Origin of the sequence: Mesoflavibacter zeaxanthinifaciens DSM 18436 (assembly GCF_000422365.1) — a bacterium.
Taxonomy (GTDB): Bacteria; Bacteroidota; Bacteroidia; order Flavobacteriales; family Flavobacteriaceae; genus Mesoflavibacter; species Mesoflavibacter zeaxanthinifaciens.
This window is the reverse complement of record NZ_AULQ01000005.1, coordinates 57,672-288,357: the sequence shown is the minus strand read 5'-3', so window position 1 is coordinate 288,357 and position 230,686 is coordinate 57,672. Positions and strand designations below refer to the sequence as shown.

Here is a 230,686-nt window from a genome sequence, read left to right as displayed (position 1 = left end):
GAATGATTAACCAAAATCCAAATATTAAAAAGCACTTATTTTGGGGTACGCGCACGCAAGCTTCAGTTAATATTTATGATGCTTATTTAAATGAAGCAAAACACAAGCAGTTACTAACTACATGTAATATAGCTTATTCTAAAGAAGGGAATAAAACGTATGTTCAAGATGTTATAGCACAAAAAGACAACATTATAGCTTCTGTATTAGAGCAAAAAGGTGTTGTAATGATTTGTGGTTCGGTTGCAATGCAAACTAGTGTTTTAGATCAATTAGATATTATTTGCCAGAACAATTTTAGTAACAACGTAAGTTACTTTATAGATAACGGTCAAATAAAGATGGATTGTTACTAACATAAAATTTAAGATTATGTGTAATAATATAAAAACAATATCAAAAACATCTCAAGGAGAATTGTCATTGTGTAAAAACTGCAAGCATTTTCACTTAGAGTTTAATAATATATATTTTGAATTTACAGTAAACGAGTTTAAGCAATTTAAGCAGTATGTTTTAAATTTAGAACCAGAATTTTGGGAGTGTAAATATGCTGAAGCTAACATTTCTAAAAAGATACCTATACCTACCTTGCAAGACAATCTTATTCTGATGTTTAACCGACAAGAATTTTTACAATTAAAAGTATTAGTCAATAAGCCAATATTGAATATTTACAAAAAAAGTATAAGTGTAAATGATATTGATTACACATTAATTTTAAACTAATTTAAAATACTATTTTTGTGTACTTAAACTAAAAGATTAGTATGAAAAAAGATATTCATATTCCAAAAGTAGAAGGTGTCTACATTGCAATAGTTAACGAGTATAATGATGTGTACCAAACCCAAGACTGGAATGCATACATCATAAACGATAAAGAGGTAGGTTTAGATACTGTAATAATAGTTACAAGTGGTTATTCTGATAGTAAAACAACCTCTGTTTTTAGAAAAAAAATAGATAAGCTTCCTAAGAAAAGTTATGCCAAAATAGAGCTTATCCAAGAAGAACTTTTTGCGCTTAACAACCAATTTAAAGTCACGTTTTTTGAAGGTAATACAATGTATGATAAAACATATACTTTTAGAAAAAACACGATTAATAAAAATGCCTTACAACCTGTACCGTTAATGAAGGTACGTGGTGTAGTAGTAAAATAAGCCTTGAATTTTCAAGGCTTATTTTTTATAGTTTTATTGCTTAATACATTGGTTTATAGTGTTAGTCCATTTTTGACCAACTTCTATTTCGCCGTTAATAAGTCTATTAACGTCACTATTAAAAATATTAAAACCTACAATATCATTATTTACTATTTTAAAGTTTATAATAACGTCTGTTATTTGTTCGGTTGTTTTATTAATTCGTTTCTTTTTAATATCTAAAGCTGCACCTTCACAATTCTTTAAATCGACAATTTTGTGTGTAGAATAGTTAGATAATAAAGCTATTTTTTTATTTGTATCAATACCAAAAGATAGATGGTTAAAGATGTCTACTTTATTAATAGTTAGTCCATTATCTTGCGCAATGGTTTTAAATATTTGAGCTTTTTGTTGTGTTTTTTTCTTTTTAGAGATATACATTAAAAAGAAAGGAATACCGCAGCAAAGGGTAATAACAACACCTATAAGGGTATTTGCTGTATCCATTTATTTTAATTTTTTTAATAAGAAATATGAGTTAAGGTGTTTATACCTTAATAAGTCTAGTATTAAAACAAATGCTATAGATGGGTATGAAAAGGATAAGCTATATCAGTAGTTTTAAAGCTAACAGGAATAGCATTTAGGTAATGTAGTTTAAGATTACATTTTTTAGAGAAATAAGTTAAAAACTGTTTAAAGTTAAAATCTAAATCTTTATTTAGACTATTAGGGTAATCAACAAGGTTGACCTCTAAAAAAGTAATAATTATAGGGTCTGCTGTGTTAGCAACAGTGTTGTGCTTGATAGGAGAAGATACAGTTTCACTTTTAGTTGAAACTATAGTGGCTTGGTCACTAAAATTATAGTTAATTGTAGTGGCATTTAAGCTAACTGTTACACTTAATAAAAGTAATATTTGTAAAAACTTCTTCACGAAGCAAATGTAAATTACTAACGATAATTAATTAACAAATAAAACGTTAATTTTAATTTAATTTATCAGTAAGTTTTTTAAACACTTTTTTAGGATCTTTACCTTCATATAAAATATCATAAACTGCATTTATAATAGGTAATTTAGTTTTCTTTTTATTCTTGTCGTTTAATAAATGGGCACTTTTTGTAGCGTAGTATCCTTCTGCAACCATATTCATTTCCATTTGTGCAGATTTTACAGTGTAGCCTTTACCAATCATGTTTCCAAACATACGATTACGAGAAAACGTAGAATAACCAGTAACCAATAAATCGCCTAAATAAGCAGAGTTATTAATGTTACGTTTCATCTTATGCATTTTTTTGATAAAACGTTTCATTTCGCGTATAGCGTTACTCATCAACACACTTTGGAAGTTATCACCGTAACCTAAACCATGTGCTATACCAGCCGCAATAGCGTAAATATTTTTAAGCATTACTGCATATTCAGTCCCAATAACATCGTCGCTAGTTTTCGTTTTTATATAATCGCTAGATAAAGCATTGGCAATAATTTGAGCTTTTTTCTGGTCTGCGCAAGAAATTGTTAAGTAAGATAAACGCTCTAAAGCAACTTCTTCTGCGTGGCAAGGACCTGCAATAACGCCAATATTTTCGAAAGGAATGTTATAATTATCATGAAAATGCTCTCCAACCAATAAACCAGTTTCTGGTATAATTCCTTTTACTGCCGAGACTACAATTTTATCAGTAATATCTGCACTTAGTTTTTTTAATTCAGAATGAATAAATGCCGAGGGAATTACAAAAATTAAAACATCGGCATAGTTAGCAATTTCATTAATATCATTGCTAAGTTTTAATTGCTCTAAATGAAACTCGACAGAACTTAAATAATTAGGGTTATGTTGTTCTCTAAGAATATGTTCTTTGGTATAAACACTGCGCATGTACCAACCAACTTCTTCTAAGTTTTCACAAAGCATTTTTACGATAGCGGTTGCCCAGCTTCCTGATCCAAAAACAGCATATTTTAATGGTTGACTCATAATTTCGTTTAAATTCTAGGTCAAAAATACATAAAATTAAAGACTTCAATTCATATTGAAAATCAATCACTTTTAATTTTTGGCACGCCTTTTGAAAATCAATTTATATCAATCCTTAAAACGACACATTATGAAGACGATAAAATTACTTTCAGGCTTTGCTTTAATAGCATTATTATTTACATCGTGTTATACAGAAGTTATCGTAGATGATTATGCTTATGATAATTATCAAGAACCAATAACAGTTAATCAATTACTAAACTCTTACGAGTTGTGGTACATAGATATTAACGAAACTATTGGTTATGGTGAGACACCTTTTTTACAAATGGCATTTACAGTGTCTTTTAGAAACGGAAACTTATTTGCTAATAATAATTTAGTTGGTATTGGTAGTCAAGGTAACGGTTATGGTATACAAATAGGCTACTATAATGCTTACGATATGATTTTGGATATAGATCATGATATTGATGGTTATGATAGTTTTGATGTATACCAAATAGATCATAATACTATTGAATTGTATAACCCATTTAATGATACGTCATATTTTTTACATGGTTATCAACGTTCAAATTTTGATTACGATTATGTGTTTTATGATAATATACAATACTTTTTACAAGAATATGAAGCTTGGGAAAAAACATACACAAGTAACTTTGGTGCTTTAAACGAATTTGATAACGAAAACTTCCTTCAGTTTTTATCTGGCGGAAATGATAACAACTTTAGAAGCTCTCAAGATCCTGAAGGAACAAATCCAAACAGTATATATTGGGATTATTCTGGATTGTATGGTGTTAATGATGTTAACGGTAATATGTACCTAAAAACACTAACCTTAGATTATGATTATTTTGATAATGAGTTTTTTGAGTTAAGCATTGTAAACGATCAAAGAGTAGAATTATATCACCCAAGTTCTGGTACGGTTTATGAGTTTACAGGAAGAGGTTATATACAATATTTAAAAGTTGGACAAACAACAGACAGAAGTAAAACATCTGGAGAGAAAAAACGTAAACAGCACACCAGAAAAAAAGATAACCCTAGAGAAAATACTAGAGAAAAATAAACCCTAGTTAGTGAGTAATTTTTGAGAATTAGTTTAGTTAGTTTAAGACCGCTTGAAGTTAATTTTAAGCGGTTTTTTTAATAACAAAGATTAAATAAAAAGAATATTTAATAAGCGAATTAGAGGTTTTAATACTAAAAAAGCCAACCCTAAAAGGTTGGCTTTTTTTATGTGATAAACATTTAATCTTAACTTTCAAAAGTGATGTTTAGGCTAATATCTACACTGCTTAAAGCTTTACTTACTGGGCAACCTTTTTTAGCGCCTTCTGCAAGTTCTTTAAATTTAGCTTCGTCCATTCCATCTACTTTACCTGTTAAGTCTAATTGTATATGTGTAAAGGCAAAACCGCCATCTTGTTGCTCTACAGTAATAGTAGCATCTACGTCTAATTTGTTAGCTTCAAAACCGGCTTCTTGTATAGCAAAACTAAGCGCCATAGCAAAACAACCAGCATGTCCTGCTGCAATTAGCTCTTCTGGGTTTGTACCAGCTTTACCGTCTTCGTTTTCAAAACGCGCTTTAAAGTTATAAGGTGTATTGTCTAAAACACCACTTGGTCCATTTAAAAATCCTTTACCGTCTTTACCTGTACCTTGCCAAATGGCTGTCGCTTTTCTCTTCATAAAATAATTTAATTTTTGGTTTACTCTAAAATTAAAGCTTTTACTAAAGAAATAGGGTTAAGGAAATTGTAAATGTTTGTGGAGGACTTTTTTAATATTCGTGTATAAGTGTTAGCTGCAGTTATACATTATTGATTAATAGTTTTAGTTATAATTAAGTTTAATAATTTTTTCTCCAATTACTAATTCATTAATAATTTCATTTTTATCAAATGAAGGTCTAAATTGAGCGACAATTTTTCTTTTTTTATTAGCTTTTAATTTTTGTTGTAATTTGTTCGTTCTTGCGGTCAGTTTCATTGACATCACAACAAAATCAATTTTATGTAATTCTCCATTTTTATCACGTAGATAAATCTTATTAAAATCTATTTCTTGAGATTGGGAAGAATTATTTTTAAATTCAAAAACTATGGTAATAAACCTTCTACCTTTTTCAGCAACAATATTATTTGCATAATATCCATTTCCTCTATCAATTACTCTTTGTTTGTTTATTCCAAATATTCGAAATTCAAGACTTTCAGAATATTCATAGTATGTTTTTCTATCAATTTTTTGTGCTGTTGCATTAATTGAGAATAGTAATAAAATCAAAAGGAGCTTATTCATTTTTTTTTAAATTTTAAAAATTTATTTTCAGAATTATGTTCTGCTATTATGGGCAAAGTAAAGATAAAGCGAGTTTTTAACTTGCGTTATCGATTGTTAAACGAAGTTAGCAGAAAAATTTAATAAAGCCAAGCGATGCTTCATTCTACTTATAAAAATTCATTTCATCTAAATAAGCCCAAACGTTTTCTGGTAGTAAAGGTTTAACGTTTTTGCCTTCTTTTATTGCTTTTCTAACCATAGTAGAAGATAGTTCTATAATTGGTGCATCTACACGTGTTATTTTTGGGTGATTATTAAATTGTGTGTCTATTTTACCTTCACTAATACGTGGGTACACATAAATGGAGTGATACTCTAAAATAGTTTGGTAGTTTTTCCACTTATGGAAGCTTTTTAAATTATCCTCGCCCATGATTAAGGCAAAATCGTGTTTAGGATATTTTTCGGTTAAATGGACTAAAGTGTTAACGGTATAGTTAGGTTGCGGTAAGTTAAACTCGATATCACTTTCTTTTAACGTATCATAGTCTTTCGTGGCTAGATAGACCATTTCTAAGCGCTGGTAATTGTCTAAAAGTGTACTTTTCTTTTTAAATGGATTGTGTGGCGTTACTACAAACCAGATTTGGTCTAAATCGCTGTTTTCTACCAATTGGTTGGCTATAATTAAATGCCCAATATGTATTGGGTTAAAGGATCCAAAGTATAAACCTATTTTCATAGTTTAGTTAAAAAAGAGACAATTTATTACGCTCAGTTTTATAAATTATTTTTATGATTTTACAAAAGTACCAACTAAATTTTCTGCTTCTGCTAATGCTTTATCTAGGTTGTCGTTTTCTATGATAATATCAAAAAGTGGTGCTGTTGCAAGCTCTGCGCTGGCTTTAGCAATACGCATATTTATCTTGTCTTCACTTTCTGTTTTACGTTTTTTTAGTCGTATTTTAAGCTCGTCTATGCTTGGTGGTTTTACAAAAACAGCAAGTGTTTGCTCCGGGAATTTTCTTTTAATACGCAATCCGCCAGATACGTCTATATCAAAAATGACATTTTTGCCTAATGCCCAAAGTCGCTCGACTTCACTTTTTAAAGTTCCATAAAAATTATCGCGGTAAACTTCTTCCCATTCTAAAAAATCGTCGTCTTTTATATGTTGTTTAAAGTCTTTTAAAGATAAAAAGTAATAGTCTTTACCATGCTCTTCTGTACCACGTTTTTCTCTTGATGTAGCAGAAATTGAGAAGGCTAAATTTAAATTATCGTCTTTAAGTAAATGTCTTACAATGGTTGTTTTACCTGAGCCAGATGGTGCAGAAAAAACAATTAATTTACCTTGTTTTGTGTTGTCTTTGTCCAATAGATTATGCTTTTATTTTAAAGAACGTTAAGTAATTGTTCTTTAATTTTTTCAAGTTCGTCTTTCATTTGTACGACCAATTGTTGCATTGGTGCGTAGTTGCTTTTAGAACCAATAGTGTTTATTTCTCTACCAATTTCTTGGCTTATAAATCCTAATTTTTTACCGTTGCTATCTGAGCTATTAATACTTTCTGTAAAGTAGTTTAAGTGATTGTTTAAGCGTACTTTTTCTTCAGTAATATCAAACTTTTCTATGTAGTAAACTAGTTCTTGTTCAAAACGATTTTCGTCGTACTTTTCTTTAAGTTCTTCAACGCCTTTTTTTAGTCGTTCTCTAACACCTTCAATACGTTCTGGATCTATAGCTATTACTTGATTTAACAAGTCTGCAATATTTTTTATACGTGCATTAAAATCTGCTTCTAACACTTTTCCTTCGTCTAAACGGTGCTGGTTTAAAGCGTTAATTGCTTGGGTAATTTCGGTTTGTATTTGCGTCCATTCGTTTTCGTCAATTTCTTCTCTAACCGTATTTAAGGCATCAGGAAAACGAACCGCCATTTTTAGTAATTCGGTATCATCACCATCAACAACATCTTTTAATTGTTGCATGTATTGTTTAACAACTGGCGTGTTAATTTGCGTAGATGTATCGTCTGCAGTAGTTTCTACATAAATAGAAAAATCTACCTTACCACGCACTAATTGATTAGCAATTTGCTTTCTAATTTCAAGCTCTTTTTCTCTGTAAATAGAAGGCATGCGCGCATTCAAATCTAGGTTTTTGCTGTTAAGAGATTTTAGCTCGATTGTAATTTTTTTTGTTGGCAACTGTAGTACAGATTTACCGTAACCTGTCATTGAATATATCATAAACAAAATGAATTTATTAAGCGCAAAGGTAAGTAAAATGTTAACGCCTAAGAAATACAATTTTAACAGCTTATTTAGATTATTTATTATGCACGCACAGTAAATAATTGTAGTTTTGATGTTTTAAATTTTTTAAAGATGTACAAAAAACAGTTTGAGATTAGGTGGAGTGATATTGATGCTAACAGACATTTAGCTAACTCTGCATATATAAATTTTATGAGTCATACACGTACAGCGTTTTTACAAGAACACGGTTTTTCTTTATCAGAATTGGTAAAAGAAGGTCTTGGTCCTGTGGTTTTTCATGAGCATGTACATTATTTTAAAGAAACCTTTTTAGGTTATCCAGTAACAGTAACTCTTGAAGTATCTGGTTTAAGCGAAGACGGAATGTTCTTTAAATTTGATCATAATTTTTACAATCATAAAGGTGAAAATCTTGCTTTTTGTGAAATTTTTGGAGCTTGGATAGACTTAAACTCTAGAAAATTAACTAATCTACCGGACGATTTATTAAAGCTAACAAGTAGTTTTCCTAAAACTGAAGATTTTAAAATCTTAACAAAAGAAGACACCAGAAAACATAACAGAACACCAAGAAACCTAAGCTTGTAGTTTAGGTTTTTTGGTAACTAAATACACACCTAAAAAGATTAAAGCCGATGCTAAAATCTTAACGACTGTAACTGCATCGCTTCCCATAATAATTGCAAAAATACCAGCAATTAAAGGTTGCAAATAAATAAATACGGTTACTGTAGATGCGCGCAAATGTCTTAGCGCTAAAGGATTTAATAGGTATGTTCCAAATGTAGCACCTACAACTACAAAAATTACCGAAAACCAAATGTAAGGTGTAAACGTAGAGGTATCTACCAAAGTTAAATCTGAATATCCAAACGGTAATACCATAAAAAAGCCAAACAAAAACAACCATTTAATAAATGTAAACGGATGGTATTTTTCTGTTAAACGCTTTATTATTATAATATATATACTGTAAGATAACGCATTAATTAGCACCATAATATTTCCTAATAACACATTGTCTCCTGGATTAGGTGATTTACCATAAACAGTTAGTATGGCTGCACCAGTAAATCCAAAAATAACACCTAAAACTTTTAGTTTTGTTATCTTTTCATTTAAGTAAAAAGAAGATAGTATTAATACGATAATAGGACTTGTAATCATTATTACCGATGCGTGTATGGGTGTTGTAAGTTCTAGCCCTTTAAAGAAAAATAGCATATTAACAACAACTCCAAATATGGATGCAAGAAAAAAAGTTTTAAAATCTTTAGGTTCTATTTTTTCTTTTGGAGCAAAAAGGCTGACAACCCAAAATAGAATAGCTGCTCCACCAACGCGCAATGCAATAAAACCAAACGGCTTTATGTAACCGTTAGCCATTACGTCTTTTGCAAAAGTAAAGGTTAACCCATACAATAATTGTACTATAAACGCAGCAATTAAAGCAAATATTCTTAGTTTATTCATTTAATGCTTCTTTGGCTGCTTCTACAGTTTTTTTACTACTACCAACAAAAATTTTGTCGTTAATTACAATAACTGGTCGGCTTAAAAAAGTATAGTGTTCAAGTAAATAATGTTTAAAATCTTTTTCGGTTAGATTTTGGTCCTTTAAGCCCATGTCTTTGTATAACTTAGCACGTTTACTAAACAAAGCTTCGTAACTTCCTGCTAATTTTGCTAACTCATCAACTTGTTTTGCTGTTAATGGTTCACTTTTTATTTCCTGAAATTTAAAGTCGTCACTTAAATTCAACTCGTTAATAATTCTTGTGCATGTGTTACAAGTTTTAAGGAAGAAAACGTTTTTCATGATGTTACATTTTTGGCAAATTTCGATTTTTTTTGCAAAAGTTTAATGCTTTTTCTGGCAAAAATTCTGCGAAAGCATAATACCCAACATTTTTTTTAAAAATTGAAGTGAAATTAGTTTTAAATAGCATAAATATTTAATTTTATTGAAAATTGAAATACTATGGATTTTGCATTTGATACTACTTTAAAAAGTAGAAAATTTTTAAAAGATTTACTTGAAAATTTAACTTTAGAACAACTTAATAAAGTTCCTGAAGGCTTTAATAATAATATTATTTGGAATGTAGCTCATACTATTGTAACCCAACAATTATTAGTCTACAATTTATCTGCAATACCTATGATTATAAGTGATGAGTTGGTTGAAATGTATCGAAAAGGAACAAAGGTAGAACGTGATGTAACCCAAGCAGAAGTAGATTTAATTAAAGGTTTATTGTTTAGTACTATTGAAAAAACAAAGGAAGATTATGAAAACAGAATTTTTCAAACCTATCATGAATATACAGTAACTACTAAAAGTACTTTAACCAATGTTGATGAGGCTATTGCGTTTAACAATTTTCATGAAGGAATCCATTTAGGTTATGTTTTGGCTTTAAAACGCTGTATTTAAAATTTTAAATAAGAATTTGCTACCACGTATGGTATTGTAAACTCAACAGGCTCTTTACTTAGTGCGCCAAATTCAAAATTGTTGTAAAAGATAATAATACCTTCTTCATTAAACCCGATAGTTTTAGGTAGCTTAAAATCTAAATTTTGTGCTTTTAAATCGTTATGAACGGTCATTAACTCTTTATCATAGTATTTTTTAACTAATGTTTTAAACCCATTTAAATCGTTAATTAAATCTTTGGTTTTTAATTCTTTTCCAGTTGCTGGATCAAAATTAAAAAACTTAAAAATCAAGTTGCTGTTAGCTTCTCCGGTTTGTACATTTCCATTCATGGCAATGCAGATAATAAATTCGTTTTGCAAAGAAATTTCTCCATCAATAAACGCTTCCCATTTAGGGAAGTCTTTAGCTATATCTTCATTAAATAGTGTTGTAAAACCTATGTAAGAGGCATTAAAAGCTGTAATGCTTTGGTCTATAGTTAGTTTTTTTTCTTTAGCACTATCTACATTTAAAATATCACAAGCAAAATTATTAAGTGATGTATTTATGTTTTTAGCAACATTAGAGTTTCCTTTTGCTTTAGGCATAACAATGTCCACAAAAGTTTCTTTTTCTTTAGAAATATGAATTTCTGAAAACGATAATGTCTTTTCTTCTTCACAAGAAAAAAAGCCTATAAAACACAAAAAAAGTAGATAAAAAGTCCTGAAATTATTCATACTGTTAAACATAAACTAAAGCTAATAATGAAGTTTGAATACAACGAATTAAACGTTATTTTTGTTGCAATAATTACAAATTAAGTTGAAAAACATCTGCCTTGCATTCAAAAATAAGAATTATAAATTTTTAGATGATTATTTCAACTTTAAAAACTAAATAAACATGAAATTTAACACAAAAACGATACATGGTGGACAAAAACATGACCCTGCATATGGTGCTGTAATGCCTCCAATTTATCAGACTTCAACATACGCACAATCTACACCTGGTGGACATAAAGGGTTTGAGTACTCAAGGACACATAACCCAACACGCCAAGCTTTAGAAAACGCTTTTGCTAGTATAGAAAATGGTGAGTACGGATTAGCTTTTGGGTCTGGTCTTGCTGCTATAGATGCGGTAATGAAACTTTTAAAGCCAGGTGATGAGGTAATAAGTACAAACGATTTATACGGCGGAACGTATAGATTATTTACCAGTATATTTAAGAATTTTGGTATAAAATTCAACTTTATTGGTATGCAAAATGCAAGTAATATAGAGGATTATATTACAGAAAACACAAAAATTATTTGGGTAGAAACGCCAACTAACCCAATGATGAATATTATAGATATTAAAGCAACTGCAGAGATTGCTAAAAAACATAATGTGCTTTTAGCAGTAGATAACACGTTTGCTACACCATATTTACAACAACCTTTAGATCTTGGGGCTGATTTGGTAATGCACTCTGCAACAAAATATATAGGTGGACATAGCGATTTAGTTATGGGAGCACTTATAGTAAAAGATAAAGAGTTAGCAGATAAATTATATTTTATACAAAATGCAAGTGGAGCCGTTTGTGGACCACAAGATTCCTTTTTAGCGCTTCGCGGAATTAAAACGTTACACGTAAGAATGCAACGTCACTGTGAAAACGGAAGAGCTGTTGCAGAATATTTACAATCTCATCCAAAAATTGAAAAGGTATATTGGCCAGGTTTTGAAAGTCATCCAAACCATGAAATTGCAAAAGCGCAAATGAAAGATTTTGGAGGTATGATAAGTTTTGTTACTAAAGGAAACGACTACAATGAAGCTATTAAAATTGTTGAGAATCTTAAAGTATTTACGTTAGCAGAATCCTTAGGTGGTGTAGAATCTTTATGTGGTCATCCTGCAAGTATGACACATGCAAGCATACCAAAAGAAGAGCGCGAAAAAACAGGAGTAGTAGACTCTTTAATTAGGTTAAGCGTAGGTATTGAAGATGAAGAAGACTTAATAAACGATTTAAAACAAGCTATAGGATAAGAGTAATTATCTTTATAAAAAAAGCCAACTTAATTAGTTGGCTTTTTTTATGATATATTTTGTTTATTTTTTAATCTAAATAGTAGATATAACCAAAGTTTAACCATACTAACCAATCGTTATACTTGTTAGAGTTTAGGTCGTGATTTAAACCATCAATCCAATCGTTAAAATAGTATTGACCACGAAGGTCTAACATTAAATCAGAAACCATAGTTAGTTTATACCTAACGCCAATACTAGAAACAACAGACCACGTGCTACCAGAAGAAGGATCTACAGGTTTAGGGAAATCTGCATCTAAATTAGGGTTAGTAGCGTACCAAGGGGAATAAAAGTTATTCATATTAGTTACACTTTGGTCCCCGTAATTTGTATATACTTTAGGGTTATAAGATACGTAATGAGCGCCAAGACTTACAAAAGGAGCAAACTTATAACCAAAAGCTTGAAAAGAACGAATACTTAAAGGAAAGTATTCTAATTGCATACCGATATCTAAGTTATTTGCCTCACCAGTATGAGCTCTAAGTTTTTGAGCTTCAACACTATTTCTGTAAGGTTGTACCCATTCACCTAAATGATTTAATTTAGTTTTGTTCCAAGAAATTTCTGTTCTAAGTTTAAAGTGATCATTAAAAAAATTGTCTGTAGTGTAACAGTTACAATCTGCACGATAAGCAAAGTTTATGTAGTGTACTAATCCAATTCCAATACCAGAGTTGCCAGTGTTAGTTTCGGGATCTAAACGTTCTCCAAAATCAGATTTAAAGGCAACAGGACCAGTAATGACACCAATTTCGTGTGAGAAGCCTAACTGAGAAAATGCGGTAGTACTAGTTAAGATAACTAATAAAAACAGTGTTAATTGTTTATGGTTAAGCATAATAAGGCTTTTATTTTAGAGGCTAAATATCCAACAAATATATGAAATCACGATTAACATACAAATAATAAGGATAAAATGAACTAAATATAATTATTTCTTAAAATAATAAACTTACTAAAACGTTTGCGAAATTTTAAAAATGTGACGTAAATACTTAAAGATAATGTATATTTGCAGTGCAATTTGGCACTTAAAATAAAAGAGTCATAATTTTATTGTAATAATGAAACAAAAAATAGAAGCATTTTTAGATCAAGTAAAAGCAAATAATGGTCATGAACCAGAATTTTTACAAGCTGTACACGAAGTTGCAGAGACTGTAATTCCGTTTATAGAAGAGAACCCAAAGTATCAAGATAAGTTATTGTTAGAGCGTATGGTAGAGCCAGAGCGTACAATAATCTTTAGAGTTCCATGGGTTGATGATAAAGGACAGCCACAAGTAAATAGAGGTTACCGTGTAGAGTTTAACTCGGCAATAGGTCCTTACAAAGGTGGTTTACGTTTTCATCCTTCTGTAAACTTAAGTATTTTAAAGTTTTTAGGGTTTGAACAAGTTTTTAAAAACTCTTTAACGACTTTACCAATGGGTGGAGGAAAAGGAGGAAGCGACTTTAATCCAAAAGGGAAAAGCGATAACGAAGTAATGCGTTTTTGCCAGTCCTACATGTCTGAATTATACAGACATATTGGACCAAATACAGATGTTCCTGCAGGAGATATTGGTGTAGGAGCAAGAGAAATAGGTTATATGTTTGGTCAATATAAAAGATTAAAAAACGAATTTACAGGAGTATTAACTGGTAAAGGATTATCATACGGAGGATCATTAATTAGACCAGAAGCAACAGGTTATGGTTGTGTATATTTTGCAAAAAATATGCTAGCAACTAAAAACGATTCTTTTGAAGGTAAAACTGTTGTTATTTCTGGATCTGGTAACGTTGCTCAATATGCTTGCGAAAAAGCAACGCAATTAGGAGGTAAAGTAGTAACAATGTCTGATTCTTCTGGGTATATCCATGATAAAGATGGTATAAATGAAGAAAAATTAGCATTTATTATGGAGCTTAAAAATGTTAAACGTGGACGTATCCACGAGTATACAGAAAAGTATCCGTCTGCTACCTTCCATGAAGGAGAAAGACCTTGGACTGTAAACTGTGATGTGGCTATGCCATGTGCTACACAAAATGAGTTAAATAAAGAAGAAGCTGAAGCTTTAGTTAATAATAATGTAATAGCAGTTGCAGAAGGTGCAAATATGCCAACTACTCCAGAAGCTATTGAAGTGTTACAAAAAGCAAAAGTATTATTCTCTCCTGGAAAAGCATCTAACGCTGGTGGAGTAGCGACTTCAGGTTTAGAAATGAGTCAAAACTCTTTAAGATACAATTGGACTAGAGAAGAGGTAGATGCTAAATTAAATCAAATTATGGATGATATTCATGCATCTTGTGTAGAATATGGTAAAAATGATGATGGTACCGTTGACTACGTAAAAGGAGCTAATATTGCTGGTTTTGTTAAGGTAGCAGACGCTATGTTAGCACAAGGTTTGGTGTAAATTAAATATCACATAACTAATAAATAAAAACCGCCTATAAGGCGGTTTTTTTATTTTAAGTCAGCTTTACTAAGGTAATTTATATTTCTTTCAACCAATTCTAAAATAACAATATCGGGGTTATGATTTTCAATATCTTTTTTATTGATTTTAAAGTTTCTTATGTATATAGCATCTTCAAAGGTTTCGTTAAAAAAAGGTATTAGAGCATTAGAAAAAGAATCTCTATAAAGTATTAACTTATAATCTTTACTTTCATTTTTAAAATGAAGAAATTTCTGGTCATCTGATAAAACTTCTATTCTTGAAGGTGTCTTTTTTTCGAAATTTATAACTTCTGTTTTTTCTTTAATGTTTACCATTTGAGTATTGTCTCCTAAAACTTTGAAATCTGTAGAAACTTTATAATCCTTAAGTTCTAGTTTTTGAATGGATATATCTTTTTTGATATAATCTATAATGTGTTGATAAGCTATAAAAGCCCCTAAATCATTCCAATGAGAATCTGTTTTGTAATATAATTGGTTTTCTTTTTTTTCTTTTAGTAAAACAGAATGTAAATCTATTAATTGAGCTGTTGAGTTTTTTTCTAACTCTCTTTTTAAGTGACTATAAAGAGTTTCTTTTTTCTCTAATTGAAATGGTAAATACTCAGAATAAATACTATGTTTATTAGGCGGAAATATAACATAGAATTTTATGTTTTTTGAATTTAGATATTGATTGATTCTGTTTAAGTAATTAATAATTTCTTTTGTTTTATTGTCACCAGTCATCCCAAAAGAATTATAAAAAACATTATTATAATGATTGCCTAAAAAATACCAACCATCTTTGCCTGTTAAATTATAATTTGGTAAAGGTTCTTCTTTTAAAATAGTTTCTTTAAAATTGATGTATTGATTAACAGTTGTTTTTTTAAGACCAAAATTGCCCAAGTAATAACTTTTAAAATTGGATAGACTTTGTATAGGTTTTTTTATATCAATTTTAGGAAATTCTTTAAATTTTAAATTTTCGTTATCACCAATTTTAGATTCCACTCCAAAAATTAAAACTAAATTAGGTACAATTAATAACAGTAAAAATACTGCTATAAAAAGTTTATTTTTTATGTTAGAGATATTATTCATTTTAAAATCTAAAGTAGATAAATGGGTTGTAAGCTTCTGTAGCTATATAATAAAAACAGAGAGCAAATAAGAAGATTAATCCTACGTTATAGCACAAAACACTTAGATTGTAAATGCTGTTGTTATCTTTTAAATTATTAAAATATAATTTTACTTTTTGATAAACAGGTGTAGATAATATTATCCCTACTATTAATGCTGTAATCACTTCTTTGGTTAAGTAAAAGTTTAAAAAGCCAGTATTTAAAGGTGTTTTAAAATCAAATAGGGTATATGTGTAAATAATTGCTTGATTTAGATTTTCACTTCTAAAAATTACCCATCCAACAATAACTATAAGTAATGTGTAAAAATGAGCAATCCAAGTACTTTGTTTTTTTAAAAAAGATTCAAAACCAATTCTCTCAATAATTAAAAATAAACCATGAAATAATCCCCAAACTATAAATGTCCAATTGGCACCATGCCATAAGCCCGTTAAGAAAAAAACTATGATTAAATTTATATATGTTCTATGGTTTCCTTTTCTATTTCCGCCTAAAGGGATGTATAAATAATCTCTAAACCATTGTGATAAAGTTATGTGCCAACGTCGCCAAAATTCTTTTATAGATTTAGAGATGTATGGATAATTAAAATTTTCTGGAAAATTAAAGCCAAACATTTTACCTAAACCTATAGCCATATCAGAATACCCTGAAAAATCAAAAAATATTTGTAAAGTGTAAGCTATAATACCTATCCATGCAATTAATGCAGAAGATTGATTTTGGGATAGACTAAATGCTGCGTCTGCAAAAAAAGCACAATTATTAGCAATTAGCATTTTTTTTGCTAAACCAATAATAAACCTTTCTACACCGGTAGCAAACTGTTTAGCGTTTGTTTTTCTTTCTCTTAATTGTTTTTGAACTTGAGAGTATCTTACAATTGGTCCTGCAATTAATTGAGGAAACAAAGTAACATACATCGTAAAGTCAATAAAGTTTTTATTGGCTTTTATGTTACCTCTGTAAACATCTATAGTATAAGACATTGTTTGAAATGTGTAAAAACTGATTCCTATAGGTAAAACTACATTTGTAATTAAGTTATTATTAATATTAGAAATAATAAAGTTAGAGTATTTAAAGTAGATTAAAATGCTTAGATTAAATACTATAGATAATACTAAACCTATCTTTTTTTTCCCTGAATTAATGATTAATCCAGAACTATAATCAACTAATGAAGATAATAGTATCAAAATAACCATCTGTTTTTCTCCCCAAGTATAAAACCCTAAACTTAAAACCAAAAGAATGATGTTTTTCATTTTCTTTGGAGCTAAATAATATAGAGCTAAAGAAAAAGGAAGAAATAGAAATAAAAATATAGGGCTACTAAATAACACAAGACTAAAATTATTGAGGTCTAAAATACAATAAAATATAGTACTTTTGGGTTTTATTCTAGCAACCCAAACTTTGTTTTAATGCGGTACATTAAACCACTGATATTTATTTTTTTATTTTTTTTTATAAAAAAAAGTTACTGTCAAAACTTTGAAGATGCTTGGTCAGAACATTATTCTTATCTGGAAATTAAAGATGTCTCACCAGGTTTAGACAAATTATATGTAGCTGCAGAAAACACTATTTTTACATACGATATTAATACCTATCAAATAGAAAAACTTTCGACTATTAATGGTTTGTCAGGAGAGACTATAAGTGCCATCTTATATATAGAAGACCAAGATTTGCTGTTATTAGGGTTTGAAAATGGCCTAATGCAAATTTATGATCAAATAAATAGAACGTTTTTGACGGTAGTTGATATTTTAGATAAACCAACAATTCCGCCAAATAATAAAGGTATAAATCAATTTTTTAGAAATCAAGATTTGGTTTATATCTCAACAGATTATGGTATATCAGTATATAATATTAATGCTTTAGAGTTTGGAGATACATATTACATAGGTCCAAATGGTTCACAATTAAAAGTTAGACAGACAACAATGTTTAACAATTATATATATGCAGCAACAGAGCAAAGATTGTATAGAGCAAGTTTAGATAATCCTAATTTAATTGATTATCAAGAATGGGAAAGTTTAAATAACGGAAATTGGTTAGGTGTTCAAAATGTTGAAGATAGACTATACGTAGCTAATTCTAATAGAAGAGTTTATGAAGTTGTTAATGGTAACTTAATCCAAAAAGTTGCTTACCCACAAGATATAGTTGGTTTTAAAAGTAACGACAACCGTTTGTCAGTTACAATAACTAAGCAATCTTTTGTATATAGTAGTAATTTTGATCAGTTAGTCAATGCAGCAACAACAACAGATTTTAATCCAAATTTTAGTACAAGTATATCTGTATCAGAAGAATTGTTTGTTGGAACAAATAGAATTGAAAATACAGGACAACCAGCTTTTGGAATTTTAAAAACCAGTTTTTCTGATCCAGAAAATTTTGAAGAAATTCATCCAGAAAGTCCATTACGAAATAGATTTTTTAAATTGAAATATCAAGAAGGACAAATCTGGGGAATACATGGAGGTTATTCAATATCTTATAATTTTAATGGCGGAGTAAGAAGAGAAGGTATTAGCCATTTTATAAATGATGAATGGCGAAATATAACGTATGATTCTTTAACTCAAAACGTAACAAATCCATGGTACTTGTCCTATCTTACAATAGACCCATTTAATAGTAGCAATGTGTATGTAAGTTCATACTATTCAGGGATTATAAATATACAAAATGAAGAAGTAGTTAATGTGTTTAACCAAAGTAATAGTAGTTTGGTGCCTTTATTTGGTTCGGTTTATTTGATTTTAAATTCAGCTTTTGATGATCAAGGTAATTTTTATGTTTATAATGGACGAGTTAACGAAACTCTTAATAAACTATCAGAAAACGGTCAATGGACATCTTATAACTACCAAGCTCTAATAGATCCCGCAACAAGTAATTTAGGGTTTTCTTCAATGGTTTTTGATAATAACGGAACAATATTTTCTGGTAGTTCTCACTATGGTGTAATAGCATGTGTACCTAATAGCAGTAATAATCCAACAATAGTTAATATAAGTGAGGAAGAAGAAGGAATGCCTTCTCCAAACATAAGAACATTAGCATTAGACAGAAATGGGCAATTATGGATTGGTATGGATAAAGGGATAAGAGTTGTTTACAACACACAAAGCTTTTTAGAAAATCCAGAAGTAGATAATATAGTGGTTTTAGATAATGGAGAAGCTAGTGAGCTGCTTTTTCAACAATTTGTAACAGATATTGAAGTAGATGGTTCTAACAATAAATGGATAGCAACATTAGATACTGGTTTGTATTATTTCTCATCAGATGGTCAACAAACCATATATCACTTTACAAAAGACAACTCACCACTACCAAGTAATGATGTTTTAGATGTAGCATTGGATGAAGAAAATGGTATTGTCTACATAGCTACAGAAAAAGGTCTATTATCTTTTAAGTCAGAAGCATCAAAACCAAAAACTACTTTAGAGGATGCTTTTGTGTTTCCAAACCCAGTTAGACCTACGTTTGATATGGTTTCAGAAAAAATAAAAATAAGAGACATTTCAGAAAACGTTAATATTAAGATTACAGATATTGAAGGTAATCTTGTAGCAGAAGCAGAGTCTAATACAAACGGCAGGTTTAAAGGTTATAATCTTGAAATTGATGGTGGTACAGCATTATGGAATGGAAAAAATCTAGCTGGAGATGTTGTGGCTTCTGGCGTGTATCTAGTCATGTTAAACGATCTTGATACATTAGAAACCAAAGTGCTTAAATTAATGGTGGTTAGGTAATGCAAACCAAAACAAAAGCCATAGTTCTTTCTAAAATAAGATTTAAAGACAACGATTTAATAGTAAAATGCTATACCTATAATCATGGTATAGTCAGTTATATTTTAAAAGGTGTTTTAAAGTCTAAAAAGAATAATAAGAAAACAGCCTATTTTCAACCATTATCTTTATTAGAATTAGAAACAGACCATAAAGATAATAGGTCTTTACAGTATATAAAAGATTTAAAAACAAGCTTTCTATATAGTAGTTTGCATACCAATATTGTTAAAAGCGCTATTGCAATGTTTTTAGCCGAAATCTTATCTCAAGCACTTAAAGAAGAAGAGCAAAACACACCATTGTTTAATTATTTAGAGACCTCTTTTATGTGGTTAGATGAAAGTAGTCAAATATCTAACGCTCATCTATTATTTCTTTTAGAATTAACGAAGTATCTAGGTTTTTATCCTGATGATTCTGAAATTGATGCAGATTTTTTTAATCTTTTAGAAGGTCAATTTCAATACATAAACAATTCAAAGCACTGTGTTTCCGGAGAAAATTTAACACTCTTAAAACAGCTTCTAGGCACAGATTTTGATGCATTAAATCAAATAAAAATCAACTCAAAACAAAGACAGCAGTTTTTAAAAATGTTGTTGCAGTATTTTGATTTGCACTTAACCAATTTTAATCAACCTAAATCTTTACAAATCTTAAATGATGTATTTAATTAAAAAGATAACGTACATTTTCATATTCTGTTTTTTTGCAAATGCTTATGCTCAGTCAGTAAAAGTTGTAGATAAAACCACCAAAACACCAATACCAGGCGTTGCTGTCTTTAATAAAAATCAGACTACAACAGAAGTTACAGACGAAGATGGCTTAGTTAATCTAGATAAGTTTTTAGATACAGAGTTGATCTTTTTTCAACATATTTCTTTCAATTTAAAATCTTTAAAAAAAGAAAAGGTTAATGCCAATTATATTTATCTAGAGAGTAATCAATTAGGTTTGGATGAGGTTATAATATCTGCATCAAATTTTAAGCAAAATAAACGAGAAATCCCTAAAAGTATAGCTATAGTAAACGCCGATAAAATAAAGTTTAATAATCCACAAACTAGTGCAGACTTATTAGAAAATACAGGTAAAGTTTATATACAGAAAAGTCAGTTAGGTGGTGGTAGCCCAATGATACGTGGTTTTTCTACAAATAGATTATTAATTAGTATTGATGGAGTAAGGATGAACAACGCAATTTTTAGAGGTGGTAATCTTCAAAATGTAATTTCTATAGATCCACTTTCCATAGAAAAAACTGAAGTTATTCTTGGTGCAGGTTCAACTATTTATGGTAGCGATGCTATTGGTGGCGTAATGAGTTTTTATACTAAAAGTCCTAAGCTTTCTTACACAGATAGTTTAATTGTAGATAGTAATGTAATGCTTAGATATGCTACAGCAAATCAAGAAAAAACTGCACATGTAGATGTAAATTTAGGTCTAAAAAAATGGGGATTCTTAACTAATGTTACATATACAGATTTTAACGATTTGCGTATGGGTAGTCATGGACCAACAGAGTATTTAAGACCCGAATACGTCGTGACTGAAAATAATCAAGATGTAATTATTGAAAACAATAACCCAAAAATTCAAAAATTCACTGGTTACAACCAAATCAATTTAATGCAAAAAGTAGCATACAAACCAAAAGATAACTTAGATTTTGATTTAGGATTATTTTACACGACAACTTCCGATTATCCAAGATATGACAGATTAATTAGATATAGAGGTGATAATTTGCGTTCAGCAGAATGGAATTATGGGCCACAACGTTGGTTTATGTCTAATTTAAAAGTAACAAAGACAAGTAGTAAGGCTACATTTTATGATAATATAAAAGCAACATTTGCATATCAAAATTTTGAAGAAAGTAGAATAGATAGAGATTTTGAAGATATAATTAGGAATATACATGAAGAGTCTGTTAATGCTTTGTCTTTTAACTTAGATTTAGAAAAAGATCTAAGCAAAAAATCTAGTCTTTTTTATGGTTTTGAATATGTTTTCAATAAAGTTAATTCTATTGGATATACAGAGAATATTGAAGATAACACAACAGAAAACACTGTGTCAAGATATCCAGATGGTGCTACTTGGAAAAGTACAGCTATTTATGCTAATTATAAGTATAAACCAAACCAAAAGTTTGTATTACAATCTGGTTTAAGATATAATAACGTAACACAAAGTGCAAATTTTACTGCTAATAATCAATACTTAAATTTACCATTTGATCAATCTAAGATCAATGCAGATGCTTTAACAGCATCAACAGGAATCACATGGTTACCCAATGATATTTTACAATGGAAACTTAATCTATCAACAGCATTTAGAGCACCAAATATTGATGATGTTGGTAAGGTTTTTGACTCAGAACCAGGATCTGTAGTTGTGCCAAATAATAATTTAAATCCAGAGTATGCATACAATGGAGAACTAGGTTTAAAACTTAATTTTAATAAAAAGGTAGTATTTGATTTAGCAACATACTATACCTATTTAGATAATGCTTTAGTTAGAAGAGATGGAGATCTTAATGGAGAAACCGAAATTATTTATAATAACGAATTAAGTAATGTGCAGTCTATACAAAATGCATCAAAATCTTGGATATATGGTTTTGAATTTGCTGCTCTATGGAATATTAGTGACCAACTTAAGCTAACATCAAGATATAATTTTATAGGTGGTACAGAAGAAACAGACGGTATAGAAGTACCAGTAAGACACGTAGCACCAAACTTTGGCGATACACATCTAATGTGGCAATCTGATAAGTTTAAATTAGATGGCTTTGTAAATTATAATAACAAATTATCTTTTACTCAATTGGCTCCTTCAGAAACAGAGAAAGATTACATTTATGCTTTAGATGAAAATGGTAACCCTTATTCTCCATCTTGGTATACCTTAAATCTTAGGACTCAATATCAATTAGCAGAAGATACAATAGTTACAGCAACTTTAGAGAATATAACAGACCAACGTTATAAAACATACTCGTCTGGTATTGCTGCTCCAGGTAGAAATTTAATTGTTTCATTAACATATAGTCTATAAAAAAACCAGCATTAACAAAATTAGTTAATACTGGTTTTAAGGATTAGCATTTACACATTGCCTTTATTTTTTTATAGTTTTTTTAGTAATGGTTTGCCCATTGTTTAATGTAACTTTAGCTATGTAAAGATTTTCATTTAAATTTTTCAAGTTGTAAGTTTCAGAGTAATTATTACCTTTAAAAGAGTATATTAACTTCCCTAAAGTGTCAAATATTTCAATTGTTTTAATCTTAAGATTCTGACCGACTTTAAACATTACATTGTCATTTTCTAGCTCAATAATAGAAAGGTTATTTGAAGATACTTCTTCATTATCAAGACCTAAACTAGCATTGTTGAAAACAATCTCAAAACGATTGTTAAACTCGCCAACATTAGAAGTAAAGTTGTAATCACTTACAGTTAAATCGTGAATTGTAGAGGTTAAATTGTCTTTAACATAAATAGGGTTATTAGTTAAAAAATCACCTTCCAAATTGTCAATTGAAATAGTGTAAATTGTTGCTACATTTATAGAAGTTTTAAAAGCTATAGGTATAATCTCATCTTCATTTAAATCACTAATGTTTCTTGCTTGTATGGCAAATAGATTTGGATTGTTTTCTATTATAGAACCAAATTTAACCGCAGTGTTAGAAGATAAATTTTTGGCAGCATCATAATATGAGCCATCAAAATTGTTTGTAGCTAAAGTATTGTAGACTATTAAAATTTGATTAAATACACCATTGTCTGATGTTAAGTTTAAACGAAGCTTTTCTACATGAAAGTTGTCACTTTCGTTATTAATGTTTGTAGTAGTTGTATTTGAATATCTAAAAAATTGATCGTTATTAGATTTAACACGCATACCATTATTAAATATTACTGTTCCAGGTGTTGTCGCATTATCATCATAGTTTACAAAAAAGCCTTGTCCAGAAGCAATATGTCTAATAGGAGTAACACCATCTCCTCCTGCAGTTTCACCAACACCATTTATAATTGCGTAATCTGACCCAGAAAAATTTAGGATTTGATTACCATTGTTATTATCTGAAGGCGGTGTGTTTTGTGACCATAAATAGATGCTACCATCTAATGTGCCTTCTGTATTAGATGTTGAGTATTTATTTGCAGCCATAAATAAGTCTACATCAATAGCAGAAGGGTAAGGATTGCCTATAAAATTCCAATTATTATCTGGTATTGCACTAGTACTACTATCATCATTTCTAACTACAGCAACGTTTATTAATCCATTATTAAAAGGTCCCGAAAAGATATGTGCAAAGTTATTACCACTGCCTCCACCAATACTAAAAGATGTAGGGGACAGTGTTGCAGCGTAGCCAACACCAGGTGTCATTATTCCAGAAGCATATTGCCAATCGTCACCATTGTCATCAATATCATCTAATGTATCTGTTGCTGTATAAGCTGTTAATGTATTGTTGTTGCCGACTTCATAGAACAAATCAGAAAAATTAGCTGCGTTAAAGTAAAAACGTCTATCTGGATTTGTTGTAAAAAATGTGTTTTCTATTGTTTCACCAGTAACAGGACTACTCCAATAAGTATATTCATACCAATTATTGATTATTGCTGTTCGTTTAGTTACAGTAGATGTTCCTGCTCCATTATTAGTAAAACTTTGAGTATTATCATTCTGTAAAAAGCTACCCGCAGTTTGTAAATTAATTATTCCGTTATTATCTACATTTCTTTGTACTTCAACAAAAGTATTGTCTGCTATAAATAAAGTGTTTCCAGCAGATACTGTTAAGCTACAAGCACTAAAACTTCCATTTATAGAGGTGTCATAATAATCATTGATAATAACACTCTTTGCTAAGTCAGGTAAAATTCCTCCTTGCCATGTACCACTTGTCCAAGTTGCTATTGTTGTGCCACAAGGATTAGCTACATCACAAGTGTAACCACATCCACCTAAATTGCTAAAACGTGTTGAAGATGTTAGCCAGTTACTTGCCGTTCCTGCATCTGCTAAAATATTAGCAGTCGTCGTTGTAGTTGTACAATTATATTTTGCATTAGAAATATTTCCTCCTAAATTTAAAGCAGAAGTACCAAGCGTTAGAGACGCTGGTAAATCTGAAGTTGTGCTATTGCTTCCAGGATCATAAGTCCAGCCAGTACTATCAAAACTAATACCATATAAAAAAAATGGTGTAGCAGTGGTATCTCTAAAAACTAGAATTTGTTCTCCACCACCATTTAATGCAAAACCACCTGTCGGATTGTTAGTTACCACGCCAATTGAAGGTGTAAAGTTATTTCCTGATGTTTCAGTAATTGTAATCTCTGTACCACATGGTAAGTCTTGATCAGATTGCCATTCAATGATACCTTCTGAAGTAGAGAAAGATGAGGTTGTATTATTCCACGAATTATCTGTGAATTTAACTACTGTGCCTGTTGATGTTTCAGTTAATAATACAAATGTAAATTGATCAGCATCATCTGCATTATAACCTGTAATTATAATTTCTCCAGGTTGTAAAAGTGTTTGGCCAAATGATAAAATAGTAAATAAAAAAAATATTAATAGCGTAAATTTTTTCATCTTAATGATATATAATTAATAGCATGCTAAAAATATTTCATAAATTATTTTAAAACAAAAAGCTTCAACTTTATTAGTTGAAGCTTAAGTTTTTAGCGATAAAAAACATTTTTTTTAGTTTTTGATAAACTTTTTAATGATTTTTTGCTTGTTAGAAAGTTCTATCTCGGCTAAGTAAACAGATTGACTTAATGTGTTTAAGTGATAGGTTTCTGTTTGTTCACTTCCTTTTAGATTAATTATTTTTCTTCCTAAATTATCATAAATAGTAACAGAGTTAATGCTTAGGTTTTTAGGAGCTATAAATTTAACGTCATCATTAGGTAATGAAATGATTGTTGTGTTAATTTCATTTGAAGTAAACTGGTCAATACTTAACGTTGGGTTTGTAAATACAATTTCAAAACGGTCGTTAAATTCTCCAACTTCAGAAGTAAACGAATAAGCACTCGCGGATAAATCATGATACGTGTTTAATAAATTATCTTTTATGTAAGCAGTATTATTTGCTAAAAAGTCTCCTTCAAAATTATCAATGCTTATAGTGTAAACTGTTGGCATATCTATCTTGTTTAGAAAACCAATATATATAGTTTCGTTAATATTTAAATCGGTAATGGCTTTACCTTGTACACTTAATTTTTCTGTGTCACCAGGGATTAAAGAGTAAAAAGTCATTGTTTTTGTATATGCTCCGTTAGTTTTTGCATCATAAGCAGCACCATCGTTTGCAGTTGTTGCGCCATTAACGTAACCAATCATAATATTATCTTTTAAGCCAAAGTCGTTGGTTAATTTTAGCCATAATTTATTTTCAGAAGTATTAGTATTTGCGTTAATATTACTAATTCTAAAAAACTGATTGTTATTTTCGTCCACACGCATATTATTATTAAATGTTACCGTTCCGGTTGTTGATGGAGCAGCATCAGAATATGTAACAAAAAATCCTTGTCCAGATGCTATGTAGTTTGTCACTCCGCTTACTGAAGAACCAGTGTAGTTAAGTGTAATATAATCGTTAAGATCAAAATTAATTTGTTGATTACCGTTATTGGTAGCCGATGGAGGCGTAGAATGTGACCATAAATATATGGCACCATCTAAAGTACCTGTTGAAGGGTTTGCACTGTAATTATTTTCATTAAAAAATAATGTCGCATCAATAGCAGATGGGTAAGGATTTCCAATTAAATTCCAATTTGTATCTCCAAGTTCTGTGTCATTTCTTTCTACAGGAACAGAAATAATACCAGTATTTAATGGACCTCTAAAAGAATAGTTATAATTAGTAGCTGTAGTGTATGCAGCTGGCGAGTGTGTTGCAGCATAACCAACACCAGGTGTCATTAAATCTCCAGCAGCTCTAAGTTGCCAGTCGTTAGCATCGTCATCAATATCATCTACTCCTGCACCAACAACTGTAGCATTGTTATTGTTAGTCTCGTAAGTAGAGTCTACAAAATTACCTGCGTTAAAACTAAATCTTCTATACGGACTTGATGGGAATAATGCACTTCCTATAGTTTCATTAGTCACTGGACTACTCCAGTAGGTGTACTCGTACCATGCGTCTAATACTGCGGTTAATTTTTCTACGGTTGTTGGGTTTGTGGCAACACTACCTGAGTCGTCATAAATACCAGAATTGTCTATTTGAATGACAGATCCTTCGTTTTGCACTAATAATGTACCATTATTGTATATACTATTTTGAACTTTCACGTAACTATTTGCACCAACAGTTAATGCATAAGATGGATTGATATAAAGACTACATGCTTGTATATTACCATTTGAAGTTGTATTGTATGTGTCGTTGATAATTGCTGTTGTGGTAAGATTAGGAATACCATTATTCCATGTTCCAGCAGACCAAGTTGTAGTAATCATGCTAACTTGAGCTGCATTTGTTGCTTGAGAACATGTACCATCTTCAGTAACTTCTGCATAAAATTGATAACCATTTAAATCAAAACCGTCAATTGTTAACGAGTTTGAATTTTCTCCAGTTACAGTACCAGGTAAAAAGCTAGTGTTTGTTACAGTAGACCATGTTGGAGAAACCCCATCATTATAATACCAAGCATAAGTTAAAGTACCAGAATTGCCAACAGTTGCTGTAAAGCTAAAGGTTGCACCGCTACATCCAGAAATGTCGCTTATTGATGAAGCTGTAGGCAGGCTAGTAGGTAATGAAAATACGCCTAAATCAGTACAACTTTCAGTTAAATTTGTTGTCCAATCACCTGCTGTAAATGTTGTTGATGGTCCACCTCCTGTTACGTTTCTTAAAATTGAATATCCAATTTGATTAGGACAATGTACTACGTCATGCTGTAATCCATTCTTAGTTAATCTAATTTCGTCATTTTCGTTAATACCATTATTATTTTCTGTAAAATCGAAAGTAATACTTGAGCAAGGATTAGGCGAAGAGTTTCCTATTTGTAATGTAAAGACAGAATGTGCAGCAACTGTACCAGTTAAATCTATAGTTCTTGATGGTAAAGCATCTCCTATGTCTCCATATCTTTCAATTTCAAAATCTGTTCCTGATGCATCTAAATTTATTGCTGATCCTGTTGGGTTGTATAATTCCATATACCAAACATTTCCTCCATCAGAATCATAAACTTCAGTAATTATTAAATCTGTAAAACTTGTACCGCCAGAGCAAGCTCCAGTTGTATCAATAATAGTAAAATCTGCAGTAGAATTAACGGGACAACCACTTTCGGTTACAGTAATAACACCTGTTGTAGCGCCGCTTGGTACTTCTACAACTAATTCGGTAGTAGTTTGACTTAAGATTGTTGCGCTAGTGCCATTAAAATCTACATTGCTACCTGCTGTGAATCCTGTACCTGTTATTGTGATAATACTTTCTTCTGGTCCAGAAGTAGGCGTAAAACTAGTTATTGTATGAGTTGGTGTACATGCAGAAATTATTTCAATTGTATAGTCTTCAGTAGATCCATAAGTGAAAGTTCCACAAGGAGAAATTGTACCAGCTGTACCACCTTCTTCTTGAACAATACGCATTCTATAGTTCCCGATTGGTTGAGTAGCAGGAACATTAATAGTTATACTCTCTGTAATATTTGCACTTGAAAAATTCAAGTCTACTGTAGTTATAGTTTCGTCAGTGTCCTCAAAATCTCCATCGCTATTCCAATCAATCCAAACACCTCCAGCACCATCAAACCAGCTGCCTCCATTACAATCACCAAATTCTACTAATAGAGTATATGTGCCAGCTACATTTAAATCGGCACTCATCGCAGTATAATCATTAACGCCTGTTGTACAAACATCTGTAGTGTTATTTGATATTGTATTATTTTCTCCAACTAAAGTAACATTTTCGATTTCTGAATCAGCCGTATTTGTTGAACCAGAATTACAATAAGCAAATACAGGAGTACAAGAAACTTCTACACCATTAGACCATTCTAAATCGTTTCTTGGAAAAACTTTGTAGGTGTAAGTAGTACCATTGGTTAAGCCTATTATAGTTTCGGTAGTTCCTGTTCCTTTGTAAACACAAAATCCACCATCAAAAGTAGTACCAGCTCCAAAAGTTGTGCTAGCTGTATATGCACCACCATTACCAGTTGGTGTAGCTGTAGAAAAAGATGAGTCTGTTGCAAATACTAAAATATTATCGTAACAATCTGATGGTAAAGTCCAATCTACAGTTGTAGTATTATTTTCACATAAAGAAGTTGTTAATCCTGTAACGTTACTTGGTGTTGCAGTTTGTATAGTATGTGTATCACTATCGTAAGCTGTTCCTGTTACACTTCCAGCAGAAACAAACGTTAAATCTGTAGTTAATAAAGCGCTTACTTGTATTGTGTTAGTATTGGTAGAAGTACATGGTATATCTGTAGTGATAAATAAATAACCAGTACTTCCATTAGATATTAATTGGCTAAATCCAGTAAACGTATGTGTGCCTGGTCCTAATGTTGCAGTTATATTATCAAGTAAAGTGTCTGTTCCTGCATTAAAAGTTGCATCTGCAGAGTAGTATAATTTAAAATTAGTAATGTTTGAAGCAGCATATGACCCCGATGTTGTAAAAGATACATCTGTTAATGTTGCATTAGCTGTAGATACTGATAAATCAAATGCATAAATTGGAGTGTCGTCTGCAGCTTGAATAATATTTGTGGCAGCAGTTGCAGGATTTGCGGAGTTTAATATGATGTCTGGTGGAGTAACGCTTCCACAAGTAACTTCTACATCATCTAAATAATAAGATCCACCTGAACGTTGGGACATAACTATTCTTAAATAGTAGTCTCCGGTTAAGTTTAAGCTTGTAGTAAATAATTGATGAGTAGTTGTTACTTCCCCAACAAGAATATCTCTAACAGTTGTCCAAGGTCCTGTGTTAGAAGTTGAATACTCAACACTTAAAGTTTTATTAGCAGTCGAACTAGATCTTGATAACCAGAAAGTTATTGTTTGAGGATTTGTTACAAATGTTGTTGTGATAATGTCATCATTTGTGTCGTTGAATCCTGTTCCATTTCCCGTAAGACCTGCTGTTGTATTTTGATAAGTGCCAGAACCATTAGACCAATTTCCATATCCCGAATTAAAATCATCTGTTAAACATTGCCCAAACGAAAAATTAAGGCATAGCAATGCCATTAAAGAGAGGAGAAATTTATTCATGTTGTATTTTTTGACTATTAATTAGTCTGAAATATAGGAAAATTCTTAAGGGATTAATTTCTATTTCGATGAATTGCAATGATTTATAGTTATATTTAATCATTACATAATATTGTGTGCTCTTTTTTTAATATTTATTTAATTTAGTGAACTATAAATGATAGATGAATAACTCTTACACATTAGAAGAAGCCATAAAAAAACTAGAGCATTATTGTGCGTACCAAGAACGTTGCCATAAAGAAGTGACTCAAAAATTGATACAAATGCAAATGATACCTGAGGTTAGAGACCATATTGTAGTCCATTTATTAGAACATAATTTTTTAAATGAAGAGCGCTATGCAAAAGCTTTTGTAAGCGGTAAATTCAATATAAAAAAGTGGGGAAAACAACGTTTAAAATTAGAGTTGAAACGAAAAGATATTTCTAGTTATAATATTAGTGCAGCTTTAAAAACAATTGATGAAAGTGATTACTATAAAACCTTTAATCAGTTAGCAGAAAAGAAACTAGAATCTATTAAAGAATCTGATAAATTTAAAAAGAAGAAAAAACTAATAGATTACTTGCTTTATCGTGGTTGGGAAACACATTTAGTGTATGATAAAGTAAACGAGTTAATTCCATAAAAAAAAAGCCTTTCAACTTAAACAGAGAAAGGCTTTTCTTTTTATAATTTTATTGGTCTATAAATTAAATACAGCTCCAATATTAGCATTAAACTGATTGTTTATTTTTTCTGCAGGTGTTAAGGCATCCGAGTTATATTTGGCAAACGTAGTCCCAAATTCTGTAAATAATCCAAAACCGCCTGAAAAGAAATAACGCATACCAAGGTGTCCGCCAAAATTCTTTAAGCTTAAGCTGATCCCAGGATATACATCAAAGTTGTCACTAATGTTAATTACATTACCTAAGTTAGCATTAAAACGTGCTTTTAAATCTATTCTATCTTCAAAATCTGCGTTTAAACCATTGTTTAAATTAAGTGCATAACCACCAACTATTCCAACCGAAATGTTTTCGCCTAAACCATAATCGTAAGTTAGTACAATTCCGTTTACATTATCTTGAAAGTTTGCACCTATCTGTAATTTTTGGTCGCCTTTTCCTTCAAAAGTTTGAGCAGTTACTAGACTTGTAATTAAACAAGCAAGTATTAATAATTCTTTTTTCATTTTTAAGATTTAGTTAAATATTTATTTGTGTTTGTAATGGCTTGTTGGTTTTTCCAATCTATCCATTTTTGACCTTTAATTCTGCGCATAACATTATCTATGCTTCGCATAATAAATACATTATAGATGGCTTTTCCTAAGTTTTTTGGGTTTCGTGCTATAGCGCGTAAACTCATAGAAAAACCAGGTGTTAAATAGCGCATGTAGTGCCAATAACCTTCTGGCATGTATAAGACTTCTCCATGATTTAAATTACAAACCCAACCTTTTGCATTTTTTAAGGCTGGCCATTTGTTAAAATCTGGATTAGCAAAATCTATATCTTCTCTTGTAATTAAAGAGTGTGGTATTTTGTATAAGTGTTTATTCTGTTTCTGGTCAAATAAAATACACTGTTTTTTTCCTTCAAAATGAAAATGAAAAATGTTAGCCAAATCTATGTCATAGTGCATAAACGTATAGCTATCGCGACCACCAAAAAATAGCATTGGTAAGCCTTTCATTAAACGTAATCCAAAATCAGGAAACTTAAAATCCTTTTGCAATTGCGGGACTTCTTTTAAAACATTCCACAGAAAAATACGATATTTTGTAGGTTCGCGTTTAAGCAAATCTACATATTCGCTCATTTTCATTTTTGCATGAGGCTCATTAAACCCATCTTTATAATCTACTGGTCTATCATCATAAAGAGGTACAGTTTTATCTCCAGCAATCTCTTTAATGTAATCTAAACTCCATTTAGAATAAGCAGGCCAATCTGTAATAAACTCTTCTATAACCACTGGTTTTTGAGGTTTGAAGTAGTTTTTTATAAAGTCTTCTTTGGTTATCGTTTTAACCCTTGGTATGTCTTGAAGATTTAATTTCAAAAATTAAAAATTTAGAAAGCAAAGTTAATAAAACGTTACCAAATAATAACTAGGCTATAGTTATAGCTTAGTTAAAATTATATCTAAGACCAAATAAAACGTTACTTGGAGGCATTGGTACAAAGCCAGCTTCTATATAATCGGCATTAAAAATATTACTTGCAGTTGCGGTAAGCGTAAATTGTTTTAATCTAGCTTCTAAAGATGCATCCCATACGTTGTAACTATCTCCTGTAGTACGTTCTGCATGTTTGTAAACGATATTTTGAGTGATGTTTTTAAATAACTGAGTGCTTAAACGTGATGTAAAATGATGTTTTAAAGTGTTTAAAGAATAACGCGATAAATCTTTATTTTGATCTAAAATATCATCCTCCATAAAGTTATAACCAACTGCAAAAGTTTGCTTGTAATTATTTAAGCTGAAATGATATTGCGCATCAATCTCAAATCCTTTTGTGTTTACTTCTGCAATGTTCGTAGCCTCAAAAAATGAAATTGAAGTATTTGGTCTTATGTAATCAATTAAGTTTTTTGCATCTCTATTATAAACTGCTGCAGATACTGAAAATTTAGCCGACAAATATTTAAGTCCTATTTCTTGAGAAAAAGCTTCTTCTACTTCTAAATTTTCGTTACCAAGAGTACTAGGGTCGCTATAATATAAGTCTGTATATGTTGGTATTCTGTATGTGTAACCAATGTTTCCATAGACTTTTAAATTATTGTTTAATCGGTAACCCACGTCTAAACCAGGAAATGCATAAAACTTAAAATCTGAAAAATACGTTACTGCAACACCAGGCGTAATATCTAGATTTTCATCTAATAATTTAAATCTATGTTCTAAAAATAAAGTAGACATAAAACGCTGTCTGTTACCTAAATTATTACTTCTTAAATAAACCTTAGATAAATCTACACCAAAGCCAGTAACACCTAAACTTGATGTGTAAGAGGCATTGACTTCAGTTCCTATTTTATCAGAAATATGAAGATTTCTGTAGACTGTTGGATTGTTTCTTACATAAATGTATTCATCTTGATTACGCTTCCAATACACACGAGGTTTTATAGTTAGATTTTCGGTTTTAAATTGCGTTGAAAACGCTAATAAACTATTCTGAGTTTCTTCGTATTGATCTATTGCGCTTTCGCGAGCGTAAAAACCGTTAGCACCAAATTTTCGCTCTTGAAATGTTGCAATCATTTCAATCGCTTTTTTCTTCTTATTAAAAACACTTTTTACAAAATAATTGCTGTTATCGTAATCTGTGTTATAGCGATAACCTTCAGAAGTCATTTTATCTATGTGTACAATGTGTGACGAGTTTTCTAAATCTGCACCAACCGTTACACCTGCATTTAATTGTCCAAAACTACCTGTTTCTAATTTTGCAGATACCGTATTTTTTAAACTATTTTTAGTTACAATATTTATAGCGCCAGTAAAAGCGTTTTGTCCAAAAACACGTGCTGCCGGACCTTTAATAATCTCTATACGTTCTATAACTTCTAACGGTAAAGCGGCATTCATGGTGTGATGTCCTGTTTGCACATCGTCCATTTTTATACCATCAATAAGTAGTAAAGTTTGGTCAAATCCGCCACCACGAATATGTAAATCTGCTTGGCTACCAGCAGTACCACGACGTCTTATATCTACGCCTGCAAATTGTTGTAACACATCGGCAACATTGGTAGCTGCGCTATTTTTTATATCTGAAGAAGAAACTATAGTGATAGTTCTTGAATTTTCTTTAAACGGTAAATCTATTCTAGTAGAAGAGATAACAACCGAGTCTAATTGTTGTTCTTTTTGTAAATCTTGTGCTTGTAAACTTGTTGTTAAAACGCTTAGCCCGATAAAAAAACGAGTCAATTTCATAATAAATTTTTTATGTGATTTTTGAAGCTGCAAAATTCGTAACTTTCCGGATTAGTAAACTAGTCCAGTTTTAAAACAATGAATAGTCCGGTTGAAGACATATTATTAACATTACTAACTTTAGATAATACATCTGTTTCGCCCAAGTACATTCAAATTGCTCAACAAGTTATTAATGCCATACAACGTGGTTATTTAACCGAAGGAACAAAGTTACCAGGAACCAGAACGTTTGGCGAATTGCTTGGTGTAAATCGCAATACAGTAGTTGCAGTTTATGATGAATTAGCATCACAAGGTTGGGTAGATATAGTTGCAAATAAAGGGACTTTTGTTTTAATGCCTGAAAAGAAAACAGCAGCAATTAAAGGTGCTGCACAAGGTTTAGACAAATTAAAAACGTATCCAGAAACTGCAGGATTTTCATTTCAATCTTCATTTAATTTAGCATCTACAGAAGAAAATTCTGAATGTGCCTATGTGCTAAACGATGGGCAACCGGATTTAAGATTGCATCCAACACATCAATTTTCGCGTTGGTATAGTGCGTCTATGAAACGTCCAACTTTAGTGTCTAAATGGAATCAAACCCAAGATCAATTCTATTCTATATTTAATAAACAACTGTGTAATTATTTAAATGCAACACGCGGTTTTTACATAATGCCGCATAATATTTTAAGTACTCGAAGTACAGAAATGAGTTTATATATTGTATCGCAATTACTTATTAAAAAAAACGATGTGGTATTGGTTGCACAATTAAGTCCTTATAAATCAAATATGATTTTTCAGCAAGCTGGTGCAAATTTAATTACCATACCTGTTGATCATAACGGAATAGATGTAGATTTTATAGAACAGCATTTTACCAAAAACAGTATTAGATGTGTTTATGTTTGTGCGCATAGGCAATACCCAACAACTGTAACGTTATCTGCCGAAAGACGTGTTAAATTACTACAACTAGCTAAAGCTTATAATTTTGCTATAATTGAAGACGATTTTGATTACGATTTTCAGTTTAATGGATCGGCAATGTTACCTATGGCAAGTGCAGATAGTGAAGGCGTTGTAATCTACCTAGGACGTTTAGGGCAATCTTTTTTTCCTAGTTTTCAAATAGGATTTTTAATCGCGCCGCAAAACGTTATTAAAGAAGCTAATAATTACCTTCAGCTATTAGATAAACAAGGCGATTTAATACAAAAACAAATGTTGTCTGAGCTTATTGCAGAAGGTGAAATTAACCGATTAATCAAGAAAAATATTACGGTTTACAAACAACGCAGAGATTATTTGTCCAAATGTTTAACTGTTCATTTTAAAGATATAGCTACTTGGAAAATCCCTGATGGTGGATTAGCAATATGGTTAGAATTTAATACGAGTATATCTTTATTTCAATTAGCCGAAAAAGCAAAAGCTAACAATTTATTTTTACCAAAAACCATTTTGTATCAAAACAAATCACTTTGTGCTATACGATTAGGTTTTGGTCACTTAAATGAAGATGAAATTGAAACCGTAGTTAAAATTTTGAAACAGTCTTTTGATGCGGTTAAAGTTTAATTTATTCATAAACAAATTCACCTCTTTCACGATAGGCATCTTTGTTCATCCATTTAAAATCATTAGTTTCGGTAGCGTCTAATAAGTCTGCGTCAAGTGCATCAGCTAAATGTAAACCAATATCAAAAGCTTCTTTTTCTTGATATACCGTTGTTGCTTCAATTTTATTTTTAGTATCGTAAAATAAATTAATAGCATATTTGTTTTCAGAAATATTTGTAGAAGCAGTAGATACCCAAACTTTGGTGTTAAATGTTGCTGCAAAAACAGAAACGTAGTCAATGTCTGGAATTGATTGCCACTTACCAATTTTAAAACCAAGAATTGAAAATACTTTTCTGTAGGTTTTTGATTCTAAATCAATCTCTGTGCCTTCAGTTTTTAATAATAAATAGCTAAAAGCTAAAGGAACGATTGTGGCTATATTTCCTGATGTTACTAAGTTAAAAATGGTAAAAACTATTATTGCAACGCCTAAAATAGTTCGCCATAATGGTACTTTTTCTATATAACTAATGGTGTATTTATTCATCTATTTAATATCAAATTCAGTTTTACAATCATCACATCTATACTTATCCTTAGCATAAAAGGGAAGTGTGCCAAATAAAAAACCAACCATAAAAGAAAAGAAAGATTTAAAATCTTTAATAGTAGAAAACATAGCTACTTTGCTACTGTTACAATTAGGACACTGTATAGCGTTACCATCATCATCTACCGAGTATTTATTAATGGTTTCTAAAATATGTTGCGCTCTTAAAGCATCTTTAGCTAATACTTTTAATTTAACGCCACCAATAGCGTTGCTTACCAAAGGATCTGTATCTATAGTTAAGTGATCGCTTAAAAATACTTCGATACCTTCAGATTCTAAACGACCTTTTATAATCTGCGCTTCTGCAGAATACTGAAATTTTGCTATGGTTTTAAAGGTTGGAGACATATTTTATTATCTATATTAATTAGTAGATAAAAGGGTTAAAGTGTTACAAGTTACTATTATTCATTTAAATTTTAACATTCTTCAAGGTAAAAAACTCAGTATAAATTCAAACATATTATGTAATTTTACACATATGTTTGCATTAGTAGATTGTAATAATTTTTATGCCTCTTGTGAGCGCGTATTTAACCCAAACCTTAACGGTAAACCAGTTGCTATACTTAGCAATAATGATGGTTGTGTGATTTCGCGTAGTGATGAGGCTAAAAATTTGGGTTTACCCATGGGTGCACCAATTTTTAAATGGGAAAACTTCTGTAAAACTAACAATATACATGTATTATCCTCAAATTATCCATTATATGGAGATATGAGTAGTCGTGTCATGTCTATACTAAAACAGTTTACACCAGATGTTGAGGTATATAGTATAGACGAATCCTTTTTGCAATTTAAAGGATTTGAGAATTACAATTTATACAATTATGGGCAGCAAATAAGACAGCGTATTTTAAAATGGACAGGTATACCAACCTGCGTAGGCGTAGCAACTACAAAAGGATTGAGTAAAGTAGCAAATAAAATAGCAAGAAAATTTCCTAAACAAACTAAAGGGACTTATGTTATAGATACAGAAGACAAGCGTATAAAAGCATTAAAATGGCTAAAAATTGAAGACGTTTGGGGCATAGGAAGACAATTATCAAAACGATTAAAAGACAAAGGATGCAAAACAGCTTTAGACTTTGCTAATTTGCCAGAAGATTGGATAAAAGTTAATTTTTCTGTAGTAGAAGCACGATTACATCGCGATTTAAATGGCATACCAACATTAACTTTAGAAGAATACGATCAAGCTAAAAAAGTAATAGCCACAACACGTAGTTTTGATTACACGTATTCTGATTTAAGTTATATAAAAGAGCGTGTAGCAACCTTTGCAGTAACTTGTGCAGAAAAGTTACGTAAACAACACTCTAGCTGTCATACCATAATTGTATTTTTAAAAAGTAATAAGCATAAAAAAGAACAAGCACAACATTCAGAAAGTAGAGCAGTGCACTTACCATATGCAACCAATTCATCTTTAATAATTAGTAATACAGCGGTTAATGCAGTAACTAAAATTTTTAAAAAAGGAATAGAATATAAAAAAGCAGGCGTAATGATAACAGGTTTTGTGCCTACAAACAATTATCAACTCAATATTTTCGAAAAAGAAAACCCAAAGCATTTACCGTTAATGCAAACAATAGATCAAATAAATTTAAAATATCACACAAATAAAATTAAATTAGCAAGTCAAGACCTAGAACGTACATGGAAGATGCGTCAAGAACGATTATCGCCTAGGTATACAACCAATATAAACGATATTATAAAAGTTAAATAATCATTATAATTAAAAGACATAACATATAATTTAGGCGTTACCCTATCGGGTCGGGCTTTTCGCAGTTGCGCTTTGCAAGGCGCTCCAACAATGCTGCAATCCCTAACGCAACTATTTGCTAACAAAAAGACTTAACTATGATCAAGCACAAATCAGGAAGTTTAACCTTTTACATACCAGATGCAACAGCACAATCCGGAGCTCATTTTTTTGATGCAGGTATTTCGGCAGGATTTCCATCGCCAGCAGAAGATTTTAAAGAAGAACGTCTATCATTAGACGAGACGCTAGTAAAAAACAAAGAAGCTACTTTTTATGCACGTGTAAGCGGTCAGTCTATGATAGGAGCCGGATTAGACGATAATGATTTGTTGGTTATAGACCGTAGTTTAGAGCCAGCAAACAATAAAATAGCAGTTTGTTTTTTAGATGGCGAGTTTACAGTAAAACGTCTACGGGTAGAAAAAGAAGAAGTTTGGTTACAACCAGAAAACCCAAATTATCCTATCATTAAGATTACAGAAGATAATAATTTTTTAATTTGGGGTATTGTAACCAACGTTATTAAAAAAGTATAAAACAAAAAACGCGAAGCATTTGCTTCGCGTTTTTTAATTGTAAAAGTAATGTTTTATTAATCTGCTAAAACAATCACTTTGTTATCTTTCATTTCGATTGTACCAGAATTTATTTTTAGTAAAGTAGTGTTTTTATCGCCTTTAGTAAAACGATTTTGAACAGCTTCATCTAACTCTATATTACCAGTAATTTTAACGTTACCTTCTTTTAATATAGAGACAACAGGAGCGTGATTGTTTAACATTTCAAAATCTCCATTTACACCAGGTACAACAACGCTGGTTACTTCTCCGCTAAATAAAGTAGCTTCTGGTGATACAATTTCTAAATACATATTTTTTTTATTGAGTATTGAGTATTGAGTAATTAGAAGTTCTCACTACTAATATCTTATATCTCATTACTAGTTTACGCTTCAGCTAACATTTTTTCTCCAGCTTCTATAGCTTCTTCAATTGTTCCTTTAAGGTTAAACGCTGCTTCTGGTAAGTGATCTAATTCACCATCCATAATCATGTTAAATCCTTTAATAGTATCTTTAATGTCTACTAATACTCCAGGAATACCTGTAAATTGCTCTGCTACGTGGAAAGGTTGAGATAAGAAACGTTGTACACGACGTGCTCTACCTACAGCCATTTTATCTTCTTCAGATAATTCTTCCATACCAAGGATAGCAATAATGTCTTGTAATTCTTTATAACGTTGTAATAACTCTTTAACTCTTTGTGCACAAGCGTAGTGGTCGTTTCCTAAGATGTCTGCAGTTAAAATTCTTGAAGTAGAATCTAATGGATCTACCGCAGGATAAATACCTAACTCGGCAATTTTACGCGATAATACTGTAGTTGCATCTAAGTGAGCAAACGTAGTTGCTGGTGCTGGATCCGTTAAATCATCCGCAGGTACGTAAACCGCTTGTACAGATGTAATAGATCCTTTTTTAGTAGATGTAATACGCTCTTGCATTGCACCCATTTCTGTAGCTAATGTTGGTTGGTAACCTACCGCAGAAGGCATACGTCCTAAAAGTGCAGATACCTCAGATCCTGCTTGTGTAAAACGGAAGATGTTATCTACGAAGAAAAGTACGTCTTTTCCTTGTCCATCTCCAGCTCCATCACGGAAGTATTCTGCTATTGTTAAACCAGATAAGGCAACACGCGCACGTGCTCCTGGTGGTTCATTCATTTGTCCAAAAACGAAAGTTGCTTTAGAGTCTTTCATAGCTGATTTATCAACTTTTTGAAGATCCCATCCGCCTTCTTCCATAGAGTGCATAAAGTCGTCACCATACTTAATAATTCCTGACTCTAACATCTCTCTTAAAAGGTCATTTCCTTCACGAGTTCTTTCTCCAACTCCAGCAAATACTGAAAGTCCACCGTGACCCTTAGCAATGTTGTTAATTAACTCCTGAATTAATACAGTTTTACCTACTCCGGCACCACCAAATAATCCAATCTTACCTCCTTTTGCATAAGGCTCAATTAAGTCAATTACTTTAATACCTGTAAATAAAACTTCAGTAGAAGTAGATAAGTCTTCAAATTTTGGTGCTTGACGGTGAATTGGTAAACCAGCTTCTCCTGCTTTAGGTAAGTCTCCTAAACCATCAATAGCATCTCCAATAACGTTAAATAAACGTCCGTAAACATCACCACCAATTGGCATTTGGATAGGAGCGCCAGTTGCAACAACTTCTGTTCCTCTACTTAAACCATCTGATGAGTCCATAGCGATAGTACGTACAGTATCTTCACCAATGTGAGATTGTACTTCTAGTACTAACTTAGAGCCGTCAGCCTTATTAATTTCTAATGAATCGTAAATTTTTGGTAGTTCAGTACCGGCTCCGAATTCTACATCGATAACTGGACCAACTATTTGTGCAACTTTACCTGTAACTTTTGACATTACTTATCTGTTTAATATTATGGTATTTAATTGAATGAAAACTATTTCTGTTTTCGCGTGCAAAGATAGGCGTTTTTATTTAAAATAAAAGGTCTTTTTTCTTATTTTGAATATAAAAAAACACCTTCATGCAGAAGGTGTTTTATAAATTTAAATTTTGCTGCTAATTTAGTTTAATCCAGCAGAATATGTTGTATTGTAGTTGCCTATATTTACTAGGTTTCCTGAAGCTTCAAAGTTAGAGCCATATGTAGCATCTATAGCTTTTAAGAATTCGTTTGCAATTAAAGCGTAACCTCTAGAGTTTGGATGAACACCATCTAAAGAAAATGCACCACCAGTAACTAAACTTGCTGTTAATAAATAATCTCCTGAAGAAATACCTCCATTAGCTAATTGATTTAATAACGTATTAGCGTCAACAAATGCTAAACCTGCGTTATTAGCAGCGTTTTCTATTGTCGAATTAAATGCAGCAGTAGCAGATGCTATTTCTGATTGTTCTGAAGGAATTAAAACCCATTTGTCATCTAAAGGTTTAGTAATACCTTCAGCAGAGAATTGTCCAGCTAGTGCTGGCGGTAATCCTTGCGCTACTAATCCAGCAGCATAATCCGTGTTAACAGTTCCTATTACACTACTACTTGGTAAAACAAATAAATCTGCAGCTGTTGCTTGTCTTGTTTGACCATAAGTGTTTCCTAAAAGGTTTGCTACTAAAGGAGCTGCTTGAGCAGGAAGCCCAAATTGTGCGATAAAAGCAGGAAATGTTGGACTAGCCATAAGCGCTCCGCTTATTTGAGCAGAAATATCTGTTAAGCTTTCGTCTTTAATAACTACAGGGCTATTCTCTGATTGAGAAAAAACTATAGCTCTTTCAGACTCTCCTAAAGCATCATATATTTGATTAATTGCTCCAAAAATTGAGTTTAACGTTGGTATTTGCGGACCAAAATCAGGATTATCAGGACTTAAAGGGTTGTAAGGTACTGTTGTGAAATGAGGTATTGATGTAACATCTGGAATGTTTGCAATTACACCTTGAGAACCTCCAGAAGTTAAGGTTGTCACTAAAGTGTTATATGCAATATCAAATGTTGTTTGATCAGTAATAGGATCATAATTTTCTGCCATAGTATCACTTTCTCCACCAGATAAAGCATAACCTAAAACATCATTGTTTCCTATCCATAAAGAAAAGAACGTTGGTGATTGTGCCATAGCATCTGCAATAACAGATGTTGTAGGAGAACTTGCCATTCTTACAAAATAAGGATTTGCAGTTGCAGGTGTTGCAAATAAACCGTTTAAATCACCATAACCTGGAGCTAATAAATGAAAACTTTTTGCGCCTGGAACACCCATATTGTTAAATGGTCCAGTTGGATTATTTAAAACAATATCTGTTGTAGTTTGAGCCATAGGGTTTAAGTTTGTAATAGAAGTTGGACCACTACCATCAAAAACCAATCTTGGACCAAAACCAGGAAGTTGACTACCGTTAATTAATAACCCACCAGTATTATCATTTGTTAGTGGTTGGTTAAAGTTACCGCCACCAACTAAAGAGAATTGACCAGATAATATATTAGGCATTGAGTTTTCTTGAGATATTCTATATAAAGCATTGTCTGCAAAACCAGCAGTAAGCGAGTTACCTAAAGAAACGTATGTTGAAAAATTTGCATCTCCAGCTGTTAATTCTGGAAGAGGTCCAGATACATCATCTGAGCTACTATCGTCATCACTACAAGCTGTAAAGCCTAAAGCTGCAGCAAGTATCCATATATATTTTAATTTGTTCATTTTCATAAATTTTATAGGTTATTAATAGTCCAAGATACGTAGTATTGTGATCCAATAAATCCAGTACCAAATGCTGTGAAGTACTCATCACCTAATAGGTTTGTTGCTCCAGCCTTAAATGTAGATTTTAAACTTGGAACTCTGTAGTTGATTTGTGCATCAATAGTGTGGTATGCAGGTACTTCTCCATCACCAAACGACGCTTCCCAGAAGTAAGCATCACTCCATCTCCAAGCAAGGTTAAATCCAAAGTTTTTAAATAACTCTGTGTTACCAAATGTTGCTTTTACTTTATGTTCTGGAGTATTGAAGTTTGTTCTAAAATCTGGATTATTTTCTTGATCAAAATCTAATTTTGCGTATGTATAGTTAAATCCTAAGTCAAAATCATTTAAGACTTTAGTTGTTACACCTAATGCAGTTCCATAAGAATTTACGTTAGCATCAGAGTTAGTGTATGTTTGATAAGCTTGATAATCTCCATTTTGAATAGCTAATAAAGATAAAGAGTTATCTCCAACTGTTCCGTAGAAAGGAGCGATTACAGTTTCATTAGCTAAGAAATCTTTGTAAGAGTTATAGTATGCACTAACGTCTACTATAAACTTATCTAATTTACCTCTGTATCCAACTTCAAAAGAAGTTACTTGTTCTGGTTGAGCAAAGTTAGAATTTGCTACTCTTAAATCTGCAGGGTTTGTTGATTCTGCAAAATCTTGTACAGAGTTAGCTAAGTATGAGTTTGTATAAGCACTTTGTCCAGAGAAGTCTATAGTTGCAGAGTTTGTAAAAGCTTGACCTGCAGGACTTACATTGTAAGTGTCTACATATCTTTCTGGGTTATCTAAAGCACCACCAACTAATACAGCTCTTCCTACATCTAAACCAATATACAAGTCTTGAGTAGTAGGGTTTCTAAATCCTGTTTGAACAGAAGCACGGAAGTTATGATCTTTGTTAACTGTAAATCCTAAAGATAATCTAGGAGAAAAGAAACCGTCAAATAATTCTGATTTGTCATAACGAACAGAACCTGTTGCTTTTAATTCTACATTTTCACTTAAGTCGAAGTTTTTTTGGATTTGAGTATAAAAACCAACCTCAGAATAATCAATAGGACCATCATTATCTGTATAAATAGTTCCAAAAGAGTTTAATTTATACTTTCTATAAGATCCACCTATTTGAATTTCAGCAAAATCAATCATATCACTAAAGTTATAATTAGCATCTGCATGATAGATTTTTGAATTATCTTGAAATTTAGATCCAGTACTTAAATCAGGATCTCTTGTAACTTTGTTAAACGCATTTTGAAATTCTGGTGTTCCTGGTAAATATCTTCCTGTATCTGCAGCAGCTCTTGCAGCGTCATGCTTTTGCTGTTCTGATAGGCCTAAAGGATTACCACTTAACTCTATACCTGCAAAGGTTGCAATGTAATCTCCAAACCAATCTTCGTCACTCTTCCATGATCTATTAATATTGATTCCTGTAAAAACCATATCGTAAGAATCTCCAGCTTTATCTTCTGTTACATAACCTCTTACAAAGAAGTTTTTATCTCTAATTTCTAATTTATGTTGTTGTAAAAAGAAATTATTGATATTGTATCTATTTGCACCTTGGTAAATAGTGTTACCAGAACCAACTTTTCCTACATAAGCAATTTCAAAATCACTATCTGTAAATGGTCTAAAATATAATCCCCAATCTGCTTTTATACTTTCAGCATTATAGTTAGTTAGATCTCTTTCGTTATAACCAGTTCTACTTACTGTTACATCAGGAATAATACCTAAACCTGAAGCAGATCTAATGTTTGTAGATACTTCATCTCCATAAACGTTAATACCATCATAGTCATAGTCTGATCTTGTTAAGCCTCTATTTAATTTATCTTTTTCGTTAGTTGCAGCCCAATCAGTTCCTTTTAAGTAACCAAAGTTTACTTTTACAGCAAATTTATCTGAGAATTTATGAGCCATTCTAATACCTAAATCTGTTAAAGGATTGTCTCCAGCAGCTTCTTGAGATGTTATACCTCTTTTAATATAACCACTAATTCCTTCATGGTCAAAAGGGTTTTTACTTCTCATGAATAAGATTCCGTTAAAGGCATTTGCACCGTAAAGAGCAGATGATGCACCTGGTAAAAGCTCTACACTTAATACATCAGTTTCTGTCATACCTAATAAATTACCTAATGGGAAGTTTAAGGCAGGAGCTGAGTTATCCATACCATCTACTAATTGCATAAATCTAGTGTTAGCAAATGTTGCAAAACCACGTGTGTTAATAGATTTGAATGTTAAACTATTTGTATTAATGTCTACACCCTTAAGGTTTTCTAATCCATCATAAAAATCTACAGAAGCAGTGTTTTTAATTTCTTTTAAACCGAATCTCTCTACCGTTACAGGAGATTCAAAAATACGTTCTGGTGTACGAGACGCAGAAATAACAACTTCATCTAAAGATGTTCCTTCTGTTAACACGATGTCTACTTTTTGATTGTTAGAGGTAATTTCGGTTGTTTGACTTGTAAAACCAACACTACTTACTTGTATACTAAAAGGTGGTGTTTGGTTTGTGTTTAAAGTAAAATTTCCGTCAAAGTCTGTTACTGTTCCTTCTGAAGTTCCGAGGATAATAACATTAGCACTAGGTATAGGTTGTTTACTTACATCATCTACAACTGTACCTGTTATTGTTGTTTGTGCAAAAGTAATAGCACAAAATAACAACATTGCAATTTTAAGGGTTGTCTTCATTTTTTAGATTTAGTTTAATTATTGTAGCAATATACGTTTTTTAACTAAATCTTAAAAAAAAGTGAAAGAAAATTATGCGTGCATAATAAGTTTTTGCGAAAAAAAATAGCTTCAAAATCTATTATTCGTAAAAATCACCAGTGATTATTGAATATTTTAAGATTTTGAAGCTAGTGTAATTTATTCAGTTTTTTATTCTACCGTAACTGATTTTGCTAAGTTTCTTGGTTGATCAACATTTTTGCCTAACATCACAGCAATATGATAAGATAAAAGTTGTAATGGTATTGTTGTTAATAAAGGAGTTAAAGATTCAATAGTTTCTGGAACTTCAATGACATGATCTGCCAATTCTTTTACGTCTTGGTCACCTTTAGTTACAATTCCTATTATTTTACCTGACCTTGATTTTATTTCTTGGATATTGCTTACTACTTTTTCATAATGCCCTTTTTTTGTTGCAATTACAAATACTGGCATTTGATCATCAATCAATGCAATTGGCCCGTGTTTCATTTCTGCAGCAGGATAACCTTCTGCATGGATATAAGAAATTTCTTTTAGTTTTAGAGCACCTTCTAAAGCTACCGGGAAATTAAAACCTCTACCTAAGTATAAACAGTTTTTTGCGTCTTTGTAAGTTTCTGCTACCATTTTTATATGGTCGTCAGATTTTAAAGCTTCAGCTACTTTATTAGGTATCAACTCTAATTCTACTAAATGTTTTTGAAATTCAGAATTAGATAAATTTCCATTAGATTTAGCTAATTTTAAAGCTATAAGCGTTAGTACTGTAATTTGAGTTGTAAATGCTTTTGTTGAAGCAACACCAATTTCTGGTCCTGCATGAGTGTAAGCACCTGCGTGTGTTTCTCTAGCTATAGAAGAACCAACAACATTACAGACACCAAAAACAAAAGCTCCTTTTTGTTTAGCTAATTTAATGGCTGCAAGTGTATCTGCAGTTTCACCAGATTGAGAGATTGCTATTACAACATCTTTTTCTGAAATTACTGGATTACGGTATCTAAACTCAGAAGCGTATTCTACTTCAACAGGTATTCTTGCTAGGTCTTCAAATATATATTCTGCAACTAATCCAGCATGCCAAGAGGTACCACATGCGACGATAATAATTCTATTAGCGTTTAAGAATTTTTCTAGATTATCATCAATACCAGCCATTTTTATAATACTATCATTGACTCTTAATCTTCCTCTGTAGGTGTCTTTTATAGCATTAGGTTGTTCATGAATTTCTTTAAGCATGAAATGTTCATAACCACCTTTTTCTATTTGTTCTAAATTTATTTTTAATTCTTGAATGTAAGGGTCTACTAAAGAATCGTTTTTGATTTTTCTTATTTTAACTCCTTTTTTAAGTCTTACAATAGCCATTTCTTCATCTTCTAAATAAATAGCTTTTTTAGTGTATTCTAAAAAAGGTGATGCATCACTTGCTATAAAAAACTCTTCTTCTCCAACACCTATAGCTAATGGACTTCCTAATTTAGCTACGACTATTTCGTCTGGTTTATTTTTGTCAAAAACAGCAATAGCATATGCTCCTACAACTTGGTTTAGTGCAATTTGTACTGCTTTTCCTAATTTAACTTTTTCGTTTTTCTTAACGTCTTCAATTAGGTTTATTAAAACTTCGGTATCTGTATCTGATTTGAAAGTGTAACCACGTTTGATTAACTCTTTTTTTATAGATTCATAGTTTTCAATAATTCCATTATGAATTATTACTAAATCACCAGAGTTAGAATAATGTGGATGAGAATTTACATCGTTTGGTACACCATGAGTAGCCCAACGTGTATGACCTATTCCTACAGAACCATCTTTTGAGATTTCTGTTTTAACTTTTTCTTCTAAATCAGCAACTTTACCTTTTGTTTTTGATAACTTTAGTTCTGATCCATCGTATAGAGCTATACCGGCACTATCGTAACCTCTATATTCTAGTCTTTTTAAGCCTTCCATTACTATAGGATAAGCTTCTTTTTTTCCTATGTAGCCTACAATTCCACACATAATTTTTAGTTTTCGGTTTCTGTGTAATAAATTTCAAAAGTTGCTCTGTTTTCTTCAGGAACAGATTCTTTACTACCATAAAGTACAGTACCTTTAGGAGAGATAGTTGAACTTGAAGGAACAAAATTAATCATATCTTCTTCAGTTGTGTTTATTATTCTTGAAGTGGATATGTTGTTTACGTTAGTTGAAACAAATATTCCTAAATCTAAATTTGTCGAGTCGCTTATAAGAATATTTTTAACATGCTCTGTTAATCTAAATTTGTATCTAATTCCATTTTCATCTTCGTCTCTTTCTAAACGTGGCGCATAAATAATTTTTGAGTTTATTGGGCTTAAAAAGTTGCTCGAAGCATCAAAATAATAATCTATGATAGGTACATTGTTTTTTAAATCATAAAGTATTACTCTTTCTGATTCAACATCATTAGAACTACTTTGGTTATTAACAAGATCTTGATTTACGTAAAAAATTAAGTCTGCCTCATTAATTAACCATTTTTCATTTTTTTCTTTAAAATATTCTAGAGCAGGAACATCACTTCCAGATTCATCTTGAACTGTACCTTCAAATAATTTAATGACAGAAAAGTTTCCATTCATTCCTTTTAAATACAAATTGTCATCACCTAAAGTTGCGTCACCATCTGTAGGCGTGGTATATAAATTATTAAAGTTGTTAGCTTTAATTCCTGTAAAGTCTAAAGTGTATTGGCCTGTTAATAATTCTTCTTGATCAACATCATCTTCATCGTAATAGGTATATTCTAAAGTTATATTAGCATTGGCATCACCTAAGTTAAGCATAGCCATACTACCATCTCCAGTATTGTCTTCTACTTTAAAAATTAATCCTCTGAAGTAATTATAAAAACTACTGTTGTTTGAAAGTTCTTCGCTGTCTTGATAAGGAAAAAATAAATTTTCCCAATCGCTTAGATTAATGATGTTTGCGTTGCTGTCATTAAAAAGATCTACATAAATTCCAGGAGCTAAAACTTCTGTTTCATCATCTTCATTAATAACACTGTGAGTAGAATTACTAATTGAAAAATCGTTGTTTTCATAAAGTAACTCTAGTGTTTGAGAGTTTACATCTATAGTTTCAAATATGTTTGAGTAATAAAGCTGTTGGTCTTCAAAATCTGAAGCAGGATCTAAGTCTCTTAACAGGTAATTGCTTCTGTAAATAGAAAGTTTAAATGTTGCGGATTGATTACCAAAAACAGAATCTAATGTGTATGTAGAAACTCCATCATCATCTGTACTTTCTATTTCAGAATAATATGGTATGTAAAGTTTTACAGATTGAAGTGTTGGATTTACACCAAAATCTGGGGATAAGTTTGTTGGTAAAACTTGAGTTATAATACTTGCTTCTGTAGCTCCGTAAGGTTGCATATCATCATGATAAACACCTAATAGATTGTTTGGTAATCCGTTAGTTTGAATTGGATTACTTTTTTTAGTATAAGAAACAAAAGGGAAAACTTTACGATTGGTTTCAAAGTTTTGTACGCCTCTTATATCGCTATCAACATTTAAGTAATCTCTGTCGCAACCTACAGTGACTAAAGCGATTAAACCTAATATAGCTAGTGGTTGAAAGGCTTTACTTATATATTTTTTCATTAATTTTTATGCTTTTATTAGCTTAAAACGTCATTATTGTAAAAATTAGTGTAAGCTTCACTAAATTCATCTTTCGGTTGGTAATCTAAGACAGGTTTTTTAGAATCTTTTAAATGTTTTGTTAAATCTTCAGGAATATCTTCAGAACCAACTATTAAAGCGTCAGATTGGTCTATTGCAACCTTCATTAGGTTTGAGTATGTAGGATTTTCTAAAACCTTAATCTGGTCTTCTTCTATACCATCAAATTTTATTTTATTAATTAGATCTTTATTTAGCGTCTCATCAAAGCTTTGGCTGTAAACAGATGTTACAATTTTACTTTGATTAAACAAAGGTTCGTCTTTATAAAACTGTTTTAAGTATAATGGCAATAAAGATGCTAGCCAACCATGAACATGAATGATATCTGGTGACCAATTTAATTTTTTTACAGTTTCAATTACTCCTTTTGCAAAGAAAATAGCGCGTTCGTCATTATCTTCAAAAAGGTTACCGTTTTCATCTGTAAATGTTGCTTTTCTTTTAAAGTATTCGTCATTATCGATAAAATATACCTGAATTCTTTCTTTAGGTATAGATGCAACTTTAATAATTAAAGGCATATCTAAATCGTTAATAACAAGGTTTATTCCAGATAAGCGTATTACTTCATGTAATTGGTGTCTTCTTTCATTTATATTGCCATATCTAGGCATAAAAATTCTTATTTGCCCTCCTTGTTGATTCACCATTCTAGGTGTTTCAAACGACATTGACGAAATTTCAGTTTCTGGTAAATAAGGCACCACTTCAGATGATACATATAATATCCTCTTATCTTTCATAAATTACTAGCTTTTTAGAATTAAAATTAAAAAACACGCAAAAGTACAAAATTTTATGCAGATTGCCACTAAAAGATTAAGTTTGCATGCGTTAATTAAATAATAAACAATGATTGTTTTTAGAAAAAAAGACGAACTTAATGCTAAGATTTCTTCTTTAAAGGAAGAAAATACGACCGTTGGATTTGTACCAACTATGGGTGCATTACATCAAGGTCATTTAAGTTTAGTTGAAGAGGCTTTAGCTAATAATAATCTGGTTATAGTTAGTGTTTTTGTAAATCCAACACAGTTTGATAACTCTGAAGATTTAAAAAAATATCCACGAAATTTACAACAAGACGTTGACTTGTTAAATACTTTATCTGATAAAATTATTGTTTATGCACCAACGGTAGAGGATATTTATGAAGGTGAAACTAAATCTCAAAAATTTAATTTTGATGGATTAGAACATCAAATGGAAGGTAAATTTAGAGACGGTCATTTTGATGGCGTAGGAACAATTGTAAAACTTTTGTTTGATATAGTAAAGCCTAATAATGCTTATTTTGGAGAAAAAGACTTTCAGCAATTAGCAATTATAAAAAAGCTAGTTTCAAAATATAATATACCTGTTAATATTGTAGGTTGTAAAATTAAACGAGACGCTAATGGTTTAGCGTTAAGTTCTCGTAACACAAGATTAAAACCAGAGCATAAGGTAGTAGCGCCTTTTATTTATAAGACATTAAAAGCTGCCAAAGAAAAGTTTGGCACAAAAAGTGCTAATAAAGTTATAGAATGGGTTGAAAATCAGTTTGCTAATCACGAATTGTTAGAGTTGGAATATTTTACCATAGCAGACGAAGCAACCCTAAAAACAGCAAAACGTAAATCTAAAAACAAGCAATACAGAGCTTTTATTGCAGTATATGCAGGAAAAATTCGGCTAATTGACAATATAGCTTTAAATTAATTATCTTTGTCCCATGCAAATTCAAGTAGTAAAATCAAAAATTCATCGTGTAAAAGTAACAGGTGCAGACCTAAATTATATTGGAAGTATAACCATTGATGAAGATTTAATGGATGCAGCCAATATTATTCAAGGCGAAAAAGTGCAGATTGTAAATAATAATAATGGCGCACGATTAGAGACCTATGCAATACCAGGTCCACGTAATTCTGGTGAAATAACCTTAAACGGAGCAGCAGCAAGATTAGTATCTCCAGGAGATGTGTTAATTTTAATCACTTATGCTTTTATGGATATAGAAGAAGCTAAGGTGTTTAAACCATCATTAGTATTTCCTGATGAAGCAACAAATCTTCTAAAATAGATGTCTAAAAGACCGATAATACAAGTTTTAAAAATAGTGCTCCCAATTTTATTGGGAGTTTTTTTAATCTGGTATTCTTTATCTAAAATATCAATCTCTGGCTTATTAGAATATTTTAAAAATGCCAATTATCTTTATATCTTTTTAGGTGTTATTTTTGGTTTATTAAGTCATTTATCAAGAGCTTACCGTTGGTTGTTTATGTTAGAGCCAATGGGTTATAAAGTAAAAATGGGTAATAGTATAATGGCAGTTTTTGCTGCTTATTTAATAAATTACACTATACCACGAGCAGGCGAAGTGGCAAGAGCAACCGTCTTAACAAATTACGAAGGTGTGCCTTTTCAAAAAGGTTTTGGGACTATTGTTGCAGAGCGTGTTGCAGACTTTATAGTCATGCTATTAATAATAGGAGTTACGCTAATACTTCAATTTGAATTCATCTTTAATTTTTTTGCAGAAAAATTCAATCCAATCAAGCTTATAATTGCCTTTTCAATTTTATTGATTTTAGGATTTCTTTCAATAATTTATATCAAAAAGAGTAGTTCAAAAATAGCTATCAAAATTAAAAATTTTGCCAATGGTTTAATAGAAGGTGCGTTAAGTGTCTTTAAAATGAAAAAAAAGTGGGCTTTTATCTTCCATACACTTTTTATCTGGGCAATGTATATTTCAATGTTTTATATAACAACATTTGCTATAAAAGATTTAGGGAGTGTTTCTATTGGAGCTGTTTTAATAGGGTTTATTTTAGCTACTTTTAGTATAGCAGCAACAAACGGTGGTATTGGATCATACCCAGAAGCAATTGTAATAGCTTTCACATTATTTGGTTTACCTGAAGATCCAAGTCGTGCATTTGGGTGGATTATGTGGACATCCCAAACCCTATTAATATTTGTTTTAGGAGGACTATCTTTATTGTATCTTCCTTTTTTTAACCGAAACAAATAATTTGTACATTGCACTAAACTTAATCTATTAACCTTATGAAACGTTTTTTATTACTGCTAATAACGTTAGTTTTAAGCAATACGCTAACATCCCAAACCATTTATAAAGAAATAAACTCTGAAAAGTTAGGCGAATCTCGTCAATTAAAAATTCAAGTACCACGTAACTACGATACTTCAGATAAAAAATATCCTGTAGTTGTTGTTTTTGACGGAGATTATTTATTCGAAATCGTAGCAGGAAACGTAGATTATGCAGCCTATTGGGAAGATATGCCAGAAGCAATCGTAGTAGGAATAAATCAATATCAAAAACGTGAAGCAGATTGTTTTTACAGCGAGCAAAACTCGCTACCAATAGAGACTGGTGCTGCTTTTTTTGAGTTTGTAAGTATGGAGCTTATTCCGTTTATAGATAAAAATTTCCGTACAGAAAATTTTAAAGTTGCAGTTGGACATGGGCAAACAGCAAACTATATTAATTACTATTTATTAAAAGGAGTTCCTTTATTTCAAGCATATATTAGTTTAAGTCCAAGTTTGGCGCCAGATATGAAAACATATCTAACAGAGAAAATGCCAAAATTAGAACAAAAAATATTCTATTATTTAGCAGCAGCAAACAATGATAAGGGTAACATTAAAGAAGAAACCGAAGCGTTAGCAAAAAGTATTTCTTCAATAGAAAATGATAATCTTTTAGATCATTCTGAAGTTTTTACAGACGCGACACATTATTCTTTACCTGCGCAGGCTATCCCAAAAGCTTTACAAAAAATATTCTTAGTATTTCAACCAATAAGTTTAAAAGAATACAAAGAAACTGTTCTAAATCTTGAAGGAAATCCGGTTGATTATTTAAAAGAAAAATATGAAACTATAGAAACGCTTTTTGGTATAAAAAAGCCAATCTTAATTAACGATTTTAAAGCAATCGAAGCAGCAATCAAGAAAAAAGAAAAGTACGAATACTTTGAAGATTTAGGTAATTTAGCTCGTGAAGAATACCCAGACACCTTACTTGGACATTATTATTTAGGACGTTTTTACGAAGAAACAGGTAAGTCTAAAAAAGCAATGAAAACATATCAATCTGCATATGTTTTACAAGAAATAGGAGGTATTACAAAAGATTTAGTTTTAGAGTTAGCAGAACAAATTAAAGCAGACTTTGGGTATTAATGGCAAAAGTAAAAACAACGTTTTTTTGTCAAAATTGTGGCACACAATTTTCTAAGTGGCAGGGTCAATGTACATCTTGTAAAGAGTGGAATACCATTGTAGAAGAAGTGGTGCAAAAGCCTGAAAAAAACGATTGGAAAACATCAACATCCAACACTTCAAAAAGAGTTTCAAAGCCTTTAAAGCTAAAAGAAATTGATTCGTCTCAAGATGTAAGATTAGATACTAATGATGCCGAATTTAACCGTGTTTTAGGAGGCGGAATTGTACCAGGATCTTTAACACTTTTAGGAGGAGAACCAGGTATAGGTAAGAGTACATTGCTGCTTCAAGTGTCCTTAAAATTACCTTACAAAACGTTGTATATTTCAGGTGAAGAAAGCCAGAAACAAATAAAAATGAGAGCAGAACGTATTAATCCAAATAACGAAACCTGCTACATTTTAACCGAAACCAAAACACAAAATATCTTTAAGCAAATTGAAGCAATTGAGCCTGATATAGTTATTGTAGATTCCATTCAAACATTGCATAGTGATTATATTGAAAGTTCTAGCGGAAGCATTTCGCAAATTAAAGAATGTACTACAGAGCTAATCAAGTTTGCTAAAGAAACTAATACACCGGTAATTCTTATCGGGCATATTACAAAAGATGGTCACATTGCAGGACCTAAAATACTAGAACATATGGTAGATACTGTACTTCAGTTTGAAGGCGATCGTAACCATGTATTCAGGATTTTAAGAGCAAACAAAAATCGTTTTGGATCTACAAACGAGCTAGGTATTTATGAAATGCAGGGATCTGGTTTAAGAGAAGTCTCTAACCCAAGCGAAATTTTAATTTCTCAAAAAGACGAAGCTTTATCAGGTAATGCAGTTGCTGCAACTTTAGAAGGTATGCGTCCTTTAATGATAGAAGTACAAGCGCTAGTAAGTACGGCTGTTTATGGTACGCCTCAACGAAGTGCTACAGGTTTTAATGCCAAACGTTTAAATATGTTATTGGCAGTTTTAGAAAAGCGTGCAGGATTTAGATTAGGCGCTAAAGACGTATTTTTAAATATAACTGGAGGCATTAATGTTGATGATCCAGCAATAGATTTAGCAGTAGTAGCTGCCATTTTATCTTCAAATGAAGACGAGCCACTTCAAACCGATTTTTGTTTTGCTGCAGAAGTTGGTCTGTCTGGAGAAATTAGACCAGTACAACGTGTAGAGCAACGTATTCTCGAAGCTGAAAAGCTAGGTTTTTCAACCATTTTTGTGTCTAAATACAATAAGATTACTATTAAACCTAAAGGAATAAAAATTCAATTGGTTTCAAAAATTGAAGATATTGTAGATTTTTTAAGTTAGAATTATTAAAATTCTTCTTTAAGAGCTTCAATTTGAAGCTTTTTTTATGCTCAAAAATCAGACTTTTAAACAGAATTCATTAATTTCGCGACTCTTATAAGAAAAACGAAAACATGAATACTGGATTTCCTGAATATAAAGGACTTAACTTACCAAAAGTAGCAGAAGAAATTCTTAACTATTGGGAAGACAATAATATCTTCGAAAAAAGTGTAACCTCTCGCGAAAACGCAGAACCTTTTGTGTTTTTTGAAGGTCCGCCATCTGCAAACGGTTTACCTGGTGTACACCACGTATTAGCACGTGCAATAAAAGATATTTTTCCAAGGTATAAAACCATGAAAGGTTACCAAGTAAAGCGTAAAGCTGGTTGGGATACACATGGTTTACCAGTAGAATTAGGTGTAGAAAAAGAGTTAGGAATTACCAAAGAAGATATTGGTAAAAAAATTACAGTAGAAGAGTATAACGCAGCGTGCCGTAAAGCTGTAATGCGTTACACAGATATCTGGAATAACCTAACTCAACAAATGGGATATTGGGTAGATATGGACGATCCATACATTACCTATAAGCCAAAATATATGGAAAGTGTTTGGTGGTTGTTAAAGCAAATCTACAATAAAGAATTGCTGTATAAAGGCTATACCATTCAGCCATATTCTCCAAAAGCAGGAACAGGATTAAGTTCTCACGAGCTTAATCAACCAGGAACATACCAAGATGTAACAGATACAACTGTAGTAGCACAGTTTAAAGCTGTAGCAGATACGTTACCAGACTTTTTACAAAACGAAGGCGATATTCATTTTATAGCTTGGACTACAACACCTTGGACATTACCAAGTAATACAGCATTAACCGTTGGTCCAAAAATAGATTACGTTTTAGTCGAAACGTATAACCAATATACCTTCAAACCTATGAATGTGATATTGGCTAAAAATCTTGTTGGTAAACAATTTGACGGTAAGTATAAGCAAGTTGAAACAAAGCCAGAATTAATTGAATATAAAGAAGGTGACAAGAAAATTCCTTTTTACATCGTAAAAGAATTTAAAGGAAAAGATCTAGTTGGTATCAAGTACGAACAATTGTTAGATTACGTATTACCAAATGATAATCCTGAAAATGCATTTAGAGTAATATCTGGAGATTTCGTAACGACTGAAGACGGTACAGGTATCGTACATACAGCGCCAACCTTTGGAGCAGATGATGCTTTAGTGGCAAAACAAGCTACACCAGAAATACCACCAATGTTGGTAAAAGACGAGAATGATAACTTGGTGCCATTAGTAGATTTACAAGGTAAATTTAGACCAGAAGTGACTGAGTTTGCTGGTAAATATGTGAAAAACGAATATTACGCAGAAGGTGAAGCACCAGAAAAGTCAGTTGATGTAGAAATTGCCATCAAACTTAAAATTGAAAACAAAGCCTTTAAAGTAGAAAAATACAAGCATAGCTATCCAAACTGTTGGCGTACAGATAAACCAATTTTATATTATCCATTAGATTCTTGGTTTATCAAAGTAACCGACGTAAAAGATAGAATGCATGAGTTAAATACAACCATTAACTGGAAACCAAAATCTACAGGAGAAGGACGTTTTGGTAACTGGTTAGCTAATGCAAACGATTGGAATTTATCACGCTCACGTTATTGGGGAATTCCGTTACCAATTTGGCGTACAGAAGATGGTAAAGAAGAAATCTGTATCGGTTCTGTTGAAGAATTAAAAACCGAAATGGCTAAAGCTGTTTCAGCAGGCGTATTTCAAAAGGATATTTTTGAAGACTTTGAAGTTGGTAACATGTCTGAAGACAACTACGATAAAATAGATTTACACAAAAACATTGTAGATCAAATTACGTTAGTATCGCCATCTGGTCAACCAATGAAGCGCGAAAGCGACTTGATAGACGTTTGGTTTGATTCAGGATCAATGCCTTACGCACAGTGGCATTACCCGTTTGAAAACAAAAACTTAATTGATAATAACGAAGCTTATCCTGCCGATTTTATTGCCGAAGGTGTAGACCAAACACGAGGTTGGTTTTACACATTGCACGCAATTGGTACTATGGTTTTCGATTCTGTAGCGTATAAAAATGTAGTCTCAAACGGATTAGTTTTAGATAAAAACGGACAAAAAATGTCTAAGCGTTTAGGTAACGCAGTAGATCCTTTTGAAACCTTAGATAATTACGGTGCAGATGCTACACGTTGGTACATGATTGGTAATGCCAATCCATGGGACAACTTAAAATTTGATATCGAAGGTGTAGAAGAAGTAAAACGTAAGTTTTTCGGTACGTTGTACAATACGTATTCGTTCTTCAGCTTATATACCAATTTAGATAAATTTAGTTATGCTGAAGCAGAAATTCCTTTAGCAGAACGACCAGAATTAGACCGTTGGATTCTTTCAGAATTACACACCTTAATTCAAAAAGTAGACGAATATTATGCCGAATATGAGCCTACAAAAGCAGCGCGTGCTATTTCAGATTTTACACAAGATTACTTAAGTAACTGGTACGTACGTTTAAGCAGAAGACGTTTCTGGAAAGGCGATTACCAAACCGATAAAATTTCGGCTTACCAAACGCTGTATACGTGTATGGTAACCATTGCAAAGTTAGGCGCGCCAATTGCACCATTCTTTATGGATAAGCTGTATTTAGACTTAAATAGCGTAACTAAAAAAGAGACGTTTGAAAGTGTTCACCTTTCAGATTTCCCTAAATACGATGCAAGCTTTGTAGATAAATCTTTGGAGCGAAAAATGGAGAACGCGCAAACAATTTCTTCATTAGTATTATCGTTAAGAGCTAAAGAGAAAATTAAAGTACGTCAGCCACTACAGAAAATTATGATTCCTGTAGATTCTGCACAGCAAAGAGAAGAAATAAAAGCGGTAGAAAACTTAATAAAACACGAGGTTAATATTAAAGAAATCGAGCTTTTAGAAGACGCTTCAGATATCTTAGTTAAGCAAATAAAACCAAACTTTAAAGTACTTGGACCACGTTTTGGTAAAGATATGAAGTTGATTGCTAGTGAGATACAAAAACTTGGCGCAGACGATATTAAAAATATTGAACAAAATAACACTTTAGACATCGATTGTAATGGAAAAATTATTACATTACAACGTGAAGATGTTGAAATAACATCGCAAGATATTGAAGGTTGGTTAGTTGCAAACGAAGGTAAAATAACAGTAGCTTTAGATGTAACTATTACAGAGCCATTACGTGAAGAAGGTATTGCAAGAGAATTAGTAAACCGAATTCAAAACCTACGTAAAGACTCAGGATTTGAAGTAACAGATAGAATTACTGTACAAATCCAAAACGACCAAAATATCGAGCAGGCTATTAACAACAATCTAGATTATATTAAGACCGAAACCTTAACTGATAATCTTGAAATTATTAACCAAATAGATAATGGTATAGAAATTGCTTTTGATGACGTAAATACCAAATTGTCTATTCAAAAAAATTAAAAATTATGGCAACAGATACAAACGTAAGATACTCTGATAAAGACTTAGCAGAGTTCAAGGCTTTAATTCAAGAAAAAATCGATAAAGCACAGCACGATTTAGATTTAATAAAAAGTGCTTATATGAACGATCATAATAATGGTACAGACGATACCTCACCTACTTTTAAAGCGTTTGACGAAGGTAGTGAAGTAATGAGTAAAGAGTCTAACTCGCAATTAGCTATTAGACAAGAAAAATTTATTCGTGATTTAAAAAATGCTTTAATCCGTATAGAGAATAAAACCTATGGTATTTGTCGTGTAACAGGTAAGTTAATAAACAAAAAACGTTTAGAGCTTGTGCCACACGCAACCTTAAGTATTGAAGCAAAAAACATGCAAAAATAAGCTGTTGCTTAATATATAATTTAAAAAATTAACGCTTCAATTAGTTGAATTGAAGCGTTTTTTATTTCCACAAATTTTGAAATTCAAACTCGTCTTATTTTTTCTTTTAATTGTTCATTGTTCTATTGCACAGAAGCAAACCGAAAAACAATGGAATGCACAGAAAATCAAAAAAGTTGATATTGATGGTGAAGGAATTTTTAAGATTAACATTAAGAATAGTGAATCTAATACTATAGATTTGTTGGTTAAATTTGAAGGCGAGCATTCAGAAAATTTAGTGATAATCGATAGTATTAATCAAGATATTTTAAGGTTGTCTACAGACTTTCAACCTTTATTTAAAGCAGATAATGACAAGTTAAGTGCGCATAAAGTATTGTCTGTAGAGTTGCAATTAAGTATTCCAAAACATATTGATTTAAATATTAAAAGTGATATTGCGCAAACTAAAATAGAAGGTCAATTTCCAAATGTGTTTATAGAATTAAAAACTGGTAATTGTACGTTAGATCCGTTTTTTGGTAATGCAACAATAAATACTATAAACGGAACTATTAATATTAAAACAAACAACGCAAAAACCATTGCAAAAAGTAAAACAGGAATAGTAGACGTTGTGCAATTTAAATTAGCATTACATCAATTAAACCTACAAACTGTTAACGGAAATATAAACGTCTCTAAATTTAAAAAATAAGCCTATTTTTGTTTAAAACTAATCCTTGTTATCTTAATCATAGTTGACAAGTCTATACTTTATGAGCCTAAAAAATGCTACAATCTTTATCATCTTAATTTTACTTATTGATCAAGTAAGTAAAATATATGTAAAAACACATTTTGTATTAGGAGAAGATGTTGCTGTTTTTGATTGGTTTAAAATTTATTTTATAGAAAATAGCGGTATGGCTTGGGGAACAAAACTAAGTGATTTGTTTCCTTTTATTAGTGATCGTACTGCAAAAGTAAGTCTAACTGTCTTCAGGATTTTTGCAATTATTGGTATTGGATATTGGTTGTATAATAGCATTAAAAGGCAGCAATCTAAAATGCTTAATGTTGCACTTATCTTTGTGTTTGCTGGTGCTTTGGGTAATATATTAGATTCTGTGTTTTACGGTGTTTTATTTGACGATAGTATTGGTCAAGTAGCTACATTTATGCCAGAACAAGGTTACGATAGTATGTTGCACGGTAAGGTAGTAGATATGTTATACTTCCCGATTTGGCAAGGATATTTGCCAGAATGGATACCAAGTGTTGGCGGTAAATACTTTACTTTTTTTGAGCCTGTTTTTAACATTGCAGACGTAGCTATTAGTATTGGTTTTGGAATATTAATTTTCTTTAATAAAAAAGCGTTTCCAAAAACAGAAGATGCTTAGAATTTGTAAACCTTATCAGGTGTTACACAATAATCTAAAGCAATATCACCTTCATAAGCATCCTTAATTTCAGCTTCAGCTTCAAAAAAAGATAAACCTATTTTTACAGTGTCTGGTCTACAATTGGATAAAAAGTTATCGTAAAATCCTTTGCCATAACCAACTCTATTTCCCTTTAAATCAAAAGCTAAAAGCGGTATAAATACAACATCTATATTATGATTTGGTATCTCAATACCACTAACAGGCTCTGGTATGTTATATTGATTAAGTTTTAAAGTGGTATTGTCCGATAACAGGTAATTGGTTAATGTGTTGCTTTCAAAATTGCTTTTAGAAATAGCTATGTTTTTATCTTTTCCGGATAGAATATTTAAAATAAATTCAGTTTGAATTTCTTTCTGTGATTCAATAGTTAAAAATAAGTGGTACACATTGTAATCCCAAATAGCTAGTTTTAATAATTGGTTAGCAATATCAATGCTAAATTGATCTATTTGTTCTTCGGTAAGTTGTTGTCTTAAAGCTTTATATTTTTGGCGTAATCGGGCTTTATTCATTTTTAATTATTTAACTATTTCTGTTGAAATATGAAATAAAGCATCACCTTGATAAACAATAGGAGATTCATTTATATTAAACACGTAACCATCATGTTTAGCTTTTACAAAGTGATTAAATTTTCCGTAAGGATCTGTAATATTACCAATGGTGTCACCTTCTTTTATATATTGACCTAAATCTACATTAGCTTTAAACATACCAGAAAAGCTTGCACGTTGCCATTTGCTATCTAATATTTTTATACATGCTTTTTTAGGCTCAGAAACATTATATTTTTTTCTTAGCATGCCAAAGTGATTTAGGATGCGTTTGGCGCCATTAACACCTGTGTTAGTGACTGTTTTGTCTATATGAAACGATTTTCCGCCTTCAAAAAGAAGGATAGGTTTACCAAGCTCGTTACACGTTTTTCTAAATGATTTGTTTAGGTTTTTAGAGTATAAGATAAATGGCGCTCCAAATATTTCTGCCATAACATCATCATCTTCATTACCAGGAGCAATACGTATTTGCGGTGCATTAAACCTAAAAGCGCCACCGGTATGAAAATCGACAATAAAGTCTACTTCAGGTATAATTTCGGTTACTAAAGTATGCGCAACACGACTGGCCAAAGAGCCATTTTTTATTCCAGGAAAAACACGATTTAAGTCTCTGCCATCAGGAAATTCGCGTTCCATATTAATAAACCCAAAGATGTTTAAAACAGGAATACAAATTGTGGTCCCAACTTTAGGTTTATTTATTCCTTTTGAAATTAATTGACGTACAATTTCAATACCATTTACTTCGTCGCCATGTATGCCAGCAGTAAACAAAATTGTAGGTCCAGGTTTTTTAGAGCGTTCTATAATAACAGGAACATCTACTGGAGTACGTGTGTGTAAATGTGCAACATTAAAGCTTAGTTCTGCACTTTTACCGGGTTTTATAATTTCATCTAAAATATGTAAGTCCTTTTGTTGATAAATCATTAAGCGTTACTGTTTCGTTCTAAATAAGTTATAATGCTTTTAGCAATATTTTTTCCTGTAGCTTTTTCTATGCCTTCTAATCCTGGTGTAGAGTTTACTTCTAGCAGTAAAGGTCCTCTTTCAGATTGTAGCATGTCTACGCCACAAACGGGAAGTTTTAATGCTCTAGAAGCATTCATGGCAAGACGAAGTTCTGCTTCAGAAAGTTTTATGATTTTTGCGCTACCACCACGATGTAAATTAGATCTAAATTCGCCTTCTTTACCTTGGCGTTTCATTGCGCCAACAACTTGACCGTCTACTACTAAAGCTCTAAGATCTGCGCCTTTAGCTTCCTTAATAAATTCTTGTACAATTACTCTGGCTTGTAAACCATTAAAAGCTTCCAAGACAGATTCGGCAGCATTTTTAGTTTCTGCTAAGACAACACCAAGACCTTGTGTACCTTCTAAAAGTTTTATGATAACTGGTGGACCACCAACATGGTCTATAACTTCTTCTACATCTCTTGAGTAGTTGGTAAATACTGTTTTAGGCATACCAATTCCTCTTTTACTAAGACGTTGTAAACTTTTTAACTTGTCTCTTGATCGTAGGATAGAATCTGAAGTTACTGTAGTAAATACACCCATCATTTCAAATTGCCTTACTACTGCACAACCATAAAATGTAACCGAAGCGCCAATACGTGGTATAACTGCATCTACGTAATCTAAATAGCGATCTTTATAGTAAATTGTTGGTTTTTCTTTTTCAATAATAATATCGCATTTTAAAGGATCTATAACTTCTACTTTATGACCTCTATTTTCGGCTTCTTCAACTAATCTATCTGTTGAGTATAAACCTGCGTTGCGCGATAGAATAACTATATTCATTCTACTTTTTTATTAAATGATTGGTTTTGTAAATCGACATCAACTAAAAATTTTCGTTTTAAAAATTGCCTGCCTATTAAAACAGGAAACCTCATGTCGCTTCTTGTGCTTAAAGTTAAGTTAATCTTGTAGGTTTTACCAAAAAAAACAACATCAGTTTTTATTTTGTATCGGTTTTCTACAAAGCCATTACTGCTTTTTACATCGGTTAAACTGTACTCTTTAAATAAAACAGGCTCTGATTTTTCGGTTTTATTATCATCAAAAAAGCAAAGTAAACCTTGGTCAGTAAGTGTAATGTTAGAACAATGTATGCTTGATGTGTAAGCGCCAGTATCTATCTTACAATTAATGTTTAATAAATTTAATTTAGGGAAGTCTATACAATCTGTTCTTCCTATAATTTTCTTTGTCATTTTTTTTATTTAAAAGTCGCGCAATGTAGTAAATATAACATTGCTTAAAATTTAATTTTGGTTAAAGTTTTAATTAAAAACTATTAAATAATTACCTTTGAGTACCACTAGATTTTACACCTATTTACTATTAATTTATGAGTAAAACCAACTTAGATATTCAATTAAAAACCATTCCAGAATCTGCTGGTGTTTATCAGTATTACGACAAAGAAGGTAATATAATTTATGTTGGTAAAGCAAAAAACCTTAAAAAACGTGTAAGTTCTTACTTTACAAAAACACATGACAGTGGTAAAACTAGAGTTTTAGTAAAACGTATTGCAGACATCAAATTTATTGTTGTTGAGACCGAAACCGATGCTTTACTATTAGAAAATAATCTAATTAAAAAGCATAAGCCGCGTTATAATGTGTTGTTAAAGGATGATAAGTCTTATCCTTGGATTTGTATTAAAAAAGAACGCTTTCCGCGTGTATTTCCAACACGTCGTTTAATAAAAGACGGAAGCGAATATTTTGGACCTTACACAAGTATGAAAACCGTACATACCTTATTAGATTTAATAAAAGGATTGTATCAATTACGTACGTGTAATTATGATTTAGCCGAAGATAAAATAGAAGACGGTAAGTATAAAGTATGTCTAGAATATCATTTAGGAAATTGTCAAGGTCCTTGTGAAGGCTATCAAACCGAAGAAGATTATCAAGAAAATATAAAGGCAATTCGCGAAATAATTAAAGGAAACTTTAAAGACTCTTTAGGACAATTTAAACAGCAAATGAAGGATTATGCCGAAAAAATGCAGTTTGAAGATGCGCAACGCATTAAAGAAAAAATTGAAGTTTTAGAAAATTATCAAGCAAAATCTACAATTATAAACCCAAGAATAAGTAATGTAGATGTATTTTCTATTGTTAGTGACGAGAGTTTTGGCTATATCAATTTTCTTCAGATATCTTATGGATCCATCATCCGGTCTCACACTTTAGAAATAAAGAAAAAGTTAGACGAAACCGATAAAGAGTTACTAGAATTAGCAATTGTTGAAATAAGAGAACGTTTCAACTCTAAATCAAAAGAAATTTACGTACCTTTTAAGGTAAATATAGGTGAAGAAATTAAAGTAACAGTACCACAACTAGGAGATAAAAAACACATTTTAGATCTGTCTTTAAGAAACGCAAAGTATTATAGGATGGAGCGTTTTAAACAAATAAAGATCACAGATCCAGATCGTCACGCCAATAGGATAATGGCACAAATGAAAGCCGATTTAAGATTATCTGAAGAGCCAAGACATATAGAGTGTTTTGACAACTCTAACATACAAGGGACTAATCCAGTTGCGGCTTGTGTAGTCTTTAAAAATGGTAAACCAAGCAAGAAAGATTACCGCCATTTTAATATTAAAACAGTAGAAGGACCAGACGATTTTGCATCTATGGAAGAAGTCGTTTTCCGTCGTTACAAGCGGTTATTAGAAGAAGAACAACCGTTACCGCAGTTAATAATAATAGATGGAGGAAAAGGACAATTATCTTCAGCATTAAAAAGTTTAGATCTTTTAGGTTTAAGAGGAAAAATTGCCATTATCGGAATTGCAAAACGTTTAGAAGAATTATTTTATCCAAACGATCCAATTCCGTTATATTTAGATAAAAAAAGCGAAACGCTTAAAATAATACAACAATTACGTAACGAAGCTCATAGATTTGGTATAGAGCATCACCGTAATAGACGAAGCAAAAATGCGTTAAATAGTGCTTTAGATACGATACCAGGTATTGGCGAAAAAACTATTGTAGAGTTACTTAAAAAATTTAAATCAACCAAAAGAATAGCTAATGCAAAACTAGATGAGTTAGAAGAAGTAGTAGGCGTATCTAGAGCATCAAAAATTTACAACCATTACCATAAAGAATGAAACCATTTATCATCGCTATTTTGCTATTACTAACTGTAAATACAGTTGTTAATGCCCAAGAAAAAAATATAAAAGAACCAAAAGTAGGTCTAGTTTTAAGCGGTGGAGGCGCTAAAGGATTTGCACATATTGGAGCCTTAAAAGTTATTGATAGTCTAGGAATAAGGGTAGATTATGTTGCAGGAACAAGTATGGGAGCAATTATTGGTTCTTTATACGCATCAGGTTATTCTGGTAAACAGCTAGATTCTATTTTTCAAGGCGTAAATTTTGATAATATTATTACAGACAAACTGCCAAGAGAAGCCAAATCTAATTATGAAAGAGAAATTTCAGAAAAATACGCAGTAACCTTACCATTTGATAATTTTAAGATGAAATTGCCTTCAGCATTATCAAAAGGACAAAACACTTTTAATTTATTAAGTAAGCTTTTAATTAATGTTTGTAATAAAAAAGATTTTAGTGAGCTTCCTATACCTTTTTTCTGTATCGCAACAGATGTAGAAACTGGTAAACAAGTTGTGCTAGATAAAGGTAATTTAGCACAAGCAGTTAAAGCAAGCGGCGCTTTTCCTTCATTATTTGAACCGGTTTTAATTAAAGATCAATTATTAATAGATGGTGGAGTAGTCAATAACTATCCCATAGAAGAGTTAAGAGCTAAAGGAATAGATATAATTATTGGCGTAGATGTACAAGATGGTTTAGCAAATCGTACAGATTTATCTTCTGCACCAGCAATATTATTTCAAATAAATAATTTTAGAACCATAAATGATATGGTTAAAAAGTCTGAAGAAACAGACATATACATTAAACCAGATATATCTAAATTTACAGTTGTCTCTTTTGATGATGGAAGAGAGATTATTGATAATGGAGAAAAAGCAGCTTTGCAAAATTTAGAACAACTAAATCAATTAAAAGACAAACAGATTAAACCAAGAATAAAAACACAAATACAAAAATCTCCAGATAGCATTAGGCTTAATTATATAGAAACTCACGGTTTAGAAAAATACACCAGGTCTTATGTGTTAGGTAAACTTCAGTTAAGACCATATTCTAAAATAGCTTATAAAGATCTTACTTTGGGAGCAAATAATTTAGTGGCTACTAATAACTTTGATAATTTCTTTTATGAGCTTAAGCCAGAAGAAGACGATGGTTATAAGTTAATAACTAAAGTAAGAGAATCTAAAAAAACCACTTTCTTAAAGTTTGCTTTACATTACGACGATTTATATAAAAGTGCCATTTTAGCTAATATTACTAAAAAGCAGTTTTTGTTAAAAAATGATGTGGCTTCTTTAGATTTTATAGTAGGTGATCATGTAAGATATAATTTTGATTATTTTATTGATAAAGGAATTTATTGGAGTATAGGAGTTAACTCTAGATTTAGTGAGTTTGATAACGGAGTTGTGTCTTCTGCTTTTCTGTCTGAATTAGAAATATCAAGTGCAGGAGTAAATAAAATTAATGCAGAATTATCAGATTTTACCAATCAATTCTTTTTTCAAACGTTGTTTAGAAATGATTTAGTGTTTACTATCGGTGCAGAACATAAAAAACTAAAAGTAAAAACAGAAACAATAATTACTGAAGAAGATGAAGAAGAAACTGTTTTTGAAAATAGTAATTACTTAAGTGTTTTTGGTAGTCTTAAGTTTGATTCTTATGATAGCAAATACTTTCCTACAAGAGGAATGTACTTTAACGCACAAGGTAATTACTACTTATATTCATCAGATTTTGGAGGAGATTTTTCGCCTTTTTCAATCCTAAAAGCAGAAGTAGGTTATGCTTTTAGAGCAACAGATAAATTATCTTTTAATATTACATCAGATGGAGGTTTTAAGATCAACCCTAAAGCAAATAGATTTTTAGACTTTGTATTAGGTGGTTATGGTAATGACTTTATAAATAATTTTAAACCTTTTTATGGTTATGATTTTTTAAGTATTGCTGCAGACTCTTATATCAAAGGATCTGTAAGTTTAGATTATAATTTTGTGCCAAAAAACCATTTAATATTGGCAGCAAATTACGCCAATGTTGAAGACAGATTATTTGATGATGGAGAGTGGTTATCTTGGCCTCAATATTCTGGTTATGCTCTTGGATATTCTTTAGAAACTTTTTTAGGTCCTGTAGAAGTTAAATACACATATTCTCCTGATACAAAAAAAGGATTTTGGTTTTTTAATTTAGGATATTGGTTTTAAGTTAAGTTTTTGAAAATCAGTTTGTTTAAACTTAACAAAAAAGACTTTCAAAACTCTAAAAAAAATACGATATTTGAAGTATATGAACACTATTTGGATGCACTTACTATCACACTTAAAATTTCTTATTAAAAGAAATCCAGAATAGTATTCAATTATCTTAGCTAACAAACAATTAGACGTAGTTCTAATATTTCATTAATAAAAAATATTAAAAATGCCATTTTATCATAAATTAGGCAAGATACCGCCTAAACGACATACACAGTTTAGAAAACCTGATGGGTCTCTGTATTCAGAGCAGCTATTTGGTACTATTGGCTTTGATGGTATGTCTACAAATTCATATCACGAGCATGCGCCTACAAAAGTAAAAGCAATTAAAAAGCAATACAGTGTAGCGCCCAAAATAGCAAAGTCAAATAATATACAATCATACAGATTTAGAGGTTTTCAAGTAAAACCAGAAAATGATTACCTACAAAGCAGAAAAACAGTATTAACTAATAGTGATTGTAGTATTATACTGTCTGCTCCAAAACAATCTACTAAAGATTATTTTTATAAAAATACTGATGCAGACGAGCTTATTTTTATCCATAAAGGAACAGGTAAGTTACGTACTATGCTTGGTAATTTAGATTTTAAATACGGAGATTATCTGTTAGTACCAAGAGGTATAATTTACAAACTAGATTTTGATACAGAAGATAACAGATTGTTTATTGTAGAATCTAGAAGACCGATTTACACTCCAAAACGTTACCGTAACTGGTTTGGTCAATTATTAGAGCATTCTCCATTTTGCGAGCGCGATTTGCGTCAACCACAAGAGTTAGAAACTTATAATGAAGAAGGAGAGTTTTTAATCAAAGTAAAAAAACAAGATGATATTTTTGATATGGTTTATGCAACACATCCTTTTGATGTTGTAGGTTACGATGGTTACAACTATCCATATGCATTTTCTATACATGATTTTGAGCCAATAACAGGACGTATACATCAACCGCCACCAGTACATCAGACTTTTGAAACAGACGCATTTGTAGTTTGTAGTTTTGTGCCAAGATTATACGATTATCATCCAGACTCAATTCCTGCGCCATATAATCATAGTAATATAGATAGTGATGAGGTATTGTATTACGTAGACGGAGATTTTATGAGTCGTAATGATATTGATGCAGGTCACATTAGTTTGCATCCAGCAGGTATACCACATGGACCACATCCTGGTGCTGTAGAACGAAGCATAGGAAAAGTTAAAACAGACGAATTAGCAGTAATGGTTGACACATTTAAACCGTTACAAGTAACAGAAGAAGCATTAAAAATAGCAGACGAAGATTATTTTAAATCTTGGTTATAAATAAAGACAAACAATGAGTAAAGAAATAAAATCAGTAGATTACGGTTTAGAAAAAATATTTGATGGCGCGCAAGATTTTCTTCCGCTTTTAGGTACAGATTACGTAGAGTTTTACGTAGGTAACGCAAAACAAGCTGCACATTTTTATAAAACAGCATTTGGATTTCAATCTTATGCTTATAAAGGATTAGAAACAGGATCTAAAGAGTCTGTAAGTTATGTTTTAAAACAAGACAAAATAAGACTTGTTTTAACAACACCTTTAAACAGCAAATCACCAATTAATGATCATATAGTAAAACACGGTGATGGTGTAAAGGTTGTAGCGCTTTGGGTTGAAGATGCAAGAAAATCTTATGAAGAAACTACAAAAAGAGGTGCAAAATCTTTTATGGAACCGACGGTTGAAAAAGATGAATTTGGTGAAGTAGTTAGAGCAGGTATTTATACCTATGGAGAAACCGTACATATGTTTGTAGAACGTAAAAACTACAACGGACAATTTTTACCAGGTTTTACAAAATGGGAAAGCGATTACAATCCAGAACCAGTAGGTCTAAAATACATAGACCATATGGTAGGAAATGTAGGTTGGGGAGAAATGAATACTTGGGTAAAATGGTACGAAGATGTAATGGGATTTGTTAATTTCTTATCTTTTGATGACAAGCAAATCCATACCGAATATTCTGCTTTAATGAGTAAAGTGATGAGTAATGGTAATGGTCGTATAAAATTCCCTATCAATGAGCCAGCCGAAGGTATAAAACGTTCTCAAATTGAAGAATATTTAGACTTTTACGAAGGACCAGGTGTGCAACATATAGCTGTAGCAACAGACGATATTATTACAACAGTATCACAATTAAAAGCAAGAGGTGTAGAGTTTTTATCAACGCCACCAGAAGAATATTATAAAGCGGTACCAGGAAGATTAGAAGAATTTAGTCACGAGCTAAGAGAAGATATCGAAACACTTAGAGGTTTAGGTATTATGATAGATGCCGATGATGAAGGATATCTACTTCAAATTTTTACAAAACCAGTAGAAGATAGACCAACACTATTCTTTGAAATTATACAGCGTATGGGCGCACGTGGTTTTGGAGCAGGTAACTTTAAAGCTTTGTTTGAGTCTATAGAAAGAGAGCAAGCAAAAAGAGGTACACTTTAATATATGTTTACTTTTTAATAATAAAAAAATGCCATCTATACATTTGATGGCATTTTTTTGTTTTATATTTTTGGAATAGTAATTGTAATACTACGTTTAAATAAAGATGTTTAAGCTAATTAAGTGTTACAAATACAATATGTTATGAAAAGAATTTTACCAATTATAATATGTCTCTTAGCATTGCAATTAACTAATGCTCAAGAGTCGTCTTTTAAAAAAGGCGAATGGTTTAAATTTAAAATGAGCTATAGCGGTTTTTTAAAAGCAGGTAACGCCACACTACAAGTAAATGAAACCGTTTTAGACGGAAAACAAGTGTATCATGTTGTTGGTAAAGGCTGGACAACAGGAGCAATAAAATGGTTTTTTAAAGTAGAGGATAGGTATGAAAGTTATTTTGATAAACGATCTATTGTGCCTTATAAGTTTATCAGAAAAATTGATGAAGGAGGACATAAAAAAGATATCGAAATCACTTTTGATCAAGACAAAAAAGAAGCACTAGTACATAATAAAAAACATAATACTAAAAAGTCATTTACAACAAAACCAAACATCCAAGATATGGTGTCAACTTTTTATTATTTAAGAAATAATATAGACACCAAAAACTTAAAAGTAGGCGATGAGGTTAAGTTAGATATGTTTTTTGACGAAGAAAATTATGGTTTTAAACTGAAGTATTTAGGTAGAGAAAATTTAGACACAAAATTTGGAGAAGTAGATGCTTTAATATTTAGACCCTATGTAATGGCTGGTCGTGTATTTAAAGAAGAAGAAAGTTTAACACTTTGGGTATCTAATGATAAAAATAAAATACCTTTGCGCATCAAAGCAGACCTTGCTGTAGGATCATTAAGAGCAGATTTAGAAGCTTTTAAAGGGCTAAAGCATCAATTTAAAATATTAGTAGAAGATTAATCGATGAGTGCTGACCAAAAAATTATAGATCAATTAGATAAAAAATATTCAGATTTAGATCAAAATCTAAATACACATTTAGAAGGCTTACTACACAGTAAGCCTATAGATTATTGGGACTATATCCAAACAGATGCCCTATTAAATTTACAAATAAAACGAACAACATTACCAGATGAAATGGTTTTCATCCTTTATCATCAAGTTAATGAATTGTTGTTTAAAATGATACTTTGGGAAATAGACCAAGTTGCAAATAAAAAAGACATAACAGCAGCATTTTTTGAAACTAAAATAATGCGAATAAGTCGTTATTTTGATGTCTTAACTTCATCCTTTACCGTAATGAAAGACGGTATGGATATAGAACAATACAATAAGTTTAGAAATACACTTACGCCAGCTAGCGGATTTCAATCTGCACAATACAGAAAAATAGAATTTGCTTCTACCGAGCTAATAAACTTAATAGATAATCGTTTTAGAGAAACTATTGATAGAAATACCTCTTTTGAACATGCTTTTGAACATTTGTATTGGCAAGCTGCAGGAAAAGACTACAAAACAGGTAAAAAAAGTTATACATTAACAGTTTTCGAGCAGAAATACAAAGACGAATTTATTAGATTTGCAGAATTCTATAACACACACAACCTGTGGACCATTTTTAAAAGCTTACCACAAGATGTTAAAGAAGATAAAGATTTAATAAAAGCAATGCGCCATTACGATTATACCGTAAACATCACTTGGGTTATGGCACATTATAATACCGCAAAACACTATTTAAACATAGGCGGTAAAACAGCAGAAGCAACAGGAGGAAGCGAATGGGTAAAGTACATGCATCCAAAATATCAAAGAAGAATATTTTTTCCAGACTTATGGAGCAAGCAAGAGTTAGAAGATTGGGGCAAAAATGTTTAGTAATACTAGCTTTAGCATTACTAAGTATAGCCTGCAAAAACGAAGTAAAAGAACCTATACAAACCGTTGAGGTTATAGAGCCAGAAGAAGTGTATGAGTTTGGTTTTAACCTAAAAGATTATTTTGTAAAAAGAGATACTATTAGAAAAGGTGATAGCTTTGGAGAAATACTTCAGCGTAATCAAATAGACTATTCAAAAATATTTCAAATAGCACAGCTAACAAAAGATAGTTTTGATATTACCAAGCTTCAGATAGGCAAGCCTTATACTTTATTGTGTTCTAACGATTCTTTAAAAGAACCAAAATGTTTTATTTATCAACCTACAAAAACAGATTATGTGGTTGTTAATTTTCAAGACTCAATTCACGCATATTCTTCAACAAAACCTATAAAATATGTCGAAAAAGAAGTGTCTGGAATTATAGAATCTAACATTTCAGAAGCATTAGATAAACAAGGGAAAAGTGTCATTTTAGCTTATAAAATGAGTGATGTTTATGCTTGGACAATAGACTTTTTTAGGCTTCAAAAAAACGATAAATTTAAAGTAATTTATACAGAAAAATATATAGACGACAGCATTTATGCAGGAATAGACGAAATTAAAGCAGCTTATTTTGAACATAAAGGCGAGCCGTTTTACGCATTTCAGTTTGAAACCGATACCGTAAAAGGGTTAAAAGACTATTTTTCTGAGGACGCAAAAAACCTTCGTCGTGCATTCTTAAAAGCACCTGTAGAGTATAAACGTATTTCATCTAGATATAATTTAAATAGACGTATAGCACTTTACGGAAACCGTGTAAGACCACATAAAGGGACAGACTTTGCAGCAGATATTGGTACACCAATTAGATCTACAGCTAACGGAACTGTAATAGAATCTGCTAGAAGAGGCGGTAACGGTAATTATGTAAAAGTTAAACACAACTCAACTTACACAACACAATATTTACACATGCGTAATCGTGCGGTAAAAGTTGGTGATTTTGTAAAACAAGGAGACATTATTGGATATGTTGGGATGACGGGTAATACATCTGGACCACATGTTTGTTATCGTTTCTGGAAAAACGGAAAACAAGTAGATCCTTTCAAACAAAAACTACCAGAAGCAGAGCCTATATCAGACAGTCTAAAAGCAGAATATTTAAAGTTTATAAAACCTATAAAAATTCAATTAGATAATATAGAATACAATTATCCTATAGAAGCTGAAGAGCAGGTTTTAGACATACATACCAATCAAGATAACGCAATTACATATACCAAATAATGGCATTACCTACAGTTAATCCAACAGCTACAAAAGCTTGGGAAAATTTACAAAAGCATTTTGATCAAGTAAAAGATTTAAAAATGAAAAATTTGTTTGCAGAAGATGCAAACAGAGCAAATAATCTAACTGTAAAATGGGAAGATTTTTACGTAGATTTTTCTAAAAATAGAATTACTGAAGAAACCCTAAAACACCTTTTACAACTTGCAGAAGATTGTAAGTTAAAGGAAGCAATTAATGCTCAGTTTAACGGTGAAACTATAAATAAAACAGAAGGAAGAGCTGTTTTACATACTGCATTAAGAGCTGATAAAGACGCTGTTTTTAAGGTAAATGGTGTTAATGTAATGCCAGAAGTTTTTGAGGTAAAATCAAAAATTGAAAAATTTACCAATCAAGTCACTTCGGGCGAATTAAAAGGATATACTGGTAAAGCGTTTACAGATGTTGTAAATATAGGTATTGGTGGTAGTGATTTAGGTCCAGCAATGGTTGTAGATTCACTTCAATATTATAAAAACCATTTAACAACACACTTTGTAAGTAATGTAGATGGAGATCACGTTAATGAAGTTATTAAAAAACTAAATCCAGAAACTACTTTATTTGTAATTGTTTCTAAAACATTTACAACCCAAGAAACACTATCAAACGCAACCACCATTAAAAATTGGTTTTTACAACACGGTAAAGAAGAACATGTTGCAAAACATTTTGTTGCAGTGTCTACAAATATCCAAAAGGTTAAAGATTTTGGTATAGATGCTAATAATATTTTCCCAATGTGGGAATGGGTTGGCGGTCGTTTTTCACTTTGGAGTGCAGTAGGATTGTCAATTAGTTTAGCAGTAGGATTTGATAATTTTAATAGTCTTTTAGAAGGAGCAAATAAAATGGATAACCATTTTAAAAGTGAATCTTTTGAAAACAATATACCCGTTATTTTAGCCTTACTAAGTATTTGGTATAACAACTTCTTTAATGCAGAAAGTGAAGCTATTATTCCATATTCTCAATACCTAAACCAATTTGCAACATACCTTCAGCAAGGCATTATGGAAAGCAACGGGAAAAGTATTGACAGAAACGGAAATAGAGTAGATTACCAAACAGGTACTATTATTTGGGGAGAACCAGGTACAAATTCGCAACATGCCTTTTTTCAGTTAATACATCAAGGTACAAAATTAATTCCAGCAGATTTTATTGGATTTGCACAATCACTTCATGGTAATCAAGACCATCAAGATAAATTAATGTCTAATTACTTCGCACAAACAGAAGCATTATTAAACGGAAAAACTAAAGAAGAAGTTATTGCTGAGTTTAAAGAAAAAAATACATCTGAGGAAGAAGTTTTAACTTTAACACCTTTCAAAGTTTTTGAAGGAAACAAACCAACTAACTCCATTTTCATTAATAAATTAACACCTGAAAGTTTAGGTAAGTTAATTGCCATGTATGAACATAAAATATTTGTACAAGGTATTATTTGGAATATTTATAGCTACGATCAGTTTGGTGTTGAGTTAGGAAAACAATTAGCTAATAAAATTTTAAATGAGTTTGGAGAAGATAATAAAGCTATTCATGATAGTTCAACAACAAACTTAATTAAGCATTTTCAGTCTCTTAAGTAAACGTTAAGAAGTAGGTCTATAATTTTGTTATTCAGGATATTATTGGGTTTTTAAGTTGTTTATTTTTAAAAAAGCGCTTAATGTTAACATTAAGTTAATATTACATCTATAATTAGTAGTAATTTTGCATCAAATTTTGAAAACAAACAATTTTTAATTCAACATGATGAAAAACAAAATTCAATTTATGTTTTTGGCAGTAGCATTTATGTTTACTGCATTTACAATGGCTCAAAGTACAGTAACAGGTACTGTTCTTGACTCAGAAATCAATAGCCCTTTGCCAAGTGCAAGTGTTATGGAAAAAGGTACTTCTAATGGTACTACAACTGATTTTGATGGTAACTTTACTTTAAAAACTCAATCAGAGTCAGGAGAAATCGTAATCTCTTACGTAGGTTATGAATCAATAACTTTAACTTTTAACGGAAGTAAAAATTTAGGTAAAGTTTCTTTAGCTCCAGATAACTCTTTAGAAGAAGTAGTTATTGTAGGAACAGGTGTAATTGATTTAGCAGCAGGAAGAGAAACTCCTGTAGCAGTTTCTACAATTAGAGGTAAAGACATCCAATTAAAAGCTGCCGGTAACGTAGAGTTTGGTGAAGCTATGAAAAACACTCCATCTGTTTACGTTTCTAATCAAGCAGGAGGATTTGGAGATAGTCAAATTTTCTTAAGAGGTTTTGATCAAACTAACACGGCTTACTTATTAAACGGACAACCAATTAATGGTATGGAAGACGGTAGAATGTATTGGTCAAACTGGTCAGGTATGAGTGATGTTGCAAACGCAGTACAAGTACAGCGTGGTTTAGGAGCGTCAAAATTAGCTATATCTTCAGTAGGAGGTACTGTTAATATTGTATCAAAAACAACAGATAAAACAGAAGGTGGTTTTGTTAGATTTTTAGGAGGTAATGATAGTTATTTCAAGACAACAGCTTCATATAGCTCTGGACTTAAAGAAAGCGGATGGGCTTATTCTGTTTTAGTAGATCATTGGCAAGCACATAGAAAGTATTCAATTGGTACAGCTGGTCAAGGACAAAACTATTTGTTTTCTGTAGGTTATAAGCCTAACGAAACTCACACTTTCAACTTTTTATTAACTGGTGCTCCACAATGGCATGATCAAAACTTCTCTGAAGATTTAGAATTCTATGAAACTTACGGAGAAAAAGCTAATGATAACTCTGGTTTTTTAAATGGAGAAAGATTTACAGAGCGTAGAAACTACTATCATAAACCTGTAGCTAACCTTAACTGGGATTTCAATATTAATGACAAAATGGAATTATCTACAGTATTATATGCATCATGGGGACGTGGTGGCGGAACTGGTAACGTTGGTAATGGACGTATTAGAAATGAAGATGTAGGTATTACAGGATTAAATGAAAGAGAAATTAATTTTGATGCAATCGTTGAAAACAACATTGCTACTGCTACAACAATAAACGGAGGTCAGTATGGTACTTTTGGTGACTCTTATTTAAGAAGATCTTCAGTTAATGCTCATAACTGGTATGGTTTATTATCTAATTTAAATTATGAAATTAATGATAATTGGAACTTAAATGTAGGGGTAGATGGAAGAACTTACAACGGTATACATTTTAGACAATTAGAAAACACATTAGGTTTAGATGGTTATAATGATAACTTTAGAACAGACCGTCCTTCTGATTATGTTATAACTGAGACTTTTGAAGCTAATCCATGGAGTGCATTATTTGATTATGCAGATAATGATCAAAGATATGATTACAATTACGAAGAAGTAATTCAATATGTAGGAGGTTTTGGACAAGTAGAGTATAAAAACGACAATTTTTCTGCTTTCGTACAAGGAGCTGTTTCTACTCAATCTTACCAAAGAGAAGGATTTTTTACAGGTAGAGGGAATGGTCTAGGAAAATCTGAAAAAGTAACTAAAGGAGGTTACAACATTAAAGGAGGATTTGCTTATAAAGTTAATGATAACCATTCATTCTTTGTTAACGCAGGTACATATTCTCGTCAACCATATTTAGATAATATTTTTGCAGATATTAGATATGATAACAGATTAGCAGAACCAGATGTAGATAACGAGGAAATTACTAGTATTGAAGGTGGTTATAGATTTAAAGGTAAAGAATGGAGAGTAAATGTAGACGTTTATTCTACACAATGGGGTAATAGATTCTTATCTATTAATGGACCTGTTCAACCAGGTGCAGATGGATCTTTAAATACATCTGATGATGAGTTTAGTACTTACAGACTTACAGATGTTACTCAAAGACATAATGGAGTAGAGTTTGATTTTGAATATCGTCCTATCGCTTCAAAATGGTCTTTCAGAGGATATGGTTCTTTAGGAAACTGGAAGTATGACGGAGAAACTCCTTATACACTTCAAAATGATGATACTGGAGACTTTATTACTTCAGATGGTAATGTTAATTTAACTGGAGTTAAAATAGGTAATGCACCTCAAACTTCATTTGGTTTTGGTGTTAGAGCTCAAATATTAAAAGGGTTAACCGTAGATATGGATTACAACATTTACACAGATTTATATGAGTTTGTAGATCCAGCAGATGTTGCAGCAGAAGCTCTTTCAGGAGGTAAATACGAATCAGTAAGACTACCTGCTTATACTCTTGCAGATGCAGGTTTAACTTATAACTTTGATTTAGGGTCTAACAAAATGACTTTTAGAGCTAATGTTTACAACCTTTTCAATGCAGACTATATTAACCAAAGAGATGCTTTTGGTTACTACTTAGGTATTGGAAGAACGTTTAACGCAAGCTTAAGATATAACTTCTAATTCTACTAAAAAGAATTAAATTTAAAAACCGCTTCTGTAAAGAAGCGGTTTTTTTATGCAATATAATTACTACCTTTATAGCCTAATTAATTAAATAAAAAATATATGTATTCAACAGTAAAAATGTTACACTCTTATTGGGCATATTTAGTGTTTTTAATGTTAGTTGTAGCTACCTTTAATGCGCTTTTTAAAACATTTACAAATAAAGAATATGAAGCAAGAGATTTTAGAATTTCTTTATTCACTTTAATTGTATCTCATATTCAGTTTTTAATAGGAATTATTTTATGGTTTGTTGCTGATTACTTTGGAGAAATGAGCATGGGAGAAATTATGAAAAATAGCGCCATACGTAATGTAGCGGTAGAACATCCTGTAGCAATGTTACTAGCTATAGCATTTATTACTATAGGATACTCTAAGCATAAGAAAAAATTAACTTCAGCAAAAAAACTAAAAACTATTGCTATATTTTACTCTATCGCATTAATATTAGTATTAGCTAAAATACCATGGTCTACTTGGTTTTAATATAAAAAAAGCGAGCTATATAGCTCGCTTTTTTTATATTATTATCGATATTTATTTATCGTTGTTCTTTTTGTCTTCAAGTTCTTTAATTAGATAGACATAAACCGGAAAGTGATCACTAAAACCATTGGTAAATCCACCATCAGCAAAACTTCTTAACGGGTAACCTTCCCAACGTCCTTTTTTATTCACTAAGTAGTTTTCATTAAAAATACCAGCTCTATAATAAGTCCAATTTGTATAATCTTTCTTTAAGAAAGGCTCTGTTAACATAATTTGATCAAATAAACTCCAAGCATCTCTATAAGCAGTAGTACCTAATCCTTCTTTTTTAAACATATCTATGTATGGATTATATATACCTTTAAAGTCTACCTTCTTTTTATTTCTTTCTGCTTTTAAAACGTCCTTAACACTAGCGTTGGTAGGATCATCGTTTAAATCTCCCATTGTTATTATTTTAGCATATGGATCAATAGATTGTAAGCTATCAATAATACGTTTGTTTAACTTAGCAGCAGCAACTCTTTTAGGTCTACTTCTGGCTTCTCCACCACGTCTTGAAGGCCAATGGTTAACAATAAAATGCATTTTCTCGCCTTCAAGTTCACCAGATACTAATAATTGGTCTCTTGTGTTTATACGCTTTCTTGTTTCATCATCATAAATCTTTAAAGTATGTGTGCTTCTTGATGTTACTTGAAATAACTTCTTTTGATAAAGTAAAGCAACGTCAATACCTCTGTTGTCAGGAGAGTTAAAGTGAACAATACCATAATCTTTACCCAAAAGTAATGGGTCATTTACTATATCTTCAAGGACGTTAACGTTTTCTATCTCGCAAACGCCAATAATTGCAGGAGAATTTCTTGTAAAATCAGATCCAATTTCTGAAATTACTCTAGCCATATTATGTACTTTCTTCTTGTATATTTCTTGACGGTTTGCTTTAATTTCCATCATTGGACTTGCCTCATCATTTTTTGTAGGGTCATTGATGGTGTCAAATAAATTTTCAAGATTATAAAAAGCAACAGTGTGGATTTTAAACTTTTTCTTTTCTTGTGCATTTACATTTATAATACTAATAAATAGTAGTGCAAATAGTAGGTAATTAAAATGTTTCATTAAAAAGTGTTTGTTACGTTTTTGTTATGTTATTTACAAAACTCCTGCCAAAAGTAGATATTTATTATAAATAATGTAAATTTGCACGCCTTAAATAATAATTATTTAATGGTAAAACAAAGTTTTAACAACAAATTCACTTATGAAAAAAAGTTTTTTATTTTTCTTATTTGGAGTTTTTTCAACGTTTACAGTGCTTGCGCAGCAAACTATTGTAAAAGGTAGTGTAAAAGATGCCGTAACCGATGAACCAATTCCGGATGTAACAGTAACAATTGAAGAGTCTAACGTAACAACTAAAACAGATGCTTTTGGTCAATTTACTTTTAAGCAAAACCTACCTTTAGGAGAGCAGATTCTTAAAATTGAAAAAGTTGATTATACCACAAAAAGATATCCTATTGTGGTTAATGAAGGTAAAACATTAGACATACAAGATATGACTTTATCTTATAATGCTAGTGATAAAAAAGACCTTTATATCATTTCTATTTCTGATGATCAGTTAAATAGTGAAGATGACGGATTAACAAGTAATGTGTCTGGACTATTACAATCATCTAGAGATGTATTTTTAAATGCTGCTGCATTTGACTTTAGTGCAACTTTTTTTAGACCAAGAGGATTAGATAACGCTAATGGAAAAGTGTTGATCAATGGTTTAGAAATGAACAAACAAGCAACCGGAAGACCACAATGGGGAAATTGGGGAGGAATTAATGATTTACAACGTAATCAAGAATTCTCAATGGGTAGTACACCTAACGACTATAACTTTGGCGATTTAGCAGGTACAAATAACATTGTTATGCGTGCTTCTAAATATCGTGAAGGTGGTCGTTTATCTTTTGCTTCTGCAAATAGAAGTTACGAAGGACGTATAATGGCAAGTTATAACTCTGGATTAATGGAAGACGGATGGGCATATAGCCTTTTAGCTTCAAGAAGATTTGGTGATGGTGGTTATATAGACGGAACACTTTATGATGCAAACTCTTTTGTTGCTGTAGTCGAAAAGAAAATTAACGATAAACACAGCTTAAACTTCACGTCTATCTACGCACAAAACAGAAGAGGTAGATCAACAGCTATTACAGAAGAAGTTTTTAGACTAAAAGGAAGACAATACAACCCATTTTGGGGAGATTTAAATGGAGATATAAGAAACTCTAGAATTAGAAGAATTGAAGAACCAATCCTAATGTTAAATCACTATTGGGATATTTCTGAAAAAACATCTATAAACACAAACATAGGTTACCAATTTGGGCAAATAGGTAATACAAGAATAGATAACGGAGGAACAAGGTTAGTAAGATTTAACGGTCAAGATAGTTATATTGGAGGAGCTAGAAATACAGATCCAACTTACTACCAAAACTTACCAAGCTATCATTTAAATGTTGATGGTGGTCCAACAGCTTACGATTACGAACAAGCATACATCGCGCAACAAAATTTTGTAAACGATGGTCAATTTGATTGGAATGCATTATACACAGCAAATTCAACTTTTGAAAACTCTGTATATGCAGTACAAGAAGACAGAATAGACGATAAGCAGTTAATGGCTAATATTATTTTAGCTTCAGAATTATCAGACAATATCAGATTAAATGCATCTGTTAACTACAGAAATCTTAAAAGTGAAAACTTTGCAGAAGTATCAGATTTATTAGGAGGATCAGGATATTTAGATGTAGACTTTTTCTCTGATGAGCCAGCACAAAATACAGACGGAACTTTAACAACAGCACAATCTGATGTTAGAAACCCAAACAGAATTGCTAGAGAAGGAGATAGATATAAGTATAACTATGAAATTGATGCTAACGTATTAAGCGGTTTTGCACAAGCAGTATTTAAGTACAGTAAAGTAGATTTTTATTTAGGAGGAAGCATTTCTAAAACAGATTACCAAAGAACAGGTTTATTTGAAAACGGATATTTTGTAGGTAACTCTTTTGGTAAAGGTCCAAAAGTAGAATTTGAAAACTTTGGCGCTAAAGCAGGATTAACATATAAAATTTCTGGACGTCACTTATTAGATTTTAACGGTGTATACATGACTAAAGCACCAAGTATTAGAAACACGTTTGCAAACGTAAGACAATCTAATATGTTGTTACAAGATGTAGATAGCGAAAAAATAACAAGTGTAGATGCAAGTTATATTTTCCGTTCTCCAATAGTTAAAGCTAGACTTACAGGTTTTTACTCGACAACAGAAGACGGAACAGATACAGGTTTCTTCTTTAGTGAAGGTGCAGGTAATAACTTAGTACAAGAAGCAATTACAAATATCGAAACTCAACGTATAGGAGGAGAATTAGGTATAGAAGCACAAGTAACACCAACAATTAAATTAAAAGGTGCTGCATCTTTTGGTCAATACATTTATAACAACAATCCAAACTTAACTTATTACAGTCAAGAATTTGGAACAGGTACAGCTCAATTTGGTGACGGTACAACCAACTTAAAAAACTTACACGTTGCAGGTGGACCAGAAAGAGCCTTCCAAATAGGTTTTGAATATAGAGATCCAGACTATTGGAATATAGGTGTAACAGCAAACCATTTCTCTAACGCTTATGTAGATCCTAGTGCATTAAAAAGAAGTGCTGCTTTTGTAACAGACCCAGAATTATATTCAGAAACTCAATTTCAAGATAATACAGCAAATGGTCAAAATTACGTAGTTACTGGAGGAGAAATAAATGATGTAGATCCTACAGTTGCAAAGCAACTATTACAACAAGAACAATTTGACGATTACATGTTAGTAAACGTTATAGGAGGTAAATCTTGGAAAGTAAATGACTACTTTATTGGGTTTTTTGCTACAATAAATAACGTATTTAATCAAGAGTATCGTACAGGTGGTTTTGAGCAATCAAGACGTGTGGATTACAGAAGTCAATTGCAAGAACAAACAAATCCAAACGGACCTGTTTTTGGTAATCGTTATTTTTATGGTAACGGAACTACTTATTATTTAAATGTTTACGTAAGATTTTAATATATTTATAGAAAAAAATAATTCAAGAAAAGATGAAAAAAATAAATTTAAACAAAATAGCAGTACTTTTAGTAAGCTTAGTTGTACTAACAGGCTGTGTTGAAGACGATAACTTTGATGTACCTTCAACAATCGAAGGGATTTCAGAATACCCAAATACAGATGCAGAATTTAATACTTTAAGTGGTGTTTTAGGTGCATTTGGTAGTAATGGAAACGAAGCATACACTTACGAAGCAGCTAGCGAAACAGTATCAGAAAAATATACAGTAGGTTATGTTGTGTCTAGTGACGAAGGTGGTAACTTTTATAAGCAATTAGTAATCCAAGACGCACCAGAAAATCCAACTGCTGCAATTGTAGTACAAGTAGATAAAAACCCATTATTTACTCAATACGAATTTGGTAGAAAAGTATATGTTAAGCTTAACGGATTAACTGTAGGCGAAAGTAACGGAGTATTACAATTAGGTCGTCTTAATGGAGATCAAATAGATGAAATAGCTAGTACATTAGTGCCAAACCATATTATTAGAACAAGTGAAGTTGCTACAATAGTACCAAAAGAAATTACAATATCACAATTTAGTGATGCTCTAGAAAGTCAATATATCAGATTAAATGACATGCAATTTAATAGCAATCTTGTAGTAGGTAATACAACTACATTTGCATCTGAAACTAATGACAGTTTTGATGGAGAGCGTTTACTAGAAAGTTGTGCAACAGGAAGTAGCGTAATTTTAAGTACAAGTACTTTCTCAGATTTTAAAGGATTACCATTACCAGCAAATAGAGGTAGTATTGATGGTGTATTAACTAGAGATTATTTTGATGATTTTTACACAATTTATATCAACACACCAGAAGCAATTAACTTTGATAATGACTTAAGATGTGATCCATTATTTGAAGACGATTTTTCTGCAGGAAACTTAGATAAATGGACACCTTACAACGTTACAGGAACACAAGAATGGTATTACAATACTTTTGGTAACCCAGATGATAGTGCAACAATGTCTGGTTTTTCTGGAGGAGCACAAACTAATGAAGATTGGTTAATCTCTTTACCAATTGACTTATCAAATACACCAAGTGCTTTCTTAACATTCCAAACTGTAAAAAGGTACAATGGTAATGATATAGAAGTATTTTATGCGACAGACTATAACGGTGGTGACCCAACTACAGATGGTACATGGGTAGCTTTATCACCAACTTTAGATACTAACACTGGTAGCTGGTCTTCTTGGACTGACTCAGGATCTTTAGATCTTTCTGCTGCTGCAGGTGGTAATGTGTTTATTGCATTTAAATATACATCTACAAGTTCTGCAGCTGCAACTTGGGAGATTGATAATGTAAAAGTTTCTGCAGAATAATAAATTCTTAAGAACATTAAAAAATAAAAAAACCTGCTATCTTTAGCAGGTTTTTTTATTTCAACATATGACAACATTTGATCAATTTTTCTTTGCTATATTTTCTGCATTTAAACCTAAGTTTAAACAAAAAGCTAACAGTATTGCCTTATTTTATATTTCAATACTTCAAATCGCTTTATTATTTGTTATAGGTGCTTTTCTTGTAACGTTTCTTAGTAAGATGCATGTTAAAACAATGTCTACATCTAGTATGTGGACGTTATTCATCATATTTTCAATAATCATTCACCTTAAAAACTGGATGAAGTACAATGGTAAAAGCCGAAAGGTTTTAAACGCAAAATTCAATAAAAGTAAAAACAGCTATAATACAAGTATACTTTTATTGTTACCTATAGGTTGTATTATTTTAGGATTAATTCTTTTAAAAAGTATTTGATCTTAAAAGAAGATATCTTGAGCTAATCTATAAGTGTTAGCATGTGCGCCAACAATTACTTTAATATCAGGACTATAACCGCCTCCCATACTACACATTACAGGAATATTAAGGTCTTTACAAGTTTGTAAAACAAATTGATCTCTTTGTTTGCAACCATCAATGGTTAATCCTAGCTTACCTAATTTATCGGTAGCAATTACATCTACACCACATAAATAATAAATAAAATCGGGTTGTTCTTTTTCTATTAATTGCGGAAGCACTTTTTTTAATATAGATAAATACTCACTATCTCCAATATTATTATCTAATTCAATATCTAAATCGCTTTGTTCTTTTTTAAAAGGATAGTTGTTTTTTCCATGCATAGAAAAGGTAAAAACAGCTGAGTCATTATTAAAAATTTCTGCAGTACCATTACCTTGGTGTACATCTAAATCTACGATTAAAATTTTTTTAGCTAAACCATTATTTAAAAGAAATCTGGCGCCTATTGCTTGATCATTAAGCATGCAAAATGCTTCGCCACGGTTAGTATATGCATGATGTGTGCCTCCAGCAATATTCATAGCAATACCATATTTTAAGGCGTACTCACTAGCTTTTATAGTGCCATCTGCAATGGTAATTTCGCGTTCAATTAAAACCTCGCTTAATGGAAAGCCTATTTTTCTTGCAGCACGCCGGTCTAAGGTAATATTTAGCAAATCATAAAAATAATCGGCGTCGTGTACCGCTAAAATCGGTTTTTCATTGGGCATTCTAACAGGTTCAAAAAAGTTATCTTCTGTACAAGTCCCTTCATGTATTAATTGCTCAGGAAGCAACTCGTACTTCAACATAGGAAACCGATGTCTTTCTGGTAAAGGATGACAATAGATAGGATGATAAGCAATTTTCAACATCTATTTATGCAGTTTTAGTTGAATACGCTTTCGCGGAAGATCAACACTTAACACCTTAACAATAATCTGTTGATGTAAATGCACGTGCTCATTCACATCTTTTACAAAACTGTCTGATAAGTTAGAGACGTGTATTAAACCACTTTCTTTAATACCAACATCTACAAAGCAACCAAACGCAGTAATATTATTTACAATACCAGGTAATAATTGTCCTTCGCGTAAATCTTCAATCGTTTTAATGTTTTGATTAAAAGTGAAAACTTTTGCCTGCTCACGTATATCTAAACCTGGTTTTTCAAGTTCTTTAACAATGTCTTCTAAAGTTAAAAGACCAACTTCTTCTGTAATATATTTTTTTAAATTAATCTTTTTTAAAGTAGAGGTATTACCTATCAATTCTTTTACCGAAACGCCTTCGTCTTTAGCCATTTTAGTAACAATAGCATAGCTTTCTGGATGTACTGCAGAATCGTCTAACGGATTATCTCCATCTTTTATTCTTAAAAAACCAGCGCCTTGTTCAAATGCTTTATCGCCTAATCTTGGTACATTTTTAATATCTTTTCTACTAGAAAAAGCACCTTTTTCGCTTCTATAGTTTACTATGTTTTCTGCTAATTTTGGACCAATACCAGACACGTAACTTAATAAACTTTTACTTGCAGTATTTATATTTACACCAACTGCATTTACACAATTTTCTACTACAACATCTAATTGCTTTTGCAATTTATTTTGGTCTACATCGTGTTGGTATTGTCCAACACCAATAGATTTGGCATCAATCTTAACTAGCTCGGCTAAAGGATCTTGAAGACGTCGACCAATTGAAACTGAACCACGAACGGTTACATCGTAATTAGGGAATTCTTCTCGCGCAATTTTTGATGCTGAATAGATACTAGCTCCAGCTTCGCTAACCACAAAAACTTGTACATCGGTTTTAAATCTAATTTTTCTTACTAAAGCTTCGGTTTCTCTAGATGCTGTTCCGTTACCTATTGCTATAGCTTCTATTTGGTAAGCTTCAGTTAACGTACTTAACTTTTTTAAGGCACCAATTTGGTCGTTTTTTGGCGCATGCGGATAAATAGTTTCGTTGTGTTTTAAATCTCCTTTTTCGTCTAAACAAACTACTTTACAACCAGTTCTAAAACCAGGATCTATAGCCAATACACGTTTTTCGCCTAAAGGCGATCCTAACAATAGTTGTTTTAAGTTTTTGGCAAAGATGTTTATCGCTTCGTCATCTGCTTTTTCTTTGGCATTTTGTAACGCTTCGTTACTTAACGATGGGAATAATAATCGTTTGTAAGCATCGGTTATTGCTATTTCTATTTGATCGGCGCAAGCGTTGTCCGACTTTATAATTTTTCGGTCTATACGTTCTAAAGCGCGATCATTATCAACTTCAATTTTTACTCGAATAAAGCCTTCTTTTTCGGCTCTAAGAATAGCTAATAATCTGTGCGATGGTATGCGATTTAGACTTTCTTCCCAATCAAAATAATCTTTAAATTTTTGAGCTTCTTCATCATCTTTTTTTGTTTTTACCACTTTCGTGGAAATCATAGCATAACGCTCTAATTGTTGTCTTAAACTAGTCCTAATATCGGCACGTTCGTTAATCCATTCGGCAATAATATGTCTTGCGCCTTCTAAAGCGTCTTCGGTAGATGTTACTTCACCTTTTATGTACTTAACTGCGATGTTTTCTACATCATTAGCATTTTGACTCATTATGATTTTTGCTAATGGTTCTAATCCGTTTTTTCTTGCAGTTTCGGCTTTAGTTTTTCGGCTTTTCTTGTAGGGTAAATATAAATCTTCAAGTGTTGTACTGTCTTGGCAAGCTTCAATTTTCGCTTTTAATTCGTTGGTTAAAACGTCTTGCTCTTCTAATGCTTTTAAGATGGTTGCTTTTCGTTTTTCAAGCGTTTCAAATTCTTCTTTATATTTAACAATTGCACCAATTTCAACTTCATCTAAATTACCAGTTGCCTCTTTACGGTATCTAGAAATAAATGGTACAGTACAATCTTGATTTAAAAGGTTTACGGTGTTTTTTATAGAGGTTTCAGATAGGTTAGTTTTGGATTGGATGTATTGTAATAAAAGCATAATTTCTTTAAAAAATGAAAGGCAAATATAAATGTTATGATTAGCAAAAATACGTCATATATCGTATAGTTTTAAGTCTTCTTTAAACCTAGTTTTGTTTTAAATCATAATTACATTTAAAATGAAACATTTACTATTAATCTTAACCTGCTTTATTTCTTTCCAAACAATTTCTCAAACCAAGCTATTAAAAGACGTATCTGGTACTAAGCAAATGTCTGTAGAAGTTACTACACTTTTTAAGCAAAATAAAATAAATGAAGCTTTTCAAATCCTTACGCCATATTGGCCAATACCAGAAAACGAGATAGAAACTTTAAAAGAAAAAATTATAAAGTATACCAATATAATTAGTGATCGTTTTGGAGCGCCTTTTAATTATTTAAAAGTGAAAGATGAAACTATTAGTGATATAGCAAAACGCGAAACATATTTAATCCAATATGAAAATACAGCAGTACGTTTAATCTTTACCTATTACAAAAGTAAAAACGGTTGGATTGTAAATGCCTTTAAATGGGACGATAATTTTACTGAAGAATTTGTAACTACTAAATAATTTAAGATGAAACATATATTAGTAAGTTTAATTTTACTATTTGTAGTAAAAGCAAATTCACAAATCATAGATTGGCAAAATGCGCCACTTAATCCAGCTGCAGAATATTATACACTTAATCATTACAATTTAAATGGAGAAGTAAAAAAATCTTATTCTTTAGATTTTGTAGAAAGAACTCTAAATCTAGATTTTAATGAAGACGGATTTTTAACCAAAAAGCTAACTTCTGGACCAAGTAAATCTTTTAGAAGAAAATACGAATATTCTTATTCTAGTTCTGGAATAATAAAATCTTTAAAAGAAACTGCAATAAATAGTAAAGATGAAGTTACATATACTTCTATATCCGATTTTATTTACAATAAAGATGGTTTAATCTATAAAGAAGTAAATAGAGAAAACAACTATACGACTCAGTTTAACTACGATAATTATAAACGATTAGTATCTATTAAAACTATTAATCCAGATGGTAGCCAAAATTATTTGATAACATTTAAATACAATCAAAAAGGTCAATTAACTGAAGAAAGAAAAGAATCTAAATATGGTAAGTATTTAATAACATTAAGTTATGAAATTAATGGTGATAAATTAAAAATTAATGCTAGCTCTTACAAAGATGGAGAGCTAATTAAAAAAGGAATTTACTCTCCAGGTGTTTTAAATCGTTATAAATCTTTTTCTTTTTTTAATAATCCGGAAGTGTTTGAATTTACAAAAGACGGTCACGAAGCGTATAAAAAAAATGCTATGGATATGAGTTTTGACCAGTATGGTAATTTTAGAAGAAAATATTCTAAAATATTTGAAAAGGTTATGGATGAGACAGAAATAACGTATTACAACGGTATAGAAAGTAAAATTCAAGAACATAAAAATAACTCTAATGTAGTTACAAATTGTATGTCTGGAGACTGTAATAATGGATACGGAGAATACAAATTTGATGATATGACTATTACAGGATATTTTGAAAATGGTCAAGCTAACGGTTATGCAAATCAAATTTTTAGTAATGGCGATAATTATATTGGCAATTTTAATGACGGAAAAAGAGAAGGCTATGGTGTTTATACATGGAAAGCATCTAATACTATTTATTACGGAGAATGGAAAAACGATAAAATAGCAGGTTACGGTTATCTAACTAAGGATAATATTACATCAGAAGCAGGTATCTATCAAGATGGGAAATTAGTAACAAACTTAGGTCAAGATTATCTTAATGAAAAGGTGGGTAATTCATGTCAAGGTAACTGTGTAGACGGTTATGGGGCTATCATATACAATAATCAAGATTCTTATATAGGCTTTTTTAAAAATGGAAAACCATACAAAGTAGGAACAAGAAAATGGAAAGCAAATAATAGACTTTATGTGGGGCAATTTAATATAAATGGAGAGCCAACGGGAAATGGTCATGTATCAACCTTAGATTATATTTATTTTGGAAGTTTTATTAATGGCGAAGTTACAGGTAAAGCCATTAAAGTAAATAAAAAGACTAAAAAATTAGAAATCATAAACATTAAAAAAACAACTCCTTCTTTAAATACAACAACAACTAATGTTAACACTAATAGTAATGTAGGTTGTGTTTCTGGTAATTGTAATAACGGTTATGGAGAATATAAAGGTCAAACCTATACAATTAAAGGAGTTTTTAAAAACGGTAAAGCTAATGGTTATGGTCTGCAAACTTATGAAGGATCAGGGTTTTATGAAGGAAACTTTGTAAATGGATCAAGAGAAGGTTATGGGCTATACAAATGGTACGAAACAGGAAGTACATACTTTGGTCAGTGGAAAAATGGTAAACAAAACGGTTACGGTTATTATTCAAAAAATGGAAAAATAACAGAAGTTGGTTTTTATCAAGAAGGAAAAAGAACAAGAAATTTATTATCACAGAACTATCTTGATAACAGAAAGATTAATAATTGTATAGGAAATTGCAAAGATGGTTTTGGGACCTATTTTTTTACTAACGGAGACACATATCGTGGATTTTTCTCTAACGGGAAAAAACATTATTTCGGAAGTTATTTCTGGAAAAATGGGACTTCTTATTTTGGAGAGTATTATTACGATAAAGCAAATGGAATAGGTGATGAGTCATATAAGACATCAGGAACAAGGTACTTTGGTAGTTTTACTAATGGTCAAAGAGATGGTTTTGGTGTGTTTTTTAATAAATCAAGGACAGTAGATAGTTCTGGTATTTGGTCTAATGGTACCTTAATAACAAGATATTAATTGCTGAAAATAATTAATAATGAACAAAATAAATAAAATACTATTTACTACAGTTTTATTAGGTTTCCAATCTCTTAGCTTTGCTCAATTACTTCCTGATATAAGTAACATAGATTACGGTTTTACACAAAAGGTTACAAGAGTAGAAGCTATTAGCTACAATCTAAATAAAGAGCCAATTAAGACAGCTGTATATCAATTTAACAAAAATGGCTTTATAAAAGATTACCATATTGAAAATTTAAAAGACAATTCTTGGCAAAAAACAAAAAGCTATTACAAAAATGACAGACTTTATAAACGAGTTTTTAAGTACAGTAACATCAAGAAAAACAAAAAACACTCTTATACTTACAATACCAGCGGACAACTAATTAAAGAAACTATAACTCATAAAAATGGAGATATTAATAATATTGTTTACGATTATAAAAACAATAAGTTGCACCAAATTATATCAGATATAAACAACTCTAAAACTACCTATTTTTATTCTAACAAAGGAAATCTTTACAAAGCCATTAAAACTCAAAAAGATCAAAATGAAATAGAGCAAAATATCCATTATCTCTATCTTGAAGGAAAAGAAATTACATCATACGTATCGCTAAACTCAAATGTTTTAGTAACAACATATCTAAACGATTTTACATTGCAGTTTGACTTAAATGAAAATGAATTTGCTATCAATAAATTACAAAAAGGTATTAAGCGTTTTAACGAAGAAGCACCAAAGGATAAATTGCCTTTTAGTTTAAGAAGTTATTCTAACCAAACAGCACAATTTTACTCAAAATACAAGGATAAATTAAAAGATTCTAAAATTGTCTTTTTTGATTATGTAACAGATGACCAAAAGAATAAAATAACTTATGCTAAGGCAGATGTTAATGTACAAACAAAAACCATTGCCAGTATCCAATTTTATAAAACCAGTTTAACTAACGGCACCGTTGTTGGCGATACTAAACTTAACGATAAAGTGCTTGAAAAGTTTAAGGACATTCACCAAAGTCTAAATCAATTATAATACATGACATCTCAAAATTTATATGAAATCAAACCGCTGTCAGTTAAAGATAGAAAAAAGCTAAAGCGTCAATATGTTTATCTTATTGCTTTTGGTGTTTTTGTAGGTGCTATTTTTTTTGTCATTTATAATTCTGTGTTATCTACTGATAAAATGGGAAAGATTCCTGTTTTTGTTTTTTCAGTTTTCGCCTTAATTTTTTCGATATTTATATCGTATTTTTTTTGGAGTACTTATATTGATTTAAAAAAAGGTATAAAACATTGCTATACTGGCATTGTCACCGATAAGAGAATAAATAAACACACGTCTTCTTCTGCACGACATAATAGTAGTGGATCTCATAGAAATGGGTCCTCACGTAAAAATACACAAACACATTATTACATTACAATAGAAGACAAACAACACAGTATTAATTATAAACAGTTTTCTCAGGTTAAAATAAATGATAAAGTTAACCTAGAAGTTAGTCCCAAAAAAAAGGAAGTTTTAGCCTTTAATGTTTTAGAAAAAAATACAGAAACAACAGAGTCGTATAATTCAACAATAAGAAAGCAAAATTTTGATAATATAGAAAAGTCTCTTCCTCTGAGAGAAAAGGAAATTGAATTAGTCAAAAAAATATTTTTTAAAAAAACACGAAAAAACCTAATATATCTAATACCAATTACAGTCTTGCTTTTTGTACTATGGAAAGGTCTTTTTATATTTCTAATGCCATTAATTTTTGCGTTTGTGTACTATTCAATTAAAGTCTTAATTCAAATTAATCAATACGCAAAGTTTAAACGAAATGGGTATTTAAAAACAATAAATAGGGTTGAGGTCATAGATAAGCTAAAGACAACTTCTAATAGACACTCTACAGCTTTTCAAATTAAAACCAGTAATGGTATTATTAATGTGTCAGAACATATTTATAATAAAGTACAAGCACATCAAAATTTACTTTTACACAAAGCTACTTTTGTAAACATATTGTACGACGTTAGTATAGATGAATTAAACAGTTAAAAATCTTTCATAATATTTCAATAAACCGGATAAATATAAAATCATATGAATAGCTTTTCTTCTATTTTAGAAAAACCATTAAAATATTATTCCCAATGGGATTTTTTAGTGTTTACATTGCTTACAGCTTTATCCATTTGGAGCGGACAAACGACCGTGTTTTATGTGATTTTATTTTTCTGGTGGAACGAGCTTATTAGAATAATTATTGATAGAATTTTTTTCAGAAGAAATAAAAATGCTGTGCTTGCCAGCAATAAAACAACATCCATATTTGGTTCTATTATACAAATGATGGGTTATTTTATTTTTATTGTTGTCTTTTTTGGTTTTATGGCAAATTGGAATAATGATGTATTAATTCTTACCAACATGAAGGTATTGTTTTTTAGAAACTGGTTTTTTAATATTAACCTATTATTTGTGACCATAGAACGTGTATTGTTACACATAAAACAAACACCAGTTAAAGTTAGTTTTGGTGCTTTTACACCTAATATGTTAGTGCTTCATGTATCTATTATTTTAGGAGTAATTCTTATGCTTTTTATTGTGCGTAATTTTCCAGAAACGTTTACACCAACAAATTTGCTTGGGTCTGTACTTATTATTTTCCCTTTTTTAATGATAAGAGCACTTGCTTTATATTTTAGAATACGATATAAATAAAAAAGAGGTGAAATTTAAAATTCATACCTCTTTTTCTATATTCAAATAATTATTAATTAGACTCGTTTTGCGCGTCTTGTATCATTTTTTCATTTGGTAAAATAGCAATATTTACACGTCTATTTTTAGCACGTCCTTCGGCGGTACTATTATCATACATTGGTTGTGTTTCTCCAAACCAATTTGTTGTTAATCTCGTGCTGCTAATTCCATTGCTAGTTAAGTAATTAGTTACTGCATACGCACGGTTTTTAGAAAGTGTCATGTTATAATCGTCAGATCCAGAACTATCTGTATGACCTACGACTAATAAATTAGTATCTGGGTATTCTTTAAATACACCTATAAGCTTGTTTAATGTAGCTTGTGAAGCAGCGTTTATGTTATACTTTTCAGTATCAAAATAGACACCACTATTTTCATCAAACGTAACAACAATACCATCGTCCACACGTTCTACTTCTGCGCCTGGTATTTCTTGCTCAATTTCTTGAGCTTGTTTATCCATTTTCTTTCCTATAAGTACTCCAGCAGTACCACCAACTACACCACCAATTACGGCTCCTAATTCTCCGTTTCCGCCTTTTCCTACATTATTACCAATAATAGCACCTAAAACAGCGCCACTTGTTGCACCAATAACAGCACCTTTTTGTTTATTATTAGCATTTTTTACTGCATTACAGTTGGTAAGTCCAATACACATTAGTAGTGTTAGACTAAATATTGAAATCTTGTTAATTGTCTTTTTCATGGTTTTTTAGTTTTAAATTTTGGTAAAGTTCATTGTAATTACAAAAGGTTGTCCGTCTAAACTAACGGTTTGTTTCCATTGCATGTTGGTGTCTGATAACTGAGATAGATTAACACGGTAACCTTGATTAGTTTCAGACTTATTTTTTTCGTTGGTTGGCTTTAATAAAAAGTCGTATAATCCCATTTCTGGACTTACTTCTTGTATGGTAAATACAAAGTTTCTTTCGCCAGACATACATCCTGCCGAATTAATTGTATAAATTCCTGTATTGTTGTTAGGAATAAATTGCCAAGTACTACCTTCAAAACAAGATTTTGAAGCATCGTCAAAAAGTGTAACGTTAAAAGTACCTGTTTGGTTGTAGGTAATCGAGTTTAAAACCCAATCGCCTTTAATGACTTTTTTAGAATCTCTCACGGTTTTTGGAGTTCCGCAAGATATAATACTTAAAGTCACTAATAATAAAATTAGTCGTTTCATAGTAATGGTTTTTGGTTTGTAACTATTATAAGTTACGAAAATCATCACCTTCTAGACGACTAATTAAGACAAGTTTATCATATGATTAAAAAACAAAAACATCTGCTTATAGCAGATGTTTATTGAGATTTAAGAATATTATATTGAAATTATTTTTAACAGTTGTTAACTAATCTGCAACCCATTTTTGACCGTTGTATCAGGATTTACAAATACTAAATCACCTTCGGCATTTTCGGTCATTAAAATCATACCTTCACTTTCTACACCACGTAAAGCTCTTGGTGCTAGGTTAACTAAAACAGTTACTTGTTTACCAACAACTTCTTCTGCAGTAAAACTCTCGGCAATACCAGAAACAATAGTGCGTACATCTATGCCAGTATCTACTTTTAAAACTAGTAATTTTTTGGCTTTAGGCATTTTTTCGGCTTCAATTATAGTTCCGACACGTAAATCTAATTTTGTAAAATCATCAAAAGTAATCGTGTCTTTTTGTGGCTCTACTTTTTTGTTAGCAGCTTCGTTTGCTTTTTTACTAGCCTCTAATTTATCTAATTGAATTTGAATGTCTTTGTCTTCAATTTTATTAAATAGTAATTCGCTTTGTCCTATTTGGTGATTAGCTGGTAATAACACGTCTTTTGTTGAAATATCACTCCAAGACATCTCGACTGCGCTCGATGTGACATTTAAAATTTGTTTCAATTTAGCTGAAGTAAAAGGTAAAAATGGTTCTGATAGTGTAGCTAAAGCGCTAGCAATTTGTAAAGCAACATACATAATAGTTTGTGTGCGAGCTTCGTCAGTTTTTACTAATTTCCAAGGTTCTTCATCTGCAAGATATTTGTTACCAAGTCGTGCTAAATTCATAAGTTCTTGACTTGCTTCTCTAAAACGGTAACGTTCTAAAGAGCTTTCAATAACCGCAGGATAGGCTTTTACAGCAGCTAAAGTGTCTTCATCTATAGCTGTAAATGTTGATGGCGTTGGCACAATACCATTATAATATTTGTTAGTTAAAACGACAACGCGATTAATAAAGTTACCAAAAATAGCAACAAGCTCGTTATTGTTTCTAGCTTGAAAATCTTTCCAAGTAAAATCGTTATCCTTGGTTTCTGGTGCGTTAGCAGTTAAAGCATAACGCAATACATCTTGTTTACCAGGAAAATCTTTTAGGTATTCTGGTAACCAAACTGCCCAATTTTTTGAGGTTGATAATTTGTTGCCTTCTAAATTTAAAAATTCGTTAGCAGGTACATTGTCCGGTAAAATGTAGCTACCTTCTGCTTTTAACATAGACGGGAAAATAATACAGTGAAACACGATATTATCTTTACCAATAAAGTGAACTAATTTAGTGTCTTGGTCTTTCCAATATGGTTCCCAATCTTTTCCTTCGCGTTCTGCCCATTCTTTAGTAGAAGAGATATAACCAATTGGTGCATCAAACCAAACGTAAAGTACTTTTCCTTCGCCACCTTCAACAGGAACAGGAATTCCCCAATCTAAATCGCGTGTTACTGCACGCGGACGTAATCCATCGTCTATCCAAGATTTAACTTGTCCGTATACGTTTGGTTTCCAGTCTTTTTTATGACCTTTTAAAATCCACTCGCGTAAAAAGTTTTCGTGTTTATTTAATGGTAAAAACCAGTGTTTTGTTTCTTTTAAAGTTGGTGTATTGCCAGTTATAGCAGATTTTGGGTTGATTAAATCTGTGGCGTTGTGAGATGTACCACACTTTTCGCATTGGTCACCATAACTCTCTTCGTTACCACATTTTGGACAAGTTCCAATCACAAAACGATCGGCTAAAAATTGTTTAGCTTCTTCGTCGTATAATTGCTCTGTAACTTCTTCAACAAATTCGTTTTTATCGTATAAGGTTTTGAAAAATTCTGAAGCTGTATCATGATGAATTTTCGCCGATGTACGTGAGTAATTATCAAAGCTAATACCAAATTCTTCAAAAGAATCTTTAATAATTTTATGATATCTGTCTACAATTTCTTGTGGTGTAACACCTTCATTTTTTGCTTTTATAGTAATTGGCACACCATGCTCATCACTTCCGCAGATAAAAGCAACATCGTTGCCAGTTAGACGCTTGTAACGTGCATAAATATCTGCCGGAACATAAACACCAGCCAAATGCCCAATATGAATAGGACCGTTAGTATAAGGTAAAGCAGCAGTAATTGTATATCTTTTTGACATCTTAAAATCTTTTTGAAGCCGTAAAAATACACATTTTAACAGCGATTTAGAAAAAAAATGTACATTTACAATATGTCAAAAAACAGATTTATAATTATTACTTTATTGGTGTTTCTTTTTACAGGAACTAACGCCATGCTATCTCAAAATTCAAACTTTAAAAACCCAACAGAAAATTTGATACAACCACCATATTTAAAAGCTGGTGATACCGTTGCAATTGTAGCACCATCAGGAATTTTAAAACATAGAAATGAAGAAATTGAACGCGCAAAACGTTTATTAAAACAATGGAATCTTAATGTTGTTGTTGGTAAACATGTGTTTAATCAAGCCAATCATTTTGCAGGTACAGATCAAGAACGTTGTGAAGATTTTCAAAACGCTTTAGATAATCCAAATATTAAGGCTATTTGGTGCGCACGCGGCGGATACGGTACGGTTAGAATTTTGGATAAATTAGATTACACTAAATTTTTAGAACAGCCTAAATGGATTATAGGATATAGTGATATTACAGCATTGCATAACCAAATACACAATTTAGGTGTACAAAGTCTACATGCGATGATGTGTGTAAGTTTACCTAAGGATGAAAGTGAAATAGAACAAACTATAGCGACGTTTAAAAAAGCCATTTTTGGTGAAACTTTAAGTTATACTTTACAAGGTTCAAATTATAATCAAGTAGGTGAAGTTACAGCACCAATTGTTGGTGGTAACTTGACGATACTTCATACCATGTTAGGTAGTAAAACTAGCGTTGATACTTCTGGAAAAATATTATTTATAGAAGAAATTGGCGAGTACAAATACCATATAGATCGTATGTTACAAAGTCTAAAACGTGCTGGTTATTTTGATCAATGTAAAGGTGTTATTGTTGGCGATATGACTAAGCTAAGAAAAAATACGACCCTTTGGGGAACATCTATAGAACAACTAATTTTAGATGCACTTGCCGATTATGATTTCCCGATTGCATTTAATATGCCAGCAGGACACGAAGATGATAATAGAGCTTTAATTTTAGGTAGAAAAGCTACTTTAAAAGTTGAAAAAACAAAATCTACACTTGTATTTGAATAGTAATGGCTAATCACAACCAGCTTGGTAAAAAAGGAGAACAACTTGCAGTCGATTTTTTAATTGAAAATGGCTACGATATTGTTGAACGTAATTACCGTTTTAATAAAGCTGAAGTCGATATTATTGCTCAAAAAGAAGATGTTTTAGCTATAATTGAAGTTAAAACACGATCTACAACAGATTTTGGAAATCCGCAAGATTTTGTAAAACCAAAACAAATAAAAAACTTAGTTAAAGCAGTAGATGAGTATGTGACTGTAAATAACCTAGAGGTAGATGTGCGTTTTGATATTATAGCTATTGTAAAAGAAGAAAAGCAATTTAATATTGAGCATTTAGAAGATGCTTTTTTCTTTTTTTAGGATCTTAAAATGCTTTCCATTTTTTTACCTCTAGCAAGCTCGTCTATTAACTTGTCTAAATATCTAATTTTTTGCATTAAAGGATCTTCAATGTCTTCTACACGGTAACCACAAATTAGACCTTTAATTTTATGAACATTAGGATTAAGTTTTGGCGCTTTTTCAAAAAACGTTTCAAAGTCTATTTTAGTTTCTAAAATAGTATCTATATCTGCATTAGTATAGCCTGTTAGCCAAGTAATAATAGTGTGTACATCTTCTTTTGTTTTTCCTTTTTTTTCGGCTTTTGTGATGTAATGAGGATACACACTAGCAAAAGACATAGCAAAGACTCTGTTTTTTTTCATAATTATTAGATACTAGATTTTAAAGATAACTATTCTTCTAATGTTTTAGAAAAATAATCTTTAAAAGCTTCAAAGTCGTATGGTTTTTTAATAATTACTTTGTCTTTACCAAGTATAAAGTAGCTTGGTGTAGCTTTGACATTATAGTTGTTACCTATTTGGTTATCCCATTTTCCTTCACCAAAAACATGATAAAATTCTGGAAAATCGTATGTCATGTCTTTCCAGCGGTAACGGTCTTCATCTAAAGCAACAGCAATAACTTTTAATTGTTTTTTATCTATTGTTTTTACGTAGTTATGTAGTTGCGGAATTTCTTCTAAACAATGAGAACATGTTGTGCTCCAGAATATGATTAGGTAGTTTTCAGCTTCGTCTAAATCATGCATTTTTTTTACGGTAGCTTTACCGTTTTCATCATAAATTACAATATCAAAATTGTAACCTTTATGACCTATTGATGCATTTTTAAAATTGGTAAGATCTTTTATTAATTCTGTATCGTTATCTGCTTTTGCTATATCTAATAAGTGTTTTGTTGCTATATGATTGGCTACTGGTTCTATATTTTCATATGCAAATTGAGAATATAATACTTCTAATATTACTTTTTTTACCTTAGGGTTATTGCCAATAGCTTTTACAGCAGTATCAATATTTTTTATGTATGAAGCATTGGCTTGGTCTTGGTCTATAAAATTAAAAATATAGTTTAAAGTAGCTTCTATAAGAAAATTTGAGTTTTGTAAAATAGGATTACTAAAGTTGATATGGTTAAAATACTCTGCTTTTGCTAGTTCTGAAAATGTTTTGGCATCTACATATTTATTAGGGATATATGGCTTACTTGCAGTAATAAAGTTTAGTGCCATTTTGCCTTCTGCTGCTTTCTCAAATTCGGATTGTGTATTTTGTAAAATTTGTATGATTTTATTAAAATCTTCTTCGTTGTTATCTCCTTTTAGGTAAAAGTTGTTAAGACTATTTGCGACTAATTGAATGCTTTTATTGTAAGATTTCCAAAGCTTATTTTCTTCAGATTTAGTAAAGGTTAAACCATCGTCAAAGTCGTAAGTCAATTCTATATCTTCATTGTTATATAAAAAATCAAAATTATATCGATCTTGTGGTTGATTGTAGACGATGCGGTATGTACCTGCAGGTTGATTTTTGTCTAAAGTAAAACTAAATGAACCGTCTTCTTTTATTTCGGCATTATTTACAAATTTGCTGGTTTGTGTTGTTACTTGATATAGAAAGGCAAATTTAAAATCGTCTGTATTTGGGAATTTTCCCTTTATGGTATGTTGTGCTAATGCAAAAAATGGAATTATAGTAAATACAAAAAATAACTTTTTATTCATGGGTTTTATTTTTTTATCAATTTTCAAAAATTATTCCAAAATTGGTTTTAATACCTGAAGTGCTTTTTCTACTGTTTTTATATTATCAAAGGTAAGTAATAAACGTAAACCGTTACGTGTTTGTTTTTCTTTCATTTTACAAGTTTGTGGGTGCGTTTGCACGTACTGTAACACTTTTGTAAAGTAATTACTTTGGTAAAATCCACTTTTTTGGTCGTTAATAAAGTAACCAATAAGTTTACCTTTTTTCATGATTACTTTTTCTACACCTATTTTTGTAGCTATCCATTTAATTCTAACGCTGTTAAGCAAGTCTACTACTTGAGTTGGTAACTCGCCAAAACGATCTATTAATTGATTTTCGAAAGTAGTTAACTCGTCTTCCGTTTTTAGGTTGTTTAAAGTGGTATACAGGTTTAACCTTTCGGTTATGCTATTTACGTAATCGTCTGGGAAAAGTAGTTCAAAATCGGTATCGATTGTAATATCTTTAACGTATTGCTTTTTCTCTTCAGGTTCGTCGTAAAGGTCTTTAAATTCGTTTTCTTTAAGCTCTTCAATAGCTTCATTTAAGATTTTTTGGTAGGTATCAAAACCAATTTCGTTAATAAAACCACTTTGTTCGCCACCAAGTAAATCTCCTGCACCACGAATTTCTAAATCTTTCATTGCTATATTAAATCCGCTACCAAGCTCAGAAAACTGTTCTAATGCTTGAATACGTTTTCTGGCATCTGTTGTCATAGCGTGATAATCTGGAGTAATAAAATAGCAAAAAGCTTTTTTATTGCTTCGTCCGACACGACCGCGCATTTGGTGTAAATCACTTAACCCAAAATTGTTCGCATTATTAATAAAAATAGTATTGGCATTAGAAACGTCTAAACCACTTTCTATAATGGTTGTGCTTACTAAAACATCAAAAGTACCATTCATAAAGTTTAGCATAAGTTCTTCCAACTTTTTACCTTCTAATTGTCCGTGACCAACACCAATTTTTGCATCAGGCACTAAGCGTTGGATCATACCTGCAACTTCTTTGATGTTTTCAATACGATTATGGATAAAAAATACTTGTCCACCACGTTCTATCTCGTAACTAACAGCATCTCTAATAGTTTCTTCACTAAAACGAATCACGTGACTTTCTATTGGATAACGGTTTGGTGGCGGAGTTGTAATTACCGATAAATCTCTTGCAGCCATTAAACTAAACTGAAGTGTACGCGGTATTGGCGTTGCAGTTAGCGTAAGTACGTCTACGTTTTCTTTTATGCTTTTAAGTTTTTCTTTTACAGCAACACCAAATTTTTGTTCTTCATCAACAATTAAAAGTCCTAAATCTTTAAACTTAACGCTTTTATTAACCAATTGATGTGTGCCAATAATAATATCTACATGACCTTTTTCTAGTTTTTCTAGAGTGATGCGTTTTTCTTTTGCAGTTTTAAAACGGTTTACATAATCTACCGTTACCGGAAATTCTTTTAAACGCTCACTAAAGGTTTTATGATGCTGAAAGGCTAGGATAGTAGTTGGTACTAAAACCGCAACTTGTTTACCATTATCTACAGCTTTAAAGGCAGCACGAATAGCGACTTCGGTTTTACCAAAACCAACATCGCCACAAACCAATCTATCCATTGGTCTTTCGCTTTCCATATCGGCTTTAATATCTGCAGTAGCAGTAACTTGATCTGGCGTATCTTCATATAAAAATGAAGCTTCTAACTCATGCTGTAAATAACTATCAGGCTTATATTGAAATCCTTTTTTTAACTTACGTTTTGCATATAGTTTTATTAAGTTGAAAGCAACGTGCTTAACTCTAGATTTGGTTTTTTCTTTAAGGGTTTTCCAAGCTTTACTACCTAATTTGTAGATTTTTGGTGGTGCACCATCTTTACCATTAAATTTGGTTATTTTGTGTAAGGAATGTATGCTTAGGTATAACACATCACGCTCGCCATACACTAATTTTATAGCTTCTTGTTTTTTACCATCTACATCAATTTTTTGTAGTCCGCCAAACTTACCAATACCATGATCTATATGAGTAACATAATCGCCAATGTCTAGATTTGTAAGTTCTTTTAAGGTAATGGCTTGTTTTTTTGCATAGCCATTTTTAAGATGAAATTTATGGTAACGTTCAAAAATTTGGTGGTCAGTATAAACCACCATTTTTAAGTCGTGATCTATAAAACCTTGATATAAAGGTTGTACAATTGTTTGATAATGTACATTGCCATCAACGTCTTCAAAAATATCATGAAAACGCTTTGCTTGTTGCTCGCTTACGCAAGTAATATAATTGGTGTAACCTTTGTCGTGATTAGCATTTAAATTATCTATTAATAAATTAAATTGTTTGTTAAATGCAGGTTGAGGTACTGTGTCAAACTTTACAAATTGCTCTGCTTTAAAAACAGATGTTGTCCCAAATTCTACTATACTAAAATCTAATAATTCTTTTTTTAAGGTTTCAGAATTTGAAAAAAGCTCGTTTGGTTTGGCGTGTTTAAGCTCGGTAGATAAGTTGTTAAATGCAGTTTGAGCTTTATTGAAAAAATCGTCTATTCTGTTAAAAGTTAAATCGAAATTTTTCCCAAAAACAACTGTTTTTTGAGCGATGTATTGTAAAAAGCTTTGCCTTTTTTCTTCAATTAGTTTATTAGCAACATTAGGAATAATACTAATTTTTTTAATTTGCTCTGTAGATAATTGTGTTTCTACATCAAAGGTACGAATGCTGTCTACTTCGTCACCAAAAAATTCTATACGATATGGTTGGTCGTGACTAAATGAAAACACATCTACAATACCGCCACGTACCGAAAATTCTCCAGGTTCGGTAACAAAATCTACACGTTTAAATTTGTATTCAAACAAAACTTCGTTTACAAAATCTATAGATAAATTATCGTTTACGGTAATTTTTAGAGTGTTACGTTCTAGCTCTTTTCTGGTGACAACTTTTTCAAAAAGCGCATCTGGATACGTAACAATTATAGCAGGTTTTTTACGTGAGTTTATACGGTTTAAAACTTCTGCACGAAGTAAAACGTTGGCGTTATCTGTTTCTTCAATTTGGTAAGGTCTGCGATAGCTTCCTGGATAAAATAAAACATCGTTTTTATTTATTAAATGTTCTAAATCGTTTAAATAGAAAGCAGCTTCTTCTTTATCCTGAAATATTAGTAAAAATGGTAATTCGGATTGTTTAAAAATTTGAGAAATTATAAACGAAACCGAAGATCCTACTAATCCTTTAACGTGTGTTTTACTTTTAGGTAGGGCAATAGCAGTTTGCAATTTTTGCGTTTGCAAAGATTGTAAATAGGCTTGCGAGATGTTAGATTTACTCACCTTTAATAGAATTTTTTGCAAATATAAGGCTTAGATTTTTTTAAAAGCTTTCTGATTAATTAATTTAATCTGATATTAACAATGCTAATGAAAATAAACGTTATAAATTGACTTAAAATATTGATAATAAAATAATTATATTAGTTTTTATAATATTAAGTATACATGTTAAAAAAAGAAACTTTTTAATTTTAAAAGGAGCAAGGTTTAACTATATTTGCAGTGAATTAAAATTAAAAAGTATGTCATTTTCAGATTTATTTGATAGTGGGTTTAAGAAGCGAAATGAAGATCATTTTGCTGCAATTGTAAGAGTTGCTATGAGTGATGGTATTATCACAGAAGAAGAAAAGGCGTTTTTAGATAGATTAGCACGTAATTTAGATATTAGCGAAGAAGATTATAAGTTAATATTAAAGGATTATAAATCTCATCCTATAAACCCACCAACTTCTTATGATATGCGTTTAGAGCGTTTATACGATTTAGCTAGAATGGTTTGGGCAGATCAAATTGAAGGAGAAAACCAAATGGCTATGTTAGAGCGTCTTTGTGTTGGTTTAGGTTTTAAGTCTAGTAATTCTAAATACGTTGCAGATAAAGCTTTAGAGCTTGTTAAAAACGGAGTAGATTTAGAAGTTTTTATGGAAGAAATTAAAACTATGAATAGATAAAATAGTTTTTGAAATACATAAAAAAAGCAAGCATAACGCTTGCTTTTTTTTATTTTAGATGTTCTCTTATTTTGGTTAAAAGGGTATCTTCATCAAAAGGCTTTTTTACAACATCATTAATACCTGCTTTTTTATATTTTTTTAAATCATCCTTAAATACTCTAGCTGTTAAGGCAATAATTGGTATTTTTTTATGCTCTCTCTCTGGTAATTTTCTTACCAGTTTTGCTACTTCATCACCATTTATATCTGGTAATTTAATATCTAAAAGGATTAAATCTACAGGAGAATCATAGTTTGTTACTTTTGGTATGACATCTTCTCCTTTTGTGGCAATATCTAAAAAGTAATTACCCTTAGAAGCAAGTATTTTAAGAACTGATAGCTGAGTGATTTCTGAATCGTCTACCAACAGAATATTGTATTTTTTATCAGATTCTATAAAAGAAGTTTCTTCATTATTAGATTTTTCTAATTTGTAACTTGGGTCTATTCTAAAGTTTAAATTAGTAGAAAATGTAGAGCCTTTTCCTACTGTAGAATCTACTGTAATTTTGTTTCCGGTTAACTCTACATAATGTTTTGCAATAGCAAGTCCTAAGCCTGATCCAGTATATTTATATGAATGGTTAAGTTGTTTAAAACTTTCAAAAATTGAGTTTTGATCTTCTTCTGGTATTCCTATTCCAGTATCAGAAATTTCAAAATGAATATTAGCTTTTCTTGCTCTTGTTTGATTTAATGAAGCTTTAAAAGTAATTGATCCTACTTCTGTAAATTTAATAGCATTACTTAATAAGTTGCTTAAAACTTGTCTTAGCTTCATCTTATCACCACCAACTATTTGTGGTAAATTGCTATTAAAATCAGTAATAAATTCTAAACCTTTTTTTTCAGAATTAATTTTGTGTATTTGAGCTATTTCATCTAATAATTCATGTAGATTAAATGGTTCTAAGATAATTTCTGCTTTTCCAGATTCTATTTTAGATATGTCTAGTATGTCTTCTATTAACTGCTTTAAGTAGTTTGTAGAAGAGTCCATGACTTTTATATAGTTAGTTTGCTCATCTGTTAATCCTGTCTTTTTTAAAATCTCAGAAAAAGTTAAAATACCTGTTATTGGATCTCTTAATTCATGATTAAAATTTGCTATGAATGCATTTTTAAAAGCTTCTTTTTCTTTTAAATACTCGTTTTTTAGTTCTAGTATTTGAGAGTTTATTACCGACTCATTTCTTACCTGCGCTGTAGTTTGGTAGTTATTGTAGTGTACCGTTAAATCTAGGATAACAATTAATGGTGGTTTTTTACCATCAAAAGTTTTTACAATAATATCTGTTATTATAGTATTGCCTTCTTCATCATTAAGATGAATACAAGAAAATACTAAATCTTTGTTTTTTTCGGTTAATGTAGCTGTTAGACTTTCAAAAAAAGGATGAATATCTGATATATGTTTACCTTCTATTTTTTTAAAGATAACATCATCAGATTCTTTAATGTTGCCTTCTGTATCTACAATTAAATATTGATTTACAGATTGTGCGTAATTTTTTTTATACTCTTCTAACATTTTAAGAATGTTTTATGTTTAAACTAAAGATTTAGCTAGTTGATTAAAAACCTCTTCTACATTTTTGCCAGTTTTTGCACTTGTATATAAGTCTACATACTGTTTAAAAATCTCTTTATTTTCTTTAATAAACTCGTTTGTAACTAAGTCCTTTTTGTTGCCAATAACTTTAACAGGTAAGTTAGGATAACGTTCTTTTATATAATTTAAGTCAAATTCTAAGTTTTTATAGGTGTTTGGTCTTGTTAAATCAAACACGTAAATAAAACCATGTGTTCCAATAAGATATGATGGTCTTGTGTTGGTAATATCATCATTACCTTCTAAGTCCCAAATAACTAGAGTAACGTCTTTGTTGGTTTCTGGAATTTGAATATCTTTTTTTAAGATATGTACACCAATAGTGACTTTATAATCTTCTGTAAAAGTGTTTTCTACAAAGCGTCTAATTAAGGACGATTTTCCTACACCAAAGTGCCCTATTAAAACAACTTTTTTAGATAATTTCATGTTCAAATTGTGCTTTTAATTTTGTTGCTAAAATACTACTATTTTCTAAGTCTGTTTTATTTATAACATTTTGAGCAAAATCTAATAACTTATCCTCTAGTTTGTTTCTAAATGTGGCTGTAAATGCTCCAGATATTACTACAGCAATGTAGTAATTAGAAAAGTTTTGAAGGTGAATATGATAGTTTTCATATTCTATATATTCTAAATTTTGAGTTTCAGCTTGAAAAGCATCTTCTGCAAAACTTTTAATTGCGGTAAGCATACCAGCAACTGTATCTTGGTCTATGTTTTGGGTTTTTGAATATTCTGAAGTTACAATACCAGAACCTTGCTCTATAACCATAATCTGCTCTATGGTTGGTTTAAAGTGGTCTTGGAGGATTATATCACCTTCTGATACGCCACTTCTTTTTGCTCTAAACCTTCGTTTTAAAGACTCAAAAGAAAAGGTGTTATTCATTTTATTGTTAATTGCTTCAGATAAAAGTTGTATTTCTTTTTGCACATACTTTTTTATCATTTTACCCATAATAGGGTATAAAGCTTCTACAACAGCATCTTGAGAGTTTTTAATCTCTGCTTTTAAAGTTTCGGTAATAGTAGGTCCTAATGTTTCAGGTATTTCTTCAACAAACTCTAGTAATTTATCGTCAATTATTGGATTAATTTTTTTTGATAAATTGGGTTGTTGGTTTATTACTGCTTCAAGATCTTTTAGTTTTTGTTCAAGCGATAATGCATACTCGTGCTCATCTTTTAATAAGATGTCTTTTAAGATTTGTAATTTATCGTCTTGAGTCATTTATAGAGTCAATTTTATTGACTAATCTTCTCACCAAGCTTTGTGAAAAGTTCACCCAGAAGTTTACGGTCTACTTTCTTCTCTTCTAAAGCGTCTGTTTTTTCTTCAAGAGAAGCTTCAAGCTCTGTAATACGTATGTTTACGTCTGTACTTAAATTATCAATATTTTGAAGTAGCTCTGTTTTAACCTCGTCTATTAATTGCTCTAATTCTTCTTTTTTGTTAAGTATATCTTTTTTTAGAGTTTCAAACTCACTATCGTAAGCTTGCATGTTTTCTCCAAAAATAAGCTGTTTTATAGCGTCAATTTTTGAGCTAGCATCTACAGCGTTTGGCGCCATATTTTCTTGATTTTTATCTTGTTTTGCCATGTTGATAGTTTAAGGAGATAAAAATAGCAAAAAAATAGTTATTTAGCTACCAGTTAAGCGTTTTGCATAAACTCTTCAGCTTTTAATACCATATTTTTACTTCCGCAGAAAAAAGGTACGCGTTGGTGTAGCTCTGTTGGGGTAATGTCAAGTATTCTAGTATAACCATCACTAGCTTTACCATTAGCTTGTTCTGCTAAAAATGCCATAGGATTACACTCGTATAATAAACGTAGTTTTCCGTTAGAATTTTTTGAGCTTTTTGGATACATATAAATTCCGCCTTTAATCATATTTCTATGAAAATCTGAAACTAAAGATCCAATATATCTTGAGGTGTAAGGTCTATCGCCTTCTTCCATTTGGCAATACTTAATGTAGTTTTTTACACCTTGCGGAAAGTGAATGTAATTACCTTCGTTTACAGAGTATATATTTCCATCTTCAGGAAATTGCATATCAGGATGCGATAAGTAAAACGTACCAATTGCTGGGTTTAGCGTAAAGCCATTTACACCGTGACCAGTTGTATATACTAACATTGTAGATGTACCATAAACCACGTATCCAGCAGCAACTTGTTTGTTGCCTTGCTGTAAAAAATCCTCTATAGTTACAGGTGTACCAACAGGTGTAACACGCCTAAACACTGAAAAAATGGTTCCAACAGAAACGTTAACATCTATATTTGAAGAGCCATCTAAAGGATCTATTAAGACTACATATTTGTTTTGGTTGTTAGAATCTTGACTGTTTATGCTAATAAAGTCGTCTTCCTCTTCACTAGCAATTCCACAAACAATGTTTCGGTTAGTTAATGTATGTATAAACTTATCATTTGCGTATACATCTAGTTTTTGCTGATCTTCTCCTTGTATATTCGTGTCGCCAGCAGCGCCAATAATATCGACTAGTCCAGCTTTGTTTACTTCATGATTTACAACCTTTGCAGCAAGTCTAATAGAGTTTATTAGTCTAGATAACTCTCCAGAAGAATACTTAAAAGAGGATTGGTTTTCGATAATAAATTCACCTAAGGTTTGATTTTTTTTAGACATGAAGCTTATATTTGGATACAAATATCATAGAATTTTCAATAAACTACAACGTTTTCGTTTAAATTAATTTTATGGTCTATAATCTGTTTAGACTATATTTGAATAAAACTTTTTAAGATGAAATTTAATATTCGTTTTGCAACGCAATCTGACATGCCAAAAGTATTAGAGCTAATAAAAGAATTAGCTGTTTTTGAGAAAGAGCCAGATGCTGTAATTGTAACAGAAAAAGATTTAATAGAACACGGTTTTGGTAAAAACCCTTTATTTACTTGTTTTGTAGCCGAGAGCGAACAAGAAATCGTAGCAATAGCCTTAATTTATTTTAGATTTTCTACATGGAAAGGAAAAACTGTTCATCTAGAAGATTTAATAGTAAAACAAGAGTTTAGGGGACAAGGGTTAGGTACATTACTTCTTGATGAGGTTATTAAATACGGTTACAGTCAAGGTGTACAACGTATATGTTGGGAAGTTTTAGATTGGAATACAAATGCTATTAATTTTTATGAAAAACAAGGTGCTAAAATATTAAAAGATTGGTATTTAGCACAATTAGAAGGAGACGCCATAAAAAACTATATAGAAAAATTATAAATGAGAGTATTTAAGTTTGGTGGAGCATCTGTTAAAGATGCTTTAGGTGTAAAAAATTTAGTATCTGTATTAGAAGAGGTTGGACATGAAAATACACTAATTGTTATCTCTGCAATGGGTAAGACAACCAATGCAATGGAAGTTGTAATTGGCAATTATTTTAACAATCAAGCAGAACTACAAGCTGCTTTACAAGACGTTATAAAATACCATAATCAAATTATCATTGATTTATTTGAAAACGAAAGACATGCTGTTTTCAATACTGTAAAAACACTTTTTGAAGAATTAAAAGCATTTTTAAAAACCAATAAATCTCCAGATTACAATTTTGTTTATGATCAAGTTATAGGTTATGGAGAGTTAGTGTCTACAACCATAATAAGCGCCTATTTAAATGAAGTTGGTTATAAAAATAATTGGATAGATGTAAGACAATTAATAAAAACAGATGATTATTATAGACGTGCAAATGTAAACTGGGATCAAACTCAGACTAACATTTTAACTCATATAAATACTAAGCAATTAAATATTACACAAGGGTTTTTAGGAAGCGACAAAAACAATTTTACGACTACTTTAGGTCGAGAAGGAAGTGATTATACTGCAGCAATTATAGCCTATTGTTTAAATGCAGAAAGTGTAACCATTTGGAAAGATGTACCAGGCGTATTAAATGCAGATCCAAGATATTTTGAAAATGCACAATTATTAAATGTAATTTCTTATACAGAAGCAATAGAGTTAGCTTTCTATGGCGCATCAGTAATACATCCTAAAACATTACAACCACTACAACGTAAAGAAATACCGTTACATGTAAAGTCTTTTATACAACCACAAAATAATGGTACAGTAGTTAAAAAGTTTAAAGGTATTGATCCCGTAGTACCATGTTTCATTTTAAAACAAAATCAAGTTTTAATATCATTATCTACCTTAGATTTTTCATACGTGGTAGAAGAAAATATCAGCGAAATTTTTAACTTGTTGTCCAAATACAAAATGAAAGTAGATGTTATTCAAAACTCAGCTATAAGTTTTTCTGTGTGTTTTGAAAACAATTATAATAACTTAGAGCCGTTATTACTTCATCTAAAAGCTAAATTTAAAGTAACTTGTCACGATAATGTATCACTATTTACTATTAGGCATTATAATGAGCAAGCAATACAGAAATTAGAGAAAGGAAAAACGATTTTATTAAAACAAATGTATCAAAATACGGTACAAATAGTAACTAAATAAATGTTTGCTTACTTTTGTGGGCATTAACTTTAAAAAAATAAATGGGATTAGTCACTGCTAAAGAAGTTTCGTCTGCTATAAAACTAGATAAATATGGGTTTTTAGGCACTTTTGTTGGATGGCTTTTAATGAAAGTTTTAAAAATTTCTACATTAAATAAAATATACGATAGAAATAAGCACCTAAAAGATTTAAATTTTTTAGATAGTATTTTGGATGAATTTCAAATTAAATTTGAAATTCCTGAAGAAGACCTAAAGCGTCTACCAAAAGATGGAGCTTACATTACTGTGTCTAATCATCCATTAGGAGGTATTGATGGTATTTTGTTGTTAAAATTGATGTTAGAACAACGCAAAGATTTTAAAATTATAGCCAATTTTTTATTACATCGTATAGAGCCATTAAAACCTTACATCATGCCTGTTAATCCTTTTGAAGACAGGAAAGATGCTAAGTCAAGCATATCTGGTTTTAAGCATGCTATAATGCATTTAAAAGAAGGTCATCCTTTAGGGATTTTTCCAGCAGGAGAAGTATCAACCTATAAAGATGAAAAGTTAATGGTTGATAAACCATGGGAAGAAGCCGCAATGAAGTTGGTGCAAAAAGCTAATGTGCCAGTTGTTCCAATTTATTTTCACGCCAAAAACAGCAATCTTTTTTATAAACTATCTAAGATTAGTGACACGTTTAGAACTGCAAAATTACCTTCAGAATTATTGACACAGAAAAGACGTGTTATTAAAGTAAGAATAGGTAGGCCAGTATCTGTAGCAGATCAAAATGAACATGAAAGTCTAGCAGATTTTTCAGAATTTTTAAGACGAAAAACCTATATGCTTTCTAACTCTTTTGAACCTAAAGAGAAAATAATAGAGACAATTTCATCTACGTTAAAATCGCCTAAAAGTATAAGACCGCCAAAAAAAATTGTAACTCCTGTAAGTCAAGAAACTATGATTGCAGAAGTTAATGCATTGCGAGATGCCGATTTAAGATTACTAACCAGTAAAAACTATGAGGTCTTTTTAGCATCTGCAGATAAGATGCCCAACTTGTTACGTGAGATAGGTCGTTTACGTGAAATTACTTTTAGAGAAGTAGGAGAAGGAACAAACGAAGCTATAGATTTAGATAGTTTTGATACTTATTATCACCATATGTTTTTATGGGATAATGAAGCTAATGTTATAGCAGGTGCTTATCGTATGGGATTAGGATCTAAGATTTTTGCCACTTACGGTATTGATGGTTTTTACCTTCAGGATTTGTTTAGATTTGAGCCAGAGTTGTATAAAATGATGAGCCAATCTATAGAAATGGGTCGTGCATTTATCATTAAAGAATATCAACAAAAACCAATGCCTTTATTTTTACTTTGGAAAGGTATTGTACACACAACATTACGCTATCCTGAACATAAATATTTAATTGGAGGCGTAAGTATTAGTAACCAATTTTCAAACTTCTCAAAATCTTTGATGATCGAGTTTATGAAATCGCATTACTATGATCCTTATATAGCGCAATACGTTAGACCTAAAAAAGAATTTAAGGTCAAACTAAAAGATGCAGATAAAGATTTTGTGTTTGATGCTACTGAAGCCGACTTAAATAAGTTTGATAAAATTATTGACGAGATTGAACCAGGCGCATTACGCTTACCAGTACTACTTAAAAAATACATCAAACAAAATGCACGTTTAGTAGCTTTTAATGTAGACCCATTGTTTAATAACTCAGTAGACGGTTTAATGTATATAGAGATTGCCGACTTACCAGAAAGTACAGTTAGACCGGTAATGGAAGAGTTTCAAGAAGAACTTGAGCGTAAGTTGTCAGAGCAAAGTGAAAATGAGTAGTTATTTGGAACAGCTTACCTGCGTTTTTACAAAAAAGTCATTAATAACACGTCTACACTCATTTAACTGATTTTTATTGATAGTGTAGTATAAGTTTTTACCTTTTACTTTTTGATTTAATAAACCTGTTTTACGTATTTCTGAAAGATGTTGAGAGATTGTTGGTTGTGCTAAACCAATAGCTTTTACTAAATCGTTGCAATTACAGTCTTTATTTTCGCTAATGTGTTGTATGATAGCAACACGTGCTGGATGACCAATAACTTTTGTATAGTTAGCAATAGTGTTAATTTGATCTGTAAAAATATGTTTTTTAGTAAAACCCATAGTTTAATTATTTATAAACGTGATATTGCAATATTACAATTTTATTAAATAAAATAAAAGTCTAAACATTAGTCTAGACTTCGTGATTTTTACTTTTTACCAAACAACCTTTGAAAGAAGCTTTTAGTTTTTTTAGTAGTTTCTTCAATAACTTCTTTAGCATCTTCTGCTAGCTCATCTAATTTTTCTTCTGCCTCATCTGCCAATTTAGATACCTTTTCTTTAGTTTCATCTACAAACTCTTTTGCGTCTTCATTAATAAACTCGGTTGTTTTTGACTTAGCTTTCTCGTAAGCTGCTTTAGCATCTTCTTTAAGTTCGTCTAGTTTTTCTTCAGCTTCGTCAGCTATTTTAGATGCTTTTTCTTTAGCCTCATCATAAAGTTCTTTAGCATCTTCTTCTACAAACTCTTTTGCTTTAGCTTTGGCTTTTTCAAAAGTGTCTTTTGCGTCTGCTTTTATATCTTCAAACTTAGTTTCGGCTTTTTCTGTAAACTGGTCTAATTTTTCTTTAGCTTTTTCTGTGTTTTCGGTAGTATTATTTAGCTCTTCAGCTTTGCCTTCCAGGTTTTTGTTGTCTTCACTCATTGGTTTTGTATTTTAATTAGTTATTTTTCAAAAGCACTATCAATTGGTTCCCATAATTCTATTTTATTACCATCATTATCCATAATCCAACCAAATTTTCCGTAACTATAGGTTTCCATTTCGCCAATAATTGTTACGCCTTCTTCTTTTAAAACCTTTAGTAGTTCTTCTAGGTTTTCGACTCTATAATTAAACATAAAGTCTTTTTTTGAGGGTTCGTAATATTTGGTATCTTGATCAAAAGCACTCCATTGTGTAGAGCATTTATTACCTGCTTCATCTTTCCACCAAAAAGTACAACCGTAATCGTCGGTATTAAATCCTAAATGTTTTTGATACCAATCTTTTGTCGCTTTTGGGTCTTTGGTTTTAAAGAATAAACCTCCAATCCCTGTAACTCTTTTTTTCATTTTATTTTTTCTTTAATGCGGATTCATAGATTGAAATCCATTCTTCAACTGTCATTTTTTGTACTAGTTCTGCAATTAAATCATAAGGAATTTCGTCTATTTTTTTAAACCTAACACAGCTTTTTCCCATATCTAGTTTACGTTTATTATGCTTTGGATATTCATTGACAAACCAGTTATGTAATTCTGGTTTTGCATAAATACCGCTATGGTAAAAGTTAATTGAGTTTTTTTGAGAAGCAAAACTCATAAAAGGTAATGGTAATTTTGGATCACAATGGTACCCATCTGGATAAATCTCGTGAGGTACAACATAACCAATCATGTTGTAGTTTATACACTCTTTAAACCCATTAGGTAAATTGTCGTTTATTGTTTTACGAAGTTTTTTTAAAGCGTCTTGTCGCTCTTCAGGGACTTGTTTTATGTAATCCTCGGGTGTTTTTGCGTCGTATGTCATTTAGTGTTTTATTGAAACACTAAGTTAGCAAAATTTTGCTTTTATTTTATTTACGATTGTTTGCGCAAGTTTTTCTTTACTTTCTATGGTCCAACCTGCTACATGTGGTGAAAGAATTACATTTTGTGCTTCTATTAAATATTGAAATGCTTCTGGTAAAGTTGAAGAAAATAAACTCTCAAAAGATGCTTTTTCATATTCTAAGACATCTAATCCAGCACCTAAAATTTTGTTAGATTTTAAAGCACTTACTAAATCTGAAGTTATAACACTTTTACCTCTTGCGGTATTAATTAACCAAAAGGGTTTTTTAAAATTATTAATAAAGTCTTGGCTGACCATACCAATAGTTAAAGGCGTTTCTGGTGTGTGAAGACTTAAAACATCTGCTTCTTCTTGAAGTTTTTCTAAAGAAACTTGTGTAGCATTTTCATCATCTACATTATCTTTTATATCATAACACAAAACGTTGACATCAAAACCACGAAGTTTTTTTGCAAACGCTTTACCCATGTTACCATAACCGATAAGTCCAACGGTTTTTCCATCAAGCTCGATACCTCTATTATCTTCGCGTAGCCATTTACCGTTACGTACTTCGTTATCTGCTTTATTTAATTTATTAAACAAAGATAAAAGCATAGCTAAACTGTGTTCTCCAACAGCATTACGGTTGCCTTCTGGAGCAGAAATTAGTGTAATACCTTTACTTTCGGCATAATCACAATCTATATTTTCTAAACCAGCACCAACGCGACCTATAAATTTAAGATTGGTTGCTGCGTCTAAAAATGTTTTATCAATACTAAATCGGCTTCTTATGATAAAGCCATCGTAGTCTTTAATTTTTAGCTTGATTTCTTCTTTTGATGAGGTGTAATCTTCATCATTAATAAAACCTAAATCATTAAGTTGATTTAGTAATAAAGGATGATTGGTGTCTAAGTGTAAAATTTTCATTTTAGTTAAAATCCTAAAATTATTTTGGCGACTAAAAAGTATAAAAACACACCAAAAATATCATTGCTTGTTGTTATAAAAGGTCCTGTTGCTACTGCTGGATCTATTCCTTTTTTATCTAAAAAAATTGGGATAAATGTACCTATTAATGCTGCCATAATAATTACAGTGATTAAGGCAATACCAATGGTAAAAGATACATTATATGGCGCACCAAATATGAAATGAGTGATAATAAATGCTAATAAGCCAATTGCTATACCATTAACTAAGCCTAAAAGTAATTCTTTTAGAAGTCTTTTAAATACATTGTTGCCAATGCTACCATTTGCAAGACCTTGTACAATAATTGCACTAGATTGTACGCCAACATTACCAGCAGTACCTTGAATTAATGGGACAAAACTAAGAAGGATAATATATGGTCCTAAATTACCACTAAAACTATCTATAATACTTGCTGCTCCAATACCACCGACAACACCAATTAGCAGCCAAGGTAAACGTGCACGTGTTAATTTAAATATACTATCATCTGCCTCTACATCTTGAGAGATACCTGCTGCCATTTGATAATCTTTATCGGCTTCTTCACGAATAACATCTACAATATCATCAATGGTTATACGACCCAGTAAAGTACGTTCTTGATCTATAACCGGTATTGCTTCTAAGTCATATTTTTGCATAACTCTTGCTACTTCTTCGGCTTCTTCATCTACAAAAACATAGTCTACATTTGCGTTAGAAAGTTCTGCGATTTTTTGTTCGCTTTTAGCGGTAATTAAATCTTTTAAAGAAAGTCTACCTACTAGTTTTTCTTGTTTATCTACAACATAAATAGAGTGTACGCGTGTAACATCTTTTGCTTGACCACGTATACGACGTAAACAACCGGCTACTGTCCAAGTTTCGTAAACTTTTACAAGTTCTTTTGCCATTAATCCACCAGCAGTATCTTCGTCATACTTTAAAAGTTCTTTAATTTCGGCTTTGTGCTCTAAATCTTCAATTTTAGAGATGACTTCGTGCTGTCTTTCTTCTGGTAATTCGGCAATAATATCTGCAGCGTCATCGGTATCTAGCTCTTCAATTTCTTCTGCAATTTCTTTGGCAGAAAGATTTCTTAAGACTTTCTCTCGATTGTCTTCATCAAGCTCCATTAAGATATCTGCAGTTGTTTCAGAATCTAAAAGCTTAATCACATACATGGCTTCTTCTAGATCGACTTCATCTAGTATTTCAGCAATATCAGCATAATGGTATTCGTCAAGTAGTTTTTTTAATTCTTTATCATTTTTTTGTTCGATAAGAATTTCTACTTTTTCTATAAGCTGATCTGTTAACTGAAATTGTATGTTTTCTTTTTCTTCCAAACGCAGATATTATTTGTCGTTTTCAATTAATTGGGTAAGCGTTATAAATTGATCAACGCTTAGTTGTTCTGGACGCTGGTCAAAGATACTATTTGCTTTTAAATTATCAGACAAATTGAAGGTTTTTAAACTGTTACGAAGTGTTTTGCGTCTTTGCTGAAAGGCTTGTTTTACAACCTTGAAAAATAAAGCTTCATCACACGGTAAACTATAATTGTCTTTTCTTATTAAGCGCAACACACCAGAATCTACTTTTGGTGGCGGATTAAAAACGTTTGGTGGCACAGTAAATAAATACTCTGCATCATAAAACGCTTGGGTTAATACAGAAAGAATGCCGTATACTTTAGAGCCTTCTTTAGAGCATATACGCTTGGCAACTTCTTTTTGAAACATTCCAGAAAATTCTGGAATTTGGTTGCGCATTTCTAAAGTTTTAAACACAATTTGTGTTGATATGTTGTAAGGGAAATTACCCGATATTGCAAATGGTTGGTCCCCAAAAGTCTCTTTTAAATCGTATTTTAAAAAGTCTTTTTCTAAAATACGTGGCGCTAAATGCAAATAGTTATTTTTTAAATAATCTACACTTTCTGTATCTATTTCAATAACATAAGTTGTTATTGGTTTTTCTAATAAATATTTGGTTAGTACGCCCATTCCTGGACCAATTTCTAATACTTGATCGTAACTGTTTAAGGTTAAGGCGTCTGCTATTTTTTGTGCTATACTTTCGTCTTCCAAAAAATGTTGACCTAAAAACTTTTTGGCTTTGACTTCGGTTTTATTTCTATGGTTTTTAGACATAATTTTTTTGAAAGTTTTAAAATTATAATGAAATTTAGATTATTTAAAATCTACAGAATACTCGTCTATAACTTCAAGTTCTGTCCTAAAGGCAAGCATTTTATCTGCAAATTTTTGTAACCCATCTTGTCTTAATTGTTCTGCATGATTAGCATAATAATCTTGTAATGCTTCTTTGGAATGTGCACGATATTGGATAGAGTAGGTTTGTCCGCCCATTTCTTCTTCTACTAAAACCTTGGTTAATTTGGCTTCTGTAAATTTTCCTGTGGCTAATACTTGAGGAATATGCTCTTTTATCCAAACAAGCCATTCGTTATGCACAGAGTCGTCTATGTTTACGGTTACGTTATATATAATCATTTTGTTTTTTTAGTTAATATCATCACCACGAAGTTTTCTAAACTTTTTACGCGCCTCTACATAAAAAATACTATCTGGATGATCAAAAAGAATCGTTTCGTAATAGGGTTTTGCTTCTTCGGGTTGGTTATAAGTGTTGTTTAATAATTCGGCTAAATTATAAAGTGCATTGTCTAATAAAATGCTGTCTTTGAAGTCTTTAATTATGCGCAGGTAATTAGCTTTGGCGCTGTCGTAATCGTGTTCTTTTTCAAATAATTCAGCTTGTTTAAGTAAAGCTTGCGGAACAATAACCTCAGTTTTATGCGCCTTTAAAATATCGTTTAAAATAGCTATGGCTGGTTTATTTTTATTTTGGAATGCTAACAAATCTGCCTTAGCGTATTTTTTTAAAGCAGTTTGTGTACTGTCTTCGGCACGATTATCACTAATTAACAGTTTTAAATCTAATGCATCATTAGCGGTTAGTTGTGATGTAGATGCTTTTAAAATTTTTAGCTGAGATTCTGCCCATTTAAAATCGCCTTTATAATAGCTTGCTTTAGCAACTCTAAATCTTGCTTCTTGAGAAATTGGACTGTTTTTTAAGTTACGTTGAATTTGAGTGTAATAAATTAAAGCTTGATTAAACTTCTCTTGAAATACTAGAATATCACCAAGTTCAAGTTTGACTTCGGCTAAATAAATCTCAGGAATATTATATTTTAAAGTGTTTTTTAATATTGAAATAGCTTCTTCAGGCTGCTCTAAATAAAAGGCTAAAAAATGAGCATAAGACTTTTGAATGTTTAAAGTTTGAGGTGTTTTACCGTATTGCTCTAAAATTGAAGTATACGATTTTTCGATATCATTATAGTCTTTTGGTAAAGCTATTTCGGTCTTTAATTCTATAATTTTTAATTGCGCTTCTAACTTAGTTGAAATCTCTTGAGATGTTTCTAAAACATATTCAAAAATAGAAATAGCCATCTCGTAATCTTTATTATTTTTAGCAATAAATCCAAGTTCGATAACACGATCTAAACTTTCTTGTTGTCTTTTATAAATGGCTTTTTCTTGGGCAAATGCTTTGTTGTATTCTTTTTGCTGAATAAATAACCAGCTTAGCATTTCGTTCCACATTAAATCTGGATTTTGCTGTATTTTTTTCAGCAAGGTTTTTCTTAAGATAATATTGCCTTCGTTGTCACTATCTTCTGTGATAAATTCGCTTATATATCGCTTTATTGTGTCTAGATACGTTGGATTTGCAGAGATAAAATTTAAATAGCTATCAAACATTTTTTCTATGTTAGATTGCTCTCCATAAATACGTGCTAATTGCAAATTAAAGTTTAAGCTAGGTTGTAATTGCATAGCTTTTGTGTATGCTTGAATTGCTTCTTCTAACAATGAATGATTTTGAAATACACGACCTATGCTGTAGGCATTTGTAGGTCTTTGCTCTAGTGTAGCTATGGCTTTTTGATAGTTTTTATTAGCGTTAATTGTATCTTTTTGTAATTGATAGTTGTAACCAAGTTCTACTAATAAATTTGGAGATTTACTTGTTTGTAAAGCTTTAATAAGTCTTTGCTCAGCTTCTTTATACAGTTCTAATTCTTGTTCAATTTCAACAATTTTAAGTAAGTAGTTAGTGTTGTTAGGCTTGTCTTTAAAAAGCCTTTTATAGCTAGAAAGTGCTTTTTCAAATTCGCCGTTTTTAAAATATTCATTTGCAACAATTTCGTCTTGAGCGTAAGAACACAAGCAAAAAAAGAAGATTAATATTGTTAAAACGCGCTTTAAAAACATAGGGTAAATATAACAAATCCGATAGGGACATTATGTAAATATAATGCAAAAAAAATGCCTGAATTTAATCAGGCATTTGCCAATCTAATAAAAGTGCTATTAATCATATATTCACTATAAGATTCAATTACTAAGATTGGGGTATATCTATGTAATAAATTTTTAGTTTTTGGCTAAAACAATCCCATGTTTAGACTCTGAAGAGATGCTAAAATCTGTATTAAAAATTTTAGTCATTATTACAATAAAGAGAATACATAGTAAAATTCTAGCTATAGTCTTCATAATAAATGTAGGTTTTAATTAAGAAAACAATCAAATAAAAGGTTTTTTTAAATCTTAGCAAAACTAATAACTCAAAAATCGTTAAAAAACGTCGATTTTTAACACTTTAACGATTTCGATGGTTGTTTTGTAAGGAAATAGTGACTTTTATCGATGATTTTAGTCAATCCACTCAAAACCAGTATAAGGCACTAAAACATCTGGTATTTTAATTCCTTTTTCGGTTTGGTAATTTTCTAATATACCTGCTAAAACACGAGGTAAAGCTAATGAGCTACCATTTAATGTATGAGCAAGCTCGTTTTTACCTTCTTTATTTTTAAACCTAAGCTTTAAACGATTAGCTTGATAGGTTTCAAAATTAGATACACTAGATATTTCTAACCAACGGTCTTGAGCAGTAGAAAATACTTCAAAATCAAAAGTTAAAGCAGATGTAAATCCAATATCACCACCGCATAATCGTAAAATACGATAAGGTAATTTTAACTCTTTTAAAATCTCTTTTATATGATTAACCATGCTATCTAAAGCATTATAAGAATTATCAGGATGTTCTACTCTAATAATTTCTACTTTATCAAATTGGTGTAAGCGGTTTAAGCCACGTACGTGTGCACCGTAACTTCCAGCTTCACGTCTAAAACAAGGTGTATATCCTGTAATACCAATTGGTAAATCACTTTCGTTTAATAATACATCTCTAAAGATATTAGTACCTGGTACTTCTGCTGTAGGGATAAGGTATAAGTTGTCTCCTGTAACGTGATACATTTGTCCTTCTTTATCTGGTAATTGACCTGTACCAAAACCAGATGCTTCGTTTACTAAATGAGGAAACTGAAACTCTGTGTATCCTGCTTCTGTATTTTTATCTAAAAAGTAAGAGATTAAAGCGCGTTGTAATCTTGCACCTTTACCTTTGTATACAGGAAAACCTGCTCCAGTAATTTTATTACCAAGCTCAAAATCGATTATATCGTATTTTTTAGCTAATTCCCAATGTGGTAAAGCTTCGCTGTGTAATTGAGGTATTTCTCCTTCTTTATAAATCTCTTCGTTATCTTCATCGGTATTTCCCGATGGGACACTGTCGTGTGGCACGTTAGGGATTTGATAAAGCAGTTGGTTTAAAGCGTCTGCCTTTTGGTTTAGCTGTTCTGATAAGGTTTTAGAGCTTTCTTTTAAATCGCCAGTTTTAGCTTTAAGTGCATTAGCTTCTTCAGCTTTACCAGATTTAAACAACATACCAATTTCTTTGGAGATACTGTTAGATTCTGCCAATACATTATCTAATTGTGTTTGTAGTGCACGGCGTTCTTCATCTAAAATAATTACTTGGTCAATTAAAGGTTTAGCATCAATATTTCTTACAGCTAAACGTTTTATAACCGCTTCTTTGTTCTCTCTAATAAAAGGTAGTTGTAACATTGTTTTTTTATTATTTGGGCGTTACCTAAAGGTCAGGCTTTCAGTTATATCTTTTTTTGCCATATGTGGCAGCAAAAAAAGGATGCCACTTCAATCCTTAACGCAAATAAGTAACGCTAAAATTAAGTGGTAAAAGTAGTAAGATTTTGGGTTTATAAAAACAAATTATTTATCTAATTGAGAAGGTAATAACCAATCACTGTGTTTGTGCCAATACCAAGGGACAGCAGCTAAATCTACATTTTTGTCTATAAGACGTCTGTAAGGTCTACCATTAACGCTAACTTTTGCGTCTACAAAGACCATAATGTCTTTACCGTTTTTAGCGTATTCTTTCTTTAAATGCTGTGCAAATTGCCATATCACATCTGGTTTACAGCTAGCAGATCTAATTTGCTTTTTAGTTAGATAGTTAGACATTACAATAAACTCTGACTTATTAGTTGCTTTATCTATAATTTTATAACTAGTTCTTCCTGATTTAGATCTTAACATCATTCGCCAAGATAGTCTGTGACCTTCTTCTGTCCATAACACATTGTCTGTAAAAACATGTTGTCTTAAAGGAAGTGCTATTTGAATGACAAAGTATATAACACCAATACTAACTAAAATAGGTTTGTAGCCTTTTACAATAATTTCAGCTTTTGTGTAAAGTGGTTTATTTTTTAAAAATATGTTTTTGACTTTTTCAGGTTCAAAGAAGAAAAGCGAAAACGCTAAAGCTAAATAAGGAAATATACCTACTTGAAAAACAATAGAGTTAAATAAATGAAAGAAAATAGAGGCAACAAACATATATTTTCTTGTTGGTTTGTAAAGTAGTAGTGGTATTACTAATCCATCATAGAGTATTCCTCCATAAGCAATTAATTGAGCTATAAATTTATATTGAAGTAAATCTCCAATTATCATATAATTAGACTTATTAGCCATTAATTGTTTAGGTACCGATAGGTCTAGCCAATCAGGATATATTTTTGCAATAGAAGCGTAAGTGTATAGTATAAGTAATTGTATAACAAAAACCCATTTTACCCAACTAGGCATGCTAATTTGTTTAATATTTGGATTTATTTTTACATCTAAAGAAGCGTATCTATTTGCTGGTAAAAATACCATTATGGCGCTTAACAGCATTAATAAGTAATAATGGTTGTTATAAGAGGATTTTTGCATTAAATAAGTACATGACCACATTAAAGTAAATGCTAACATGCTTAATCTATATTTGTAACCAAGCATTATTAATAAGCCAAAAATACCCATCAATACATAATACACATACATCCAATTACCAGGTAAAGGTTGTAAAAATTCGAAACCAATAAAATTGAAAGTAAACTTAGGTTCTACTAAAGTACGTGTAACCCATCCAGTAAAAATAGCGCCAACAGATTCTAAAAAACAAAGAGCTCCAAAAATAATACGAAATACTATTAGAGAACTATTATCAATTTGTTTAAATAAGAACTTGTTAAGCATGAGATTTTATAAATTCTAAAGCATTTTTTTTATCAATATGAAGCTGACTTTGTAATTCTTGAACAGAATTAAACTTTTGTTCATCACGAAGTCTTTGTAATAATTCTATTTTTAAATTTTGTCCGTAAAGGTCTTTATTAAAATCAAAAAAATGAGTTTCTATAGTTTGATGTTTGCCATTTACTGTTGGGTTGTGACCAATATTCATCATACCATAGACTGTAATATTATCTATTATTGACTTTACAATATAAACACCATGTTTTGGTATAAGTTTATAGGTTTCTTCTATGTGTAAATTAGCTGTTGGATAATTAATAGTTTGACCTAATTTTTTCCCATCAATAACTTTACCAGTTAGCATAAAGTTGTAGCCTAAATAAGTATTAGTAGTTTTTATGTTGCCTTCTTGTAAAGCGGCTCTAATTTTTGTAGAGCTTACCGCTACATCGTTAATGTCTTGTTTAGAAATTTCTTCGACTTCAAAATCAAAATCCTTTCCAAATTGTTTTAAATCTTCAATGTTAGCATTTCTATTTCTACCAAAATGATGATCGTATCCAATAATGATGTGTTTTGCTTTAAGATGATCTACAAGAATGTTTTTTACAAAATCTTCGGCTGTTAGTCTAGAAAATTCTTTTGTGAATTCTTTTATGACTAAGTTAGAAATACCGAATTGTTTAAGAATGTCTTTTTTCTCATCAATTGTATTGATAAGTTTAATATTGGCATCTTTTTGTAAAACCATTCTAGGATGCGGGAAGAAGGTTAATAGTGAAGGTGTAAGATTTTTGATTTTTGAAATTTCAACCAAACGTTTGATGATTTTTTGATGTCCAATGTGTACACCATCAAAGGTGCCAATGGTTAAGACTGTATGGTTTGAGCTTTTGTTTTTCACTATTTAATTTCTAGATATACAAAAATAAAAAAGCCAATTGATTTTACTCAATTGGCTTTAGTTATTTATTTCCTAAACTATTTATTTTTTGATAAATGGTAAAGTTAAGTTTCTATTTGATTTAGAAATTTTTATAAAATACATTCCGTCGCTAAAAGGTGTTGTATCAATTGTTAAATCACTAGCATTATTAATTTTATTGTCAATTAATAATTGACCTAACATATTGTAAACCTTATAAGAGTCTGGCATGTCATTTTGGTTATCTACTTTAATGTTTAAAACAGAAACTGTTGGGTTTGGATAGATAGAGATGCTATTAGCTAATTCAAAATCGTTATTTGATAAAAATGCTAATTGACTACCAAAGTAATAAGTACCAGCAATACCCATACTAAGGTTTGCAGTAAGCTTATAATCTGATCCAAAAGTAGAGTTTGTTACAGCAACAACTTCTCCTGTAGTTTCGTTTAATACAAATAAATCATTTATAGTATTACCAGTTGCAGTTTCCCATGCTGAAATTTCTGCTTGAGTAAAGTAGAAATTAATTGTAGCAGCATCTGAAGTACTTGCATTTGCTGTAGTAATGTCAAATGTTTTAGCAGTAACATAACCAGCAGGATCAGTACCACCATTATATGCTACAGCATCTGCTCCTGCAGTCGCTACGTCTCTAGATACAGCAACAGTAGTACATCCATAATTAAATCCAGAAGTATTATCTATATCTGTCATAATATCTCCTGTTGTTACGTCTGTAGAGTATACTAATCCAGAAGTTAATAAATTAAATTGATCTGGAGTAGATGTATTAACGTCTGTTTGAACACTAGTATCAAAAGTAGCGCTAACTCTTACATCATCAAGCTCTATAGAGAATTGATCTGATACGTTATGATGTCTAAATCCTACATAAATAGTTTGTCCTATAAAGCTAGATATATCTATTGTTCTTGTAGTTAAAGTGTTTATTCCATCAAGAGTACTTTCGTTAAAGCTTGTTGGAGACGCTTGTAAAGCAGTTATAGTGTTAGAAGTTGAAACATAAACTGTATAGTTTTCTACATCCCAGTCTGGATCTACAGCAGCTATTTTCCATTGTAATTGTAAAGATCCTGTAACAGAAGTTAAATCTATAGCTGGTGTAATTGCCCAGTTATCTGGAGTTAAAGCTCCAGTAGTACTTACCCAAGAAAAAGATCTTAAAACAGAAATGTCTCCTGCACCTAAACCAGAATCTGTTAATGTAACAGGAATCCAATTGTTAGTATCTCCATCAGAGTCAATAAATGACCAATCAGAAACATCACCATCGTTAAAATCGTCAAAGAATAAATCTGTAGTTGTAGTTGTTGTTACAGCTTCATCATCATTAATAATCATTGTTTCGTAAACATTTGAAGATGCAGTTACGTTTCCTGTAGTAGAAACATTTACAGATAATGAAATTGTTTCATCAGCTTCTACAAAGTTATCATTAAAGATTCTTAGTGTAACTGAGTTACTTGGAGTTGTTGAACCAGAAGCAAAAGTTACAGAGTTGTTAATAAGTTCGAAGTCTTCATTTTCTGTAGCAGTTCCTGTGTTAACTAAACTAGCAGTTGCAGAAGCGTTACCTGATATAGACATTGTTAAGTCAATTGTTATGTCTTGGAAGTTACAATCACTTCCTTCTGTAACATTTTCAGGTAAAGCTGTAGTTACATATACTGTTGGTGATATAGAACAAGCAGTTGAAGAGTTTAACTCGACACGTCTTGGTGCATTTGCCATAATGGCTTGTATACGGTCTTTTTGATCTTGAGTAAACGTATCCATACAAGCATCATTAGTATAATCCATGTAGTTTTGTACTTGATCAAAATCAGGGTTGTCAGTACAAGAGTTATTAAAAAGATTACAAGTATAGTTTGGTGCTGCAGCATTTGGTGTATCAGCACAATAGTCATCTACACTACAATTTCCGTCTCCCCAAATATGACGTAAACCTAACCAGTGACCAACTTCATGAGTCATTGTTCTTCCTAGGTTGTAAGTACCATCAAGCATAAAAGTACCATCGTTTTCAGCAATGGTTCCCATAACATAATAACCAGCTACTACACCATCAGTACTAGCCATTCCGCCAGTCGGATTTAAACCAGGTAAATTAGGTGTATTGTCAGGAAATTGAGCGTAACCTAATAATCCTCCTAATCCAGGATTAAAAAGGTCATTAATAGGATTCCCTCCTGGATTTATTGTCCACATGTTTAAATATTTGGTAGGGTCCCATTGTGTAACAGACTTCATAGACTCCACATTAGGTCTAGTTTCCCAATCAGTTGGGTCTGCAGGTGTTTGACTATTACTATAAGGTGTTATGTTATGTCTAACAATACCTGTAGTAGGTGCGCCATTGGGATCTACTTGAGCAATACAGAAGTTAATTTCAACATCTACAGCAAGACCTGTAGTGTTTGCTCCACCAGGTGTTCCAGCAAGACGTCTGTAATCTTCATTTAAAACTTGAATTTGTGATAATGCTTGAGCATCAGTAATATTTGGTCCGGTACCAACTGCTTCACCTGTATGAACAACATGTATTACAACAGGAATATTATAAATTACTTGCTGCGATTCAGATCTTTGACTTGCTCTGTTTGCTTTTATTTCAGCAATTTTAGGAGCTAACCAATTTTCAAAATCAGTTCTGTCAGCTCTGTTGCGATATTGTTGCTGTAAAGCCTTTTCGTTTTCGTCAGTCAAACATCTTGCAAATCCAGTTTGGTTTATAGATTCTTTAGTTTGATCTGTAAGTTGGAAGTTCTGACCGTTAGTTGCTTTTTTATTTTGATTATTTTGAGCTTTTAAGGAGAAGCTTACAAATAAAATAAATAATAAAGCACTTAGAGTAGAGTTTTTCATTTATAGAATTTTTAAAATTATAGCCCAAATTTACTTAAAAATTAATTATTAGTAAGTTAATTTAATGGGTTTGTTTTAAATATTAACTATTTTTATAAGCAATTGAAATTTTAAATTATGAAACAACAACTACTTTTAACTGTCTTCATTTTATCTTTTTTCTCTGGTTTAGCGCAAAATTCATGGAAAAAAATATCAAGTAATAGTATTGAAAATGTTAACTTAAAGAAGTTTGATTCTAATCATTCAGCTTTATTTAGTCTGGATATTGAAGCTTTTAAGGCAAAATTACAAAGCGCTCCATTAAGGTCAAATTCTAATGGTCAGTCCAGTACAATTGTGTCGATACCTGATGAAACTGGTAAAGCACTTCAATTTAGAGTTGTGGAAGCTCCTGTTTTATCTAAAGAATTATCGATACAATATCCTAATATAAAAACCTATTTAGGTTCTCTTGTAAACGATGTTACTACTAGAGTTAGGTTTAGCGTAACTCCGTTAGGTGTTAATGTTATGATTACACGAGCAAATCAAGAATTAACATTAATACAACCAGTGTCTAGATTTTCTAATGTAGAACATATAGCTTACAAAAGAAAATCTATAAATGAAGATGTTAAGAGGTTTGAATGTCTAACTGATGAAACTAAAAATAGAGATCAAAACATAGGTCAGTCTAGAATAATGGATGCAAATGACCAGTTATTAAGAGATTATAGAATTGCAGTTTCTACAAACGGAGAATATACCCAATTTTGGGATGATGGTAACGCAGCAAACGGAGACGCTCAACAAGATGCTTTAGCGCAAGTTGTATCTACATTAAACAGAGTAAATGAGGTTTATGAAGTGGATATGGCAATAACATTTACATTAGTTACAGGAACAGAAATTATTTTTCCTGATCCAACAACAGATCCTTACACGGGTAGCTTTAATAGCCAATTGCAAAACGAATTAACAAGTACCGTAGGAGAAGCAAATTATGATATTGGACATTTATTTGCTTATGGAGGTAATAATGGTAATGCAGGATGTATTGGCTGTGTTTGTGAAGATAATCAAAAAGGAAGCGGGTTTTCTTCTCACTCTTTCTTAGATAATGATGGTGGAGCTTACATGTCAGACTTTTTTGATATTGATTATGTGCCTCATGAGATTGGTCATCAAATGGGAGCTAATCATACCTTTGCTTTTAATACAGAAGGAACTGGTGTAAATTCAGAACCAGGAAGTGGTACAACAATTATGGGATATGCTGGTATTACTGGTGCAAATGATGTGCAAGATCATAGTGATGCTTATTTTCATTATCATAGTATTAATCAGATTTTAACAAATGTAGCATCAGCACCAAACAATTGTGCAACAACAACAGCTATTACAAATAATCCTCCAGTAGCTAATGCTGGTTTAGATTATACAATACCTAATGGTACTGCTTTTGTCTTAAAAGGAGCTGCTACTGATGCGGATTCTGGAGATGTATTAACTTATACTTGGGAACAAATAGATAGCGGATCTACAACTAGTACGTCTTTTGGACCAGCGCATACAGGTCCTGTATGGAGATCTAGACCACCAAGTACCAATCCAGATAGATATATGCCAATAATAGAAAGAGTTATTGCAGGTGAATTAACAGAAACTAACCCTGTAGAAACTTTTGATAATAGTTCTTGGGAAACCGTATCTACCATAGGTAGAACGTTAAATTTTGCTTTAACTGTAAGAGATAGATCAGATGCTGGAGGAGTTGGTCAAACACCACAAAGTGATTTTGATACTATGACAGTAACAGTAGATGGTAGTTCTGGACCATTTGCTGTCACTTCTCAAACTTCTGCAGTTACATGGGACGCTGGTTCTACAGAAACAATCACATGGGATGTAGCTGGTACAGATACTGGTTCTGTTAACACACCTACAGTTAATATAAAACTGTCTACAGATGGTGGTTTTACTTATCCTTTTATATTAGCTACTAATGTGCCAAATGATGGTGCGCATGATATTACAGTTCCTGTAACTGGCGGAGATACTGCTACAGCAAGAGTAATGGTAGAAGGTAATAACAATATTTTTTATGCAATTAATACTACTAATTTTAACATACAAGAATCAGAATTTGTTATAACAGCAAATAATACTCCTGTTGATGTTTGTAGCCCTAATGACGCTGTGTTTAATTTTACCTACAATACTTTTTTAGGTTTTTCAGGAACAACCACTTTCTCTACTTCTGGTTTACCTGCAGGTACAACTGCAACTATAACTCCTACAACAGCTACAGCAGACGGAACAGCAGTAACAGTTACAGTAACAGGTATCGGAGGTTTGTCAATAGGAAATTATCCGTTTACGCTAACAGGAACATCAGGTTCAATTACTAGTTCTGCAAATGTAGAATTCAATGTAAATGACACAAATTTTTCAACCATCAACACTTTAACACCTGCTTTAGGCGTAACAGATGTGGCGCCATCTAATGCTGTGTTTACATGGGATGCAGACCCAAATGCGACTTCTTATGAGTTAGATATTGCTACAGATTCTGGTTTTACTTCTATAATAGATAGTCAAACATTAACATCAAATAATTACACATCAACAAGCTTAGCAACTCAAACAATGTATTGGTGGAGAGTTAGAGCTGTAAACGATTGTGGTAATGGTGCTTATGCTACTTCAAATTTTGAAACAGCAAACATAGCGTGTAATACATATACTTCTAATGATACACCAATTGCAATACCAGATAGTAATACAACAGGAATATCTTCTATAATTACAGTTACAGATGTTAGCTCTATAATAGATGTAAATGTTACAATTAATATTACTCATTCTTATGTTTCAGACTTAACGGTTTCATTAGTTAGTCCTGCAGGTACAGAGATAGATTTAAGTTTTGAAAATGGTGGTTCGGGTATGAATTATACAGACACGGTATTTGATGATGATGCTGCTAACCCAATTGCAAGTGGTACAGCGCCATTTACTGGTGTTTATCAACCTACCGAAGCGCTTTCTATATTAAACTCTGAGTTTTCTTCTGGAGATTGGACATTAAAAGTTATAGATAGCTACGGTTTTGATACTGGAGATTTAGTAAATTGGTCAATCGAGATTTGTGGCTCACCACAGAATGATACAGATGGAGATGGTGTACCAGACGGATCTGATAATTGTGTAAATACTCCAAATTTTGATCAAGCCGATGTAGACGGAGATGGAATAGGAGACGTGTGTGACGATGATATTGATAATGACGGTATTTTAAATACTTCAGATAATTGTATCTATACTCCAAACGCAGACCAAGCAGATGCAGATGGAGATGGTATTGGAGATGTATGTGATGTAGAATGTACTGTTTATAGTGCAACAGATTTACCAATTACAATTGCTTCAACTGGAGCAGATGCTAATTATACTTCCGTAATTAATATTTTAGAAGACGCACCAATTGCAGATGTTAATGTTACGATAAGTATTAATCATACTTGGAATAGTGATATAGATGTTTCTTTGATAAGTCCTGCAGGAACAATTATAGAGTTATCTACAGGAAACGGAGGTAGTTCTGATAATTATACTAATACAGTTTTTGATCAAGACGCGACAGCTTCTATTACAACAGGAAGTGCTCCTTTTACAGGAGTGTTTATACCAGAAGGTGATTTGTCTTTATTAAACGGAGAAATGTCTGCAGGAAATTGGACCTTATCTGTAGATGATACTTATGGTCCTGAAGATGGAGGAACAATTTTGTCTTTTGATTTAGAGTTGTGCTTGTTTAGTGCTTTATCAATTGGAAATGATGTTTTAAATAACACTGAGTTTAGTGTTTATCCTAATCCTAATAATGGAGAATTTACCATTAAAATGAAAAACACAGTTTTTAAAGAAGATGTAGAAATTTATGTTTATGATATAAGAGGAAGAAAAGTATTTTATCAAAGTTTTAAAAACTCAAATAATTTTATTCAACAAATTAGATTAAATGATGTTGAGTCAGGAATGTATATACTTAATGTAACAGATGGAGAAAATACTAAAACTAAAAAACTTATTATAGATTGATTTTTAGCATAGTAGTAAAAAAAAGGGAAGCTAATTTAGCTTCCTTTTTTTATTTACCGTTAAAGGTATTCATTGTGTTATTAACTCCAGCTGTACCAAAAGATTTAATTAGTTCTATACTTTTGTCTAAGCGTTCGGGTAGTTTTTGGTTTTCTTCTTCATCCCATTCTCCTAAAACGTAGTCTACTTGTCTGCCTTTACTAAACGCGTCGCTTATGCCAAATCTAAACCTATTGTATTTAGTTGTGTTTAATTTTTCTTGAATATCTTTTAAGCCATTATGTCCTCCGTCACTACCTTTAGTTTTTAAACGCAAAGTACCAAAAGGTAGATTTAAGTCGTCAGTGATAACTAATAAGTTTTCTAAGGGTATTTTTTCTTTAGTCAGCCAATATTGTACAGCTTTTCCACTAAGATTCATATAGGTGTTAGGCTTTAAAAGTATAAATGTTCTTCCTTTAAATTTATAAGTGGTAACATCTCCTAGTTTAACTGTCTCAAAAGTTAATTCTTCTTTAGACGCTAATTTGTCTAAAATTTTAAAACCGATATTATGTCTTGTATTTGTGTACTTTTCGCCAATATTTCCTAAGCCAACAATTAAAAATTTTTTCATAGGGTTTTGTTCTTTAACTAATACAGTTGGATTTTTTTTAAATAATTTTTTGAAAAAATCACACATCTTATTAAAGTTTTTTTTCAAAAATAAAAAAAGCATCCTGAATTAACAGAATGCTTTATTTATGAGTTTAAAAAGAGTTTATTCTTTTACAGCAGCAACATCGTCTGTTTCAGTTGCTGGTACGTCTTCATCTTCATCTTCATCGTCAGCAGCAACAGCCATAGATGCTCTAGAACGTCTTACTTGACAAACTACAGTGTTATCTGGGTGCATAAATTTGAAGTCTTCACTGTTTAAAGCAGTAATATAAAGCTTATTACCAATCTTTAAATCTGTAATATCTGCTTCGATGTAATCAGGTAAATTACCAGGTAACGCTTTTACACGTAAGCTACGTTTGTTTTTACGTAAAACACCACCATTTCTTACACCTCTAGAGTTACCTGTGAATTGTACAGGAATTTCCATTGTTACTTCTTTGTTATCAAATAATTGATAGAAGTCAATGTGTAAAATATTATCTGTTACTGGGTGAAACTGAATGTCTTGTAAAATAGCATTGTAAGTGTCACCATTTTCCAGCTCAATCACAACTGTATGCGCATTTGGCGTGTATACTAGTTTTGAGAAGGCTAATTCTGGTGCAGAGAAATGCACTGGGTTGTCTCCTCCGTATAATACGCAAGGAACCTGACCAGCATTACGTAAGGCTTTTGTTGCTTTTTTGCCCACGCTTTCTCTTTGAGATCCGTTGATTGTAATTGATTTCATAATTGTTATTTATATTTATTTAATTATTTCTACATTATAAATTTTGAGCTTATTGATGCATTATGGTGTACGTTATGCATTACTTCTGCAAATAAATTTGCGCAGCTTAAAACTTTTACTTTTTTGCTTTCTTGTTTAAGAGGTATAGAATCTGTTACAATTAACTCTTCTAATCTAGAGTTTTCTAATCTCTCATAAGCGGTGCCAGATAATATTGGATGAGTACAAATCGCTCTTACGCTTTTTGCTCCTCTTTCCATCATTAAATCGGCAGCTTTGGTTAATGTTCCAGCAGTATCAACCATATCATCAACTAATACAACATTTTTACCCGTTACGTCACCAATAAGTTCCATATGAGAAATTACATTGGCTTTAGCACGTTGCTTATAGCATATTACTACATCGCTTTGCAATGCTTTAGAGTATGCGTAGGCACGTTTTGATCCTCCCATATCTGGAGAAGCTATAGTTAAATTGTCTAAATTTAACTCCTTTAAATAAGGTAAAAATATAGTAGATGCAAATAAGTGATCTACTGGTTTTTCAAAGAACCCTTGTATTTGGTCTGCATGCAAATCCATTGTTATAATGCGAGTTGCTCCTGCAGTTTCCAACATTTTTGCAACTAATTTTGCTGCAATTGGTACTCTTGGTTTGTCTTTTCTGTCTTGTCTAGCCCAACCAAAATAAGGTAGTACTGCTGTTATGTGTCTTGCAGATGCACGTTTAGCGGCATCTATCATTAATAACATTTCCATTAAATTTTCAGAACTAGGATTTGTAGATCCAATTATGAAAATTCTTGTTCCTCTTATAGATTCTTCATAAGAAGGTTGGAACTCTCCATCGCTATACGTTGAGGTAATAATTTTACCTAGATTAGTACCGTAAGCAGCCGCAATTTTTTCTGCTAAAGCTTTACTTTGCGTTATAGAAAATATTTTGGCTTCTGTTGTTGTACTAGACATAGTAATGTGTTGTTAAGCAGCACTTAAGACTACAGATTTTTATTTGAGGTGCAAATTTAGTATAATTTTTCAGCTTTAAAAGACATTAGTAGCTATTTTTAGTATAAAAGATTAAAATTATATTTAATTTTGCACTTCCTAATTGCTCAAGTGGCGGAATTGGTAGACGCGCCGGATTCAAAATCCGGTTTCTTCGGAAGTGTGGGTTCGATTCCCACCTTGAGTACAAAGTCTTCTAAATGTGTTGTTTAGAAGACTTTTTTTATGAGGATTGTCTGTTTTGAATTTTTGAAGCGACTACTATATTTTCAAATGGTTTCTCAGGAAATTTTAATCGATCTATCAATAATTTTGTGGCTTTTCTTCCTATTTCTATACCATTTTGACTTATAGTAGATAATTCTGGCGTTAGATGAGATGCTGTTCTTTCACTAGAATAGCCAATAATAGCAACGTCTTTAGGTATTTCTAATCTTTTTTCTTTAACAGATTTTAGACCAGATAATGATGATTGAATATCTAATGCTATTATAGCATCTGTTTGATTATTACTTAAAAATAAATCTGTTTCTTTTTTTATACCTTCTTCGGTTGATGATACTACATAAGACTCTAAAAACTCTATTCCGTTTTCATTAAGCGCTTGTTTGTAACCTGCTATTCTTGATTTACCAACTGTTAAGTTGCTAATAGTTGATACTAGTGCTATCTTTTTTCTTCCAGATTTTATTAAATGTGATGTAGCTTTGTAAACTGCTTCTTTATCATCTACCAAAACTTTATCACAATTAATATCTTTAACCACTCTGTCAAACATGACAATAGCTTTTTTGTTATCTAGAGCAGATGTAAAATGGGTATATTCTTTTTTAATTTGAGTTTCTTCAGAAGCGGTTACTATAAAACCGTCTACAATTCCGTTTGAGAAATGGTTTAAGTTATTAGATTCTTTTTCTAAAGATTCATTAGTAAGACTAACAACTAAGTTGTAGTCAGTTTTTGCAATTTCTTGTTCAATACCATATAAAACTTGTGCAAAAAAGAAGTTTTGTACACTTGGGATAACTACAGCTATTGTTTTGGTAGTTCCAGATTTTAAATTTCTGGCTAATACATTAGGTTGATATTTATGAAGTGCAGCAAGTTCTTTTACTTTAGTTTTGGTATCATGACTAATTTCTGGGCTATCATTTAATGCTTTAGATATTGTTGATATTGAAACACCTAATATTTTTGATAACTCTTTTAATGTGATGCTTTTCTTCATTTTTTCTGAATTTCCCAAGTATTAAATTTACAAATTCCTACTATAATAGCAAGAATTAATATTGTTTTTTGTTTTATCTAATTGCTTCTTTAAAAAAGAAAGCTGGTCTACCTTTAGCTTCTGGTTTATATTTAAAAATAGATCCTGCTAGAGGATATTTTTCTCTTTCTTCATTTGTCATATCGTTGGTAGACGTTGTGATATATAAAACATCCAAGTTTTTGCCTCCAAAAGCACAAGATGTTACATTATGTGCAGGTACTTCTATTTTTGAAATTAGCTGTCCTGTTTTTGGATTAAATTGCGCTACAGCATTACCATTCCATAAAGCAACCCATAACATATCATTTTGATCAATAGTCATTCCGTCTGGATAACCTAAAGATTCAGGTACATTAATGGCAACTTTTTCGTTAGAAATTGTACTGGTCTTTATGTCGTAATCATAACTTTTAATGGTTTTGGTTGGTGTGTCTATATAATACATGGTTTTTGCATCTTTAGACCAAACAATTCCGTTAGAAATTGTAACGCTATCAATCATTTTTGTTGTAGTTCCGTTAGGTGCTACTTTATATAAGCTTGCTTTAGGTGAAGATTCTTTTAAATGCATAGAACCAACCCAAAAATTTCCTTGTGGGTCACACTTTCCGTCATTAAAACGGTTCTCTGTCATCGAAGCTTCAATATCAGAAATTTGATTTAATTTTCCGTTGTCTAAATTTACCTGATATATACCATCTTCAAGAGCTATAACCGCTTGCTGTTTTGTGTAAGGGACAACGGTTCCTATTTTTGATGGTGTTTTAATTACGTTATTATTTTTTGTTTTAGGGTTATATATATTTAGTGTTTGCCCTTCAATATCTACCCAGTATAATTCTTCAGTTTTATAATTCCATATAGCGCCTTCACCTAATTTAGAGCTAATTTTATATTCTAAAGTAGCAATATTAGTAATCTCATTTTTTTCTACTGGTGTTTTATTTTCCTTACAACTAGTTAACGTTAATATTGAAAATAGAAGTGTAAGTGGTATAAATTTAAAAATTGTTTTTACCATTAGTATTAGATGCGAATTGAGTATTTTTTTTGCGAAGATACAACCAAAAATAAGTTTTAAGTTTTGACATAAGTAAATATTGAAATTACTTTTGCGTTTTTTTACTTTTTGTATATTTACCCAACCCTAAAAATAACACCTAATGTTTAACGACTTTTGGCAAACTGTACAATATGGAATGAATCATGTGCTAGATATTAACGCATATGACCATGTATTATTTTTAATCGTATTAGCTGTACCTTATTTATTTAGAGATTGGAAACGCGTTTTATTACTGGTTACCATGTTTACAGTAGGACATACTTTATCTTTAATTTTGTCTGTTTATGGTCATGTACGTGTACAAGCAAGTTTGATTGAGTTTTTAATACCAATTACCATTTTAATAATGGCAGTTTACAATGTGTTTACTGCTGGTAAGCAAAAAAATAGTCAGAAAATAGGTATTCTATTTGTGTCGACATTATTTTTTGGTTTAATACACGGTTTTGGTTTTGGAAGAGAGTTTAGAATGAACTTAGACTCTGGTGATAATAAATTTATAGCTTTATTAGAGTTTGCTTTAGGTATAGAAATAGCGCAAATAATAATAGTCTTTATTGTTCTATTTTTAGGATATATATTTCAAACAATATTTAGGTTTTCTAAAAGAGATTGGATGATGGTAGTCTCTTCAATAGTAATAGGACTAGTAATTCCGATGTTAATAGATAATTGGATTTTATAGTAATTAAATATTAAAAAGAGCCAATTTTATCTAAAGTTTTCATAAAACTTATCCTTTTAAATTGTAATTAAAATACTAACCTTATATCTTCGTTATAGGTTTGGGTTAGGTTTTTTGTTTGTCTACCTAAACATCCGACAAAAACTAACTACATGTCCAAAAAAAAACAATTGAAATACGATAAGGCGTATTTGCGTATAGCTAAAGAATGGGGGAAATTATCTTACTGTAAACGCAAACAAGTTGGCGCAGTTATTGTAAAAGATAGAATGATAATCTCTGATGGTTATAACGGAACACCAACAGGTTTCGAAAATTTTTGCGAAGATGAAGAAGGTTACACCAAATGGTATGTTTTACATGCCGAAGCTAATGCAATATTAAAAGTAGCCTCATCAACGCAATCCTGTAAAGGAGCAACATTATATATAACACTATCACCGTGTAAAGAGTGTAGTAAGCTAATACACCAAGCAGGTATAATACGCGTAGTATATAATCAAGGATATAAAGACGATTCTGGTATAAAATTTTTAACCAAAGCAGGTATACAAGTAGAACATATAGAACAATTAGAAGAATAATGTCAAAATTTAAAGTTTACATACCATTTATAATAGGACTAGCAGTAGCAGCAGGCATATTTATTGGTGGTAATTTAGACTTTGGAGACACATCAGATAAACTATTTACATCAAACAGTAAAAAAGACAAGTTAAATAGGCTAATTGATTATATAGATTACGAATACGTAGAAGATGTCAATACAGATAGTATAGTAGACGTTACCGTAAACGGAATATTAGATAACTTAGATCCACATTCGGTTTATATTCCTAAAGAAAAAATGAAACGTTCTGCCGAAAACATGAAAGGAAATTTTGTGGGTATTGGTATTAATTTTTACACATTTAAAGACACAATAACAGTAATAAAAACTGTTGAAAACGGTCCAAGTGCTAAAGCAGGAATAAAAGGTGGCGACCGTATACTAGAAGCAAACGGAAAATCTCTTTTAGGCGAAACAAATGATAGTTTAGTAGAAACTTTACGAGGTAAGCGCTATTCTGAAGTCAAGTTAAAAGTCTACAGAAAAGGCGAACCCAAACTTTTAACCTTTAACGTAACAAGAGATGTTGTACCAATTAAAAGTGTAGATGCAGCATACATGTTAACCGAAGATTTAGGTTACATAAAAATTAATCGTTTTGCAGAAAGCACTTACAAAGAATTTAAAAAAGCATTAAAACATTTAAAAAAAGAAGGTGCAAATAGTCTAGTTTTAGACTTAAGAGAAAACCCTGGAGGATTTTTAGAAATAGCTGTGAATATTGTTGACGAATTTTTAGAAGACAATAAACTTATTGTTTATACAAAAAACAAAAAAGGAGATATAGAAAAAAGCTACTCAACATCTAAAGGAGATTTTGAAACTGGTGAACTTTTTGTAATGATAGACGAAAATTCAGCATCAGCTTCAGAGATTATTGCAGGTGCCTTACAAGATAACGATAAAGGTACAATTGTAGGAAGACGATCTTACGGAAAAGGTTTAGTCCAACGAGAAATGCAATTAGGAGATGGTAGCGCAGTACGCTTAACAGTATCTAAATATTATACACCAACAGGACGATCTATACAAAGGTCTTACGCTAATGGTAATACAGATTACTATGATGATTATTCGTACAGAATGAAAAGTGGTGAGCTAATTGACGAATCTAAAATTGAAGTAGCAGACTCATTAAAATTTACAACACCAAAAGGAAAAGTGGTGTATGGTGGTGGCGGAATTATACCAGATGTTTTTGTGCCTTTAAACAGAAAAATGGAAAACGAAACACTTAGCTTTTTAGAAAGAAAAGGTTTTTTTAATAATTTCATTTTTGAAGAAATAGAAAAAGACCGCAATTATTACTCTTCTATATCAAGACAAGACTTTTTTGATGATTATTTAGTAGAGGATAATATGATTAAAGGTTTTGAAGAGTATTTGAAAATTAAAACAAGATCTAACATTGTTTTTGTAGCCTATAGAGAAGAAGTTAAGCATTACCTAAAAGCTACAATAGCAGAACAGCTATATGGTTTTGGTGCTTACCATAAAATACTTAACAAACATGATGATATGATTGATAAGGTAATCCAATTACATCAGAAAGTAGAAGTTGAAGAGTAATCTTTTCTGTAAGACTAAAATCACCTACGCCTTATCATGCACTTTAGTGTGCTTGCCATTATTCCAAATTGTTAAAATATCTGTAGCAACATGTGCACCGCTACCAGATGCAATTGCAAATTGACTACGCCAACCAGCTAATGTACCTGCTACATATAGGTTTTTTTTAACTAAATGATCTTTGTTTTCTAACCAGATTCTATCTTTTTCAATAACAGCTCTAGGATGAGGTTTTATGTAACTTTCAAGACCTTCAATGTCTAATAAATTAGTATATCCAACAGCAACTACTACACGTTTAGTGTCGTAGCTTTGTTTATTAGTGGTTACAGTAAAGCCAAAGTTAGTTTCTTCAATTTTTTTTACTTTTTCTTTTTCTATTTGCTCTACTTCTGGATATAAGTTAGCTAATTGCTCTTTTCCATCTTTAAGAATATCATCACCTAATGTGCCAGGTTGTAATCCTAATACGTTATTAAATAATGCAGTTTGTAAATGCGAAGCTTTTTGATGCATAATAATAGCAACATTTTTTCCTTCTGCAAAAGGTTTTTTTAACCCAGAACCTAAAACCAATGCACAAGAAAGTCCAGCTGCGCCACCACCAACAATAATTGTATCTTTCATCTTAAAGTCCTTTACTTTTAGCTTCAATTTTTTTAGAAATACGTAAAATTTGAAGTAACATTATAGCGCACAAAGAGGAAACAATCGTAATTAGAGCAATTAAGCTTTGTCCTTCTAGTAAAGCGTCAAGATTTAATTGTGTAGCGTTAAAAATAATTAATGCTACAGCTAATAATGTAAGAATATGTATAAAGGTTTTCATTAGTTTAACGATGTATAAATGCTTTGTAAAAGTTTATACAAAAATACAATATTTAAGCTAATAAGATTTTAATGTTATCGGTAAATAGTTTTACAGCAATAGCTAATAATACTACACCAAAAACTTTTCTAATAATTTGTATACCGTTTTGACCTATTAGTCGCTCTATACGTCTTGATGTTTTTAAAACAATGTATATAACTATAACATTTAAAACTACTGCTACAATTATGTTTTGGATACTATATTCTGCACGCAACGATAATAATGTTGTTAAACTTCCTGGTCCAGCAATAAGCGGAAACGCTAACGGAAAAACAGAAGCTGTCATTGGATTAGTTTCTTCATCTTTATAAAGGGTGATGCCTAAAATCATTTCTAAAGCAATAAAAAACAAAATAAACGCACCTGCAACAGCAAAAGAGTTAACATTAATACCAATTAGATTTAATATACTTTTACCTAAAAACAAAAATGCAATTAAAATAATACCAGCAATAATAGCTGCTTTTTCACTTTGAATATGACCAGCTTTTTTACGTAAATCTATAATAATAGGAATATTACCTACAATATCAATTACAGCAAAAAGGACCATAAATACGGTAAAGATTTCTTTAAAACTTAACGACATAGTATTAGGGTTTAAATTTGGCGCAAAATTAGTTTTAATTCGTTGAAATTCAAGCGAAATATTGATTTCTTTTTAAGGTCTTTTTTTTGAAACAAATAGCTCTATATTTGCAAAAAATATTAAATCAAAATGTTTCAGTTAGGAAAAACTATTGTTTCTGAAGATATTATTGAAAAGGACTTTGTCTGTAATCTATCGGCTTGTAAAGGTGCATGTTGTATAGATGGAGATGCAGGCGCACCATTGTCTAAAGAAGAAGCAGATATTCTTGAAGAAATCTACCCGAAGGTTAAACCTTTTTTACGTAAAGAAGGTATAGAAGCTATAGAAGCACAAGGAACATCTACAACAAACGACTGGGACGAAATTGAAACACCCTTAATTGACAATGCAGATTGTGCCTATGTTATTTTTGATGACAAAAAAACTGCGCTTTGTGGTATTGAAGAGGCTTTTAATAAAGGCAAAATAGATTGGAAAAAACCAATATCTTGTCATTTATATCCAATACGAGTTAAAGATTATACAGAGTTTTCTGCAGTAAACTATGAACGCTGGGATATTTGTGATGATGCTTGCTCATTAGGTAAAGAGCTACAAGTGCCAATTTATAAGTTTGTAAAAGACGCTTTAATAAGAAAGTTTGGAGAAGATTGGTATAGCGAGTTAGAAAAAGTAGCTAATAAAATGAAGTGATTTGTTGTAAACACTATAAAACAAAAAAGAGTAGACATATGTCTACTCTTTTTTGTTTTCAAATAATAGTTTTATAATTTACATATCGTTAGCTTCTAGCGTTTCACTAGATGCCATTAGTGCAAAAAACTTATCAATATTTGGTAATATTACAATGCGTGTTCTACGGTTTCTTGCGCGGTTTTCTTTACTGTCGTTATCTGTTAGTGGTTGGTAACTGCTTCTTCCAGCTGCAATTAATTGCTCTGGCGGTACACCATAGTCTTTTTGTAATGCTCTAACAACAGAAGTTGCACGTAGTACACTTAAGTCCCAATTATCTTGTATTTTGTCTGTATTTATGGTTCTGGAGTCTGTATGACCTTCAATCATAACATTTAAGCTTGGTTCTGACTTAATTACATCTGCTACTTTTTTTAATACTTTATTGGCTTTGTTATTAATTCTATAGCTAGCTGTATTAAATAGCATTTTATCTGAAATTGAAATCATTACTACAGTTTCGTCAATATTTATTGAAATATCATCGCTTTCATCAATTTCACTTTCATCAACAAATTTTTTAAGATTTAAAGATAAAGCTAAGTTCATAGAATCTTCAAGAGTCGTTACATACTTCATCACTTCTGGGTCTACCTTACTTAAAGTTTTACGCATGCCAATTTTTGATTGTTCTGAAATAACAGCTTTGTTACCAACTGCATCAAATTTTGTTTTGTTTTCTTCTGTAAGCTCTCCAACTTCTTCGGTAAGGTTATTAATTTTAGAGTTATAATTTTGAACTCTAGCTTCTATAATGGCAAACTTTTTTTCAAGTTCTTCTTTTTCCACTATGGTTTTAGTTAGTTCACTTTTAATTTCACCTTTTTCTTGTTCTAAGGCTAAATATTTCTTTTTTGAAACGCAAGCAGTTAAAAATATTGCGCTTAGTGCTACTAATGTTAGTTTTTTCATAAATAGTTTAAATTTTTGAGTTACTTTATTTACGCTCTCTAACATGGTATAGATGTTTAAATTTTGTTAAAGTCAAAATTTAAGCATTAAAAAAGCCTCAATTATTGAGGCTTTTTAGTTGATATTTTTAATTAAAGTGATTTATTCTTCTTCGTTTTCAGCCACTCTAGCTGGTGGTACCTTACTGTCAAAAGCTTGATTGTATTCGTCTAGTAAGTTCATTGTAGCACTAAGTAAATCTTTAGTTTCTAATAATAAACTAAAATAAAGTGTGGTGTTTTTAGGTGAAGATTCTTCAGTGCGAGTACGTTCAACCTGCATTTGTATTTTTTCTTTTACCAAGTCGTACACTTTACCTCTGTTGTTTAAAATGCGTGCTATATCCTCAAAAGAACGAGATTTAAAAGCTTCTTTAGTATCCATTAATAGCTTTTCTAAAGCTTCGTCTACTAATTTTAGTTCTTTAAGTTGATTAAATTTTAATTTTTTGTGGTTGTTATGGACATGTTTATAACTAATCTTAGAAATATAATCTAATGATTGCGTCATGTCTTGTAAGTAACCTAAAATGTTAATGTAAAAACTACTTGCTTCAACACTAGACTCGTCTAGGTTTTTTATGAAGTAGAAAATATGATCTCTTAAATCATCAACTTCATTAGATAGTTTTGTGATTTGTCTTCTGTTTTTCTTTAGCGCATTTATATCTTGTTTAGCTAAACCATTAACTGCATTGGTGTAAATTTTGTTTCCTCTCTTTACAACATTAGCTATGTTATCTGCACTTTCATGAATTACTCCTTGGACAGAGCTACTTTCTGCTTTAAATAAGCTGTCTTCTTCTTTAGCTTTTGAGTTTTTCTTGTTATGAGCTATATAATTTCTTACTAATAATGTAAATGCAATAAGTAATAATATAGGTGTCATAACCTTTACATTAAGATGTAGTAAGTAAGCAATTAATGCAGATGCGACAAAAGCTATAAAAGCGGTAAAAAACCATCCGCCTATTACATTAATTACACCAGCAACACGATACACAGCACTTTCTGCGCCCCAAGCACGATCTGCTAAAGATGTACCCATTGCTACCATAAATGTAACGTATGTTGTGGATAATGGTAACCCTAAAGATGTAGCTAAAGATATTAGTACTGCAGCAACCATAAGGTTAACAGCTGCTCTAGCTAAGTCAAATGCAGGTATATCTTCTTCTTTTAATGTTAAATCAATAGCAGGAGTTTCAAATTGCTTATTTATTTTTTCTTGCCACGAGTTAGGTACAACATAAGAGTACATTTGAGACATTAACATTGCAGATCTAACAAATCCACGGGATAAAAAGTTAGGCTGAAAACGTTCCTTTGTGTTACTTTGGCTAGATAAGTCTAAAGATGTTTTTACTACGTCTTTTGCTTTACTAGAAAACCATAAGGTAACTACCATTATCATACCTGCTATAAAAAGAAGTAGGGTAGGCGTCTCTACAGCTTTAGATAAAAATTTCATTGATAATTCTGAAGCTGGTAAACCTTGGGCAACATACTCTTGATACGATTGCCAACCCGCAATAAATACACCAACAAAGTTTACTAAATCGTTTCCTGCAAAAGCAAGTGCTAAGGCAAACGTACCTACTAAAATTATGATTTTATATATGTTTTGTTTTAATGCGGTTATTAAAGCAAAAGAAATAGCACTCCATACAACAAGGTTAATCCCTATAATGTTTATAACATTACTTTCTAGGTATTCTTTAATGGTTAGACCATTGGTATATTCAAATTTTAAATCGGCATAAGGTGTACCTTTTATTCCTTTGATTAAAATAAAATATGTAATTGCAGTTAATGCAATACCACCAAATAAAGCGCCAACCCAATTCGCTTTTTCTTGAAAGTTGTAGGATAAAAGTAAACGGGTAAACCATTGAACAATAGCTCCAACTGTAAATGCAACAACCACCGAGAGTAATATACCAAGGATAATTTTTGTTGCAGTAGATGTATTGATATAGTTTATTAATTCTGAAGAAGTACCGCCATCAGACCAGATTTTAATTAAAGAAACTGCAACTGCAGCACCTAATAACTCAAATACAATAGAAACTGTTGTTGAGGTAGGCATACCAACAGAGTTGAAAAAGTCTAGTAGTAATATGTCTGTAATCATTACCGCCATAAAGATGATCATGATTTCATCAAACATAAATTCGCCAGGATTAAAAATTCCTTTTCTAGCAACTTCCATTAAACCACTAGAAAATATGGCGCCTAAAGCAACACCAATACTAGCAACTATCATTATTGTTTTAAAAGAGATAGCTTTAGAGCCAATAGCTGAATTTAAGAAGTTTACAGCGTCATTACTAACTCCAACAACAAGATCTGCAATAGCTAAAATAGCTAAAGCAATTATCATGAATAAGTATATGTTTTCCATTAATTATGGTTAATTTATTATGGCAAATTTCATCTTTTATCTTCAACGTAATGTTAACTTAATGTTATGTTCTTTTTTAGTTTTCTATAATTTTTAAGTAAAATATCCCTTAAAACTGCTAATATTTTATGTAATTGATTGATTTTTAATGTTAAATTTTTATTTTCAAACACTTGATAATCAATATTTTATAGTTTTAATGTTAACTTAATGTTATGTAAAGGTATCTAAATTGTAAAAAATAGACTATATTTGTTATGTAAACATTAATAATAATCTTAAAAAATATATACTATGAAAAATTTAATTTTGGCTTTTGCGGTATTAATTACAGGGTTTGTTTCAGCTCAAGAAGTTAATAAGCCAACAATGGAGAAAAAAGGAGATTTAATTCAAGCAACATACTATCATGATAATGGTGCTATTGCACAACAAGGTTTTTTTAATAAGAATAATAAGTTACAAGGAGTTTGGACAAAATATGATGCAAATGGTGATAAAATTGTAGTAGGTGCTTATGACAATGGTAAAAAAGTAGGGAAGTGGTTTTTTTGGACAGACGATACTTTAAAAGAAGTAGATTATTCATCGAACAGTATTACTTCTGTAAACACTTGGAAAAACACTTCTGCTGTAGCAGATAGAGATTAATTTATATTTTTAGAAATAAAAAAAGCACCTCAAAAAGGTGCTTTTTTTTATTTTTTAAAATTAGCTTATTCAGCAGTCCAACCTGCTCCCCAAGTAGCATAATCATTAGTTGCTCCGTTTCCTTCACCTACGTAGAAGTCTGCATCTGTAAAAGATACTGTTGTGTCATTTTTTACTTTAGTAGTAACATCTACAAATGTTACATTAGTAACTTGTAAATCGTCACTAATAACACCATTACCTGTGTCTTGATCATCAAGATCAAAACCTTCGATGTATCCTGTAATATGTACGTTGTTAAAGATACCTTGTGTTCCTGCTCTTAGTCTTATAGCTTCTGCATGTCCTGCAGCTGTACCTTGACCAACAATTGTTAAGTTGTTAACGGTTGGTTTAGAGAATGTACCTGTAGCGTTGCTAAAATCTGTGTTGTACCCATCAGCTTCAATAGCTTTATCGTCAGTAATTCTGTTAGATATATATACGTTTGTTAACGTACCAGAGTAACCTTCTGTCCAGTCTACAGAGTCGTCTTCTGCATTGATAACAGAAACATAATTAGCATTTACTGTACCACCAAAAAACTCGATACCATCATCTTTACCTGCGTAAGCTTGGATGTAATTAACATCTGTACCGTTACCTACACCGTAAAAAGAAATACCATTGTTTTCAGATTGTCCATCTGCAGCTCCACCAGAATACTCTACACGTACATAGTTTAAAGATCCAGAATCATCATCAGAAATATTTCCTCCGTATGGTAGACTAGCAATTTCTGAAGTTGCTGTGTTTGTTCCTGTTACAGAGTTTATTGGTGCTCTTCCTAATAAAATTAATCCTCCCCAATCTCCTGCAGCTGGGTTAGCAGCATCAGAAGTAAATACTATAGGGCAATCTTGAGTACCATTAGCTACAATTTTAGCACCTTGAGAGATTGCTACATAAACGTCTGCTCCAGAAGCTAAAGCTTCAATAGTCATACAAGCAGGAATAGTTAATGTAGTACCACTTGCCATGATTAAAGAACCATTAATTTTGTAAGTGTTATTTGCGTCTAAAGTTAAATCTTCTGTGTAAGTACCAGATAAGAAAATTGTTTGAGGATCTGTTGTACCACCGCCAGAGTTGTTATTTGTAACACTATTGTCATTAATTACAATATCTGAAGTGTCGTCTGTAGAGCATGAAAATATCATAGATACTAATGCTAAACCAAGAATTATTTGTTTTTTCATTTTTTTAGTTTTTAATTTTTATTCTTAATTGTGTTATTGATATTTAAAATTTGTATTTAAGTTGAAGTCCTAAGTTGATACCTCTTTTATAATCTGTTACACCTTTACCATTAGCAGATGTAACTAAAATGTCACCTTGATTTTGGTCTTGTCTAACGTATTGTATTGAAGGGTTTAGTAAATTTTTTGCACTAAGATTAACTTCAAAATTGTCCTTAATAGTGTTTTTCCAAACAAAATCTAAAGTAGGAACACTTTTTTCTATAATATTACCAAGATCTCCAGATCCTAATGCATCTATTCTGTCTGAAAAGTAAGAGAATACTACGTTAGCTACCGGTTTGTAGTTGTTAAAAGTAGGAGAGTAGCTTATATCTGCATTTAAGATTAAAGGAGAAGCGCCTTGTAACTCATCTTCACTTTTATTAAAAGCTAAGTCAAAAGTTCCGTCTATATTTTCGTATAAATCTTGTTTAGTGTCCATGTAAGTTGCGTTTACACCAAAAGCTAAAACTGCGTCTTCGTTTTCGTCTTCAATAATGTTCTTTCTCAACTCTACTTCAACACCGTAAACTTCAGCTTTATCACCAGTTCTTACGTAACGTTGTGTTCCTGTAGCATCACCAACAACAACTAAATTAATTGGATCGTTAATTTGTTTTGCAAATACACCAACTGAGAATATTTCACCTCTTCCAAAGAAAGATTCAAATTTTAAATCGGCGTTATAAATATCAGAGTATCCTAAAGCATCAGGGTTACCTCCATATCGTACAGATACATCTTCATAAACAAACGGAGCTACTTCTTTAAACTCTGGTGTAGATACTGTTTTACTTGCAGAGAAACGTAGATTTTGGTCTTCGTTTATAGCGTATTTAATGTTTAAACTAGGTAGGATAAAAGTTTCTTTAGATGTTTTAGAATCGTTACCATTGTTACCTAAGTTTATTACATCATAGGCTATGTTTTGTTCAAAGCTTTCTATTCTAATACCAGGAACAAATAACCATTTTTCTCCAACTTTTATTTCAGCATCTAAATATCCAGCATAGATGTCTAGTTTACCTGTGTACGTATTTTCAAAAAGTCCTGGTCTATTTGTGTTAGATAAAGTTGGGTAAGGTTTAATTACTTTAATTTCGTAAATACCACCACTACTTGCATTTAGATTTAAATTATCTAGGTTAAAGACAGAATTTAAGTTGTTTATATCTGTAATTTCGTAGCTACCATCAACTATATCGTAACCATATCTTATGTTATTAAATAATCTTTTCTTGTTACGACCATTATAACCGATATTGAATTTTAATTTTTCATTAGCTTCATAAGACAGATTTAAACGTCCGTTGTACTCATCATCCTCAATTTTTTGAAAATAACGTTGATTATCAAAAACAACATTACTGTAGAATGTTGGGTTAGTAGAAGGATCATTATCTAAAGCATATTGATAATTTTCTACGCTAAAACGCTTTCTGTCTGGTTGATCAGAAAATACTTTGTTGTAACCAAATCCCCAATCTAACTCAAATTTTCCTGATTTGTGATTTCCTAATAATTGATTAACAAACATTTTAGTTTGATCAAACTGAACATTTTGTTGGTAAAACCCTTGGTCTGTATTTAAAATTGCATCTCTATTTCTACCTGTTCCATCAATACCAAAATAACCGACAACATCTGAAGAACTATTAATAAATACTGAATTAAAACTTATGTTATTATCACTGTTTATTTTGTAGTTTAAGTTCGCCATAGCAGTAGTAGTTGTAGAATATTCATATTCTTCTGCAGCTTCAAATGCTTTTTTCTCAACAGTAGAAAAATCTACAGCTTTACCGTTTCTGTATTCGTAGTTATTTTCAAATCCTCCTGTAACAAAGAAACTTAATCTTGAACCGTTTTCAAATGAATGAGAGCTTCCTCCAGATGCTCCATAAGCCACATTGATAGGTGAGTTTACGCTTACAGGATCAACACCGTGAGATAATATAACAGCAAAAGGGTTGTGATCATATCTTCCGTAGTATCCAAAATAACCAGTCCCTTCACTTCTTACAAAGTTTTTGTCTATAGCATTTGTGTTAAAACCAGAACCAGTAAATACATCTACAAAACTTCCACCTTTATGTTCTTTAGAAGTTACATCTACATTACCAGCAGAGAAATCTCCGTAAAATTGAGCTGCATATGCTTTACTAATAGATACATTTTGAATTACATCTGAAGAGAATAAATTTAAGTCAATGTTCTTTTTATTAACATTATTTGATGGTAAAGACAAACCGTTCATAGTTGTATTAAGGTAACGATCACCTAAACCTCGAACATATACATTACTAGATCCTTCTTGTTTAGAAACACCAGATATTTTAGCGACTGCACCAGCCGCATCACTTACTCCTTTTCTTGATAATTCGTCTGCACCTATTATTTGTTTAATTTCAACAGCTTTTTTCTGTTCTAATAAAACTGCAACTTCACTTTCTCTTTTAGTAGTTGTTTGAATAACAACTTCTTCTAAAGAAGCAGCATTAGCGCCCATTGGGACATTTATTTCGGTGACTTTACCAGCTTCAACAGTTGCTTCTATTGTTTGAGTTTCGTATCCCACAAAGCTATACTCAATTACATAATCACCTGGCTTTAGATTATCCAACATGTAAAGACCAGCATCATCTGTAGTAGTACCTTTTGAAGTGCCTTTAATTAGAATATTAGCAAAAGGAAGTGGTTCGTTGTCAAATTCTTTATCTGTAAGTTTACCAGCTATAGAACCAGTGTCTTGAGCGTTTGCGTATACACTAAATAATGTAAATAATAATAGAAATATTTTTTTCATTGCGTTGTTTAAATTCTTGGTGCAAAGAAACTGGCAAACTGTAAAGTCTAAGTTAACTAGGTATTAATAGTTAATCACTAAAAAGTTAGCTTAACGTTATGAGATATGTTGTTTGTTTATTACTAGAAAACGTTTAGTTAACATTGAAAAGGAGAACATTTTACATGTCAAATACTTATATTGCAGCTTAAAAACTTATATAATGAATTGGGAACAATTACTATCCTTAAAGCGCTTTGGTGATACTAATAAACGACTAAGAAAAGAACAAGATGAAACTCGCTTAGGTTTTGAAGTGGATTATGATAGGGTTATATTTTCTTCAGAATTTAGAAGTCTGCAAGATAAAACTCAAGTTATCCCATTGTCTCAGACAGATTTTATACACACACGTTTAACACATAGTTTAGAAGTAAGTGTTGTAGGACGCTCTTTAGGAAGAAAGGTTGGTCAAAAGATTTTAGAAAAACATCCACATTTACAAACCACTTTAGGATATCAAGCAAATGATTTTGGAGCAATTGTAGCTGCTGCTGCTTTGGCTCATGATATAGGTAATCCGCCATTTGGACATAGCGGAGAAAAAGCTATAGGAGAGTTTTTTATAAATGGTGAAGGAAAAAAATATCAATCAAAACTATCTGATAAAGAATACCAAGATTTATGTGATTTTGAAGGCAATGCTAACGGTTTTAAAATCGCGACACAAAGTAGGTCTGGCAGAGAAGGAGGATTAAGACTTAGTTACGCTACTTTAGGTGCTTTTACAAAATACCCTAAAGAATCATTACCTAAAAAGCCAACTAATCAGATATCAGATAAAAAGTATGGTTTTTTTCAAAGTGAAAAAGAAGCGTTTGTTGATGTAGCTGAAGAATTAGGTTTAATAAAAAAATCTGACGACCATTTAAGATACAATAGACATCCCTTAGCATTTTTGGTAGAAGCAGCAGATGATATTTGTTATACAATCATAGATTTTGAAGACGGTATAAATCTAGGTTTAATCGAAGAAGAGTTTGCTTTAGAGTATTTAATTAATCTAGTTAGAGACTCTATAAATACTAAAAAGTATGCTTTGTTAACTAATACCCAAGATAGGGTAAGTTACTTAAGAGCTTTAGCTATTAATAGTCTTATAAACGAAGCTGTGCAAATATTTATGACTAATGAAGAAGATATTTTAAGAGGAGATTTCAATATCAGTTTATTAGATAAGAGTAAATATGAAGCTCAAATTAATGACATTATAAAGCTGAGTGTTGAGAAAATTTATCAATCAAAAGAAGTGTTAGAAAAAGAAATAGCAGGCTATCAAATAATAAATACGCTTCTAACAACTTACACTAAATCTATTCAGAATAATTTTGAAGAAGGACCAACATCTAATTATGATAAATTAATTTTAAAGAGTTTGCCAGAAACACTTAGTAAAGAAGGAAGTATATATCAAAGACTTTTAAATATTTGTCATTATGTAGCTTCATTATCTGATAGTCAAGCCATTCTTCAATATAAAAAGATAAAAGGATTTACATTATAGAATATTTTATATTATTTTAGCAAAAAGATTAATTATTTATTATTATGAAAAAGAAATTACTAATAATTTTATTATTAGCCTTAGGGATATTTGCATTATATCAAAATTTCTCTGAAGATAATTCTGCTTTAAAACAAAACAATCAAGTTAGAAATATCCATTCAGAAAACTTAGAAAAAAGCCCATTTAAAAACACTTTAAAGCTAAGTAAGTCAGAAAGAAAGGCTCAAGGTTTAACACCAAATAAATTCTACGAGCAAGAATGGGAACTTACAATGAATCCTCTATTAGGACGACCAACACCAGAAAAATTACAACCATTAAGAGATAGCATAAATGCTGCTAGACTAAATACATTAGCTGCAGGAAGAGTACCGGGTGATGCTATGAATAATGGATGGGTAGAAAGAGGACCAAACAATGTAGGAGGAAGAACAAGAGCTATAATGTTTGATCCAAACGATGCATCAAATGAAACTGTTTTTGCAGGAGGAGTTAGTGGCGGTTTATGGAAAAACACAAACATATCAAATCCAGAATCATCGTGGCAAAGAGTTAATGTGCCAGAAAACTTAGCTGTATCTTGTATAACATACGATCCAAACAATAGTAATGTCTTTTACTTAGGAACAGGAGAATCTTATGTAGGAGGAGATGTTAACGGAAGTGGTGTTTGGAAATCTGATGATGCAGGAGCAACATGGACAAATGTTTTTGGAGGTATTACAGGTGATACATCATTTCAATCTGCATCTAATATTTCTGTTAATTCACCTTCAGATGTAGCAGGAGACTATTTGTCATACCCAACAACTGCTTTTGGACCAGAAATTACATCTGTAATATCGGCAAATATAGTTTTAGTAGATGATGGAACAGGATTACCAACAGAAGGATGTAGCGCATTAGTTAATGGTGCTCAAATATCGGGCAATATAGCTTTAATAAGAAGAGGTAACTGTAACTTTACTCAAAAAGTAAAAAATGCTCAAAATGCAGGAGCAGTAGGAGTTATTATGATGAATAATGTAGTAGGTCAACCTATCCCTATGGGAGGAGATGATAATACAATTACAATACCATCAGTAATGATTTCTAAAGCAGATGGAGATATACTAGAAGCTTCAATTCTTGCAGGTAGTACAATGACAGGTTCTTTAAATCCTGTGTCTAGTTCGTTTACAGGAAATTTAGTCCCAGGTATTCAACACATTAATGATATTAAAATAAGAGATAACAATGGTGTTTCTGAAGTTTATGTAGCTGCAGGAGATGGTTTTTACGGATCTGCTAACGCTACTACGTATTTAGGTGGTCCAGAATTTGGACTATACAAATCAACAGATAATGGAAACTCGTGGTCACTAGTTTCGTTACAATCACTTGCAGGAGGCGTTCAGTATTGTCCAAATGATATAGAAATTGGAGCTGATAATAAAATTTGGGTTTCTACAATTAATAGTTATGTTTTTGGTGAAGGAGGAGGAACAATCTTATCTTCAACAGACGGAAACTCTTTTAGTGTAGAAGAAGTCGTAGCAGATGCAGATAGAACTCAAATAGCAGTATCTTCATCAGACCCTAATAAAATCTATGTCTTAGCAGAAGGAACAACTACTCCTGTTATAATGATTAAAACAGAAGATGGTTTTTCTACAACTACAAATATGACTTTACCAAATGATGCAGATACTGGTATATCAGCAAATGATTTTACTAGAGGTCAAGCTTTTTATGACTTACTTTTAGAGGTAGATCCAGCAAATGACGATATAGTATATGCTGGAGGTATAGATTTATTTAAGTCGTTTAATAGTGGTACTTCTTGGTCTCAATTATCTCATTGGTATGGTGGTTTTGGCTATCAAGAAGTTCATGCAGATCAACATGCCTTAGTTTTTGGAAACAATAGTTCCAGTGTCATGTTAGTAGGAAATGATGGTGGAATTTACTATTCATCAAATGCAGGTGTAGTCTTAAGTCCAAGAGATAAAGATTTTAATACAAGTCAATTTTACACTGTCGGTGTAGCTCCAACAACAGCTTTTAATGGAGATTATTTTGCAGGAGGTTTACAAGATAATGGTACGCAATTGTTTCAAAATGCAAATTCAAATGGAGCGGATAGTTCTGTAGAAGCATATGGAGGTGATGGTGCTTATACATTTTTTGATCAAGGAGACGATAAGTATTTTATTAGAAACTACGTGTACAACTCAGGTATTAATTTATTTAATTTAGAAACTAATACTAACGTAACAATTAATAATGAAAATGCTTCTAACGGAGCTTTTATTAACCCACAAGCATTAGACTCTAATCTGGATATTTTATATTCAAATTATTCTAACAACCTTAGTACTGTAATAAGAAGATACTCAGGCATAAAATCTAGCTCAACTTTAACGTCTTCAGATTTAACAAATTCTGAATTTGATAGTACACCAACAGCATTAACAGTGTCTCCTTTTACAACAACATCTTCAACCTTATTTGTAGGAACAGTTTTAGGAGATATTTTTAAAGTAGAAAATGCAGATGGTAGTAATCATACTTGGACAGAGTTAGAACTTAATAATTTTATAGTAGGAAGTGTGTCTGACATAGAGTTAGGTAGCAATGAAGACGAAATTTTTGTTACCATTCATAACTACGGAGTAGAAAATATCTGGTACACAAATGACGGAGGGGCTAACTGGCAGACTAAAGAAGGTAATCTTCCAGATTTACCAGTAAAGTCAATATTAAGAAATCCTTTAAATAATGAAGAGGTAATTATAGGTACAGAGTTAGGTGTTTGGTATACAACCAACTTTTCTGATGCTAATCCAACTTGGAATCCTGCATTTAACGGAATGTCAAATGTTAAAGTTTTAGATTTAGATTTAAGAGACGATAATATGGTTTTTGCAGCTACTTATGGTAGAGGTATATTTTCAGGACAGTTCTCTTTTGATCCAAATGGAGATGATGACAATGATGGTGTTGTTAATGGTGTAGATAACTGCCCAAGTGTTGCAAACGCAGATCAATCTGATGTTGATAACAACGGAATTGGAGATGTTTGTCAAGATACAGATCAAGACGGAATATTAGATATAAATGATAATTGTCCAACAATAGCTAATCCAGACCAATTAGATAGTAATAATGATGGAGTAGGAGATGTTTGTCAGGATTCAGATGGAGATGGTGTCGTAGATTCTATAGATAATTGTGTTGATACACCTAATCCAAATCAAGAAGACGTTAACAATAACGGGATAGGAGATATTTGTGATACTAGTTATGCAGCTCAAGATAACATTTCAATAGAAGTAGTTTCAGAAACATGCGAAGGACAAGATAACGGTAAGATAAATATTAATGTAAATGAAACATATGTAACTTATACGGTTACCGTTAATGGTCCAGGAACAAATATTTCAGAACAGTTAACAACAAACAACTTAACTATAGAAAACTTATCTGTAGGTGGACCATATACTGTATGTGTGTCTGTAAACGAATATGACCATGTTCAATGTTCAGAAGTAAGTGTTGAAGCTGCAGAAACAATAGAACTAGAGCTTATAGAACAAAATAATGGAGAAGATATTGAGGTTAACATGTACAGAGGTACAGCGCCTTACACAGTGACTTTAAATGGTGAAGTTATTTTAATAACTAGTCAAGACAATATAATATTAGAAAATCTAAAGTCTGGATTGTTAGAAATTAAGACAGCTCAAGCTTGCGAAGGTACTTTTACTAAACAGATTAACATTATAGAATTTAAGGCTACACCAAACCCAGTGGTAGATAATTTAAAAGTTATACTGCCAAATGGTTTAGATGTAAACGCTCTTCCTGTAAATGTTTATGATATAAATGGAAGAGTAGTTTATAGTAACTCTTTTGATGTTGCGAATAATAAAGAAATTTATATTCCTTTCCAATCACTAAGAAGCGGAGTTTATTTTGTAAATATTCAGTCAGAAAAAGCACCAAAAACTATAAAAATCATAAAAAAATAATAAGATGAAAAAGAAATTATATAACATAATAACTGTATTATTTTTTAGTGTTGTAATTACTTCTTGTGGAGGAAGTGATGGAGATGGTGGTGATGGAGGAGTAGCTCCTACTCCAGATACACCAAATACAGCGCCAAGTGCAGTTAGTCAATTAATCTATCCAACATCAGATTTATTATGTATAGATAGTACTGTTAATTTTGAATGGGCAGCAGCTACAGATCCTGATGGTGATACAGTAAGTTACGAATTGAGAGTAGCGTTAGATAATAATATGACTAATTTAGTTGAACAAGTTACATCTACAACAACTACAAGAACATTAACTTTACAGCCTGGTACAGCTTATTACTGGACAGTAACAGCAAAAGATGCAGAAGATTCAGCTAGTCCATCTCAGGTTTTTGCATTTTATACAGAAGGAGAAGGTGTTTCTAACTATGCACCGTTCTTAGCGGATTTAGTAAGTCCTAATGAAGAAGATGCAGTTGTGTCTGGAACAACTTCTTTAAATTGGTCCGGAGCAGATGTAGATATAAACGACACATTAACTTATGATGTGTATTTTGGTACGTCTAATCCTCCAACTACAGCAGTTAGCACAGACTTAACAGCAGAAAACTTTGATGTAAGCACAGATCCAGCAACAACATATTACTGGCAAATCGATACAAAAGACAATTCTGGTACCAAAACTATAGGTGCTGTTTGGACATTTACAACAAACTAATTGTCCCTTAGCTTAAAACAAAAGCAGACTAACTAGTCTGCTTTTTTTATGCTTTTAAATAAAATTTTTAAACTTTCTGAATCAATTTCGTTGATTTTTTGTAGTTCTTCAGTTGTGCCATGTTCTATAAATTCATCTTTAATTCCTTTTGTTATAAAGTTGTTTTTATAGTTGTGCTTTGCAGCAAACTCTAAAATAGCACTGCCAAATCCACCAGAAACAGTTCCGTCTTCAATAGTAATAATTGTGTGATGTTTTTTTAATATTGAATGAAGTAAAGCCTCATCTAATGGTTTTACAAAGCGCATATCGTAATGAGAAAAAGTTTCAGGGTTTTCAATACTGTTAAGTGCTTCAGTAACATTTTTTGAAATCGTTCCAATAGATAACACAGCAACTTCTTTACCTTCTTTTAATTGTTCGCCTTTACCAATTTCAATTTTAGAAAATGGTTGTTTCCAATCTATTGTAATTCCTCTACCTCTTGGATATCTTATGGCAATTGGATGATTTAGTCCTAATTGAGCAGTGTAAAGCATGTTACGTAATTCAACCTCATTTCTTGGTGCAAAAATGATCAAGTTTGGGATACAACGTAAATAGGCTAAATCAAAAACACCATGATGGGTCGCGCCATCTTGTCCCACTAATCCTGCACGATCCAAACAAAAAATAACAGGTAAGTTTTGTGTAGCAACATCATGTATAACTTGATCATATGCGCGTTGCATAAATGTCGAATAAATATTACAAAACGGAATTAACCCTTGTGTAGCCATTCCTGCAGCCAAAGTAACTGCATGCTGCTCGGCAATACCAACATCAAAAGCTCGGTCAGGAAACGCTTCCATCATATATTTTAAAGAGCTTCCGGTTGGCATAGCTGGTGTGATGCCAACAATTTTTTTGTTCGTTTTAGCTAATTCTACTATAGTATATCCAAAAACATCTTGATATTTTGGTGGTTGAGGTTTAGTTTCAGTTTTTGCAATAAGCTCGCCAGATTTTGCATCAAATTGTCCTGGAGCGTGGTATTTTACTTGGTCAGCTTCGGCTTGTTTAAGACCTTTTCCTTTGGTGGTAATAACGTGAAGAAACTTTGGTCCTTTAACAGATTTTAACCGCTCAAGTTCGTTAACTAAAGCTGGTAAATCATGACCGTCAATTGGTCCTGAATAGTCAAAATTTAAAGCTTCAAAAATATTATCTTGTTTTTGTGTGCCTTTTTTAACGTTGGTTAAATACTGTTTTAAAGCGCCAACACTTGGATCAATTCCAATTGCGTTATCGTTTAAAATAACTAGCAAATTAGCTTTACTTACACCAGCATGATTTAAACCTTCAAACGCCATACCACTAGCTATAGAAGCATCTCCAATTACTGCAATATGTTGTGTGTTTAAATCGCCTTTTATTCTTGAAGCAATTGCCATACCTAATGCTGCCGAAATAGACGTAGAGGAATGCCCGACACCAAATGCATCATAATCACTTTCTTTACGCTTAGGAAATCCAGAAATACCATTTAATTGTCTGTTGGTTTCAAAAATATCACGTCTTCCGGTTAAAATTTTGTGTCCGTAAGCTTGATGACCAACATCCCAAATTAATTGGTCTTTTGGTGTGTTAAAAACATAATGCAAAGCAATAGTAAGTTCTATTACGCCTAAGCTAGCGCCAAGATGGCCTTCTTTTGTGGCAACAATATTTATGATAAATTCACGCAATTCTTTAGCTAAAAGTAATAGCTGTTCTTGATTTAAGGTTTTTAAATCGTCTGGCGAATTTATATGTTGAAGTATTTTGCTCATTATACTACAAATGTAGTATCTTAAATTGTATTTTTACGCTTATGATACAACCTTTTGATGATACTTATTTTATGAAAAAAGCCTTGCAAGAAGCGCAAGAGGCTTTTGATAAAGGTGAAATTCCTGTTGGAGCTGTAATTGTAATTAAAGATCGCATTATCGCTAGAGCACATAATCTTACAGAGCGTTTAAATGATGTAACGGCGCATGCCGAAATGCAAGCCATTACTGCTGCTGCTAATTTTTTAGGTGGAAAATATTTAAAAGATTGTACGTTGTATGTAACTTTAGAGCCTTGCCAAATGTGTGCTGGTGCATTGTATTGGAGTCAGATTAGTAGAATTGTTTATGCAGCTAGAGATGAACAACGCGGATGTATTAATTTAAACACCAAATTGCATCCTAAAACTAAAATTGAAGGTGGAATTTTAGCTGAAGAAGCTTCTGCTTTAATGAAACGGTTTTTTGTAGAAAAACGAAATCTTAACTAATGGTCTTTATGTTGGCTGGAATGTGCGTTAGCGATTGAACAATTGTTGGAGCACATCTTTGATTGCGACTTGTGAAAGCGCGACCCGATAGGGTAACGCTAAAATTATAATTTACGTTTATCGCCTTCTTTGTCTCGCATCTCTTGAAGTTTTTCTTTGGTAAGCATGTAATCTTCAACTTTTTTGTTTTTCCAACGGTGATAAGAAAACAACGGAATAACCACAAAAAATAAGCCTAAAACGCCAAAACCAATTAACTTTTGGTTGTCTACATTGTCTAATGCATAACCGCAAATTATTGATGCTAAACTGGCTATAAAAGCTAATAAAATTAAGTATTTCATTGAGGTGATTTTAAGATTTTGTAAAGTTAATTAATTGGCGTCTGTATGCTGTTAATAATTTAGATTTTGAGACAAAACCAATGTATTTATGGTCTTTAACGACAGGTAAATTCCACGCATTAGAGTTTTGAAATTTAGTCATTACATCTTTCATAGAATCGTTTTTATAATCGATAATATCTGGCGCATTGTGCATTAAATCTTCTACAAAAGTGGTGTCGTATAAGGCTTGATTAAACATGATTTCTCTAACATCATCCAATAAAATTATTCCGACCAAAGTCTTATCTTTTTTAATAACAGGAAATAAATTTCGGGTAGATTTTGCAACGCCTTTATGTAGCATTTCGCCTAAAGTCATTTTAGGATTTAGCGCTATAAAATTAGTTTCTATTACACTATCTAAAGTCATTAAAGTTAATACGCTTTGGTCTTTATCATGTGTTAAAAGTTCGCCTTTTAAAGCAAGTTCGCGAGTATAAATGGTATAATCAAACGCATTTTTTTTGATAATAAACGACATGGATACAGCAATCATTAAAGGAATAAATAATTCGTAACCGCCAGTAATTTCGGCAATTAAGAAAATGGCAGTTAAAGGCGCATGTAATACACCTGCAATTAGTCCTGCCATACCAATTAAGGTAAAGTTGGTTTCTGACACGTAAAATCCTAAACCAAGGTTATTAATGACTTTAGCAACCACATTACCTAAAGCGCTTCCCATAACCATAGTTGGAATAAAAATTCCTCCTGCTCCGCCAGCAGCAAAAGTTGTGGTCATCGCAATAGCTTTAAAAATAGTAATACCAAAAAGTAAGGCAATTACTACCCAAATATTATCTTTAAAAGCATCAAAAGGTGTTGTGCCAAGCGCACTTAAATGATCGCCAGCAAGTAGGCTGTTTATAAATCCAAAACCTTCACCATAAAGTGGCGGAATTAAAAATAACATACCACCAATAGCCAATCCACCAACTATTAATTTTAAGAGTTTGGTTTTAAAACGCTCAAAAAATTGAAGAATAAAAAAGTACATTTTAGTGAAATAAATAGATGCAAATCCAGTACCTATACCTAAAACCACATAAAATAAAGTATCTTTTATTTGAAACTTGTCCGAAAAATTAAAGTTGAACAGTAAATCGTCTCCTAAAAAGAAGTAAGATGTTAATACAGACGAAACCGAAGCAATTAATAACGGTAATAATGAAGCAAAAGTTAAATCTAAACTAAACACTTCTACCGCAAAAATAATTGCTGCAATTGGTGATTTAAATATTGAAGAAATTGCTCCTGCAGCAGCACAACCAATTAATAACGTTCTTGTTTGTTGATTAACATGAAATAGTCGTCCTAAATTAGAACTTATTGCAGATCCAGAAGCTATTGCTGGTCCAAGTAATCCAACAGATCCACCAAAACCAACCGTTAAAGGTGCAGTTATTAATGGAATATAAATTTTAGACCGATCTATTAATCCGCTTCTTTTTGATAGTTTAAATAGAATTGAAGGAATAGCATGTTCTATATTTTTCTTTGAAATGTATTTGACAAACAGATACACTAAAAACAATCCTATAACCGGTAAAATAAAGTAAACTTGGTTTTTAGAAAAGACTGCTAAATTGTCTAAAGCACCTTCTATGGTAAAGGTGATGTTTCTTAACGTTACTGCAGCAAGTCCTGCTAATAATCCAACTAAACCACTTAAAATATAAGTAAAAGTTTTTTCGGAGATGTGCTTTAATCTCCATATAAAAAAACGTTTTAAAAGCGATTGTTTAGGCATACTTAAAGTTAATCAAAAAATCCTGCAAAGGTTGCAGGATTTTTTTTGATTTATGAATTAAGTTTTAAACTTAAATTAAGTTCGTCTAATTGTTCATCATCAATTGGTGCAGGCGCATCTATCATGACATCTCTACCAGCATTGTTTTTAGGGAATGCAATAAAATCTCTAATGGTTTCTTGTCCGCCTAAAATTGCCACTAATCTATCTAATCCAAATGCAAGTCCGCCATGTGGTGGCGCACCATATTCAAAAGCATCCATTAAGAAACCAAATTGTGCTTTAGCTTCTTCTTCGCTAAAACCTAAATGTTTAAGCATGATGGCTTGAGTTTCTTTATCATGAATTCTAATTGATCCACCACCAATTTCGTTTCCGTTTAATACTAAGTCGTAAGCATTAGCTTTAACGTCTCCTGGTTTAGTATCTAATAATTCTATTTGACCTGGTTTTGGAGATGTAAATGGATGGTGCATTGCGTGGTAATGACCAGTTTCTTCATCAAGCTCTAATAATGGGAAATCGATTACCCAAAGTGGCGCAAATTCGTTTGGTTTACGTAATCCTAAACGTTCTGCCATTTCCATACGTAAAGCACTAAGTTGTGCGCGTACTTTGTTTGTGTCTCCTGAAAGGATACAAATTAAATCGCCAGCTTTAGCGCCAGTTTTTTCTGCCCATTTTGCAAGATCGTCCTGATCGTAAAATTTATCTACTGAAGATTTGTAAGTACCGTCTTCGTTACATTTTACATAAACCATACCTAAAGCGCCAACTTGTGGGCGCTTAACCCAGTCTATAAGTTTGTCTATCTCTTTACGAGTATATGATGCAGCATCAGGTACTGCGATACCAACAACTAATTCGGCATTATTAAATACACCAAAATCTTTGTGTTGTGCAACATCGTTAAGCTCTCCAAACTGCATACCAAATCTAATGTCTGGTTTGTCGTTTCCGTAAAGGCGCATAGCATCGTCATAAAGCATACGTGGGAATTTTTCAACTTCAACACCATTTACTTCTTTTAACAAATGACGTGTTAAATCTTCAAAAACATTTAATATGTCTTCTTGCTCTACAAACGCCATTTCGCAATCTATTTGCGTAAATTCTGGTTGTCTATCTGCACGTAGATCTTCGTCTCTAAAACATTTTACAATCTGAAAATATTTATCCATGCCACCAACCATAAGCAGTTGCTTAAAGGTTTGTGGTGATTGCGGAAGCGCATAAAACTGTCCTTCATTCATTCTACTTGGTACTACAAAATCTCGTGCACCTTCTGGTGTAGATTTGATTAAATAAGGTGTTTCTACTTCTATAAATCCTTGGTTTGATAAAAAATTTCTAACCTCTTGTGTGACTTTAGATCTAAAAATCAAGTTGTTTTTTACGGGATTACGTCTAATATCGATGTAACGATATTTCATGCGTAACTCTTCGCCACCATCAGTTTCATCTTCTATAGTAAAAGGTGGTAATTTAGATTCGTTAAGAATGGTTAATTCTTTTACTAAAACTTCGATATCACCTGTTGGTATATTTTTGTTTTTAGATTCACGTTCGATTACGGTTCCTTCAACTTGAATCACAAACTCACGACCTAACTTTTGTGCTTGTTCCATGATGGATTTAGGCGTACGTTCTTCATCAAAAATAAGTTGAGTAATTCCGTAACGATCACGTAAATCTACCCAAATCATAAATCCTTTATCTCTAGATTTTTGTACCCAACCAGAAAGGGTAACGTCTGTATTTATATGTGATGCTCTTAACTCACCACAGCTATGACTTCTATACATAATTATGTTTTAGTAGGTGCAAATTTAAGCAATAAAAAAACCGAAGCAAGTGCTTCGGCTTTTTTATTTAGAAGTGATTAAGGGATATTAAATGTCTTCTGCGATTACTTCTGTTTTATTAGAAGAGAATTTATTTCTAATCCACATTTTTAATTTCATTGTTAAGAAGAATAATACCGGAACAACAATTAATGTTAAGAATGTTGCAACAAACAATCCATAAATTACTGTCCAAGCTAATGGTCCCCAAAATACAACGTTGTCTCCTCCCATATAGATGTTTGGATCAAACTCGCTAAACAATGTAAAGAAGTTAATGTTTAAACCTATAGCTAATGGTATTAATCCTAAAATTGTTGTAATAGCGGTCAATAATACAGGTCTTAAACGTGCTTTACCAGCTTTTACTATGCTTTCAAAAAGATCGTCGTTGCTTAAATATTCGTTGTCGTCTAAGTCTAATTCGTTTTTCTTTCTATCTATTAAAAGTTGTGCGTAATCTAATAGTACAACACCATTATTTACCACAATTCCGGCAAGCGAAATGATACCAACCATTGTCATCATAATTACGAATGCTTTACCAGTTATAACTAATCCGCCAAATACACCAATAAAACTTAGGAAAATAGCTAACATTATAATAGCTGGTTTTGAAACCGAATTAAATTGGAAAATTAAGATGAAAAAGATTAATCCAAGTCCTGTAAAAAATGCACCCATTAAAAATGCCATTTGCTTGTTTTGCTCTTCGATTTGACCAGTATAATCTATTTTGATGTTTTCTGGTAAACCTTCAAAGCTTTTCATTTCGTTTTGAATTTTTGTTACAATTGCGCCAGCATCTGTATAACCTGGTGCTAATGCAGAATATACAGTTACAACACGTTTAGTGTCTTTATGTTTAATGGCACTAAACCCTGAATTGTTTTCGTAAGAGGCAACTGCAGAAACAGGAACGTTTACTATTTGTCCAGTTGTATTTCTAAATGTGATATTTTGATTAAATAACGCACTTGTATTGTATCTGTTATCTTCGTTAAAACGAACATAAATATCATAATCGTCTCCACCTTCTTTATAAATCCCAGCTTTAGAACCGAAGATTGAGTTACGTAATTGTTGCCCAACTTGCGCAGAGCTTATTCCTAATTCTCCAGCTTTCTCACGGTCTACAATAACTTGCATTGATGGTTTATCTTTATTTACATCAATTTTAAGCTCGTCAATACCAGCAATGTTTCTTGAGTTAATAAACTCACGCATTTTTTCGGCTGTAGCAATTAACTCGTTATAATCTTCACCTTCAATTTCAATATTAATAGGAGCACCAGCAGGCGGACCATTCTGGTCTTTTTCTACAGAAATTAATACACCTGGATAAATACCAACAAGCGCTTCTTGTACTTTTTGTCTTAAAAGCTCACTATCTTCACCACGACGGTATTTATACTCGCGCATAGACGCGGTAATCTTGGCTTTATGAGGCATTTCGGCAGCAGATCCACCATCGGTTTGTGGGTTACCAGCACCTTCGCCAACTTGAGAAACTGCACTTTCTACCATAAAGTTATAGTCGCCATCTTTATATTGATTGTTGTCTAAAACTTTGTAGACGCGTTGCTCAATTTCTTTGGTAATAGCGTTTGTTTTTTCTATTGCAGTTCCTTGTGGATATTCTATATAGACAATAATTTGATTAGGTTTATTGTCTGGGAAAAATTCAACTTTGGTACGTTGCTTAAATAATGAAAAACCAAAAGCTACAAAGGATAAAATAAGTAATGCAAATGTACCTAAACTTAGTAGGTATGGTTTTTTACCTGATAAAGCCCAGCGTAATTGTTTTTCGTACCAACGCTCTAACTTAACTAATGTTTTATTTTGAAAGTTGTTTGCCCAACCACGTAACACTAATCTGTAAACCCATAACATTATTGCGGTAAATACCATAAGTGTACCTAAACCACGATAGCTACCGCCAACTATTAAGACTAAAATTCCTATAACAGCCATGATTACTGTTGTACGAATAATTTTATTTAATGGCATGTCTTTATCTTCTGTACTCATAAATTGAGATACTAATACTGAGTTGAAAAATATAGCTACAAACAGCGATGATCCTAACACTACTGAAAGTGTGATAGGTAAAATCATCATAAATTCTCCCATAATACCTGGCCATAAACCAAGCGGTACGAATGCAGCAACAGTTGTTAGTGTAGAGATAATAATAGGGAAAGCAATTTCTCCAATTCCTTTTTTGGCAGCTTGCATACGCGTCATGCCTTCTTCATCCATTAAACGGTAGACGTTTTCTACAACAACAATACCGTTATCTACTAGCATACCAAGCCCCATAATTAGTCCAAAAAGTACCATGGTATTAAGACTTTGTCCTAATAATTCTAAAATCATTAAAGACATAAACATAGACATTGGTATAGCAAAACCAACAAATATGGCGTTTTTAAATCCTAAGAAGAACATTAAAACGGTAACTACTAAAAGAACACCAAAAATAATGTTGTTTACAAGGTCATCTACCTGACCAATGGTTACAGAAGATTGGTCGTTTGCTATGGTAACAGTTAAATCTTGAGGAAATACATTGTCTTTTGCATTTTTTACAATGACTTGAATTTGCTCTGCAGCAGCAACCATGTTTTTACCAGCACGTTTTTTAACGTCTAACATTACTACTGGATGACCAAATTCTCTTGCAAAGGTTGTTTTGTCTTCTTCTTTAAAAGATACTTCAGCGATATCTTTTAGGTAGATAGCGTTTCCGTTTTCAGATTTTACAACAAAATTTTCTAATTGAGCAGGATCTTCTATTTCTCCTAAAATACGAATGGTACGTCTTTGTCCGCTTGCTTTTAAATTACCAGCAGACATAGTAACATTACCATTATTTATAGCGCCTATAATATCGTTAAAAGTAACTTGAGCAGCCATCATTTTGTAAATGTCTACAGCGACTTCAACTTCTTTTTCTTGTGCACCACGAATGTCTACTTTTTTGATTTCTAAAAGGTCTTCAATTTCATCTTGAAGATATTCGCCATAATCTTTAAGTTTTTCAATCGGATAATCACCAGAAATGTTAATGTTAAGAATTGGCATTTCTTCAGAAAGACTTAACTCGAACACATCAGGTTCTACTTTTGCACCATTAAAAGTTGGCCAATCCTCGCCAGAAGTTTTGGTGTCAATTTCGTCTTTTACCTTTTGTTTTGCTTGTTCTACAGTTATGTTTTCGTCAAATTCTACCATTAACATTCCGTAATCTTCTTGAGAAGTAGATGTGATTTCGACAACGTTGCTAACTGTTTTAAGCTCGTCTTCTAATGGATCTACGATAAGTTTTTCTATGTCTTCTGCTGTGTTACCAGGGAACACAGCGCTTACGTATATTTTAGTCTCGTTAACTTCTGGGAAGTTTTCTCTTGGCATACTGAAAAAAGCAGATACACCTAAGTAAAATATGACCAGAATAAGTACATACATTGTGGTTTTATTGTTAATTGCCCACGATGATAGTGCAAACTCTTTGTCTACTTTTTTATTTTTTTTCTTTTTAGTCATTGGTTGATTTTTTAGTATTTAATGACTTTAACTGTTTGTCCGTCTTTTACGCTACGAGCACCTTCTTTAATAATTTCGGTACCGTTTTTAATGCCTTCAAGCACTTCTATAACATCGCCTTGTGTTTTACCAGTTTTGATGATTACTTTAGTAGCAATACCTTCTCCGTTTTTATTTTTATCTTTAATAGTATAAAGGTATTGCTCTCCTTCTGCATTTTCAGATATAATGCTTAGTGGCACTAGTAAAGCTTCTTTGTTGGTATAATCGTTAATTTTTAATTTGGCAGTTAAGTTTGGTTTAATGTCTTTGTCTTTATTAGGAACAGGAACTTCAATTTTAAATGTTCTGTTAGCTGGGTTTATATAATCTCCGGCTTGTCTAATTTTGGTGTCAACAGTTTTGTTAATTACAGGAATTGAGACTGTAACATCTTTACCTTTGGTTACATCTGTTATGTAACTTTCTGGTACATCTGTTTCTATGTACATATCATTTAGATTAACAATACGCATAAGCGGTGTTTGTCCTGCAGCAACAACGCTTCCTTGTTCTGTAATTACATCATCTATAGTTCCTGAAAAAGGAGCTTTTACACTAGTTTTTGAGACTTGTTGTTGTAGTTGATTAACAGCTTCTTGTTGCGCTTCGTAATTTGATTTTGATTGTAAGTATTGTATCTCGCTACCAATGTTTTGATCCCAAAGACGTTTTTGACGCTCAAAAGTTGTACGCGCTAAATCTGCTTGAATTTTTAATTGTGCTAATTGTTGGCTTAATCCGCCATCATCAATTTTTGCTAATAATTGTCCTTTGCTAACTTTTTGGCCTTCTTTAACGTATACATTTGTTAGTATGCCATTAAATTCTGGTGTAATAACTAATAGGTTTTTTGTGGTTACGTTACCTTGAATTTCTAATTGGTGATTAAAAACTTCAGTTTTGGCTGTAATTGTAGTAATTAATGGTACTTTTTTTACAGTGTCTATTTTTGCAATAGCTTCATCTAACTGTTTGATTTTTGCATGTATTTCTTCTTGATTTTCTACAAGCTCTGCGCGTTTAGCTCTAATGGTTTCTAGATTATTAGTTTCTAAAACACTTTGTACGGTATTTTTCTTTTTATCACCGCCACAAGCTACTAATAATAGTGATGTAAGGATTATTAATTGTATATGTTTCATTGTTTTAAGAGTTTAGTATTTGGTTGTTGTGTTGGTTAATGTTTCTAATTCTGCTTTTGTGTTAATTACGTCTAACATAGCTTGTAAAAATTCTTGTTGTGCTGTGTATAGTTGTGTTTGTGCTTGTCTTAGTTCAAAACTAGAGCCAACACCTTCAAAAAATTTGGTCTGATTTTTATTTTCGATTCTCTCGGCAAGATTAAGATTTTGCTTTTTGTTTTCGTATTCTTCTGTAGCAAGAATAAAATCACTTTTAGCAGCTTCAATTTGTAATTTTAATTGTTGCTCGGTTTCATCTAGATTTATTTGAGCTTTTTCTAAGTTAATTTTTGCGCGTTGTGTTGCTGCACTACGCATACCAGAACTAAAAATTGGGATGTTTAATGAAGCGCCAAATGTAGCTGTGCCAATCCATTTTTGTTGATCTGATAAGAATTTAAACTCGTTATTATTCCCAATATATGCACCGCTTAAAAAGGCACTTAAAGTTGGTAGTGCTTTACTTTTTTCAAGTTTTAACAGTAATTCTTTAGAGGTTTTATCGTTGGCAGCTATCTTATAATCAATTGTGTTTTTTACATCTGCATCTTCTATACCGTCTTGAAGTATGTTTTTTACAGTTAGACTTTCTAAGTCGTCGGTTAAAATTATAGGAGCATTATAGTCTAGACCTATAGTTATACTTAACATTTGATAGGCTAGGTTTTTTAATCTTTTAGTATTGTTTAAGTTACTTTGCACACTAGATAATGTGATTTGTAATTGCTCTACACTTTCTTCTTCTTCTAATCCGTTTTCGTAGATTTTAGTGGTTTCATCTAAATTTTTCTGAAGAATTTTAATGTTATTCTCTAAAATTGAAACACTTTCTTCAGCCATTAATACGTTTCCGTAGGCATTAATTACTGCTTTTCTAACTTCTAAATCTGTTTTTTCTTTAGAGTTTTTAGAAATTTCTAAATAGACTTTTGCAGATTGTAATCCAACTAAATAAGAACCATCAAATAGTAACTGACTTAATGTTGCAGAAGCGTTGACAGAGTTTTTTGCTCCAAAATCTGGGATACCATCTTGGTTGAAATCTACAGATTCAAACTGTTGTTTGATTAGGTTTTGGTAATCAACAGCAGCGTTAATTTGTGGTAATCCTGTTGCGGTAGTTTCCCATTTTTGTTTTTTTGCTGCTTCGATATCTAAAGTAGCATTTTTAGCTTGCCTGTTATTTTCTAAAGCAAAATCTATAGCTTCTTGTAAGCTAAAATTTTGTGGTGTCTCTTGGGCAATCCCAAAGTAAGACACTGTGATTATTAGTAATTTGAATAATGATTTCATTTATATTCTTTTGGTAGTTTTTAAGATTGATCTATTTCTGTTAGTTCTTTTAAAATATCTAAGCCTTTTGATGTACAAATTCCACGAACGTGATATTCTAAATAATTATCCATTAACATGTTCATTGAGAAATTTTGTAAAGGAAATAATTCTCTATCCTTTAAAGACATCATACTATTAAAGTATAGTCTAGATATAAATTGAATGTTGATGCTTTTTCTATATAATCCTAATTCCACACCACGATTTAAATTATTTACAACACAATCTTGCATTAAGTAATATTGCTTTTGCTTTAATGATTCAAAAATTTTTGGATAATACTTTTGAAGTTGATGTTGAGGTGAAGATTTTTCATCTTTCAAATGTTCCATTATAAAACGTTTGATTTCATAAATTTCTTCAATAGGGTTTTTTTCTAAAGAACAAATACAATTAATGCCTTTAGATATCATATCAAACATATGCAATGTTGTAGCTTCTACTAGCTTTGTTTTGTTATCAAAATGTTGATATATGGTTTTTTTTGAAATACCTAAAGCATTGGCTATATCATCCATTGTTACGCTTTTAAACCCGTAGGTTAAAAATAAATCTGCTGATTTGTCTAAAATATTCTCTCTCATAATCTGGGCAAATGTACGTCAGGAAACTTTAAAAACAAAAAAAGTTTCCAAAGTTTTAATGATTTTTTAACATGCGATTATTTTAGTTTAATATATGTAATTGCTTTATTTTTGCAGGATGCAAAATATCTCTAATTATCAAAAAGCGTTTATGGCGTATTTACAGCAATACGCAAAGCCAAAACAGCCAGAAAACTTATACAATCCTATAAATTATATTCTAGAATTAGGCGGAAAAAGATTGAGGCCAGTACTAACTTTAATGACTGCCGAAATTTTTGATGCGAACCATAAAGATGCTTTTGATGCAGCATTAAGTGTAGAGATTTTTCATAATTTTTCATTAGTGCATGATGATATTATGGATGATGCACCATTACGTCGCGGACAACAAACTGTACATGAAAAATGGGATATAAATACAGGTATTTTGTCAGGAGATGCAATGCTAATTATGGCTTATCAATTATTTGAGAATTATGAGTCTAAAACGTTTCAAGCATTGGCTAAATTATTTAGTAAAACAGCCTTAGAGGTTTGTGAAGGACAACAATACGACGTAGATTTTGAAACAAGAGATGATGTTACTATCTCGGAATACTTAAAAATGATTGAGTATAAAACAGCGGTGCTAGTTGGTGCAGCTATGAAGATGGGAGCTATTGTTGCAAAAACGTCTGAAGAAAATAAAGAAAGCATCTATCAATTTGGAAGATTGTTAGGTATAGCTTTTCAGCTTCAAGATGATTATTTAGATGCATTTGGCGATCCAAAAACGTTTGGAAAGCAAATAGGAGGAGATATTATTGAAAATAAAAAAACATATCTGTATTTAAAAGCATTAGAGTATTTGGATGCAGATAAAAAAAGGCAATTAGAGCAATTATATTCGGTTCAATTAGAAGATAACAAAGATAAAATAGAAACTGTAAAACAGTTTTTTGTAGAAAGTGGATCTGCAAAAGCAACTCAAAATGCTATAGAAGAATATACAAATAAAGCATTTAAGATTTTAGATGACTTAACTATCTCTGAAGAAAAAAAGCAGTTATTAAAAGATTTTGGAATGGGATTAATGACAAGAAAAGTCTAATGAAATTACCAGCAACATTTGAATACTTAATTGAAGACGCCACAAAATTAAATTTGTATAAAAAATTAGTCTCTCAACTAAATAAAGATTTTTTATACGCTAATATAGATTTAGATTTTGATGAGGATATCTTACCAACTAGTTTGAAGTTGTTGTTGCAGGATACGGTATATAGATTAATACAAGAAAAATTTACAGAATATCTTAATTTGCTATATATAATTGATGTGCCAGAACATCAAATTAAAGCTTTAGATGGTAACGATGTTTTGCAGTTAAGTGAAAACGTTTCATTTTTAATTCTAAAACGAGAATGGCAAAAAGTATGGTTTAGACACCAATATTCTTAATTTAAGATAGTTTTGTCTTAATTAGTTTTTATATCTTTGTAATAAATTATTAATAAATGTTTTCAAAAGCTTGCGAATACGGAATTAGAGCCTCAATTTTTATTGCTAAAAACTCTTATGAAGGGCAACGTGTAAGTCCTAAGGAGATTTCTGAAGAAATTAATTCTCCTCAAGCATTTACTGCAAAAATACTTCAAGCTTTAGTTAGAAACCATATTATAAAATCTGTAAGAGGCGCACATGGTGGTTTTGAAATTGATAAAGATGAAATACCATTAATTAAATTATCTCAAATTGTTAAAGCTATCGATGGAGATGCTGTCTACAGTGGATGTGGCTTAGGTTTAAGTGCCTGCGACGAAAATCATCCTTGTCCTGTGCACGATAAATTTAAAGATATTAGAAATGGTTTGAAACAGATGTTAGAAACTACTAATTTAGAAGAATTAGCTATGGATATTAAGTTAGGTTCTTCGTTTTTAAAAACTTAAAATTACAATATAAAAAAGGATCGATTTCAACTTACAATTATTAGATTGAAATCGAGTTTCAATAAAAAAAATTTAAATATAAATAAGACAAATTTATCCGAAATAAATAATAAATCATGGAAGTATTACAAAAAAACATCGAAAAAGAAATAGGACAGTACGTTGCAGACGATTTTAGAACTGCAGCTATTTTTTCTAAATACAAAATAGATTTTTGTTGCAATGGTAATAGAACAGTTGCCGAAGCTTGCAAGAAAAAAGGTATTGATGAAGCTGCAATTATAGCAGAACTTAATAACGTTTTAAATGCCAAAACAGGCGAAAGTATAGACTATAACTCTTGGCCATTAGACTTGTTGGCAGAATATATAGAGAAAAAACACCACAGATATGTAGAAGAAAAAATACCTGTGTTACTTCAGTTTTTAAACAAATTATGTCGTGTGCATGGCGAACGTCATCCAGAATTATTTAAAATAAACGAGTTGTTTACAGCATCTGCAGGCGAGTTAGCCTCACACATGAAGAAGGAAGAACTAATCCTTTTCCCTTTTGTAAAGAGAATGGTTAATGCTAAATTAAAAAATGAAGCAATCCAATCACCACAATTTGGCACTGTAGAAAACCCAATTGCTATGATGAAGGAAGAACACGATAATGAAGGACAACGTTTTAGAGACATTGCAGAATTAACGGACAATTACAATCCGCCAGCTGATGCTTGCAACACGTATAAAGTTACCTTTGCTATGTTAGAGGAATTTGAAAAAGACTTGCATTTACATATTCATTTAGAAAATAACATTCTGTTTCCTAAAGCTATAGCGTTAGAAACACAATTTGATTGATAGCGATCCCTTATCTACTTTTTTTAACCTATAGTAAAATCCTGAAATGTTTTCCTCAGACATTTCGGGATTTTTATCTTATTTCATTACTTTTCTAACCCAACTAATTGATACATGCCAAAAAAATTAGTCATAGTCTGTTTAATTAATTTCTTTATTGCTGCAGTAATGGGATTGACTTTGCGTTTTTCTTTTATAGACTCTATTGATATTAATTATCGGTTTTTAACGCATGCGCACTCGCACGTAGCCATGTTAGGTTGGGTATATTTAATGTTATATGTACTTTTTGTACATTATTTTGTTCCAGAAAAACTTAAGGTCTTCAATCGGTTGTTTTGGCTAACAGAAGTTGCTGTAATTGGCATGATGCTTACTTTTCCGTTTCAAGGATATGCTGCTATTTCTATTACGTTTTCAACCTTACACATTTTTTGTAGTTACTACTTTGTGTATCTAATTTGGAAACACTGCAAAACCTCATCAAACGTAAGTCAAAAGTTGTTAAAAACAGCATTGTTATTTATGGTTGTTTCTACCTTTGGTGTTTGGTGTTTAGGTCCAGCAGTAGCAACACTTGGTCAGTCGTCTGCGTTTTATCAAATAGCAATACAATTCTTCTTACATTATCAGTTTAATGGATGGTTTTTAATAGCAGTTTTAGTGGTCTTTTTTCATCTTTTACAGGTTGAAAATTCTAAAATATTTAAACAGTTTTTCTGGTTATTAATTGCATCAACTTTATTAACCTTTGCATTGCCAACTCAATGGTTTGCACCTCATGATAGTTTATTGTGGATTAATGGTTTTGGTGTTGTTATCCAAATTTTAGCGCTGTATAAATGTTTTCAACTTATAAAACCGAAAATAAATACGCTGACAAATCAGAAAAACAAGCTAATATTTTATATGTATTGTTTTGCGCTGATTTGTTTTGTTTTTAAAGTAGTTTTTCAGTCACTTTCTATTTTACCTGAGTTTTCTCAAGTAGTTTATGAGCATCGTAATTTTGTTATTGGTTTTATCCATTTGTTAATGCTTGGTGTTATTAGTGGATTTTTATTTGCTTTTATCTTGAAAACTGATTTGGTTACGGTTTCAAAATCACTAACTTTTGGTGTTTATAGTTTTGTCTTAGGCTTTGTATTAACCGAATTATTACTGCTCATTCAAGGCATCAAGTACTATTTTAAAAGCGGAATCCTAACAGAATATTACCTGCTATTATTTTTATTTAGCATTTTATTGCCTTTAGGCATTAGTTTTATTTTATTAAATATTATTAAATCCAAAAAGTATGCAACATCAGCCACAAAAAAGACATAAAGCCTTGCAACCCTTAAGCAGAGAACATCATTTTGGCTTGTTATTGTGTTATAAAATTAAAATGGGTTTTCGATATCAGATAGCGACAAAACGTATTAAGACGTATGCTGACTGGTTTTACAAAACCCATTTAATTCCGCATTTTGAAATGGAAGAAAATCACATTTTTCCCATTTTAGGCAATGATCACGAATTGGTAAAACGTGCTTTGACAGAACACAAAAATTTAATACACTTGTTTGAAGAGAGTAATGATGAGACTATAACGTTGCAGCATATTAAAGACCAATTAGAACAGCATATAAGATTTGAAGAACGTGTGTTGTTTCCTGAAATACAAAAGATAGCTACGGAAGCAGAATTAATTGATATTGAAAAAATTCATCAACCAGAAGTTTTTGAAGATAATACTGATGATGAATTTTGGACAAAATAGGTCCAAAGATTATGTCGTCTTTTGATTATCAAATTAAAGGTTTTATCCTGTTTTCAAAACTTTGGGATTTTACTTCCGATGATTATCAGAATTAGTTTTTATAAACCTTTAATGGTTTCTTGTCATTTCGACAAAACGAGTGACGAGAAATCTCTTTATTATAAGATTCCTCTTCGTGCCTCATTCTTAATGACAGAAATACTTTTAAAAAAAGACCTCACAGATTTTAAAACCTGTGAGGTCTAATAGGTTTATGATTTATATATTTTTTAGTTCACACATTTAACCATGTTTATATCATTTTCAAGGAAATACATAAGATAAATTCACATAAAAATTGCGTCCTTGTCTTGGTATATTATTCCAGTCTGCATAGGTAGAATAATTGGCGTCTAAAATATTTTCGATACCATATTTTAGAATTGTTTTTCCGTTTTTACCATAAAATGCATGACCTAAATTAAGGTTTAAGATAGCATATGAAGCGGTTTCATTTTCGCCATATAAACTACTAAAATTACTTTGATTGCCATTACCTTCTAGCTGTAAAGCTGCATTAAATTTTGATGTATTGTAATTAAATTCAGCAAAATAAGAGAACGGTTTTATAAGTGGTAAATTTTTGTTATTGCTTCCTTTACCATAGTTATAACCAATAGTTCCGTTTACTGATAATCGCTCAGAAATTTTATAGCTACTGTTTAAATAGATATCAAAAATAGAAGCATGGTTTAAAGCATTATAAACGCGTACTCCATTAGCACCAATAGTCATAGAACTTACGTTTGGCGCTAAATCTCCGATTATATAATCCATAATATAAAAGTAAGATGATTGTAAGCCAATTTCAAAATCATTGAATTTTTGGTTGAAACTAAAGTTGGCTTCTAGCGCTTTTTCATCTTTTAAATTTGGATTGCCTATGTAGTCATAATTATCAAAACTATTAAATATAAAAAAACCATAACCTTCACTTACCGATGGTGCACGTTCGCCATAACCTAAACCAAAAGAAAGCTTATAATTGTTCTTATTATACTTGTAAGCAGACGCAACACTTAATAGCGTTCTGTCTTTGGTGTCTTCTACATTATCATGAAAAATACCTAAACTTTCTACGCCTTCTTCTTTGGCTATCCTGTTGTTGTGTAAACCAAAGCGTACAGAAGATTCTAGGCTAGAATTATCGTTTAAATAATATGCGTCTTTGGCAAAAATACCTGTGTAACGTGTTCTAATATCTGGCCAAGTGTACATAAACATATCTGGTTCATTTGGGTTGTTAGAAAACATGGTCATTTCAGCTAAAGATTTATTATAAAACCCATTTAAGTTAAGAGATACATGGTGTTTGTCTTTAATAACATCTGCTTTGCTGTAAAATCCATAGGTATCACTCCATCCAGGCATATCCATTCTTATAGGAACAATTGGTCGCTTGGTGTCGTCCATTATATGAGTGATAGTGTTAAAATACAATTTGGTTTCTAATGTTTTTAAGGCTTTGTTTTCTGGTGTGTAATGATGGGTTAATGAGCTAATTAAAGCTTCTGCCAAAGATACATCCATTGGTAAAGCAGGATAGCCAACATCTGTGGCTTTGTCGTAAATAATATTGGCGTCTAGGCTTTGGGTTTCAGAGAATTTATAACCTGTTTGTAAGGATAGATTATATTTTTCGAACTGAGAATATAATACTTCTTTATTGTTACCAGCATCATAATTATCAGATGTTCTAAAAATCCCATCTGCACTTATAAAAAACTTGTTGCCTGCATATTCCAGATCTAATCCTGTAGCTTTGTAATTTCCGTTAGTTTCGTAACCTAAATCGATACTTGATTTTAGACCAGAACCATTAAATTTAGAAGTAGGTAATTGCAAATCGATGCCTCCACCAACACAATGTCCGTTTTCGGTACCTTCTTGACCAGAACCAATAGTTACTTTGTCAAGATTTGATACATCTACGTAGGATGTAATGGGATCCATTTTGTCAGTACAAGCACCAAAAATCTGCATGCCATCAATGGTTACTACCAAACGCTGGCTAACCATGTTGTTAACCGTTGGTTCCCAAGCATAATTACCTCGTTTTATCATCGTAACATTATTGGATTTTTCTAAGTAATCATCAATACTAGATAATGTTTTTTCTTGTCTGTGATTACTAAATTTACGTCGCGATACGATAAGGACTTCTTCTAATTTTGTCGTGTCTTTTTTGGCTTCTTCTTGCTGGTCTTGTGTAAAACCAGTTGCAGATACTAGAAGACATAAAAAGACTAATAGTTGCATTTTCATAGCAAAAAATTTTAGTGTTTAAATAAGTGTGAAATGCTGCCAATTTGAGAACAGCCGAAAAAACGGCTATTATTATCTTTTCTATAGCATTTCGACTGCGCTCAATATGGCATATAATAAAAATTAGAATTCTAGGTCTAAATATAAACTGCTAGATTCATTGTTTTCAGTAACATCTTCACCTTTTAAAACAGTTCCGGACGCGTCTAAAAGCTTCAGATTAAGCTTCCAATAGCCAGTCATTGTTAAGGATAAATTTCCGTAGTAAAAATGATCTGCACTGTTATACGTTAAATCTGTATTATTTGGTGAGCTATGATTACCCATTCCTGGCATACGCGGATCTAAAGCAATGGTGTAATCTTCCACAACTGGAAACGTCATCATATTTTCCATTTTAAAAAGACCTACTTTCATGTTATTTATTGCTATACTTGGGGCTTTAGGCGCTATCAAAGCTACAATATATCTACTATCGTCGCTACCCATAAAACTTGCAGTATTCTGGTTTTCGTATTGCATAACGTTTATAGTTTCTGTTACAGAATAGTCCACATCGTTAATAGTATAATCTAAAGTTAAAGACCAACCAGAACCATCTTCAAAAGTCATCTGATAGATTATAAAACCTTGGTAAACCGTATCTTTTCCTATTGCTTTTGTGATTTCGGATTTAGGACATGAATGTTGCATCGTTGGCATTTGCATTACTGGCATCCAAGAGATTGTAGCATCTTCTACGTATGTATTTGTGTTATTGTCTTTAATTCTTAAGCTAATCATGTTGTAACCAGTTTCAAACATTCCTTTTTCGTTATAAAGTTCTATGGATTGGTCACCATTTTCTATGGTTTTAATAAGTTGTAAATTTTCAACTTCATTAATTAGCATTGTGTCGTCATTATCGTCTGTTGAACATGAAAAGAATAGCGTAAAACATACGATTGGTAATAAATATTTAAGTTTCATTATTATAGTGTTTGAGTTAATTTTTTGACATAATTATCTTGTTTTGAAACCATTTTGGCATCAAAAAAGAAAGAAATATGCTCTAAGAGCATCACGAAAAAATTAACACAAATTTGGTGGTGGTGTATCTATAGTATAAAAGCCAGTAGTTGGTGCTTTTATTTTATAATATAGATTACTGTGTAGTTGAGATATTTGAGAAAATTCCTCAACGTTTAGATGTCTAAAAGTATTAATAACAAAAAAGTCTAAGTGCGTTCTTTCATTGTCTGGCAATGGTGCATTTTGATTAGAATTGGTGTTATTTTCTGCCAGTTCTATTGTTAATTGACACTTACCGTTACATCCTTTTTGATTTTCTTTTTGGATACAAAGTGTTTTAGCTATAACCTCTTGGTTAATCACAAAATCGGTTACAATAACGACATTGTTAATGTTGTTCGCTAATAAAACGAATGTTAAAAACAAGGCAGTTAATTTATATGTAACCTTTAATATCATGTTGCTAAATTAGGACAAACTTGTCCTAAATAATATGATTTATGTCAGCTAATAATTAGTTTTTAAAATAGTTAAAATAGGTTGCTGTTAAGCGTTGCAAATGTCTTACTTTTTTGTCTATTTCTGAAGTGTTATCTAGTTCTTTTATCTCTGAAATTTCTTCTATAATAGGAACCAGTACTACATGAAGTTGGTCATGCGCTTCGCCAGTCATATCACAACTTTTAATGATATAACTGGTTTGCTTTGAAAGCGATTTGCCTAGTTTTTTAGCACTCTTAAAATCATTATGTTTTAAAATCGAATCAATGCGCTGCATTCCAATATGCGTTTCTTTATTAGCAACCCATTTCTGGTTGTTATTAAGTGTCAAACCTTCTAATTGTATAGAAGAAGTTGTCTGAGGATTAGACTGGTCGTTTTTGCAACCAAAAACGAAAGCTAAAATAAGTAATGCTATGGCAAATTTAATTTTCATAATGGTGTGGTTTTAATGTCGATTAGTAGCTTAAAAATCTTTTTTCTTAGACTTAAATATAATTCTTAAAACAGGTAACACAACCCAAACGGTAAGCATAATAAAAGATATAATTAACCCAAAGCTAGTTCCAAAAAATTGCTTAAACACTGCTCCTGTATAGCCTAGTAAGGCTGAAATATCTAGTTTTAATAAAATTAATGTTCTTGATAAATCTATAGGATTTAGCATCGTACCGATTAAAGATACTTTGTCTAGAGGATAATCTTCAAACATAATTAGTGTCATCAAAAACAGACCATCATAAATGACTGCCAGGAATAACCAAAGCAAAATTGCATATCCAAAACCTTTAATTTTATTCTCGTTAGATAAGGCAATATTAAAAGCTAAAGCAGTAAAAATTAGGGTTAAAAATGTACCTGTAATAAGTAGTAATGAAAAGTCCCAAATGGCACTACTTTCAAACAAACCATAAAACACAAAAGGCAATCCTAAGCCTAAAATTAAACTCATAGAAAGTGATAAGGCTACACCTAAATATTGGCCTAAAAAAATAGACGAACGCTTTAAGGGTTGTGCTAATAAAAGCTCTGTAAATTCTTTGGAATTGTAATAATACATAACGCCAAAAATAGTTCCTATTAAAGGTACTAAAACAATAATAACGTTCATTAGCGTTATGACTGCTTTTGATAGGTCGTTGTTTAAAAACAACAGGACAATACCAAGCAGTAAATAGAATGCAAAATAGACGTAACTCCAACGACTACGCATTAAATCGAAAAAACTATATTTTAATATTTTAAGCATGATTGTCTGTTAATATAGACGCAATCGCGTGTTCAAAATCAGGTTGATCGGTCTTGTTTTTTAATTTTTGAATAGTGCCTTTAAAATAGATTTTACCTTCGAGGATAAACACAATTTCATCCGAAATTTCTTCAACAAAACTCATAATATGAGAAGTGATTAAGATGGTTTTTCCTTTTTCTTTTTCTGCACTGATTAAATCTTTTAATCTAATAAGAGAAATTGGGTCTAAACCTGTAGTAGGTTCGTCCAAAATAATTAATGGACTATCAAACATAAAGGTTAAAACCAGGTTGACTTTTTGTTTGGTTCCACCAGAAAGATTGCCTAATTTTTTATCTAAAAAGGGTTCTAATTTGAAGAGTTCTATTAATCGTTGATCTTCATTGGTGGGTTTGCGCAAATCCTTAATCATCTTGATTAATTCTTTAACACGAAGATTACTTGGGAAATTGGCTATTTGCGGTAAATAATCAATTTTATGTCTGTAATCAGAATTCTTTTTAATGTTCTCATTTAAAACGGTAATGTTTCCCTTATCAGGAATTACCATGCCTAAAACCGATTTTATCAATGTTGTTTTACCAGACCCATTTGGTCCAAGAACTGCAAAAATACCGCCTTCAGTTATGGATAAATCAACACCGCTTAGCACTTGATTTTTACCAAATTTTTTATGTAGATTCTCTATAGTTACCATGTTATTTTTTTCATTTGAGGGTTGTTGTCCATTAAATCATCTGGAGTAAATACGGGAGATACTTTTTCAGAAAAATCAATAATATCTATAAACATACTACGCAGTAAAATAATGGTTTCTGGTGTGCGATTTACAATGTAAGAGAATAGTTTTACTGGTCTGTAAGGCACATCTCCAATACCATCTTTGTTAAGATCGTAACCTGTGTAATTGCTCCAATAGTTTTTATCAAATTCGTTGTCATTAACCTTGCTATTATAGGCAATATCAAAAGAGTTATATAAAAAGTTATTTTGGGTAAATTTATTAGTGTAGCATGCTCCTTTTACTTTAATGGCCCAACCATTGTTAGAAAACGTGTTTTGCTTGTAATTAATACGATTAGAACCTTCAATATTAATCCCAATCGTGTTGTTTTCAAAGGTATTGCCTTCAATTTCTGCATCGTTTATTTCTTTTAACAGCAAACCATAAGAAGCCGTTCCCCAATTTTCCTTAAAAATATTGTTGTACATCTCTATGTGTTTAGAAAACATTACGGCAACGCCTGCACCATTATTTTCGAAAATATTGTCTTGATAAATATCGTCATTAGAAAACATAAAGTGAAGTCCATAACGCACATTTAATGCGCTTACATTGTTTTTTATGACACAATCATCAGAAAATTCTAAATAAATACCATCACGTACATGTTGTACAAAATTATGTTCTATTTTTACGTTATTGCTATACCAAAGTTGGATGCCGTTACCAGAATTATATTCTTCTACAGCATCACCAATAATTTTGTTATGAAACACTTTGCCGTCTCTGGATTTTTCGATGTAGATACCAAAAAAAAGTTTTTCTAGTACTAAATTCTGAATCAAAAAGTTTTTACTGTTTTTAACGCGTATTGCAGCATAATCTTCAGTGTAACTAGTCCCAACGTTTATGATAAACAATCCATCAACAGTTACGTTGTCTGAGGTAATAGTAATGATTTCGCCTTTTAATTCGCCATCAATTACAGGATAGTTTTCACCTATAATAGTTAAAGGCTTATTGACGTTAACATCAAACTCTTTATAAGTACCAGATTTAACAACTATTGTATCAAAATCTTTTGCATGTGCAATTGCTTTTTTTAAAGTTGAAATGGGACAGGTCTTGCATACGGTTATATTTTGAGCAATACTTAGCTTTGTCATAAAAATGACAGACATAACAATGAAAAATGTTTTCATGATACTAGTCTTTAAATTTGGCTAGTAATTCTTCCCAGGTATATAAATCGCCACCTTTTTCAGCTTGAAATTCTTTAGCATCTGCTTCATTTTTAAAAGCAGATAGAAATGCGCCCATTGGACTTGGAATATTTTTACTGATTAAAAATGTAGCTTCGGTAGCGTCTATTAAAGCTTCTGGTTCTGTGTAGTTGTTTGATAGATAAAGTTCAATCTCAGATGTGTCAAAATCTTTTCTGAAATTAATCATACATTCTGTTGCATCAAACATGTAAACTTTTCCTTTTTTAGTAACAATCTCTGCAGCATGTACTTTATCTACAATAGTCATTTTACAAAAATGACAGCCATCGCTTCCGTAGTCTATTGGTTTTGGTGAAACATTACAGCTAAAAACTAATAGCAGTAATGAAATAAATATATAGTGTTTTAGTGTTTTCATTTTTAGTGTTTTTTTCCGATCTTAAATCCTTCCTAAAGGGAAGGGTTTATTTAAGAAGGGAGTTTTTTATGTCTTTTTTTACCTATAAAATAAGCAACAAATCCTGCAGCAATACCTAAACCTAAAAATAATGCTCCAAATTGAGGATACGAATGTGCTCTAAAATTTAAGATGTCTTTACTTCCAAAAAGTGGTGGCTGAAATCCCATTTGGGTCCCATCCGGATTGGTAAACTTCATGATGGCTTTTGGGTCTAAATTGTGACCATAATCGTGTTCCCAGAGGTAAAAGTCATACATTCCGGCAGCACTTAAAATAATCATTAATATAAACCAGCCTAAAAACCATTTGTAATTTCCTTTCCAAGCAATTAGCAATCCTAAAATTGTTGTTATAATAATACCAGCTGGAAAAATTTTAAACTCCGGAATTGCTTCTGGAATATATTGCATCCCAACATAATGATTCATTAAGTTTATGTTTTTAATATCATGCGGATTGGCATCTACAAAGTCATTAATATGTATATACATACCTAAAGGTGTAGGATATTGTGGTGCTTCCAGCGTAATTTTCCAAAGCGGAAATAAAAATAATCCTAATGGTAAAATAGCTGCCAAGAACATTATGAGGTTAGACTTTTTCATAATACAATAATTAACTTTTATATTTTTATTTGTTGTAGTGTATTTAATAGAAAGGCGAGAGCGAAAAACAACTCTCGCCTTAGTTAGAGAAATAAACACTAAAACAAAATCTCTCTAATTTTATAGATTTGTTATTCTATGTCTTCTCCCATAGACCATTTTAATGGTACATCAGAATTTTTAGGTGATACTCTTATATAACCTTGCATTTCTTGGTGTAGTGCAGAACAGAAATCTGTACAATAAAATGGCCATACACCAACTTTAGTAGGTTCCCAAACAGATGTTTTTGTTTGTCCAGGCATAACTAACAACTCAGATGTGTTTTGTCCTAGTACCGCAAATCCATGAGGTACATCAAAATCTTGCTCTAAATTAGTGACATGGAAAAATACTTTGTCACCTAATTTGATACCTTCAATATTATCTGGTGTAAAGTGACTTCTAATAGTAGTCATATAAATATGAACTTCATTACCTTTTCTTACCACTTTAGCATCTGAATCTGAAAAAGCAGCGTAAGGATGTTTATTTTCTTCTAAGTTGTAGATTTTTTGAGAACGTTCTTTTACTAAGTCTGCTTCCATTGCAGCAGCATAATGAGGCTCTCCGTGTGTAGGGAAATCTAACAATAGTTCCATTTTCTCTCCAGAAATATCGTACAATTGAGCCGAATGTTCCATTTCTGGACCAGTTGGTAAGTATCTGTCTTTTGTGATTTTATTCATCGCAAACATGTATTTACCTTGTGGTTTTCTTGAGTTTCCTCCAGGAATTGTTAAGTGACCAACTGAGTAATATGTAGGTTTTCTGTCAATGACTTCCCAAGTTCCTAATTTCCATTTTACAACTTCAGATGAAATAAAGAAAGTCGTATATGCATTTCCTTCATCATCAAACTCAGTATGTAATGGGCCAAGTCCAGGCTGTTCAACAGATCCTGCTAAAACATCTTCAAAATTTAAGATCGGAATTCCGTATGCTTCACCAGCAAACTTTTCATCTTCAATAGCTTTTAACATTTTAGAGAATGAATGCACTGTTAAGTTGGCAGATAGCTTACCATTACCAACAATATATTCTCCAGAAGGATCTACATCACAACCATGAGGAGATTTTGGTGTTGGTAAGAAATATACAGCTCCTGGTACTTCAGTTGGATTAATCACACGTACTTCTTTTTTCATTGTAGAAGTTGCAGTGTGTGTATGCTCGTCATAGACATTGTGTGCATACTCTGCAGGCATCATTTTTCCGCCTCCGTTATTTACGTATTCTTCAATTTTTTTCCAGTTAATAGCTGCAATAAAATCTTTATCGTTTTGTGAAGCGTTAACCTCTAGTAGTGTATTTGCTTCTTCAGTATTATAAGTAGTGAAGAAAAACCAACCATGAGATTTTCCGCGTCCAGGATGTGATAAGTCGTAGTTAAAACCAGGCATTAAAACTTGGAATTTGATATCCATATTACCTGTTTCTGGTGCTACGCTAATAAATGATAGTGCACCTTGAAAATTACCTTTATACTCTTTAATTGGCATATCACGTTGTGGTACAGGTACAGAAAAACGTGTTCCTGCTACTACATACTCTGTATTTTCTGTGACAAATGAAGAACTATGATTACCAGCACTATTTGGTACTTCAATAATTTCGGTAGTTTCAAAAGTTTTTAAGTCAATTTTTGCTATTCTTGGTGTGTTATTTTCATTTATAAAAATAAAACGACCATCAATTTCTCCATTGGTTTGAGAAATATCTGGATGGTGAGAATCTCCCCAAGGAATAAATCCATGAGAGGTATTTAGCATTGGTTTTGTTTCTTCAGAATATCCATAACCTGAAGTAGGAAACTGTGAAAACACAGGTATTTCTTTAAACATTCTACCAGATGGTAAGCCGTAAACGGTTAAATTTCCACTGTAACCACCAGAAATAAAGGCGTAATGCGAGTCGTGCTCACCAGGAGCTACATAGACTTTTTCGGCTATGTTACTTGATAAGGCTCCAGATTTTCCGCCAGACTTACCAGAGTTATTACAGCTTGTAAATGCGGCAAATACCGCTACAATTGCAAGTGTTGATTTTAATATTTTTTTCATTTTTGTTTATTTTTAAATAGTGTTTGTAGTTATTCTGAAGGTGGTAATAAAACTTTATCAATGACGTGGACTATGCCGTTACCAGCATTAATACTAGCTAGTATTTTAGCACCACCAATCATGGGTTCGTTATCAATTACTTCTACTTTTACATAGGCGTTGTTAGCTTGACCTAATTTTTTAAATTTCTTTAAAAAGTCTTTGGAGTAGTTTCCTGGAGTTACATGATACTTCAAGATATTAGCTAAAGCATCTTTGTTTTCAGGTTTTAATAAATTGTCTACTATTCCTTCTGGTAAAGCTTCAAAAGCTTCATTAGTAGGAGCAAAAACCATTAATGGTCCTGCGTTTACTAAAGCGTTTTCTAAAGACGCAGCTTGTACAGCTGCTACAAGTGTTGTATGGTCTTTAGAGCCCATTGCAATACTTAAAACAGTTGAACTCTTATCATCCTCAATAAAGGCTTGTCCAGACTTTTTTGAAGGTTTTGAGGCTTCGTTAGTAACTTCTGTTGTGGTTGTTGAGTCTTTGTTTGCATCCTTACAAGAGTAGAATAAAACTGCAATTGTAAAGGTTAAAAACAAGATTTTAATTGGTTTTTTCATGGTTTGTTATTTTAAGGTTCTAAAATATTCTAATACAGCTCTGGCATCTTCTTCTGATAGTCCTTGATTTGCCATTGGTGCTCCATTAAATTCTATTAAAAGTTCTTTAGCTAATGGGTCTTCTTTAACCATAACTTCAGGATTCAAAATCATATTCATTACCCATTCTGGCGCACGACGATCTAAGATGCCAGCAGGAGCTGGACCAATAAATTTCTTGTCAGGTCTGTGGCAAGCAGTACACATTTTTTTAAATATCTCAGAGCCTTGTGTTGCCATTTTTTTATCTATTTCAGCACCTAAATCAATGTTTTTTATAGGTCCTACACCTTTGTTATCTAAAACTACTTTGTCAGAAGCTTTTACTTTTTCAGGTGTTTTTGTTGTTGTTTTTTCAGTTGTTGTTTTCTTTTTATAAGAAAATGTTTCTTTTTTCTTTTCTTCTTTTCCGCCACAGCTAATTAGTAGTGTTGCAAAAAAAATAATCATAAGTTTTAGTGTTGTTTTCATAATGTTTAGTTTAATGTTTGTACTTAATAAGATAACAAATCTTTGATAAAATTACAAATAGAAGCTAGTTCAAAACATGACAAAAATCATATTTAGGATAAATTTATCCTAATTATATATATTTTTTTTTGCTAAAGAAAAAACCTCTTCATTTAAATACAAAGAGGTTAGATTATATGTCTAAAGATTTTTTTATTTTTTTAAAATAATACCCTAACAAAAGGCATCCAAGCATCTGCATAAATACTTTTGTCTTTGTCATAAAGTACATCGTATCTAATACCAAAAGTAATGTTGTTTGTACGGTAACCAGCACCTACAAAAAGAGCAGGATACCAATAATTATTATCTAGATTATTAGAAAAGTTACCTTCAAACTTTCTATTAACATTTAAAGCTTCAAATTCAGTAGAAAGTTGTATTTCATTTATAGGATTATAAATTCCAATAACGCTACCTCCAAAAATTGTAGATTTATAAACATTTTTTTGTCTATTATACGTCCCATTTAAGCCAACACCTAATCCGTATTTACTATTAAATTGATAGATAGCATTAGGTGCTAAGGTGGCACTAAAAAAACCATCGCCTGTACTTAAACCAAAACCGCCACCAAATCTTACGTTTTCCCAGAAATCACTTTTGTTTTTTGTTAAATTACCTTGACAAAATGATAAACTCGTAAAAAACACACTAAATATTAGCAATAATTTAAAATCAAGTTGTTTTAAGTGGATATTTTTCATAATCATCAATTTAGTTAAATGTAAACGTTATAAATATAATAAAACCATCGCTATATTTGGTAAAAGTTGTATTTTTGATAAAATTTTGTTGAAGCGAACACGACTTACAAATAATAATGGATAAATATTCCTTTTTAAACGCAGCACATACAGCATATTTTGCTGAATTATACGATCAATATTTAAAAAACCCTGACTCTGTAGAGCCAAGTTGGAGAGCATTTTTTCAAGGTTATGACTTTGGAAGTGAAAACTATGGAATGGAAGGAGAAATTGTAGAAGGTGTCTCGGCACAAATACCAGAGCATCTTCAAAAAGAATTTCAGGTAGTAAATTTAATAGATGGTTACCGTAGTAGAGGTCATCTTTTTACTAAAACCAATCCAGTTAGAGAGCGTAGAAAATACGCGCCAACATTAGAACTAGCAAATTTTGGTTTGTCTGAAGCAGACTTAGATACCCAGTTTAATGCAGGTGAAATTTTAGGTATAGGTACACAATCTTTAAGAGAAATTTTAAAACACTTAGATAGTATTTATTGTGATTCTATTGGTATTGAATATATGTATATACGTCAGCCAGAAGAAATTAAATGGATACAAAATAAGTTAAACATAAACGATAATCAACCAAGTTTTACTGCCGATCAAAAAAAGCATATTCTAAAAAAGTTAAACGAAGCTGTATCTTTCGAAACCTTTCTGCACACTAAATACGTTGGACAAAAACGTTTCTCTTTAGAAGGAGGAGAATCGTTAATCCCTGCATTAGATGCAGTAATAGAAAAAGCAGCAGAGCTAGGTGTAGAAGAATTTGTAATGGGTATGGCACACAGAGGTCGTTTAAGTACCCTAACAAATATCTTTGGTAAATCTGCAAAAGATATTTTTAGCGAGTTTGATGGTAAAGATTATGAAGAAGAAGTCTTTGACGGAGATGTTAAATATCATTTGGGTTGGACAAGTCAACGTAGTACAGATACAGGAAAAAAAATAAATTTAAGTATAGCGCCTAACCCTTCGCATCTAGAAACAGTAGGAGCAGTGGTAGAAGGTATATCTAGAGCAAAACAAGATCAAAAACATAAAGATAACTTTAGTAAAGTATTGCCGATTGTAGTACATGGTGATGCAGCAATTGCAGGTCAAGGTTTAGTTTACGAGATTGTTCAAATGGCTCAACTTGACGGTTACAAAACAAACGGAACTATCCATGTTGTTGTAAATAACCAAGTAGGATTTACAACAAATTATTTAGACGCCAGATCTAGTACTTATTGTACAGATGTTGGTAAGGTAACCTTGTCGCCAGTATTACACGTTAATGCAGACGATGCAGAAGCTGTAGTACACGCAATGTTATTTGCTTTAGATTTTAGAATGAAATTTAATAGAGATGTATTTATAGATTTATTAGGTTATAGAAAATATGGGCATAACGAAGGAGACGAACCTAGATTTACCCAACCAAAACTATATAAAGCAATTGCAAAGCATGCAAATCCTAGAGATATCTATGCAGAGAAGCTAATTAATAGCGGAGTTATAGATAAAGATTACGTAAAGCAATTAGAGACAGATTATAAAGACCAACTAGAAGAAAAATTAGAAGATTCTAGAAAAGAAGATAAGACAATCATTACTCCATTTATGGAAGACACGTGGAAAGATTTTGTACGTGTAGACGAAAAAGTAATGATGCAAACTGTAGATACAACTACAAGTAAAGAGAAGCTTGCAGATATAACCAAAGTAATATCAAACTTGCCAGAAGATAAAAAGTTTATCAGAAAAATAGAAAGATTAATCCAATCTAGACAAACCATGTTTGACGAGAACAGGTTGGATTGGGCTATGGCAGAGCATTTAGCTTATGGTACTTTACTAACCGAAGGTTACGATGTACGCATAACAGGACAAGATGTAGAGCGTGGTACTTTCTCTCACAGACATGCAGTTGTAAAAGTAGAAGATAGCGAAGAAGAAATAGTATTACTAAATAATTTAGATAACAATCAAGGTCATTTTTATATTTATAACTCATTATTATCAGAGTATGGAGTTGTAGGTTTTGACTATGGTTATGCTATGGCTAGCCCAAAAACATTAACCATATGGGAAGCTCAGTTTGGAGACTTTAGTAACGGAGCGCAAATCATGTTAGACCAATATATATCTTCAGGAGAAGATAAATGGAAAACACAAAACGGACTAGTAATGCTTTTACCTCATGGTTATGAAGGTCAAGGAGCAGAGCACTCCTCAGCTCGTATGGAGCGTTACTTACAATTATGTGCAAAAGACAATATGTTTGTTGCCGATTGTACTACACCTGCAAATATGTTCCATTTGTTAAGACGTCAAATGTTATCTAATTACCGTAAACCATTAATAGTGTTTACACCAAAAAGTTTGTTACGTCATCCAAAATGTGTTAGTACGGTAGAAGAGTTTGCTAACGGAAGTTTCCAAACGGTAATCGAAGATACTTCAGTAAAAACCGAAGATGTAAAAACATTAGTATTTGTAACAGGAAAATTCTATTACGATTTAGATGAAGAAAGAGAAAATCTAAACCGAAACGATGTAGCTATAGTAAGGATAGAACAGTTGTTCCCGTTACCTGTAGAAAAAATAAGAGAAATTTTAGATAAATATAAGCATGTAGAAGATGTGGTTTGGGCACAAGAAGAGCCAAGAAACATGGGAGCATATATGCATATGATGATGCACTTAGAAGAGGCTAAAAACTTTAGAGCAGCATCTAGAAGACCTTATGGTGCACCAGCAGCAGGAAGTTCTGTAAGATCTAAAAAACGTCATAAAGAAGTTATAGATTTCGTTTTTGACAAAACAAAAAATAACCAGCGATAAGCTTTTAATTCAATAAAGATGAAAAAAGGAATAGTATTAATTGTAGCTATGTTAAGTTTTGCAATAGGATTTTCTCAAGATACAGAAAAGACCAATTATAAAACGACTGTAGATGTCTTTACCAAACATTACAATAATGATAATTACAGAGCTATTTATAACATGTTAGACGATAATTTTAAAAAAACGTTTACTTTAGAAAAAGTAAATACTTTTTTTAAAAATGAAATTAATGCTGAAGCTTTAGGTAAAATAAAAAGTAGAGAGTTAAAAGATATAGTACGAACAGGACATACCTATATAGTAACATTTGAAAACGGAACTGGCGAAGCTTTTTTTCTTCTAGATGAAGAAAATAAAATCAAAGGATTCCAACTTAGTAAAAAATAATAAAACAAAACACAAGCATAAAATTATATCACAATGATTTTAGAAATGAAAGTGCCTTCTCCAGGCGAATCAATCACAGAAGTTGAAATAGCAGAATGGTTAGTTCAAGATGGTGATTATGTAGAAAAAGACCAAGCAATTGCAGAGGTAGATAGCGATAAAGCTACCCTAGAACTACCAGCAGAAGCAAGTGGTATTATTACCTTAAAAGCTGAAGAAGGAGACGCTGTAGAGGTAGGACAAGTTGTTTGTTTAATCGATACTAGTGCAGAAGCGCCAGAAAGTACAACCTTTAAAGGTGGTGACGAAGGTGGAAATAGTAATGCAGAAAAAGATGTAGCACAAGATCAAAAATCTACACCTAATACAGAAGAAAAAGCACCAAACCCAGCAAAAGAAACTTATGCATCTGGTACAGCAAGTCCTGCTGCAAAGAAAATTTTAGCAGAAAAAGGTATAGCAGCAAGTGCTGTGCAAGGTACAGGTAAAGATGGTCGTGTTACAAAAGATGACGCAGTAAAAGCAGTTCCATCTATGGGTACTCCAACAGGAGGAAATAGAGGACAATCTCGTAGCAAAATGTCTATGTTACGTCGTAAAGTGGCAGAACGTTTGGTAGAAGCTAAAAACACGACAGCGATGTTAACTACTTTTAATGAAGTTAACATGACACCAATATTTGAATTACGTAAACAATACAAAGAAGAATTTAAATCTAAACACGGAGTTAGTTTAGGGTTTATGTCTTTCTTTACATTAGCAGTTGTAAGAGCATTAAAAATGTATCCTGCTGTTAACTCTATGATAGATGGTAAAGAAATGATTTCTTATGACTTTGTAGATGTTAGTATTGCAGTATCAGGTCCAAAAGGACTAATGGTGCCTGTAATTAGAAATGCAGAAAACCTTTCCTTTAGAGGTGTAGAAGCAGAAGTAAAACGCTTAGCTTTACGTGCAAGAGATGGACAAATTACTGTAGATGAAATGACAGGTGGTACATTCACAATTTCTAATGGAGGTGTATTTGGAAGTATGTTATCGACACCAATTATTAACCCGCCTCAAAGTGGTATTTTGGGTATGCACAACATTATAGAGCGTCCAATTGCTGTAGATGGAAAAGTAGAAATTCATCCAATGATGTATGTTGCCTTATCTTATGACCATAGAATCATTGATGGTAAAGAAAGTGTTGGTTTCTTAGTAGCTGTAAAAGAAGCTTTAGAAAATCCTTCTGAGTTATTAATGGATAACGATATTAAGAAAGCATTAGAACTTTAAAAAAATAAAATAAGTATATAAAAAAAGAGCTACTATTTAGTAGCTCTTTTTTTATGCTTTAAAGGCAGTATAAGTTAAATGCAACCACTGCAACTGCTAGTAATATGATACATAGTATAAACATACTACTGTATTTTGATTTGCTTGTGTCCATTTTATTGTTTTTTTAATTTAAAATTAAAACCCTGCACCATTATATGATGCAGAGTTAAAAATATAATTCTCCCTAAGAACTAATTAATAGCACTGTAAAGGTAACTGTAATGTTTATTAAATAAAATACGTACTACTACGTATATTTACGAAAAATAACGAAACTTCTAGTTGTAATAAGTAGAAAAGCCCTAAACAAAGAGGCTTGAATAGGGCTTTTAATCAATTCTCCCAAAATTGATTTTAATAGCGACGCTAAATTATATGATATAAAATTCTTACAAAATACGTAGGTCTACGTATATTTACGAAAACATTACGAAAACCTTTTTTAATAAAAAAGCCCCAAACCTTGGTTAAGTGGTTTAGAGCCTTTTTCAGTTTTCCCAAAATTGATTAATAGCAATGCTAAAGTAATAGATATATACATCCTGTGAAATACGTAGGTCTACGTATATTTACGAAAATGTTACGAAAACTCTTAAAAAAACAAACCCAAAGTAGTTGTATTACTTTGGGTTTACTTAGTTTCTTTTAAATATAAATTTTACTTTAAAATTTTGATATTAGATGTTCTTAATGGTTTTACATTAAGTGTTTTTTATAAACTCTTTGTTTAACTGTGCCCAAATGGCTAGTGCGTTTTGAGAAGCTTTTAAATCTAGTTTTTTAACGATATTGCTTCTGTGCTTTTCTACTGTTCTTATTGAAGAGTTAAGTGTTTCAGAGATTTCTAAGCTTGACATTTCATTAGAAACCAATTTTAAAATTTTTAATTCTGTCGGCGTTAAAAGTTTATTTAAGTTTTTGCTAGAATAATTAATTTTTGAATTTAAATAAGAAGCAATTTCTTGGCTAAAATAAGGTTCACCTTTTATAGCGCTGTTTATACATTGCTCAATTTCTTCTATAGCAAATTCTTTTAGTATATAACCATAGACATTGTATTCTTTAGCTTGATCAAAAAGGTGTTCTTCATTATCAAAAGTTATAAGTATTACCTTTGTAGGTAAATTGTTCTTATAACATGCTTTTGCAACTTCTAGTCCAGTCATACCTGGCATTCTTATATCTAAAAGCGCTAAATCTGGCTTAAGTTTTACAATATGGTTGTAGGCTGTTTTTCCGTCTTCTGCACTACCTATTATATTAAATCCTTTTGAAGAAATATAATCGGATAAACCTCTTAACATTAAAGGATGGTCATCTGCTATGACAATAGAAACACTCATTTATTGTAGATTTAGTTAATTTAAAGTTATAAAAAATGTTTACTTAAACTTCTTCAGGTAAAGATATTTTTTATTGTAGTCTATAATAGCTTTTATTTTTTTTAAAATATCTGCACCGATAATTCCATCAACAGGTTTAGAGTTATGATTTGTTAAAGCTATATTTACATGACTTAAATCAAATAGAACAAGAGATACTTTGTCTATCTTAAGTCGTCCAATTTTTATTTTATTTTTTTTTGAAATTTGCGTAGCCATATCTATTGCTCCAGCACCAGCAGCTAATATTTTGGAATCTTTAACTTTTTTTAAGTCAAATTTTTCTGCAGCTTCAAATCCTACACAGCTATTAGAAGCACCAGTATCAAGAATAAACAAGCCTTTTACTCCGTTTATGGTAGCTTTAATTTCAAAGTGGTTGGTTTTAGTAAGTTTAAGCTTGACACGAATGTAGTCTTGCTCCAACAAAAAATCTTTAAGCTTGTCTTCCATGTTTTTGTTTTCTAATAACAGACCATAAAAGTAATGTAATAGCTAAACCAATAAAAGTAAAAAGTAAGTAAATTAATATAGATGATTTTCCTTTAATCGTCGTTGTTCCATAATAGACAAAAGCACTCCAATAATAAGGCGATTTTTTTGAGTTAGTTATTGACTTATCATCTAAATATTGCTGTTTAGATTTTTGATTTGCTATAGCTACAGACTCAAATTTGTTATAGTTTTTGTAAAAGTTATGCATAATTTGGGATGTAGATTTGTCATTAACTTTCCAAAGAGAAAATATTAATTGATCAATGCCTGCATATTGAAATCCTCTAGCTAAACTCATACTGCCTTCACCCTTGTTTAGTTTACCAATGCCAGTCTCGCACGCACTTAAAACAACTAAATTATTATCTAATTGTTTTGTGTATAATTCATTTAAGTACAGATTGTCGTCTGCAAACTGGATATTTGCGGGTATACTAAAGCTACCTGCATCTGCATGTGTAGAAAAATGTAAAATCCCATAATTATCCGCTTGTATAAAAGCGTCCTTTTTAGTTGCATTAGTGTACATTAAAAACTTGGCATCTGTAAATTGATCTATGCTTTTGGCTTCGTCTTCAGAAAAAGTTAATGCCTTTTTAGTGTTTTTAAACACAGGAAATATTCCTAATACATGATCATCAAATTCTGGTTGCTTTCCTTTTAAGAATATTTCTGCGCTTGTGTTATAAACAATGCATTGTTTTTTTATTAAAAAAGGCATTTTGCTATAATTGGTTGTCTTTGTTTCTTTTGAAAGCAAACTTTCAAAAGGAATAAAATTTAAAAAACCATCTGGTATTACTATAAGGTTATTAGAAGCTTTTACACGATTTAATTTTAATTGTTGATACATGTTAAATGCATCTGTTGTAAACTTAGATACATCATTGTTTATAGCGTTTGGCGAATTAAAATAATCTATATAATTAGAAACTGAAGCATCAAATTTTACGTCTCTTTTTATTTTAAAAAACTGTAAAGATTTATCTGAAATGATGAAGGTGTAAATATCATTTTCACCATAAAAGTATTCGACTAAAGACGCTTTTTCTTTTTTTAGTTTTTGTTTTAAATTATCAATAAAGTTTTCATTTTTATCGTTGGGATAACTTAAATCAATTTTGTTTTTTAGGACTTTTAAGTCGTTGCTTATTTTGGATAATTTATAGCTTAGATCATTAACTGTTTCAGATTTTTTTTCAAATTCAGCTTTTATAAGTTTATTGGTTAAATCTGCTTGTTTCGTTAATAAAACTTGTTCTCTTAATAGCAAAGTATCTTTTGGGTGAAGTTGTAAAAGACTTTTTTTAGCAATAGTTTCTTTTAAAATGGATGCTTTATTTTTTTCGGCGTAAGCCAAAGCTTTTACAATAATATTTGGCGTTTTTAAGGTTTTAAAATCTTGATAAAGTATGGCTATACAAGCCTCACTTCGTTTTCTGTTTTTATCTGCATGACGCAATTTTGCTTCTTGAGAAGTAATATTTTCTGTTAATAAATTGGAGACATAAAAACTACGGTCGTAACAATCTAAAGCATTTATACTGCTAATTTGAATATTGCCAAGTAAATCAAAAATATCAATAAACGTATTTTCTGCATATAAATCTTCGTATTTGGGTAAGATATTTGCGTCATGGTTTGGTAATAAAACGTTTAAAGCATTTTTTAGCTCTAAAGCACAAGCATTTTTATGGTCTAAATTTAAATGAAGTTGCGCATTAAGCACGTGTAATTTAGCAATAGCTCTGGCTGAGAACTCATGTTTGTTATACTGTTCTGTAATCATTTCTCGCAAGTGCAATAAAGCCTGTTTATAATCTTTACTTTTAAGAGCTAAATTATATTTAACTTCTGGGTTTTTGGTTTTTATTGTAGTGGCTTCAGAGTTGTTTAAAGCTATCTGATTGTTATTTTTTATGGCTAATAATTTTTCTTTTTTGGAAGAAGTTAAGCCAGTAATTTGAAGTCCATTTTCTGAAACTTTTATGGCTTCATCAAATTTTCCTGCTGTAAAATATAATTGAGCTAAATTGATGGCGCCAGCAATGCGTTGTGAGTTGTTTTTGTTTTTTTCAGCGATAAAAATGTATTGCTTTATTGTGTTTTCTGCATTGGTGTAATCGCCAACTTTATTATATAAAATACCTAATGGTTTTAGACAATAGTCTATTACGTCATAGTCTGTAATAGTGCTTAATTGGTGTTTATTGTAAATATTCCAAGCAGTTTGATAAGCCAAAATAGCTTGTGGTTGTTTGTTTATATTGTCTAAATAATGTCCTTTATTAATCAATAAAAAGAAATACGCTAACTGCTCATCAATAGTTTTGATTTTAGGTTTAAAATCGGCTTCGTTTTTTAGTAAAGTTGAAAAACTTTCTGCAGTTCTATTAGCATTAAAATTTTCGGTAGCCACATAAATAGCCTCTTCTAAATCTTGCGAAAAAGCAGTAGAAAAGCAAAATAAAAGAAGGAAAATGAGGCTGTATTTCATTTATAAATTAGTTCGTTTTTTATCAAAATTTCCAAATTGCATAAAACTGCATATAGTTATAATTGTCTTTAAAATTGAAAACGTACCTAGCACCAATACTAGGTCCGATTCTAGCAAAACCAGCTGTAGCTTCAACTAAAAAACCACTTCTAAAATTGGTAAAAGATGCTTTGTTTTCAGTAGATATAGTTTCACTATTAATTAATGCGCCAGGAACTGTGTTTATATTTTCGTAATCTTCTATGGTTGTTGTTGTGCTTTCTTTTTGACTTACCGAAATCATACCTTGTAAACCAGCACCCAAACCAATGTAATTATTGACGTTATACCTTAATAAAACAGGAACTTCCCAATCTATATTGTTATAGCTTGTAGATGTTGTTGTACGTCTAAAAAATAATTCTCCTGTAGCACCGTTATCTGTAAACTGCTCTGAAATTTGAGTGCTACCATCAAACTCATGCAAACTATTTAGTAACTCGACTTGCCAATAAAATCGATACGATTTGTAAGGTGAAAGTGTTGCGCCAACAAAATAACTTTTAGAATTGTCTAAATCAAAAAAGTAATTATAACCCGCTTTTGCACCAATAGAAATACCAGGCATAAAACGAGTAGTAGAGTAGTTGGTAATTATAGGTTCGTTTTTGTCAAATATGATTGCTGTTCTTGATTTGGTTTTAATTTTATGAAAGTTTTTGCCAAACTTAATTCTGTATTTTACAAAACCTTTTGTCGAGTCGTATTCTTTGACATTTTTTTGCTCGCTACCAGGTAAGTAAATGTTTTTAAAGGTGAAAATGGCTTGTTTTTGTGTGTACGTAGTATCTAAACAACTGTATTCTACATCGTATTTTGGGCAAATTTTAACCTTAGGATACATGTCTAAAACCTCAATAGTTGATTTGTCAAAAATCTCTGGAATATCAGTTTCTAAACGGATTGTTCTTGCTGGTCCTTCGCCATTATTTTGAAATTTGATTTTAAATTTTGGCTTTTTAAAACGCACCAATCTATAATTCATTAAAAAAGCGCTGGTAGACATTTTGTTTGGGTCATGAGAAGTAACTATTTCCATTTCCATGTCTTTGACGTTGTGATTATCGTAATTTTCATCTGGTACGTAAATACCTCTAACGCTAACAATGGCGCTAGTATCTTTAATCATTTCTGGTGTGGTTTTTATGGTGTAAAATACGTTACGCTCTTCGTTTGGATGCATGTTTTTAAAGGTAAACGCAGTGCTGTTATTGTATTTAGCTTTAGATTCTTCTAGTGTTAATGGTAGGTTTTGTTTTTCGGTAGAATCTTGAAGTTTAGATTGTAGTTTAAGTATTTTGTTTTCCGCGGAAGCGTAATAATTATCTGTATCTAATTTGGAAGTGAATACTAAATCTTCGGTGCTAATTTCATTTTCATTATGGTACATTCTGCTTTCTGCAATTTCAAAATTTTCTGCTTTAAATTGTTTTTCGTTATAAAACAGAAAAACTTTACCGTTGGTTACATAATCTTTGGTGTTTTTGTACTTAACAATAATGACAAATTCTTCTTCTGGCACAGGCTCGCGATTGTGTTGTAAATCAAAATTTGTAGTCATACTAGCTTCCTCATTATAGCTTTTATCTACATTGGTAACTTTTATTTTTTTAGGTCTTGAGGTTGGTGTTTTGCCAGTGTCGTAATTGTTGGTTGCCCATAAACGGACTTCGTACTCACCTGGCTTTTTATAGGTTTTTGTAGGGTTGTTTTCTTTGCTGTAGGTGCCATCACCAAATTCCCAGTAATTAGTATAAAACGCTTTAGGTGCTCCAGCAATTTGATTTAATTCTGGCGCGTTTGGTGTAAACTTTACTTGGTTTCCTTCAAATTTATGCTCTATTGTAGCTATGCGTTGCGTGGTGTCTTTTGCAATATTTTCTTGAGAATAGCACAAAACAACAGCAAAGACAGTAAGGATTATAGCGATTAAATGTTTCATGACTCTGTGAATTAAGTAATTAAATGTAACGATAATTATTTTGATTTGGTAAAACACAAAAACCAGAAACATAAATTTCTGGTTTTTGCTAAGTAGGTAAATTGATTATGGTAGCGCATTTATGATTGAAATTAAACTAGCTTCTGAGGTTACTGAAGTGTCTTCAAAACTAAATGTGATTATATCATTTTCTGCAATCGTAACTGCTTTAATAGCATACCTCCATTGACCATTATCTTCGGTTACAAAAATAACATGACACTCTAAACCAATTGGGATTTGTCCATAATGCTCACTGAATAAATTTAGTTCGCCATCATAAGTGTCTAAGGCTGCAAGACCAGTATCTTCTCCGTCATACGATAAATATATAGCACTGTTTGTAAAGTTATATCCTACTGGTGCTTGTGCTTGTATTTGAGTTTTTGGTCTAGGATCACTATAAAAACGATCTACGTTAGACCATCCAAAGTTGTTTAAAAAGGCATAATATTGTCCACCTTCTACAAAAACGCCACCTTGTCCAGTTGCATCTTCAACTTCATTCCAAGTTAGATTATCATCTTCATCAATTGTACCTTCCCAAAGTACCATTTCTGGGTCTGATCCACCAGTTAAACTTGCTGGTATTGATAAGTTAAATGCGCAGTTTGTATCTAAAATTTGACCGTTTTGAGTCGCTTCAATAAAAAATTCGCCACCAGTTAAAAGCATAGCTTTATCGCCATTAGGCATTGTACCCATTGTAGGTTTGTTAGTGGTAAGCATGTTTCCTTTTTCAAAAATTTCAACATACTCAATGTCTACGTTACCTGTAATTTCGTTTCCGTTAAGGGTTAAACAATCTCCGTTTATTCCTAATTGCACACCGTTTTCTGAAGTTAATGTGATGTATCCATCGTCAGAATTAAAACTGAAGTTTTGAGTAATGTCTGCTAACGCTTCATCTTTAATGTTTTTAAATTCTTCTGCAGTTGCTGGATTTGCTTCAAACGGAGGTAAATCGTTGTCGTCTGTTGTTTTACAACTACTAAATAATAATGTAGTTAATAATAAAGATCCTAAAATTTGTTTTGTGTTAATTAAAGTTTTCATGATTTCTAATTTTTATGTGTTACACGTTTATATAAACAGGGTAAGGATTTTGTTACCCTGTTTTTTTACTTTTTTTATTTTAATTGTTTACTTGCTATGATTTTATAAGAGATTACGTCTCCTTTGGCAACTAATTGAATCATCTTTTTTGCTGAAACTTCTGAAGTTGAAAATCCTTTAGCTTCACCTTTTTCGCTCTTTACTTCCCAGAAGTACAGTCTGCTTTCTTTTTTATTTAATTCACTTTTTAAAATGAAATAGTTGCTGATTTTTTGTTCTAATACTACTTCGTTTTGTCCAACTAAATTGGCGCGTCTTTTAGCGTCAAATAATGTTTTTGCTGTGCCTCTAAATTCACCAGTAGTTGTTTTTACATACCAATCATAGACTTTTACTAAATCGTCTTTGGTCATTGTTGCAGTTGTTACACTGTTAGGCTCTGTTGTTATTGTTGTAGCGTTAAGGTTTAATAATCCAAATACTACTGTTGCGATAATTAAAATTGTACGTTTCATAATTTCTAATTTTTAAATTGTTGTTTTGTTTTAAGTTGTGTTGCCTTTTTGGCTTATTCACCTTTATATCAAATCCATTTAAAAATTGTTACCCTATTTTGTTCAACTTTTTTTAAATTCGTTTAAAACAAAGGGCTTATGAGTAATAAAAAAGTACACGAAGACCAGAAGTATATAGATGGATTGGTCAATAATAATTCCTTTATCATACAGGCTATATATGACAAGTTTGTGCCTAAAGTAATTAACTATGTGAAGCAAAATAGTGGAGACGAAGAGTATGCGCAAGATGTAGTACAAGACACCATTATTACCATTTATAACCAAGCAATACAGAAAAACTTACAGTTAACTTGTCCTTTTGATGCGTACTTTTTTTTATTGTGTAAGCGTAAATGGTTAAATACTTTAAAAAAAATTAATAATAAGGAGGTAACAATTAACGAAGAGGTGTTATCTAAAGATGACGATGCAGCTCAATTTGTGTTTGAAACGTCCATTTTTGAAAACAAGCAAAACCTATTTAATCAAATGTTTGACCAATTAGGAAAAGCTTGTAAAGACTTACTTAATGCTACTTTTAAAATAAAATCTATGGAAGAAGTCGCAGCAAGTCTTAATGTAAGTTACGCTTATGCGCGAAAGAAAAAATCGTTATGCATAGGACAACTAACAAAAATGGTACAAGAGTCGCCAACGTTTAATCAGCTAAATTATTAATGTTATGGAAGAACAAGATTACATCCTTTTTGAAGATTATTTGTCAGGCAATTTAGATGAAAATGCTACAAATGCATTTGAAACTAGATTAGAAACCGACAAAGCTTTTAAGAAGTCTTTTAGTATATATAAAGATATTTCTGCGCACTTAGATCACGAAATTGGTAACGAAGAAAAAACAATGGATTTTAGAGCTAATTTAGACAGTATATCTCATAATTATTTTTCAAAACTAAATGCGCAACAAGAAGAAGTAAACGTGAAAAAATCATCTGGTTTTTACAAGTTTGCAATAGCTGCAAGTGTTGTGTTGTTACTTGGTTTCTTTGTGTTTAATCAATTTTCGGGCGATCCAAGTTATTCAGATTTTGCTAATTACGATCAAATTAGTTTAACGGTAAGAGGCGATAATGATGCGCTATTAAAAGAAGCTGAAACAGCATTTAATACTAAAAACTATGAAGAGGCAGAGTTGCTTTTTAATCAAATTTTAGAAGAAGATTCTGGTAATACCGAAATTCAACTTTATAAAAGCATCACGTTAATAGAAACCAATCAATTTAGTGAAGCAGATGAATTATTAAAAGCAATATCAGAAGGTAATTCAATCTATAAAAATAAAGCGATGTGGTATTTAGCTTTAAGCAAATTAAAACAAGACAATTTAGAAGCTTGTAAAAATATATTAAAAAACATCTCAGAAGACGCCGAAGATTATGAGCAAGCACAAAATTTACTCAATAAGCTAGATTAATAATCAATTTTAAATAAGCCTTAAAAAGTCATCTTATACAAGATGACTTTTTTACTTTTGCAACATGATAATTACAGATACACATACACATTTATATAGCGAAGCTTTTGACGAAGATAGAGATCAAATGATGCAACGTGCTTTAGACGCAGGAGTGACACGTTTTTTTGTGCCAGCAATAGATAGCACGTACACAGAAGGCATGTTAGCTTTAGAAAAAGATTATCCTAACAATGTGTTTTTAATGACTGGTTTACATCCAACACATGTAAAAGATAATTATAATGAAGAATTAGAGCATGTAGTAGACATGTTGGATAAGCACAAGTTTTATGCAATTGGCGAAATAGGAATAGATTTATATTGGGATAAATCTACATTATCAATTCAGCAAGATGCCTTTAGACAGCAAATACAATTGGCAAAACAGCACGAGTTACCAATAGTAATCCATTGTCGTGATGCATTTGATGAGGTTTTTGAAATTTTAGAAGAAGAAAAAGCAGATAAATTATACGGTATTTTTCATTGCTTTACAGGTAATTTTGAACAAGCAAAACAAGCGATTAGCTATAATATGAAGTTAGGAATTGGTGGCGTAGCAACGTTTAAAAACGGAAAAATAGATCAGTTTTTAAATCAAATCGATTTAAAACATATCGTCTTAGAAACCGATGCTCCTTATCTAGCGCCAACACCATTTAGAGGTAAACGTAATGAAAGCAGTTACATTACCAAAGTATTAGAAAAATTATCGGATATTTATCAAGTTTCAGAAGAAAAAATAGCAGAGATTACTACAGAAAATTCAAAAGACGTTTTTGGTATTTAATCTAAAAATCATAAATCGAAATGACTAAAACCATACCTAACATACTTTTAATCTACACCGGTGGAACCATTGGTATGATTAAAGACCCAGAAACTGGAGCGTTACGAGCTTTCGATTTTAACAATCTTCTTAAACGCATACCAGAGTTAAAGCTATTAGACTGTAATATAGAAACCATATCGTTTAAAGATCCAATAGATTCTAGTAACATGCAACCAAAATATTGGACGCAAATTGCTGAAATTATTGAAAACAATTACGAAGATTTTGATGGTTTTGTTGTGCTTCATGGTAGTGATACTATGAGCTATACAGCATCAGCTTTAAGTTTTATGTTAGAACATTTAGCAAAACCAGTTATTTTTACTGGTTCACAATTGCCAATAGGAGATTTACGCACAGATGCTAAAGAAAATTTAATTACGTCCATTCAAATAGCATCGCTTCAATATTATAACAAACCCATAATTAAAGAAGTGTGTTTGTATTTTGAATATAAATTGTATCGTGCCAACCGTACTACAAAAATTAACGCAGAACATTTTGAAGCTTTTGCAAGCCTAAATTATCCAGATTTAGCAGAAAGCGGTGTACATCTTAAAATTAATAATGAATACTTGTGGAAGCCAAACCCAAGAAAAGATTTAATTGTTCATAAAAATTTAGATGAAAATATTGCGCTTGTAAAACTATTCCCAGGTATCACAAAACAAGTTTTAGAGTCAATTTTTAAAAGTGAAGGGTTAAAAGGTGTCATATTAGAAACTTATGGGGCAGGAAACTGCTCTACAGAACCATGGTTTTTAGATTTATTAAGAGAAACCACAAAAAAAGGAATACATATAGTTAATGTTACCCAATGTTCTGGAGGAAGTGTAATTATGGGAAGATATGAAACTAGCGAAAACCTTAAAAAAATAGGTTTAATCTCTGGAAAAGACATCACTACAGAAGCTGCTTTAGTAAAAATGATGTATTTATTGGGGCAAAATATTTCTCCTAACTTATTCAAAACCATATTTGAAACGTCCTTAAGAGGTGAAATGACCTAAAATTAACGTCTAAAATTTCAGCTTTAGAATATTTTTTTGTTATTTGCCGTGCTGTAAGAACAAATAAGTAATTACAGAGAGGTGGCCGAGTGGTTTAAGGCGCACGCCTGGAAAGTGTGTATATGTTAATAGCGTATCGAGGGTTCGAATCCCTTCCTCTCTGCGTAGTTTTTATTTCAGATTACATAATTTTTTATATCTTTAACACTTTAACTAATAAAATTAAGAAGAACAAAATGAAAAGATTATTTTCTATCCTAGCTATAGCATGTATTATGGCTTTTGGAACAGCTAACGCAACTGCAAATGCTGCAATGACAACTGCAACAACTGTAGTCTTAACTCAAGAAGATTCTAATGAAGCTGCAGATGCGCCAGCTGAAGAATTAGGATTCCACCAAGAACTTAAAAAACGTTTTATAGAAGGTGGACCAGGATTTATGGGGATTGTATTATTATGTTTAATTCTTGGTTTAGCAATTGCTATTGAAAGAATTATCTTTTTAAACTTATCTACTACAAATTCTAAAAAATTAACTCAAGATGTAGAAGACGCTTTACAATCTGGAGGAATTGAAGCTGCAAAAGAAGTTTGTCGTAATACAAAAGGACCTGTTGCTTCTATCTTTTACCAAGGTTTAGATAGAGCAGATGGAGACTTAGAAGCTGCAGAAAAAGCAGTAGTAGCTTACGGTGGAGTACAAATGGGACAATTAGAGAAAAACGTTTCTTGGATTTCTTTATTTATCGCATTAGCACCAATGTTAGGATTCATGGGTACGGTAATTGGTATGATCCAAGCTTTTGATAAAATTGAAGCAGCTGGAGATATGCAACCATCATTAGTAGCAGGAGGTATTAAAGTAGCCTTATTAACTACAGTATTTGGTCTTATCGTAGCAATTATCTTACAAATTTTTTATAACTATATTATTGCAAAAATTGATAGCATCGTTAATGACATGGAAGATTCTTCTATCACTTTAATCGATATGTTATCTAAGTACAAGAAATAATTCACTCAATTACTAACTTTAAAAATTAAAGATTATGCACAAGATTTTAAAAATAGTTGCTTTAGTATTGAGTTTAGCTGGTATAGGTTTATTAATTGGTATTTTAGCAACAGGAGACGAAGCTATTAAAGCAGGAGACAATGCTGTTGTAGACTACATGTCTTATGTAGCATACATAGTACTTTTTATTATCCTTTTATCAGTAATCATTTTTGTATTTAAAAATTTATTTTCAAATACTGGATCTCTAAAAAATACGTTAATAGGTGTAGGAGCATTCTTAGCAGTGCTAATTGTATCTTATGCTGTATCAGGAGGAGATACGATGGTTTACAAGTACGGAGGTAACCCAGCTACAGAAGGAGAATCTCATATGGTTGGAGCAGGATTAATCGCATTTTATGTGTTAATACTAACTGCAGCAGGAGCAATGTTATTCTCAGGTATTAAAAAATTAATTAAGTAATTATGGCAAAAAGATCAGCACCAGAAGTTAATGCAGGCTCTATGGCTGACATTGCCTTCTTATTATTAATATTCTTCTTAGTAACAACGACTATAGAAGTGGATTCTGGTATTAACTCTAAGTTACCACCTGATGAACCGCCTAAAGATGATGTTAGAATTAAGCAAAGAAACATTTTTTTAGTTGAGCTTAACAAAAACAACCAAATGTTAGTTGAAGGAGATTTAATGGAAATTAAAGATCTTAAAGCTGCTGCATTAAAGTTTATTGATAACGGAGGCGGGCAAAGCGCAGAAGGAGAAAGATGTGATTATTGTAGTGGAGAACGTAATCCAGAATCATCAGATCATCCTACAAAAGCGATTATTTCGATAACTCACTCTAGAGCTACAGATTATGAGACGTTTATTACAGTTTATGATCAACTAGTAAGCGCTTATTCTGAGTTAAGAGAAAAATTAGCTCAAAAGCTTTATAACCGTTCTTTTAAAGAAATGGAAGCAACTTATGATGACTCTAAGTCTTCAGAGTTTAAAAGCGAAAAACTAAAAGATAAGATAGAGAATATTAAGAAAAAATATCCTAGAATCATATCTAAAGCAGAACCTATTTAACTATTAAACTATGTCAAAATTTAAAAAGAAAGGTAGTAATGAGCTACCAGCAATTTCTACAGCATCTTTACCGGATATTGTATTCATGCTATTATTCTTTTTCATGGTAGCAACCGTAATGAGAGACAGTAGTTTGAAGATAAAAAACAATTTGCCGTCTGCTGCAGATACTGAAAAATTAGGTCAGAAAAACTTAATCATGTTTATTTATGCAGGTCCACCTAGTGACAGTTATAAAGACAGATATGGTACAGAAGCAAGAATTCAGTTAAATGACAAGCTTGCCGATATAAACGATATAGGCGTTTTTGTTGCTGCAGAACGTGCTAGTAAACGTGAAGAAGAAATTCCTAAGTTAATTACTGCTTTAAAAGTAGATAAATCAACAAATATGGGATTAGTTTCTGATATAGAACAAGCTTTACGTAAAGCTGGACAACTTAAAATTAATTACACTACTAAAAAAGGTAGTGCACTTAAATAAGAATACTCTTAATTTTATAACAAAAGGTGTTTTGATTTTCAAAACACCTTTTGTTTTTTATACCTTTATACTTATTAGTTTTAAAAATGAAGTTTAGGTTAATATTATTTTTTATACTTAGTTATACGTCTCTTTTGGCACAAGAAGAAGAATCTCCATTTCCTAACGTAACAGATTCGCTTTATAGAGAAGATCAGTTTTATTTAGGTGTTACTTATAACCTATTAAACAATAAGCCCAATGGAGTTAATCAAAATAAATTTTCAAGCGGGTTTCACTTCGGTTTTATAAGGGATATGCCAATTAATAAAAAACGAAACAAATCTATAGGAGTTGGTTTAGGTTTATCTTTTAATAGTTATAACCAAAATCTGTTAATCACTGAAAATAATAAGGAGATAAATTTTTCTGTAATTAATGATGATGTTAATTACTCTAAAAATAAGTTTTACACTTCAATAGTTGAATTACCGATCGAGTTTAGATGGAGAACATCTACAGCAAAAGAATATAATTTCTGGAGAATTTATACGGGTGTTAAATTTGGTTATGTTTTTTCTAACTCTTCTAAGTACGAAGGAGAGCCTGAAAACATAAGAATAAAGGAAATAGATAGCTTTAATACGCTTCAATATGGGTTAACCTTAAGTGCAGGTTATAGTACTTGGAATTTTCATTTATACTACGGATTAAATCCAATTTTTGACAATAGTAATGTCAATAACAATCCTATTGATATGACTGATATCAAAATAGGTTTGATGTTTTATATTCTTTAAATTTATAGCCAATAATTTTCTACTATAATTTGTGGTATAGCGCCTATCATTAAGCCTATTATAAGTTCTTTAAGAGTATGAGCTTTTAAATATAGCCTAGAAGTAGCAATAGCGCCTGTAATAATAGCCATTAGTGCTAATGTGCCATTTATATTTTTGCTAAAGTGAATAGCAAATCCAATAAAAAACATAAAAACACCACCAACAGCAGTCATGTGTAAACTAACTTTAAATTTAGTTATGTTTAAAACTAAAGCGGTAATATTAGATATTAATACACCAATAAAGAAGTAATATAATTCTATTATTTGATACGATGGAAATACACGGTATATAATTAAACCTATTATAAAGATATTAATTAGTAAAGGGAAAATTCTTTCTTCTGTACTTTTGAGGTAAATACTTTCAGCTTTTCCTAAGGTTTTTAATAGATAATAAATTAATATAGGTAAAAATACAGAAAGAATGGTAAGGGAAATAATTTTAGCATCAACCCATTGTTCTGGTATAAACCTTGGTGTTTTATGAAAGTAAAATACTACCGCAATTAAAGGCATTACAATAGGATGAAATATAAATGATATGCTTTTTATTAACCACTTCATTAAATGGTCTTTCTTAACCTTGCTACAGGTATATCAAGCTGTTCTCTATATTTTGCTACAGTACGTCTTGCTATGGGGTATCCTTTTTCTTTTAAAATTTTAGATAAAGCTGCATCTGTTAAAGGTTTTTTCTTGTCTTCTTCTTCAATAACAGTTTCTAATATTTTTTTAATTTCTCTAGTAGATACTTCTTCACCTTGATCATTAGTCATTGATTCTGAGAAAAATTCTTTAATCAATTTGGTACCATAAGGTGTATCTACATATTTACTATTTGCAACGCGTGAGACTGTAGAAACATCCATATCAATCTCGTCAGCAATATCTTTTAAAATCATTGGTTTTAGCTTACGCTCGTCACCAGTTAAAAAGTATTCTTTTTGATAATGCATTATTGCACTCATCGTAACAAAAAGTGTTTGTTGACGCTGTTTTATAGCTTCTATAAACCATTTTGCAGCATCTAATTTTTGTTTTATAAATAACACTGCATCTTTTTGCTGTTTGCTTTTATCTTTAGACTCTTTGTAGCCTTTAAGCATGTTATTGTATTCTCTAGATACATGAAGCTCTGGAGCATTACGACCATTTAAAGTAAGCTCTAACTCTCCATCAACTATTTTTATAGCAAAATCTGGTACAACATGCTCTACAATACGGTTATTTCCAGCGTAAGAACCGCCAGGTTTTGGGTTAAGACGTTCAATTTCATGAATAGCTTCTTTTAATTGCTCTTCATTGACATCAAACTTTTGCATTAATTTTTTGTAATGCTTTTTTGTGAATTTTTCAAAAGCTTGATCTATAATTTCAATTGCAAGCTCAACATCTGGATGTTTTTCTTTACGATGTAATTGAATACTTAAACATTCTTGAAGACTTCTTGCTGCAACACCAGCAGGATCTAATTGTTGTACTTTTTTAAGTATATTTTCTACTTTTTCTTCATCGGTATAAACGCTTTGTGTAAAGGCTAAGTCGTCTACAATATCTGATAAACTTCTTCTTATGTAACCGCTTTCGTCTACACTTCCAACTAAAAATTCTGCAATATCTCGTTCTTCGTCAGATAGTCTAAACGTGTTTAATTGATTTATTAAATGTTGGGTAAATGTTGTTCCTGATGCATACGGGACACTTTTTTCGTCATCATCTGCACTGTAATTATTTGCGCTTGTACGATAATCTGGTATCTCGTCATCACTTAAATAATCATCAACATTAATATCTTCTGCTTCAATCTTATCGTTATCTTCATAATCATCTTGACTGTTGTCAAAATTATCTTCAAAATCGTCTTTTCTTTCTTCTTTACCAGTTTCTAGTGCTGGATTTTCTTCTAATTCTTGCTTTAAACGTTGTTCAAAAGCTTGTGTAGGCAACTGTATCAATTTCATTAATTGAATTTGTTGCGGAGACAATTTTTGCGATAATTTGAACTGTAAATATTGTTTAAGCATAAAGATTATGATGAATTATAAAAATAATAAAAAAATCCTACAAGAATTTAAATAGTTGTAGGATTATGATTTATTTAAAACTCTGCGTTTTGAGGTGTTCTTGGATAAGGAATAACGTCTCTAATGTTTGTCATGCCTGTTGCAAACATAACTAAACGCTCAAACCCTAAACCAAATCCAGAGTGTACTGCAGTACCATATTTACGTAAGTCTAAGTACCACCATAATTCTTCTTCTGGAATGTCTAAAGCAGCCATTTTTTCTTTTAAAACGTCTAAACGCTCTTCACGTTGTGATCCTCCAACAATCTCTCCAATACCAGGGAATAAAATATCCATTGCTCTTACCGTTTTTCCGTCTTCATTTAAACGCATGTAAAATGCTTTGATATTTGCTGGATAATCAAATAAAATTACAGGACATTTAAAGTGTTTTTCAACTAAAAAACGTTCGTGCTCAGATTGTAAATCTGCGCCCCATTCTTCTATAATATATTTAAATTTTTTCTTCTTGTTTGGTTTACTGTTACGTAAAATATCTATTGCTTCTGTATAGCTTACGCGCTTAAAGTTGTTTTCTGTTACAAACTTTAATTTTTCTATTAGGCGCATATCGCTACGTTCTGCTTGTGGTTTTGTTTTTTCTTCGTTAAATAAACGATCATCTAAAAACTGTAAATCGTCTTGGCAATTTTCTAAAACGTAAGTGATCACGCTTTTCATAAAATCTTCTGCCAAATCCATGTTACCTGCAAGATCCATAAAAGCAACTTCAGGCTCAATCATCCAAAACTCTGCTAAGTGACGAGATGTGTTAGAGTTTTCTGCTCTAAATGTTGGTCCAAACGTGTACACTTTACCTAAAGACATTGCGTAAGTTTCGGCTTCTAATTGACCAGAAACTGTTAGGTTAGTTTCTTTACCAAAAAAGTCTTCTTTGTAATTAACGTCTCCGTTTTCTGTTAATGGTGGATTTTTAGGGTCTAATGCGCTTACGCGAAACATTTCTCCTGCACCTTCTGCATCACTTCCTGTAATTATTGGCGTGTGCATGTAGTAAAATCCGTTTTCATTAAAATATTTATGAATAGCAAAAGACAATGCAGACCTTAAACGCATCACTGCACTAAAAGTGTTTGTTCTTGTGCGTAAATGTGCATTTTCTCTTAAAAACTCAAACGTGTGTTTTTTAGGTTGAATAGGGTAAGTTTCTGGATCAGAATCTCCTAAAATCTCAATATTTGTTACAGCAATTTCTACTTTTTGACCTTTACCTTGACTTTCTACTAAATCTCCAGTAATGGCAACAGCAGCACCAGTTGTAATGCGTTTTAAAGTGTTTTCATCTGTATTTTCAAAATCAACTACACATTGTATATTATTAATTGTAGAACCGTCGTTTAAAGCTATAAAACGATTTGCTCTAAAGGTACGTACCCAACCTTTAATTTGTACTTCTTGAAATTTAGTTTCTTCTAATAATGTAGCGACTGTATATTGATTCATTTTAAAAAATTTTAATTCAAAAATAGAGTTTTTTATTTATTCTTTATCTGAAATAGATACCTCTTCATCGTCTTCTTCGGGAATAATATTTATTGAAGGTTCTTTTAATACTTCTTTATTGGCAATATTTCTTTCTAAAGATAGTAGTAATGATGGTAACAATAGTAAGTTAGATAGCATGGCGAATAATAGCGTTACAGATACTAAAGCACCAAGTGCAACGGTACCACCAAAACTAGAAATGATAAATACTGAAAATCCAAAAAATAGTACTATAGATGTATAAAACATACTAACGCCAGTTTCGCGTAAAGCGCCATAAACCGACTTTTTAATTTTCCAGTTATTGGCTTGTAACTCTTGTCTATATTTAGCTAAAAAGTGAATAGTATCGTCCACAGATATACCAAAAGCAATACTAAATACTAAGATTGTAGAAGGTTTTATAGGTACACCTAAATAACCCATTAAACCTGCTGTTACTACTAAAGGTAAAAGGTTAGGAATTAGCGACACTATTATCATTCTGAATGAACGAAACATATACGCCATAAATAGTGATATTAATAAAATGGCTAAGCTTAAAGAAATAGCTAGATTTTTTACTAAGTATTTTGTCCCTTTTTGAAATACCAATGCTTTACCAGTCATAGTTACATTGTAACGTTCTTTAGGGAAAGTGTTATCTATTTTTTCTTGTAAATTTTCTTGAATACGCTCCATTCTATCAGTACCAATATCTTTCATAAAGGTGGTAATGCGTGCATATTGACCTGTACTATCTACAAAATTTGAAAGCAAATCTACGTCTGATGACGAGTTTTTAGCATAGCTTAAAATAAAGCTGTTTTCTTGACTAGTAGGTAATTGATAGTATTTTGGATTTCCGTTGTAATATGCTTGTTTTGAGTATTTAACTAAATCTACAACTGAAATTGGTTTTGATAATTCTGGAGTTTCTACAATAAACTCTTCAATTTTATCCATGCGTTTTAGAGTAGACAGCTTCATAACGCCTTTTTTACGTTTGGTGTCTACCATAATTTCTAATGGCATAATACCATTAAATTCTTCTTCAAAAAAACGAATGTCTTTAAAGAATTGTGCCTTTTTTGGCATATCTTCTATTAAACTTCCAGAGATACGTATTTGATAAATACCTATTATACAGACTACTAAAAGCACTAAGGACGTAATGTAAATGGTAATACGTTTTTCTCTAACCATATGTTCCATCCAATTTACAAAACCACCAATCCAACGTTTGTTTAAATGTTCTAAATGTCTCTCTTTTGGATAAGGTAAAAAGGTGTAAATTATAGGAATTATAAGCAAGCAGAGTATGAAAATAGCAAGTATACTTAACGATGCTACAACACCAAATTCTTTTAATAACGTACTTTCTGTTAAAATAAATGTTGCAAACCCAGATGCAGTAGTAACGTTAGTCATTAACGTGGCGTTACCAACTTTGGTTATAACACGTTGTAAACTTTTTACTTTATTACCATGAGATTTTACCTCGTGTTGGTATTTATTGATTAAGAAAATACAGTTAGGTATACCAATAACGATAATTAATGGCGGTATTAATGCTGTAAGTACTGTAATTTCGTATTTAAGCATTCCCAGAAATCCAAGTGTCCACATAACACCAATACAAACGACCACTAATGAAATTAAAGTAGCTCTAAAAGATCTAAAGAATAAAAAGAAAATTAAAGATGTAACAACAAGAGCGGCTATTACAAAAAGATTAATCTCATCAACTATGTTTTGAGCATTTAATGTACGAATATATGGCATACCAGATACGCGTACTTGCATATCATTTAAGCTTTCAAATTCTTTAATTTTTTCTTCAAGATTATTTAAGACAAAGTCTTTTCTTGCAGGTGTGTTTACAATATCCTTTTTAAGATAAATAGCTGTTCTTACTGTTTTACTTTTTTTATTAAATAAAAAGTTATCGTAAAACGGATATTTATTAAAAAGCTCGTCTTGTAAAGTTTCAATTTGAGCAATAGACTTTATAGAATCTTTTATAAAAGGTTCTAATTTAAATTGTTCTTTATCTGTATCTTTTACAAGTTTTTGAAGATCTTTTATAGAAATTACAGTCTCTACCTCTGGAGCAGATTTAAAACTTTCAGATAGGTTATTCCATGCATTAAGTTTTTCAACAGTAAAAAGTTTAGGGTCTTTTATACCTAAAACAATCAAATTACCTTCCTCACCAAAGACTTTTAAAAACTCGTTATACTTAATGTTTACTTCGTGGTCGTCTGGTAAAAGGTTAGCTTCTGTGTATGTAAAACGCATGTATTTCCATTGAGTACTTAATAGAATGGTAATGACAATAATGCCTAATAGAATACCAATTTTGTTACGCAAAATTTTACGTGCTATAAAATCCCAGAAGTTATTTGAAAAAAGTTTTAACATATTGCTTCAAAAAATTATGCAAAGGTATGTAAAACCAATGTATTTACTAGGCAATCAAGGTTAAAAATGTTTTTAATATTGTTTGCCTAGTAAATTTTAAAATATTTTAAAAGCTTTACATTGTTTAAAAACAGATTTGTATTCAAATAAGTTTACAGAGTAATATTGAAAGTGAATTTGACAGCAATATTATCTTCTTCTTTTGGTAGGTGATAGGCACCATATCTATAAGTAGCACTTAAGCCAAAACCAAAAAGCAATTTGTTAATTTCAAATCCGGTTTCTGTGTAACCTTTGTCAAGCGTATTAAAATCAAGATTTTGATGCCTGTCAATATTACTCATATTACCTAATGCATATCTAGAAATTAAAACTAATTGTGGCTGATAACGTTCTGTAATTTTAAAAGGAGAAAAATAATGCTTTACAATAAATGTCGTAAACTTATCTGAGAAAAACTCGTTAAAAAACATAGTTTCAAAACTATTTATGCCTGCTACAGAAAAACGTTGTAAAATGGTTTCTTTTCTGATATTATTCGGGTAAGCATGGTATAAATGAGTTAAAGGCGTATCACCATGAGCAAAACCAGCAGTAAATGTTAGTAATGTATTAGCATTATTCTTATGGTTAAACTTTTGAATTGTTCTAAAATCTACTTTAGAAAAGTTAAAATCTGCACCAAAGACGTCTTTAAAACTTTTAGTGTATTGTAAAGTAAATTTAGGGAAACCACTTTTAACCAATGTTTGTTTGTTACCTTTTACATCAAATTTATCAAACGGATTATATTGAAAAGCTATCTTAGCAAGTGATATCTCAAACGTATGGTAGATAGAATTATTAGCAATAAAATTATAACTGTAAGTTGGGCTAATGTTACTTGTTGAAAATTGAGTTTCGGTTAATAATTTAGGTGAAATTTCATGCTCAACAGATAGTTTTGTAGTAATGTGTTTATGAAATAAGTCTATGTTTAATAATCGAGGCTCAAAAAACTGAAAAAAGCGTTTGTCTAAAATAAATTGCGTGCTTCCTGTTTCTTGTAAATCATCAGTATATGAAAGGTTAATCCATGTATTGGTTTTTGGAGCAACTCTAACACCACCACCAATACTATATTTAGATTTTTTATCTACAAAACCATAAACTAAGTAAGCATTAATTCGGTATTTATCCGAAAATTCATTGCTTGTCTGTCCGCCAAGTCCAGATCTTAATCCTTCGTATTGGTTAAACTTGACTAAGTATCTTAAATCAATATCTAAAAATTTGGTAGGGAAAAAACCATTACCTAAACGGTTTAAAAAGTTGGCTTTTTTAATTGAATCATTAACCGCAGCAGTACTATCTTTTGGTGTTTGAGAAAACGCAAAACTTACACTAAACAAAAATATTGTAGTGCATAAAAATAGGGTAGAAGTGTATTTGTGTTTTAACATTCAAACTAAAAACGATCCAAAATAAAATATATTAAAAAAGAAGAAATAAAAAAGCGACTATTAAAGTCGCTTAAATCATTAAACGGTCATAATTTCTTTTTCCTTAATCGCTAAAATTTCGTCAATTTTTTTAACGTATTTATCGGTAAGATCTTGTATGTCTGCCTCAGCATTTTTTTGTACATCTTCAGAAGCATCATCTGTTTTTTTAATGTCGTTATTAGCTTCTTTTCTTGCGTTTCTTACTCCGATTTTAGCATCTTCTGCTTCAGCTTTTGCTTGTTTTGCTAAATCACGTCTGCGTTCTTCAGTTAATGGCGGTACATTAATAATTATAAAATCACCATTATTCATTGGGTTAAAACCAAGGTTAGCATTCATAATTGCTTTTTCAATTTCTTGAAGCATATTTTTCTCCCAAGGTTGAACGCTAATGGTTCTTCCATCAGGAGTGTTTACGTTTGCAACTTGACTTAATGGTGTTTGAGATCCATAATAATCAACCATTACACTACCTAACATTGCAGGACTAGCTTTACCTGCGCGAATGTTCAAAAATTGTTTTTCTAAGTGTTTTACTGCTTTATCCATTGCTTCTTTAGCAGTATCTATAATAAATGTAATTTCTTCCATAGTATGTATTTATTATCGAAGCTCTTTCAATAATTGAGCCAATTTTTTAAAATTGAAATATAAAAATTATAAATTAACTTCTGTTCCAATGTTTTCTCCTGAAACTACTTTTAGCAAATTACCTCTTTTGTTCATATCAAAAACTATGATTGGTAATTTGTTTTCTTGGCTTAAAGTAAATGCTGTAGTATCCATTACTTTTAAGCCTTGTCTAATGACATCATCAAAAGTGATGTGGTCAAATTTTATTGCAGATTTATCTTTTTCTGGGTCTGCATTATAAATTCCGTCTACTCTTGTTCCTTTTAAAATGACATCTGCTTCAATTTCGATTGCTCTTAAAACTGCTGCAGAATCTGTTGTAAAGTATGGGTTACCAGTTCCTCCACCAAAAATAACAACACGTCCTTTTCTTAAGTGGCTTAAAGCTTTTCTTCTAATAAAAGGCTCGGCAACTTCATTAATTTTGATGGCTGTTTGAAGTCTAGTTTTTACATCGGCGTCTTCTAAAGCGCTTTGTAAAGCTAAACCGTTTATCACTGTGGCAAGCATACCCATATGGTCACCTTGCACACGATCCATACCGTTACTTGCTCCTGCAACACCTCTAAAGATATTACCGCCACCAATAACTATGGCAACTTCAACACCTTTGTCGGTTAGTTGTTTGATATCTTCTGCATATTCTGCTAATCGTTCTGGATCTATACCGTATTGGCGCTTACCCATAAGAGCTTCACCAGATAGTTTTAGTAAAATTCGGTTGTATTTCATTTTAATTTTGAAAGTTTAGCAAAGCTACATAATTTTTTGAAATCAAATTATTAAAATTTTTGTTTTGTCTTTTTTGACTTCAAGGCATTAAAAAAAGCCATTACTAAGTTGTAATGGCTTTTTATATTTATGTTTTATTGCGTTTACAATAAAAGACTATCCTACGCTTACACGTTTAAATCCTGTGATTTCAACATCACCATAAGATTTTACGTATTCTGCAACAGTCATTTTTTCGTCTTTGATAAACTTTTGATCTAATAAACATTGTTCTTGATCTAAAGTTGTGTTATCAGAGATAAAACGTTCCATTTTACCTGGTAAGATTTTGTCCCAGATTTGTTCTGGCTTACCTTCAGCTTTTAATTGCGCTTTAGCATCTTCTTCAGCTTGAGCTAAAACTTCTGGAGTTAATTGAGACATTGAAATGTATTGTGGTACATTTTTTAATGTTTTTCCTAAACGCTCTAACTCTTCGTTTTCTTTTTCAATTGCAGCAATTCTTGCTTCAGTTTCGCTAGCTACGTATGCTGGATCAAAATCTTTGTAAGATAAGATTGATGCACCCATAGATGCAATTTGCATAGCAACGTCTTTTGCTAAAGTTTCTACGTTATCTACAGCAGCAGAAAAACCAACGATAGCAGCAATTTTGTTAATATGTACGTAAGAACCAACGTAAGGTGCGTTTACTTTTTCAAAAGCATTGATGTCTAATTTTTCACCAATTACACCAGTTTGTTCTACTAATTTTTCTGATACTGAAATACCATTAAAGTCAGAAGCTAAAAATTCTTCTTTGTTATCAAAGTTGATAGCATTATCTGCCATTTCGTTAGCTAAAGCAACAAAAGATTCGTTTTTACCAACAAAGTCAGTTTCACAACCTAATACAATAGCAACACCAGTTGTGTTATCATCGTTTACTTTAGCGATAGCAGCACCTTCAGAAGAGTCACGATCTGCTCTTTTTTCAGCAACTTTTTGACCTTTTTTACGTAAAACGTCAATTGCTTGATCAAAGTCTCCACCAGCTTCTACTAATGCTTTTTTACAGTCCATCATACCTGCACCAGTAGCTTTTCTTAGCTTGTTTACTTCTGCTGCAGAAATTTTTACTTCACTCATAATAAGTTATAATTTAAAAAAAAGTCGTTCAATTAATTTTCAGTAAAGAAAAGAACTAAACGACTTATTCATGTTTGAAAATTGTTAATTTATTCTTCTTCCTCTTTTAAAGCTTTTGCTTTTTTAGGAGCCGATTTTTTGTCTGCTTTTGCAGCGTCTTTCTCAGCTTTTTCTGCTTTACGCTCGTTAAGACCAGCTGTAATAGCTTCTGTAACGTGCGTTAAGATTTTATCAATAGATTTAGAAGCATCATCGTTTGCTGGTATTACGTAGTCTACCTCACGTGGATCAGAGTTAGTATCTACCATAGCAAAGATAGGAATGTTTAATTTTTGTGCTTCTTTAATTGCAATGTGCTCACGCTTAATATCTACAACAAATAAAGCTCCTGGTAAACGTGTCATATCAACGATAGATCCTAAGTTTTTCTCTAACTTAGCTCTTAAACGGTCAACTTGTAAACGTTCTTTTTTAGATAACGTATTAAATGTTCCGTCTTTCTTCATTCTATCAATAGTAGCCATTTTTTTAATCGCTTTTCTGATAGTAACAAAGTTTGTTAACATTCCACCAGGCCATCTCTCAGTAATGTAAGGCATGTTTATACTTGCCGCTTTTTCTGATACGATGTCTTTAGCTTGTTTTTTTGTAGCAACAAATAAAATTTTACGACCAGATGCTGCGATTTTTGCTAACGCTGCACCAGCTTCGTCTATTTTAGCTGCTGTTTTGTATAAGTTTATGATATGGATGCCATTACGCTCCATGTATACGTAAGGAGCCATGTTTGGGTCCCACTTACGTGTAAGGTGTCCAAAGTGTACACCTGCTTCAAGTAATTCTTTTACTTCTACTGCCATTTTGTAATAGTTTACGTTCTGTTGAATTAGCAATAATTAAGTGGTCATTAAAATAAATTCGCCTTAATTATTTAGATGCTAAACTATACTTGCCTTTTGGGCTAAGTACAACAATAACTAGTTTAATTTTTTGTTTTGTGCTAAAAATTTTAGCAATAATATTAACGTTTAGAGAACTGGAATTTCTTACGAGCTTTCTTCTGACCGAATTTTTTACGCTCTACCATTCTTGGGTCTCTTGTTAATAATCCTTCAGGTTTAAGAATACCTCTGTTTTCAGCATCTAATTCGCACATTGCACGAGAGATTGCTAAACGTACAGCTTCTGCTTGTCCTGTAATACCACCTCCAAATACATTTACTCTAATATCAAAGTCACCTTCGTTTTCTGTTAACATTAAAGGTTGTTTTACTTTGTACTGTAATGTACCTGTAGTGAAGTAGTCATTTAAATCTTTTTTGTTAATCGTGATGTTTCCTTCTCCTTTAGATAAGTATACACGAGCAACTGCGGTCTTACGACGACCAATTTTGTGAATTACTTCCATTACTTGAATTCGTTTAAGTTAATTGTTTTTGGTTTTTGAGCTTCGTGAGCGTGCTCTGTACCAACAACAACAGTTAAATTACGGAATAAGTCTGCTCCTAATTTGTTTTTAGGTAACATCCCTTTTACTGATTTCTCTACTAATCTTGCTGGATCTTTTCCAAACATTTCAGTAGCAGTTAAACTTCTTTGACCACCTGGGTAACCTGTGTGACGTAAGTAAGTCTTATCGTTCCACTTGTTTCCTGTTAAGTTGATTTTTTCTGCGTTAACAACAATTACATTGTCTCCACAATCAACATGTGGTGTAAAGCTAGGCTTGTGTTTTCCTCTTAAAAGTTTTGCAACTTTAGAAGCTAAACGACCTAATGTCTGACCTTCAGCATCTACTAAAACCCACTGCTTATCTACAGTAGCTTTGTTTGCTGAAATCGTTTTGTAGCTTAATGTGTCCACGTTATTAATTATTTTTTATTAAACATTCCTCTCTCAAAAAGAGTTTGCAAATTTACGATTATATATTTGATTACCAAATAGTGGACTTACTTTTATTTGATAACTCTGTTGATATCTTTTTTTTAGCTCTTTTTTTAGATAAAAAAACAACTAACATTTTAATTATAAGAAGTTAAGAATATATTATTTTAGTGTTTTATTTAAGTTGAAAGGATAGCTTTATTAACACGACTTAATGTATAACATTTAATAGGAAAAGAAAACAATGCTAACTTGGAAAGATATTATAAGTTTTACTGTAAACGGAAATCCAACTCCAGATACACGTGTCGAGAAATCAGATGAGCAATGGAAGGCACAATTAACACAAGATCAATATAGAATTACAAGATTAAAAGGAACTGAAGCGCCTCATAGTGGTGCGTTATGTAGTGCTTTTGAAGCTGGACAATATAATTGTGTGTGTTGTGATTCGCCTTTATTTGATTCTACAATTAAATTTAGCTCAGGTTCAGGTTGGCCTAGTTTTACGCAGCCAATCCAAACTAATGCAGTCAAATATGAAAAAGATTCGTCTTTTGGGATGATCCGTGTAGAAATTATGTGTAATACTTGCGATGCACATTTAGGACATGTTTTTCCAGATGGTCCAGAACCAAGTGGTTTGCGTTATTGTGTAAATTCAGAATCTTTAATTCTTAATAAAGAAGGGTAATTTAATGACAACAAAAAAGTTAGAAGTCGCTACCGTTGGTGGTGGATGTTTTTGGTGTACAGAAGCAGTGTTTAATCATGTAAAAGGTGTAGAAGAAGTAATTTCTGGTTACACAGGTGGTAATGCGCCAGGTAAACCAACTTATCGCGAGATTTGTTCTGGGTTAACTGGTCATGCCGAAGTGGTTAAAGTAACTTTTGATGCTAATATTATTAGTTATAAAGACATTCTTGAAATCTTTATGACAACACATGATCCTACAACTTTAAATAGACAAGGTGCAGATGTTGGGACACAATATCGATCTGTGATATACTATTATAATGATAAACAAAAGGAAATTGCTAATCGTGTTTTAGAAGAATTAAATCCTTTATATAGCAATCAAATAGTTACAGAAGTTAGTCCAATGGGTATTTTTTATGAAGCTGAAAAAGAACACCAAGAATTTTATCAAAATAATCCAGATTATGGGTATTGCACCTATGTCATAGATCCGAAACTGAATAAGCTAAGGCAATTACATACAGATAAATTAAGATAAAAATTGGTAACTATCTCATAATGAGTTGTTGTGTTGTTTAGTGAGTATGGGTAATCATAACTAATAATTCCTTTTAAAAAATCTATTATAGTTTAATTTTTGATTAATTTTGCAGCGTTATGCAAGAAGAATTAAGACTTTCTAGTTGGTTGCCTACCACAAATAAAGAGGTGAAAATTCGCGGATGGGAATATCTGGATGTAATTCTATTTAGCGGCGATGCTTATGTAGATCATCCCACGTTTGGTCCAGCAGTAATTGGACGTTTGCTAGAAAGTATGGGTTTACGAGTGGCTATAGTACCACAACCTAATGTTAACGATAATCTTCAGGATTTTGTTAAGTTAGGTAAACCACGTTTATTCTTCGGTGTTACAGGTGGTTGTATGGATCCTATGATTAGCAACTACAACGCCAACAAAAAGCGTCGTGATAAAGATGCCTACACGCCAAATGGCGAAATAGGTTTTAGACCAGATTATGCATCTACCGTTTACAGTAAAATTTTAAAAGAAAAATGGCCAGATACACCAGTTTTAATTGGTGGTATTGAAGGTTCATTACGTCGTGTAACCCATTACGATTATTGGAGCGATCAATTAATGCCAACCATTTTAGAAACCTCTAAAGCAGATATGTTGGTGTACGGAATGGGCGAACAGCCCTTACGTGAAATTGTGCGTCTGTTAGAACGTGGTGTACCTTTCAATAGCATTAATACAGTTAACCAAACTGCAATTCTTATTAATGATGAAAACGATATCCCAAAAAACAAGAATTGGGAAGATGTTGAAATCGCCTCACACGAAACCTGTTTAAAAGACAAAAAAGCATACGCATCTAACTTTAAAATTATAGAACAAGAATCAAATAAGTTAGCCGCAAGACGTATTTTTCAAAAGGTAGGTAATAAGATGCTGATGATAAATCCGCCGTATCCTACAATGACGGAAGCCGAAATTGATGCCTCTTTCGATTTGCCTTACACGCGTTTACCGCATCCAAAATACAATAAGCGTGGACCAATTCCTGCTTACGAGATGATAAAAACGTCTATAAACATTCATCGTGGTTGTTTTGGTGGTTGTAGTTTTTGTACCATTTCGGCACATCAAGGAAAATTTATAGCAAGTCGTAGTAAAGAGTCTATATTAAGAGAAGTTGATAAAGTGGTGAATATGCCAGACTTTAAAGGCTATTTATCTGATATTGGCGGACCAAGCGCTAATATGTACCAAATGAAAGGTAAAGTTCAATCTATTTGCGATAAATGTGTCGCGCCAAGTTGTATTTCGCCAGTCATTTGTAGCAATTTAGATACGTCTCATAAGCCGTTAACCGAATTATATCAAGCGGTTGATAGTCATCCGAAGGTGAAAAAATCATTTATCGGTTCTGGAATTAGACACGATATGTTGGTGCCAGAATTCAATAAAAACGCAGATCCAAAAGAATTAGACGATTATACCGAAGAAGTGATGACAAAGCATGTTTCTGGTCGACTTAAAGTAGCTCCAGAACATACCAGTGATCCTGTTTTGAAATTAATGCGAAAACCATCGTTTAGTTACTTCCATAAGTTTAAAGAACGTTTTGATAAAATCAATATCAAGAATAAACTGAACTTACAGTTAATTCCGTATTTCATCTCAAATCATCCTGCCTGCGAAGTGGAAGATATGGCAAATCTTGCTGCCGAAACTAAAGATATGGGCTTTCAGCTTGAGCAAGTTCAAGGTTTTACGCCAACACCAATGACGGTTGCAACGGTAATTTATTACAGTGGTTACCATCCGTATACGCTTAAAAAGGTAAATACGCCAAAAACCAGAAAGGAAAAGGATGAACAACACCGTTTTTTCTTTTGGTATAAAGATGAAAACAAAGCTTGGATTAAAAACACGCTTAATAAATTAGGAAGACAAGATTTACTTGATGTTTTATTGCCTAAAAAAGATGAAAAATGGCGTAAAAATAAACCTGGTAAAACAAAAAACACCTTTAACGATGCTGTACCTTTTAACCAACGAAAAAATAAGGTAAAGTATAAAAAGAAAAAACGAAAGTAATCGTTAATAACTTAACTTTATATACTGTTTGTGTTTTCTTACTTTTATAGAAAACCAAAAGTATGTCAAAATTACTTCCAAACCTTCCAATAGAAGATTTAACACCTGAAAACGATTATTTAAGAATAATTGATAAAGGTGAAATAATAAAGACTTTTTTACAATCTAATAAAGAACAATTTTCTAAAATAAAAATGTTCTCGTTATACGGAGAATGGGGAAGTGGTAAAAGTACCTTGATGAAATACCTTGAAAAAGAACTGAAAGATGATTTTAATACGTTCTTTTTTGAAGCTTGGCAATATGAAAGTGATGATAATCTATCATTGTCTTTACTTGAATATTTAAGTTATGAAACCTCTGATTCTACGGATGAAGCATTAGGAGAAATAGTTGAAGTCGCTGCAAAATTATTTAAAGGATTTTCTAAGTCACTAAAAATATCTATTCCTGGATTAAGTATAGATGGTAGTAAATTAGTTGAAACCTTGGAAGAAGAACCAAAAGAGACTTTTTATCAATTAAAAAAGAAGTTTAATGAAGAGTTTGTTAAATGGGAAGAACAAATTACAAGTGGAGACAAACCAAAGTTTAATATTGTTTTTATTGATGATTTAGATAGATGTGAACCAGAAAACGTTTTGAACCTTTTATCTGCGTTAAAATTGTTTTTCACTTATGGAGTAAAAACTATTTTTTTCTGTGGAGTTGATAAAAAAGCAGTAAGGGAAGCAGTCAAAACAAAATATAGAGAAGTAGTAAAAGCGGATGAATATTTAGAAAAAATAATTGATATATCATTCACTATGCCTGAACATAATAATCTTTTGAAGCTAGTTAGTCACTATTTTGATAACATAGAAATTAAAAAATTTAATAAGAATTTAATTGATTTAATATCTGAGTTTTTATCTGCATTAAAATTCACCAATCCTAGAAGGGTAAAAAAGCTTTTAAATAAATACTCCATTTTAAAAGTTATGAAGGAAGACAACAACTTGAAAATTAATATGCCCAATATAATTACATTTAAAGAAGGTAATTATTTTGAAACAGTCTTAAGTATTTATTTTATTATATTACATGAATTTTATCCTCAAAGATTTGAAGATTTACTTGATCTTAAAAAGAAGGAGATAAATTACTATAAAGCTATATATGGTGGTAACATTGAGATGCAAAAGGTAAATATTTCAAGTTTACTAAAAAAAGGGTATAGTGATTTAGGTTTTGGTAGTTACCTTGGATTTGATAGAGATCAACTTTTTTCAATGTTATCAGTACATTTTTTACCAAATGATGTAGATAGTCTAAAAGCTAATTATTTTAGATTAGATTCATATCAATCTATTAAGGTGTCAGAGAAGAATATTGAATTTAGATTTGTTGATTACATTGCCAAAAACTTTAATGAAATTTTAAATCATCAGGATACTTACTCTGACTTAAGTGTAAATGAATTAAAATTAAATATTAAAGACATATTGTAGATTATACTTATTACTATTTTAACCAGTAAAATAAAAAAGATATTTCTGTAATATTACTTTTAAAATTCCCTTCTTCCATACTTTGCAGCAATCACACTAATTGCTACAATTTGAAACGCATGAAACATCATAATAGGCAATAAAATAATGCCTAAAAATGAAGCGTTTTGAAATAGTATTTTAGAAAATACTGTACCGTGTACTAAAGACTTTTTTGTGCCACAAAACTGTGCTGTAATTCGGTCTTCAATAGAAAAATGAAACCGTTTTGCAACAAAACCTATAAAGAAATATACTATCCAAAAGATTAAGATAGCAACAGCTAAGACAGCTAGTAATTTTAATGGACTTAAATTTTCAAAAATGCGATCTAAAAAGGATTTAGAAAAGCTTTTGTAGATAATCAACAAAATCACACTTTTATCAAATAGTGTAATTTTTTTGCTGTGTTTTAATGCAAAAGCTCCTAAAAAGCGTCGTAACAATAAACCTAAAATAACTGGTGCTAAAATTTCTAATAATAATTTTTGATAGACTTCGATTAAGCTGTAATCTGTTCCAGTAGAGGTCATAAAAAGACCAATCCATAATGGTGTAAGGATCACGCCAATTAATCCCGAAATACTCGCGTTAAAAATAGCTGCAGGAATATTTCCTTTGGCAATAGATACCATAACTACAGATGAAGATACTGTTGAAGGCAACGCTGCTAAAAACATAAAAGCCAGCCAAAGTGCTTTGTTGTCTTCAGTAATTAAAGGGTATGTGGTCAATACAATTAAAGGAAAAACAATAAACGTTGTCGCTTGTATTAAGACATGTAGTTTCCAGTTTTTTAAGCCAATTTTAATTTGTTGCGGACTTAATTTTAGTCCGTAGAAAAAGAAAATAAGCGATATACCAATACTGCTCAAAGTATTTAAAACTTGAGCACTTTCACCTTTACCCAAATCAGGATAAATGTATGCCGCTATCACGGTAATTATAATAGCAATGACGAATTTGTCTATTTTCAAAATTCGATAGAGTTTTTAAATTTAATGCGCTTCTAACCAGTTATCGCCAAGACCAATTTCAACATCTAATGGTACCGAAAGTTTAAACGCATTTTCCATTTCAGTTTTAATGAGTTTTGAAATCTCATCTAGTTCTGGTTTATAGACATCAAACACCAATTCATCATGTACTTGTAGTAGCATTTTGGTTTTGTAATCACCAGCTTCTAATTTTTCGTAAATGTTTATCATTGCTAGTTTGATGATGTCAGCAGCACTACCTTGAATTGGCGCATTTACCGCATTTCGTTCTGCTGCACCACGAACAACCGCATTTCTAGAATTGATATCTTTTAAATATCTACGCCTGCCTAAAACCGTTTGTACATAACCATGATCACGAGCAAAATCGACTTGTTTGCTGATGTAGTTTTTAAGCTTCGGATAGGTTTCATAATACGTATCGATTAACTCTTTAGCTTCGCTACGTGATAAATCGGTTTGGTTACTTAAACCGAATGCCGACACACCATAAATAATTCCGAAGTTAACCGTTTTCGCATTACTACGTTGTTCTCTGGTAACGTCTTCAATAGCAACATTAAATACTTTTGAAGCGGTTGACGCGTGAATGTCTTCACCATGTTTAAAGGCTTCAATCATGGTTTCTTCTTCGCTTAACGCTGCGATGATACGTAATTCAATTTGAGAATAATCGGCAGCTAATAAGGTGTAGTCTTCGCTACGAGGTACGAACGCTTTTCGTACTTGTCTTCCGCGTTCAGTACGAATAGGAATGTTTTGTAAATTAGGATTATTACTACTTAAACGACCAGTTGCAGCAACGGTTTGCATATAATCGGTATGTACGCGACCTGTAGCTTCTTCAACTTGAAGCGGTAAGGCATCTACATAGGTGCTTTTTAGTTTGGATAAACCTCTAAATTCAAGAATATTTTTAATGATTTCGTGGTCTTTTGCCAAGTAACTCAAGACGTCTTCTGCGGTAGAATATTGCCCAGTTTTGGTCTTTTTTGGCTTGTCTACCAGTTTCATTTTTTCAAATAAAATAACACCTAATTGCTTTGGTGATGCAATGTTGAATTCTTCGCCAGCAGCTTCGTAAATGTTCTTTTCTAAGTTAGCAATGTCACTATTTAATTGCTCTGATAAGCTGTTTAAAAAGTCTTTATCAAGGTTAATACCTTCCAATTCCATTGCGGCTAACACGCGTAGTAATGGGATTTCAATCTCATCAAATAATTTTTGTGTATTAGCTTCGCCTAACTCTTTTTCAAAATGTTCTTTAAGTTGAAGTGTAATATCAGCATCTTCTACAGCATATTCCGTTTGTTTGTCTAAAGGCACATCGCGCATTGATAGTTGATTTTTACCTTTTTTACCAATTAAGGTTTCAATGGAAATAGGCGAGTAGTTTAAATACGTTTCTGATAGCACATCCATGTTGTGACGCATGTCTGGATTAATTAAATAGTGCGCTAACATGGTGTCGAATAAAGGTCCTTTAACTTCAATATTATATTTAGCTAAAACCTTGATGTCGTATTTTAAATTCTGACCAATTTTCTGAATGTTTTCAGCTTCAAAAAACGGACGTAATTCTTCAATTAATTCTTGTGCTTCATCTTTATTTTCAGGAAATGGTAAGTAGAATCCTTTGCCAGTTTCCCAAGAAAATGCAATACCAACCAATTCTGCAGTTAACGGATTTAAGCCTGTAGTTTCCGTGTCAAAACACACTGAAGTCTGATTAAGTAAGTTTTTTACAAACAGTTTAGTTGCCATTCCGCTTGCAACACTTTGGTAAAAGTGACTTGTGTTTTCGGCTGTATTTCTTGTAAAAGTTGTGTTTGTTTCAGAATTTGAGCTGTCGTCTCCGCCACCAAATAAAGAGAATTGTCCTGCGCCAGCAGATGCTTTTTCTTTTGTTGTTTGAGACTTCTCGACTGAGCTCGAAGTGACATTATGATTAGTTGTTGTAGCTGAATTATCGCTTTCTGAAGTAAACGTTTTAATAAAATTATCTGTAAGACGTCTAAACTCTAGTTCTTGAAAAATTTCTTTTACTTTTTCAATATCTGGATAATCTAACTCGAAATCTTTCGCGTTGAATTCCACCGGAACATCAAGCATAATTCGCGCTAATTCTTTTGAAAGTCGACCTAGTTCGGCATTAGCTTCAACCTTTTCTTTCATCTTACCTTTTAGCTGGTCTGTGTTGGCTAAAAGTCCTTCCATGCTACCAAATTGCTTGATGAATTTTTTAGCAGTTTTCTCGCCAACACCAGGCAAACCAGGAATATTATCACTAGAGTCGCCCATCATTCCTAAAAAGTCAATGACTTGTTCTGGTCTTTCGACTTCAAATTTTTTCTGAACTTCTGGAATTCCCCAAGTTTCATATCCGCCACCAAACGATTTTGGGCGATACATAAAAATATTTTCGGTCACTAATTGTGCAAAATCTTTATCTGGTGTTACCATATAAGTTTTGTAACCTTCTTTTTCCGCTTGACGGGAAAGTGTCCCAATAACATCATCTGCCTCAAAACCTTCCTTTACCATAATTGGGATATGCATAGCTTCCAAAATTTTACAAATATGAGGAATTGCAGTGCGAATGCCTTCTGGTGTTTCGTCACGGTTGGCTTTGTAAGCTTCGTACATTTCTACACGATCTACGCTTCCGCCTTTATCAAAACATACCGCTAAATGGTCTGGTCTTTCGCGTTTGATGACATCTAAAAGTGAGTTCATAAAGCCCATAATGGCTGAGGTATCTTCACCTTTAGAGTTAATTCTTGGGTTTTTTATAAAAGCATAATATCCGCGAAAAATAAGCGCGTAAGCATCGACTAAAAAGAGACGTTTTTGTTCTGACATGTTTTGAATTTTAATCTTATAAAAAGTTCTTGACTGCGCTCGAACAGACAAGAACATCAAAATTACGAAACTTAACTCAGCTTTACTTAGATTTTTTAAAACCTTATTAGCAATAATTTGATTTTTGACTAATGTAATTAATGTTAATCTTCCCTTAAATTAAAGTAGATATGATTTTTAAGACTGTAATTTTGTTAAAATTATAGATATGTTACGCTGGATTATAATAATAGTTTTATACGGAATTTTTAATTTTTATGCTTTTCAATCGGTAAAGACTTTAACAAGTAAAAAATGGATTTATTTCTTGTTTTTTGCGCTTACAATAATGGTATTAGTAAACTTAGTTTACCAATTTATAATACCAACCCAAGGTCGTGTACTTACGCCAGCTAAGAGTTATGCTTTAGGTTTTTTTCTAACTGTTATTGCCTTAAAAGTAGTACTAATTTCTTTTTTATTTACAGAAGATGTAATCCGTATTTTATACGGAGCATATCAAAAAGTGTTTGGAGATAAAGAAACCTTTTATTTGCCTTCTAGAAGGAAATTTATAAGCCAAATAGCTTTAGGTATTGCAGCAATACCATTTGCATCCATGCTTTATGGAATTTATAAAGGAAGATATAATTACAAAGTGTTAACTTATACTTTAGAATATCCAGATTTACCAGAAGCTTTTGATGGTTATCAAATCACACAAATTAGTGATGTACATTCTGGAAGCTTTGATAATAAAGAAAAAATAGAATACGCAATAGATTTAATTAATAAACAGCAATCTGATGTAATATTATTTACTGGAGACTTGGTTAATAATGAGGCTTCTGAGATGGAACAATGGAAAGGCACTTTTTCAAAATTATCAGCAAAAGATGGTGTGTTTTCAGTTTTAGGAAATCATGATTATGGAGATTACATGAACTGGCCAAACGAAACTGCTAAGCAAGAAAACTTAGAGTATCTTTTTGAAATTCAAAAAGAAATGGGTTTTGATTTGTTGAAAAATGAAAATAGATTTTTAGAACGGAACGGAGAAAGAATAGCTTTGATAGGTGTTGAAAATTGGGGAGCAGGTTTTAAACAAGTTGGAGATTTAGAAAAAGCTTCTGAAGGTGTAAATCAAGATGATTTTAAAATTTTAATGTCTCATGACCCAACACACTGGGAAAAAGTTGCTGTCACCCATCCTTTACACTATCATTTAACATTAAGTGGTCATACACATGGTATGCAGTTTGGAATAGAAATACCAGGTTGGATAAAATGGAGCCCAGCAAAATGGCGTTATAAATATTGGGCTGGTTTATATGAACAAAACAAACAAATAATAAACGTAAATAGAGGATTTGGTTACTTGGCTTTTCCTGGTCGAGTAGGTATTTGGCCAGAAATAACGGTTATTAAGCTTAAAAAAGGACTTCAAGAGGCTTAAATTAAACTAAATGTTTTATTTTTAAAGATACGTTAATACAAAAGCTTTAATCAAATGTCAAAATTTGGAGAATTAATTGATGTAGAAATTCCTGTGCTTTTAGACTTTTTTACAGAATGGGATGAAACATCTAAAAACATGCATGCGGTCTTAAGGGATGTAGCAGCTGCATTGGGAGATAAAGCAAGAGTCATTAAGATAGATGTGGATAAAAATAAAGAGCTGTCTGAGGCTTTAAGAGTAAAAGGTTTACCTACCTTAATTATCTATAAAAATGGAGAGATGAAATGGAGGCAAACTGGAGAGTTTGATGTAAACTCTATAATTAATGTTGTAGAACAGTTTATTTAAAGACTTTTGAAACTGTAGCCTCTATCAGAGTAATAAGTTAGTACTTTTGGTAACGTGTATTGTAAATTTTTTTTAGCCTTAATGCTATCGTGAAACACGATTATATTACCATCTTTAGTATGTTTTAAAACATTGTTTAAGCAATCCTTACCGCTTAAATTTATATTCCAGTCGTAACTAATTACAGACCACATTACAATTTGGTAGCCTTTTTTAATTAGTTGTCTAGCTTGCTTATTTTTAATCTTTCCGTATGGCGGTCTAAATAATTTTTTAGTTGAAAAATATTGTAAACCTAACTCTTTTTCTAAAGTGTTTTGAGCTTTTTCTGTGTTGTTGACATAAGAGTTGGTTTTATTACTCCAACCGTTTATATGATTAAAAGTATGATTGCCTATACTGTGACCATCTAGATTTATTTTATGAAGTATCTCTGGGTATTTTTTTACATTGTCTCCTATACAAAAGAAGGTTGCTTTTGCATTAAATTGTTTTAATGTGTTTAATGTCCATTCTGTAATTTCAGGAGTTGGACCATCATCAAAGGTTAGGTATAATGTTTTATTAGAAAACGTCTTTTCCCATATGTATTTAGGAAAAAGACGTTTAATTATTATTGGAATTTTTACAGGAAAAGCTAACATTTATTCAGCTTTTAAAACAGTATCAAATTCTTTTAAGAACTCTTCTTCAGACATTGGTTTTGCTGTAGGTTCTTCTTCGTAAAAGTGTTTAAATAAATCAAGGTAGTTATTAAAAGCTTTTGTTTCTTGTTCTGCAAACTCTTTGTCGTAACTTCTAAGAACATCTACTAAAGCCTTATAACGTTCAATATTAGTTAGGATTTCTGTAAAGTTATACTCTTGATTTTCTATCGTTAAATTACCATAGTATCTTAAATATTCTTGGTATTTTGTTGCAACCTCTTTAAACAATTGTCTTGCTTTTTCTTTATTATTTACCTCATAATATGTGCTAATGTATGGTTCTAAAAGTGTATAGAATCCGTATTTATCAACAGGCATATTTTCCATAGCAATATCTGCAATTTCTTCTGCTTTGTCTAGTTTGTTTTCGTTTAATAAAGCTTCTATTAAACGAGCTAAGTTACCGCGGTAAGTGATCGAGTTTTTTCGTGTTTCTGGGTCATGATAGATGTCTCCGCCACTATTTCCCCAATCCCAATTTACGACTTTATTATACATAAAATCGGTGTCAATACGTCCCATATCGTATGGGTTTGCTCTAGATACAGGAGTTTTTATTGGTACTAATTTGTAAACCATTCCGTTTAATTGCAGATAATCTTTAAGCCAAATGTAATCATCATCTCCAAATGCGCCACCTGTAAAGTAGATTGGACGTTGCCAATTGTTGTTTGCTACAATATCTAACATTAGTAATCTGTTTTTATATATAGCACTATCGTCTATTGTTATATAAAGATTATCTTCTATTAAGGCACTATCTTTAGCTTTAACAATTCCGTTTTTAATTACTTCTTTTTTGTCTACAGGAATACGGACATGTTCTGCAGGGAAATAATTTGAGTTAATTAATTGACTTGGATAAGAAGATACATCATCTCCTTCTTGCTGCATTATGTGTTTTAGCTTAGTTTTTGGATTGTCGCTTGTTATAAAGGTCATAAACTCCTTTATAGCTAATGTATCTTTAGTACGTAAACGCTTCATTATATAGTCTCTTGTCCCGTGTTTGTATTTGTCATGTGTAAGAGCAGATGGTATTGGCTCGCTTTCATAAGCTTGACGTTTCATTTGATCAATGTACCAATCTGTTTGGAATAAACTTGTATTGACAACACGCACATCGGTACGATATTTTTCAATTTCTTGAGCATACCATAGAGCAAAGGTGTCGTTATCACCAATTGAAAATAAAATACCATTTTCATCACAAGAATCTAGGTATTTTTTAGCCATAGCTAAAGCAGTGTACTTGTCAGAACGATCATGATCATCCCAATTTTGAGTAGCCATAATTAATGGGACTAACGCTAAACAAAGCACAGTTATAATTGGGGCTAAGATTTTGCCAGAAAGATATTTTTTTAGCATATCAAAGATGGCATATACCCCAAACCCAATCCAAATAGCAAAGACGTAAAAACTACCAACAACAGAATAATCTCTTTCTCTAGGTTCAAAAGGTCTTACGTTTGTGTAGACTTGAATAGCAATTCCTGTAAATAAGAAAAACACTAGCATAACCCAAAATAATTTTTTGTCTTTATTAAAAAGAAAAAATAGTCCAATTAACCCTAATATAAAAGGAAGGAAATAATACGTGTTTCTTGCTTTGTTGTTTTTCACATCACTTGGTAGATTATCTTGAGATTGCCCTAAATGAAGCTCGTCAATAAATTGAATGCCACTAATCCAATTACCGTGTTGGTCTAGTTTACCTTGTATATCATCTTGTCTACCAACAAAATTCCACATAAAGTAACGCCAATACATATAACCTAATTGGTACTCGAACATGAAAGCAAGGTTGTCTCCAAAAGAAGGTTTTTCTACATCTAAAAATTGACCAAATTGCTTTAAAAAATTATGGTAATCTTCATAATCAATTCTCCCTTTAACAACATCATTTTTAAAGTCTAAAATGGATTGTTCTAAACGTGGTTCTCCTTGGTAAGCAGGTTTTATTCTAAAATCTAAAAAACCAGTAAAAAGCATATAGTTTTCTGCGTTTTCTGCGCTCCACATACGAGGTAATACCGCAGCGTGTTTAGAGTTGTAGTTTTGCTTAGCGTTTTTATAATCGTTAACTATAATGTATTTGCCAGTAGTTTCATCTTTTTCATATTTAGGCTTGTCGTCAACATATGGTTCATTTTCATCTAAACCAGAATATTGGTCAGTAAATAAAGGTCCGTAAAATAGATGTGTTTCTGGATATTGCTCTAAGTTATAATAGGCTAAAAGTTCTCTAGCGCTTGAAGGGTTATTTTCGTTAATTACTACATTAGCATTAGCACGTATAGGTAACATTAACCATGATGATGAACCTATTAAAATGAATAATAAGCAAAGAATACCAGTGTTAAAATCATAAAGTTTTTTAGCTCTAGTATATTTTAATCCATAATAAAAAGCCGCTATAAGTAAAATACCAGCAATGATAGAACCTGAATTAAAAGGTAGACCTATTTGATTTACAAAAAACAACTCTAAAGCACTAAAATACCTAAGTACATTAGGAAACATTAATTTGAATATAAAAAGTAGAACGGCTACAGAAGCCACATTAGCTATAATAAAATTCTTAACAGTTATTTTTTTATAATTTTTGAAATAATAAATTAGACCAATAGCAGGTATGGTTAATAATCCCATAAAGTGAATACCAAACGATAAACCTATAACAAATGCAATTAAGATTAGCCATCTATTGCCACGTGGTTTGTGCATGTCTTTTTCCCAACGTAAGCCCAAAAAAAACATTATAGACATTATAAGTATTGCCATAGCATATACTTCTGTCTCAACAGCATTAAACCAAAACGAATCTGTAAATGAAAAAGCTAAAGATCCAACTAAAGCGCTTCCTAAAACAGCTATTTGTTGACCACTTTTAAGAGTCTTGCCTTCTCCTAATATTTTTTCTAAAATTAAAACAATAGTCCAAAACATGAATAAAATGGTAAAAGCACTAGATACGGCGCTCATCATATTCATTAAAAGTCCAATTTGATCTGGGTTTAAAGCAAAAACAGAAAATACAGCGCCAAGCATTTGATATAAAGGTGCTCCTGGTGGATGACCAACTTGTAATTTAGAAGCAGTTAAAATATATTCTCCAGCATCCCAAAAACTAACTGTAGGTTCTACAGTTAAAGAATAAGTAATTAATGCAATTAAAAAAGCGAACCAACCTAAAATTAGATTCCATTTTTTAAAACTTAAGGACATCATATGTTTTGTTTTATTTACGTGGGCGAATTTAGTAATTATTATGTTATAAGTAAGGTTTTTAAGTTAACGTTAAGTTTTTATTGATAATTTTTTTAAAAAATATTTGTACAAATAAAAGAATGTTTTAAATTTGCACGCTCAATAAGGTTATTGGCCTATGGTGTAACTGGCAACACGTCTGGTTTTGGTCCAGAAGAGTCTAGGTTCGAGCCCTAGTAGGCCAACAAAAAAAGCTTCCTAATTTTAGGAAGCTTTTTTATTTTAAGATATTTAGTATTTTAAATTTTAAATGTGATTACAGGTCTATTGGCATGATTAACCAAATCTTCACTTATACTCCCGTTAAAAAAGTGAGCTATACCTTGTCTACCGTGAGTGCTAATGCCAATTAAGTCTGCGTTTATAATTTTAGAAAAGTTTAAAATGCCTTTTTCTACAGTTTCATCATTGTAAATATTAATAGTGTAGTTGTTATAGTTTTGTCCTTCAATAAAGTCAAAAATTCTAACTTTTGAAGTAGCAGTAGTCACAAAATTACTAGGTGTATTTACGTATAAGAGGTGAATCTTAGCATCAAAAAGTTGGGCTAACTTAACCGCTTGGCTATATGTTTCTTTATTGTCATTTTTGAAGTCAGAAGCAAAAACAAATTCTTTAATATCAAAATGTTCATGCTTGTTTTTAATAACTAAAACAGGTGTTTTAGAGTGTCTTACTACTTTTTCTGCGTTAGACCCAATAAAGAGCTCTTTTAATCCTTCTGCGCCATGCGATCCCATTACAATAAGATCTATAGATTCTTTTTCGCAAGTTTCGAGAATACCTTTAGTGATGTCATGAAAATCTACAGTTTCGGTAACAGTAATATCTCTTAGGTAATCTTTTTTTAAAACATCTTCAAACTGCTTGTGTGCAAGTTTCATAAAGTACATAGCCTCAGGTAAATCTGCAGGAGCGCTTCCAGTATTAAGTTGTTGTATAGGTAAATCTAGCATATGTAATAATACAATTTCAAAATTATGCTTCTTAGCTAATTCTGCAGCCACTTTTACAGCATTTTCAGCTTCGTTAGAAAAATCTGTTGGTACTAATATTTTTTTCATAAAAAAGATGTTTTTTTGGGTGGATAGTCTTATAAATTTATGAATAAAATTTGATAATCAAAATATTATGTAAATCAATAAAAATGTGTATATTTGCAGCGTTGAAAGAAAAAAGATTAATTGAGGGGACGGAAATGTCCCCTCTTTTTATACTTACACATGTTTACAGATATAGTCAAGAATTTATTAAACAAAGCATTAGAAGAACGTCAAGATTTATTTTTGATAGATTTTAAAATGTCTAATGATAACGCTATTAAAATTATAATAGATGGAGATAAAGGCGTTACTGTAGAGGATTGCATTTATATTAGTCGTGCAATAGAGCATAATATAGATCGAGAAGAATATGACTTTTCTTTAGATGTAATGTCAGCAGGCGCAGCAGCACCGTTTAAATTACCAAGACAATTTGCTAAACATGAAGGAAGAACACTTGAAGTTAAGACCGAAAACGGTAAGTTTGAAGGAAAGTTAACATCTGTATCAGAAGACGGAATAACTTTAGAGTGGAAAGCGAGAGAGCCTAAACCAGTTGGTAAAGGCAAAGTAACAGTTCAAAAAAAAGAAAATATTGCTTTTAAAGACGTTTTAGAGGCTAAAGTGATTATAAAATTTTAATTCAGTAATAGAGTTATGGAGAATATAGCATTAATTGAATCTTTCTCAGAATTCAAAGACGATAAGTTAATAGATCGTGTTACACTAATGGCTATTTTAGAAGATGTATTTAGAAATGCATTAAAGAAGAAATTTGGAGATGACGATAATTTTGATATAATTATAAACCCAGATAAAGGAGATTTAGAAATTTGGAGAAATAGAATAGTTGTTGCAGATGGAGAAGTAGAAGAACCAAATCAAGAAATTTCATTATCCGAAGCTCGTAAAATAGAACCTGATTTTGAAGTAGGTGAAGATGTATCTGAAGAAGTAAAATTAATAGATCTTGGTCGTCGTGCAATTTTAGCATTACGCCAAAACTTAATTTCAAAAATTCACGAGCACGATAATACAAACCTCTATAAGCAATTTAAAGAATTAGAAGGCGATTTATATACAGCAGAAGTGCACCACATACGTCACAGAGCTGTAATTTTATTAGACGATGAGGGAAATGAAATTATCCTTCCAAAAGACAGACAAATACCATCAGATTTCTTCAGAAAAGGAGATAATGTAAGAGGTATTATTGATAGTGTAGAGTTAAAAGGGAACAAGCCTGCAATTATCATGTCAAGAACATCGCCAAAGTTCTTAGAAAAATTATTTGAATCAGAAATCCCTGAAGTATTTGACGGATTAATTACAATTAAAAACGTAGTCAGAATACCAGGTGAAAAAGCAAAAGTAGCTGTAGATTCTTATGATGATAGAATAGATCCTGTTGGGGCTTGTGTTGGTATGAAAGGATCTCGTATTCACGGAATTGTACGCGAGTTAGGAAACGAAAATATAGACGTAATTAACTATACAAACAATTTACAGTTGTATATTACGCGTGCATTAAGCCCAGCAAGAGTAACATCTATAAAAATAGATGAAGAAAATAAAAGAGCAGAAGCCATCTTAAAACCAGAAGAAGTAAGTAAAGCAATCGGTAGAGGTGGACACAATATAC

Annotated in this window: 199 protein-coding genes and 3 tRNA genes (2 of these 202 only partly in view); 87 read left to right on the top strand and 115 right to left on the bottom strand. The window is 31.6% G+C overall.

The window, feature by feature from the left end; genetic code table 11:
• The 3 genes in view from H574_RS0105770 to H574_RS0105760 are tightly spaced (at most 41 nt apart) and all read left to right on the top strand, a layout consistent with a single transcriptional unit that may run on beyond the window.
• On the top strand, window positions 1–356 hold the 3' portion of the coding sequence (locus H574_RS0105770; RefSeq protein ID WP_027879656.1) for a PepSY domain-containing protein. The gene continues 1,834 nt to the left of window position 1, outside the view; the window shows 356 of its 2,190 coding nt (coding positions 1,835–2,190); its start codon lies beyond the left edge, outside the window; it ends in the stop codon at window positions 354–356.
• Window positions 357–372: 16 nt separating this feature from the next.
• A complete protein-coding gene (locus H574_RS0105765) occupies window positions 373–729 on the top strand; it encodes a DUF6686 family protein (RefSeq protein WP_027879655.1) in 357 nt (118 codons plus the stop codon).
• Window positions 730–770: 41 nt separating this feature from the next.
• Entirely contained in the window at window positions 771–1,166 is a 396-nt protein-coding gene (locus H574_RS0105760; protein WP_027879654.1) for a hypothetical protein, read from the top strand.
• Window positions 1,167–1,199: 33 nt separating this feature from the next.
• Here H574_RS0105760 and H574_RS0105755 read toward each other — a convergent pair whose 3' ends face one another.
• From H574_RS0105755 to H574_RS0105745, 3 genes are all read right to left on the bottom strand, one after another.
• Entirely contained in the window at window positions 1,200–1,658 is a 459-nt protein-coding gene (locus tag H574_RS0105755; protein WP_155912591.1) for a hypothetical protein, read from the bottom strand.
• Window positions 1,659–1,732: 74 nt separating this feature from the next.
• Complete coding sequence (locus H574_RS0105750; RefSeq protein ID WP_027879652.1) at window positions 1,733–2,089, bottom strand: hypothetical protein; 357 nt, start codon at window positions 2,087–2,089, stop codon at window positions 1,733–1,735.
• A 52-nt stretch (window positions 2,090–2,141) separates the two neighbouring features.
• On the bottom strand, window positions 2,142–3,143 hold the full coding sequence (locus tag H574_RS0105745) for an NAD(P)H-dependent glycerol-3-phosphate dehydrogenase (protein WP_027879651.1): 1,002 nt from the start codon (window positions 3,141–3,143) through the stop codon (window positions 2,142–2,144).
• A 130-nt stretch (window positions 3,144–3,273) separates the two neighbouring features.
• Between H574_RS0105745 and H574_RS0105740 the strand changes: the two genes are divergently transcribed.
• The gene (locus tag H574_RS0105740; RefSeq protein ID WP_027879650.1) at window positions 3,274–4,227 is read left to right on the top strand and encodes a hypothetical protein; all 954 of its coding nucleotides are present in this window, start codon (window positions 3,274–3,276) and stop codon (window positions 4,225–4,227) included.
• 188 nt (window positions 4,228–4,415) lie between these two features.
• Here H574_RS0105740 and H574_RS0105735 read toward each other — a convergent pair whose 3' ends face one another.
• From H574_RS0105735 to H574_RS0105715, 5 genes are all read right to left on the bottom strand, one after another.
• Window positions 4,416–4,853 carry an OsmC family protein gene (locus H574_RS0105735; protein ID WP_027879649.1) on the bottom strand — a complete coding sequence of 146 codons (438 nt, stop codon included), beginning with the start codon at window positions 4,851–4,853 and terminating at the stop codon, window positions 4,416–4,418.
• Between the two features lie 144 nt (window positions 4,854–4,997).
• The gene (locus H574_RS0105730; protein WP_027879648.1) at window positions 4,998–5,465 is read right to left on the bottom strand and encodes a hypothetical protein; all 468 of its coding nucleotides are present in this window, start codon (window positions 5,463–5,465) and stop codon (window positions 4,998–5,000) included.
• A gap of 145 nt (window positions 5,466–5,610) precedes the next feature.
• A complete protein-coding gene (nadD, locus tag H574_RS0105725) occupies window positions 5,611–6,189 on the bottom strand; it encodes a nicotinate (nicotinamide) nucleotide adenylyltransferase (RefSeq protein ID WP_027879647.1) in 579 nt (192 codons plus the stop codon).
• Between the two features lie 51 nt (window positions 6,190–6,240).
• On the bottom strand, window positions 6,241–6,828 hold the full coding sequence (gene gmk, locus H574_RS0105720) for a guanylate kinase (RefSeq protein WP_027879646.1): 588 nt from the start codon (window positions 6,826–6,828) through the stop codon (window positions 6,241–6,243).
• Window positions 6,829–6,845: 17 nt separating this feature from the next.
• Window positions 6,846–7,703, bottom strand: a complete 858-nt coding sequence (locus tag H574_RS0105715; protein ID WP_036227137.1) for a YicC/YloC family endoribonuclease — start codon at window positions 7,701–7,703, stop codon at window positions 6,846–6,848.
• Window positions 7,704–7,841: 138 nt separating this feature from the next.
• On the opposite strand from H574_RS0105715, the gene H574_RS0105710 reads away from it, so the two are divergent.
• Window positions 7,842–8,321 carry an acyl-CoA thioesterase gene (locus H574_RS0105710; RefSeq protein WP_027879644.1) on the top strand — a complete coding sequence of 160 codons (480 nt, stop codon included), beginning with the start codon at window positions 7,842–7,844 and terminating at the stop codon, window positions 8,319–8,321.
• Here the strand turns inward: H574_RS0105710 and H574_RS0105705 are convergent.
• The gene (locus H574_RS0105705) at window positions 8,310–9,206 is read right to left on the bottom strand and encodes a DMT family transporter (RefSeq protein ID WP_027879643.1); all 897 of its coding nucleotides are present in this window, start codon (window positions 9,204–9,206) and stop codon (window positions 8,310–8,312) included. The two genes, H574_RS0105710 and H574_RS0105705, sit on opposite strands and share 12 nt — an antisense overlap.
• Complete coding sequence (locus tag H574_RS0105700; protein WP_027879642.1) at window positions 9,199–9,552, bottom strand: arsenate reductase family protein; 354 nt, start codon at window positions 9,550–9,552, stop codon at window positions 9,199–9,201. The genes H574_RS0105705 and H574_RS0105700 overlap by 8 nt, the downstream gene beginning before the upstream one ends.
• A 162-nt stretch (window positions 9,553–9,714) precedes the next feature.
• Here H574_RS0105700 and H574_RS0105690 point away from each other — a divergent pair, with 162 nt between their 5' ends.
• Complete coding sequence (locus tag H574_RS0105690; RefSeq protein WP_027879641.1) at window positions 9,715–10,170, top strand: DinB family protein; 456 nt, start codon at window positions 9,715–9,717, stop codon at window positions 10,168–10,170.
• Here H574_RS0105690 and H574_RS0105685 read toward each other — a convergent pair.
• A complete protein-coding gene (locus tag H574_RS0105685) occupies window positions 10,167–10,895 on the bottom strand; it encodes a DUF3298 domain-containing protein (protein WP_036227184.1) in 729 nt (242 codons plus the stop codon). The genes H574_RS0105690 and H574_RS0105685 overlap by 4 nt on opposite strands.
• A gap of 166 nt (window positions 10,896–11,061) precedes the next feature.
• Here H574_RS0105685 and H574_RS0105680 point away from each other — a divergent pair, with 166 nt between their 5' ends.
• A complete protein-coding gene (locus H574_RS0105680) occupies window positions 11,062–12,201 on the top strand; it encodes a cystathionine gamma-synthase (protein ID WP_027879639.1) in 1,140 nt (379 codons plus the stop codon).
• A gap of 70 nt (window positions 12,202–12,271) precedes the next feature.
• On the opposite strand, the gene H574_RS0105675 is transcribed toward H574_RS0105680, so the two are convergent.
• Entirely contained in the window at window positions 12,272–13,087 is an 816-nt protein-coding gene (locus H574_RS0105675; RefSeq protein ID WP_027879638.1) for a THC0290_0291 family protein, read from the bottom strand.
• Between the two features lie 226 nt (window positions 13,088–13,313).
• On the opposite strand from H574_RS0105675, the gene gdhA reads away from it, so the two are divergent.
• A complete protein-coding gene (gene gdhA / locus H574_RS0105670) occupies window positions 13,314–14,657 on the top strand; it encodes an NADP-specific glutamate dehydrogenase (RefSeq protein ID WP_027879637.1) in 1,344 nt (447 codons plus the stop codon).
• A gap of 50 nt (window positions 14,658–14,707) precedes the next feature.
• On the opposite strand, the gene H574_RS0105665 is transcribed toward gdhA, so the two are convergent.
• Entirely contained in the window at window positions 14,708–15,790 is a 1,083-nt protein-coding gene (locus H574_RS0105665) for an alginate O-acetyltransferase AlgX-related protein (RefSeq protein WP_027879636.1), read from the bottom strand.
• A 1-nt stretch (window position 15,791) separates the two neighbouring features.
• A complete protein-coding gene (locus H574_RS0105660) occupies window positions 15,792–17,105 on the bottom strand; it encodes an MBOAT family O-acyltransferase (protein ID WP_240471252.1) in 1,314 nt (437 codons plus the stop codon).
• Window positions 17,106–17,264: 159 nt separating this feature from the next.
• Between H574_RS0105660 and porZ the strand changes: the two genes are divergently transcribed.
• The 3 genes from porZ to H574_RS0105645 are packed head-to-tail and all read left to right on the top strand — an operon-like array spanning window position 17,265 to window position 22,745.
• Window positions 17,265–19,625, top strand: coding sequence for a type IX secretion system anionic LPS delivery protein PorZ (gene porZ, locus H574_RS0105655; protein ID WP_027879634.1), 2,361 nt, complete (start codon window positions 17,265–17,267; stop codon window positions 19,623–19,625).
• Entirely contained in the window at window positions 19,625–20,344 is a 720-nt protein-coding gene (gene recO, locus H574_RS0105650; protein WP_027879633.1) for a DNA repair protein RecO, read from the top strand. The genes porZ and recO overlap by 1 nt, the downstream gene beginning before the upstream one ends.
• Window positions 20,328–22,745 (top strand): TonB-dependent receptor domain-containing protein, encoded by a 2,418-nt coding sequence (locus H574_RS0105645; RefSeq protein ID WP_027879632.1) that lies wholly within the window; start codon window positions 20,328–20,330, stop codon window positions 22,743–22,745. Before recO ends, H574_RS0105645 begins: the two co-directional genes overlap by 17 nt.
• 63 nt (window positions 22,746–22,808) lie before the next feature.
• Here the strand turns inward: H574_RS0105645 and H574_RS0105640 are convergent, their stop codons facing one another.
• Complete coding sequence (locus H574_RS0105640; protein ID WP_027879631.1) at window positions 22,809–25,313, bottom strand: T9SS type A sorting domain-containing protein; 2,505 nt, start codon at window positions 25,311–25,313, stop codon at window positions 22,809–22,811.
• Window positions 25,314–25,427: 114 nt separating this feature from the next.
• Window positions 25,428–30,002, bottom strand: a complete 4,575-nt coding sequence (locus H574_RS0105635; protein WP_081653179.1) for a beta strand repeat-containing protein — start codon at window positions 30,000–30,002, stop codon at window positions 25,428–25,430.
• Window positions 30,003–30,166: 164 nt separating this feature from the next.
• Between H574_RS0105635 and H574_RS0105630 the strand changes: the two genes are divergently transcribed.
• Complete coding sequence (locus H574_RS0105630) at window positions 30,167–30,634, top strand: regulatory protein RecX (RefSeq protein ID WP_027879629.1); 468 nt, start codon at window positions 30,167–30,169, stop codon at window positions 30,632–30,634.
• Window positions 30,635–30,691: 57 nt separating this feature from the next.
• On the opposite strand, the gene H574_RS0105625 is transcribed toward H574_RS0105630, so the two are convergent.
• The 3 genes from H574_RS0105625 to H574_RS0105615 all read right to left on the bottom strand — a co-directional run bounded on the left by H574_RS0105625 (window position 30,692) and on the right by H574_RS0105615 (window position 33,943).
• The gene (locus H574_RS0105625) at window positions 30,692–31,183 is read right to left on the bottom strand and encodes a DUF6646 family protein (RefSeq protein WP_027879628.1); all 492 of its coding nucleotides are present in this window, start codon (window positions 31,181–31,183) and stop codon (window positions 30,692–30,694) included.
• A gap of 2 nt (window positions 31,184–31,185) precedes the next feature.
• Window positions 31,186–32,055, bottom strand: coding sequence for a cupin-like domain-containing protein (locus H574_RS0105620; protein WP_027879627.1), 870 nt, complete (start codon window positions 32,053–32,055; stop codon window positions 31,186–31,188).
• Between the two features lie 67 nt (window positions 32,056–32,122).
• The gene (locus tag H574_RS0105615; protein ID WP_027879626.1) at window positions 32,123–33,943 is read right to left on the bottom strand and encodes a TonB-dependent receptor plug domain-containing protein; all 1,821 of its coding nucleotides are present in this window, start codon (window positions 33,941–33,943) and stop codon (window positions 32,123–32,125) included.
• 78 nt (window positions 33,944–34,021) lie between these two features.
• On the opposite strand from H574_RS0105615, the gene H574_RS0105610 reads away from it, so the two are divergent.
• The gene (locus tag H574_RS0105610) at window positions 34,022–35,515 is read left to right on the top strand and encodes an aminotransferase-like domain-containing protein (protein ID WP_027879625.1); all 1,494 of its coding nucleotides are present in this window, start codon (window positions 34,022–34,024) and stop codon (window positions 35,513–35,515) included.
• A 1-nt stretch (window position 35,516) separates the two neighbouring features.
• On the opposite strand, the gene H574_RS0105605 is transcribed toward H574_RS0105610, so the two are convergent.
• Window positions 35,517–36,047, bottom strand: coding sequence for a hypothetical protein (locus H574_RS0105605; RefSeq protein WP_027879624.1), 531 nt, complete (start codon window positions 36,045–36,047; stop codon window positions 35,517–35,519).
• Window positions 36,048–36,461, bottom strand: a complete 414-nt coding sequence (locus H574_RS0105600; protein ID WP_027879623.1) for a putative signal transducing protein — start codon at window positions 36,459–36,461, stop codon at window positions 36,048–36,050. It abuts the gene before it with no gap.
• Window positions 36,462–36,594: 133 nt separating this feature from the next.
• Here H574_RS0105600 and H574_RS0105595 point away from each other — a divergent pair, with 133 nt between their 5' ends.
• The gene (locus H574_RS0105595) at window positions 36,595–37,854 is read left to right on the top strand and encodes a Y-family DNA polymerase (protein WP_027879622.1); all 1,260 of its coding nucleotides are present in this window, start codon (window positions 36,595–36,597) and stop codon (window positions 37,852–37,854) included.
• A 137-nt stretch (window positions 37,855–37,991) separates the two neighbouring features.
• Entirely contained in the window at window positions 37,992–38,432 is a 441-nt protein-coding gene (locus tag H574_RS0105590; RefSeq protein WP_027879621.1) for a LexA family protein, read from the top strand.
• Between the two features lie 56 nt (window positions 38,433–38,488).
• On the opposite strand, the gene H574_RS0105585 is transcribed toward H574_RS0105590, so the two are convergent.
• The 7 genes from H574_RS0105585 to H574_RS0105555 form a co-directional block, all read right to left on the bottom strand.
• Window positions 38,489–38,767 carry a F0F1 ATP synthase subunit delta/epsilon gene (locus H574_RS0105585; protein WP_027879620.1) on the bottom strand — a complete coding sequence of 93 codons (279 nt, stop codon included), beginning with the start codon at window positions 38,765–38,767 and terminating at the stop codon, window positions 38,489–38,491.
• 74 nt (window positions 38,768–38,841) lie between these two features.
• Window positions 38,842–40,350 (bottom strand): F0F1 ATP synthase subunit beta, encoded by a 1,509-nt coding sequence (atpD, locus tag H574_RS0105580; protein WP_027879619.1) that lies wholly within the window; start codon window positions 40,348–40,350, stop codon window positions 38,842–38,844.
• Window positions 40,351–40,518: 168 nt separating this feature from the next.
• A complete protein-coding gene (locus H574_RS0105575) occupies window positions 40,519–42,156 on the bottom strand; it encodes an SGNH/GDSL hydrolase family protein (protein ID WP_081653178.1) in 1,638 nt (545 codons plus the stop codon).
• A gap of 11 nt (window positions 42,157–42,167) precedes the next feature.
• On the bottom strand, window positions 42,168–44,930 hold the full coding sequence (locus tag H574_RS0105570) for a TonB-dependent receptor (protein ID WP_027879617.1): 2,763 nt from the start codon (window positions 44,928–44,930) through the stop codon (window positions 42,168–42,170).
• Window positions 44,931–45,122: 192 nt separating this feature from the next.
• Window positions 45,123–46,970, bottom strand: coding sequence for a glutamine--fructose-6-phosphate transaminase (isomerizing) (gene glmS / locus H574_RS0105565; protein ID WP_027879616.1), 1,848 nt, complete (start codon window positions 46,968–46,970; stop codon window positions 45,123–45,125).
• Window positions 46,971–46,975: 5 nt separating this feature from the next.
• Window positions 46,976–48,604, bottom strand: a complete 1,629-nt coding sequence (locus tag H574_RS0105560) for a BamH family beta-barrel-assembly machinery protein (RefSeq protein ID WP_027879615.1) — start codon at window positions 48,602–48,604, stop codon at window positions 46,976–46,978.
• A gap of 17 nt (window positions 48,605–48,621) precedes the next feature.
• Entirely contained in the window at window positions 48,622–49,431 is an 810-nt protein-coding gene (locus H574_RS0105555; RefSeq protein ID WP_027879614.1) for a glycogen/starch synthase, read from the bottom strand.
• A gap of 109 nt (window positions 49,432–49,540) precedes the next feature.
• Here H574_RS0105555 and panC point away from each other — a divergent pair, with 109 nt between their 5' ends.
• From panC to H574_RS0105510, 9 genes are all read left to right on the top strand, one after another.
• Complete coding sequence (panC, locus tag H574_RS0105550; protein ID WP_027879613.1) at window positions 49,541–50,389, top strand: pantoate--beta-alanine ligase; 849 nt, start codon at window positions 49,541–49,543, stop codon at window positions 50,387–50,389.
• A 13-nt stretch (window positions 50,390–50,402) separates the two neighbouring features.
• The gene (panD, locus tag H574_RS0105545; protein WP_027879612.1) at window positions 50,403–50,753 is read left to right on the top strand and encodes an aspartate 1-decarboxylase; all 351 of its coding nucleotides are present in this window, start codon (window positions 50,403–50,405) and stop codon (window positions 50,751–50,753) included.
• On the top strand, window positions 50,754–51,710 hold the full coding sequence (locus H574_RS0105540; protein WP_027879611.1) for a lysylphosphatidylglycerol synthase transmembrane domain-containing protein: 957 nt from the start codon (window positions 50,754–50,756) through the stop codon (window positions 51,708–51,710).
• Window positions 51,711–51,745: 35 nt separating this feature from the next.
• Complete coding sequence (locus H574_RS0105535) at window positions 51,746–52,891, top strand: alpha/beta hydrolase (RefSeq protein ID WP_027879610.1); 1,146 nt, start codon at window positions 51,746–51,748, stop codon at window positions 52,889–52,891.
• Window positions 52,891–54,252: a DNA repair protein RadA gene (gene radA, locus H574_RS0105530; protein ID WP_027879609.1), complete on the top strand. Its 1,362-nt coding sequence runs from the start codon at window positions 52,891–52,893 to the stop codon at window positions 54,250–54,252. The genes H574_RS0105535 and radA overlap by 1 nt, the downstream gene beginning before the upstream one ends.
• Before the next feature lie 113 nt (window positions 54,253–54,365).
• Window positions 54,366–57,770 carry an isoleucine--tRNA ligase gene (ileS, locus tag H574_RS0105525; RefSeq protein ID WP_027879608.1) on the top strand — a complete coding sequence of 1,135 codons (3,405 nt, stop codon included), beginning with the start codon at window positions 54,366–54,368 and terminating at the stop codon, window positions 57,768–57,770.
• A gap of 5 nt (window positions 57,771–57,775) precedes the next feature.
• Window positions 57,776–58,159, top strand: a complete 384-nt coding sequence (locus tag H574_RS0105520; protein ID WP_027879607.1) for a TraR/DksA family transcriptional regulator — start codon at window positions 57,776–57,778, stop codon at window positions 58,157–58,159.
• A gap of 76 nt (window positions 58,160–58,235) precedes the next feature.
• Window positions 58,236–58,859 (top strand): DUF4097 family beta strand repeat-containing protein, encoded by a 624-nt coding sequence (locus H574_RS0105515; protein WP_155912589.1) that lies wholly within the window; start codon window positions 58,236–58,238, stop codon window positions 58,857–58,859.
• Window positions 58,860–58,920: 61 nt separating this feature from the next.
• Window positions 58,921–59,547 carry a lipoprotein signal peptidase gene (locus tag H574_RS0105510; protein ID WP_027879605.1) on the top strand — a complete coding sequence of 209 codons (627 nt, stop codon included), beginning with the start codon at window positions 58,921–58,923 and terminating at the stop codon, window positions 59,545–59,547.
• Here H574_RS0105510 and H574_RS0105505 read toward each other — a convergent pair.
• From H574_RS0105505 to H574_RS0105490, 4 genes are read right to left on the bottom strand one after another with little or no spacing between them, the layout of a single operon-like run.
• Window positions 59,544–60,107: a 5-formyltetrahydrofolate cyclo-ligase gene (locus H574_RS0105505; RefSeq protein ID WP_027879604.1), complete on the bottom strand. Its 564-nt coding sequence runs from the start codon at window positions 60,105–60,107 to the stop codon at window positions 59,544–59,546. The genes H574_RS0105510 and H574_RS0105505 overlap by 4 nt on opposite strands.
• Before the next feature lie 6 nt (window positions 60,108–60,113).
• Complete coding sequence (locus tag H574_RS0105500; protein ID WP_027879603.1) at window positions 60,114–61,085, bottom strand: succinylglutamate desuccinylase/aspartoacylase family protein; 972 nt, start codon at window positions 61,083–61,085, stop codon at window positions 60,114–60,116.
• Window positions 61,085–61,963, bottom strand: a complete 879-nt coding sequence (gene rimK / locus H574_RS0105495; protein ID WP_027879602.1) for a 30S ribosomal protein S6--L-glutamate ligase — start codon at window positions 61,961–61,963, stop codon at window positions 61,085–61,087. The genes H574_RS0105500 and rimK overlap by 1 nt, the downstream gene beginning before the upstream one ends.
• Window positions 61,960–62,379, bottom strand: a complete 420-nt coding sequence (locus tag H574_RS0105490; RefSeq protein WP_027879601.1) for an ATP-dependent zinc protease family protein — start codon at window positions 62,377–62,379, stop codon at window positions 61,960–61,962. The genes rimK and H574_RS0105490 overlap by 4 nt, the downstream gene beginning before the upstream one ends.
• A gap of 137 nt (window positions 62,380–62,516) precedes the next feature.
• On the opposite strand from H574_RS0105490, the gene uvrC reads away from it, so the two are divergent.
• The 10 genes from uvrC to H574_RS0105440 all read left to right on the top strand — a co-directional run bounded on the left by uvrC (window position 62,517) and on the right by H574_RS0105440 (window position 77,213).
• Window positions 62,517–64,310 carry an excinuclease ABC subunit UvrC gene (gene uvrC, locus H574_RS0105485; protein WP_027879600.1) on the top strand — a complete coding sequence of 598 codons (1,794 nt, stop codon included), beginning with the start codon at window positions 62,517–62,519 and terminating at the stop codon, window positions 64,308–64,310.
• A complete protein-coding gene (locus tag H574_RS0105480) occupies window positions 64,307–66,541 on the top strand; it encodes a patatin-like phospholipase family protein (RefSeq protein WP_027879599.1) in 2,235 nt (744 codons plus the stop codon). Before uvrC ends, H574_RS0105480 begins: the two co-directional genes overlap by 4 nt.
• A 217-nt stretch (window positions 66,542–66,758) precedes the next feature.
• Window positions 66,759–67,913 (top strand): homogentisate 1,2-dioxygenase, encoded by a 1,155-nt coding sequence (locus tag H574_RS0105475; RefSeq protein WP_027879598.1) that lies wholly within the window; start codon window positions 66,759–66,761, stop codon window positions 67,911–67,913.
• Window positions 67,914–67,926: 13 nt separating this feature from the next.
• Window positions 67,927–69,087: a 4-hydroxyphenylpyruvate dioxygenase gene (gene hppD, locus H574_RS0105470; protein WP_027879597.1), complete on the top strand. Its 1,161-nt coding sequence runs from the start codon at window positions 67,927–67,929 to the stop codon at window positions 69,085–69,087.
• A 144-nt stretch (window positions 69,088–69,231) separates the two neighbouring features.
• The gene (locus H574_RS0105465) at window positions 69,232–70,011 is read left to right on the top strand and encodes a DUF3108 domain-containing protein (protein WP_027879596.1); all 780 of its coding nucleotides are present in this window, start codon (window positions 69,232–69,234) and stop codon (window positions 70,009–70,011) included.
• A gap of 3 nt (window positions 70,012–70,014) precedes the next feature.
• Entirely contained in the window at window positions 70,015–70,938 is a 924-nt protein-coding gene (locus H574_RS0105460; RefSeq protein ID WP_027879595.1) for a tryptophan 2,3-dioxygenase family protein, read from the top strand.
• Entirely contained in the window at window positions 70,896–72,218 is a 1,323-nt protein-coding gene (locus H574_RS0105455) for a M23 family metallopeptidase (RefSeq protein ID WP_051169834.1), read from the top strand. The genes H574_RS0105460 and H574_RS0105455 overlap by 43 nt, the downstream gene beginning before the upstream one ends.
• Window positions 72,218–73,861, top strand: coding sequence for a glucose-6-phosphate isomerase (pgi, locus tag H574_RS0105450; protein WP_027879593.1), 1,644 nt, complete (start codon window positions 72,218–72,220; stop codon window positions 73,859–73,861). The genes H574_RS0105455 and pgi overlap by 1 nt, the downstream gene beginning before the upstream one ends.
• 166 nt (window positions 73,862–74,027) lie before the next feature.
• Window positions 74,028–76,679 (top strand): TonB-dependent receptor, encoded by a 2,652-nt coding sequence (locus H574_RS0105445; protein WP_027879592.1) that lies wholly within the window; start codon window positions 74,028–74,030, stop codon window positions 76,677–76,679.
• Window positions 76,680–76,784: 105 nt separating this feature from the next.
• Complete coding sequence (locus H574_RS0105440; RefSeq protein ID WP_027879591.1) at window positions 76,785–77,213, top strand: hypothetical protein; 429 nt, start codon at window positions 76,785–76,787, stop codon at window positions 77,211–77,213.
• 51 nt (window positions 77,214–77,264) lie between these two features.
• On the opposite strand, the gene H574_RS0105435 is transcribed toward H574_RS0105440, so the two are convergent.
• Window positions 77,265–78,341 (bottom strand): endonuclease/exonuclease/phosphatase family protein, encoded by a 1,077-nt coding sequence (locus H574_RS0105435; protein ID WP_027879590.1) that lies wholly within the window; start codon window positions 78,339–78,341, stop codon window positions 77,265–77,267.
• Between the two features lie 142 nt (window positions 78,342–78,483).
• On the opposite strand from H574_RS0105435, the gene H574_RS0105430 reads away from it, so the two are divergent.
• From H574_RS0105430 to H574_RS0105420, 3 genes are all read left to right on the top strand, one after another.
• Window positions 78,484–81,363 (top strand): carboxypeptidase regulatory-like domain-containing protein, encoded by a 2,880-nt coding sequence (locus H574_RS0105430; RefSeq protein ID WP_027879589.1) that lies wholly within the window; start codon window positions 78,484–78,486, stop codon window positions 81,361–81,363.
• Between the two features lie 32 nt (window positions 81,364–81,395).
• On the top strand, window positions 81,396–82,748 hold the full coding sequence (locus tag H574_RS14360; RefSeq protein ID WP_051169833.1) for a DUF5689 domain-containing protein: 1,353 nt from the start codon (window positions 81,396–81,398) through the stop codon (window positions 82,746–82,748).
• Window positions 82,749–82,815: 67 nt separating this feature from the next.
• Window positions 82,816–83,190 (top strand): hypothetical protein, encoded by a 375-nt coding sequence (locus tag H574_RS0105420; RefSeq protein WP_027879588.1) that lies wholly within the window; start codon window positions 82,816–82,818, stop codon window positions 83,188–83,190.
• A gap of 2 nt (window positions 83,191–83,192) precedes the next feature.
• Here the strand turns inward: H574_RS0105420 and H574_RS0105415 are convergent, their stop codons facing one another.
• Together H574_RS0105415 and H574_RS0105410 are read right to left on the bottom strand one after the other, a co-directional pair.
• Complete coding sequence (locus H574_RS0105415) at window positions 83,193–84,098, bottom strand: histone deacetylase family protein (protein ID WP_027879587.1); 906 nt, start codon at window positions 84,096–84,098, stop codon at window positions 83,193–83,195.
• Window positions 84,099–86,222: a Tex family protein gene (locus H574_RS0105410; protein ID WP_027879586.1), complete on the bottom strand. Its 2,124-nt coding sequence runs from the start codon at window positions 86,220–86,222 to the stop codon at window positions 84,099–84,101.
• A 121-nt stretch (window positions 86,223–86,343) separates the two neighbouring features.
• On the opposite strand from H574_RS0105410, the gene H574_RS0105405 reads away from it, so the two are divergent.
• From H574_RS0105405 to H574_RS0105385, 5 genes are read left to right on the top strand one after another with little or no spacing between them, the layout of a single operon-like run.
• Entirely contained in the window at window positions 86,344–86,781 is a 438-nt protein-coding gene (locus H574_RS0105405; protein ID WP_027879585.1) for a hypothetical protein, read from the top strand.
• Window positions 86,782–86,787: 6 nt separating this feature from the next.
• Window positions 86,788–89,043, top strand: a complete 2,256-nt coding sequence (locus H574_RS0105400) for an MORN repeat-containing protein (RefSeq protein WP_027879584.1) — start codon at window positions 86,788–86,790, stop codon at window positions 89,041–89,043.
• A 19-nt stretch (window positions 89,044–89,062) separates the two neighbouring features.
• The gene (locus tag H574_RS0105395) at window positions 89,063–90,073 is read left to right on the top strand and encodes a hypothetical protein (protein WP_027879583.1); all 1,011 of its coding nucleotides are present in this window, start codon (window positions 89,063–89,065) and stop codon (window positions 90,071–90,073) included.
• A gap of 3 nt (window positions 90,074–90,076) precedes the next feature.
• Entirely contained in the window at window positions 90,077–91,090 is a 1,014-nt protein-coding gene (locus H574_RS0105390) for a hypothetical protein (RefSeq protein ID WP_027879582.1), read from the top strand.
• Between the two features lie 45 nt (window positions 91,091–91,135).
• A complete protein-coding gene (locus tag H574_RS0105385; protein WP_027879581.1) occupies window positions 91,136–91,759 on the top strand; it encodes a hypothetical protein in 624 nt (207 codons plus the stop codon).
• A gap of 52 nt (window positions 91,760–91,811) precedes the next feature.
• Here H574_RS0105385 and H574_RS0105380 read toward each other — a convergent pair whose 3' ends face one another.
• From H574_RS0105380 to metG, 3 genes are all read right to left on the bottom strand, one after another.
• Complete coding sequence (locus H574_RS0105380; RefSeq protein WP_027879580.1) at window positions 91,812–92,513, bottom strand: YiaD family glycine zipper/OmpA-like lipoprotein; 702 nt, start codon at window positions 92,511–92,513, stop codon at window positions 91,812–91,814.
• A 12-nt stretch (window positions 92,514–92,525) separates the two neighbouring features.
• A complete protein-coding gene (locus H574_RS0105375; protein WP_027879579.1) occupies window positions 92,526–92,996 on the bottom strand; it encodes a lipocalin family protein in 471 nt (156 codons plus the stop codon).
• A gap of 165 nt (window positions 92,997–93,161) precedes the next feature.
• A complete protein-coding gene (gene metG / locus H574_RS0105370; RefSeq protein ID WP_027879578.1) occupies window positions 93,162–95,219 on the bottom strand; it encodes a methionine--tRNA ligase in 2,058 nt (685 codons plus the stop codon).
• Between the two features lie 72 nt (window positions 95,220–95,291).
• On the opposite strand from metG, the gene H574_RS0105365 reads away from it, so the two are divergent.
• Both H574_RS0105365 and H574_RS0105360 read left to right on the top strand, forming a co-directional pair.
• Complete coding sequence (locus H574_RS0105365; protein WP_051169832.1) at window positions 95,292–96,308, top strand: S66 peptidase family protein; 1,017 nt, start codon at window positions 95,292–95,294, stop codon at window positions 96,306–96,308.
• Window positions 96,309–96,310: 2 nt separating this feature from the next.
• Window positions 96,311–96,670 carry a YraN family protein gene (locus H574_RS0105360; RefSeq protein WP_027879576.1) on the top strand — a complete coding sequence of 120 codons (360 nt, stop codon included), beginning with the start codon at window positions 96,311–96,313 and terminating at the stop codon, window positions 96,668–96,670.
• Here H574_RS0105360 and H574_RS0105355 read toward each other — a convergent pair.
• Genes H574_RS0105355 through mfd form a run of 3 tightly spaced genes read right to left on the bottom strand, consistent with a single transcriptional unit; the run spans window position 96,667 to window position 101,750 of the window.
• The gene (locus H574_RS0105355; RefSeq protein WP_027879575.1) at window positions 96,667–97,017 is read right to left on the bottom strand and encodes a DUF2200 domain-containing protein; all 351 of its coding nucleotides are present in this window, start codon (window positions 97,015–97,017) and stop codon (window positions 96,667–96,669) included. The genes H574_RS0105360 and H574_RS0105355 overlap by 4 nt on opposite strands.
• A gap of 29 nt (window positions 97,018–97,046) precedes the next feature.
• Window positions 97,047–98,381, bottom strand: coding sequence for a TlpA family protein disulfide reductase (locus H574_RS0105350; protein WP_027879574.1), 1,335 nt, complete (start codon window positions 98,379–98,381; stop codon window positions 97,047–97,049).
• 30 nt (window positions 98,382–98,411) lie between these two features.
• Window positions 98,412–101,750: a transcription-repair coupling factor gene (gene mfd, locus H574_RS0105345; RefSeq protein ID WP_027879573.1), complete on the bottom strand. Its 3,339-nt coding sequence runs from the start codon at window positions 101,748–101,750 to the stop codon at window positions 98,412–98,414.
• 242 nt (window positions 101,751–101,992) lie between these two features.
• Between mfd and H574_RS0105340 the strand changes: the two genes are divergently transcribed.
• Window positions 101,993–102,424 (top strand): tellurite resistance TerB family protein, encoded by a 432-nt coding sequence (locus H574_RS0105340; RefSeq protein WP_027879572.1) that lies wholly within the window; start codon window positions 101,993–101,995, stop codon window positions 102,422–102,424.
• Between the two features lie 49 nt (window positions 102,425–102,473).
• On the opposite strand, the gene H574_RS0105335 is transcribed toward H574_RS0105340, so the two are convergent.
• The 5 genes from H574_RS0105335 to fbp are packed head-to-tail and all read right to left on the bottom strand — an operon-like array spanning window position 102,474 to window position 106,744.
• The gene (locus H574_RS0105335) at window positions 102,474–104,000 is read right to left on the bottom strand and encodes an ATP-binding protein (RefSeq protein ID WP_027879571.1); all 1,527 of its coding nucleotides are present in this window, start codon (window positions 103,998–104,000) and stop codon (window positions 102,474–102,476) included.
• An 18-nt stretch (window positions 104,001–104,018) separates the two neighbouring features.
• The gene (locus tag H574_RS0105330) at window positions 104,019–104,510 is read right to left on the bottom strand and encodes a Rab family GTPase (protein ID WP_027879570.1); all 492 of its coding nucleotides are present in this window, start codon (window positions 104,508–104,510) and stop codon (window positions 104,019–104,021) included.
• The gene (locus tag H574_RS0105325) at window positions 104,497–105,315 is read right to left on the bottom strand and encodes a hypothetical protein (RefSeq protein ID WP_027879569.1); all 819 of its coding nucleotides are present in this window, start codon (window positions 105,313–105,315) and stop codon (window positions 104,497–104,499) included. Before H574_RS0105325 ends, H574_RS0105330 begins: the two co-directional genes overlap by 14 nt.
• A gap of 14 nt (window positions 105,316–105,329) precedes the next feature.
• Complete coding sequence (locus tag H574_RS0105320; protein WP_027879568.1) at window positions 105,330–105,686, bottom strand: hypothetical protein; 357 nt, start codon at window positions 105,684–105,686, stop codon at window positions 105,330–105,332.
• A gap of 53 nt (window positions 105,687–105,739) precedes the next feature.
• A complete protein-coding gene (fbp, locus tag H574_RS0105315) occupies window positions 105,740–106,744 on the bottom strand; it encodes a class 1 fructose-bisphosphatase (RefSeq protein ID WP_027879567.1) in 1,005 nt (334 codons plus the stop codon).
• 117 nt (window positions 106,745–106,861) lie between these two features.
• Here fbp and H574_RS0105310 point away from each other — a divergent pair, with 117 nt between their 5' ends.
• From H574_RS0105310 to H574_RS0105300, 3 genes are read left to right on the top strand one after another with little or no spacing between them, the layout of a single operon-like run.
• Window positions 106,862–107,341 carry a GNAT family N-acetyltransferase gene (locus tag H574_RS0105310; RefSeq protein ID WP_027879566.1) on the top strand — a complete coding sequence of 160 codons (480 nt, stop codon included), beginning with the start codon at window positions 106,862–106,864 and terminating at the stop codon, window positions 107,339–107,341.
• Complete coding sequence (locus H574_RS0105305) at window positions 107,342–108,592, top strand: aspartate kinase (RefSeq protein ID WP_027879565.1); 1,251 nt, start codon at window positions 107,342–107,344, stop codon at window positions 108,590–108,592.
• A 41-nt stretch (window positions 108,593–108,633) separates the two neighbouring features.
• Window positions 108,634–110,457: a GNAT family N-acyltransferase gene (locus tag H574_RS0105300; protein ID WP_027879564.1), complete on the top strand. Its 1,824-nt coding sequence runs from the start codon at window positions 108,634–108,636 to the stop codon at window positions 110,455–110,457.
• Here H574_RS0105300 and H574_RS0105295 read toward each other — a convergent pair whose 3' ends face one another.
• The 14 genes from H574_RS0105295 to H574_RS13980 all read right to left on the bottom strand — a co-directional run bounded on the left by H574_RS0105295 (window position 110,458) and on the right by H574_RS13980 (window position 124,556).
• Window positions 110,458–110,784 carry an ArsR/SmtB family transcription factor gene (locus H574_RS0105295; RefSeq protein ID WP_027879563.1) on the bottom strand — a complete coding sequence of 109 codons (327 nt, stop codon included), beginning with the start codon at window positions 110,782–110,784 and terminating at the stop codon, window positions 110,458–110,460.
• Between the two features lie 89 nt (window positions 110,785–110,873).
• A complete protein-coding gene (locus H574_RS13985) occupies window positions 110,874–111,371 on the bottom strand; it encodes a hypothetical protein (RefSeq protein WP_036227128.1) in 498 nt (165 codons plus the stop codon).
• 20 nt (window positions 111,372–111,391) lie between these two features.
• Window positions 111,392–111,781, bottom strand: a complete 390-nt coding sequence (locus tag H574_RS0105285; protein ID WP_027879562.1) for a VOC family protein — start codon at window positions 111,779–111,781, stop codon at window positions 111,392–111,394.
• Between the two features lies 1 nt (window position 111,782).
• Complete coding sequence (locus H574_RS0105280) at window positions 111,783–112,241, bottom strand: DUF1801 domain-containing protein (RefSeq protein ID WP_027879561.1); 459 nt, start codon at window positions 112,239–112,241, stop codon at window positions 111,783–111,785.
• A 24-nt stretch (window positions 112,242–112,265) separates the two neighbouring features.
• Window positions 112,266–113,201, bottom strand: coding sequence for a 2-hydroxyacid dehydrogenase (locus H574_RS0105275; RefSeq protein ID WP_027879560.1), 936 nt, complete (start codon window positions 113,199–113,201; stop codon window positions 112,266–112,268).
• Between the two features lie 5 nt (window positions 113,202–113,206).
• Window positions 113,207–114,577, bottom strand: coding sequence for a magnesium transporter (gene mgtE, locus H574_RS0105270; protein ID WP_205619338.1), 1,371 nt, complete (start codon window positions 114,575–114,577; stop codon window positions 113,207–113,209).
• A 9-nt stretch (window positions 114,578–114,586) separates the two neighbouring features.
• Window positions 114,587–115,384 (bottom strand): 16S rRNA (adenine(1518)-N(6)/adenine(1519)-N(6))-dimethyltransferase RsmA, encoded by a 798-nt coding sequence (gene rsmA / locus H574_RS0105265; protein WP_027879558.1) that lies wholly within the window; start codon window positions 115,382–115,384, stop codon window positions 114,587–114,589.
• A gap of 39 nt (window positions 115,385–115,423) precedes the next feature.
• A complete protein-coding gene (locus H574_RS0105260; protein WP_027879557.1) occupies window positions 115,424–115,747 on the bottom strand; it encodes a DUF4286 family protein in 324 nt (107 codons plus the stop codon).
• 9 nt (window positions 115,748–115,756) lie between these two features.
• Entirely contained in the window at window positions 115,757–117,496 is a 1,740-nt protein-coding gene (locus H574_RS0105255) for a tetratricopeptide repeat protein (RefSeq protein ID WP_240471251.1), read from the bottom strand.
• A 207-nt stretch (window positions 117,497–117,703) separates the two neighbouring features.
• The gene (locus H574_RS14855; RefSeq protein WP_276202111.1) at window positions 117,704–117,826 is read right to left on the bottom strand and encodes a hypothetical protein; all 123 of its coding nucleotides are present in this window, start codon (window positions 117,824–117,826) and stop codon (window positions 117,704–117,706) included.
• A gap of 159 nt (window positions 117,827–117,985) precedes the next feature.
• Window positions 117,986–119,257 carry a serine--tRNA ligase gene (gene serS, locus H574_RS0105250; protein WP_027879555.1) on the bottom strand — a complete coding sequence of 424 codons (1,272 nt, stop codon included), beginning with the start codon at window positions 119,255–119,257 and terminating at the stop codon, window positions 117,986–117,988.
• 165 nt (window positions 119,258–119,422) lie between these two features.
• Window positions 119,423–120,742: an HTTM domain-containing protein gene (locus tag H574_RS0105245; RefSeq protein ID WP_027879554.1), complete on the bottom strand. Its 1,320-nt coding sequence runs from the start codon at window positions 120,740–120,742 to the stop codon at window positions 119,423–119,425.
• Window positions 120,735–121,646, bottom strand: a complete 912-nt coding sequence (locus tag H574_RS0105240) for a bifunctional riboflavin kinase/FAD synthetase (RefSeq protein WP_155912586.1) — start codon at window positions 121,644–121,646, stop codon at window positions 120,735–120,737. Before H574_RS0105240 ends, H574_RS0105245 begins: the two co-directional genes overlap by 8 nt.
• Window positions 121,647–121,727: 81 nt before the next feature.
• Window positions 121,728–124,556: a M43 family zinc metalloprotease gene (locus tag H574_RS13980; protein WP_051169831.1), complete on the bottom strand. Its 2,829-nt coding sequence runs from the start codon at window positions 124,554–124,556 to the stop codon at window positions 121,728–121,730.
• Window positions 124,557–124,673: 117 nt separating this feature from the next.
• On the opposite strand from H574_RS13980, the gene H574_RS14355 reads away from it, so the two are divergent.
• The gene (locus H574_RS14355; RefSeq protein ID WP_051169830.1) at window positions 124,674–128,642 is read left to right on the top strand and encodes a reprolysin-like metallopeptidase; all 3,969 of its coding nucleotides are present in this window, start codon (window positions 124,674–124,676) and stop codon (window positions 128,640–128,642) included.
• Window positions 128,643–128,691: 49 nt separating this feature from the next.
• Here the strand turns inward: H574_RS14355 and pth are convergent, their stop codons facing one another.
• From pth to H574_RS0105215, 3 genes are all read right to left on the bottom strand, one after another.
• Window positions 128,692–129,324 (bottom strand): aminoacyl-tRNA hydrolase, encoded by a 633-nt coding sequence (pth, locus tag H574_RS0105225; RefSeq protein WP_027879552.1) that lies wholly within the window; start codon window positions 129,322–129,324, stop codon window positions 128,692–128,694.
• Between the two features lie 78 nt (window positions 129,325–129,402).
• A complete protein-coding gene (locus H574_RS0105220) occupies window positions 129,403–130,035 on the bottom strand; it encodes a 50S ribosomal protein L25/general stress protein Ctc (protein WP_027879551.1) in 633 nt (210 codons plus the stop codon).
• Between the two features lie 29 nt (window positions 130,036–130,064).
• Window positions 130,065–131,006 (bottom strand): ribose-phosphate pyrophosphokinase, encoded by a 942-nt coding sequence (locus tag H574_RS0105215; protein ID WP_027879550.1) that lies wholly within the window; start codon window positions 131,004–131,006, stop codon window positions 130,065–130,067.
• Window positions 131,007–131,150: 144 nt separating this feature from the next.
• Here H574_RS0105215 and H574_RS0105210 point away from each other — a divergent pair.
• A tRNA-Leu gene (locus tag H574_RS0105210) sits at window positions 131,151–131,232 on the top strand.
• Window positions 131,233–131,268: 36 nt separating this feature from the next.
• Here H574_RS0105210 and H574_RS0105205 read toward each other — a convergent pair.
• Window positions 131,269–132,273, bottom strand: a complete 1,005-nt coding sequence (locus H574_RS0105205; protein WP_027879549.1) for a LacI family DNA-binding transcriptional regulator — start codon at window positions 132,271–132,273, stop codon at window positions 131,269–131,271.
• Between the two features lie 73 nt (window positions 132,274–132,346).
• On the bottom strand, window positions 132,347–133,336 hold the full coding sequence (locus tag H574_RS0105200) for an SMP-30/gluconolactonase/LRE family protein (protein WP_051169829.1): 990 nt from the start codon (window positions 133,334–133,336) through the stop codon (window positions 132,347–132,349).
• Window positions 133,337–133,478: 142 nt separating this feature from the next.
• Between H574_RS0105200 and H574_RS0105195 the strand changes: the two genes are divergently transcribed.
• The 3 genes from H574_RS0105195 (at window position 133,479) to H574_RS0105185 (ending at window position 136,245) form a co-directional block, all read left to right on the top strand.
• Window positions 133,479–134,066, top strand: a complete 588-nt coding sequence (locus H574_RS0105195) for a HupE/UreJ family protein (protein ID WP_027879547.1) — start codon at window positions 133,479–133,481, stop codon at window positions 134,064–134,066.
• A gap of 152 nt (window positions 134,067–134,218) precedes the next feature.
• Window positions 134,219–134,650, top strand: coding sequence for a deoxycytidylate deaminase (locus H574_RS0105190; protein ID WP_027879546.1), 432 nt, complete (start codon window positions 134,219–134,221; stop codon window positions 134,648–134,650).
• Window positions 134,650–136,245 (top strand): S41 family peptidase, encoded by a 1,596-nt coding sequence (locus H574_RS0105185; protein ID WP_027879545.1) that lies wholly within the window; start codon window positions 134,650–134,652, stop codon window positions 136,243–136,245. Before H574_RS0105190 ends, H574_RS0105185 begins: the two co-directional genes overlap by 1 nt.
• A gap of 24 nt (window positions 136,246–136,269) precedes the next feature.
• On the opposite strand, the gene H574_RS0105180 is transcribed toward H574_RS0105185, so the two are convergent.
• From H574_RS0105180 to H574_RS0105170, 3 genes are read right to left on the bottom strand one after another with little or no spacing between them, the layout of a single operon-like run.
• A complete protein-coding gene (locus H574_RS0105180; protein ID WP_027879544.1) occupies window positions 136,270–136,872 on the bottom strand; it encodes an FAD-dependent oxidoreductase in 603 nt (200 codons plus the stop codon).
• Window position 136,873: 1 nt separating this feature from the next.
• Window positions 136,874–137,074: a hypothetical protein gene (locus H574_RS0105175; protein ID WP_027879543.1), complete on the bottom strand. Its 201-nt coding sequence runs from the start codon at window positions 137,072–137,074 to the stop codon at window positions 136,874–136,876.
• Between the two features lie 52 nt (window positions 137,075–137,126).
• Window positions 137,127–137,708 (bottom strand): MarC family protein, encoded by a 582-nt coding sequence (locus H574_RS0105170; protein ID WP_027879542.1) that lies wholly within the window; start codon window positions 137,706–137,708, stop codon window positions 137,127–137,129.
• Between the two features lie 129 nt (window positions 137,709–137,837).
• Between H574_RS0105170 and H574_RS0105165 the strand changes: the two genes are divergently transcribed.
• Window positions 137,838–138,404, top strand: coding sequence for a DUF3109 family protein (locus tag H574_RS0105165; RefSeq protein ID WP_027879541.1), 567 nt, complete (start codon window positions 137,838–137,840; stop codon window positions 138,402–138,404).
• A gap of 78 nt (window positions 138,405–138,482) precedes the next feature.
• Here H574_RS0105165 and H574_RS0105160 read toward each other — a convergent pair whose 3' ends face one another.
• Both H574_RS0105160 and H574_RS0105155 read right to left on the bottom strand, forming a co-directional pair.
• Window positions 138,483–139,358, bottom strand: a complete 876-nt coding sequence (locus tag H574_RS0105160; RefSeq protein WP_027879540.1) for an OmpA/MotB family protein — start codon at window positions 139,356–139,358, stop codon at window positions 138,483–138,485.
• Between the two features lie 141 nt (window positions 139,359–139,499).
• Window positions 139,500–141,800: an inorganic phosphate transporter gene (locus H574_RS0105155; RefSeq protein WP_027879539.1), complete on the bottom strand. Its 2,301-nt coding sequence runs from the start codon at window positions 141,798–141,800 to the stop codon at window positions 139,500–139,502.
• 294 nt (window positions 141,801–142,094) lie between these two features.
• On the opposite strand from H574_RS0105155, the gene H574_RS0105150 reads away from it, so the two are divergent.
• Window positions 142,095–142,451, top strand: coding sequence for a toxin-antitoxin system YwqK family antitoxin (locus tag H574_RS0105150; RefSeq protein ID WP_027879538.1), 357 nt, complete (start codon window positions 142,095–142,097; stop codon window positions 142,449–142,451).
• Window positions 142,452–142,516: 65 nt separating this feature from the next.
• Here H574_RS0105150 and H574_RS0105145 read toward each other — a convergent pair whose 3' ends face one another.
• Window positions 142,517–143,689: a hypothetical protein gene (locus tag H574_RS0105145; protein WP_027879537.1), complete on the bottom strand. Its 1,173-nt coding sequence runs from the start codon at window positions 143,687–143,689 to the stop codon at window positions 142,517–142,519.
• Between the two features lie 43 nt (window positions 143,690–143,732).
• On the bottom strand, window positions 143,733–146,537 hold the full coding sequence (locus H574_RS0105140) for a TonB-dependent receptor (protein WP_027879536.1): 2,805 nt from the start codon (window positions 146,535–146,537) through the stop codon (window positions 143,733–143,735).
• A 202-nt stretch (window positions 146,538–146,739) separates the two neighbouring features.
• Here H574_RS0105140 and H574_RS0105135 point away from each other — a divergent pair, with 202 nt between their 5' ends.
• From H574_RS0105135 to H574_RS13965, 3 genes are read left to right on the top strand one after another with little or no spacing between them, the layout of a single operon-like run.
• The gene (locus H574_RS0105135) at window positions 146,740–148,080 is read left to right on the top strand and encodes a deoxyguanosinetriphosphate triphosphohydrolase (protein ID WP_027879535.1); all 1,341 of its coding nucleotides are present in this window, start codon (window positions 146,740–146,742) and stop codon (window positions 148,078–148,080) included.
• Between the two features lie 44 nt (window positions 148,081–148,124).
• The gene (locus tag H574_RS14850) at window positions 148,125–152,096 is read left to right on the top strand and encodes a thrombospondin type 3 repeat-containing protein (RefSeq protein WP_027879534.1); all 3,972 of its coding nucleotides are present in this window, start codon (window positions 148,125–148,127) and stop codon (window positions 152,094–152,096) included.
• Between the two features lie 4 nt (window positions 152,097–152,100).
• Window positions 152,101–152,826 carry a fibronectin type III domain-containing protein gene (locus H574_RS13965; protein ID WP_051169828.1) on the top strand — a complete coding sequence of 242 codons (726 nt, stop codon included), beginning with the start codon at window positions 152,101–152,103 and terminating at the stop codon, window positions 152,824–152,826.
• A gap of 32 nt (window positions 152,827–152,858) precedes the next feature.
• Here the strand turns inward: H574_RS13965 and dxs are convergent, their stop codons facing one another.
• Window positions 152,859–154,637, bottom strand: coding sequence for a 1-deoxy-D-xylulose-5-phosphate synthase (gene dxs / locus H574_RS0105120; protein ID WP_036227117.1), 1,779 nt, complete (start codon window positions 154,635–154,637; stop codon window positions 152,859–152,861).
• 41 nt (window positions 154,638–154,678) lie between these two features.
• Between dxs and H574_RS0105115 the strand changes: the two genes are divergently transcribed.
• Window positions 154,679–155,128 (top strand): nucleoside deaminase, encoded by a 450-nt coding sequence (locus H574_RS0105115; protein WP_027879532.1) that lies wholly within the window; start codon window positions 154,679–154,681, stop codon window positions 155,126–155,128.
• A 104-nt stretch (window positions 155,129–155,232) separates the two neighbouring features.
• On the opposite strand, the gene H574_RS0105110 is transcribed toward H574_RS0105115, so the two are convergent.
• The 7 genes from H574_RS0105110 to H574_RS0105075 all read right to left on the bottom strand — a co-directional run bounded on the left by H574_RS0105110 (window position 155,233) and on the right by H574_RS0105075 (window position 165,802).
• Window positions 155,233–155,472: a hypothetical protein gene (locus H574_RS0105110; RefSeq protein ID WP_027879531.1), complete on the bottom strand. Its 240-nt coding sequence runs from the start codon at window positions 155,470–155,472 to the stop codon at window positions 155,233–155,235.
• 10 nt (window positions 155,473–155,482) lie between these two features.
• Window positions 155,483–157,264: a chloride channel protein gene (locus H574_RS0105105; protein WP_027879530.1), complete on the bottom strand. Its 1,782-nt coding sequence runs from the start codon at window positions 157,262–157,264 to the stop codon at window positions 155,483–155,485.
• A 50-nt stretch (window positions 157,265–157,314) separates the two neighbouring features.
• Window positions 157,315–159,069 carry an aspartate--tRNA ligase gene (aspS, locus tag H574_RS0105100; RefSeq protein ID WP_027879529.1) on the bottom strand — a complete coding sequence of 585 codons (1,755 nt, stop codon included), beginning with the start codon at window positions 159,067–159,069 and terminating at the stop codon, window positions 157,315–157,317.
• An 87-nt stretch (window positions 159,070–159,156) separates the two neighbouring features.
• Window positions 159,157–162,660 (bottom strand): efflux RND transporter permease subunit, encoded by a 3,504-nt coding sequence (locus H574_RS0105090; protein ID WP_027879528.1) that lies wholly within the window; start codon window positions 162,658–162,660, stop codon window positions 159,157–159,159.
• 11 nt (window positions 162,661–162,671) lie between these two features.
• Window positions 162,672–163,844, bottom strand: a complete 1,173-nt coding sequence (locus H574_RS0105085) for an efflux RND transporter periplasmic adaptor subunit (protein WP_027879527.1) — start codon at window positions 163,842–163,844, stop codon at window positions 162,672–162,674.
• A 12-nt stretch (window positions 163,845–163,856) separates the two neighbouring features.
• Complete coding sequence (locus H574_RS0105080) at window positions 163,857–165,176, bottom strand: TolC family protein (RefSeq protein WP_027879526.1); 1,320 nt, start codon at window positions 165,174–165,176, stop codon at window positions 163,857–163,859.
• Between the two features lie 20 nt (window positions 165,177–165,196).
• Window positions 165,197–165,802: a TetR/AcrR family transcriptional regulator gene (locus H574_RS0105075; protein WP_027879525.1), complete on the bottom strand. Its 606-nt coding sequence runs from the start codon at window positions 165,800–165,802 to the stop codon at window positions 165,197–165,199.
• Between the two features lie 118 nt (window positions 165,803–165,920).
• On the opposite strand from H574_RS0105075, the gene H574_RS0105070 reads away from it, so the two are divergent.
• The 6 genes from H574_RS0105070 to H574_RS0105045 all read left to right on the top strand — a co-directional run bounded on the left by H574_RS0105070 (window position 165,921) and on the right by H574_RS0105045 (window position 170,346).
• Window positions 165,921–166,895: a polyprenyl synthetase family protein gene (locus H574_RS0105070; RefSeq protein ID WP_027879524.1), complete on the top strand. Its 975-nt coding sequence runs from the start codon at window positions 165,921–165,923 to the stop codon at window positions 166,893–166,895.
• Complete coding sequence (locus H574_RS0105065; RefSeq protein WP_027879523.1) at window positions 166,895–167,245, top strand: hypothetical protein; 351 nt, start codon at window positions 166,895–166,897, stop codon at window positions 167,243–167,245. The genes H574_RS0105070 and H574_RS0105065 overlap by 1 nt, the downstream gene beginning before the upstream one ends.
• A 56-nt stretch (window positions 167,246–167,301) precedes the next feature.
• Window positions 167,302–167,736 (top strand): RrF2 family transcriptional regulator, encoded by a 435-nt coding sequence (locus H574_RS0105060; RefSeq protein ID WP_027879522.1) that lies wholly within the window; start codon window positions 167,302–167,304, stop codon window positions 167,734–167,736.
• Between the two features lie 116 nt (window positions 167,737–167,852).
• Window positions 167,853–168,584: an iron-sulfur cluster repair di-iron protein gene (gene ric / locus H574_RS0105055; protein ID WP_027879521.1), complete on the top strand. Its 732-nt coding sequence runs from the start codon at window positions 167,853–167,855 to the stop codon at window positions 168,582–168,584.
• 114 nt (window positions 168,585–168,698) lie between these two features.
• A complete protein-coding gene (locus H574_RS0105050; RefSeq protein WP_027879520.1) occupies window positions 168,699–169,910 on the top strand; it encodes a hypothetical protein in 1,212 nt (403 codons plus the stop codon).
• Window positions 169,882–170,346 carry a hemerythrin domain-containing protein gene (locus H574_RS0105045; protein ID WP_027879519.1) on the top strand — a complete coding sequence of 155 codons (465 nt, stop codon included), beginning with the start codon at window positions 169,882–169,884 and terminating at the stop codon, window positions 170,344–170,346. The genes H574_RS0105050 and H574_RS0105045 overlap by 29 nt, the downstream gene beginning before the upstream one ends.
• Window positions 170,347–170,649: 303 nt before the next feature.
• On the opposite strand, the gene H574_RS0105040 is transcribed toward H574_RS0105045, so the two are convergent.
• From H574_RS0105040 to H574_RS0104980, 13 genes are all read right to left on the bottom strand, one after another.
• The gene (locus tag H574_RS0105040; RefSeq protein WP_027879518.1) at window positions 170,650–172,650 is read right to left on the bottom strand and encodes a TonB-copper family protein; all 2,001 of its coding nucleotides are present in this window, start codon (window positions 172,648–172,650) and stop codon (window positions 170,650–170,652) included.
• Between the two features lie 123 nt (window positions 172,651–172,773).
• A complete protein-coding gene (locus tag H574_RS0105035; protein WP_027879517.1) occupies window positions 172,774–173,619 on the bottom strand; it encodes a hypothetical protein in 846 nt (281 codons plus the stop codon).
• Between the two features lie 102 nt (window positions 173,620–173,721).
• Complete coding sequence (locus tag H574_RS0105030) at window positions 173,722–174,087, bottom strand: hypothetical protein (RefSeq protein ID WP_155912584.1); 366 nt, start codon at window positions 174,085–174,087, stop codon at window positions 173,722–173,724.
• An 88-nt stretch (window positions 174,088–174,175) separates the two neighbouring features.
• Window positions 174,176–174,598 carry a hypothetical protein gene (locus tag H574_RS0105025; protein ID WP_027879515.1) on the bottom strand — a complete coding sequence of 141 codons (423 nt, stop codon included), beginning with the start codon at window positions 174,596–174,598 and terminating at the stop codon, window positions 174,176–174,178.
• A gap of 30 nt (window positions 174,599–174,628) precedes the next feature.
• Complete coding sequence (locus H574_RS0105020) at window positions 174,629–175,411, bottom strand: ABC transporter permease (protein ID WP_027879514.1); 783 nt, start codon at window positions 175,409–175,411, stop codon at window positions 174,629–174,631.
• On the bottom strand, window positions 175,404–176,111 hold the full coding sequence (locus H574_RS0105015) for an ABC transporter ATP-binding protein (protein WP_027879513.1): 708 nt from the start codon (window positions 176,109–176,111) through the stop codon (window positions 175,404–175,406). Before H574_RS0105015 ends, H574_RS0105020 begins: the two co-directional genes overlap by 8 nt.
• Window positions 176,105–177,340, bottom strand: a complete 1,236-nt coding sequence (locus H574_RS0105010; RefSeq protein ID WP_027879512.1) for a nitrous oxide reductase family maturation protein NosD — start codon at window positions 177,338–177,340, stop codon at window positions 176,105–176,107. The genes H574_RS0105015 and H574_RS0105010 overlap by 7 nt, the downstream gene beginning before the upstream one ends.
• A 4-nt stretch (window positions 177,341–177,344) precedes the next feature.
• Complete coding sequence (locus tag H574_RS0105005; RefSeq protein ID WP_027879511.1) at window positions 177,345–177,782, bottom strand: nitrous oxide reductase accessory protein NosL; 438 nt, start codon at window positions 177,780–177,782, stop codon at window positions 177,345–177,347.
• A 50-nt stretch (window positions 177,783–177,832) separates the two neighbouring features.
• On the bottom strand, window positions 177,833–178,429 hold the full coding sequence (locus tag H574_RS0105000; RefSeq protein ID WP_027879510.1) for a hypothetical protein: 597 nt from the start codon (window positions 178,427–178,429) through the stop codon (window positions 177,833–177,835).
• Between the two features lie 131 nt (window positions 178,430–178,560).
• A complete protein-coding gene (gene nosZ / locus H574_RS0104995; RefSeq protein WP_027879509.1) occupies window positions 178,561–180,531 on the bottom strand; it encodes a Sec-dependent nitrous-oxide reductase in 1,971 nt (656 codons plus the stop codon).
• A 29-nt stretch (window positions 180,532–180,560) separates the two neighbouring features.
• Window positions 180,561–181,136 (bottom strand): fasciclin domain-containing protein, encoded by a 576-nt coding sequence (locus tag H574_RS0104990; RefSeq protein WP_027879508.1) that lies wholly within the window; start codon window positions 181,134–181,136, stop codon window positions 180,561–180,563.
• Window positions 181,137–181,142: 6 nt separating this feature from the next.
• Entirely contained in the window at window positions 181,143–181,646 is a 504-nt protein-coding gene (locus tag H574_RS0104985; protein WP_027879507.1) for a c-type cytochrome, read from the bottom strand.
• Window positions 181,647–181,846: 200 nt separating this feature from the next.
• Window positions 181,847–182,392 (bottom strand): hypothetical protein, encoded by a 546-nt coding sequence (locus tag H574_RS0104980; RefSeq protein WP_027879506.1) that lies wholly within the window; start codon window positions 182,390–182,392, stop codon window positions 181,847–181,849.
• Between the two features lie 116 nt (window positions 182,393–182,508).
• Here H574_RS0104980 and H574_RS0104975 point away from each other — a divergent pair, with 116 nt between their 5' ends.
• From H574_RS0104975 to odhB, 3 genes are read left to right on the top strand one after another with little or no spacing between them, the layout of a single operon-like run.
• Window positions 182,509–185,265: a 2-oxoglutarate dehydrogenase E1 component gene (locus H574_RS0104975; protein ID WP_027879505.1), complete on the top strand. Its 2,757-nt coding sequence runs from the start codon at window positions 182,509–182,511 to the stop codon at window positions 185,263–185,265.
• Between the two features lie 18 nt (window positions 185,266–185,283).
• Window positions 185,284–185,655, top strand: a complete 372-nt coding sequence (locus H574_RS0104970) for a DUF3887 domain-containing protein (RefSeq protein WP_027879504.1) — start codon at window positions 185,284–185,286, stop codon at window positions 185,653–185,655.
• Between the two features lie 33 nt (window positions 185,656–185,688).
• Window positions 185,689–186,936, top strand: coding sequence for a 2-oxoglutarate dehydrogenase complex dihydrolipoyllysine-residue succinyltransferase (gene odhB / locus H574_RS0104965; RefSeq protein ID WP_027879503.1), 1,248 nt, complete (start codon window positions 185,689–185,691; stop codon window positions 186,934–186,936).
• Between the two features lie 743 nt (window positions 186,937–187,679).
• On the opposite strand, the gene H574_RS0104960 is transcribed toward odhB, so the two are convergent.
• From H574_RS0104960 to H574_RS0104935, 6 genes are all read right to left on the bottom strand, one after another.
• Complete coding sequence (locus H574_RS0104960; protein ID WP_027879502.1) at window positions 187,680–188,321, bottom strand: response regulator transcription factor; 642 nt, start codon at window positions 188,319–188,321, stop codon at window positions 187,680–187,682.
• 39 nt (window positions 188,322–188,360) lie between these two features.
• Entirely contained in the window at window positions 188,361–188,813 is a 453-nt protein-coding gene (locus tag H574_RS0104955) for a retropepsin-like aspartic protease (protein WP_027879501.1), read from the bottom strand.
• The gene (locus H574_RS0104950; protein WP_027879500.1) at window positions 188,797–191,352 is read right to left on the bottom strand and encodes a CHAT domain-containing protein; all 2,556 of its coding nucleotides are present in this window, start codon (window positions 191,350–191,352) and stop codon (window positions 188,797–188,799) included. The genes H574_RS0104955 and H574_RS0104950 overlap by 17 nt, the downstream gene beginning before the upstream one ends.
• A gap of 22 nt (window positions 191,353–191,374) precedes the next feature.
• Window positions 191,375–193,333, bottom strand: a complete 1,959-nt coding sequence (locus H574_RS0104945; RefSeq protein ID WP_027879499.1) for a PKD domain-containing protein — start codon at window positions 193,331–193,333, stop codon at window positions 191,375–191,377.
• 105 nt (window positions 193,334–193,438) lie between these two features.
• Window positions 193,439–194,428, bottom strand: a complete 990-nt coding sequence (locus tag H574_RS0104940; RefSeq protein ID WP_027879498.1) for a hypothetical protein — start codon at window positions 194,426–194,428, stop codon at window positions 193,439–193,441.
• Between the two features lie 74 nt (window positions 194,429–194,502).
• A complete protein-coding gene (locus tag H574_RS0104935; protein ID WP_027879497.1) occupies window positions 194,503–194,943 on the bottom strand; it encodes a hypothetical protein in 441 nt (146 codons plus the stop codon).
• 138 nt (window positions 194,944–195,081) lie between these two features.
• Between H574_RS0104935 and H574_RS0104930 the strand changes: the two genes are divergently transcribed.
• From H574_RS0104930 to H574_RS0104885, 10 genes are all read left to right on the top strand, one after another.
• Complete coding sequence (locus H574_RS0104930) at window positions 195,082–195,663, top strand: RNA polymerase sigma factor (RefSeq protein WP_027879496.1); 582 nt, start codon at window positions 195,082–195,084, stop codon at window positions 195,661–195,663.
• Between the two features lie 4 nt (window positions 195,664–195,667).
• Window positions 195,668–196,417, top strand: a complete 750-nt coding sequence (locus tag H574_RS0104925) for a tetratricopeptide repeat protein (protein ID WP_027879495.1) — start codon at window positions 195,668–195,670, stop codon at window positions 196,415–196,417.
• 64 nt (window positions 196,418–196,481) lie between these two features.
• Entirely contained in the window at window positions 196,482–197,249 is a 768-nt protein-coding gene (locus H574_RS0104920; protein WP_027879494.1) for a TatD family hydrolase, read from the top strand.
• Window positions 197,250–197,269: 20 nt separating this feature from the next.
• The gene (locus H574_RS0104915; protein WP_027879493.1) at window positions 197,270–198,301 is read left to right on the top strand and encodes an asparaginase; all 1,032 of its coding nucleotides are present in this window, start codon (window positions 197,270–197,272) and stop codon (window positions 198,299–198,301) included.
• A 75-nt stretch (window positions 198,302–198,376) separates the two neighbouring features.
• Window positions 198,377–198,464: transfer RNA gene (locus H574_RS0104910), tRNA-Ser, on the top strand.
• A 73-nt stretch (window positions 198,465–198,537) separates the two neighbouring features.
• Window positions 198,538–199,317, top strand: coding sequence for a MotA/TolQ/ExbB proton channel family protein (locus H574_RS0104905; RefSeq protein WP_027879492.1), 780 nt, complete (start codon window positions 198,538–198,540; stop codon window positions 199,315–199,317).
• Between the two features lie 34 nt (window positions 199,318–199,351).
• Window positions 199,352–199,783, top strand: a complete 432-nt coding sequence (locus H574_RS0104900; RefSeq protein WP_027879491.1) for a hypothetical protein — start codon at window positions 199,352–199,354, stop codon at window positions 199,781–199,783.
• 2 nt (window positions 199,784–199,785) lie between these two features.
• Window positions 199,786–200,397 (top strand): ExbD/TolR family protein, encoded by a 612-nt coding sequence (locus H574_RS0104895; RefSeq protein ID WP_027879490.1) that lies wholly within the window; start codon window positions 199,786–199,788, stop codon window positions 200,395–200,397.
• A 10-nt stretch (window positions 200,398–200,407) separates the two neighbouring features.
• Complete coding sequence (locus H574_RS0104890) at window positions 200,408–200,881, top strand: ExbD/TolR family protein (RefSeq protein WP_027879489.1); 474 nt, start codon at window positions 200,408–200,410, stop codon at window positions 200,879–200,881.
• 86 nt (window positions 200,882–200,967) lie between these two features.
• Complete coding sequence (locus H574_RS0104885; protein WP_027879488.1) at window positions 200,968–201,660, top strand: porin family protein; 693 nt, start codon at window positions 200,968–200,970, stop codon at window positions 201,658–201,660.
• 2 nt (window positions 201,661–201,662) lie between these two features.
• Here the strand turns inward: H574_RS0104885 and H574_RS0104880 are convergent, their stop codons facing one another.
• The 11 genes from H574_RS0104880 to rplM form a co-directional block, all read right to left on the bottom strand.
• Complete coding sequence (locus tag H574_RS0104880) at window positions 201,663–202,268, bottom strand: hypothetical protein (protein WP_027879487.1); 606 nt, start codon at window positions 202,266–202,268, stop codon at window positions 201,663–201,665.
• Complete coding sequence (rpoN, locus tag H574_RS0104875) at window positions 202,268–203,728, bottom strand: RNA polymerase factor sigma-54 (protein ID WP_027879486.1); 1,461 nt, start codon at window positions 203,726–203,728, stop codon at window positions 202,268–202,270. The genes H574_RS0104880 and rpoN overlap by 1 nt, the downstream gene beginning before the upstream one ends.
• Before the next feature lie 74 nt (window positions 203,729–203,802).
• The gene (gene asnS, locus H574_RS0104870) at window positions 203,803–205,233 is read right to left on the bottom strand and encodes an asparagine--tRNA ligase (RefSeq protein ID WP_027879485.1); all 1,431 of its coding nucleotides are present in this window, start codon (window positions 205,231–205,233) and stop codon (window positions 203,803–203,805) included.
• A gap of 36 nt (window positions 205,234–205,269) precedes the next feature.
• The gene (locus H574_RS0104865; protein WP_027879484.1) at window positions 205,270–207,678 is read right to left on the bottom strand and encodes an efflux RND transporter permease subunit; all 2,409 of its coding nucleotides are present in this window, start codon (window positions 207,676–207,678) and stop codon (window positions 205,270–205,272) included.
• Window positions 207,679–207,830: 152 nt separating this feature from the next.
• Window positions 207,831–209,120 (bottom strand): DUF5686 family protein, encoded by a 1,290-nt coding sequence (locus H574_RS0104860; protein WP_027879483.1) that lies wholly within the window; start codon window positions 209,118–209,120, stop codon window positions 207,831–207,833.
• 78 nt (window positions 209,121–209,198) lie between these two features.
• Window positions 209,199–209,753, bottom strand: a complete 555-nt coding sequence (frr, locus tag H574_RS0104855) for a ribosome recycling factor (protein WP_036227108.1) — start codon at window positions 209,751–209,753, stop codon at window positions 209,199–209,201.
• A gap of 66 nt (window positions 209,754–209,819) precedes the next feature.
• On the bottom strand, window positions 209,820–210,527 hold the full coding sequence (gene pyrH / locus H574_RS0104850; RefSeq protein WP_027879481.1) for a UMP kinase: 708 nt from the start codon (window positions 210,525–210,527) through the stop codon (window positions 209,820–209,822).
• A gap of 156 nt (window positions 210,528–210,683) precedes the next feature.
• Entirely contained in the window at window positions 210,684–211,655 is a 972-nt protein-coding gene (tsf, locus tag H574_RS0104845) for a translation elongation factor Ts (RefSeq protein WP_036227106.1), read from the bottom strand.
• An 89-nt stretch (window positions 211,656–211,744) separates the two neighbouring features.
• Window positions 211,745–212,515 (bottom strand): 30S ribosomal protein S2, encoded by a 771-nt coding sequence (gene rpsB, locus H574_RS0104840; RefSeq protein WP_027879479.1) that lies wholly within the window; start codon window positions 212,513–212,515, stop codon window positions 211,745–211,747.
• A gap of 161 nt (window positions 212,516–212,676) precedes the next feature.
• Window positions 212,677–213,063, bottom strand: coding sequence for a 30S ribosomal protein S9 (gene rpsI / locus H574_RS0104835; RefSeq protein ID WP_027879478.1), 387 nt, complete (start codon window positions 213,061–213,063; stop codon window positions 212,677–212,679).
• Entirely contained in the window at window positions 213,063–213,518 is a 456-nt protein-coding gene (rplM, locus tag H574_RS0104830) for a 50S ribosomal protein L13 (RefSeq protein ID WP_027879477.1), read from the bottom strand. Before rplM ends, rpsI begins: the two co-directional genes overlap by 1 nt.
• A gap of 265 nt (window positions 213,519–213,783) precedes the next feature.
• Between rplM and msrB the strand changes: the two genes are divergently transcribed.
• The 4 genes from msrB (at window position 213,784) to H574_RS0104805 (ending at window position 218,336) form a co-directional block, all read left to right on the top strand.
• On the top strand, window positions 213,784–214,233 hold the full coding sequence (gene msrB / locus H574_RS0104820; RefSeq protein ID WP_027879476.1) for a peptide-methionine (R)-S-oxide reductase MsrB: 450 nt from the start codon (window positions 213,784–213,786) through the stop codon (window positions 214,231–214,233).
• A 4-nt stretch (window positions 214,234–214,237) separates the two neighbouring features.
• On the top strand, window positions 214,238–214,777 hold the full coding sequence (gene msrA / locus H574_RS0104815; protein WP_027879475.1) for a peptide-methionine (S)-S-oxide reductase MsrA: 540 nt from the start codon (window positions 214,238–214,240) through the stop codon (window positions 214,775–214,777).
• A 119-nt stretch (window positions 214,778–214,896) separates the two neighbouring features.
• Entirely contained in the window at window positions 214,897–216,846 is a 1,950-nt protein-coding gene (locus H574_RS0104810) for a YgiQ family radical SAM protein (RefSeq protein WP_027879474.1), read from the top strand.
• Between the two features lie 62 nt (window positions 216,847–216,908).
• Window positions 216,909–218,336: a KAP family P-loop NTPase fold protein gene (locus H574_RS0104805; protein WP_027879473.1), complete on the top strand. Its 1,428-nt coding sequence runs from the start codon at window positions 216,909–216,911 to the stop codon at window positions 218,334–218,336.
• A gap of 59 nt (window positions 218,337–218,395) precedes the next feature.
• Here H574_RS0104805 and H574_RS0104800 read toward each other — a convergent pair whose 3' ends face one another.
• Window positions 218,396–219,352 carry a bile acid:sodium symporter family protein gene (locus H574_RS0104800; RefSeq protein WP_027879472.1) on the bottom strand — a complete coding sequence of 319 codons (957 nt, stop codon included), beginning with the start codon at window positions 219,350–219,352 and terminating at the stop codon, window positions 218,396–218,398.
• 21 nt (window positions 219,353–219,373) lie between these two features.
• Window positions 219,374–222,235 carry a DNA polymerase I gene (gene polA / locus H574_RS0104795; RefSeq protein ID WP_027879471.1) on the bottom strand — a complete coding sequence of 954 codons (2,862 nt, stop codon included), beginning with the start codon at window positions 222,233–222,235 and terminating at the stop codon, window positions 219,374–219,376.
• A gap of 208 nt (window positions 222,236–222,443) precedes the next feature.
• Here polA and H574_RS0104790 point away from each other — a divergent pair, with 208 nt between their 5' ends.
• A complete protein-coding gene (locus tag H574_RS0104790; protein WP_027879470.1) occupies window positions 222,444–223,670 on the top strand; it encodes a metallophosphoesterase in 1,227 nt (408 codons plus the stop codon).
• Window positions 223,671–223,724: 54 nt separating this feature from the next.
• Window positions 223,725–224,021, top strand: a complete 297-nt coding sequence (locus tag H574_RS0104785) for a thioredoxin family protein (protein WP_027879469.1) — start codon at window positions 223,725–223,727, stop codon at window positions 224,019–224,021.
• On the opposite strand, the gene H574_RS0104780 is transcribed toward H574_RS0104785, so the two are convergent.
• Complete coding sequence (locus tag H574_RS0104780; RefSeq protein ID WP_027879468.1) at window positions 224,018–224,665, bottom strand: polysaccharide deacetylase family protein; 648 nt, start codon at window positions 224,663–224,665, stop codon at window positions 224,018–224,020. The genes H574_RS0104785 and H574_RS0104780 overlap by 4 nt on opposite strands.
• On the bottom strand, window positions 224,666–227,962 hold the full coding sequence (locus tag H574_RS0104775) for a DUF2723 domain-containing protein (RefSeq protein WP_027879467.1): 3,297 nt from the start codon (window positions 227,960–227,962) through the stop codon (window positions 224,666–224,668).
• Window positions 227,963–228,113: 151 nt separating this feature from the next.
• Here H574_RS0104775 and H574_RS0104770 point away from each other — a divergent pair.
• Window positions 228,114–228,186, top strand: a tRNA-Gln gene (locus H574_RS0104770).
• A 54-nt stretch (window positions 228,187–228,240) separates the two neighbouring features.
• On the opposite strand, the gene H574_RS0104765 is transcribed toward H574_RS0104770, so the two are convergent.
• Complete coding sequence (locus tag H574_RS0104765; protein ID WP_027879466.1) at window positions 228,241–229,065, bottom strand: universal stress protein; 825 nt, start codon at window positions 229,063–229,065, stop codon at window positions 228,241–228,243.
• Window positions 229,066–229,224: 159 nt separating this feature from the next.
• Here H574_RS0104765 and rimP point away from each other — a divergent pair, with 159 nt between their 5' ends.
• Together rimP and nusA are read left to right on the top strand one after the other, a co-directional pair.
• A complete protein-coding gene (rimP, locus tag H574_RS0104760; RefSeq protein ID WP_027879465.1) occupies window positions 229,225–229,686 on the top strand; it encodes a ribosome assembly cofactor RimP in 462 nt (153 codons plus the stop codon).
• Between the two features lie 15 nt (window positions 229,687–229,701).
• A protein-coding gene (gene nusA, locus H574_RS0104755; RefSeq protein ID WP_027879464.1) for a transcription termination factor NusA crosses the window boundary here: on the top strand, window positions 229,702–230,686 show its 5' portion. It continues 248 nt past the right edge of the window; only the first 985 of its 1,233 coding nucleotides appear in the window; the start codon lies at window positions 229,702–229,704; the stop codon falls past the right edge of the window.

What these genes read in the sequence shown, in the direction of transcription:
- H574_RS0105005 (WP_027879511.1), bottom strand. Translation starts at nt 177,782, where the DNA reads ATGAAAACACTAAAACACTATATATTTATTTCATTACTGCTATTAGTT.
- H574_RS0104920 (WP_027879494.1), top strand. Translation starts at nt 196,482, where the DNA reads ATGATAATTACAGATACACATACACATTTATATAGCGAAGCTTTTGAC.
- H574_RS0105435 (WP_027879590.1), bottom strand. Translation starts at nt 78,341, where the DNA reads ATGAAACATTTTAATTACCTACTATTTGCACTACTATTTATTAGTATT.
- H574_RS0105490 (WP_027879601.1), bottom strand. Translation starts at nt 62,379, where the DNA reads ATGACAAAGAAAATTATAGGAAGAACAGATTGTATAGACTTCCCTAAA.
- H574_RS0105155 (WP_027879539.1), bottom strand. Translation starts at nt 141,800, where the DNA reads ATGGAAAACATATACTTATTCATGATAATTGCTTTAGCTATTTTAGCT.
- H574_RS0105455 (WP_051169834.1), top strand. Translation starts at nt 70,896, where the DNA reads ATGGAGCAAGCAAGAGTTAGAAGATTGGGGCAAAAATGTTTAGTAATA.
- H574_RS0105320 (WP_027879568.1), bottom strand. Translation starts at nt 105,686, where the DNA reads ATGGCAAAACAAGATAAAAATCAAGAAAATATGGCGCCAAACGCTGTA.
- H574_RS0105480 (WP_027879599.1), top strand. Translation starts at nt 64,307, where the DNA reads ATGAAACCATTTATCATCGCTATTTTGCTATTACTAACTGTAAATACA.
- H574_RS0105585 (WP_027879620.1), bottom strand. Translation starts at nt 38,767, where the DNA reads ATGTATTTAGAAATTGTATCACCAGAAGCTACTTTATTTAGCGGAGAA.
- H574_RS0105500 (WP_027879603.1), bottom strand. Translation starts at nt 61,085, where the DNA reads ATGATTTATCAACAAAAGGACTTACATATTTTAGATGAAATTATAAAA.
- H574_RS0105410 (WP_027879586.1), bottom strand. Translation starts at nt 86,222, where the DNA reads ATGCTTTTATTACAATACATCCAATCCAAAACTAACCTATCTGAAACC.
- H574_RS0105140 (WP_027879536.1), bottom strand. Translation starts at nt 146,537, where the DNA reads ATGAAAAAAATATTTCTATTATTATTTACATTATTTAGTGTATACGCA.
- H574_RS0105245 (WP_027879554.1), bottom strand. Translation starts at nt 120,742, where the DNA reads ATGCTTAACAAGTTCTTATTTAAACAAATTGATAATAGTTCTCTAATA.
- H574_RS0105570 (WP_027879617.1), bottom strand. Translation starts at nt 44,930, where the DNA reads ATGAAGACAACCCTTAAAATTGCAATGTTGTTATTTTGTGCTATTACT.
- uvrC (WP_027879600.1), top strand. Translation starts at nt 62,517, where the DNA reads ATGAGTAAAACCAACTTAGATATTCAATTAAAAACCATTCCAGAATCT.
- H574_RS0105710 (WP_027879644.1), top strand. Translation starts at nt 7,842, where the DNA reads ATGTACAAAAAACAGTTTGAGATTAGGTGGAGTGATATTGATGCTAAC.
- H574_RS0105645 (WP_027879632.1), top strand. Translation starts at nt 20,328, where the DNA reads ATGATGTATTTAATTAAAAAGATAACGTACATTTTCATATTCTGTTTT.
- recO (WP_027879633.1), top strand. Translation starts at nt 19,625, where the DNA reads ATGCAAACCAAAACAAAAGCCATAGTTCTTTCTAAAATAAGATTTAAA.
- H574_RS0105735 (WP_027879649.1), bottom strand. Translation starts at nt 4,853, where the DNA reads ATGAAGAGAAAAGCGACAGCCATTTGGCAAGGTACAGGTAAAGACGGT.
- H574_RS0105745 (WP_027879651.1), bottom strand. Translation starts at nt 3,143, where the DNA reads ATGAGTCAACCATTAAAATATGCTGTTTTTGGATCAGGAAGCTGGGCA.
- H574_RS0105185 (WP_027879545.1), top strand. Translation starts at nt 134,650, where the DNA reads ATGTCAAAATTTAAAGTTTACATACCATTTATAATAGGACTAGCAGTA.
- rpsI (WP_027879478.1), bottom strand. Translation starts at nt 213,063, where the DNA reads ATGGAAGTAATTCACAAAATTGGTCGTCGTAAGACCGCAGTTGCTCGT.
- H574_RS0104915 (WP_027879493.1), top strand. Translation starts at nt 197,270, where the DNA reads ATGACTAAAACCATACCTAACATACTTTTAATCTACACCGGTGGAACC.
- H574_RS0105405 (WP_027879585.1), top strand. Translation starts at nt 86,344, where the DNA reads ATGAAACATTTACTATTAATCTTAACCTGCTTTATTTCTTTCCAAACA.
- H574_RS0104810 (WP_027879474.1), top strand. Translation starts at nt 214,897, where the DNA reads ATGCAAGAAGAATTAAGACTTTCTAGTTGGTTGCCTACCACAAATAAA.
- H574_RS0105560 (WP_027879615.1), bottom strand. Translation starts at nt 48,604, where the DNA reads ATGAAAAAATATATAAGTAAAGCCTTTCAACCACTAGCTATATTAGGT.
- atpD (WP_027879619.1), bottom strand. Translation starts at nt 40,350, where the DNA reads ATGTCAAAAGTTACAGGTAAAGTTGCACAAATAGTTGGTCCAGTTATC.
- H574_RS0105660 (WP_240471252.1), bottom strand. Translation starts at nt 17,105, where the DNA reads ATGAAAAACATCATTCTTTTGGTTTTAAGTTTAGGGTTTTATACTTGG.
- H574_RS0105400 (WP_027879584.1), top strand. Translation starts at nt 86,788, where the DNA reads ATGAAACATATATTAGTAAGTTTAATTTTACTATTTGTAGTAAAAGCA.
- ileS (WP_027879608.1), top strand. Translation starts at nt 54,366, where the DNA reads ATGAATACTGGATTTCCTGAATATAAAGGACTTAACTTACCAAAAGTA.
- H574_RS0104865 (WP_027879484.1), bottom strand. Translation starts at nt 207,678, where the DNA reads ATGTTAAAACTTTTTTCAAATAACTTCTGGGATTTTATAGCACGTAAA.
- H574_RS0104975 (WP_027879505.1), top strand. Translation starts at nt 182,509, where the DNA reads ATGGATAAATATTCCTTTTTAAACGCAGCACATACAGCATATTTTGCT.
- H574_RS0104990 (WP_027879508.1), bottom strand. Translation starts at nt 181,136, where the DNA reads ATGAAAAAACCAATTAAAATCTTGTTTTTAACCTTTACAATTGCAGTT.
- H574_RS0104925 (WP_027879495.1), top strand. Translation starts at nt 195,668, where the DNA reads ATGGAAGAACAAGATTACATCCTTTTTGAAGATTATTTGTCAGGCAAT.
- msrA (WP_027879475.1), top strand. Translation starts at nt 214,238, where the DNA reads ATGACAACAAAAAAGTTAGAAGTCGCTACCGTTGGTGGTGGATGTTTT.
- H574_RS13980 (WP_051169831.1), bottom strand. Translation starts at nt 124,556, where the DNA reads ATGAAAAACTCTACTCTAAGTGCTTTATTATTTATTTTATTTGTAAGC.
- H574_RS0105180 (WP_027879544.1), bottom strand. Translation starts at nt 136,872, where the DNA reads ATGAAAGATACAATTATTGTTGGTGGTGGCGCAGCTGGACTTTCTTGT.
- H574_RS0105165 (WP_027879541.1), top strand. Translation starts at nt 137,838, where the DNA reads ATGTTTCAGTTAGGAAAAACTATTGTTTCTGAAGATATTATTGAAAAG.
- msrB (WP_027879476.1), top strand. Translation starts at nt 213,784, where the DNA reads ATGCTAACTTGGAAAGATATTATAAGTTTTACTGTAAACGGAAATCCA.
- gdhA (WP_027879637.1), top strand. Translation starts at nt 13,314, where the DNA reads ATGAAACAAAAAATAGAAGCATTTTTAGATCAAGTAAAAGCAAATAAT.
- H574_RS0105065 (WP_027879523.1), top strand. Translation starts at nt 166,895, where the DNA reads ATGAAATTACCAGCAACATTTGAATACTTAATTGAAGACGCCACAAAA.
- H574_RS0105110 (WP_027879531.1), bottom strand. Translation starts at nt 155,472, where the DNA reads ATGAAATACTTAATTTTATTAGCTTTTATAGCCAGTTTAGCATCAATA.
- tsf (WP_036227106.1), bottom strand. Translation starts at nt 211,655, where the DNA reads ATGAGTGAAGTAAAAATTTCTGCAGCAGAAGTAAACAAGCTAAGAAAA.
- H574_RS0105145 (WP_027879537.1), bottom strand. Translation starts at nt 143,689, where the DNA reads ATGAAAAAACAAATAATTCTTGGTTTAGCATTAGTATCTATGATATTT.
- H574_RS0105540 (WP_027879611.1), top strand. Translation starts at nt 50,754, where the DNA reads ATGTCTAAAAGACCGATAATACAAGTTTTAAAAATAGTGCTCCCAATT.
- H574_RS14855 (WP_276202111.1), bottom strand. Translation starts at nt 117,826, where the DNA reads ATGAAGACTATAGCTAGAATTTTACTATGTATTCTCTTTATTGTAATA.
- H574_RS0105700 (WP_027879642.1), bottom strand. Translation starts at nt 9,552, where the DNA reads ATGAAAAACGTTTTCTTCCTTAAAACTTGTAACACATGCACAAGAATT.
- H574_RS13985 (WP_036227128.1), bottom strand. Translation starts at nt 111,371, where the DNA reads ATGAGTGAAGACAACAAAAACCTGGAAGGCAAAGCTGAAGAGCTAAAT.
- H574_RS0105385 (WP_027879581.1), top strand. Translation starts at nt 91,136, where the DNA reads ATGAATAGCTTTTCTTCTATTTTAGAAAAACCATTAAAATATTATTCC.
- H574_RS0105680 (WP_027879639.1), top strand. Translation starts at nt 11,062, where the DNA reads ATGAAATTTAACACAAAAACGATACATGGTGGACAAAAACATGACCCT.
- H574_RS0105335 (WP_027879571.1), bottom strand. Translation starts at nt 104,000, where the DNA reads ATGTTAGAAGAGTATAAAAAAAATTACGCACAATCTGTAAATCAATAT.
- H574_RS0104985 (WP_027879507.1), bottom strand. Translation starts at nt 181,646, where the DNA reads ATGAAAACAACACTAAAACTTATGATTATTTTTTTTGCAACACTACTA.
- H574_RS0105080 (WP_027879526.1), bottom strand. Translation starts at nt 165,176, where the DNA reads ATGAAATCATTATTCAAATTACTAATAATCACAGTGTCTTACTTTGGG.
- H574_RS0105300 (WP_027879564.1), top strand. Translation starts at nt 108,634, where the DNA reads ATGGGATTAGTCACTGCTAAAGAAGTTTCGTCTGCTATAAAACTAGAT.
- H574_RS0105285 (WP_027879562.1), bottom strand. Translation starts at nt 111,781, where the DNA reads ATGAAAAAAAGAGTTACAGGGATTGGAGGTTTATTCTTTAAAACCAAA.
- H574_RS0105575 (WP_081653178.1), bottom strand. Translation starts at nt 42,156, where the DNA reads ATGAACAAATTAAAATATATATGGATACTTGCTGCAGCTTTAGGCTTT.
- H574_RS0105520 (WP_027879607.1), top strand. Translation starts at nt 57,776, where the DNA reads ATGGCAACAGATACAAACGTAAGATACTCTGATAAAGACTTAGCAGAG.
- rimK (WP_027879602.1), bottom strand. Translation starts at nt 61,963, where the DNA reads ATGAATATAGTTATTCTATCGCGCAACGCAGGTTTATACTCAACAGAT.
- H574_RS0104765 (WP_027879466.1), bottom strand. Translation starts at nt 229,065, where the DNA reads ATGAAAAAAATATTAGTACCAACAGATTTTTCTAACGAAGCTGAAAAT.
- H574_RS0105045 (WP_027879519.1), top strand. Translation starts at nt 169,882, where the DNA reads ATGCAACATCAGCCACAAAAAAGACATAAAGCCTTGCAACCCTTAAGC.
- H574_RS0105275 (WP_027879560.1), bottom strand. Translation starts at nt 113,201, where the DNA reads ATGAAAATTTTACACTTAGACACCAATCATCCTTTATTACTAAATCAA.
- H574_RS0105220 (WP_027879551.1), bottom strand. Translation starts at nt 130,035, where the DNA reads ATGAAATCAATTACAATCAACGGATCTCAAAGAGAAAGCGTGGGCAAA.
- H574_RS0105050 (WP_027879520.1), top strand. Translation starts at nt 168,699, where the DNA reads ATGCCAAAAAAATTAGTCATAGTCTGTTTAATTAATTTCTTTATTGCT.
- rpoN (WP_027879486.1), bottom strand. Translation starts at nt 203,728, where the DNA reads ATGCTTAAACAATATTTACAGTTCAAATTATCGCAAAAATTGTCTCCG.
- H574_RS0104790 (WP_027879470.1), top strand. Translation starts at nt 222,444, where the DNA reads ATGTTACGCTGGATTATAATAATAGTTTTATACGGAATTTTTAATTTT.
- H574_RS0104890 (WP_027879489.1), top strand. Translation starts at nt 200,408, where the DNA reads ATGTCAAAATTTAAAAAGAAAGGTAGTAATGAGCTACCAGCAATTTCT.
- porZ (WP_027879634.1), top strand. Translation starts at nt 17,265, where the DNA reads ATGCGGTACATTAAACCACTGATATTTATTTTTTTATTTTTTTTTATA.
- H574_RS0104805 (WP_027879473.1), top strand. Translation starts at nt 216,909, where the DNA reads ATGTCAAAATTACTTCCAAACCTTCCAATAGAAGATTTAACACCTGAA.
- H574_RS0105600 (WP_027879623.1), bottom strand. Translation starts at nt 36,461, where the DNA reads ATGTCTCCAACCTTTAAAACCATAGCAAAATTTCAGTATTCTGCAGAA.
- H574_RS0105635 (WP_081653179.1), bottom strand. Translation starts at nt 30,002, where the DNA reads ATGAATAAATTTCTCCTCTCTTTAATGGCATTGCTATGCCTTAATTTT.
- nadD (WP_027879647.1), bottom strand. Translation starts at nt 6,189, where the DNA reads ATGAAAATAGGTTTATACTTTGGATCCTTTAACCCAATACATATTGGG.
- glmS (WP_027879616.1), bottom strand. Translation starts at nt 46,970, where the DNA reads ATGTGTGGAATTGTAGGCTACATAGGAAAAAAAGAAGCTTATCCTATA.
- H574_RS0105350 (WP_027879574.1), bottom strand. Translation starts at nt 98,381, where the DNA reads ATGAATAAAAAGTTATTTTTTGTATTTACTATAATTCCATTTTTTGCA.
- metG (WP_027879578.1), bottom strand. Translation starts at nt 95,219, where the DNA reads ATGTCAAAAAGATATACAATTACTGCTGCTTTACCTTATACTAACGGT.
- H574_RS0105420 (WP_027879588.1), top strand. Translation starts at nt 82,816, where the DNA reads ATGACAACATTTGATCAATTTTTCTTTGCTATATTTTCTGCATTTAAA.
- fbp (WP_027879567.1), bottom strand. Translation starts at nt 106,744, where the DNA reads ATGTCTAAAAAAAATCAAACCTTAGGTGAATTTATTATCGAAAACCAA.
- H574_RS0105340 (WP_027879572.1), top strand. Translation starts at nt 101,993, where the DNA reads ATGTCATTTTCAGATTTATTTGATAGTGGGTTTAAGAAGCGAAATGAA.
- H574_RS0104950 (WP_027879500.1), bottom strand. Translation starts at nt 191,352, where the DNA reads ATGAAATACAGCCTCATTTTCCTTCTTTTATTTTGCTTTTCTACTGCT.
- H574_RS0105765 (WP_027879655.1), top strand. Translation starts at nt 373, where the DNA reads ATGTGTAATAATATAAAAACAATATCAAAAACATCTCAAGGAGAATTG.
- H574_RS0105465 (WP_027879596.1), top strand. Translation starts at nt 69,232, where the DNA reads ATGAAAAGAATTTTACCAATTATAATATGTCTCTTAGCATTGCAATTA.
- H574_RS0104785 (WP_027879469.1), top strand. Translation starts at nt 223,725, where the DNA reads ATGTCAAAATTTGGAGAATTAATTGATGTAGAAATTCCTGTGCTTTTA.
- H574_RS0105375 (WP_027879579.1), bottom strand. Translation starts at nt 92,996, where the DNA reads ATGAAACGACTAATTTTATTATTAGTGACTTTAAGTATTATATCTTGC.
- H574_RS0105175 (WP_027879543.1), bottom strand. Translation starts at nt 137,074, where the DNA reads ATGAAAACCTTTATACATATTCTTACATTATTAGCTGTAGCATTAATT.
- H574_RS0105555 (WP_027879614.1), bottom strand. Translation starts at nt 49,431, where the DNA reads ATGAAAGATAAGAGGATATTATATGTATCATCTGAAGTGGTGCCTTAT.
- H574_RS0105200 (WP_051169829.1), bottom strand. Translation starts at nt 133,336, where the DNA reads ATGGTAAAAACAATTTTTAAATTTATACCACTTACACTTCTATTTTCA.
- H574_RS0105020 (WP_027879514.1), bottom strand. Translation starts at nt 175,411, where the DNA reads ATGCTTAAAATATTAAAATATAGTTTTTTCGATTTAATGCGTAGTCGT.
- dxs (WP_036227117.1), bottom strand. Translation starts at nt 154,637, where the DNA reads ATGAGCAAAATACTTCAACATATAAATTCGCCAGACGATTTAAAAACC.
- H574_RS0105280 (WP_027879561.1), bottom strand. Translation starts at nt 112,241, where the DNA reads ATGACATACGACGCAAAAACACCCGAGGATTACATAAAACAAGTCCCT.
- rsmA (WP_027879558.1), bottom strand. Translation starts at nt 115,384, where the DNA reads ATGTCTAAAAACCATAGAAATAAAACCGAAGTCAAAGCCAAAAAGTTT.
- odhB (WP_027879503.1), top strand. Translation starts at nt 185,689, where the DNA reads ATGATTTTAGAAATGAAAGTGCCTTCTCCAGGCGAATCAATCACAGAA.
- H574_RS0105705 (WP_027879643.1), bottom strand. Translation starts at nt 9,206, where the DNA reads ATGAATAAACTAAGAATATTTGCTTTAATTGCTGCGTTTATAGTACAA.
- H574_RS0105605 (WP_027879624.1), bottom strand. Translation starts at nt 36,047, where the DNA reads ATGAATAAATACACCATTAGTTATATAGAAAAAGTACCATTATGGCGA.
- H574_RS0105760 (WP_027879654.1), top strand. Translation starts at nt 771, where the DNA reads ATGAAAAAAGATATTCATATTCCAAAAGTAGAAGGTGTCTACATTGCA.
- polA (WP_027879471.1), bottom strand. Translation starts at nt 222,235, where the DNA reads ATGTCAGAACAAAAACGTCTCTTTTTAGTCGATGCTTACGCGCTTATT.
- serS (WP_027879555.1), bottom strand. Translation starts at nt 119,257, where the DNA reads ATGTTACAACTACCTTTTATTAGAGAGAACAAAGAAGCGGTTATAAAA.
- ric (WP_027879521.1), top strand. Translation starts at nt 167,853, where the DNA reads ATGGAAGTATTACAAAAAAACATCGAAAAAGAAATAGGACAGTACGTT.
- H574_RS0105035 (WP_027879517.1), bottom strand. Translation starts at nt 173,619, where the DNA reads ATGAAACTTAAATATTTATTACCAATCGTATGTTTTACGCTATTCTTT.
- asnS (WP_027879485.1), bottom strand. Translation starts at nt 205,233, where the DNA reads ATGAATCAATATACAGTCGCTACATTATTAGAAGAAACTAAATTTCAA.
- H574_RS0105505 (WP_027879604.1), bottom strand. Translation starts at nt 60,107, where the DNA reads ATGAATAAAGCCCGATTACGCCAAAAATATAAAGCTTTAAGACAACAA.
- H574_RS0104860 (WP_027879483.1), bottom strand. Translation starts at nt 209,120, where the DNA reads ATGTTAAAACACAAATACACTTCTACCCTATTTTTATGCACTACAATA.
- H574_RS0104945 (WP_027879499.1), bottom strand. Translation starts at nt 193,333, where the DNA reads ATGAAACATTTAATCGCTATAATCCTTACTGTCTTTGCTGTTGTTTTG.
- H574_RS0105640 (WP_027879631.1), bottom strand. Translation starts at nt 25,313, where the DNA reads ATGAAAAAATTTACGCTATTAATATTTTTTTTATTTACTATTTTATCA.
- H574_RS0105360 (WP_027879576.1), top strand. Translation starts at nt 96,311, where the DNA reads ATGGCTAATCACAACCAGCTTGGTAAAAAAGGAGAACAACTTGCAGTC.
- H574_RS0105310 (WP_027879566.1), top strand. Translation starts at nt 106,862, where the DNA reads ATGAAATTTAATATTCGTTTTGCAACGCAATCTGACATGCCAAAAGTA.
- H574_RS0104930 (WP_027879496.1), top strand. Translation starts at nt 195,082, where the DNA reads ATGAGTAATAAAAAAGTACACGAAGACCAGAAGTATATAGATGGATTG.
- H574_RS0105260 (WP_027879557.1), bottom strand. Translation starts at nt 115,747, where the DNA reads ATGATTATATATAACGTAACCGTAAACATAGACGACTCTGTGCATAAC.
- H574_RS0105040 (WP_027879518.1), bottom strand. Translation starts at nt 172,650, where the DNA reads ATGAAAATGCAACTATTAGTCTTTTTATGTCTTCTAGTATCTGCAACT.
- H574_RS0104935 (WP_027879497.1), bottom strand. Translation starts at nt 194,943, where the DNA reads ATGAAACGTACAATTTTAATTATCGCAACAGTAGTATTTGGATTATTA.
- H574_RS0105015 (WP_027879513.1), bottom strand. Translation starts at nt 176,111, where the DNA reads ATGGTAACTATAGAGAATCTACATAAAAAATTTGGTAAAAATCAAGTG.
- H574_RS0105105 (WP_027879530.1), bottom strand. Translation starts at nt 157,264, where the DNA reads ATGCCTAAACAATCGCTTTTAAAACGTTTTTTTATATGGAGATTAAAG.
- H574_RS0105675 (WP_027879638.1), bottom strand. Translation starts at nt 13,087, where the DNA reads ATGCTTAACCATAAACAATTAACACTGTTTTTATTAGTTATCTTAACT.
- panD (WP_027879612.1), top strand. Translation starts at nt 50,403, where the DNA reads ATGCAAATTCAAGTAGTAAAATCAAAAATTCATCGTGTAAAAGTAACA.
- H574_RS13965 (WP_051169828.1), top strand. Translation starts at nt 152,101, where the DNA reads ATGAAAAAGAAATTATATAACATAATAACTGTATTATTTTTTAGTGTT.
- H574_RS0105665 (WP_027879636.1), bottom strand. Translation starts at nt 15,790, where the DNA reads ATGAATAATATCTCTAACATAAAAAATAAACTTTTTATAGCAGTATTT.
- aspS (WP_027879529.1), bottom strand. Translation starts at nt 159,069, where the DNA reads ATGTATAGAAGTCATAGCTGTGGTGAGTTAAGAGCATCACATATAAAT.
- H574_RS0105715 (WP_036227137.1), bottom strand. Translation starts at nt 7,703, where the DNA reads ATGATATATTCAATGACAGGTTACGGTAAATCTGTACTACAGTTGCCA.
- H574_RS0104895 (WP_027879490.1), top strand. Translation starts at nt 199,786, where the DNA reads ATGGCAAAAAGATCAGCACCAGAAGTTAATGCAGGCTCTATGGCTGAC.
- H574_RS0104955 (WP_027879501.1), bottom strand. Translation starts at nt 188,813, where the DNA reads ATGGAAGACAAGCTTAAAGATTTTTTGTTGGAGCAAGACTACATTCGT.
- H574_RS0105740 (WP_027879650.1), top strand. Translation starts at nt 3,274, where the DNA reads ATGAAGACGATAAAATTACTTTCAGGCTTTGCTTTAATAGCATTATTA.
- H574_RS0105205 (WP_027879549.1), bottom strand. Translation starts at nt 132,273, where the DNA reads ATGAAGAAAAGCATCACATTAAAAGAGTTATCAAAAATATTAGGTGTT.
- H574_RS0105190 (WP_027879546.1), top strand. Translation starts at nt 134,219, where the DNA reads ATGTCCAAAAAAAAACAATTGAAATACGATAAGGCGTATTTGCGTATA.
- H574_RS0105170 (WP_027879542.1), bottom strand. Translation starts at nt 137,708, where the DNA reads ATGTCGTTAAGTTTTAAAGAAATCTTTACCGTATTTATGGTCCTTTTT.
- H574_RS0105390 (WP_027879582.1), top strand. Translation starts at nt 90,077, where the DNA reads ATGACATCTCAAAATTTATATGAAATCAAACCGCTGTCAGTTAAAGAT.
- H574_RS0105755 (WP_155912591.1), bottom strand. Translation starts at nt 1,658, where the DNA reads ATGGATACAGCAAATACCCTTATAGGTGTTGTTATTACCCTTTGCTGC.
- H574_RS0105625 (WP_027879628.1), bottom strand. Translation starts at nt 31,183, where the DNA reads ATGAAAAAAGAATTATTAATACTTGCTTGTTTAATTACAAGTCTAGTA.
- panC (WP_027879613.1), top strand. Translation starts at nt 49,541, where the DNA reads ATGATTGTTTTTAGAAAAAAAGACGAACTTAATGCTAAGATTTCTTCT.
- H574_RS0105590 (WP_027879621.1), top strand. Translation starts at nt 37,992, where the DNA reads ATGATCAAGCACAAATCAGGAAGTTTAACCTTTTACATACCAGATGCA.
- H574_RS0105060 (WP_027879522.1), top strand. Translation starts at nt 167,302, where the DNA reads ATGTTTTCAAAAGCTTGCGAATACGGAATTAGAGCCTCAATTTTTATT.
- H574_RS0105010 (WP_027879512.1), bottom strand. Translation starts at nt 177,340, where the DNA reads ATGAAAACATTTTTCATTGTTATGTCTGTCATTTTTATGACAAAGCTA.
- H574_RS0105685 (WP_036227184.1), bottom strand. Translation starts at nt 10,895, where the DNA reads ATGAATAATTTCAGGACTTTTTATCTACTTTTTTTGTGTTTTATAGGC.
- H574_RS0105295 (WP_027879563.1), bottom strand. Translation starts at nt 110,784, where the DNA reads ATGGGTTTTACTAAAAAACATATTTTTACAGATCAAATTAACACTATT.
- H574_RS0105730 (WP_027879648.1), bottom strand. Translation starts at nt 5,465, where the DNA reads ATGAATAAGCTCCTTTTGATTTTATTACTATTCTCAATTAATGCAACA.
- H574_RS0104775 (WP_027879467.1), bottom strand. Translation starts at nt 227,962, where the DNA reads ATGATGTCCTTAAGTTTTAAAAAATGGAATCTAATTTTAGGTTGGTTC.
- H574_RS0104970 (WP_027879504.1), top strand. Translation starts at nt 185,284, where the DNA reads ATGAAAAAAGGAATAGTATTAATTGTAGCTATGTTAAGTTTTGCAATA.
- H574_RS0104885 (WP_027879488.1), top strand. Translation starts at nt 200,968, where the DNA reads ATGAAGTTTAGGTTAATATTATTTTTTATACTTAGTTATACGTCTCTT.
- H574_RS0105195 (WP_027879547.1), top strand. Translation starts at nt 133,479, where the DNA reads ATGTTTAACGACTTTTGGCAAACTGTACAATATGGAATGAATCATGTG.
- H574_RS0104905 (WP_027879492.1), top strand. Translation starts at nt 198,538, where the DNA reads ATGAAAAGATTATTTTCTATCCTAGCTATAGCATGTATTATGGCTTTT.
- pth (WP_027879552.1), bottom strand. Translation starts at nt 129,324, where the DNA reads ATGTGTGATTTTTTCAAAAAATTATTTAAAAAAAATCCAACTGTATTA.
- H574_RS0105380 (WP_027879580.1), bottom strand. Translation starts at nt 92,513, where the DNA reads ATGAAAAAGACAATTAACAAGATTTCAATATTTAGTCTAACACTACTA.
- H574_RS0105085 (WP_027879527.1), bottom strand. Translation starts at nt 163,844, where the DNA reads ATGAAACATATACAATTAATAATCCTTACATCACTATTATTAGTAGCT.
- H574_RS0105075 (WP_027879525.1), bottom strand. Translation starts at nt 165,802, where the DNA reads ATGAGAGAGAATATTTTAGACAAATCAGCAGATTTATTTTTAACCTAC.
- H574_RS0105440 (WP_027879591.1), top strand. Translation starts at nt 76,785, where the DNA reads ATGTATTCAACAGTAAAAATGTTACACTCTTATTGGGCATATTTAGTG.
- H574_RS0105150 (WP_027879538.1), top strand. Translation starts at nt 142,095, where the DNA reads ATGAAAAATTTAATTTTGGCTTTTGCGGTATTAATTACAGGGTTTGTT.
- H574_RS0105000 (WP_027879510.1), bottom strand. Translation starts at nt 178,429, where the DNA reads ATGAAAAAGTCTAACCTCATAATGTTCTTGGCAGCTATTTTACCATTA.
- H574_RS0105510 (WP_027879605.1), top strand. Translation starts at nt 58,921, where the DNA reads ATGAGCCTAAAAAATGCTACAATCTTTATCATCTTAATTTTACTTATT.
- H574_RS14360 (WP_051169833.1), top strand. Translation starts at nt 81,396, where the DNA reads ATGAAAAAAATAAATTTAAACAAAATAGCAGTACTTTTAGTAAGCTTA.
- H574_RS0105090 (WP_027879528.1), bottom strand. Translation starts at nt 162,660, where the DNA reads ATGACTAAAAAGAAAAAAAATAAAAAAGTAGACAAAGAGTTTGCACTA.
- H574_RS0105460 (WP_027879595.1), top strand. Translation starts at nt 70,015, where the DNA reads ATGAGTGCTGACCAAAAAATTATAGATCAATTAGATAAAAAATATTCA.
- H574_RS0104880 (WP_027879487.1), bottom strand. Translation starts at nt 202,268, where the DNA reads ATGAAGTGGTTAATAAAAAGCATATCATTTATATTTCATCCTATTGTA.
- H574_RS0105690 (WP_027879641.1), top strand. Translation starts at nt 9,715, where the DNA reads ATGGATTTTGCATTTGATACTACTTTAAAAAGTAGAAAATTTTTAAAA.
- H574_RS0104780 (WP_027879468.1), bottom strand. Translation starts at nt 224,665, where the DNA reads ATGTTAGCTTTTCCTGTAAAAATTCCAATAATAATTAAACGTCTTTTT.
- H574_RS0105160 (WP_027879540.1), bottom strand. Translation starts at nt 139,358, where the DNA reads ATGAAAAAACTAACATTAGTAGCACTAAGCGCAATATTTTTAACTGCT.
- H574_RS0105355 (WP_027879575.1), bottom strand. Translation starts at nt 97,017, where the DNA reads ATGAAAAAAAACAGAGTCTTTGCTATGTCTTTTGCTAGTGTGTATCCT.
- H574_RS0105595 (WP_027879622.1), top strand. Translation starts at nt 36,595, where the DNA reads ATGTTTGCATTAGTAGATTGTAATAATTTTTATGCCTCTTGTGAGCGC.
- H574_RS0105535 (WP_027879610.1), top strand. Translation starts at nt 51,746, where the DNA reads ATGAAACGTTTTTTATTACTGCTAATAACGTTAGTTTTAAGCAATACG.
- H574_RS0105430 (WP_027879589.1), top strand. Translation starts at nt 78,484, where the DNA reads ATGAAAAAAAGTTTTTTATTTTTCTTATTTGGAGTTTTTTCAACGTTT.
- H574_RS0104980 (WP_027879506.1), bottom strand. Translation starts at nt 182,392, where the DNA reads ATGAAAAATATCCACTTAAAACAACTTGATTTTAAATTATTGCTAATA.
- pyrH (WP_027879481.1), bottom strand. Translation starts at nt 210,527, where the DNA reads ATGAAATACAACCGAATTTTACTAAAACTATCTGGTGAAGCTCTTATG.
- H574_RS0105475 (WP_027879598.1), top strand. Translation starts at nt 66,759, where the DNA reads ATGCCATTTTATCATAAATTAGGCAAGATACCGCCTAAACGACATACA.
- H574_RS0104960 (WP_027879502.1), bottom strand. Translation starts at nt 188,321, where the DNA reads ATGAGTGTTTCTATTGTCATAGCAGATGACCATCCTTTAATGTTAAGA.
- H574_RS0105630 (WP_027879629.1), top strand. Translation starts at nt 30,167, where the DNA reads ATGAATAACTCTTACACATTAGAAGAAGCCATAAAAAAACTAGAGCAT.
- pgi (WP_027879593.1), top strand. Translation starts at nt 72,218, where the DNA reads ATGGCATTACCTACAGTTAATCCAACAGCTACAAAAGCTTGGGAAAAT.
- H574_RS0105135 (WP_027879535.1), top strand. Translation starts at nt 146,740, where the DNA reads ATGAATTGGGAACAATTACTATCCTTAAAGCGCTTTGGTGATACTAAT.
- H574_RS0105325 (WP_027879569.1), bottom strand. Translation starts at nt 105,315, where the DNA reads ATGACTCAAGACGATAAATTACAAATCTTAAAAGACATCTTATTAAAA.
- H574_RS14850 (WP_027879534.1), top strand. Translation starts at nt 148,125, where the DNA reads ATGAAAAAGAAATTACTAATAATTTTATTATTAGCCTTAGGGATATTT.
- H574_RS0105215 (WP_027879550.1), bottom strand. Translation starts at nt 131,006, where the DNA reads ATGTCTAGTACAACAACAGAAGCCAAAATATTTTCTATAACGCAAAGT.
- H574_RS0105615 (WP_027879626.1), bottom strand. Translation starts at nt 33,943, where the DNA reads ATGAAATTGACTCGTTTTTTTATCGGGCTAAGCGTTTTAACAACAAGT.
- rimP (WP_027879465.1), top strand. Translation starts at nt 229,225, where the DNA reads ATGTTTACAGATATAGTCAAGAATTTATTAAACAAAGCATTAGAAGAA.
- H574_RS0105415 (WP_027879587.1), bottom strand. Translation starts at nt 84,098, where the DNA reads ATGTTGAAAATTGCTTATCATCCTATCTATTGTCATCCTTTACCAGAA.
- H574_RS0105115 (WP_027879532.1), top strand. Translation starts at nt 154,679, where the DNA reads ATGATACAACCTTTTGATGATACTTATTTTATGAAAAAAGCCTTGCAA.
- H574_RS0105610 (WP_027879625.1), top strand. Translation starts at nt 34,022, where the DNA reads ATGAATAGTCCGGTTGAAGACATATTATTAACATTACTAACTTTAGAT.
- H574_RS0104940 (WP_027879498.1), bottom strand. Translation starts at nt 194,428, where the DNA reads ATGAAAACTTTAATTAACACAAAACAAATTTTAGGATCTTTATTATTA.
- H574_RS14355 (WP_051169830.1), top strand. Translation starts at nt 124,674, where the DNA reads ATGAAACAACAACTACTTTTAACTGTCTTCATTTTATCTTTTTTCTCT.
- frr (WP_036227108.1), bottom strand. Translation starts at nt 209,753, where the DNA reads ATGGAAGAAATTACATTTATTATAGATACTGCTAAAGAAGCAATGGAT.
- rpsB (WP_027879479.1), bottom strand. Translation starts at nt 212,515, where the DNA reads ATGGCAGTAGAAGTAAAAGAATTACTTGAAGCAGGTGTACACTTTGGA.
- H574_RS0105305 (WP_027879565.1), top strand. Translation starts at nt 107,342, where the DNA reads ATGAGAGTATTTAAGTTTGGTGGAGCATCTGTTAAAGATGCTTTAGGT.
- H574_RS0104900 (WP_027879491.1), top strand. Translation starts at nt 199,352, where the DNA reads ATGCACAAGATTTTAAAAATAGTTGCTTTAGTATTGAGTTTAGCTGGT.
- H574_RS0105070 (WP_027879524.1), top strand. Translation starts at nt 165,921, where the DNA reads ATGCAAAATATCTCTAATTATCAAAAAGCGTTTATGGCGTATTTACAG.
- nosZ (WP_027879509.1), bottom strand. Translation starts at nt 180,531, where the DNA reads ATGAAAAAAATATTAAAATCAACACTTGCAATTGTAGCGGTATTTGCC.
- H574_RS0105025 (WP_027879515.1), bottom strand. Translation starts at nt 174,598, where the DNA reads ATGAAAATTAAATTTGCCATAGCATTACTTATTTTAGCTTTCGTTTTT.
- H574_RS0105395 (WP_027879583.1), top strand. Translation starts at nt 89,063, where the DNA reads ATGAACAAAATAAATAAAATACTATTTACTACAGTTTTATTAGGTTTC.
- H574_RS0105445 (WP_027879592.1), top strand. Translation starts at nt 74,028, where the DNA reads ATGAAAAACAAAATTCAATTTATGTTTTTGGCAGTAGCATTTATGTTT.
- hppD (WP_027879597.1), top strand. Translation starts at nt 67,927, where the DNA reads ATGAGTAAAGAAATAAAATCAGTAGATTACGGTTTAGAAAAAATATTT.
- H574_RS0105330 (WP_027879570.1), bottom strand. Translation starts at nt 104,510, where the DNA reads ATGAAATTATCTAAAAAAGTTGTTTTAATAGGGCACTTTGGTGTAGGA.
- H574_RS0105365 (WP_051169832.1), top strand. Translation starts at nt 95,292, where the DNA reads ATGTCAAAAAACAGATTTATAATTATTACTTTATTGGTGTTTCTTTTT.
- radA (WP_027879609.1), top strand. Translation starts at nt 52,891, where the DNA reads ATGGCAAAAGTAAAAACAACGTTTTTTTGTCAAAATTGTGGCACACAA.